We start from the raw sequence: 176,715 nt of genomic DNA, 5'->3' as shown, positions 1-176,715 counted from the left end.
CCACCGGTTCGAGCGAGCGGGCGAAGGGCATCAAGCGCGAGGGTGAAGGCGCGTGGCACGCCCGCAGCCATGGCGGCGCGAAACGGCGCGTTTGCCATGGTCGCTCGGGCCTGATCACAGAAAGCCCCATCGGCGATGCGCCGGTGTTACCCGAACTGATCAAACAGATCCCGGCGCAAGAGCAGATCGGCAGCGTCACCGCCGATGCTACCCCCTTGCCCCGACCAGCACCACCACGGTTCCCAGCACGAATAGCCCTCCGCCCAGCAGGTCCCAGCGGGTGGGGATTTGGCCTTCGGTGAGCCAGAGCCAGCCAAGGCAGGTGAGGACATAGATCCCGCCATAGGCGGCATAGACGCGGCCGGAGTAGTCTACGTCAATGCGGGTCAGGAGCCAGGCGAAGAGTGCCAAGGACAGCATGCCCGGCAGAAGCCACAGGGCAGAGCGGCCCAGCCGCAGCCACGCCCAGAAGGCGAAGCAGCCGGCGATTTCGGCAAGCGCCGCCAGCAGGTAGATGGCGAGCGGCGCGAGCAGGGTCATCTTAGACGTCGAGATTCTCGGTATCGGCGAATTGCGCGTTTTCCTGGATGAACTGGAAGCGAAGCTCGGGCTTCTTGCCCATCAGGCGCTCGACCAGATCGCCGGTCTCGCCGCCTTCGTCCTCGTCGATCGAGACCCGGATCAGCTTGCGCGTCTTGGGGTTCATCGTCGTGTCCTTGAGGTCCTTGGCGTCCATCTCGCCCAGACCCTTGAAGCGCTGCACGTCGATCTTGCCCTTGCCGCCAAGACCTTTGGCGAGCATCGCCTCTTTCTCGGCGTCGTCGGCGACATAGACGCGATGCGCGCCTTGCGTCAGGCGGTAGAGCGGCGGGCAGGCCAGGTAGAGATGCCCCTTGTCGATCAGCGGGCGCATCTGGGTGAAGAAGAAGGTCATCAGGAGCGAGGCGATGTGGGCTCCGTCGACATCGGCATCGGTCATGATGATGACCTTGTCGTAGCGCAGGTCCTCGACGTTGAACTTCGAGCCCATGCTGACGCCGAGCGCCTGGCAGAGGTCGTTGATCTCCTGGTTGGAGCCCAGCTTCGAGCTGGCCGCGCCCAGCACGTTCAGGATCTTGCCGCGCAGGGGCAGCAGGGCCTGGGTCTGGCGCTCGCGCGCCATCTTGGCCGAGCCACCTGCCGAGTCGCCCTCGACGATGAAAAGCTCGGTCCCGTCGCGGTTGGTGGCCGAGCAGTCGACCAGCTTGCCGGGCAGGCGCAGCTTCTTCGTCGCGGTCTTGCGGGCGGTTTCCTTTTCCTGCTTGCGGCGCAGGCGTTCCTCGGCGCGCAGGATCAGGAAATCGAGGATCGCGCCCGCCGATTTCGTATCCGCCGCGAGCCAGTTGTCGAAATGGTCGCGCACCGCGCCTTCGACCAGACGCGTGGCCTCGGTCGTGGCAAGCCGGTCCTTGGTCTGGCCGACAAATTCCGGCTCGCGGATGAAGCAGGACACCAGCGCGCAGCCGCCGGTCAGCAGGTCCTCGCGGGTGATGTTGGCGGCCTTTTTGTTGTTGATCAGCTCGCCATAGCCGCGGATGCCCTTGAGGATCGCGGACCAGAAACCGGCTTCGTGGGTACCGCCCTCGGGGGTGGGGACGGTGTTACAGTAAGACTGGATGAAGCCGTCGCGGGCAGGCGTCCAGTTGATCGCCCAGTCGACCTTTCCGGGGACGTTGAACTTTTCCTTGAAATCCACCGAACCCGCAAAGGGGCGGTCGGCATAGGTCGAGGATTTGCCCAAAGTCTCGGTCAGGTAATCGGCAAGGCCACCGGGGAAGTGGAAGGTCGCCTCGCAGGGGGTCTCGCCGTCGTCGATCTCGGATTTCCAGCGGATCTCGACGCCCGAGAACAGATAGGCCTTGGACTTCACCATCTTCAGAAGCCGCGCGGGCTTGAAGCGGTGATGGCCGAAGATCTGCTCGTCGGCATGGAAGGTCACGGTGGTGCCGCGGCGGTTCGGGGCGGCGCCGACCTTCTCGACCGGGCCCTGCGGGATGCCGCGCGAGAAGCTTTGCTGGAACAGTTCCTTGTTGCGCGCGACCTGCACGACCATGCTGTCGGAAAGCGCGTTCACTACCGACGCGCCGACGCCGTGAAGGCCGCCCGAGGTCTGGTAGGCGTCGCCCGAGAACTTGCCGCCCGCGTGAAGGGTGCAAAGGATCACTTCCAGCGCGGATTTGCCGGGGAATTTCGGATGCGGGTCGATCGGGATGCCGCGGCCATTGTCGCGGACGATGACCGAATAATCGGCGCAAAGTTCGACCTCGATGCGCGAGGCGTGGCCCGCGACGGCCTCGTCCATCGAGTTGTCGAGGATCTCGGCGACAAGGTGGTGAAGCGCGCGCTCATCGGTGCCGCCGATATACATGCCGGGACGCTTGCGGACGGGCTCAAGCCCCTCGAGCACCTCGATGGAGGCGGCCGAATAGCTCTCGGTTGCCTTGTCCGAGACCGGGAAGAGATCGTCTGCCATCGCACCTGCTCGTCTTGTTCTTCTGAGGCGGGTTTATCTCACGCTCGGGGGATCCGGGGCAAGGGGAAGCGTCGCGAGAATCGGAAACCGCTAAGGATGGTAGCCTGCGCGGGGGATTCAACGCGGCGCTTTGACGCGGATCAAGGCGCGGGGCGTGAAGATCGCGCAGCATGGTGACGGTAACGAGTAACTTGTTCACGAGTGGATCGCGGCGGTCGATGCCGCCGCGATTTCGTCACTCGGGCTCGGCCAGACGTTCATTCCACATCTTGCGAAATGCCGGACGAGCCTGGCAATCATTGAGCCAGGCCGTCACGCCGGGGAACTGATCCAAGAGGGCATGATGGCCCTGCGCATAGCGGATCACCTCGGCCATGTTCAGGTCGGCCACGGTAAAGCGGCCGCCGACGAGATAGCCATTGCGCGCAAGATGATCCTCGAGAACCGCCAGAGGGCGGATCAGCCGTTCCGAGGCATTGGCGACGGCGGCCTGATCCGCGCCCGACTGGATCTGACCCTGCTTGTGAAGGAACAGGATGGTCAGCGCGTCCTGCTCGACCGAGGTGGCCGCGTAAAAGCTCCATTGCAGCATCAAGGCGTCCTCGGTCGGGTCGGCCGGGCCATAGGGCTGTCCATGTGTGCGCGCCAGATGCATGGTGCAAGCAAGCGATTCCGACACGACCAGATCGCCGTCGCGCATGACCGGGATCGCCCCGGCGGGAGAGAGCTTCAGGAAGCTTTCCGATCGCGTGTTCTGAGGCGCGTCAGGGGCCTTGGGATCGGCCAGCCGATAGGCCTGGATCACCGGCACTTGCCGGAAGGGCAGGCCCAATTCGTGGCACAGCCATATGATGCGCGAGGCGCGGGAACGGGTTACGCCGTAAATGGTCAGCATGGATCCTCCGGATTTCAACCTAGAGTGGCGCGACTACAGCGTCTCGGCAAGATAGCGCATCATGTTTTCCCCCATGATCTTGGCAATTTGCGTCTCGGAGAGACCGGCATCCATCAGCGCCTGGGTCAGGGCCGAGAGATGCGCCGCATCGAAAGGTACGCCCACCGAGCCGTCCCAGTCCGATCCCAGCGCAACCCGATCTTCGCCGACCAGCGCGACGGCGGCGGCGATGGCCTGTGCGATATCGGCGGGCGTGTCGCCGCAGACCACCTCGGACCAGAAGCCGATCCCGATCAGACCGCCCTTGGCGGCAATGGCGCGGATCAGGTCGTCGGGCAGGTTCCTTGGCGTGTTGCAATGGCTCTGGATGCCGGTATGCGAGATGATCGGATGCGTGCCGGGCATGGCCAGGACATCGCGGACCATTTGCGGGCTGGCATGGGCGAGGTCGATGATCATGCGCCGCTCTTGCGCCTCGCGGACCACCTGGCGTCCGAAATCGCTGAGGCCGGAATCCTGTCCGCCCATGCCATGCAGGCTGCCGCCCAGTTCATTGTCGAAGAAATGGGTAAGACCGACCAGCCGGAAGCCCGCGCTGTAAAGGACCCGCAGATTGTCGGGATTGCCCTCAAGCGGATGCGCGCCCTCCATGCCAAGAAGAGCGCCAAGGGTCTTGGCCCCCTGGCGCCGCGCCTCGATCAGATTTTGCAGGTCGCTTGCCGAGCGGATCAGCGCCACCTCTTCGGGGGCTTGCTCGGCGATCCGGTTCAGCGCGGCAGCCTGCGCCAAGGCGCGTTCCTTGAGGCTGAACCAGCTATGGGTCGGGCGAAGCTGCCCGATGAAGAGGGGCGTGATATTGTCCGGCGCATCCGCGCTGTTCTGGCTGTAGTTCTGACCGCGCGGGCTTTTCGTGACCGTGGTAAAGACCTGCACCGCGACATTGCCCTGCCTGAGGCGCGGAATATCGGTATGGCCGCGTCCCACCGGGTCCAGAAGGTCTCGATCCCAAAGCAAAGCATCCGAATGCAGGTCTCCGATCACCAGCCGGTCATGCAGCGCCAGAGCCTGCGGCGAGACGGGCCAGCCTTGGGCCGGTGCCGTCACCGGGTTCAGACTGCGCTCAACATAGGCCGGGCCCCAGACGGCAACGGCCACCGCCGCGAGAATGATGAGGATGATGAGGAGCGAAAAGATGCGCCTGATCACGGCGTCCTCCGTCGATGGCTGGGCTGGTTTCAGGTAAGGGGCTGTTCGGCGGTCTGGGACAGAAGGTCCAGGCGCAGGATGTGCTGCGGCCCGATCCGGCCTCCGTGAAACAACTGGCCGTCATCGCGAAACCCGCCCGCGATATAGATCGCGCGCGCTGCCATGTTCACGATATTGACCGTCAGGACGCAACGCTCCGCCCCGGGGTAGCGCGCCCGAAGATAGGGGCGAAGCGCGCGCATCGCGGCCTTGCCGGTGCCGCGCCCCTGTTCGCCGCGATCGATCATCATGCCACGCAGCCCGATTTCCTCGGGGCGCGCGAAATCAAAACGGGCGGCATAGGCGCGGTCGATCTTGAAGAAGCCTACCGTCTGGCCGTCGCGGATCACGCCGTGGAAATCGCAATCCGGCTCGTCCATCGCGAAATGGCCGGTGATCGAGCCGCAGAACGGCTCTTGCTCTGGCGTGACCGCGATATGCGCCACCCGGTCGAACTGATGCCGACCGAGCGGCTCGAGCGCGATCATGCCTCCATCGCCTCAAGCTCGTCGATGAAGCCTTCGATCATGGATAGCCCCTTGTCCCAGAAGGCGGGATCCGAGGCGTCAAGGCCGAAGGGCGCAAGCAGGTCCTTGTGATGTTTCGAACCGCCCGCCGACAGCAGGTCGAAATATTTCGACTGGAAGTCCGGCAGACCTTCCTCATAGGCGGCATAGAGTGCATTCACCAGCCCGTCGCCAAAGGCATAGGCATAGACGTAGAAGGGCGAGTGGACGAAATGCGGGACATAGGTCCAGAAGGTCTCGTAGCCCGGCATGAATTCGAAGGCATCGCCCAGCGATTCGGCCTGCACCGACATCCACAGGGCATTGATGTCCTCGGGCGTCAACTCGCCTGCGGCGCGCGCGGCATGCAGTTTGCACTCGAAATCGTAGAAGGCGATCTGGCGGACCACCGTGTTGATCATGTCCTCGACCTTGCCGGCCAGCAGCGCCTTGCGCTCGGCAGGATCGGTCGTTCTGGCGAGAAGCGCGCGGAAGGTCAGCATCTCGCCAAAGACGCTGGCTGTCTCGGCCAGGGTCAGGGGCGTCGAGGCCAGCAATTCGCCCTGATCCGCCGCAAGGCGCTGGTGGACGCCGTGGCCCAGCTCATGTGCGAGCGTCATCACGTCACGGGGCTTGCCCAGGTAGTTCAGTAGCACATAGGGATGCACCGTGGTTACCGTCGGATGCGCGAAAGCGCCGGGAGCCTTGCCCGGTTTCACGCCCGCATCGATCCAGCCGCGGTCAAAGAAGGGCTCCGTCAGTTCCGCAAGCCTGGGCGAGAAGCTGGCATAGGCGTCGAGCACGGTCGCGCGGGCCTCGGTCCAGGGGATCAGGCGCGGCGTCTCGGTCGGGAGCGGCGCGTTCCGGTCCCAGACCTGCAGCTTGTCAAGGCCCAGCCATTTCGCCTTGAGACGGTAGTAGCGGTGCGAGAGGCGCGGATAGGCGGCGGTGACCGCGTTGCGCAGGGCCTCGACCACTTCGGGCTCGACATGGTTCGAGAGATGCCGCGCGGTCTGCGGCGTGGGCATCTTGCGCCATTTGTCCTCGATCGCCTTTTCCTTGGCGAGCGTATTGTGGATGCGCGAGAAGAGCTTGATGTTCTTGCCAAAGACCTCGGCCAGCGCATGAGCGCCCGCCTCGCGCCTTGCGCGGTTATGGTCGGTCAGCAGGTTCAGCGTGGCCTCGATCCCCATTTCCTCACCATCGACCATGAAGGTCAGACCGGCCGTGGTTTCATCGAAAAGACGGTTCCATGCGGCCGCGCCGACGACGGAATTGTCGTGCAGGAACCGCTCAAGCTCGTCCGAAAGCTGATAGGGGCGCATGGCGCGCATCCGGTCGAAGACGGGCTTGTAACGCGCTGGACCGTCTGCGGCGGCAAAGATCTCGGCATAGCGTGCGTCCGAGATGCGGTTGAACTCCAGGCTGAAAAAGACAAGCTTTGTCGTATGCTCGGTGATCTGGTCCTGCAGGTCGCCCATCTGCTTGGCGCGGGCACCGTCCATGGTGTTCTGGTAATATCGCAGCCCCGCATAGGACATGATCCGCCCGGCCAGCAGATCGATCCGCTGATACCGCTCGATGCATTCCAGCATCTGCGGCCCTTCGAGCGAAGCCAGCCGCCCCTCGTAATCGCGCGAGAACTGGCAGCAGGCCAGACGCAGTTCAGCCATGTCGGCGGCAAGCTCGGGTGCATCGGGGGCCGGGTAGAGGTCGGTCAGATCCCAATCCGGCAGCGCGCCCAGATCGGGGGCGGAATTCGCGGCGTGAAGCGCGTTCTGGTCACGCGGCAGCGGGTGTGCAGGCAGGGGCGCAACGGGGCGAATCGGGGCGAGACTGGTCATGGTCATTCCTTTCGGTTGCTGCAAGATTTGACCTTTTCGCGTCGAACCCGCAACCCGTGGATGCGCCCGCCCGGTTTCAGCCCTGCCGCGTGGCGCCAGCGAAATGCGCGATGATGGCCTGAACGAAAGGCGTCCTGATGCGGTCACGTTCCATCAGCGGTTCATGCCGCGCGCCGGGCAGAAGCATCAGCCTTGCCTCGGGCCAGCGCTCGACCCGCTGTCGGATCGCCTCGGCCGAGACGATGCGCTCGTCGCTGCCCAATCCGACCAGCGTCGGAACATCGGGCGCGGGCAATGGCGCCAACCTGCGGCATTCGGCCAGGGCCTCGGCAAGCCAGTGATTGGTGACGCCGCCGATCGCAAGCTCGGGCCAAGCGGCCGCTTCGGCGATCATGCGCCCGAAACGCGTCCCGTCCGAAGTCAGCAAATTTTCGTGAAAGGTCCGCTTCAGGACCAGAGGCTCATAGCCGCCCGAACGCGGTGCTGCCCGCTCGGCATGGCCCAGATGCCGGGCAATGGTCGTTACCACCCGCGCCAGCGCGATCGTGGCGCGCGACAGGCCGAGGCCCCACATCGGCGCCGAAAAGGCCGCACTGCTGACCGGCATCCCGTCCTGCATCGCGGCAAGGCCAATGGCCCCGCCCATGGAATGGGCCAAGAGATGCCAGGGCCGGGGCAGGGACATCTCTCCGGCGGTGACCAGCAGTTCCACGACATCGCGCTGATAGTCCCGGAAGGCATGGACATGGCCCGGCCGGGGATCTGCGATCAGCCGGTCGGAAAGCCCCTGTCCGCGCCAGTCCAGAGTCAGGACATGATACCCGGCGGCATTCAGTTCCAGCGCAAGTTCGTTGTATTTCTCGACATATTCGGTGCGGCCGGGAAAAAGCAGGACGGTTCCCGCCGCCTCGCGGGCAGGCCAGTGGCCCGCCCGGATCCGCAGTCCGTCATCAGCGCGCAGCCAGAAGCAGCGCGCGGAGGATGCCGGATCTCCCGGCAGGCTGTGAAAGGGGGCATCCCCCATTGCGGGATCAGCCAAGCAGGGTCCCGAGCTTCATCGCCATTCCCATCGAGCCATCGACCTTCAGCTTGCCCGACATGAAGGCCATGGTCGGATTGACTTCGCCGTTCAGCAGACCCTCGAAGGTTTCGCGGCTGGCGGTCAGGGTGACATCGGCCTCGTCGTCGGCGGCGCGTGCGCCGTTCTCGTCGATATAGACGCTGCCTTCGCCCTCGATGACGAATTTGGCAGTGCCGTCGAAGCCCTTGGCTTTCGGATCCAGCGCGGCGACAGCCGCTTCGACCACTTTGCTCATGATATTTTCTCCGATGCCCGTATCTGGAAATGAGTGGGTGTGAAAGTTACATAGTGGATATGCGTTGGCTAGAGTCCCATTACCAGATTGCCGTAGCGACAGTGTTAAGCCTGTCGCTGGCCCTGCCACATATGGCGCTGGGGCAGTCAGACGTGCCGCTGCCCGCGCCGGATCTGCCAGCGCCGGAAAGCGGGCCTGCGGCGCCCGAGCCGCCGAGCGCGGCCTTGACGCCCGCCGAGCCCGAGGACCGAACCGCCGAGGCGCGGCTGCGTGAACGCGAGGACCTGGATCTGCTCTTCGCCGAATTGGCCCAGACCGAGGGCGAGACCTGGGCGCGGGCGGAAACGGATATCCTGCGCATCTGGTCGCGCTCGGGTTCTGCGGCAATGGATCTGCTCTACAAGCGCGGAGAAGCCGCTCTGGATGGGGGCGAGCTTGAGGCAGCCATCGGGCATCTGACCGCGCTCACCGATCATGCCCCGGATTTCGCCGCGGGTTGGTATCTGCGCGGGGTGGCGCTTTACCTGAACGGGGATATGGGACCGGCGATCTCGGACATGATTCAGGCGCTGGCGCTCGAGCCGCGCCATTTCCCCGCGCTGACGCAGTTGGGAACCATGTCAGAGGAATTGGGGGATGACGCGAAGGCGCTGAAGGCGTATCGCGCGAGCCTCAAGATCCACCCGCATCAGGAAGATGCGGCCGACGCGGTGCAGCGTCTGGAAAACAAGACGAAGGGCACGGACGCCTGACATGCAGGACAGATCTCGGGTCACGGCCGTTCTCGGCCCGACCAATACTGGCAAGACACATTACGCGATCGAACGGATGCTGGCGCATCGCACGGGGGTCATCGGCCTGCCGCTGCGGCTGCTGGCGCGCGAGGTCTATGACCGCATCGTGAAGGCGCGCGGACCAAGCGTCGTGGCTCTGGTCACCGGAGAGGAACGTATTGTTCCTGAGCGGGTGCAATATTGGGTCGCGACCACCGAGGCCATGCCCGAGGTCGGGGCCGATTTCGTCGCCATCGACGAGATCCAGCTTTGCGCCGATCCCGAGCGGGGGCATGTCTTTACCGACCGGTTGCTGAATATGCGCGGGTTGCATGAGACGCTTTTGCTGGGCAGCGATACCATGCGCCCGGCCATTGCGGCTTTGGTCCCCAATGTGCAGTTCATGCGGCGCGAGCGCTTCTCGACCCTGACTTGGGCGGGCTCGAAGAAGATCAGTCGCATGCCGCCGCGCTCGGCAGTCGTCTGCTTTTCGGTGGATGAGGTCTATGCGACGGCAGAACTGATCCGCAGGCAGAAAGGCGGCTGTGCCGTGGTGATGGGGGCGCTGTCACCCCGGACACGGAATGCTCAGGTCGCGATGTATCAGCAGGGCGATGTCGATTACCTCGTCGCGACCGATGCCATTGGCATGGGGCTGAACCTCGACATCAAGCATGTCGCCTTTTCCGGGACCGAGAAATTCGACGGTCGCCGCTATCGTCCGCTCTTCCCCCATGAGTTGGGACAGATCGCCGGGCGCGCTGGGCGGCATACCGAGCCGGGAACATTCGGGGTGACCGGAGATGCAGGACAACTCGAAGAAGGGCTGATCGAGGCGATCGAGAATCACCGCTTTCAGCCGATCTCGCGGCTGATGTGGCGCAACGCCGCGCTGGAATTCGGCACGATCGAGCGGCTGATCCAGAGCCTCGAGACCTCGCCGCAATCCGAATGGCTGACGCGGGGGCGCGAGGCGGATGACCTGCGCGCCCTCAAGGCGCTGGCATCCATGCCCGAGATCCGCGAGCGGGTAAGCCATCCCAAGGATGTGCGCCTCTTGTGGGATGTCTGCCGGATCCCTGATTTCAGGGGCATTTCTCCTGCGGAACATACGACCCTGCTCGCGCGCATCCTTGGCTTCCTGCAAGAGGGGACGGTCCCCAGCGAGTGGCTCGCCGGGCAGATCAAGCGCATCGACAAGGTGCAAGGGGATATCGACACCCTGTCGAAACGCTTGGCATTCATCCGGACATGGACTTATGTCGCGCAGCGTAGTGGCTGGGTGGCGGACGAAAGTCATTGGCGCGCCGAGACGCGCGCTGTAGAAGACCGCTTGTCAGATGCGCTGCATGCAGCCCTGACTCAAAGATTCGTGGACCGGCGCACTTCAGTTCTCTTGCGCCGGCTCAAGCAGAAGGAGAGCCTTGTGGCCGAGGTGAACGACAAGGGCGAAGTGACGGTTGAAGGCGAATTCGCCGGCCGTCTGGAAGGTTTCCGCTTCCACGCCGATCCCAGCGCAACCGGAGACGAGGCGCGTATGCTGACGCGTGCGTCCTATGAGGCATTGCGCCCCGAATTCCATCTCCGGGCCGACAGGTTCTACAACGCTCCGGATACCGAACTGGACTTTACCGAACAGGGCGGCCTGATGTGGGGCAGCTCGGCAATCGGCAAGCTCGTGAAGGGCTCCGAGGCGCTGAAACCCGGCGTCGAGCCCTTCGTGGACGAGGAAGCCGGTCCCGAGATCATCGAGAAGGTCAAGCGCCGCCTGCAGCATTTCATCGACCGCAAGGTCGCGACGGCTTTCGAGCCGCTGCTCGCGCTGAAGAATGACGAAAGCCTGACCGGCCTCGCGCGCGGTTTCGCCTTCCGTCTCGTCGAGGCGCTGGGCGTGATCCCGCGCGAAGGCGTGGCGAACGAGGTCAAGGAGTTGGACCAGGAATCGCGGGGCCTGCTGCGCAAGCATGGCGTGCGTTTCGGTCAGTTCACCATTTTCCAGCCGGCGCTGCTGAAACCCGCGCCGACGCGTCTGCGTCTGGTGCTGTGGGGGCTGGATCAGGGTCTGGGCGAGTTCCCGGAAAGCCCGCCGCCGGGCCTCGTGACCATCCCGAACCTGCCTTCTGTGCCCAAGGGCTATTACACGCTCTCGGGCTATCACCCGGCGGGCGAGCGCGCGATCCGCATCGACATGCTGGAACGCCTCGCGGACATGCTGCGCAACCATGACAGCCGCGCGGGCTTCGAGGCCACCGCCGATATGCTCTCGATCACCGGCATGACGCTGGAGCAATTCGCCGGGCTGATGGGCGGTCTGGGCTATCGTGCTGAGAAGGCCGAGCGCGCCAAGGCGCGCGCCGAGGCCGCTCCGGTCGCGGAGGCCGTGGCCGTCGAGGCCGATCACGAGCATCCGCTGACCGAAGAGGAAAGCGTCCTCGTCGCCGAGACCCGGGCCAAATGGGAAGCCGAGCAGGCCGCCCGCAAGGCCGCCGAGGCCGAGGCTGGCGATGCGCCCGTCGAAGCCGATGCCGAGGCCGCCGCGCCCGAGATGGAAGTGTATTACACCTTCACCTGGGCACCGCGTCCGCGTGGCAACCGCCGTCCCGAACGCGGTGTCGAGCAGGGTGGCGGTGAACGTCAGGGCAATCGCGGCCCGCGTCGGGACCGTGACGCTGCCGAAGGGCAGGGCGGCAAGCCCCGTTTCGAAGGCAAGCGCCGTGACGACCGTGGCGAGCGTTCGGATCGCGGCCCCAAGGGCGGCAAGCCGCGCTTCGAAGGCAAGGGCAAGCCGCGCCATGACGGGCCGAAAAGCTTCGAGGCCCGCCCGCCGCGCGCCGAGAAAAAGATCGACCCGGATAACCCCTTCGCGATCTTGGCCTCGCTCAAGAACAAGTCGTGAGCCAAACCGATGCTGCAGCCGGCCTTCGCCTTGATCGCTGGCTGCATCACGCCCGTCTGTTCCGGACCCGCACCCTTGCCGCCGATGCGATCGGCCGCGGCGGGATCCGGCTCAACGGCAACCCATGCCTGAAACCTGCGCAGACGGTCCGTCATGGTGATACCGTGACGGTCTCGGCGCATGGCAGGGTCAGGGTTCTGCGCGTCCTCGATCTGGGCGAAAGGCGGGGTTCGGCCAGCGTGGCGACGGCGCTTTACGAAGAGCTGGACGGCTGAAACGGCGGGGGAAGTTTTTCCCCCATTCGCCGCGAAGCACGAAAGCATTTCCTTGCGGTCCTGTCACGGAACGATTGGGGTCTTTTCCCGTCCTGCGGCCTTGCATGATCCGGGCTGCAAGCGTAACTAGCCGGCAAGATACAGGATAGCTTGCCGCCATGACCTACGTCGTCACCGATAACTGCATCATGTGCAAATACACCGACTGCGTGGAGGTGTGCCCCGTGGATTGCTTCTACGAGGGTGAAAACACGCTGGTCATCCATCCCGACGAATGCATCGATTGCGGCGTCTGCGAACCGGAATGCCCGGCTGACGCGATCCGCCCCGATACCGAGCCGGATATGGAGAAATGGGTCGAGTTCAACCGCAAATACTCGGAGCAATGGCCGGTCATCACCCGCAAGAAGGAGCCGATGCCCGGCTATGCCGAGATGGACGGCCAGTCCGGCAAGCTTGAGAAATATTTCTCGGAGGCCCCGGGCGAGGGCGATTGATCGTCACGTCACGAAATCGGATTTCCACGCCGGAATGCCCGTGATTCGGGCGTTCCGGTCTTTGCATGTTCCCGGTATTTTCGCTCATTGTGCTGATTTGTTTGGTAAATTTTCCTCCCGGGCGCTCTCGATGACAATTGCCAGCGCGGCTTTGATTCAGACCGGATTTTGTGATACATTCCTGCAATAAATCGCCGTTCAGGCTGCTCACGCGGTCCGAGGGCGATGCTGCCTTGTCCTGACCTCTGCCCGGTCGGGGATGCATAAAAACATTGGTGGCCCAAAAGGTCGGGTGAGCCCGCCTTGTGGGCTTTTTGCGCCGAAATGTGGCGTCGCTGTGAAGGAAGCTCAATGTCGAAAGCCAAGAAGACCGAATTCCGCCCCGATGATTTCGTGGTGTATCCGACGCATGGCGTGGGACGTATCGTTTCGATCGAAGAGCAGGAAGTTGCCGGACTGCGTCTCGAGATGTTCGTGATCTCGTTCGAGAAAGACAAGATGACCCTGCGCGTGCCCACCGCGCGCGCGTCCGAAATCGGGATGCGTGGGCTCTCGACCCCGGATCTGGTGGAACAGGCGCTGGCAACGCTGAAAGGCAAGGCGCGGGTGAAGCGTGCGATGTGGTCGCGCCGCGCCCAGGAATACGAGCAAAAGATCAATTCGGGCGACCTGATGTCCATTGCCGAAGTCGTGCGCGACCTGCATCGCAGCGACGACCAGCGCGAGCAATCCTATTCCGAGCGTCAGCTTTACGAGGCAGCCCTTGATCGCCTGACCCGCGAAGTCGCCGCCGTCAGCGGCATGGACGAGGCCGGTGCGCAGAAAAAGGTCGATGCCGTCTTGGTGACGCGCGCGGCCTGAGGTCTTTAGACTGCCGCGACAGGGCACCCATTGGGTGCCCTTTTTCATGGCTGCGGCCGCCTCGCCCGAAAAAACCCGCATAAAAAAACCCCGGTCGCTGTGCGGCCGGGGTTTTCAGATCTTTTCCGCAGGTCGCGGCCAGATCAGTCTTCGTCCGAATCCGAGACATCGGCGATGTCGTCCAGCGACACGTCGCCATCATCATCGTCGTCATCCAGCAGATCATCGTCCAGATCGCCGCCATCGGCGTCGTCGTCCAGATCCTCGTCATCGACCAGGTCATTCTGGTCCTCGCCGCGCGAGGCGGTTTTTTCCGAGATCAACGAGCGCGAGCGTCCGTTGGTCAGGGCTTCGAGCGTGATGACATTGCCACAGGCCGGGCAGGTCATCGGGTCATTGTTCAGATCGTAGAAGCGGGTCGCACAGTGGGGGCACAGGCGCTTGGTGCCCCATTCCTCTTTGGGCATGGTCTTCTCTTTCCGCCGCAGTTAGATAAATCCGCTGTCCCCTGCCACAGGAGGCGCAGGCTGTCAAAGCCTTTTCCCTTGCGCGCGGGCATCGGTCAAGGCGCAATAGGTAACGAGGGACGCAAGCAGGTTCAAGGCCATGGGTCAGGGTGACGAACGGATTTTGGTCGGAGGCGATATTTCGGTGCTGCTGCGCCGCTCGTCGCGCGCAAGGCGCATGACGTTGCGGGTCACGCGGGCCGAGGGGCAGGTGGTCCTGACCCTGCCTCTGCGCGCCAGTCTGACCGAGGGCCGCGCCTTCGCGCAATCCCGCGCCGAATGGCTACGCCGGGTCCGCGCCGAGATGACGCCTTTGGCCCTGGTCCAGCCTGACGCGATGCTGCCGGTCGAGGGTGTGCCCTATGCGATCACCCCGGCCGCCACCCGCTCGGTCCGGATCGAGGGCGACCTGCTGCTGGTCCCCAAGGGGCGGCCGGTCGGCACCGTGGTCGCGGCCTTTCTGAAGCATCTGGCCCATTCCCGTCTGGTTCCCGCCTGTGACCGCCACGCGGCAAGGCTGGGGCGGCCGTTCCGTGCTCTGGCCCTGCGGGACACGCGGTCGCGATGGGGCAGTTGCACGCAAGACGGGCGGCTGATGTTCTCGTGGCGGCTTGCCATGGCGCCGCGCGAGGTGCTGGACTATGTCGCGGCGCATGAGGTCGCCCATCTCGCCCATATGGACCACTCGGCCGCCTTCTGGGCCGCGACCGAGCGACTTTATCCCGGCTATCAGATCCAGCGCGGCTGGCTGAAGAAGCATGGACACGAGTTGATGGCCTGGCGTTTCGAAGAATGACGCATTGACCTTGGCGGGGATTGTGATCACAGGTGTGGAATGAATATCTCGGCCCCCAGAACCTCGGAAAGCTCGGCCCATGAGCGGCTGTACCGCAATCTGCGCGGTCGTATCATGCTGGGCTTGCTGCCGCCCGGACAGCCCCTGACCCTGCGCGGACTGGCGGCCGAGCATCGCGTCTCGATGACGCCTGCCCGCGAGGCGGTGCGGCGACTGGTGGCGGAAGGGGCCCTGACGCTGTCCTCCTCGGGGCGGATCACCACGCCGGAACTTTCCGTCGAGCGCATCGAGGAGCTTGCAGCACTTCGCGCCCTGATCGAGCCGGAACTGGCGACCCGCGCGCTGCCCCGCGCGCATCAGGCTCTGATCGACCGGTTGGCGCTGATCAACGCGGCCATTGGCGAGGCCGCCGAGGCGCATGACGCGGTCGGCTACATCCGCACCAATCTGGAATTTCACCGCACGCTCTATCTGCGGGCGCAGGCTCCGGCGATGCTGGCGATCCTCGAAACGGTCTGGCTGCAATTGGGGCCGACGATGCGGGCGCTTTACGGGCGGGTGAAGCGGCAGGAGCCGCCGCGCCATCACCGCATGATCCTCGCCTCGCTCAGGGCCGGGGATGAGCCGGGGCTGCGGCTTGCGGTCCGGGCCGATGTGACCCACGGGCTTCGCCACCTGTCCCAAAACTGAAAACGCCCGCCGATGAGGGCGGGCGCTTCGGGTTCAGACCTCTTCGATCCGCAATTCGACCGGTTCTCCGGCAATGACGCCGGTGCGGGGCAGAGCCTCGATCGCGAGGTCGATGGCCTCGGGCGTGGTCTTGTGGGTGACGATCAGGACGGGCGCAATGCCTTCCAGATCATGCTTGCCATATTGCCGCATGCGGTCGATCGAGATGCCCGCATCCCCCAGAACGGCCGCCACCTTGGCCAGAGCGCCCGGCTTGTCAGCCAGCGCGAGGCGGATGTAATAGGCCGCAGGCACCGCGGTACGCGCCGCGATGGGCTTTGCAAGCTGCGTCGCGGGCTGGGCAAAGGCGGGCATGCGCACGCCGCGCGCGATCTCGACGATGTCTGACATCACCGCGCTGGCGGTCGGGCCTTCGCCCGCGCCGGCACCGCGCAGCACGATCTGGCCGACCGAGTCGCCCTCGATCACCACCATGTTGGTGCCGCCCTGCAATTGGCCGAGCGGGCTGTCGGCAGGCACGAGGCAGGGCGACATGCGCTGTTCCAGCCCGCGACCGGTCATCTGCGCGACGCCCAGCAATTTGATGCGATAGCCCATATCGGCGGCGCGGCGGATATCGTCGATGCTGACGCGCTCGATCCCCTCGATTTCGACCGAGGAAAAGGCCGGGCGGGTGCCGAAGGCGATCGAGGAGAGGATGGCGAGCTTGTGGCTGGCGTCGATCCCGCCCACATCCAGCGTCGGGTCGGCCTCAAGGTAGCCAAGCTGGCGGGCCTCTTCGAAGACGGTCTCATAGGGCAGGCCCGCGTTTTCCATCCGGGTCAGGATGTAGTTGCAGGTGCCGTTCATCACGCCCATGACGCGGCGGATCTCATTCCCGGCGAGCGATTCGGTCATGGTCTTGATGACCGGGATGCCGCCAGCGACGGCGGCCTCGAAGCGCAGCACGCAGCCATTTTCTTCGGCCAGTTCCGCCAGTTCCTGACCATGGATCGCCAGCAGCGCCTTATTGGCGGTGACGACATCCTTGCCGGCCTTGAGCGCTGCGGTCACGGCCTCGCGGGCAATGCCCTCGTCTCCGCCGACCAGTTCGACAAAGACATCGACGTCATCACGCAGGGCGAGCGCACGGGCGTCCTCTTCCCAGCCATAGGCTGAGAGATCGACATCGCGGTTCTTCATTCGGTCGCGGGCGCTGACGGCGGTGATGGTGACGGGCCGGCCTGCGCGCAGGGACAGCAATTCGGCGTGCTTCTGGATGATCTTGACGGTGCCGGTGCCGACCGTCCCCAGACCAGCGATGCCGAGACGAAGCGGAGAGGCATTTTGCCCCGAATTCTGGGCGGACATGGGAAGCTCTTCTCTATGGGTGAGGCGGTGTTAGCGGATGGCGATCAGGGTTGCAACGCGGGGCTCAGCTTTCCTCGTCGCCTGCCCAATATCCCTGCACGCCCGTGGCTTGCATGACATGCAGGACACGGTATGCGGTCTCGACGGTGATCCGGCTGATCTGTTGCACATCCTCGACCGTCAGATCCTGGCGATAGATCCCGCCCTTGGCATCGACAAAGGCGGGATGCCAGCGCGACGGGTCCGGGGTCGGCCGCCATGATGCGTGGCACAGCAGATTGCGATGGCTGCGGATCTCATAGAGGCGGTCGGTGATCAGGTCGCGTTCGCCCAAGCCGGGATGGCGACGCATCGCGCTGTCCATCTGTTCGATCAGCGTGCCGAGCGAGTCATCGGCGATATTGCCCATGCGGGCCATCCAGCCCTGACGCTGTCGCTCGGTCAGGTCTTCGGCCAGCCGCGCCTTGTCGAGGGCAAAGATCGTGCGCTTGATGATCTCTTCAAGCCAGCCGAAATCCGCGACGGCCTGCCCCAGCGCCGCCGCGAAATCGGCGGGCAAGGGGTGCCGTGCCTCGGGTGGGGGGGCTATTCCCGCCACAGCTTCTCGACCCATGTCACCGGGCGCAGGTAATGGCGCAGGTGCTTGCCGAGGCTCTCGCGGCGGCGGCCGTCGAAGGTGGCACGCAGGTGGTCCATCGGTTCGCGATGGGTGTCCTTGTCGTCCCAGCGCCCGGCAATCGCGTCCGGCGGATTGAGGTTGCCCGGAAAGATCACGATGCGGGTGGCGCTGGGAATGCGTGCCTCGCGGAAGTAATTCAGCGGGAAGTTCGGCACGCAATGCATGCGGAAATGCGCGAGCCAGCCCTTGGGCCAGAATTTCACGCCGCCCGGCGCGTTGCGGGTGACAAAACGCTGCTCGTACTTGTATTTATCCGCGGCAGCCTGGGGATCGGCGCGGAAGATATCCTGCAAGGGTTTCAGACTGCCCACCCGCATCCGATAGACCGAGGTCTGGCCGAGTTTCTCGAAAGGCGTGTTGGGGTTCAGCCCCAGCACCGTATCGTCTGGCTCGCCATAGCTGAAGAAATCATCGAGGCTGCCGGTCACGATGACATCGAGGTCGAGGAACAGCACCACCCCCGTCACATCGCCCAGATCGCCCCAGAGCCGCGATTTCGGCCATTTGCCGCGCGTGTTCACCGGGGCCTGATAGTCGAATTCGGGTAGGGGACGCACCGCGATATCGGGATGCAGACCGCTGCCGTCATCGGTGAAGCAGAACAGCCGGAAGGGCGGGGTGATATTGCGCGCAATCATCCCGTGCAGGCGGTTCACATATTCGGGGCCGAATTTCGCGCCCCATTTGATGCAGATGATCTGCTTGACCGTGCCGTTGCGACCGTCGTTCATGAAGCCCTCGTCTTTTCGGCTCGTCTTTTCGCGGGACTCTTTCACAGGGGCCGGATGCTGGCAAGGCGCGGTCAGAGGATCTTCTGCAACAGCACCAGATCCAGCCAGCGCCCGAATTTGCGCCCCGATTGCGGCAGCCGCCCGACCGGCTCATAGCCAAGCGCGAGATGGAAGCCGACGCCCGGCTCGTTTTCGCCCGAAACTCCCGCCACCATCGTATGCCCGCCTGCGGCGCGGGCGTGATCCTCGACCGCCTGCATCAACGCCCGGCCAAGGCCCTTGCCCCGCGCCCCTTCGGCCAGAACGATCGTATGCTCCATGGCATGGACATAGCCGTTGCCGCCCCTGAACTGGTCATAGGTGGCAAGGCCAAGCACCTCGCCATCCGCTTCGGCGACGAAGAACTCGCGCCCCGCCGCCCGGCGCGAGGCGATCATCAATGTCAGCCCGTCGAGGGTCTTTTCCTCGGAGGAAAAGGTGATCGTCGTCTCGCGAATGAGCGGGTTCCAGAAACCGAGGATCGCGGGCAGATCCTCGGGGGTCGCGGGCCGGATCTCGGTCATTTCGTCTGGGCTGCGCGGATCAGGCCAAGGATGTCGCGCGCCGCCGAGGGGATATTGGTCCCCGGCCCGAAGATCGCCTTGACCCCGGCTTTGCTCAGGAAATCGTAATCCTGCTGCGGGATGACGCCGCCGCAGATCACAATGATTTCCTCGGCCCCCTGATCCTTCAGCGCGGCGATCAGCTTCGGCGCAAGGGTCTTATGCCCCGCCGCCTGCGAGGAAATGCCCACGACATGCACGTCATTGTCGATGGCATCTTGGGCGGCTTCCTCCGGGGTCTGGAACAAAGGCCCGACATCGACATCGAAGCCGATATCGGCGAATGCCGTGGCAATGACCTTGGCGCCCCGGTCATGACCGTCCTGACCCATTTTCACCACCAGCATGCGCGGGCGGCGGCCCTCGGCCTCGGCGAAGCTTTCGACGTCGCGCTGGATCTGCGCGAAGTCATCATCGCCCTCATAGGCCGCGCCATAGACACCCGCGAGCGTCTTGATCTCGGCGCGGTGGCGGCCGAATTCCTTTTCCATCGCCATGCTGATCTCTCCCACGGATGCACGGGCGCGCGCGGCCTCGACCGCGGCCTCCAGAAGGTTGCCACCCTCGCGGGCGCGGCGGGCCAGCTCTGCCAGAGCGGCGGTGCAGGCGGCCTCGTCGCGGCTGGCGCGGATGCGGGTCAGGCGCGCGATCTGGGCCTCGCGCACCTTGATGTTGTCGATGTCGAGAATGTCGATCGGGTCTTGCTGGGCAAGGCGGTATTTGTTCACGCCGACAATGACCTCTTCGCCACGGTCGATCATCGCCTGACGGCGGGCGGCGGTTTCCTCGATGCGCAGCTTGGGCATCCCCGAAGCAACCGCCTTGGTCATGCCGCCCATTTCCTCGACTTCCTCGATCAGCGCCCATGCCTTTTCGGCCAATTCGGCGGTCAGGCTTTCGACGTAATAGCTGCCCGCCAAGGGATCGACGACATGGGTAATGCCGGTTTCCTCTTGCAGGATCAGCTGGGTATTGCGGGCGATGCGGGCGCTGAACTCGGTCGGAAGCGCAATCGCTTCGTCCAGCGCATTGGTGTGCAGCGATTGCGTGCCGCCAAGCGCCGCCGCCATCGCCTCGTAAGCCGTGCGGACGACGTTGTTATAGGGGTCCTGTTCCTGCAGGCTGACGCCCGAGGTCTGGCAATGGGTGCGCAGCATCAGGCTGCCCGGCTTCTTCGCGCCGAATTCCGTCATGATGCGGTGCCAGAGCAGGCGGGCGGCGCGCAGCTTCGCCGCCTCCATGAAGAAATTCATCCCGATCGCGAAGAAGAACGAGAGCCGCCCGGCGAACTGGTCCACATCCATCCCGGCCTTGAGCGCGGCGCGGACATATTCGCGCCCGTCGGCCAGGGTATAGGCCAGCTCCTGCACGAGGTTCGCCCCGGCCTCCTGCATGTGATAGCCCGAGATCGAGATCGAGTTGAATTTCGGCATCTCGTTCGAGGTGTATTCGATGATGTCGGCGATGATGCGCATCGAAGGCTCGGGCGGATAGATATAGGTGTTCCGCACCATGAACTCTTTGAGGATGTCGTTCTGGATCGTGCCCGAGAGCACGGCGCGGGAATGGCCTTGTTCTTCGCCGGTGACGATGAAATTCGCGAGGATCGGGATCACCGCGCCGTTCATCGTCATGCTGACGCTGACTTTATCCAGTGGGATGCCATCGAAGAGGATCTTCATATCCTCAACGCTGTCGATGGCGACACCGGCCTTGCCGACATCCCCTTCGACGCGGGGATGGTCGCTGTCATAGCCGCGATGGGTGGCCAGATCGAAAGCGACCGAGACACCCTGCTGCCCCGCCGCCAAGGCCTTGCGATAAAAGGCATTCGATTCCTCGGCGGTGGAAAAGCCCGCATATTGCCGGATCGTCCAAGGCCGTCCCGCATACATCGTGGCGCGTGGGCCGCGCGTATAGGGGGCGATACCCGGCAGGCTGCCCATATGCGGCAGGTCCTTCACATCCTCCTCGGTGTAAAGCGCTTTTACGGCGATTCCCTCCAGCGTGTTCCACGTCAAAGAGGCGGGATCGGCGCCCTTCAACTCCTTGCTCGCGAGATTTTGCCATATTGCGAGGGTCGCTTTGTTGCTTTCGGTCATCTTCGATCCTTTCCCATGGCCCGGCGGCTCTTATATTCAAGGAGAGACGGGGGGGCGATGAAACTCAAACGGTTGATTTTTCTGCTGCTGGTGCCGCTGGTCGCGGCGATGGGCGATCGTCCTGCGGATGAGACGCGCCACCAGCCATATGTTCGGGGCGAGGTTCCCGCCGCACGCGACGGCGAGGCCGGGCGCGACAGGGCCAATGCGCGCGAATTGCGCGTGCTGGACGCGGCCGAGGCCGATCCGGCGGAATTTCTGTGGCAGGCGCGGCCCGTCGTGGTCTTTGCCGATACGGCTGCCGATCCTGCCTTTGTCGAGCAACTTGCCGCGCTCAGGCGTGACCCGGCCGCGCTGACCCGGCGCGACGTGGTCGTCATCACCGATACCGAGCCGCAGGCGGCGAGCATCTGGCGGCGGCAATTGCGCCCCGAAGGTTTCTCGCTGGTGCTTCTGGACAAGGACGGGCAGGTCAAGCAGCGCAAGCCCGTGCCCTGGTCGGTGCGTGAGATCTCGCGCGCGATCGACAAATTCCCGTTGCGCCTGCAAGAGATCGGTCGCGCGGGCCTGCCCTGAGACTTGCCAAAGAGGCGCGGATTTCCCATATTGCAAAGGCAATCGCAGGAGAAATGACATGGACCGCTTGCCATATGCCATTCCTCTCGACCCCGCGTCGGCATCGGAGGACGCGCGCTTCTCGGCGTATCGCGGGATTGAAGCCGCCTATACCGAGAGCAGGGACGATCTGGATTGGAGCCTCGAGATGTCGCATGACCCGATGAAAATTCCGGGCCATTCAGGGCCGCGTCCGACCTACTAAACGCCGCAATCACGTTCTGCGGGGCAAGGCTCATTGCGCGCCTCCGCCCGGCGGGCTCTCTGGCTTCGGAGGGGCGAATTCCCGCAAGGCGATTTGCGCCGATTGCGCGACATATTCCCGGACCGCGTAATAATCGAGATAGGCCAGCCTGCGCCGTGCAATCGGCAAGGCGTTGAACTGGGGGCTGCTCAGCTCTTGCGCAAAGCCGCGCATGTCCTGCAAGCGGGTGTAGAAGACCACCGCGATATTGACCTGATGCGCAGGCAGCCGGTGCAATTCGGTCGAGAGTTTCAAGAAGATGATCGGTTCGCGCTCGACGGTCATGAAGGGGCGGAAGGCCTCGCCCTGCTCCTCGATCTCGCGTTCCAAGCTGTCGCGCAGATCGGCCACCCGATAGGCGTTGAACGTATCTGCATAGGTCTGGATCTCGGCATGCAGCGCGATTTGCAGATCGCGCTGATCCTCGCGCCGCTCGGTGATGCGGCGATCTTCCTGAAAGATGAAGGTCACGAACCAGCCCAGCACCACGACAATGGCCGGGACCATGGTGCGCAGCACCTCGCTGTCCAGCCCTTGCCCCAAGAGCCAGGCGATCAGCAGCCCGCCGATGACGAGCATCGGCAGGGAGATCGCGAAAAGCCGCAGATAGACGCGACTGGCATCATAGAAGCGCGCGACCGGCGGCAGGATCACCACGAGCATCAGGATGGCAAGCCCAAGCGCAATCCCTGCCCAATCGCTGGAGACGAACTGGGCGGGATGCATCCTATTCGAACTCCAGGATCACGTCATCGACCTTGAGGCTTTCGCCAGCAGCCGCATTGACGGATTTCACCACGGCCTTCTTCTCGGCGCGCAGGATGTTCTCCATCTTCATCGCCTCGACCGTGGCCAGAGCCTGCCCCTCCTGAACCTCATCACCCGCTGCGACATTCACCCGCACAACCAGCCCCGGCATCGGGCAGAGCAGGAATTTCGAGGTATCGGGCGGCAGTTTCTCGGGCATGAGGCGGGCAAGCTCGGCGGCGCGGGGGCGGCGGATCTGAGTCTTCAGATCGGCCCCGCGCAGCCGCAGCCGATAGCCCGAGGGGATGCGGTCCACTTTCATCACCAGCGGGCTGCCATCGACCGAGATACGGGCAAGGCTCTGCCCCGGCAGCCAATCGCTTTCGCAGCGCAGCTTGGCCCCCGCGATCTCTACGGTCGAGCCTTGCTTGTCGGCGGTGATGCGGACGGGGATTTCCTGGCCCGCCAGAGTCACCACCCAGTTTTCCCCGACATGGCGTTCGTGATTGTCAAGCCGCCCCGAGATCCGGGTGCGGCGGATCTCGGCCACGCGATGCATGGCGGCGGCGGCGGCGGCGATGCGGGTGATCTCGGCCTCGGGCAGGGTCGCGCCGGTGAAGCCTTCGGGATATTCCTGCGCGATGAAGGCGGTCGAGATGTCGCCCGAGATGAATTTCGGATGGTCCATCACCGCCGACAGGAAGGGCAGGTTATGGCCGATGCCCTCGACCTCGAATTCGTCGAGCGCGAGCCGCATCTGCCCGATGGCCTCGCCGCGCGTCGGCGCCCAAGTGCAGAGCTTGGCGATCATCGGGTCGTAATACATGCTGATCTCGCCGCCCTCGAAAACGCCGGTATCATTGCGGATGACATGGCTCGCCTCGGCCATCTCGGCCGGCGGGCGATAGCGCGTGAGCCGCCCGATCGAGGGCAGGAAATTGCGATAGGGGTCTTCGGCGTAAAGACGGCTCTCGATCGCCCAGCCGTTGATCTTCAGGTCCTCCTGCGCGAAGGGCAGGGGCTCGCCATCGGCCACACGGATCATCTGCTCGACGAGGTCGATCCCGGTGATGAGTTCGGTCACCGGATGCTCGACCTGAAGCCGGGTGTTCATTTCGAGGAAATAGAAGTTCCGCTCGGCATCGACGATGAATTCGACGGTCCCGGCGCTGGTATAGCCGACGGCGCACGCCAAGGCGCAGGCCTGCTCGCCCATGGCCTTGCGGGTCGCTGCGTCGAGGAAGGGCGAGGGGGCCTCTTCGATGACCTTCTGGTTGCGACGCTGGATCGAGCATTCGCGCTCGTGCAGATAGACGCAATTCCCATGCTGGTCGGCGAGAACCTGAATCTCGATATGGCGCGGCTGCGTCACGAATTTCTCGATGAAGATGCGGTCATCGCCAAAGCTGTTCGCCGCCTCGTTCTTCGAGGATTCGAAGCCTTCGCGGGCCTCTTGGTCGTTCCAGGCGATGCGCATGCCCTTGCCGCCGCCGCCGGCGCTCGCCTTGATCATCACCGGATAGCCGATCTGGGTCGAGATCCGCACCGCCTCTTCGGCATCGGCGATCAGGCCCATGTAGCCGGGCACGGTCGAGACCCCGGCCTCCTGCGCGATCTTCTTCGAGGTGATCTTGTCGCCCATGGCCTCGATGGCGGGCGAGGGCGGGCCGATGAAGGCGACGCCCTCGGCCTCCAAGGCTTGGGCGAATTTCATGTTCTCGGAGAGAAAGCCGTAGCCGGGATGGACGGCCTGCGCGCCGGTCTGGCGGATCGCCGCCATGATCTTGTCGATGACGATATAGGACTGGTTGGCGGGGGCGGGGCCGATATGGACCGCCTCATCGGCCATCTTCACGTGCAAGGCGTTGCGGTCGGCGTCGGAATAGACCGCGACGGTCTTGATGCCCATCTTGCGGGCCGTCTTGATGACCCGGCAGGCGATCTCGCCCCGGTTGGCAATCAGGATTTTCTCGAACATGCTTGGCTTCCCCCCGAGGCAGTCGTCAGACGTGAAAAAGCCGCCCCGGATCTGCTCCGGGACGGCTGGGAATGATCGAGGCCGCGCGGCGCGCGCGCAGGCCGATCAGATTATTGGCAGAGCCTGACGTCGTTGCAGAGCGCGCCTGCGGCTGCACCGGCAGCCGCGCCACCGACGACGCTTTCACCTGCGAGGTCGGCGATAACTGCGCCGGCTCCTGCGCCGATAAGGGCGCGGTCGGCATCGGTCGGGTTGATGCCCTGCGTGCAGCCGGCAAGACCCATGAGGCCAAGGCCCAGAACGAGAGCGAGTTTCTTCGACATGTGTTCTTCTCCGTAGATCGGGCCGCGACGGGCTTTACCGCGCCGCGGCAGACCGAAATTTCAGAATTAGTAGCGGCGCTGGCAGACGCCGGCGTCGTCGCAAAGCGCACCGGCGCCCGCGCCGATGAGCGCGCCGGTTCCGACGTCCTCGTCAAGGATCTTGGCGACGGCCGCACCGGCCAGAGCGCCGCCGGCAGCGCGCTGCGCGTCGGGCGACATGGTCGAGCCACCGTAGGGGCTGGGTTCGCATGCGGCAAGACCGGCGACCAGAAGAGCGGCGCCCGAAAGACGGAGGATGACGGAGTTTTGCATAGCTCTTTGCCTGTATAACTGGCCCGATTTTGGACCGTTCGTGAATAAGGTGCAGGCAATATTGCATGCCGCATGACCCGAAGGAACTGACAACGATGTGAAACTGCGGGACTACGCGGCAATCCGCTCATTATGCGTCGTCCTCGTCGTCCCAGTCCTCGTCGTCAAAATCGACATCGTCCCAGTCAAAGGCCGGAGGCTCGGCGGCGAAAAGTGCAGGGAAGCTGGCTTCGGCTTTCTTCATGTCGACGCGCAACATCTGCTCGTAATCGGTAGGGTCCAGTTTCCCGACCGGCACGACCTCACGCCCGATCAGCCAGGAAAGGCGTCCGGCGTCGAGATTGCCGCGCTCAAACGGTTCCTCGCCGAAGAGTTGGATAAGCGCGGCCATGAAGCCTTCATCGGCGCGTTTGTCGGCAACCTTGCGGTCGCGGAAGCGCTCGCGCCTCACGATGGGCGTGGCGCCCTTTTTGTTGGCGCGGCGGATGGTGAATTGGAAATCTGTTCCGGGAAGGCGGCCCGGAAACCCGCGATGCTTCAGCATGACATGCCCCATTGTGGGATCAAGGGATCACGCAGGGTGCAGGGCGGCCGCGAAATGCGCGGGCCGCCGAGCAGCCCGCGCTTGGCAAGGTGCTCAGTTGGCGCCGTATTTGCCCTGATAGACCGGCTCGGTGGTGACCGGAACCGGCGCGATGACTTCGGGCTCTTTCTTGGCGCAGGCCGAGACGGCGAGGCTGGCCAGAACCAGGGCCAGGGCGATTTTTTTCGACATGATGTCTTGCTCCTGTAGTACGGGATCGTTTCGTCCCGACTGCTCGTTAAAGATTCGGCCGCCCCATGCGACCGCGCGGCAACCATATCGGCATGGCGCGCCCCGTCACAGGCGGGCGAAAAGCTGCGTCGCCGCGGTTTCGCCTGCTGTGGCAGTGCTGCATCACGGTCTGCATGCGCCATTACCAAGGCTCCCATTCGCAGGAATCGCGGTCGGGGGGAAGCCGGAATGCTTCAAATAGCTGAAGCACCTCTGGATCGTAGATTCCAAAGGGGATGTCCTTGTCGGCAATGCTGATGACAATCTGCTGGGGCCGCGGCGCGGGGCTTGCGATGCGCGGCAAGACCCAGTTCTCGCAGAGCCAGACGATGTCGTCATGCACCGGGTCCTGAGCCAGGACATCGGGGGCGGCGGGCAAGGCCGGATCCTCGATCATTCCGTCAGCCTCGATCTCTGCGGCATCGAGGTCCTCGGGCGCGCTGCCCGCGTCTTGCGGAACCGGGGATAGCTGCAATTCGTCGATATCGACAAGGCCGTCGTCGATGTAATCGTCGCCCGACGCGTCGCCCCCGGCCTCTGTGTCAATCTCGATGGGCGGCCTTTCGGCCAATTCGGGCTCGGTCGCCGAGCCGCTTGTCGAAGGCACGCGCGCGGCAAGATCGGGCATCAGAAAGCGGAAACGATAGGTCAGGCCGCTGCCCCCGGCACTGTCCTGCAGCGTCTCGAGCCAGCGCAATTCGGCCCCCGAGGGCAGTTCGATGCGCGTCCCCGGCGCATCCGTGGCTGCCGCGGGCGATGCGAGGGCCAGAAACATGGCACTGGCTGCACGAGAGGGGGTCTTCATGTCCTGCCTATCGGGTCAACGGTCGTCAGAGCGGAATATTATCGTGCTTCTTCCACGGATTTGCGAGCTTCTTGCCGCGCAGGCTGGCAAAGGCGCGTGCCACGCGCCGCCTTGTGGAATGGGGCTGGATCACCTCGTCGATGAAGCCCTTCTCGGCGGCGACAAAGGGGTTTGCAAAGCGGGTCTCGTAATCATGGGTCCGCTCGGCGATCTTTTCGGCATCGCCAAGCTCGCTGCGATAGAGGATCTCGACCGCGCCCTTGGCGCCCATCACCGCGATTTCCGCAGTGGGCCAGGCATAGTTGAAATCGCCGCGCAGGTGCTTCGAGGACATCACGTCATAGGCTCCGCCATAGGCCTTGCGGGTGATCACCGTCACCTTGGGCACGGTCGCCTCGCCATAGGCAAAGAGCAGCTTCGCGCCATGCTTGATGACGCCGCCATATTCCTGCCCGGTGCCCGGCAGGAAGCCCGGTACGTCGACGAATGTCAGGATCGGGATCTCGAAGGCGTCGCAGAAGCGCACGAAACGCGCGGCCTTGCGCGAGCTGTCGATATCGAGGCAGCCCGCCAGCACCATCGGCTGGTTCGCGACGACGCCGACGCTCTGGCCCTCGATGCGAATGAAGCCGGTGATGATATTGGCGGCGAAATCCTTCTGGATCTCGTAGAAATCGCCCTCATCCGCGACCTTGAGGATCAGTTCCTTCATGTCATAGGGCTGGTTCGGATTCTCGGGGATCAGCGTGTCCAGGCTGCCCTCGATCCGGTTCGGATCGTCGAAAAAGGGCCGGGTCGGGGCCTTTTCGCGATTGTTCAGCGGCAGGAAATCGACCAGGCGGCGGATCTCGGTCATGGCCTCGACATCATTCTCGAAGGCGCCATCCGCGACCGAGGATTTTTTGGTATGGGTCGAGGCCCCGCCCAATTGCTCGGCCGTGACGACCTCATTCGTCACGGTCTTGACCACGTCCGGGCCGGTCACGAACATGTAGCTCGTATCCTTCACCATGAAGATGAAATCGGTCATCGCCGGGGAATAGACCGCGCCGCCGGCGCATGGCCCCATGATGACCGAGATCTGCGGCACCACGCCCGAGGCCAGCACGTTGCGCTGGAAAACATCGGCATAGCCCGCGAGCGAAGCCACGCCCTCCTGGATGCGCGCGCCGCCGGAATCGTTCAGCCCGATCACTGGCGCGCCGTTGCGCATTGCCATATCCATGATCTTGCAGATCTTCTGGGCATGGGTTTCCGACAGCGAGCCGCCGAATACGGTGAAGTCCTGCGAGAAGACATAGACCATGCGGCCATTGATCGTGCCCCAGCCTGTCACCACCCCGTCGCCATAGGGGCGGTCGTTCTCCATCCCGAAATCGGTTGAGCGGTGGCGCACGAACATGTCGAACTCTTCGAAAGAACCTTCGTCGAGAAGAAGTTCAAGCCTTTCGCGGGCAGTCAGCTTGCCGCGCGCGTGCTGTGCGTCGATCCGACGCTGGCCGCCGCCCAGCCGGGCATCCTCGCGCCGCGATTCGAGTTGGTTCAGGATGTCCTTCATATGCGCCTCCCCGGATTTGGGGCAGATTAGGCATTTCGCTGCATTGCGGAAAGGCGAAATTTGCAAATTTTACAAAGCCCGACCGCCGCAAAAAGTAAAATTGCAAAACCTTCAGGGTGCGATGAATTCGACATCCGGCATCGCGGCAATGCGGGCCACATCCTCGTCATAGAGATCCGAGATGTGATCGACCAGATCCTGGGTCCATCCCGGCAAGGTGATCTCGGTCTCGATCTGGTCCAGCCTTGCATGTTTGGCCAGCGCCGCGGCAAAGATCTCGCGCCGGGTATCAATCGTCAGCCGCTCTTGCTTGGACATTTCCTCGCGGATCATGTCGATCCCCTCGGGATTGAGGATGTCGCCCAGCATTTGCAGGCCAGCCTTGAGCGGCACGTCGCTGGGCATGGTCGCAAGGCGGCGCACCACTTCTGGCCAGATCAGCGAGGTATCCTCGTGGCACCAGAGCACAAGCCGGTGCTCGGGCAGGGCCTGGCGAATGGCGCGGATCGTCGGCTCCCAGCGCAGCGACTCGGGCGCGATGCCGGCCATGACATCGGGATAGGGGCGGGTTCCGTCCTGCGCGAAGATGAAGGAAAGCAGCGTGGCGGGGTTTTTCAGCGCAATGAAGAATTCGATCTCGGCCGAGGGAAAGAGCGTGGCGAGCGTTGCCAGTTTCTCGGGAGCGCTGGCATATAGCCCGTCGGGCGAAACGGCCCGCTCGGCCTTGCCCAGGAATGTCGGCGTGCTGCACAGGATCCGATGCGGGTTGTCGCTGTCGAGCATGGCGTCCAGCATCACGCGTTCCATTTCGGGCGTGGCGGGTGCGCCCTGCAGCGAGTTCAGCGCTTCGGGAAAGACATCGCGATGCTTGTTCGGGGTCAGGGGTTCAATGCCATGGGCGAGCAGCCAGTCGCGGTTTTGCGTCAATGTCTTGACCATGCGGTACAGATCGGTGCCATGGGCTCCGCAGTGAAAGGCGACCTGCATGCGAAAGAGACTCCTGCCTTATGATTTGCCCCGACATTATCGGCCATTTCCGGACAGGGAAACTGCCTCTCTCTTTGCGCGGCGCGGTGGCCCCTCTGCCTGAGGCGGGCGGCAATGAAATTGGCCCGCCAGGCGATTGCCTGGCGGGCCGAAATCTTGTCCTTGGACGTCTGTGCAGCCTTATTCGCGGTTGCCCATGAATTGCAGCAGGAACATGAACAGGTTCAGGAAATCGAGATAGAGCTGCAGCGCGCCCATGATCGCGGATTTGCCCAGAAAATCACGGTCGGAATGCGCCAGTTGCAGATAGGTGTTCTTGATGTTCTGCGTGTCGAAGGCGGTCAGGCCAGCAAAGATCAGCACGCCGATCGCCGAGATGGCGAATTGCATCGCGCCCGATTTCAGGAAGATGTTGACGATCGAGGCCACGATCAGCCCGATCACACCCATCATCAGGAAGGTGCCAAGTCCCGACAGATCACGCTTGGTCGTGTAACCGTAAAGCGACAGGCCCGCGAAGGCGATTGCCGTGACAAGGAAGGTCTGGACGATCGAGAAGGACGTATAAGCCGCAAAGATCCAGCTGATAGAAATACCCATCAGCGCGGCAAAGACGTAGAACATCGTCGTCGCACCCTGGACCGAGAGGCGGTTCAGCGCGGCGCCAAAGGCAAAGACCATGGCCAGGGGCGCGAACATCACCACCCATTTCAGCGGCGACAGGTAAAGCGTCTTGCCGAATTCGGTCAGATAATGCCCATTGCCAAGAGCGTATTGGGTAGGCGTGTCGGACAGCGCAAGCCCCGCGATGCCCCAGGCCGCGCCCGCGGTCACCAGCATGCCCACGGCCATCAGACCGTAAACCTTGTTCATATAGGCGCGAAGGCCTTCATCCACTGCGGCCGAGCGCGTCGCGGTCCCGGCCGTGCGGATCGATTGATAGTCTTGCATGGGAACTCCCCCGGTCGAAAAGCGCGGTGCGGCCTCATCGGCCGACCTTCCAGCGGAATATTGGCAGCCAGAGCGGATTTTTCAATCTTGCGATGATGAAAAGGCAAGGAAAAACGCCGAAAACCTAGATGGTCACGATGATTTTCCCGACCACCTGCCGGCTTCGCATCAATTCATAGGCCTCGTCGAGCCGGGCAAGGGGCAGGGTCGCTCCGATTTGCGGTTTCAGACTGCCTTTCGCGTAAAGCCGCATCAGATCGGACAGATCCTGCTGCATCACTTCGGGCGCGAGCTTGCGATAGCCTCCCCAGTAAAAGCCGTGGATAGCAATATTCTTGACCAGCGCATGGTTCAGCGGCAGGGCGGGCGGCTCTCCTGCGGCGAAACCGATCGAGAGAAAGCGCCCGCCGGGCCGGATCGCGCCAAAGGCGGCTTCGCCGCTTCTGCCCCCCACAGGGTCGTAGACGATATCGACGCCGCCAAGCTCCTTGAGCGCGCGGCGCAGATCGCCGCAGCTCTCGCTGTCGATCACCTCATCGGCGCCCGCGCTACGCAGGGCTGCGGCCTTGTCCGCGCCCCGCGCGACGGCGATGACCCGCGCGCCCAGGGCGGCGCCGATCTCGACCGCGGTCAGGCCGACACCCCCGCCCGCGCCCAGCACCGCGAGGGTTTCGCCCGTCCTCAGGCCGGCGCGGCGGGTCAGTGCCATATGGCTTGTGCCATAGGCGATCAGAAAGCCTGCGGCCTCGGCATCCGTCATGCTGTCCGGGATCGGAATACAATGCGCGGCAGGGACGATATTGGCCTCGGTCATGGTGCCCTGGCTGAAGACCGCGACCCGCGTGCCGACGGCAAGTTCGACGCCGGGGCCGGCCTCGAGGACCTCTCCCGCGCCCTCCAGGCCGGGGATGAAGGGGTATTCGGGCATGTCCTGATAGCGGCCCTGCTGCATCAGCAGATCGGCGAAATTCAGGGCGGCCGCGCGGAACCTGACGAGAACTTGTCCCCTAGCGGGATGGCCGGGAGACCACTCGCCAAATAGGGGAGGACTTGACTTTTCAGACAACCTCGTCACTTTCCAGTATTCAGCCATCGGTTCCCCTGTCATATTTCCCGCAAGGTGTCGGTTTGGACGGATATTTTAGACTGTGCCGCGAACAATTGACGCAGGATTGCCTGTTGGGTCAATCGAGTCGTTTGCCGGTCGAAATGCAGGTCTGGATCATATTGCGCCCGTATAGATTGAGTGAGGTGTTACGATGAAGCATAATGTCGATGTCCATGTCGGGAAACGAATCCGCCATCGTCGCTGGATGATCGGGATGACCCAGCAGCAGCTTGCCGAGAAGGTGGGTATCAAGTTTCAGCAGATCCAGAAATACGAGACCGGCATGAACCGGGTCTCGGCATCGCGCCTTTGGGATATCGCCCAGGCGGTGGATGTTCCGATCAGCTTCTTCTTTGACGGCATAGAGGAAGGGCAGATCCCAACCCCGGTTGAAGGCGATATCCTGGCGGATAAAGAGGCGCTGCAACTCGTTCGCGCCTATTATGCCATGCCCGAGGCACAGCGCCGTCAGATCTTTGAACTGGCGCGGGTTCTTTCCGACGCCGCCTGAAAAATCGGATCGGACGGGTTTCTCTTTGCCCCACTCCCGGCTAAGCCATTCTGCATGGCAGGAAGGCGGGTGCAGAGATGGAAGAAAAGCGCGATCCAGAAAACGGGCGGCTGTCCGTCCCGGCAGAACTTACTGATAGCCTTGTGGCCGTGGCCCATCGTCTTGCCGATGCCGCCCGGCGCGAAACCCTTGCCCTGTTTCGCAGCCCGGATTTGAACCCGGTCAACAAGCTTGCCCAGGGCTTCGATCCGGTGACCGAGGCGGACCGGGCGAGCGAGCGTGCCATGCGCGAGATCCTTGCCCGCGAACGCCCCGAAGACGCGATTCTGGGCGAGGAATATGGCGCCAGCCCGGGCACCTCCGGCTTGACCTGGATCCTCGATCCGATCGACGGGACGCGCGCCTTCATGGCCGGCGCGCCCAGCTGGGGCGTGCTGATCGCCGTGGCGGATGCGCAGGGGCCGATCTATGGGATCGTCGACCAGCCGCATCTTGATGAGCGTTTCGAAGGCGGCTTTGACCGCGCGCTGCTTACGGGTCGGGGCAATACGCAGGCGCTTGCCTCGCGTCGCGGCGTGGCGCTGGCGCAGGCGACGCTGATGACGACCTATCCCGAAGTTGGAGACGCCGATGAGCGCGCTCGCTTCGACCGGGTCGCCTCGCGGGTGCGCCTGACGCGATACGGGCTGGATTGCTACGCCTATGCGCTCTTGGCGGCGGGCCATGTCGATCTGGTGATCGAAGCGGGCCTGCAATCCTATGATGTGGCCGCCCCGATCGCGGTGATCGAGGCGGCAGGCGGAGTCGTGACCGACTGGACCGGCGGGCCGGCCCATCACGGCGGCCGCATCCTTGCCGCGGGCTCGCCGGAATTGCACGCGGCGGCACTGGAACTTCTGGCCGGGCCTTTCGCAGCCGATTGAGGCCCGGTGCCGCTGCCATTAAGGTGCCCCAAAGAGCCGGAAATGCGCCAAGCAGGAGCCAGATATGAGCGACCAACTCGAAAATGCGGCCGAGGGCTCCGACGATGATTTCGAGTTGAGCCAGATCGAGCTTGACGCAATCAATCGGGCCATTGACGCCGATGACGGCCCGGCGCTGGATGCGCTTCTGGGACCCGTCCATGCCGCCGATATTGCCGACCTGATCGAGCAACTGACCCCGCCGCGCCGTCGGATGTTCCTGGCGCTCTATTCCGGCGAGATCGATGGCGAGATCCTGACCGAGATCGACGAGTCGATCCGCGAAGAGGTCATCGAGCATCTGCCGCGCGAAGTTCTCGCCGAGGCCGTCCGCGAGATGGACAGCGACGATGTCGTTGACCTGATCGAGGACATGGAGGCGCCGGAACAGCAGGCGATCCTCGCGGCGCTGGACGAGCCCGACCGTGCCGCGGTCGAGCAATCGCTGGCCTATCCGGAATATTCTGCCGGCCGCCTCATGCAATCCGAGGTCGTGACCGCTCCCGAGCATTGGACGGTGGGCGAGGCGATCGACTTCCTGCGCCAGGAGGACTGGCTGCCCGATCAGTTCTACCATGTGATCCTGGTCGATCCGCGACGCCATCCGGTGGGCTATGTGACGCTCGGCAAATTGCTCGCCTCGCGCCGCCATATCGCGTTGCGCGACATTACCGAGGACAGTTTCCGCACCATCTCGACCCGGCAGGACGAGGGGGACGTCGCCCATGTCTTCAACAAGTATCACCTGATCTCGGCCCCGGTCGTGGACGATGATGATCGTCTGGTGGGCGTCATCACCATCGACGACGCCATGGCGGTTCTGGATGAAGAGCATGAAGAGGACATCCTGCGTCTGGCCGGGGTGGGGGATGACAGCGCGATTTCGGACACCGTGATGGAAACCGCGCGGCAGCGCGTGCCCTGGCTCGCGGCGAATATCTTTACCGCCCTGCTTTCCGCCTCGGTGATCGCGCTTTTCGAGGGCGCGATCGCGAAACTCGTCGCGCTGGCGGTCCTGATGCCCATCGTGGCCTCGATGGGCGGGAATGCGGGCACGCAGACCCTGACCGTGGCCGTGCGCGGGCTTGCGACCAAGAGCCTGACCAGAACGAACCGCATTCATGTCGTTCGGCGGGAAATGACCGTGGGGCTGCTGAACGGCGCGATCTTTGGCGTCGTCATGGGCGGTGTGACCTATCTGTGGTTCCACGATCCCAAGCTCAGCCTCGTGATCGGCATGTCGATGATCGTCAACCTCTTCGTCGCGGCCCTCGGGGGCATTCTCGTGCCCCTGACACTGGAAAAGGCCGGGGCCGATCCGGCGCTGGCTTCGGGAACCTTCGTGACGACGCTGACCGATATCGTGGGCTTCTTCACCTTTCTCGGACTTGCCTCCGTGGTGCTGATGTGAAGGCGGAGTTGCGCAGGATGGCGCTGGAGGCGCGGGCGCAGGGCGGCGATGCCGAGGCCCTGACCCGCAATCTCATCGCCACCCTCGCGCCTTGCCGCGAGAGGGTGCTGGCGGGATATTGGCCGATGCGGGATGAGGCCGATCCGCGCCCCGCCATGCAGCAGCATCGCGGCCCGCTCTGTCTGCCCGTGGTGCCGGGGCCCGCCGTGCCGCTCGTCTTTCGCCGTTTCGACGGCAGGCTGGAAAAGGGCGTTTTCGGCACCAGCCATCCGCCCCTGGATGCCGGAGAGATGACGCCCGAGGTCTTGATCGTGCCGTTGGCGGGCTTCGACCGGACGGGCCATCGTCTGGGCTATGGCGGCGGCTATTACGACCGGACCCTGCATCAACTGCGCCAGGGCGGCCCGGTTCTGGCCATTGGGCTGGCCTTTGCCGTGCAGGAGCTTTCTGCGATTCCCGATGAAACGACGGATGAGCGGCTGGACATGATCGTGACCGATCGCGAGATTCTCGGCTTTCCGGCAGAAAGCCGCTGATCGCCTCATGGTGGCGGAAGCGCCGGGTATATCACCGCTAGGCCGGCTCTCGTGCGGGAATTCGCGGCCTTAGCCGCCTCACCTCGAATCATCCGACCTTCAACCGCGCTTGCGTCGAAACTTTCTGGGCGACGTCCTGAAAAATTACAGTTGCAATATGGAGGTGATCACGCCAACTTGTGGTTGGGGGTGTGAGGCGCACTATATCTGGTAGGTTAGCTCGTCGCTTTATGGTCGATCGGTTGGATCAGGTCGAGCCTTGTCGAGTGCAGCCGCCGAAACTTTGGCGAAGGAATGGAATTGCTCCGCGTGGGGGCGGGAAATCGTCGGGTGGAATATCCGCGCAGCGGCAGGATGCAGGTCATAACCCGCGCAGCCGCAACGAAGGTGATCAGGGGCAGTGATCACTCCGACATCGAGCAGGGACTTGCGTTGATCTGGTCAACGCGCTTGGGGCGGCCTCGCAAAGAGGCCGCCTTTTTCACGGGGCATGTGCGAATCGAGGCCATGCCATGTCCCACGGTCACGATCAGTTCATTCCGCGCGATTGTGGTTCATTTGCAACGCAGGTGAAAATACCCTTGAAAGTGAGCATATTGCCGGGGCGTCCTAGTGCCGCACGGAATCGAAGGAGACCATTCATATGAAGAACTTCTCACCGCGCCATCTCCTGACCGCGTCGGGCCTTGCCCTGGCCGTTGCGCTGACCCCGGCGCTTGCGCAGAAGATGGCCGAGCCGCAGGCTGACGCCGCCCAGGCCGCCGCGAACGAGAACAAGCCCCTGACCGCGCCCGAAACCCCGGCGCGCAAAGAACAGGTCATGCCCGAAAGCTTTGCGGATCTGGTCGATCAGGTTAGCCCGGCCGTGGTCAATATCACGACCAGCGCGACCGTCTCCTCTCCAATGGCGAGAGGGCCGCAACTGCCCGAGGGCAGCCCCTTCAACGACCTCTTCCGCGAATTCGGCTTTCCGGGCTTCCCGCAGGGCCCGGGCGGGCAGCCGATGCAGGAACGTTCGACCGCGTTGGGATCCGGCTTTGTCGTCTCGGCCGATGGGCTTATCGTGACGAACAATCACGTCATCGAGGGGGCCGACGAGATCGAGATCGAGTTCTTCTCGGGCAAGACGCTTCCCGCGAAAGTCGTGGGACGCGATGACAAGACCGATATCGCCGTACTCAAGGTCGAAAGCCCGCAGCCCTTGCCCTTCGTGAAGTTCGGCGACAGCGATCGTGGCCGCGTCGGGGACTGGGTTCTGGCGCTCGGAAACCCGTTGGGGCAGGGCTTTTCGGCCTCGACCGGGATCATCTCGGCGCGTAACCGCGCGCTCTCCGGGACTTATGACGATTTCATCCAGACCGATGCCGCAATTAACCGGGGCAATTCGGGCGGGCCGCTTTTCAACATGGACGGCGAAGTCATCGGCGTGAACACCGCGATCCTCTCGCCCAATGGCGGCTCGATCGGGATCGGCTTCTCGATGGCCTCGAATGTGGTCAGCAAGGTGGTGGAGCAGCTTGAGGAATTCGGCGAGACCCGGCGCGGCTGGCTCGGCGTCAAGATCCAGCCCGTGACCAGCGATATTGCCGAATCGCTGGGGCTTGCCGCCGCGAAAGGGGCGATGGTCACGGATGTCCCGACCGGGCCGGCGCTGGATGCCGGGATGAAGGCCGGCGATGTCATCACCAATTTCGCGGGAAGCGAGATCGAGGATCCCCGTGATCTGGTCCGCCGCGTCGCGGATGCGCCGGTCGGCGAGGCCGTATCGGTGACCGTCCAGCGCGATGGCAAGCCCGTGGATCTGAAAATCACGCTGGGCCGGCGCGAATTGGCCGAGGCGGGCGAGGCCGGGGCCACGGCCAATCCGGCCGGGCAATCGCCTTCGGAACTGATGGGCATGAGCCTTGCCGAGTTGGACGCGCAGACGGCGCAAGAGCTGGGGCTGCCCTCGGATATGCGCGGGTTGATCGTGCGTTCCGTCGATCCGAACGGTGCAGCCGCCGATAAGGGGCTGAGCGCGGGAGACCTCATCACCGAGGCAGGGCAGCGCCCGGTGACTTCGCTCGCGGACCTTCAGGCGCGGGTCTCGGAGGCCAAGGAAGCCGGTCGCAAATCGATTCTTATGATGGTGCGTCGCGGTGGAGAGCCGCGCTTTGTCGCCATGCCGGTATCGTGATCCCGCCCGGCAGCCGGATGATCCGGAAATGAAAAAGGGGCGCCTCGCGGCGCCCCTTGTCATTGGGTCGAGATCCCGGTCAGGGTTTCGGTGCGGGAACCTCTTGCGCGACCGGGGCGGCGAGGCCCTTATTGGCTTCCGCCAGCGCATTCATGCCCGCAGTGAAGCCGGAAAGCGAAAGTTTCAGGCGCACGGCCTGCTCCTTGGGCGCGCCAAAGGGAACAAGGGCCACGGTGGCCTCCTTGCCGCGCTTCATCGGTGCCAGATCCGCCTCGGTCATGCCAACGCGCGAGATGCAGCCCACGGGCGCGCAAAGCATGAAGGGATAGCGGTTCGCCTTGCCCGAATCGACTTGGAAGCCCAGCCCCGCCTGAAGATCGGTTTCGAGCGGCGAGACGAAGGTGATGACGGCGGCCACGTCACCCGTCATCGGCAGGATCGACGTCTCGGCGACCGAGGCGCCGTTCTGGTCCTTGAGCAGCTGGTAAAGCTCGCACGGATCCTTGCCTTCGGCGGTCTTCATGCAGCGCAGCGTCCAGTCGCCATGCGTTTCCTTGGTATAGGGCTGACCTGCCTGAGCCTCGCCGGCAGACGGGGCCGCAGCTTCGCCAGCCGGGGCGGCGGGCGCTTGGGCGGCCGGATTCGCCTCCGCCGGGCTTGCAGCCGGCGCGGCAGGCGCTGCGGCGGCAGGAGCCTCGGCAGCGGGGGCAGGGGTCTCCTGCGCCATGACGCCTGCCGTCGAACCGGCGATGGCAAAGATGGCGGCGATCAGCGCCGAGGACGTCCTGTTGGCCATGGTTCTCTTCCTTTGGTCCAGGTTTTCGGAACCGGTCCTACCATGCGCGGGGTAAGTTGTCAGGGATTGAAAACGCGTCGGGGCCTCAACTTTGTGTTTTTGCAGGCGCAGAATGCGGCTCAAGGCCCGACCTGCAGAACCGCTTTCAACCATATGAAAAAAAAGGGCCCGAGGCGAATGGTTGCCTCGGACCCCCTTGCTTCCCTTCCCTGCCGGACTGGCCGGTCTTCATTGGCCCGAAAGCTAGATGCCCCCGCATGGGTCGTCAACTGTCCTAAAGGTCAGTTTTTGGCATGTCCCTCTTCGCAAGGGGGCAAAAAAAAAGCCGCGCCAGAGTGGCGCGGCAGTCCAACAGGGAGGAAAGCCGGGATAGGGATAAGCTCCCGGCTACCCGGCATAACTACACTGACACAAAATGGTTTCGCTTGTATTCTCCTTTTGTATGGCACAGTGATTTTTTATCAGCCCGAGGGACAGTATGGCCGAGATCCTCGACCTTGACGCCGGAACGATCACAATTGGCGGGGGCGGTGACGAATACCGAGAACCGCAACGAATTCTCTTGAAATATGCAAATCGCCACGGGCTGATCGCCGGAGCGACGGGCACCGGCAAGACCGTCACCCTGCAGACCCTGGCAGAATCCTTTTCCGCCGCCGGGGTGCCGGTCTTCATGGCGGATGTGAAAGGGGATCTTGCCGGGATCGCCCTGGCCGGGGGACGAGACGCGGGTCAGGATGAGGCGTTTCGCAAGCGGGCAGAACAGATCGGAATAGCTCAGGACTATCAGGCCTTTCCGGTCACATTCTGGGATGTCTGGGGCGAACGGGGTCATCCTGTGCGCACGAGCCTTGCCGAAATGGGGCCGTTGCTCCTGTCGCGGCTGATGGGCCTGACAGATGCTCAGGAGGGGGTGCTCAACATCGCCTTTCGCGTTGCTGACGAAGAGGGGCTCGCGCTTCTGGATCTGGGCGATCTGCAATCCATGCTGGTCTGGGTCGGTCAGAATGCCAAGGAGTTGAGCCTGAAATACGGCAATGTCTCGACTGCTTCGGTGGGCGCGATCCAGCGCTCGCTGTTGGTGCTGGAAAATGAGGGCGGCGCGCGTCTTTTCGGCGAGCCGGCGCTGGATCTGGCCGATCTGATGCGGCTCGGCGATTCGGGCAAGGGAATGATCAACATCCTTTCGGCTGAGAAGCTGATGAATGCGCCACGGCTCTACGCGACATTCCTGCTTTGGCTCATGTCCGAATTGTTCGAGCAATTGCCCGAACTGGGCGATCCGGAGAAACCCAGCATCGCCTTTTTCTTCGATGAGGCGCATCTCTTGTTCGATGATGCGCCGCCTGCGCTGGTGGACAAGATCGAACAGGTGGCGCGGCTAATCCGTTCGAAAGGGGTCAGCCTGTGGTTCATCAGCCAGAACCCGGCGGATCTGCCCGAGGCGGTTCTGGGCCAATTGGGCAATCGCATACAGCATGCGCTGCGCGCCTTTACCGCGAAGGATCAGAAGGCGTTGCGCCTCGCGGCCGAGAATTACCGCCCCAACCCCGCTTTCGACACCGCCGAGGCGATCCAGAATGTCGGAACCGGCGAGGCCGTCTCCTCGCTGCTCGAGGCCAAGGGCGTTCCGGGCATGGTGCGGCGCACGTTGATTCGCCCGCCCCAGTCGCAACTTGGCCCGATCACCGAAAGTGAGCGCGGCGAGATCATCGCAGCCTCGCCGATGGGCGCGAAATATGGCGAGAGGCTGGACCGGGAATCCGCGACGGAAATTCTTGCCCGCCGGGCCGAAGCCGCCGCGCAAGAGGTCGTCGAGGCCGAGGCCGAGGCGTCGGATAAGGATCTGTGGCAGATGGACCGCGAGCACAAGCGCGGGCGGCGCTATGATCCCTCCATCCAGATCGAACGCGACGAGAAGCCGGCCAGGCGCAGTTCGAACCGTGACACGATCGCGTCGGCCTTTGGCAAAAGTCTGGCCCGACAGCTTGGCACCCGCACCGGACAAGCGCTGGTCAGGGGCGTGCTCGGATCGCTGTTCCGGGCAAGGTAAGCCCGTCGGAATTCGCCAGGGCGGTTTCGGCAAGAATTGCGATCAGCAACATCACGTGACGATGCAGGTCGTATCCCGGCTCGGCGGCCCGGCGCAATTCGTCCTGACGCGCTTCCAACTGCCTCAGGCGGGGCAGGGTCTCTGCGGGTGCGCATAATTGATCGCCTCCCAGAAGTCGCGGCAACTCCCGCGCCCGATTAAAGGTTCTCATGCCGCTTCGCGCCGTGCGCAGGAGAATGGGGGGGCGACGAAACTCGCCCGCCGAGACCGCTTTTCGGAACGGAACCACATTCGTCAGCATCGTCATTTCGGACCCTCCGGCTGGTGACGGAGAAATCCTTTATCAACCATAGCGTGTGTTGCGCGCCGTTCCGGTCAAGCGCGCGCTGCGGCAAGAATTCTTTAGGGATTGTTAGGAAAATATCAAAACGCCGGGAACGGATACCTCCGGACGGCGACAAGATATACAACCCATAGGCGAGTAATCGCCGGCGCCTCAAGAAGCGAAGGAATGACCATGACCATTCAGACAGCAGATCTGGCCCTGGGAATCGTTTTGGCCGGCCTGCCCGGAGGGAAATCCTCGGAACCGGGCTTGGCCAGGGTCGACGGCTCGCCCGGCGCGGCGCTGTCGGGGCAGGGGTCGGCCGAAACCGAAGACAGCGATCTGCGTCTTTATCTTCGGCATGTCGAGGACGGCGAGTCGATCCGTGCCATTGCGCGCGATCTGGGGTGCCATGCCTCGACGGTGATGCGGCGGATCCGCCGCTTCGAGGCACGCCGTGACGATCCGCTGGTCGATCAGGGCATCGAGCGGGTGGCGCAGGCGGGAAAGGCAACGCCCCCGATTGCCCTGCTCGGTCCCAGCGGCACGACCCAGATCGCGCGGATCCTCAGGCGATTGGCCGAGCCGGGTGCCCAGCTTGTCATCGCCGATGGCATGGAAAAAGGGATTGTCGTTCGTGACGAGATCCGGACCGCGATTCTGGACCGGGCGCTTGCGGAACACATGGCGATGCGGTCATGGCTGCAACTGGTGGGGCAGGGCAAGCTTTGCCGCTATGTGATTTCCGGGCAGGGGCGCGAGGTTTTGCGCAGCCTGATCGCCGCCCGTCGACGGGGCGCGATGCCGCAGGAAAGCGACTTTGTCGATGCCCGCCCGGTTTCCCCATCTCTGATCGGCGAGGCAAGCGACGCAGGCTTTGCCGAGGCAGCGACGGGTTTCGATCATGCCGAGCGGCACCGCCATTGGGGCGATCGCGAGATCACCGATCCCGAAGATGGTCGGCGACGCCGCAGCCGCGTCAATCTTGCCGAAAGTCCGCTGCTGATGCTGGCGCGGCGGCGCGAGGCGAATGGGCATCCTTTTCTTTCACCCGAGCTGGTGGCTGCCGGCGAGCGGTTGCGCGAAGATTTCGAACTGGCCCAGATGGGGCCGCGCATCACCCAAAACTGGGATGGTTTCCTGACGGCGGGAATTGATGCCTCGCGCCACGGGGAGGGTTACGGCGGCGGCTCCGAGACGGCCCGCAACCGGGTGGCCACGGCGCTCCGCGAACTGGGTCCCGGGCTCGGGGACATGTGCCTGCGGGTCTGCTGCTTTCTCGAAGGGATCGAGATGACGGAACGGCGTCTGGGCTGGTCGGCGCGCTCGGGCAAGATCGTCCTGCGCCTTGCCCTGATGCGGCTCGAACGCCATTACCGCGAAAACTATGGCACCGGCGCACCGCTGATCGGCTGACTGTCCCGTTTGCCGCGCCTTGGCCGCAGACGGAAATGTGACGCTAAGATTGCGCGCACGACGCGGGCTGACACGCGATGCGGGGCGCCGGGGTTTCGCATTGCGCGCCGTCATTTGCGGGCTGGCGTTGCCATCGGCCCAGCCAAAGGCTATCTCTGCGCCAATCGTGACCGAAAGGATGCACCGTGCGCGATCTCCGGATGCCCGACCAACGCCACCCTGAAAAGGCCCACCGCCCGGATCAGGACCAGCCAAAGAAACCCTCGTGGATTCGCGTCAAGGCCCCGACCTCGGAAGGATACAAGCAGACGCGCGACATCATGCGCGAAAACCGCCTTTCGACCGTCTGCGAAGAGGCGGGCTGTCCGAATGTCGGCGAATGCTGGAGCCAGGGTCATGCCACCATGATGATCATGGGCGAGATCTGCACTCGGGGCTGCACCTTCTGCAATGTCGCGACCGGCAAGCCGCAGGCGCTGGATGTTTTCGAGCCGGGGCGGGTCGCCCATGCCGTGCAAAAGCTAGGGCTGAAGCATGTCGTCATCACCTCTGTCGATCGCGACGACCTGAGCGATGGCGGTGCGGATCATTTCGCACAGACCATCCGTGCCATCCGACACCGTTCCCCCACCTCCACGATCGAGGTTCTGGTTCCGGATTTTCTGAAATCCGATCCGGGGGCGATGGAAACCGTGGTCGAGGCCCGTCCCGACGTTTTCAACCACAATCTGGAAACCGTTCCGGGCCTTTATCCCGAGGTCCGTCCCGGGGCGCGCTATTTCCACTCGCTGCGCCTGCTGCAAAAGGTGAAGGAGCTCGATCCCTCGATGTTCACCAAATCGGGCATCATGGTGGGTCTGGGCGAGGACCGGCAAGGCGTCTTGCAGGTCATGGACGATATGCGCGCTGCCGATATCGATTTCATCACCATCGGGCAATATCTTCAGCCGACGCCGAAACATCACCGAGTGGACCGCTTCGTCACCCCGGAGGAGTTCGCCTCTTACGAAAAGGCGGCATATGGCAAGGGTTTCCTGATGGTGTCGGCGACCCCGCTGACCCGTTCCTCATATCACGCGGGTGATGATTTCGCGCAACTTCGTGCGGCACGTCTCACAAAGCTTGGTCTGGGCTGAAACGGCCTCTTGCAAAACCCCGTGCAGCCCCTTAGTCGGGGGCTCAGGCCCGAGTGGCGGAATGGTAGACGCAGCGGATTCAAAATCCGCCGTAGAAATACATGTCGGTTCGAGTCCGACCTCGGGTACCACCGCAAAATCCTGAAGCAGCGCCCCGTTCACGGCGGGCTCACATCCGCGTGGGCCATGCAACCGGGCGGCCGCTTTCCCGGTTTTCCTTTCACTACGCTTTGCGACCAGAAGGAAAGGAAGCGCGATGAACTGGGATATTGTTGAAGGCAAGTGGAATCAGGTCAAAGGTTCGATCAAGGAAAAATGGGGCGAACTGACCGATGACGACTTGACCGAAATCGACGGCCGCAAGGACCAGCTTTCTGGCAAGCTTCAGGAAAAATATGGCTGGACCAAGGAAGAGACCGAGCGTCGGCTTGATGATTTCGCTCGCGAACGGGCCTGACGTCGCCCTTCGCCGATTATTAATACACGACTGATAAGGGTAGCCCTCGCAACTTGCGGGGGCTTTTTTCATGATCTTGGGAACTAAACGGGAACGAATGAACCATTGAACCTCGCGCCCGGCCTTCCTATCTTGTCCCAAAGCAGGAGCCATGCGCTGCCGTGTCCGGGGCCATGACTCTTGGCGAGAAAGGAATGATTCCATGAACGAATTCGCAGAAACCACCTATCCTGTCCTGCCCTTGCGCGACATCGTGGTCTTTCCGCACATGATCGTGCCTCTCTTTGTCGGGCGCGAGAAATCGGTACGCGCGCTGGAAGCCGTGATGGAGCAGGATCGCCCCATTCTGCTTGCCGCGCAAAAGGATGCAGCCGTGGACGAGCCCACGGCCGATGGAATTTTCCGCACCGGCGTTCTGGCCAATGTGCTGCAATTGCTCAAATTGCCCGACGGCACGGTGAAGGTCCTCGTCGAGGGCCGTGAGCGCGTGAGGATCGTGGATTTCGTCGCCAATGACAGCCATTTCGAGGCCAGCTGTTCAACTCTCGCCGAAAGCGAAGGCGATGAAGAGACGCGTACCGCCTTGACCCGCGCGGTGGCCGAAGAGTTCGAACGCTACGTCAAGGTGCGCAAGAACATCCCCGAAGAGGTCGTCTCGGCCGTCTCTGAGGCGCGCGAGCCTGCGCGGCTTGCCGATCTGGTCAGCGGTCATCTGGGCATTGCGCTCGACAAGAAACAGGACCTTCTGGAAACCCTCAACACGGCAGAGCGGCTGGAAAAGGTCTATGGCCTGATGCAGGGCGAGATGTCGGTGCTGCAGGTCGAGAAGAAGATCAAGTCCCGCGTCAAGACGCAGATGGAGAAGACCCAGCGCGAATACTATCTGAATGAGCAGATGAAGGCCATTCAGAAAGAGCTGGGAGATAGCGAGGATGGCTCGAACGAGTTGGCCGAACTTGAGGAAAAGATCGCCAGCACCAAGTTCAGCAAGGAAGCCCGTGAAAAGGCCGATGCGGAACTGAAAAAACTCAAGTCCATGTCGCCTATGTCGGCCGAGGCAACCGTCTCGCGGAACTATCTCGACTGGCTGCTGTCTTTGCCCTGGGGCGTCAAGTCGCGGATCCGTAAGGATCTGGGCAAGGCCGAGCAAGTGCTCGATGCCGATCACTATGGCCTCGAAAAGGTCAAGGAACGCATCGTCGAATATCTCGCGGTGCAGAACCGTTCGACCAAGCTGAAAGGCCCGATCCTCTGCCTTGTCGGCCCTCCGGGCGTCGGCAAGACCAGCCTTGGCCGTTCCATCGCGAAATCCACCGGGCGCGAGTTCATCCGGATCAGTCTGGGCGGGGTGCGCGACGAATCCGAAATTCGCGGCCATCGCCGCACCTATATCGGCTCGATGCCGGGCAAGATCATCCAGGCGCTGAAGAAGGCCAAGACCACCAATCCTCTCATCCTGCTCGACGAGATCGACAAGATGGGACAGGATTTCCGTGGCGACCCGGCTTCGGCGATGCTCGAAGTGCTTGATCCGGAACAGAACGCGACCTTCGTGGACCACTATCTCGAGGTGGAATACGATCTCTCCAACGTGATGTTCGTAACCACGGCCAACAGCTACAACATGCCGGGGCCGCTTCTTGACCGGATGGAGATCATTTCTCTTGCCGGATATACCGAGGATGAAAAACGCGAGATCGCGCGCCAGCACTTGCTGCCCAAGCAGATCACCGCGAATGGCCTGCGCAAGGGCGAATTCTCGGTCTCGGATGACGCGCTGACCCATGTGATCCGCTACTACACCCGCGAGGCTGGCGTGCGCTCGCTGGAACGCGAGATCGCCAAGCTCGCGCGCAAGGCGGTGACCGACATCCTCAAGGGCAAGAGCAAATCGGTGTCGATCGACCCCGCCAAGGCCGAGGAGTATCTGGGCGTGCGGCGTCATCGCTACGGTCTGGCTGAAAAGGACGATCAGATCGGCGTGGTGACCGGGCTTGCCTGGACCCAGGTGGGCGGCGACCTGCTGCAGATCGAGGCACTGAAACTGCCGGGCAAGGGTCGGATGAAAACGACCGGGAAACTGGGCGACGTGATGAAGGAATCGATCGATGCGGCATCGTCCTTTGTCCGCTCGATCAGCCCCGCGATCGGGATCAAGCCGCCCAAATTCGAGACGGTGGATATCCATGTCCACGTTCCGGAAGGGGCAACGCCGAAGGATGGTCCGTCGGCCGGGATCGCCATGGTGACCTCGATCGTGTCGGTGCTGACCCAGATTCCCGTGCGCAAGGATGTCGCCATGACCGGCGAGGTGACCTTGCGTGGCAATGTCCTCGCCATCGGCGGGCTCAAGGAAAAGCTGCTCGCCGCGCTGCGCGGGGGCATCAAGACCGTGCTCATCCCCGCGGATAACGAAAAGGATCTCGCCGAGATCCCCGACAATGTGAAGCAGGGGCTCAAGATCATTCCGGTGAGCCATGTCCGCGAGGTCCTGAGCCAGGCCCTGGTCAGCGCGCCCGAACCCGTCGAATGGGATGAAGCGGCCGAAGAGGCCGCGGAAGCCAGCAGACTAGCCGCCGGTCGAGACCAAGGCAGCGGCGGAGCGGCTGTCGCACATTAAGAGAGTTCGACCGCGCGAGGGAAACCTCGCGCGGTTTTTTTGTCAGTGACCTGCCGGTAGCCGAGGGGACATGATGACGGATCGAGGCAGCGACCGCGAAAGCGAGGGAAATGGGGATGCCTCCTTGCAGGAGGGGCCGGGCGCGGCAAAAGTCTTGCAGAAAAGGCAGCTGATTGCCCGGATCGCTCAGCGGACGGGGCAGAAGAACGCCCAGGTCAAGCCGATTGTTGAGGCGACGCTTGCCGAACTGGGCATGGCGATCTCGGCCGGCCATACGCTTGCCCTGCCGCCGCTTGGACGTGCCAGGATAAGTCGGCAAAAGGATGTTTCAGGCTCGGATGTGATCGTACTTCGTCTGCGGCGTCGGCGCGAAAACGATGCTGGAGAGGTCGAGGAAGAATGAATTTCTCCACGGATTTTTCCGTCGCTTTCCGCTTGCAGCCCGATCCAAGTCCCGTTATCTAGCCGGCATCGGGCGATTAGCTCAGCGGTAGAGCGCTTCGTTCACATCGAAGATGTCAGCGGTTCAAATCCGTTATCGCCCACCAGATTTACCCCAGCAACCAAAGGAACGCCTTGTTTTGCTGGGGTTAGTCTGTTCTGCTGTCACACGTTCTGGCACAAATTCAGTGACGGATGGCTGGGGCGCAGGTGCCGACTGCCCGAAGCTCTGCAGCGACAGTAAGTTGAGGCGGTCGAACTGGCCGAATTGCGCCGCGAGCCCCTTCGCCTGAAAGAAGAGGTTGAAGTGACGAACAAGGCCTCGGCTTTTCTCGCACAGTGGGCCACGAAACCTCAAGCGCGACACTTGCCTTCATCGCTGGCCGGGTTGCCGAACACGGTATTCGCCTCATATGCCCCTTCTTGGCCCTGGGTTCCAAGGCCTGACAGACCTGCGCAAAAAAGCGCGCCGGTCAGAGCCTGCCTGCCATAGCGGTATGTCCTGCCGCTGATCTGAAGCCCAAGCGCGACAGGGACCGCACGCCATTTCAGGATTGGACTGATACGGCAGAGGGCCACTGGAACGCCTCAGAACTCCGGCAGGAACTGGTCCCCGACGAAGGTTCCGCGAAACCCTGGCAAGGGCCGCCAGAGTTGTTCGCCCTGCACGAAGCGCGAAGCGCGGCTTTCGCTGGCAAAGAGCGTGCTGCGATGCGCCGACATGCTGCGGCCCAAATCGTCCAGGAAACCCGAGCAGTCCTGAAATTGATGGGCGAAGCGAAGCCAGGACGAATCGTCCGATGCCAGGGTCAGGGTCACGCTGCCACCGCCCCAGTCGACCGTGGCTTCCAGGATGCCGCCCTCGGCCTCGAAGCCGAAATTGGCGCAGGTCGCCGCACCTCCGAAATGCTCATAGAGCCCATGACGTTCAATCAGGGTCTCGCCGGGGCGCAGGACGAAATCGACCCTTACCATGCGACCCTCGCGCGCGACGGAATAGGTGATGTTCCATTCCTTCCCGGCTTCGATCTCGGCTGCTGCCCAGGCGCATGTCTCGCCGATCAGGACCTGCGTCGCGCCATCGGGATGGATGTTGCGATCACTGATCGGAAAGGCGCGCTGCCAAGTCGCCAGGATACCGCCATGTTCGAGCGCGATACGGTACTGGACGCCCGGTGTGTCATAGCGGTCGCCGATGCTGTTCACATCCGCCCCATTCACCACCACGATCAATCGCGGGTCCTGACCAAGGATTTCCCGCACCGAGGCAAGCGTGCCGGTATGGGCTGCCTCGAAGCCGGACCTGTATTCCGAGCCGGGCTTGTCCTTGGCGCTCGTGCCCTGGAACAAGAGGACATGCGGGCAATTCAGCCGAATGCCGAATTCGCTGGCAAGTCTTGCGCTTTCGCGCAGCCAGTGGATCTGGTTGCGACCCAGCGGGCTGCTGGCTTGAACGGACCATTCGCCGATGTCGCGGCCGCCAAAGCCATTGTCCCCGATCAGCACGCCGGATGCGGCATTCTCCTGGTCGCGCCACGCTGCCGCGCGGCAGAACTGGAACGTATAAGCGGGCGACACGCGACCCTGCCGTGCGGCTGACAGGAAGCCGCGGGCAGGATGGGCCGCATCTATCTCGGCCAGGCCAGCCCCTTGCGGTCCGACCGAATTGCCGGACATGTCACGCATCCCGAAGGTGTAATAGGCTTGCTCGGACGTGGCGGCGTCGAGTGCTGCTGCCAGATCGTCCGGAATAGCCCGGTTCTCGCTCTGGCCATAGACGGGCAGGATGTCCAGAGATGTGACGGTTGGCCTGGGGGCCGTCACGCCCCCTGCTGAAAATCCTCGACCACCTCGCGCATGGTCACATTCCAGGGCTGTCCCTCGGGGCGACCAAAGACCGCGAGCCGGTGTATCGTCCCCTTGAGATATCGCCCGACCGACAAGCGCGTCACCGACGGATCCGTCAGTCCGGCATGGGCAACGGAAAGCAGGTTGCCGGTGACGTCATATCCGCTGAGCGTGTCGGTCAGATCGTCGATCTCTGCCGCCAGGATAATGCGGTTGCCGTACTGAGCCGCGCCCAGCCCCAGATTGACAGAGTTGTCGTCAACACCGGTCGATTGCATCGTGCCGGCATTATTGCGCAATTTGACATGGCCGCCGGTGCCGTCGATGATCTGCCCGATATTCGACCCGTAACCCGTCAGTGTGACATCCGCGACGACAAAGAGTCCGTCGGTCGTGGGCTGGTTCGCAAGGATCGGAGATTGCAGATAGCTGCCATCGGCGAAAACCAAGCCCGCCTCGGTCATTTGCACGGCACTTCCGGTCCCGGTCTTGGCGAGGACAAAGCCGCCGCTGCCCGTGGTGTTCAGCGCTGTCACATCCTGGGCCGTTCCCGCAATCGTCGTTCCTGCATCAAAGTAGGCAAGGGCCACATTCGCATAGTCGATGGCAGGAGCCTCGACCGCCGCAACCGTCAGGCTGGCAGTTTCCGCGATGAGCGTTCCTGCCGCATTCGTCCAGGTCACCTGCAAGGCATAGATCCCTGTTTCGACGAGTTCCATCGTCAAGGCCTCGCCATCGAGCCGATCGCGAATGGAAACGCCGTCCAGCGTGAAATCCCATTCCGCCACAGGTTCCGGGCTGCCGCTTGCCTCACCCAGAAAAAGTGAGATGGTCTGACCCGGTACGGCGATAGCGGGCAGAATGCTGGGTGGGGCGAGCACCTCGGGCGGCGTATTCTCGGGCGTTCCGTGCAAAAGATTGCCCAGGCCATCATAAAGCGCGGCTGGCTCGCCCATCACCCAGATTGCGCTGATGCCATCCAGCGTCCTGAGGTCCAGTTTGTCGATCGTTTCCAACGCCATCTCAGACTCCTTTCACCAGCACGACATCCGTATCGCGCCGCTGGCTTTGCGGCAGATCCAGATATTCCTCGTAGCGGCTGCAGATCAGCAGGCGGCTCGACCCGGCCTCCTTGCTGGCCTTGAGATTCTGGGCGCTGGTCCGCTCGAGGTCACCGATGGCGATCGGCAATGCGGTGGCGATGAACAGGGATTTCAGCTCGAATACTTTCGAGACGAACTGGTTATAGCCCTCGACCATCCAACTGCTTGTCCCGTCATGGCCTTCGCCATTCACCACCAGGTCGATCGCCCACTCGCCATCCGCATTGGTGGTGGCTTCGATTTTCTGGGTGACGATGCGGACGCCGCCATCGAACATGTCCGAGCCGTTCAGCGTCGCGATGATTTTTCCGGCGGAGATCGGGTTCAGAGAGGCGTCCATCAGGACGCCGTGGACGGTGGCTTTGCTGGGCATGACGTGCTCCTGGGTGCGATGCAGATTTCGCGCCAGTATCAGGCCGATCCTTTCCTGTTGCCCGAGAGGCGCGTGCAACGCCCGGTAAGAAGCCATCCGATAAAAACAAAACTGCCCGGCAGAAGCCGGGCAGTTTCGTAAACAGGTAACAGCACGATCTTTACAAGATGACAGATAGCAGCGCTGAAAGCGCGATGTAAGCTGGCCTTTTCGTCAGCTATCCGAACGCCTAGCTGCTTGTCATCGCTGCCGTTACTCCCATTCGATCGTGCCCGGCGGCTTCGAGGTGATGTCATAGGTGCAGCGGTTGATGCCCTTGACCTCGTTGATGATCCGCGTCGCCGTCTCGCCCAGGAACTCGTGGCTGAAGGGATAGTAGTCAGCAGTCATCCCGTCGACCGAAGTCACCGCGCGCAGGGCGCAGGCGAAATCATAGGTGCGCCCGTCGCCCATCACGCCTACGGTGCGAACCGGAAGGATCGCCACGAATGCCTGCCAGATATCGTCGTAGAGCCCGTGCTTGCGGATCTGGTCGATAAAGACCGCATCCGCCTTGCGCAGAATTTCCAGCTTTTCGCGGGTGATCTCGCCGGGGCAACGGATCGCAAGACCCGGACCGGGGAAGGGGTGGCGGCCGATGAACTTCGTGGGCAGGCCGAGCTCGCGACCGAGTGCGCGAACCTCATCCTTGAACAGCTCGCGTAACGGCTCGACCAGCTTCAGACCCATCTTTTCGGGCAGACCGCCGACATTGTGGTGCGACTTGATCGTGACCGAGGGGCCGCCGCTGAAGGAAACGCTTTCGATCACGTCGGGGTAAAGCGTGCCTTGGGCGAGGAATTCCGCGCCTTCAATCTGGTGCGCGTATTTCTGGAACACGTCGATGAAGAGCTTGCCGATGGTCTTGCGCTTGACCTCGGGATCCGAGACGCCCTCAAGTTCGCCCAAGAACAGATCGCTCTCATCGGCATGGATCAGCGGGATATTGTAGGTGTCACGGAACATCGTGACGACCTCGTCGGCCTCGTTGAGGCGCAGCAACCCGTGATCGACAAAGACGCAGGTCAACTGGTCGCCGATCGCCTCGTGGATCAGCACCGCCGCGACCGAACTGTCGACGCCGCCCGACAGGCCGCAGATCACCTGCTTGTCGCCGACCTGCTCGCGGATCTTGCGGACCGCTTCTTCGCGATAGCTGGCCATGGTCCAGTCGCCGGTGAAGCCCGCCATGCGGATGAAGTTCTCCAGCATGATGCGGCCGTTCGGGGTGTGATGCACCTCGGGGTGGAACTGCACGGCGAAGAACTTGCGCGCCTCGTCGGCGATCATCGCATAGGGCGCGTTGGGCGAGGTGCCGATGACCTCGAAGCCCGGGGCGAGCTGGGTGACGCGGTCCCCGTGGCTCATCCAGACCTCTTCGCGGCCGGTATCGAACAGGCCCGCGAAGATGCCGTCGCCCTTGTGGCCCTCGGCGGGCGCGATGAAGGCGCGGCCATATTCGGCATGGTGGCCGGATTCGACGCGGCCGCCCAGCTGCTCCATCATGACCTGCTGGCCATAGCAGATGCCGAAGACCGGAACCTGCATGTCGAACAGGCTCTGCGGCGCACGCGGAGACCCCGCCTCGGTCACCGAGGCGGGGCCGCCCGACAGGATCACGGCCTGAGGGGCGAATTCTTTCAGAAAGGCGTCATCCACGGCATTGAACGGGTGGATTTCGCAATAGACGCTCAACTCGCGCAGGCGGCGCGCAATCAGCTGCGTGACCTGGGAGCCGAAGTCGATGATGAGGAGGCGCTGATGCTGTGTCATGGGCAGGCTTTAGGCCGCGTCCATGACATGCGCAAGTGCTTGGCGTGCCGCAGGGCGCGGATGCGCGTCGCTTTCGCCCTGCGGGTGTTCTTCTGGCGTGATCTGCCCGTCAGACGCGTCAGCGCCAGAGCATTCCCAGCGCCTCGGCAGGGTCGCCCTCGGACCAGATCTCGGGGCCAAGCGCGATGAAGTCGCTCAGCGGCGCAAGCTGCGCGATCAGGGCCGGAGTCAGCGCGCCTTCGGCGACGACGGGAACCTCGATCATCTCGGACCACCATTGGAAAAGGTCCAATTCGGCGATCTCGCCATGACCAAGCGCGGTCGAGCGGCAGGGGCCGAAGCTGACGTAATCGGCGCCGGCCTCGGCGGCGTTCAGCCCGTCATGGCGCGACGAGCCGCAGAAGGCGCCGACGATGGCGTCGGGGCCCAGCTCCTTGCGGGCATAGCGCACGCTGCGCGCGCCATCGGTCAGGTGGACGCCGTCCAGACCGTGCCGCAGGGCAAGCTGGATATGGTCGTCGATCACCACGGCGACGTCGCGGGCATGGGCGATCTCGCGTGCAAGATCGGCGATGCGGCCAAGCTCGTCCTCGGAGCCGGTGCCCGGAATGCGCAGGCAGGCGACCGGGAAACGGTCCATGACGTCCGCGATGAGCGGACCCACCGTCGAGGCTGCCGCCCCGACCGGCGTGATGAGATAGAGTTGAGGCGTATTCGGCTGGTCTGTCATGGCGCTGTCATCCTGTGTTCCCCATTCAGATAGCGCAGCGCCGCGCGCCTTGCCAGTAGGTCGCGGCGGCGATATGGCGACGAATATGGAACCAGCGATCATTCTCGTGCGCCCGCAGATGGGCGAAAACATCGGCGCGGCGGCCCGCGCCATGCTGAATTTCGGCCTGACCGACATGCGCCTCGTCGCGCCCCGCGACGGCTGGCCCAATCCCAAGGCGATCGCCATGGCCTCGGGCGCGGCGGGCAAGGTGCTCGACCAGGCGCGGGTCTATCCGACCTTGGCCGAGGCCATGGCCGATATCGACTATGCCTATGCCACCACGGCGCGCGGCCGCGAGCTGACCAAGCCCGTGCTGACGCCCGCCACGGCCATGTCCGACGCGCGCGCGCGCGTAGGGCAGGGCGAGCGCACGGCGATCATCTTCGGCCCCGAGCGCGCCGGTCTGGAAAACGACGACGTCGCCCGCGCCAATGCCATCATCACCGTTCCGGTGAACCCGGATTTCCCCTCGCTGAACCTCGCGCAGGCGGTCCTGCTCAATGGCTATGAATGGTCGCGCGAGAGCCTTCCCGCCCAGCCCGCGCCGCAGGGCCGCCGCCCCGATGGCGAGGTCCCCGCGACCCGGATCGAGATCGAGAAACTCGCCGATCACTGGGAGGAGAAGCTCACGGATTCCGGCTTCTTCTTCCCGCCGGAAAAGGCTCCGGCGATGAAGCTTACGCTGCGGAACTTGTGGTCGCGCCTGCCGCTGACCCGCGCCGACACCCGCATTTTCCACGGCATGCTGCGGCAACTCACCCGCCGCGATTGATTGATTTCCGGGCCGAGGCCGGTCAAGGTTCGGTCAAGCGACAAGGAAGCTGACATGGCAAGACGTCCCGTCTTTCAGGAAGTCACCGAGACGACGCCCCGCGCCACCCCGCCTGCGGGCGGCATGATCGATGCCGGAAATCGAGGTGCGCGCGGCGCGATCAGGCTGTGGCTGCTGGTGATTTTCGTGCTGGTCGTGGCGATGATCGCCCTTGGCGGCGCGACGCGCCTGACGGGTTCGGGCCTCTCGATCACCGAATGGAAGCCGGTGACCGGGGCGATCCCGCCGATGGACCCCGCCGCATGGCAGGCCGAGTTCGACAAGTACAAGCTCATCCCGCAATTCACCGAGGTCAATCCGGACATGGACCTCGGGGGCTTCAAGCAGATCTACTGGTGGGAATGGTCACATCGCCTGCTGGGCCGCCTGATCGGGCTGGTCTGGGCGGTCGGTTTCTTTGGCTTCCTCGTCGCGCGCCAGATTCCTGTCGGCTGGACCCCACGTCTGCTTCTGCTTGGCGCGCTTGGCGGCGCGCAGGGCGCGATCGGCTGGTGGATGGTGCATTCCGGCCTCTCGGGCGATCTGGTCCGCGTGGCCTCCTATCGGCTGGCGATCCATCTCGGCCTCGCCTTCGCGATCCTCGGCCTGATCGTCTGGTATGTGCTTTCGCTCGCGCGCCCCGAGGCGCAGCTGATGCGCGCCCGCCGCGCGGGTGAGGACAAGCTCTTCTCGATGACGACCGGGCTTCTGCATCTGACCTTCCTGCAGATCCTGCTCGGCGCGCTGGTGGCGGGGATTGATGCGGGCCGGACCTATACGGGTTGGCCGACCATGGGAGGCGAGTGGATTCCTGCGGAAATCTGGGACACCACATTGGGTTGGCGCAACTTCTTCGAAAATCCGGCGCTGGTGCAGTTCATCCATCGCATGACCGGCTACCTGCTTACGATCTTCGGCCTCGTTGTCTTCCTGCGTTCGCGCCGCTCGCCCCATCCGGTGACGCGGGGGGCTTACGGCGTGATGCTGGCCGCGCTCGCGGTGCAGATCCTTCTGGGCGTGATGAACGTCCTGCACGCCTCGCCGCTGCCGTTGGCGCTCGCGCATCAGCTTGGCGCGGTCGCGCTCTTCACCATGATCCTGCGGGCGCGCCACCATGCCCGTTACCCTTATGAAACCTCCGTCCGGGGAACTGTCAGATGAGCGCATTCGACGATCTTCTTGCCTTTCAGCGCCAGACCGAAGCGCTGAGTTCCGTGGCCGAGCGCCTCGGCTGGGACCAGGAGACCGTCATGCCGCGCGGCGCGACCGAGCAGCGCGCCGAGGAGATGGCCGCGATGGAGGCCGTCTTGCACGAGCGCCGCAACGATCCGCGGATCGGCGAATGGCTGGATCAGGCCGAGGCGGCAGATGACGAGGACCAGCGCATCCTGGATCTTGTCGCCCGCGACTTTCGCCGTGCGGCGCTGGTGCCGTCCCGTCTTGCCACCGAGATCGCGCGCCAGACCTCGCTGGCGCAAGGCATCTGGGCCGAGGCGCGCGCCAATGACGCGCCCGAGGACTTCCTGCCGGTTCTCAACGACATCCTGATGCTCAAGCGCGAAGAGGCGGCAGCCCTTGCGAATGGCGGAGATCTTTACGACGCGCTGCTCGACGATTACGAGCCGGGCGCGACTCAGGCGGAAATATCGGCGCTTTTCGACGCGATGCGCCCCCGGCTTGTTGCGCTCCGCGAGGATGTGCTGGGATCGGAGCATCAGCCCGCGCCGCTTCAGGGTCATTTCGCACAGGAAACGCAGCTGCGTCTGGCGCGGACCTGTGCCACGGCCTTTGGCTATGACTGGACGCGCGGGCGGATGGATATTGCGGTGCATCCCTTCAGCTCCGGGCGCTGGCAGGACAGCCGGATCACGACCCGCGTTGTCGAGACCGACCCGTTCAACTGCCTCTACTCGACCATCCATGAAGTCGGCCATTCCAGCTACGAGCAGGGTATCGACAGCGATTATGCCTTCACTCCGCTGGGGCGGGGGGTCTCGATGGGGGCGCATGAAAGCCAAAGCCGGATCTACGAAAACCAGATCGGCCGGAGCCGCGCCTTTACCGGCTGGCTTTACCAGCGCATGTCGGACGCATTTGACGGGTTGTCCGTGTCGGATGCCGAGGCCTTCTATGCCACGGTCAACCGCGTGACACCGGGTTATATCCGCACCGAAGCCGACGAGGTGCAATATAACCTGCATATCATGCTGCGCTTCGATCTCGAGCGCGACCTGATCTCGGGGCGGCTCGATACCGGCGATCTGGTCGAGGCCTGGAATGCACGTTTTCTCAAGGATTTCGGCGTGGCGGTGGATCGTCCGGCAAATGGTGTTTTGCAGGACGTGCATTGGGCAGTAGGCCTATTCGGTTATTTCCCGACCTATGCCCTTGGCAATGTCTATGCCGGTTGCCTGAACAGGGCGATGCAGGCCGCCGTTCCGGATCTGGGTCAGGCGCTCTTGCAGGGCGATGCCTCGCCCGCCGTGGAATGGCTGCGCGAGAACATGCAGCGGCACGGCGGCCTATTTGCACCGCGCGATCTGATCGAACAGGCTACGGGCGAGCCGGTGAGCGAAGCGCCTCTGCTGGACTATCTCGAGGCCAAGTTCCAGGACATCTACCGGCTCTGATCCTACAGGCTCATGACCGCCTGCGCAGCCGCAGGCGGATGCCGTCCTTGCCGCGCAGTGTCAGCCGCATGATCGGCTGGGGCGGCGTGGCAGGCGGATCCAGCCGGAAGGCTCCGACAATGGCGGATAAAAGCAGCGGACCCTCGACCATGGCGAAACCCGCGCCGGGGCAGACCCTTTGCCCGGCCGAGAAGGGGATATAGGCGGTTTTTTGGCATTCTTTGCCGTTTTCGCTGTCCCAGCGCGCGGGGTCGAAACCATGCGGATTGTCCCATAGCCGTTCATGGCGATGCAGGTGCCAGGGCGAGATCACCATCTGCGCGCCGCGCGGGACCCTGCGCCCGCGCATGATGCCCTCGTGGCGGGATTCGCGGACGGTCATGGCCACCGGTGGATAAAGCCGCAGCGCTTCGCGGAAGACAGCGCGCGAGGTTTCCAAATGCCTCACGCATGAGAATTCCGGGGCCAGCCGCGCGCGCGCCTCGCGCGCGACCCGGTCCTGCCATTCTGGGGACTCGGACAGGAGATACAGCGCCCAGGCGAGGGCCGAGGCCCCGGTCTCGTGACCGGCCAAGAAAAAGGTCGCGACTTCATCGACCATCTCGCCGCGGGAAAACGGGCAACCGTTTTCCGGGTCCGGCGTGGTCATCAGCTTGGTGGCAAGGTCCGGCGGGGCGACGCCGGCCTCGATCCGCGCGGCGCGTTCATCCACGAGCTGGCGGATCAGGGATCTGATGCGCCGGGCCGAGCGTCTCACACCGGGGCGGTGTACCCTCGCCCAGCGGGGCAGCCCGAGCAGCGCCCCCAGATTGACCATCGGCTGCGCCGCCTGATGCGCGCGGAAGGACTGAAAGACCTGACCGGCGATGCGATCCTCGATCGGGATCGAGAAAAGCGAGCGAAAGATCACATCGGCGGCAAGATGCGCGGTTTCGGGTTCGATGTCGCGCTCGCTCCCGTCCGCCTGCAATTCCAGCCGCGCGATCGCCGCCTGCGCCGCGTCCCACATCGCCGGAAAGGACTGGCGCACGCGCCCGCGTTCAAAGGCCAGGTTGATGATCCGTCGCTGCCGAAGCCAGGTCTCGTCATTCGAGATGAAGCTGGAATTTCCCAGCAAGGGTTCCAGCCCCGCCGCCATGCGCGGCGATTTCGGGAAATTCTGCGGCTGGCCGGTCAGGATCAGTTGGACAAGGTCGGGATGGTTGCAGGTAAAGCTGTGGACCACGCCACCGCGGAACTCTGCCATCCAGGCGCGGTAAAGCCTGTCGGATTGCGCGGTCAGGATGTCATGGCGAAAGTCCCGGACAAAACGCCAGACCGAGCTCTTGCCCTGTCGTCCTGCAGGTCGGGGCGGGATCATGTCGCGGTCCAGCGATTGACCGGGCGGGCGATGCGGCCGGGGGAATGCGCACGTCCGGCAAAGCGTTGCTCCAGCGTGACCGGGCCGGCGGTGATTGCGAAATAGTCGTAATCTCCCGGCCGGTCAAAGGCGCAGAGATACTGGAAATGCAGCCTGAACCAGTGAAAGCGCAAGGCGCGCCGTTTTTCGGGGGAAAGCGTCTGCGAAAAGGCCGCGGACAGGATCAGGGGATGCTTGCGTCCGGCTGGCGCGACGCCTGAAACCGCCACCGGATCGCAGAGCCCGAACGAGCAGGCATCCCCCGGCGCGGTGACATCGATCCAAGTCAACTCGTCCCGATCCGAAAGGTCCCGCAAATCCCTGCGCAGGCGATTGGCGCGGGGCAGGAACGAGGCCATCGGCACGACATGCCCCAAAGACAGGAAGGCCAGCCTTGGCCCATCCTTCGGCACATGGCCCTGCCGGATCAGATCGGCAAGGACCGAGACCCCGAGATAGGCTCCGGAACTATGCCCGACCACGAGCACCTCATCCCAGTCACCTTGCAGCACCTCGGCGATGCGAGTCGCGAATTCGGAAAGACGCGCCTCGAGTGCGGCGGGATAGGCCCCGCCATTCCGCGCCGTGAACGCGTAATCATGCATCAGGTAATAGGCAAAGATCCTGCCGTCGATCCGCTGCCACAGGCGCAGGCCCAGCCAGCACAGGGCCAGCGTGACCGGAAGTGCCAGCCAATGTCCCAGACCCGTCACCCATCCCAGCGCCCATCCCACTGCGCCGCCGACCAGAAGCGCCGCCAGCAATTGCAGGATCAGGATGACCACGGGATAGAGCGCCGCAATCACCGGACCACGGCGCAGTCGCATCAGGCGAAACAGCGCGCCGCTGCCTATATAGGCCCAGGCCGTGCGCCAAAGCTGATCATAGGTGGCCAGGATCGACTGACCCATCGAGCCCTGGACGATATCGGCCCAGACCAGAACCTCGATCTCGGCTTCGCTCGTCTGGTCACCGAACCGGCCCGCGACGCCCCAGCCAAAGCCCTTGCGGTCCCGCCTCGGCCCGAAGTCCAGGTCATAGCCCGAGATGCGGGCCTGCGCGCTGCCCTCGCGCTTGTACAGCTCGCGGTACCGCCGGGGCGGGATCGGGTCGTAGCCGGGAATGTAAAGCACGCGGCGGCGAAAGGGTCGGGTCATTACGGCTCAGAACGCTTTGCAGCCGCAGCATATGGCAATCATTTCGCGGGACAAGCCCGGTCGAGCCCCCAGCGCGCTTCGAGTCTCTCGATGGCGGCGATGCGTGCTTCGGTCTTGGGATGGGACATCAGCCAGGCCGGCTGCCCTTTTGTCCCACCGGTCAGTCCTTCCAGCTTGCGAAACAGGCTTTTCTGAGGCGCGGTGCCCAGCCCCGCCTTGACCATCAGGGCGCTTGCAAAGGCATCGGCTTCGAATTCATCCTCGCGCGATAGCCGCGCGGCCACCGCTGTTGCCACAATGCCCGCGATCCATGCGCCAATGCCGGGCAACAGCCTGCCAAGCAGACCCGCAAGGACCATGCGAATCACGTTCTGACCGGCAAAATCGACCATGCGTTTTCGCGAATGCCCATGCGCGACATGGCCCAGCTCATGCGCAATGACCGAGGCCAGCTCTGGCTCGGTGACCTCGCCGCGATCCAGCCGGTCGATGAATCCGCGGGTCAGAAAGATGCGCCCATCCGGCGCGGCCAGCCCGTTGACCGGGGCGATCTCGTAGATATGAGCCCGGATCGGTGGCAGATCCATCGCCTTGCCCAGCCGGGCCAGCATCGGCTGTAGCCTCGGGTGATCGAGCGGTGTGGATTTTGTCTGCAACTCGGCCTTGAGCCGCCAGAGCGAGAAATACCACATCGCGGCGGTGTAAAGCAGGATGAGAAGGATCGGCGTGAATTTCAGCATGTCACCAATATGGGATCGCCCGGGGCGCTAGCCAAGCAGCCGCATGGCCTCGGTCAGTCCCTCGAGTGTCAGGGGTTTCATCCTTTGCTCGAAGATCGTCTGAACCATCTGGATCGATCTTGTCTGCGGCCAGTCTGCCGGGGCGAGCGGGTTCAGCCAGACATTGTCGGGCCAGGCCTCGCGCAGACGCCGCAGCCAGATCTCGCCGGACTCGGGGTTCCAATGTTCGTTCGCGCCACCGGCGAGAGCAATCTCATAGGGTGACATGGCCGCATCACCGACGAAAATGGCCTTGTAGTCCCGGCCATAGCGATTGATCACCTCGCGGGTCGGCATGGTCTCGGTCCAGCGCCTGCGATTGTCCTTCCAGAGGGATTCGTAGATGCAGTTGTGAAAGTAGAAATGTTCGAGATGCTTGAACTCTGCGCGCGCGGCCGAAAACAATTCGTCCACCTGCCGGGCATGTTCGTCCATCGAGCCGCCGACATCCAGAAACAGCAGCACTTTCACCGCGTTATGACGCTCGGGCCGGGTCCGGACGTCGATATATCCATGCTCGGCGCTGGCGCGGATCGTGCCGGGCAGGTCCAGTTCCTCTGCCGCGCCATGCCGGGCCCATTGCCGCAACCGCTTGAGCGCAACCTTGATATTGCGGGTTCCAAGCGCCACCGAATCGTCAAAATCCCGAAATTCGCGTCGGTCCCAGACCTTGGCCGCGCGACGATGACGGCTTTCGTCTTGCCCGATGCGCACACCCTCGGGATTATAGCCGTAAGCGCCAAAGGGTGAGGTTCCCGCCGTGCCGATCCATTTGCTGCCGCCCTGATGACGGCCCTGCTGCTCGGCCAGTCGCTCGCGCAGGCGTTTCATCAGTTCCTCGAAACTGCCCGGACCCTGAATCGCTGCGCGCTCGTCCGGCGTCAGGAATTTCTCGGCCAGCTTTTCCAGCCATTCGCGCGGGATCGCGGCCTGGCTCACCAGCGCGTCCAGCGGGATTTCGTCAAGCCCCGAGAATGCCTCGGCAAAGGCCCGGTCGAAGCGGTCGATATGCGCCTCGTTCTTGACCAGAACGGCGCGGGCGAGGTGGTAGAACCCCTCGGGCGTCCAATCCGACAATCCGGCCTGAAGCCCGGCAAGCAGATCCAGATATTCCCGCAGGCTGGCCGGAACCCCGTGGCGGCGCAGGCTATCGAGAAAGGGTCGGAACATCAGCCCAGCCGGGCCAGTAGAATTGTGGCGAAGAGGCCCAGCACAGCCAGGCCGATGCCATGAGCGGCGGCGTATTGCAGCCGGTCGGCCCGCGCGCCGCCGAAGCGGGCGGCACGTCTCCAACCGATCGCGGCGCCAAGGATGAGTGCGACGATAACGATCATGTCATGCGGCATAATCCCTTCATCGCCACCTGTCGAGGGGCGCAGGGGGCGCAACCCCTTGAACCGGTGAAAGGTGCAAGCTAACTTGATCTCAACTTGAAATCGGAGGGCGTGGATATGACGCCCAGGCGTCCCGCGGGTGCGGACGCGTTCCCGAGAAATACGGTCGAGCCTTTCGTCACCCGCCCGGCCGAGGACGGGCCGCTTTACGCGGCGCTGGATCTTGGCACCAACAGTTGCCGGATGCTGATTGCCCGACCGTCGGGCAGTCAGTTCCAGGTGATCGACAGTTTCTCGAAGCCGGTCCAACTGGGGCAGGGGCTCGAGGCATCCGGCAGGCTTTCGCGTCCCTCGATGGCGCGAACGGTCCATGCCCTTCAGGTGTGCCGGCGCAAGCTAGAGACGCATAAGGTCACGCGCATGCGGCTTGTCGCGACCGAGGCCTGTCGCCGCGCCCGCAACAGCCGCGATTTCCTGCGCATGATCCGGCGCGAGACAGGTCTGCCGGTCGAGATCATCTGCGCCGAGGAAGAGGCCCGTCTTGCGGTAATCTCCTGCGCGCCTCTTGTCAGCCATCGCACGGATCAACTGCTGGTCGTCGATATCGGCGGTGGTTCGACCGAACTGGTCTGGATCGATCTGGCCGAGGTCGAACCGACGGAACGGCCGCGCGCGATCATGCGGCTGGCGGATGGGTTCCGCAATCCGCAGCCGGGCGGCGCGCGGGTGGTGGACTGGATCAGCGTGCCTCTGGGCGTCGCGACCCTGCGCGACCAGTTCGAGGATGTCGAAGAGGATGAGGGCCGCTTTGCCCTGATGTCCTGGCATTTCGAAGAGATGCTCTCGGATTTCAGCCCCTATTCGCTGAGCCAGAGCTTTGACGAGAATTTTCAGGTCATCGGCACCTCGGGGACAGTGACCACGGTGGCGGCAAGCCATCTGGGCCTGCGCCGCTATGACCGCACCAAGGTCGATGGGCTGACCATGACATCGAGCCAGATCGACCGGGTGATTCGCGACTATCTGGCGCTTGGTCCGGAAGGGCGTCGCGCCGATCCACGCATCGGCCGCGAAAGACATGCGCTGATCATGTCCGGCGCGGCGATCCTGCAGACGCTGATGCGGGTCTGGCCGACGAAAAGACTGTCAGTTGCGGATCGCGGTCTGCGCGAAGGCCTGCTATATGCCCAAATGGTCAAGGACGGGGTGCTGGCCCCCGACGGATTGAACGGGGTAGCATGAGATGAGCGACGACAAGAAACCGGGCGGTGCGAAAAAAACTTCGGGCCGCGGACAGCGTGACCTGCGGGTGCGCGTGAAATCGGCCAAGGGGCGCAAGCTGTCCAGCACGCTCTGGCTGGAACGGCAGTTGAACGATCCCTATGTCGCGCGCGCCAAGAAGGACGGCTATCGCGGCCGCGCCGCCTACAAGATCATGGAACTGGACGACAAGTTCCGCTTTCTCGTGCCCGGGGCGCGAGTCGTCGATCTGGGCTGCGCGCCGGGCGGCTGGTGCCAGGTGGCCGTGCCGCGGGTGAATGCTCTGGGCGAGAAATCCGGCAAGCGCGTCGGACGCGTGCTGGGCGTCGATCTGCAGGAGGTCGAGCCAATCGCCGGTGCAGAAGTGCATCAGTTGGATTTCCTGTCCGACGGGGCCGATGACAAGGTCAAGGAATGGCTGGGCGGGCGTGCCGATGTGGTCATGTCGGACATGGCCGCGGCCTCGTCCGGGCATAAGGGCACGGACCATTTGCGCATCGTGGCGCTGGTCGAGGCGGCGTTGCAGCTTGCCTATGACGTGCTTGAGCCGGGCGGGACGTTTGTCGCCAAAGTCCTCGCCGGCGGCGCCGAGTCCGAGATGCAGGCCCAGTTGAAGCGCAATTTCCGCAAGGTCGCGAATGTGAAGCCGCCGGCAAGCCGCTCGGATTCCTCAGAGAAATTCGTCGTGGCGCAAGGCTTCCGCGGGCGTGGCGACGACGTGGCGGGCGCGCCGGACCAGTCCGAGGAATGATCCGCATTGGCGCAATTCCGCCTGGCGTCTAATCGCCCGCGGCGGGACCGTCCTGCAGCAGGGTCCGGAACGCCTCGGGCGTGCGGCCGGTGGCTGCGGCAAAGCTGCGCATGAAATGGCCCGGCCCGCTATAGCCGAGATCCTCGGCGATCTGGGCCACGTCAAGATCCGTTTCCCGCAGCAGGACTGCGGCATGGTCAAGGCGCAGCGCATATAACAGTTCCAGAGGGCTGCGTCCGCGCGTTTCGTGGCAGGCATGGTCCAATTGGGCGACGGTGCAACCCAGATCGCGCGCCATCTCGGCGATCGTGCGGTTCTGGCCCAGATGGCGGTCCGCGAGGCTCAGGAAACTGTCCGTCAGAATTCGGCCCTCGGTCGAATGCAGATGCTCCGCCTCGACCCCGGCGACATCCTGGCTTGCCCGTGACAGGGCCAGCGAGACGATGCTCAGATGACAGGCGGTCGCCAGGGGCTCGACCGAGCCGCGCAGATGGTCCTGTCCCAGCGCTGCCAGTGCCGGACCGAGCAATGTTTCGTCTGCCGGGCTCGGCAGGCCATATTGAAATCTCGAGGGCAGGGGCACCGGAAGATCCGCCACCAGATCGGGCGGCAGCAAGAGCGCCCAGCCTTCGACCGCCGGGCGGGGATGCAGCGAAAACGCGGTTCCAGCAGGGATATAGGCGATCCGCCCCTCTCCGACGAATTCGCTTTTGCGGGGGAATTCCAAGATCGTCCCACCCTTGGCGACGAACAGGATCACATGATCCCCGCGCAGCCGCGGCATCCGCCGTTCCTGCCCGCCCGGCACCGTGCTCCGCATGGGGCCGCCCCAGGCAAAGCCCGAGAGCGGCATCAGGCGCAGCCCGTCGCTGCGCGGCACGCGCAGAAAGCCCGGCTTGTTGCGTTCCGCCCGCGCCTCGGACGAAAGCGGGGATGTCTGGATTTGCGCCGCCGGTCCGGCAAATCCCCGGATCGGGCGCGGGTCGCGATGCGAAGGTTCAAGGATCACATCCGCGGTGATGGACGCCCCATGCAGGCGGCGATCCTCGGCGCTGGCCGGCGAGGACGGAAGAGGAAGATCACGCGAGCGCAGGTTTCCGGTCATGCGGCGGCTTTCTCGATTCGTGGCTTCAGGCTACCGCGCCTTGGCCCTATCACCGAAAACTTATCGCCCTTCGATTGAGGAAGGGTTAAGCTGTGGTAATCAGGATGCAGTATCCATCTTGACTAACCGCCAGTCCCGCATCCGGTTGCGGAAAAAGATTCTTTGCGATTTGGCATATTGCCGCGTCGCGATCACCGCGCGTTCCACGGCATCGGGCAGGCTGCATTCGCCCCGCAGATGGGCCACCAGTTCCGGCGCGCCGATCGCCCGCGCCCAAAGCGCCTGCGGCTGCCATTGCGGCAGCATGGCGCGCACCTCGTCCAGCGCCCCCTGTTCCATCATCATGCCGAATCTGCGCGAGATGCGCTCGGCCAGCCAATCCCTGTCCGAGACCAGTACAAGCCGCTCGGAGATGTCGGGCCCGATCAGCGCCGGTCCGGTTTCGGCCTGCCATTGCGAGATGCCGCGCCCGGTGGCCCGCAGGACCTCCCATGCGCGCTGCACGCGGGCCGGGTTGCGCAGGTCGATCCGGTCCCGCGTCAGCGGGTCCAGATCCGCGACCATGCGCGAAAGCCCGTCCTCTCTGGCGATGATCGCATCGGCCTCGGCCCGGATTTCCGCGGGGACGGGCGGGATCTCGGCCAGGCCATTGGCCAATGCATGCAGATACATCCCCGTGCCGCCGGCCACGATCAGCCTTTCGCCGCTCTTCACGATGTCTTGTACCTGAGCAAGCCACTGGCCCACGGAAAACGCCTCGCCGGGTCGCATGTGGCCATAGAGCCGATGCGGCGCAAGCGCCTCGTCCGCGGCCGAGGGTCGGGCGGAAATCACTTGCCAGCAGGACCAGACCTGCAAGGCATCGGCATTCACCACGACGCCGCCCTGCTGCATCGCGAGCGCGAGCGCGAGTGCGGATTTTCCGCTTGCGGTCGGCCCGGCGATCAGCACATGTTTCGAGGGAGAGATAGACGAGATGATGGACTGGGGATGCGTCACTTTGCCCGCATGCTCTGGCGGTTGAACATGCGCCCTGTTTGCGACATTTAGCGCGACAATGAAACACCCCCGTGAAAGGTTCTCCCTCGATGTCCGATAAAACCCTGCCCGCCGGTAAGTATTCGCGTGTGCTGCTGAAGATCTCGGGCGAGGCGCTGATGGGGGATCAAGGTTACGGCCTGCATCCGCCGACCGTCGCCCGCATCGCCAAAGAGGTCCGCGCGGTCCATGACATGGGCGTCGAGATCTGCATGGTCATCGGCGGCGGCAATATCTTCCGCGGCCTGCAAGGCAGCGCCCAGGGCATGGAGCGCGCGACCGCCGACTATATGGGCATGCTTGCGACGGTGATGAATGCGCTTGCCATGCAGGCCGCGCTCGAGGCCGAGAACATCCATACCCGCGTGATTTCGGCGATCCGCATGGACGAGGTGGCCGAGCCCTATATCCGCCGCCGTGCCGTCCGCCATCTGGAAAAGAAGCGCGTCTGCATCTTTGCCGCGGGAACCGGCAACCCCTATTTCACGACCGATACCGCCGCCACCCTGCGCGCCAATGAGATGAATTGCGAGGCGATCTTCAAGGGCACCAAGGTCGATGGCGTCTATGACAAGGACCCCAAGAAGCACGCCGATGCCAAACGCTATGACAATGTCACCTATGACGAGGTGCTGCAGAAGCATCTGGGCGTGATGGATGCCTCGGCCATCGCGCTTGCGCGTGACAATGACCTGCCGATCATCGTCTTTTCGCTGGACGAACCGGGTGGTTTCTGCGGGATTCTCGCCGGAGAAGGCACTTATACGCGTGTTCATGGCTAAAATGCCCGCATAGGCTTTGCCTTGCGGGTGCCGCTCGGCTAAAAGCGCTGAAAACCACAGTACAGAAGGCCATGATCGAGCATGTCCGACGAGATTGAGATCGATACCGACGACCTGGAACGCCGCATGAAGGGGGCGATGGACAGCCTGCGCCACGAGTTTGCCTCGTTGCGCACGGGCCGCGCCTCTGCGAGCATGGTCGAACCCATCATGGTGGACGCTTACGGCTCGCCCACCCCGATCAACCAGATCGGCACCGTGAACGTCCCCGAGCCGCGCATGGTCACCATCAACGTCTGGGACAAGGCGCTGGTCGGCAAGGCCGAGAAGGCGATCCGCGATTCGGGTCTGGGGATCAACCCGCAGCTCAATGGCACGATCATCATGCTGCCGATCCCCGAGCTGAACGAAGAGCGCCGCCGCGACCTGACCCGCGTGGCCGCGCAATATGCCGAGCATGCACGCGTCGCGATCCGCAACGTGCGCCGCGACGGCATGGATCAGATCAAGAAGGCGAAATCGTCGGGCATGTCCGAGGATGATCAGAAATTCTGGGAATCTTCGGTGCAGGAACTGACCGACAAGATGATCGCCTCGGTAGATCAGGCGCTCGAATCCAAGCAAGCCGAGATCATGCAGGTCTGACCCTCAATGGCCGATCCCGCAGCCAGACTGCCCGATACGAGCGTCGCCCGGCCCCGTCATGTCGCCATCATCATGGATGGCAATGGCCGCTGGGCCGTCAACAAGGGCTGGCCGCGGCTGGTCGGTCACCGCAAGGGCGCCGAGCGCGTCAAGCAACTGGTCCGGGCCTGCCCGGATCTGGGGGTGAACTGGCTCACGCTCTACGCCTTCTCGACCGAGAACTGGAAGCGCACGACCGAAGAGGTTCTGGGCCTCATGGCCATTTTCGCGCGCTATATCGAACGCGAGGCCGAGGGGCTTTCGGCCGAGGGCGTGCGGATGCGCTTCATCGGCGGGCGCGAGCGGCTGGATGGACGCCTGCAACGCCTCATGGCGGGGATCGAGGCCAAGACGGCCATGAACACCCGCCTGAACCTGACCGTGGCGATCAATTACGGCGGCCGGGACGAGATCGTCCGCGCCTCGCGCAGGCTTGCCGACAAGATCGCACGGGGCGAGGTATTCGAGCCAAACGAAGCGGATTTCGCGGCCTGCCTCGATACGGCGGGCCATCCCGATCCGGACCTCGTGATCCGCAGTTCGGGCGAGACCCGGACCTCGAACTTCCTGCCGTTTCAAGCGGCCTATTCGGAATATGAGTTCACGCCTACGCTCTGGCCGGACTTTACGCCCGATCATCTGGCCGAAATCCTCGACCGTTTCAGTCTGCGCGACCGACGTTTCGGCAGCGCATGACGGGATATTCGAACATTTTCGACCGGTTGCGCGGCAGGCTGAAAGGCGGACAATGGGGGGATCTGCGCCAGCGCTTTGGCTGGGGCGTGCTGCTGCTGATCCTTGGCTTCGCGATGGTGGCGGTCGCGGGCATCTGGCTGCAACTGGGCGTCGCGCTGATCTGCGGGCTGATGATGTGGGAATTGGTGCGCCTGACCAGTTGGCGCCATCCCGAGTTTCATCCCTCGCATCATCCCATCCTGATCGCGATCCTCTCCGGATTGGTCATGTTCACCATGCTCGCCGTGCCGGGCGACTGGCCGATGCTGTTGGTTCTGGTCCCGATCCTGATCGGGCTTGGGGGCACGCATCGTCACCAGCGCATGGCCTATGCAAGCTTCACGGCGGCGATCCTCTGGGCGGGCTACAGCCTTGTCGTCCTGCGCGAGATCCGGGGATTGCCCACGATCCTATGGATCGTTGCCACCGTCGTTCAATCCGACGTGCTGGGCTATTTCGTCGGGCGCAAGATCGGAGGACGCAAGTTCTGGCCCTCGATCAGCCCCAAGAAGACCTGGAGCGGCACGCTCGCAGGCTGGGTCGGCGCGCTGGTTCTGGCCGCGATCCTGATGCTCTCGGGCTGGTCGGGGCCGGGCGTTCTGCTTGTCGGTCCGCTTCTGGCGATCGCCGGACAGTTCGGCGATATTGCTGAAAGCTGGCTCAAGCGGCGGGTCGATGCCAAGGACAGTTCGGAACTGATCCCCGGTCATGGCGGCGTGCTGGACCGGTTCGACGCGATGGCGGGCGCGCTTCTGCTGGCGCTGGTTCTGGCACTGCTTCACCTCCTGCCGCAGATCGGAGACTGACGGATGCGCAGCGTTACTGTGCTGGGAGCCACCGGCTCCATCGGCGAAAGTGCATTTGACCTCTTGATGCGGGCGGGCGGGCCAGAGCGTTTTCGTACCATCGCCCTGACCGGCGCGGCGAATGTCGCACGTCTGGCCGAGATGGCACGGGCGCTGCGCGCCGAGATCGCCGTGACTGCCTTGCCCGAAAAGCTGGATGATCTGCGCGCGGCGCTCGCCGGCAGCGGGATCGAGGCTGCCGCCGGTCCGCAAGCCGTGATCGAGGCCGCCTCGCGGCCTGCGGACTGGACGCTTTCGGCCATCATCGGCGCGGCCGGTCTGCCGCCGGGCATCGCCGCCTTGCGCCGGGGCGGGACTCTGGCCCTCGCGAATAAGGAAAGCCTGGTCACGGCCGGACGGCTCGTCACCGCCGAGGCGGCGCGATCGGGCAGCCGGATCCTGCCCGTGGATTCAGAGCATTCTGCCATTTTTCAGGCGCTTGGTTCGGATAATCTCGAAAATGTCGAAAGCGTGACGATCACAGCCTCGGGCGGTGCGTTCCGGGACTGGCCGATCGAGCGTCTGGCCGGGGCCAGCGTGGCCGAGGCATCCTCTCATCCGAATTGGAACATGGGTCAGCGTATCACCATCGACAGCGCCTCGATGTTCAACAAAGCGCTCGAAGTGATAGAGGCGCATGAGCTTTTCGGCCTCGAGGCCGAGCGCATCCGGGTTCTGGTCCATCCGCAATCAATCATCCATGCCTTCGTGACCCATCGCGACGGCGCGAGCATGGCCCATATGGGACCGCCCGACATGCGCCATGCCATCGGCTATGCGCTGAACTGGCCCGAGCGGGTGGCGCTGCCGGTCCCCACGCTGGATCTGGCCGCGATCGGCAGCCTGACGTTCCGCGAACCTGACGAGAGCCGCTGGCCGGCGCTCCGTCTCGCGCGCGAGGTGATCCTCGCGGGTGGCGCGGCAGGGGCGGTGTTCAACGCCGCCAAGGAACAGGCGCTCGACGATTTCATCGCGGGCCATATTCGCTTCACCGACATGGCGCCGGCAGTCGAACGCGCGCTCGCGCTGTCCTCGCGAGAGGCAGGTTTCGGCGAAACTCCGGACGATCTGGATGAGGTCCTGGGCTGGGACCGGCTGGCGCGTCGCCACGCTGCCTGCGCGGCAGGTGCGGCATGAGCGGGATGATCGCCGAACTGGGCGGGCTTGTCTGGACCGTCGCCGCCTTTATCCTGGCGCTTTCGATCATCGTGACGGTGCATGAATTCGGGCATTACATCATCGGCCGCTGGTCCGGGATCAAGGCTGAGGTGTTCTCTCTGGGCTTTGGTCCGCGGCTGATCTCGCGCCGGGACCGTCACGGCACGCTCTGGCAGGTCGCGGCACTTCCTTTGGGCGGCTATGTCCGCTTCCTGGGGGACAGCAACGCGGCCAGCGCGGGCGCGGGCCAGGAGGTCGATCCGGCCCGGACGCGGCAAAGCCTGCCGGGCGCGCCGCTCTGGGCGCGTTTCGCCACGGTCGCGGCGGGACCGATCTTCAATTTTATCCTCTCGATCCTGGTCTTTGGCGGTGTCGCCATGTGGCAGGGCATGCCGGTCGAGACGCCGCAGGTCGGCGCGCTGCGCTCCGCGCCCGCAGGGATTGCCATGGGCTTGCAGCCCGGCGACCGGATTCTTGCTCTTGATGGGGCCAAGGTCGAAACCTGGGCCGATCTGGGCCGCATCGCCGCTGAGGGGGCGCCGAAACCGGTCCATGACTGGACCGTCTCGCGCGGCGGGACGGAACTGGTCGTGCCTGGCCCGGACCCGGTTCCGCCGCTTCTGACCGGGATCGCGCCGCGCAGCCCGGCCGCGGATGCCGGGTTGAAGGCGGGGGATGTCATTCTGGCCATCGACGGCACTCCGATTGCGCGCTTCGACGATCTGCGCAGCCATGTCGTCGCGGCCGAAGGCAAGCCATTGCTCTTGCGGGTCTGGCGGCCGGGCGAGGGCGAGGCGGATTACACCCTGACCCCGCGCGAGCAGGACCTGCCCACCGCCGAGGGCTACGAGAAGCGCTGGATGATCGGCGTCACGGGAGGCGGCACCTATTTCGATCCCGCGACTCGCGGCATGGGGCTGGTAGAGGCCCTGACCGTCGGAGCCACGCGCACCTGGGACATCATCGCCTCGTCGGTTTCCGGGCTCTGGGCGATGATCTCGGGACAGATCGGAAGCTGCAATCTGGGCGGGGCGATCTCGATCGCGGAAAGCACCGGACAGGCCGCCTCGGCGGGGGGCAGCGATTTCCTGTGGTGGATCGGCGTGCTTTCGGCGGCCATCGGCTTCCTGAACCTGCTGCCGGTCCCGGTTCTTGATGGCGGGCATCTGATGTTTTACGCCTATGAGGCGGTCGCGGGACGCCGTCCCTCGGACCGGGTGCTGGACATTCTTTCGGCTCTGGGCATGGCTGCGGTGCTATCATTGATGATCCTGGGGCTCACCAACGATCTTTTCTGTCCCTGAGAAGGCCTTGCCTTTTGACAGTCCGGGCTGCTTCGCGCTATCCACTTGGGCAATTCTGGCGGGACAAACCCGCTGACAAGCAAGACGCACGAGGGGCAGCAATGACGGACAGGAAATTCGGCAGGGGCGCGCTCGCGCTGATTTCGGCGCTGGCAGTGGCCGGGCCGGCAGCGATGCTGCCCGTTCCCGCCGCTGCCTATGTCTTTAGCAACGTCCGCATCGAGGGCAATCAGCGCATCGAGCCGGCGACGATCATCTCGTATCTGGATATTCCCCGCGGCCAGAATGTCAGCGGCGGAGACCTGAACGCGGCGATGCAGCGGCTGCAGAATTCCGGTCTGTTCGAGACCGTGACCCTGGATCCATCCGGGGGCACGCTTGTCGTGCGCGTCGCGGAATATCCCACGATCAACGCCATCGCCTTCGAGGGCAATAAGCGTCTCAAGGACGAGAACCTTACCGAGATCGTCAAGTCGCAGTCCCGCCGGGTCTTTTCCCCTGCCCAGGCCGAGGCTGACGCGGCAGAGATCAGCAGGGTCTATGCCTCGGAAGGCCGTCTTGCCGCCCGAGTAGATCCCAAGATCATCCGACGCTCGGGCAATCGCGTCGATCTGGTGTTTGAAATCCGCGAAGGCGAGGTGACCGAGATCGAGCGCATCGGTTTCGTCGGCAACCGCGCCTTTTCCGACCAGCGTCTGCGCAACGTGCTGCAGACCAAGCAGGCAGGCTTCCTGCGCACCTTCATCAAGCGCGATACCTTCGCGCCGGATCGTCTGCCCGTCGATGAAAAGCTGCTGACCGATTTCTACCGTTCGCGCGGCTATGCCGATTTCCGCGTGCAGGCGGTCGCCCCCGAAGTCGCGCGTGAACGCGACGCCTTCTACATTACCTACCAGATCCAGGAAGGCCCCCGCTATACATTCGGGAATGTCACCACGATCAGCGAGGTTCCGGGAGTCGATGCGGCGGATTTCAACGCGCAAAACCGCGTCCGGCCCGGTGCCGTCTATAGCCCGACCACGATCGACACCACCATCCGCCGGATGGAGGCAGTTGCGATCCAGAAGGGCCTGAACTTCGTCAATATCGAGCCGCGTATCACCCGCAACCCGCGCAACCAGACGCTGGACCTGACCTTTGCCTTGACCCGCGGCCAGCGCGTCTTTGTCGAGCGCATCGACATCGAGGGCAATACGACCACGCTTGATGAGGTGATCCGCCGCCAGTTCAACACGGTCGAGGGCGATCCCTTCAACCAGCGCGAGATCCGCAACTCGGCCGAGCGTCTGCGGGCCTTGGGCTATTTCGCCGATGTCCAGGCCGAAAGCCGGCCGGGTTCGGGCTCGGATCAGGTCATTGTCGATGTGAACGTCGAAGAGCAGCCGACCGGCAGCCTGAATTTCGGCGTGAGCTACGGCGTCTCGACCGGCGTCGGCTTCAACGCCTCGCTTTCGGAAAGGAATTTCCTGGGCCGCGGGCAGGAGTTGAACCTGTCCTTTGCCGCGGGGGCGGATAACCAGTCCTCGGGCATCACCTTCGTCGAGCCCTATTTCCTGGGCCGCAACCTGAAGGCGCGCGGCCAGATCTGGTACAATACCACCGACCAGTACAATGCCGATTACAACACCCGTTCGGTCGGCTTCCTGACCGGGCTCGAATTCCCCATTTCGCAGAACGGTCGGCTTGAGCTGCGCTATAAGCTCAGCAAGGACACGCTGTTCGACGTGGACCCGATCGCGGTCGATCCCGATACCGGCTACCTCGATGGCTCCTCGCCGATCCTCTATCTCGAACAGGGCGGCTTCTTCCGCTCGTCGCTGGGCTACACCTACAGCTATGACAGCCGCGTTGCCGGGATCGATCCGCTCAACAGCTACCGGTTCAGCCTGACGCAGGATTTCGCGGGGCTGGGCGGGGATGTGAAATCCGTCACGACCGGCTTCTATGGCGGCATCGAAAGCCGGGCCTGGCGCGAAAGCGTGACCTTCCTCGGCGAGGCGGAAATGGGCGCGGTGCATATGCTCGACGACCAGAACAGCCGCTTCCTCGACCGCTATACCGGCAATGGCAAGATCCGCGGCTTCGAGCCGAACGGCATCGGTCCGCGCGACAATGACGCGCCGAACGAAGACGCGCTTGGCGGCAACTATTTCTGGGCGGTTCGGGGCGAGATGCGTTTCCCGGTGGGCCTGCCCGAGGAATATGGCATCGCTGGCGGCCTCTTTGCCGATGCGGGTTCGGTCTGGGGTCTCGACAATACCGCGGGCTATCAGGGCGAGGTCGATGACAGCATGCATGTCCGCGCCGCGGTCGGGGCGTCGATCTTCTGGACCACGCCGGTGGGACCGCTGCGCTTCAACTTCTCGCATGCCGTCGCGAAGGAAGATTACGATCTCGAACAGAATTTCGACCTGACCCTGTCGACGAAATTCTGATGCGCGTCGTTCCGGTCATTCTAAGCCTTGTCCTGTTGCTAGCGACGGTGCAGGGCGGAATGGCCCAGACGAGCGCCCCCGGAACCGATGCGGTGCCGGCCTTGCCCGAAGCGGGCGGGGGCGATCAGCCGCAAGGGATCCTGGTCCAGACCCCGACATCCCCCGGCAATAGCGCGATCCTCACGGTCGAGGCCGAGGCGCTTTTCGCGCGCTCGGCCTGGGGCAAGCGCGTTCAGGCCGAACTGGAGAAACGCAGCGCCGAGGTCGCGTCCGAAAATGACCGGCTCGCCGACCAGTTCGCTACCGAAGAGCAGCAATTGACCGAGCTTCGGGCGACGCTTTCGCCCGAAGAATTCCGCGCTCGCGCCGATGAGTTCGACAAGCGCGTGGTCGAGGTGCGCCGCGCCCGCGAACAGGCCGCGCGCGCGCTTCAGGACGAGATCGAGAGCGAGCGTGCGGCTTTCTTTCGCGCCGCCCTGCCGGTCCTGGGTCAGGTGATGCGCGAGCGGGGCGCAAGTGTGGTCCTGGACCAGCGCGCGATCTTTGTAGCCGCAGAATCAGCCGATGTTACGGATCTGGTGATCGAGCGTCTGGACTCGACCATCGGCGCTGGCCCTGCCGCGTCCCAGAGCGATGGCGGCGGGACGCCCTGATCACCCCGCCCGGTCGAGCCGCGTGATCCGCCGGGTCACCAGTTCGAAAAAACCGTCCCGGTCGATTTCCCGCATGAATTGGGCATTCGCCTTGCGGCCTGACACGCGCCACCAATCCGCCACCGTCATGCCACGGGTGAACTCGCCCGTGGTCTCGATCTCGACATTGATGCTGCGGCCGCGGAAAAGCTCGGGCTTGAGCAGATAGGCGATGGCGCAGGGGTCATGCAGCGGCGCGCCCTCGCTGCCGTACTTCTCACGGTCGAAACGCTCGAAGAAATCCGTCCAGCCGGCGACGGCCTGACCCACTGGGCCGCTGTCGCGCATGGTTTCCACCCATGCCCGGCTGGTCACGGCGCGATGCGTCACGTCGAGCGGCAGAACCGTCAGCGGCGCGCCGCTGGCAAAGACCACCTTCGCCGCCTCGGGATCGACATAGATGTTGAACTCGGCGGCCGGGGTGATGTTGCCGACCTCGAAATAGGCGCCGCCCATCAGGGCAATCTCGGCGATCCGGGGGATGATGTCGGGAGCGCGGTGAAAGGCCGCCGCAATATTGGTGAGCGGGCCGATCGGGACGAGGGTCACCGAGCCCGAGGGTTCGCGACGCAGCGTCTCGATGATGAAATCGACGCCATGGCCGGGCGCGAGCGGGCTGGAGGGTTCAAAAAGATCGATACCGTCGAGGCCGGATTTGCCGTGGACATGCTCTGCCGTGACCAGCGGGCGCAGCATCGGGCGGTCGTATCCCGCATGGACAGCGATATCTCCGCGCCCCGCGATTTCGCAGATGATGCGCGCGTTCTTCTGCGTCAGATCCAGCGGCACATTCCCCGCGACCGCGGTGATCCCCATGACCTCAAGCTCGGGACTGGCCAGCGCGAGCAGGATCGCCACGGCGTCATCCTGCCCCGGATCGCTGTCGATAATGATCTTGCGCGCCATGCTCAGTCCCCTCGCCGGTTTCGTCCCAGAATGGAGATGGCGGGGCCGGATGCAAGCCCGCGCGCCTTATTCCTCGGCGGGTTCGAGCCGGGTGATGCCTGTTGCGGCCGCGCGGGCCAGATCCGGATCTAGCGACATGCTGACATATTCGCCCCGACGCCAAAGCTCGCTCAGATCGTCGTAGTGACGCGACAGCGGATGGCCGGACTGGCCGGTCGAGATGATGAAGACCGAACTGTCAGGATCGGCCAGATCATAGACCCCGCGATAGGCCGGGCCGATGACGTTCAGATCGGGGTTCTGACCATAGCCCAGCGTGCCTGCCTCGGCGATGGTGCTGTCTCCGCCCGAAGTCGGCTGCACGAGGCTTACGATATAGGACAGCCCGCGGATATCGCCCAGAGACGGGTGGACATGGCGGGCGCGGTGCAGGTCGCCCCAGCGCCAGCTGGCTAGATCCGGGCCGAAACGCGCGGTGAGTTCCAGAAGTGCTGCGTCAAGCGCCTGTCGCGCGATCTGGGTGCAGGTCTCGATCGGGCTGGACTGGCGGATATCGCACCAGATCCTTGCGCCATTCACGTCCCGATAGACCCGTTCGATGAAACCGGCCTGAAACTCGATGATCTCATCGGCAAGCGGCCCCAATTCGTCCCGCAGCAAGCGGTCCTGCAGCGCGCGCATCCAGGCCGTATAGATCATCGGCTCTGGCAGGTGCTCGCTCATGGAGCCGTCCCAATTCGCAAGCAATGACAGCGCGTCCTGGCGCTGGCGCTCGGGCGTGCCCTGGGGTGCGGGCTCGCCGGTGAACCAAAGATCCGCGCCGACGATCGGCAGAACGGCCCGTGCGGTCGGGCTCACGATATCCATCTGCGCCGCGATGAAGCTTTCGCGGGAATGCACCTCTCGGCTGTCGAGCAGATGGCGCAGCCGATCCTGACGATAGGGCGACTGCCTGTCATGGCCGAGAACCGTTCCATCGCGGCTGTTGCTGCCGGTTGTCACGACGATGCCCTGGGCGGCGGTGACCTCGCTCATCGCGACGGCGGCAGGTCCGATCCCGAGCCAGCGATTGGCCGGGTTCCAGCCGGGCTGGGGCAGGCGGCCCTGCACGAAATTGCCTTCAGGGCGTTTCGGCAGCGCGCCCGCAAAAACCTGACCGACACCGTTCTTATCGGCAAGGGTCACTTCAAGCGCCGGGGCGACCATGCCGCCGAGCACCTGGGCGGCCTCGTCGCGCGAAGCGGCACGCATCAGGCCCATCAGCGCGCTCATCGATCCGTCCGCGCCCCGCCCCCCCGTCCAGGACAAGGCCGCGACATGGCCTGCGGGCAGGATGCTCGCGATGTCGAACTGGGCGGCGGGCAGGATCGGACCGTTCTCGGTCTCGCGCAGGGTGACCGTCCGCGCGGCCTCGCCGCGCACCCGTATGGTTTCGTTCCGGGTGTCGAATTCGACCCAGCCATTGTCACTGCGATAGCGGCTGGCATCACCGGGCTGGACCTCTTCGATGAAAAGATCCTGATCGTCGATCTGGGCAGGCGTGATGCCCCATGCCAGATTGGGATTGCGTCCCGACAGCACGACGGGAATGCCTGGGATGGTGCCGCCGATCACGCCGCCGCTCGCCAACTCGATCCGCGCCAGATACCACAGGCCGGGAACGGTCAGTGCGAATTGCGGATCATTGGCCAGAAGCGCCCCGCCCGCGGCGGTGTGCTTGGCATCCGCCGCCCAGCCGCTGGCCGATGCCCCGAGCCCGGGCGCGAGATAGCCGACAAGCTGCGCCGTCCAGTCCGGTTCGGCGGTGCGGCGCTCATTTGCGGCGAAGCGCGCGCCGGGGAAAAATTCGACATAATCCGCCAGAGGTGGCTCGCCCGGAGCCGCGACAAGCTCTTGCCCGCGTTCGGGCGCGGCCAGCGAAAGCCGCGCGCGCAAGACCTCGCGGCGCAATTGCCGGGTCGAACTCGCGGCCAAGAGTTTCAGGATGGCCAGCGAATCGGCCGGCTCCCAATAGGCGATTTCATCGGGGTAAAGAAAGAACTCGGGCGCGCCCCGCCCTCTGGCGCCCAGATTGACCTGGCCGATCCAGGCATTGACCCCCTCGGCATAGGCCGCAAGCGCCGCGCGGGTCGTCTCGTCCTGTGCCGCCAGCGAGGCCTGGGCATGCCGCGACAGTCCCAGTCGGCGCACCAGGTCATCGGCGGGCAGGGCGCCCGCGCCATAGATTTCCGCCAGACGCCCCTGTGCCGCGCGTCGCAGCACGGTCATCTGGAACAGGCGGTCCTGGGCATGGGCCAGCCCCAGCGCATAGAAGACGTCATGGTCGCTTTGGCCGAAGATATGCGGGACATCCTCGGTCGAACGGACGATCTCGACCGGGGCATCAATGCCGCTCACCAGATAGGCGGCGTCGTAATCGGGCAGTGAGCGGACGGCGAAATACCATGCAAGGGCGGTCAGGGCGACGCCTGCGAGGATCAGTCCGACCGTCAGGCGCACAAGCCAGCGGAAAAGTGTCACCATGAAATGGGCGATGTCCCGAGCTTGGGCGCAGAGGTGTTGACCCCTGCGGCAGGTGGTGAAATTCATCGGTGAATAGGACAGGGCGCGAGCCGGATCAACGCGCCTTTCGCAAGCAGGGAGAGAAAGTTATGGCGCGTGTCGCGTTTCTGGGACTTGGAGTGATGGGATTTCCCATGGCCGGGCATCTTGCCGCCGCCGGGCATGAGGTGACGGTCTGGAACCGCAGCACGGCCAAGGCCGAGGCCTGGGTGGCGAAACATGGCGGCAAAAGCGCCGCCAGTGCTGCCGAAGCTGCGGCGGGCGCGGAATTCGTCATGGCCTGCGTCGGCAATGACGATGACCTGCGTGCCGTGTGTCTGGACCGCGCGGGCGCTTTCGAGGGCATGGAGAGGGGCGCGGTCTTTGTCGATCACACGACCGTCTCGGCGAAGGTGACGCGCGAACTCTCGGCGCTGGCGGCGGCCGAAGGCTTTGGCTTTGTCGATGCGCCGGTCTCGGGCGGGCAGGCGGGGGCCGAGAACGGCCAGCTTTCGGTCATGTGCGGCGGCGCGGCCGGGGACTTTGACCGTGCCAGCCCGGTGATCGACGCCTATGCCAAGATCTGCAAGCTGATGGGGCCCTCGGGCGCGGGGCAGCTGACCAAGATGTGCAATCAGATCGCCATTGCCGGACTGGTTCAGGGCCTCTCGGAATCGCTTCATTTCGCCGAAAAGGCGGGGCTCAGCATCTCCGAGGTGGTCGAGGTCATCAGCCAGGGTGCGGCAGGCAGCTGGCAGATGCAGAACCGCTACAAGACGATGGAGGAAGATCGCTTCGATTTCGGCTTCGCGGTGGATTGGATGCGCAAGGATCTGGGGATCTGCCTTCAGACCGGCAATGAGAATGGCGCCACTTTGCCGGTTACGGCGCTGGTCGATCAGTTCTACAAGGAGGTCCAGCGGATGGGCGGCGGGCGCTGGGACACGTCCTCGCTGATCGCGCGGCTGCGGCGCTGAGAGGTGGCGTGAACTGGCGCTTGCAAAGCCCCGCCGGTTCACGCTAAGAGCCGCTTGGGCGGGCGGTTAGCTCAGTTGGTAGAGCGCTTCGTTTACACCGAAGATGTCGGGGGTTCGAGTCCCTCACCGCCCACCATGTTTTTCCCAAGCATTGCCGAAGCAACCCTGTTTTCCGGAGACGGGCCGTTTTGCCGTTCCAAGGCGGGTGCGTAATCTGGCCTTCATGCACATGTCGGTGATGCGGATTCACCCCGACCATCCGGGATATCCCCTCTCGCGCATGCCTACGCCGACCTTCACGCGCGATCGCGTGATCCACTTGTCCTCGTGGTGCCACGCGGCAAGGAAGGTCCGCATGATCGCAGATCTCCGAATCGGGGTCGAATTGCCCCTTGCTCTCTTCGGAACAGGGCACGCGCTCGATCTCGGCGGGCCGAAGGCGTCGACGCATCGTCCTGCCCCCGGGGTTGCTCGCTCATATCCTCGTGTGCAGATCGAAGAGGGCCATGCCGCCAGTGGAGCCGCGTAAGTCCCGTGGACGCAGACCATCTGATGCTTTCCTAGCAAAAGATGCTTGGCGCATGCGGGGTGTGCGCCACGGGGACCGGAAATACCCAGACCGCTCGGCTCTGAAGCGAGGCACGCGACGCAGGCCCTTGGGATGGGTCAGAACCCCCGGCCGCGTTCGCCATTGGGCTAGGACCAAAAGCGTCTCAACGGCTCGTTACAGCTTCTCCGGCGATCAATCACGCAGCCTCCATGCACGAAGCCGCCTGCATGACGCATGTCAGGCGCAAACTCGTCGGTCGCGAGCATCGCCCATTGCCGCGGTGGCGATCTTCCGGACCTTCCTGCTTTACAAACACGCAATGCAGGCGCGTGGCTCTCAAAACGGGAGCCACGTCAACTTCCGCCGCCGACAGCCGAGGATCAGCAATTGCGTGCCGGAACCGGAAAGCATCGGTGCGCGCAATGCACTCGTCACCTCGCGAAAATCGTCCCGGTTCGCAAGGGTCAGTCCGATGAGACCCTATGGGATGCGGACAGCGCCGCTGCCGCCGATCGCCGCCCCCGCGACCGCACCGACCGGCCCGGCGACGATCGCCCCTGCCGCCGCGCCGGTGGTCGCTCGGGTCGCGGTGTTCGGCCCGCAGGCCCCGACGGCAAGGGTCAGGGCGCAAATGAGGATGACGGGCGGCTTCGGCATGGATGATCTTTCTTTCCCTGCGGGAATATCTTTGCTCTGGGCATTTCGTCGCTATAGACGTTCACCGCGTCGCAATGGCAATCCCCGGCAAGCCACTCTCCGGCAAATGTGATGCCGCGCCTGACGGGTCATGCGTCCGGGTTACGCTGCATTCTCGACCGCCAGCATCGCCATCTTGAGGATGGCCTCGCGGCTGTCGGCGACGGCGATGAAACGGCCATTATGGCAAAACCTCGCGCCCTTGACCCCAGAGGCAGCCTCGAGGGCCTCATCGGTCAATCCGGCCCAGGCCTCGGGCAAGTCGGCGCGCAAGGCAAAGCCATCCTCATCGCGGCGGATGCCGGTCAGAGTCCAGTCGCTGTCACGCGGATGGATCACGAAAAGAAGATGGTCCGCACCGGCGTCGATGACTGCCGATCGAAAGGGCATGCCCATCGGTAGCTCCAGCACCCGGCTCTCGCCGGCGGCCGAGATCGCCGCCCTGACCATGCTTTCCGCGCGTCGCTTGGCAGCCTTGCGCGCGATCGAGGCCTCGACAAAGGCACGGGCAATGTTCAGCGCGCGGTCGAAGGCCTGATCCTCGGCTTGGGCGGCCCGGTCATCGAAAACCGGCTTGAGGCTTTCAAGCAGCATCGGAAGTGTCAGATCTGCCAGCATCGGCCCTGCCGCAGATGGGCTGAGCGCGCCATTGTCCATCAGGTCGACGGGCAGGACGAAGTCGCGATCGAATGAGGCGTGAATTCCCTCGATATCGGGTTCCGGAACCCCGGTCATCCGCAGGTAGTCGCGCCCGAAATGACGCCAGACAAGCCCGAAGGAACTATAAGGCCGGCCATCCTCGCGCAGCGGCGCGTCTTTCTGATGATGATCAAAGATCATCCGTTCCGCATCATAGTCCCGACCGACGTCATAGATCACGCGGTCCTCGCCGGGCGTGATCCATTCGGGCTCGCGGGTCCGGACCAGGCGCGCCTGGGGCTGAAGCCGTGTCAGGATGACCGAGGAAAGAAGCTCGTCGGCATGAAAGCCGCCCGAATGCGTGACAAGAAATGCGATGGCCATCTGCTGGGTCTCTGCAAAAAGGATAGGACCGCGTTATCCGGCGGCCATGGACTCAAGGGCGGGCATGCACGGCTGCCATGGACAGGCCGGACGATGCCGTTCCGTCCATGATTGCTGCCGTTAGAGGAATATCGAGCAGCTTTCAATGCGACCTGATTTGGTTCGAACTGCCTTCGCCGCCGCTGTTACGGCACATGAAAAGGCCTGCTGCTGAAAATCAGAGCGATCAGCCCGTCAGCGCCTGGCACGGCGATGCAAGACGTCTGCGTTTCTAATGACCCGCCTGTGTTGAAGATGGCCGAGAGACCGAGACGCGCCGCGCCAAGCAGGGTCGCCGCGCAGTGTTGCGGGCCTATGCTCGATCCCGTTCACGCGCGGCTGTGTGACCTTGCTGGATCAGCCGTCCAGAGCCTGATGCTTCAGATAGCCTTCGAGGTCGGCGCGGCCGTCCGGGGGCGGTGCCGGCTCGTCCATGAGTTCGGGCGGCACGGTCCAGCCCGGCTCGATGCCGGTCATGTCGGGAAGCTGGTGAGCGATCCCTTTGTGGCAATCGATACAGGTGCGCTGGCCGGTCAGCATGTATTGACTATGGATATTCGCCGCGCGCGGGGCCTGTTTCGACAGATCCATGGCCACGGCGGTATGGCAGTTCCGGCATTCCAGACTGTCATTCGCCTTGAGCCTGGCCCATTCGTGCTTTGCCAGTTCAAGCCGCTTTTCCAGGAATTTCTGCCGGGTGCTGATCGTGCCGAAGATCTTGCCCCAGACCTCTTTCGAGGCCTGCATCTTGCGGGCGATCTTGTCGGTCCATTCATGCGGCACATGGCAGTCCGGACAGGAGGCGCGCACCCCGGAACGGTTCGAGAAATGCACCGTATGCGACAGTTCTTCGTAAAGGTTGTCGCGCATTTCATGGCAGGAGGTGCAGAAGGCCTCGGTATTCGTGGTCTCAAGCGCGGTGTTGAAGGCGCCCCAGAACAGCACGCCACCGACAAATCCGCCGAGGGTCAGGAAACCCAACCCCAGGGTCGCAGCCGGCGTCCACAACACGCGCCAGAACCATTTGAACGGCGCAAGGATCCATTGCAGCATGTCACTGCTCCCCCGCCGTTTCCGCGCCCATCTCGGCCATGTCGGTGAAGGTATTGGTCACCAGTTGCTCTGTATCGGCCTGAGGAACATGGCATTGGGTGCAGAAATACCGCCGGGGCGAGACATCGGCCAGCATCTGCGCGTCGCGCGTCATGAAATGCGTGATCGAGATCATCGGCGCGCCGGTGCCCAGCGAATTTTCGCGCTTGTGACAGCTGAGGCAGCGGTTGGCATTGACGGAAAGCTGGTAGCCCTCGATCGAATGCGGGATGATCGGAGGCTGCTCGGGATAGGCCCGCATTTGCCGCACGTCATCGGTGACATAGCGTTCCAGCGGTGCGGCGGCGATCGGCTCCATCGGATCCGGGGTCGGACCCGTCAGTTCCGGGGGATCCTGGGCGATGCTCTGCGCCAGCGTCAATGTGCCGGCGCAGCAGGCGGCAAGGATCACGAAGATGCGAAGCGGTTTCATCATACGGCCTCAATCCTGACGGCGCATTTCTTGAAATCGGTCTGTTTCGAGATCGGATCGGTCGCGTCCAGCGTCACCTTGTTGATCAGCTGGCTGGCGTCGAACCAGGGCACGAAGATCACGCCTTTGGGCATCCGGTTGCGGCCGCGGGTTTCCACGCGCGAGCGGATCTCGCCGCGGCGGGAGATGACCCGAACCTCCATCCCCTGGTTCAGCCCGCGTTCCCGCGCATCTGTGGCGTTCATGAACACCTTCGCGCCGGGGAAGGCCTTGTAGAGCTCGGGGACCCGCATGGTCATCGAGCCGGAATGCCAATGTTCCAGCACCCGCCCGGTCACCAGCCAGAAATTATACTCGTCGTCCGGGCTTTCGGCAGGCGGCTCATAGGGCACACCGATGATCACCGCCTTGCCATCGGGGTAACCATAGAACTGCACGCCGCGCCCGGCCTCGACATAGGGATCGTAGCCCTCGCGGAAGCGCCAGAGCGTTTCCTTGCCATCCACGACCGGCCAGCGCAGGCCGCGGATCTCGTCGCTCTGATACATGTCATAGGGCGCAAGGTCATGGCCATGGCCGCGCCCGAAGCTGGCATATTCCTCGAACAGGCCCTTCTGGATGTAGAAGCCGAAATCCTTGGCTTCGGGATTGGCGTAATCTTCGCGGATCTCGTTCAGCGGGAACTTGTCGACCTGACCATTGGCATAGGCCACGTCAAAGATGGTCTTGCCCTTGAATTCGGGGTTGGCGGCCAGCAATTCGGCAGGCCAGACCTCATCGGTGGTGAAGCGCTTGGAGAACTCGACGAGTTGCCAGAGGTCGGATTTCGCCTCGCCGGGTGCGTCGACAAGCTGGTGCCAGGCATGGGTGCGGCGCTCGGCATTGCCATAGACGCCTTCTTTCTCGACCCACATGGCCGCGGGCAGGATGATGTCTGCGGCCATCGCGGTCACGGTCGGGTAGGCATCCGAGACGACGATCAGGTTGTCGGGATTGCGGTAGCCGGGATAGGCCTCGCCCGAACTGTTGGCGCTGGCCTGCAGGTTGTTGTTCACCTGGATCCAGTAGAAGTTCAGCACGCCGTCATGCAGCATCCGGTCCTGCAGCACGGCATGGAAACCGGGCTTGGTGTTCAAGAGCCCATGCGGAACCTTCCACAATTCTTCGGCATGTTTGACATGCTCGGGATTGGTCACGACCATGTCGGCGGGCAGGCGATGGGCGAAGGTGCCGACCTCGCGCGCCGTGCCGCAGGCCGATGGCTGTCCGGTCAGCGAGAAGGGCGAATTGCCGGGCTCCGAGATCTTTCCGGTCAGCAGGTGGATGTTGTAAAGCATCTGGTTCGCCCAGACGCCCCGCACATGCTGGTTGAAGCCCATCGTCCAGAGCGACATGACCTTGCGGTTGGGATCGGCGTAAAGCTCGGCCAGTTCTTTCAGCAGGCCTTGTTCGACGCCGGTCAGCTTGCTGACGGATTCGAGCGTATATTCCGAGACGAGCGCCTTGAACGCCTCGAAATCCGAGGGCTCCATCTTGTCGGCCGTCGCGGCACCCTTTGCCTTGACCTCAAGCGGGTTGTCCGGGCGCAGGCCGTAGCCGATATCCGTCGTGCCCATCATGAACTTGGTGTGTTTCGAGACGAATTCCTCGTTCACCGCGCCGGATTCGATGATGTGGTTCGCGATATAGTTCAGGATCGCGAGATCGGTGCCGGGCGTGAAGACGATCGGAATATCGGCCAGATCCATCGAGCGATGGGTGAAGGTCGAGAGTACCGCGCATTTCACCCCCGGCGTGCCCAGGCGGCGATCCGCCAGACGCGTCCAGAGGATCGGGTGCATCTCGGCCATGTTCGAGCCCCAGAGCACGAAAGCATCGGCATGTTCGAAATCGTCATAGCAGCCCATCGGCTCATCGATGCCGAAGGTGCGCATGAAGGCCACTGCCGCCGAGGCCATGCAGTGCCGCGCATTGGGGTCGAGGTTGTTCGAGCGGAACCCGACCCGCATCAGCTTGGTCGCCGCATAGCCTTCGAGCACGGTCCATTGCCCCGAGCCGAACATGCCGACGCCTTCGGGGCCCTTCTCCTTCAGGACCGCCTTGACCTTGTCGGCCATGACATCGAATGCCTCGTCCCAGGTCACCGGCTCGAACTCGCCGTCCTTGTCAAAGACGCCATTCGTCTTGCGCATCAGGGGCGTTGTCAGGCGGTCCTGGCCATACATGATCTTGGACAGGAAATAGCCCTTGACGCAATTGAGGCCGCGGTTGACCTCGGCCTGCATGTCGCCATGCGTGGCGACGACCTTGCCGTCCTTGACGCCGACCATAACCCCGCAGCCCGTCCCGCAAAAGCGGCATGGTGCCTTGGACCACTTGATCTGCAAGGCCTCGACGCCCCCGGGCACCGGCTGGGCCAGCAAACTCGTGGGCAGGCCCGCCGCCGAGGCGGCGAGCGCCGCAGCATGGGCCTTGAGGAGATTCCGTCTGGTGTGGTCTACAGTCATTGCGTCACTCCACCTTCTCGGCATGCTCGAACACCATATTGGCGCCCAGAACTCCGTCTATCAGATTGATATTGGTCAGTTTCTCGCCCAGTTCGCCGCTGCTCCGCCCTTCGATCGTGACGACGAGCCGCCGATCGTCCCGGGCATGGATCTCGACCCCGTCATGGTCCTCGATCTGGCGGACGATCTCTTCCATCGCGCCCGGCATCGCGGTGATCACGGCCGAAGAGACATGCCATATTTCATCCTTCATCCGGCCGCTCCTTGGCTTGGGCGATGATCGCATCGCTCGGGCAGGTCATGGCGCAGGCGCCGCAGCCCGTGCAGGCATCTGCGGCGAGGCGGGGCAGGAACGGCCCGCCGATCCGCGGCATCATCGAGATCGCATTTTCCGGGCAGGCATCGCGGCAACTCATGCAAGAGATGCCGGCCTGGGCAAGGCAATCGCTCGTGATGGTCAGGACATGGTCCATCACCCTGACCGGCGCAAAGACGGGCTCGGGGCAGATCTCGGCGCATTCGCCGCAAAAGCTGCATTCGCCCCAGCCAATGGCAAGCGCGACGCGGTTGTCGCGCAACATCAGGACATTTTCGGGGCATTTTTCGACGCATAGCCCGCATCCGGTGCAGGCAAGCGCCGAGTCCCGGCTTACTCCAGGCGGTCTTGGCCAAAAGCTGGGGGGGCTGGCACGTCCCCTCAGAAGCTGGCGGCGGGATATGCTGGCACTGGCTGGCATATCAGGTCAGTGGCCTGCCGAGGGTGGCCCGGGCGGTCCCGCGAACATCTGGTAGAACCAGACGAGAAAGCCATAGGCCCCCACGAAGGCCACGGAAAGGATCGGCCAGATGGCAAATGCCAACAGGACAAAGACGAGGATCTCTCGCAGGCGTTGGCCGGGCGCAGTGGGAGGTCTTGTGGTGGGGTCTTGGATGTACGACAAAATCCGCATCCTTTTTGCTACCGGGTGAGCAAGCACACTCAACTTTTGCGAATCTCAGCATACCAGCACAAAACAATACGCGGAACAGATATTCCCATCCGCAGGCGTGGTGCTTTGTCGCGCCGTAGCGCGTTTTCCCGCAGGTTTTTTGTCAGAGAATTTCGGTCCCGGCCAAGGAAAGGCCGATCCGTTCAGACCGCCCGCGCGGGTGCGAGCCGATAGGAAAGCGCTTCGGCAAGATGGGGTCTTCGGATCTCGGGCGAGGCGTCCAGATCGGCGATGCTGCGCGCGGTTCGCAGTACCCTGTGGTAGCCGCGCGGCGTCAGGCCGATGCGCGCGGCGGCCATGGTGAGCAATGCGCGCCCCTCGCTGTCGAGCGGCGCGATTTCCTCGAGAAGCGCGCCATGAGCCTCGGCATTGACCCGGATCGCGGGATGATCGCGAAAGCGCCGCGCCTGAACGGCGCGGGCGGCGGCGACGCGGGCAGCCACCGCGGCCGAATTTTCGCCGGTCGCGGGCAGGCTCATCTCGTCGATGCTGACCTGGGCCAGTTCCAGCCGCAGGTCAAAGCGGTCCATCATCGGTCCCGAGACCCGCGCCATGTAATCGGCCCCGCAGCCCGGAGCGCGCGGGCAGGCGCGTTCGGCATCGGCAAGATAGCCGCAGCGGCAGGGATTGGCGGCGGCCACGAGCAGGAAGCGGGCAGGGTAGCGGATATGGGCATTGGCGCGCGCGACATGGATCTCGCCCGTCTCGATGGGTTCGCGCAAGGCGTCGATCACCCGGCGATCGAATTCCGGCAATTCGTCGAGAAACAGGACGCCGTGATGCGCAAGGCTGATCTGCCCTGGCCCGGCCTGGCGGCCTCCGCCGACGATCGCCGCGCTCGAGGCGGTGTGATGGGGCTGGCAGAACGGCGGCCGGCGCGAGATCCCGCCATTCTTCAGCCCACCGGCGATCGAATGGACGACCGAAATCTCTAGCGCTTCCTCGGCGGAAAGGGGCGGCAGGATGCCCGGAATGCGACGGGCGAGCATGGTCTTGGTCGCGCCGGGCGGGCCGACCATCAGCAGGTGGTGGCGTCCGGCCGCGGCGACTTCGATGGCGCGGCGGGCCCGCTCCTGCCCCTTGACCTCGCGCAGATCCTCGGTGTGCGGCGGGCAGGGCGCCTCGCCCGGAGCGGCGGGGCTGAGGGGGGCACGATCGGTCAGGTGATCGACCGCCTCGCTGAGGCTGCGGGGCGCAAAGACCGCGATGGCCCCGACCCAGGCCGCCTCCGGGCCGCAGGCTTTGGGCACGATCAGCGCGCGATCCTCGGTCGCGGCGGCAAGTGCCGCGGGCAGCGCGCCGGCGACCGGCGACAGCCGCCCATCAAGCGCAAGCTCGCCCAGGCTGACCACGCCTTCGAGCGCCTCTACGGGAACGATGTCAAGCGCGCCCAGAACGGCAAGGGCGATCGGCAGGTCGAAATGCGATCCCTCTTTGGGCAGATCTGCCGGCGACATGTTGATGGTGATGCGCCGGGCCGGCAAGGCGATCGCCAGAGCGGCGAATGCGGCGCGCACCCGCTCGCGGGCCTCGCTGACCGATTTGTCCGGCAGGCCCACGATGGCAAAGCCCCGCAGGCCCGGCGCGAGCGAGCATTGCACCTCGACGAGCCGGGCCTCGACGCCTTCGAATGCAACTGTATAGGCGATTGCCGCCATTCCCGTCCCCGATTTTCCTGCCAGCGCGAGATTTGCCGCGACATGCTTAAAAATAGCTTAACGACTGCTGGAAACCGGGTTCGGGTGCGCCGGTGCCGGGTGGAAATTGCGCGAGGCGTCCTTTGCCGCCCTTGCGGCGCGGCATGACAGATGCCATTTGGGGCGCTTGCATCCGGCGGAACCCACCTCGCCACCATATGTCCGCAATGAAGGACCAGATCGAAACCCGCAACCATGGCAGCAGGCAAATGACGGCTCAGCAAAACTCCAACCCAGGTGATGCCGCAAGACTTTCCGTGGCCCCCATGATGGACTGGACAGACCGGAATTGCCGCATGGTGCATCGGATACTGTCGCGCCGGGCATTGCTTTATACCGAGATGGTGACCGCGCAGGCGGTGATCCATGGCGATCGCGCCAAGCTGCTGGATTATGACGCGGCCGAACACCCCATCGCATTGCAGCTTGGCGGCTCGGATCCGGTGCTTCTGGCCGAGGCAACGCGGATCGCTGCGGATTGGGGCTATGACGAGATCAACCTCAATGTCGGCTGCCCCAGCGACCGCGTGCAGTCGGGCTGTTTCGGCGCCGTGCTGATGACCATGCCGGATCTGGTGGCGGAATGTGTCGGGGCGATGGCGCGGGTCAGTCCGGTTGAGGTCACGGTGAAATGCCGCATCGGCGTCGATGACCAGATCCCCGAGACCGTGCTGCCCGATTTCATCGCCCGCATGCGCGAGGCCGGCATCCGCCGCATCGCCATTCATGCCCGCAAGGCCTGGCTGCAGGGCCTGTCGCCGCGCGAGAACCGCGAGATCCCGCCGCTGGATTATGCGCTGGTGCATCGCATGAAATCCGAATTTCCCGAACTTCATCTCTCGATCAATGGTGGCATCGCCTCGCTCGACGAGGCGCGCGGGCATCTGCAGGTGATGGATGGGGCGATGGTCGGCCGCGCGGCCTATCACCAGCCCTGGGACATCCTGGGCAGCGCCGACCTGCTCTGGGGCGAAGAGCCGACATTCCAGAGCCCGCTCGATGCCGCTCTGGCGATGCGCCCGATGATCGAGGACCATCTGGCGTGGGGGGGCAGGCTGCATCAGTTCGGCCGCCACATGCTGGGCATGTTCCATGGCCGCCCCGGCGCGCGGGGCTGGCGCAGGCTGCTTTCGGAAGGCGCCTCGCGGGCCGGAAACCGGGACGAGGCGCTGGCGATCTACGATGCCGCTCTGGCCGAGGTCACCAGCGGAGCAGAGGCTGCCTAGCGTCCGGCCAATCCATCGGCTGTCGAGCCCGCTTCTTCTCGACGGGTGGTTGAACATCAAGCGACGCGCTGCCCGGCGCTGCTGAGCGCGACCGAATGCGATTTTCATGAGCGTCGGTCACATCAATGCCTCCGCGGCTCAGCGAAGAATCGATGTGTGACCCTGAGAAATTCCGTTCGGTGGCGGCAGGGAACAGAAAAGGCCCTAGGCAAAGTCGCCAGCCGCCGACTTGGACCGAAGGGAGCGCAGATGCGACAGCGTCCCATCGCCATCGAAACGCCCGTTTTGTCATCAATTATGAGGCGAATGTTTACCAGCGCGGACCGCGTTCCCACGCTGCGGCAATCCATCCAGAGCGTCCTATGGCCAATCGCGCCATATCTTTGCGGAGGGTGGCGATGCCGTTCCAAAGTTGAACGCAATATGCCCGGCGCGACCGCAAGACTGCGCGGTCCGCGCGAGACCTGCTGCGCATCGCGAGGTCCCCGAAAAACAAGTGATCTGCGCGCCCGGCCGCAATCTCGCGGCCATATAGACCGCACCAAGATCATGCGTCGCAATTCGAAAAGGCCGGCGGCGCGCCGCTAACCGTGACGGAAGAGCGTTTTTTCCCGCCGCAAACCTCATCTTCAGGACAGGAGTAGTGATCCCTCTTGAGCCTAGGCCCGCTCGGCCGCCTTGGCCCTGTCCCAGAGCGCATCCATCTCGGCCAGGTCGCTATCCTCGGGACGGCGACCCTGCGCGGCGAGTTCCGCCTCGATCGCGCGGAAGCGGCGGGTGAATTTGGCGTTGGCCAGACGCAGCGCCTCTTCGGGGTCGATATTCAGATGGCGGGCCAGATTCGCCATGACGAACATCAGGTCGCCGAATTCCTCGACCTGATGCGCGTGATCGGTGCTGTCGCGCGCTTCGACCAGTTCGGCGGCCTCTTCCTGAATCTTCGCAAGGACATCCTCGGGGCCGGGCCAGTCGAAGCCCACCCGCGCGGCACGATTCTGCAGCTTCACCGCCCGGGTCAGGGCGGGCAGGCCAAGCGCCACGCCGTCGAGGACGCCCTTTTCGGCTTTGGCGGCGCGTTCGCGGGCCTTGATCGCTTCCCAATCCTTGATCTGCTGCTCGGCGGATTTGTCGCGGGATTCGTCGCCAAAGATATGCGGGTGACGATCGACCATCTTTTCGGTGATGCTGCTCACCACGTCGCCAAAGGCGAATTTTCCGGCCTCTTCCGCCATTTGGGCGTGAAAGACCACCTGCAGCAGCAGATCGCCCAATTCGCCAGGAAGCTCGTCCCAGGCCTCGCGCGCGATGGCATCGGCAACCTCATGGGCCTCTTCGATCGTATAGGGCGCGATCGAGGCGAAATCCTGTTCGATATCCCAAGGGCAGCCGGTCTTGGGATCGCGCAGCGCCGCCATGATCGCCAGAAGCTTCGGAATGCCGGTCTCATCGGCCAGGGTGGGGCGTTCGACCAGCGCGGGGTGCAATGCATCATTTGCCATGATCCGGCCTTCCTTGGGTGGTTTTTCCTGACCTGCCACAGCTGTCTTCGCATGTCCACGGCAGGCGTTGGGGCATGTTGGCGCAGATGTCATGCCGCGCTTTCTTGCCATCCCCCCGGCACGCGGCTACGGTGCGCGCCAATTCCGCCGGGGGATCTCCCGGAGAATGACAAAGAAAGGGATCAACCCATGTTCGTGACCCCCGCCTATGCTCAGGCCGCCGCCCCCTCGGGCGCCGCCAGCATTGCATCCTTCCTGCCGCTCATCCTGATCTTCGTGATCATGTATTTCCTGATGATCCGGCCGCAGCAAAAGCGCATGAAGGAACATCGCGCCATGGTCGAGGCGGTCAAGAAGGGCGACGAGGTCATCACCCAGGGCGGGCTGATCGGCAAGGTCACCGCCGTGCGCGACAATGAACTGGAAGTCGAGATCGCGCCTGGCGTCAAGACCCGCGTGGTCCGCGCGACCATCACCGGCGTCGTGAACAAGACCGCTCCGGTCGTTGCGAATAGCTGAGCCGCCTGAGCCGACATGCTTCAGATCCCCGCCTGGAAACGAGTGCTGATCCTGGGGCTGATCGCCCTCGGACTGCTCTTCGCTGCCCCGAACCTGTTCTATAACCGGGTCGAGCAGCATAATGATGCCATCACCAAGATGGAGCGCACGGGTGTCGAGACGCCCGAGGATCTTGCCGCGAAATCGGGCTGGCCGGATTGGCTGCCCTCGGGGCTGGTCAATCTGGGTCTCGACCTGCGCGGAGGTGCGCATCTTCTGGGCGAGGTCCATGTGGCCGATGTCTATAAGGCGCGGATGGACAGCCTGTGGCCGGAACTGCGCGACGCCCTTGTCGCACAGCGCGGGACCATCGGCGCGGTCCGCCGCGTCACCGCGCCCGAGGGCCAGCTGATCGTCGAGATCGCCAATGCCGACCAGATCGCCAAGGCGGTCGAGATCGCGCGCGGCTTGGCGACGCCGGTCGCCTCGATCAGCGGCGCGGGCTCGACGGATCTGGACATCAAGGGCGCGGGCAACCGGCTGACCGTTCAGTTGTCGGATGCGGAGAAAGCCGCGACCGATGACCGCACCGTTCAGCAATCGCTGGAAATCATTCGCCGCCGTATCGACGAGGTCGGCACGCGCGAACCCACGATCATGCGCCAAGGCGCGGATCGCATCCTGATTCAGGTTCCGGGCATCGGCTCGGCCGAGGAACTGAAGAAGCTGATCGGCACGACCGCCAAGCTGACCTTCAACCCAGTCGTGACCCGCGGCACGGATGCCAATGCCCGCGTCTCGGCGGGGCAGGTGGTTCTGCCCTCGATGGATGAGCCGGGCGTCTATTACACGCTCGAAGAATCCCCCGTCGTCACCGGCGAGGATCTGACCGATGCGCGGCCGAGCTTCGACCAGAACGGCCAGCCTTCCGTCGATTTCCGCTTCGGCCCTGCGGGCGCGAAGCGCTTCGGGGCCTATACCTCGTCGAATATCGGCCAGCCCTTCGCCATCGTTCTCGACAATCAGGTGATTTCCGCCCCGGTCATCCGGCAGGCGATCACCACCGGTTCGGGGCAGATCTCGGGCTCGATGGATGTTGAAAGCTCGACCCGGCTTTCGGTCCTGCTGCGCGCAGGTGCGCTTCCCGCCGAGATGACCTTCCTTGAGGAACGCACCATCGGTCCGGAACTTGGGCAGGATTCGATCGAAGCGGGCCGACTTTCGGCGATCATCGCGACCGTCGCGGTCGTGGCCTATATGATCGCGAGCTATGGTCTGTTCGGGGTCTTTGCTGCGGTCGCGGTCATCACCAACGTGATCCTTATCCTGTCGATCATGTCGATGATGGGGGCGACGCTGACGCTGCCGGGCATTGCCGGGATCGTGCTGACCGTCGGCACGGCGGTGGATGCGAACGTCATCATCTATGAGCGTATCCGCGAAGAGTTGCGCCGCGGCAAACGTGTCGCCAAGGCCATCGACGACGGTTTCAACGAAGCCATGTCGGCCATCATTGACGCCAATGTGACGACCTTTATCGCCGCCATGGTCATGTTCTTCCTTGGCTCGGGTCCGGTGAAGGGTTTCGCGGTGACGCTGACCATCGGTCTGGTGACCTCGGTCTTTACGGCGATCTTCCTGACGCGACTGCTGATCGTGCTGTGGCTCGATTTGCGCAAACCCAAAGAACTGGTTCTGTAAGGGGACGGGCATATGGCATTTCGTCTGAAACTGGTCCCCGACGAGACCAAGATCAACTTCTTCAGCCTGCAATGGCTGACCTTCGGGATCTCGGCCGCGGCCATGCTGGGCTCGATCATCGTCATTGCGGTGATGGGGCTGAATTTCGGCATCGACTTCAAGGGCGGCACGACGATCCGCACGGAAAGTGCGACCGCCTTCGAGGTCGGCGATTACCGGCAGGCGCTGGACGGGCTGGATCTGGGCGATGTCTCGATCACCGAGGTCTTCGATCCGACCTTCGGCGAGGACAAGCATGTCGCCATGATCCGCATCGGCACCACGGACGAGACCGGATCGGTCACGCCCGAGGAGTTGAACCGGGTCGAAGCCGCGCTGAAAGAGGTCGATCCGCAGGTCAGCTTTGCCGCCGTGGAATCGGTCGGCCCGAAAGTCTCGGGCGAGCTGATCAAGACCGCCTTCTATGCCGTGGGCGCGGCAACCATCGCGATCATGTTCTACATCTGGCTGCGCTTCGAATGGCAATTCGCCATCGGCGCCGTGGTCTCGATCTTCCATGACGTGCTGCTGACGGTTGGGATCTTCTCGCTGTTCCAGCTGAAATTCGACCTGACCACCATCGCGGCGCTGCTGACGACGCTGGGCTATTCGGTCAACGATACCGTCGTGGTCTTTGACCGGCTGCGCGAGAACCTGATCAAGTTCAAGACCATGCCGCTGGTCGACGTGATGAACCTGACGGTGAACGAGACGCTTTCGCGCACCGTGATGACCGCCGTCACCACCGCGCTGGCGCTGACGGCGATGTATGTCTTTGGCGGCGACGTGATCCGCGGCTTCGTCTTTGCCATGCTTTGGGGCGTGTTCGTGGGCGCTTATTCGACGGTCTATGTCGCGAAGAATATCGTGCTGTGGCTCGGCGTGAAGCGCGACTGGTCGAAGCCCGATCCGAAAGAGGTCAAGGACGAGATCCCCGCCGCCTTCCGGGACGCGCCCTGATGTCGACGATGACCCCCACCGAGTTCTCGGGCGTCGTCCCGATCGACGGCTATGGCCCCGGTTTCTTCCGGGTCGGCGGCAAGGTCTATCGCGGCGCGATCATTGTCACCCCCGAGGGCGTGCAGGAATGGCGCGGGTTTGACGACCGCGCGCCGCTTCTGGCGCTGGCCGGGCAGATCGACGTCCTTTTCTTTGGCATGGGCGCGGATGTCGCCTTCCCGCCCAAGGACCTGACCGCCGCGCTGGAGGCTTCGGGCGTCATGGCCGAGCCGATGAATTCGGCCTCGGCGGCGCGCAGCTACAATGTCACGCTGTCCGAAGGCCGTCGCGTGGCCTGCGCGCTTCTGCCGTTATGAGCCTGATCTCGGTCCGTGATCTGGCCGTCGTCCGCGGTGGCCTGCGCGTGATCGAGGGCTTGGATTTCGACATTCCCGCCGGGCAGGCGCTGGTCCTGCGCGGCCCGAATGGCGCGGGCAAGACGACGCTTCTGCGGACATTGGCAGGGCTTCAGCCCGCCGTCGCGGGCGAGATCATCTGCCCGCCCGAGAGCATCGCTTATGCCGGACATGCCGATGGCCTGAAGCCCGCGCTGACGGTCGCAGAGAACCTGAGCTTCTGGTCGGCGGTCTTTGGCGGTCCCGGGAGCGGCCCGGCTTTGTCTGCGATGAACCTGACCGAACTTGCCGCGCGTCCCGCGCATACGCTTTCCGCCGGGCAGAAACGACGGCTGGGCCTTGCGCGGCTGATGGTGACCGGGCGCGCAGTCTGGTTGCTGGATGAGCCGACCGTGTCGCTTGATACAGCCTCGGTCGCGCTGTTTGCGGATATGCTGCGCGCCCATCTCGCCTCGGGCGGGGCGGCGCTGATCGCGACCCATATCGACCTTGGCCTAGCCGAGATATCGACGCTCGACCTGACGGCCTATCGCGCCCAACCGGGGCGCAAACCCGCGCGTCCCGCTGGCTTCAACGAGGCATTTGCATGAGGGCGCTTCTGTGGCGTGATCTTCGGCTGGCGGTCCGGGCCGGGGGCGGCTTCGGCCTTTCGCTTGCGTTTTTCCTGATCGTCTGCACGCTGGTGCCCTTTGGCGTGGGGGCCGGGGGCGGCCAACTTTCCCGCATCGCGCCGGGCATTCTCTGGGTCGGGGCGCTGCTCGCCTGCCTTCTGTCTCTCGATCGCATCTTCGCGCTCGACCACGAGGATGGCAGTCTCGATCTGCTCGCCACCGCGCCTTTGCCGCTGGAAGGCGTCGTTGCGATCAAGGCCTTGGCGCATTGGCTGGTGACCGGGCTGCCGCTGGTGGTCTTTTCGCCGCTTCTGGGGGTTCTCTTGCATCTGCCCGATGCGGCGCAGATCTGGTTGGTCCTGTCGCTGCTGATCGGCACGCCCGCGCTGTCGATGCTGGGCGCATTCGGCGCGGCGATCACGGTCGGGCTGCGGCGTGGCGGGTTGCTGATGTCGCTTCTGGTCCTGCCTCTTTACGTGCCGACGCTGATTTTCGGGGCCGAGATGGTGCGTCGCGGCGCAATCGGGCTTGATGTCACGACGCCGCTGGTCTTTCTCGCGGGGATCACACTTGCCACGCTGGCGCTGGTGCCCTTTGCTGCGGCTGCCGCCCTGCGGGTCAATCTGAGATAGGAAGCGGCCAGCCCGGTGACCACATTCACCGGACAGGCAAGGGGAGAAATGATGTCAATCTGGGAATATGCCAATCCCGTCAAGTTCTTGCGCACATCCGGCACGGTCCTGCCTTGGATCGTGGCGGGGGCCGCGCTCTGCACCATCGGCGGGCTGGTCTGGGGCTTTCTCACGCCGGATGACTACCGCCAAGGTTCGACCGTCAAGATCGTCTTCCTGCATGTGCCCGCCGCGCTCATGGCGATCAATGCTTGGCTGATGATGCTGGTGGCATCGCTGATCTGGCTGATCCGCCGTCACCATGTCAGCGCGCTTGCCGCCAAGGCAGCCGCCCCGGTCGGCGCGGTGATGACGTTGATCGCGCTGATCACCGGCGCGATCTGGGGCCAGCCGATGTGGGGGACATGGTGGGAATGGGATCCGCGTCTGACCTCTTTCCTCGTGCTGTTCCTGTTCTATCTCGGCTATATGGCGCTCTGGGAGGCGATCGAGGATCCCGACAGCGCCGCCGACCTGACGGGGCTTCTGTGCCTCGTCGGCTCGGTCTTTGCGCTGCTGTCGCGCTATGCGGTGAATTTCTGGAACCAGGGCCTGCATCAGGGCGCATCGCTTTCCGTCGCCCCCGGCGAGCGCATGTCCGCAATCTATCGCTATCCGCTTTACCTCTCGATGCTGGGCTTCTTCCTGCTGTTTCTGGCGCTGGTGCTGATCCGCACCCGCACCGAGATCCGCCGCCGCCGCCTCGCGGCCCTTCTCGCACGGGAGCATCGCGCATGATCGAGCTTGGCAAATATGCGCAAACCGTGCTCTCGGCCTATGGCATCAGCCTGGCGCTGCTGGCGGCGATCATCTGGCAGACCCTGCGCGCCAATGCCCGCGCCCGTCGCGAACTCGAGGAGCATGAATCCCGTGGCTAAGTTTTCCCCGCTGGTCGCCCTGCCGCCGCTGGCCTTTGCCGCTTTGGCGTTGACCTTCTTTTTCGGAATGCAGCGCGAAAATCCCGGCGATCTGCCTTCGGCGCTGATCGGGCGTGACGCGCCTGCGGTCGGGCAGGAGACGCTGCCGGGCAAGACCCAACTGACCGCCGAAATGCTGCGCGAACCGGGGGTGAAGCTGGTGAATTTCTGGGCGAGCTGGTGCCCGCCCTGCCGGGCCGAGCATCCGACCCTGACCGAACTCGCCAAGGAAATCCCGGTCTATGGCATCGATCTCAAGGACCCAGAGGCCAATGCCACCGCCTTCCTGGCCGAGCATGGCGACCCGTTCAAGGCGTTGGCCAGTGATCCGCGCGGCCGCATCGCCATCGACTGGGGCGTGACCGCGCCGCCCGAGACCTTTATCATCGACGGCGAGGGGCGCATCCTTTACCGCCATGTCGGACCCTTGATCCGCGAGGATTACACCAACCGCTTCCTGCCGCAGCTGGAAAAGGCCCGCGCCGCCGAATAGCGCCCGTGTCATCTTTCCAAGCCGGGCGGCGACGGCTAAGACAAGCGGGCTTGCAAGAGGCCAGACATGTCGCAGAACCAAACGACCATCGCTCCGCAACCCGGGATCATGGAGATTTCGCTCTATCAGGGCGGCGCAGCCAAGGTCGCCGGAATTGATAACGCGGTGAAACTGTCATCGAACGAAAACCCCTTCGGCCCTTCGGACAAGGCGCGCGAGGCGGTGATGCGTTCGGCCCATACGCTGCATCGCTATCCCAATACCGACCATGCCGGGCTGCGGGCCACGATCGGTGAGGTGCATGGCCTCGATCCCAACCGCATCATCTGCGGCGTGGGCTCGGATGAAATCATCCATTTCCTGTGTCAGGCCTATGCCGGGCCGGGAACCGAGGTCCTGTTCACCGAGCATGGCTTTCTGATGTATCGCATCTCGGCCCATGCGGCGGGCGCGACGCCGGTCGAGGTCGCCGAGCGCGACCGCGTCACCGATATCGACGCGCTGATTGCAGGCGCGACCGAGCGCACGCGTCTGGTCTTTGTCGCCAATCCGAACAACCCGACCGGCACCATGGTCGGACTGCCGGAACTTGAGCGCCTCGCCCGCGCCGTTCCGCAGGCGATCATCGTCGTCGATGCCGCCTATGCCGAATATGTAGAGGATTACGATGGCGGGGCGGACCTCGCGACGCGCCTGCCCAATGTCTTCATGACCCGCACTTTCTCGAAAATCTACGGATTGGGGGGCCTGCGCATCGGTTGGGGCTATGGCCCGCGCGAGATCATCGACGTGCTGAACCGGATCCGCGGTCCTTTCAACCTGTCCTCGACCGCGCTCGATGCCGCCGAAGCCGCGATGCGCGACCGTGACCATGTCGCGCGCTGCCAGCATGAAAATGCCCGGATGCGGGCATGGCTGGCCGAGGCTCTGGCCGAAAAAGGCGTGCCCTCTGACACGTCATGCGCGAATTTCATCCTCGCGCGCTTCGCCAGCCCCGAGATCGCCAATGCCTGCGACGAGGCGCTGAAGGCCCAGGGCCTGATCGTGCGCCTCGTGGCGGGCTACGGCTTGCCGAATTGCCTGCGCATCACCGTGGGCGACGAGGCCTCATGCCGGCGCGTCGCCCATGTCATCGGCCAGTTCATGGCCGAGCGCGCGGGTAGCGAGGCATGAGCGTGATCTATGACCGTGTCGCGCTGATCGGGCTTGGGTTGATCGCGGGCTCGATGGCTCTGGCCATGCGCGAAGTGGGTCTGGCGCGTGAGATCGTCGGCCATGCCCGCAGCAGCGAGACCCGCGCCACCGCGCTGGAGATCGGATTGGTGGACCGGGTCTGCGAGACCGCCGCTGAGGCGGTTCGGGACGCAGACCTTGTTGTGCTGGCGGTTCCGGTCGGTGCGATGGCCGCCGTCGCGGCCGAGATCGCGCCCCATCTGAAGCCCGGCGCGACGGTCACGGATGTCGGATCGGTCAAGCAGGCGGTGGTCACGGCCGTCGCCCCGCATTTGCCCGAAGGCGTCCATTTCATTCCCGGCCACCCCCTCGCCGGAACCGAACATTCCGGTCCAAGATCCGGTTTTGCCTCGCTTTTCAAGAACCGCTGGTGGCTCTTCACGCCCGAGGAGCACGCCGATTCCGACGCGGTTGCTCGCATCGAAACGCTGGTCCAGGGCTTTGGTGCCAAGACCGAGCGGATGGATGCCGCGCATCATGACCTGGTCCTTGCCGTGACCAGCCATACGCCGCATCTGATCGCCTATACGATGGTGGGCGTGGCCGATCACCTCAAGCGCGTCACCGAAAGCGAAGTGGTGCAATATTCCGCCGCCGGGTTCAGGGACTTCACCCGGATCGCGGCCTCGGACCCGACCATGTGGCGTGATGTGTTCCTGCAGAACAAAGAGGCAGTGCTCGACATTCTCGGCCGCTTCACCGAAGAGCTTTTCGTCTTGCAGCGCGCGATTCGGATGGGCGACGGGGATCACCTCTTTGACTATTTCACCCGGACCAGAGCGATCCGGCGTGGCATTATCGAGGCCGGGCAGGACACTGCCGCCCCAGATTTCGGGCGCAACCAGCGCAGCGCGGAAAAGGCCCGGATCTGAACCGACTCCGAACTGCGCCTTTGCACGGCGTCTGGTCGCCCCGCCGTCAGGGACGCAGCAGCGGGGCCGGGCCGAGCGGTATCGGTCCCAGCGCCGTCTTGCCATCCGCGAAACTCACCGGCAGGCGCAGCTCACCGGGCTGGGCGGCGGGGTAGGGTCCGTCCGGCCCATCCGGAAGCGGCAGTTTCGAGAGCGCGCCGACCATGCCCTGTCCCAGCAGCAGCGCCGCCTTGGGGATCAGACCCGCGTCACTGGCCGAGCGCAGAAGCTCAACGATATCAGCAGTGTAAAGCGCAAGAGCGCCCATGGCGCGACCCGTGGAATCGGCTTCGAGGCGTCCGATCAGATTGGCGCCGATCGGTCCGCTTTGCAGCGTGACACGATCAAGCCGCAGCCCGGTCGGAAAGGGCGTCGGAACCTGCTGCAAGGCGCGCGCGGTCGGCAGCGCATCAAGCCAGACCCGCAGCGCCGCATCCAGCGCCAGCGGCTGCAACCGCGCCATATCCGAGGGCAGCCCTGTCAGTTGCGCCAAAGCGCCCGGCTGGATCTCGGCAAGCTTCAGATCAAGGTCATAGGCCGCCGCACTGGCTCTGGGCGCCGTCGTTTCGGTCGGGGAGACCACGGCGATGAGGGAAAGCGGCCCGGTGAAGTCCTGGTCCTCGAGCCGGAGCGCGCCGGTGGTGACCGCAAGCCTGTCCGGGGCAAAGCCGCGCAGCGGCATCACCGAAAGGCTCGCCTGCGGATCGACCAGCCCGATGCGATGCGGTCCCGCGCCCAGATCGGCGGTCACCGTGTCGCCCAGTCGCAGTCGCGCGGTCATGGGCGACAGGAGCGAGACCGAGATCTCGGCCGCATCCATCGCGATGCTGCCCGAGGGCGTCTCGATCCTTGGCGCGGTCAGCCGCGCACCGAGCCGCAGCGGATTGCCAAGGGGCGCGATCGCCTCGGCGGTGAAGCCGGTTCCGGCCTCGGCCATCTTGCCGAGTTCCCGCAGCAGGATGCGCTCTGCCCCGATGCGAAAGACGATCAGCAGGCCTGCGACAATGGCGATCAGGATGATGAATCTACGCAATCTTTCCTCGGACTTGTCCCGGACGACTTGGTGCGGCCCTCATCCTGTCCTAAGTCTGGTGCGAGAGAAAGCGCGAAAGGATGGCCAGAGCGTGACCGGGCCGCAACATTGGGTCTTTGCCTATGGTTCCCTGATGTGGGACCCGGGCTTTCGCGTCGCGGAATCGCGCGGCGCGAATCTGATGGGGTTTGCGCGCCGATTCTGCCTGCGCTCGATCCGCTATCGCGGAACGGAAGAATCCCCGGGGCTCGTGCTTGGCCTCGACGCGGATGCCGAGGCATCCTGCCATGGCATGGCGCTGCGGGTCGAACCCGAAGATTGGCCCGAGGCGCTCGAGGGGCTACGCCTGCGCGAGCTGACGACGAATGCCTATGAGGAACTGCTTTTGCCGGTGCGTCTGGATGACGGCCGCGAGGTCGAGGCCGTGGCCTATGTCATCCGCCGCGATCACGTCCAATATGCCGGCAGTCTGGAAATCGAGGAACAGGCCCATATCATCGCCCATGCGCATGGTGGCCGGGGGCCCAATGCCGATTACCTCTTCAACACGGTTTCTCACCTTGTGGGCATGGGGGTCACCGACCTCGATCTGGACGCCCTGACCCTGCGCGTGCGCCAGTTGCTGCCAATCCCCGAAGAAGGGCCTGATTCCGCGGATTAAACCTTTTGCGGCAAATGCTTTTCTGCCGCTTGCATCGTCGCGCCCGGCCTCTACACTCAGGTTGAATGCAGGAAAAGGGGGCGGGCTTGTCCCAGGCCGATAGCGATGACATGGGCGGTGCGCTTCCGTCCCGAGAAAATTCTCCGGCGAGCCGAAAGGAACGCGCCGAGCGGCTGACCGCCAATCGCGCCGCGCAGGCCCGTGGACGCCCGGCGGCCGAGCCCCATTTCTCGCAACCGGTCCGTCAGGTCGTCTTGATGCTGATCGTGCTGGGGCTGGTCGGGACCGGGGGCTGGTTCGCCTATGGCCGCATCCTGCCGGTGTTCTATGCCAATCCCTGGCTGAACGGCACGATCCTTGTCGTCTTTGCGCTGGGGGTTCTGACCTGTTTCTGGCAGGTCGCGCAGCTCATCAATTCGGTCAGCTGGATCGAGCGTTTCGCCGCCGGAAAACTGGGTTACGCACAGGCCGACATGGCCCCGGCGAATTCCGCGCCCCGTCTTCTGGCACCCCTTGCGGCCCTGCTTGGCGGCCGTGGCCCGGTCGGCACGACGATCTCGACGGAATCCTCGCGTTCGATCCTCGAATCCGTGGCCACCCGGATCGACGAGGCGCGCGACATCACGCGCTATCTGGCCAACCTGCTGATCTTTCTGGGCCTTCTGGGGACATTCTACGGTCTCGCGACGACCGTTCCCGCTATCGTCGAGACCATCCGCACCCTTGCGCCCGAACAAGGCGATACCGGGGTCGCGGTCTTTGACAAGCTGATGCATGGGCTCGAAACCCAGCTTGGCGGCATGGCGACGGCCTTTTCCAGTTCGCTTCTGGGACTTGCCGGATCGCTCGTGGTGGGGCTGCTCGATCTTTTTGCCAGCCACGGCCAGAACCGCTTTTATCGCGAACTCGAGGAATGGCTGTCCTCGTTCACGCGGATCGGCATGGCGGCGGGCGAATCCGGCCTGAACGAGACCCATCTGGCTGAATTCCTGATGGGTATGGGTGGGCAGCTTGGCGATCTGCAGGATTTCTACCATCGCCGCGACGAGTTGCGCGACCAGGAAGCGTCAGAGGCCGATGCCCGCTCTCTGGCGCTGGCGGGCGGGGTCGAGCGGCTGGTGGGCATGATCGGCTCGGACCGTGACGCGCTTGCCACCGAGCTTGCGGCCGAACGTCAGGCCCAGGCCGAAAGCCATCGTCGGCTCAGCGAAATTCTGGAACGGCTGAGCGATCAGCAGGAACGGCTGGTCGATGCCACGACCTCGGCCACCTCGGAAGGCGCGCGGCTGGAAAGCCTGATCGTCGCGCTGGACCGGGCCTTTGACCGTTTTACCGAAGGTCAGGACCAGCTTGTTTCGCTGGCGAGGACGGTGCCGGAAGTTCGGATGCCGGATGAGTTTTCGCAGGCGCTTGCCCGGATCACCGAGGGGCAGCAGCGTCTCGCGCTGATGGCGCAGCCCGCGTCCGAGCGCGAACAGGACGGCGCGCAGATCGCCGCGATTTCGCGCGCATTGACGCGGCTTGCCGAGGGACAGGAGCGGTTGATCGAACTGTCCGAGGCCAAGACCGTCGCGCATGACGACCCCGAGGCACGGATGCGGCTGCGCTCGATCGATGTGCAACTGGGCCGACTGGTCGAGGAATCCGCGAGCGGGCGCGACGGGCTCATTGCCGAATTGCGCGAGGATATGGCCGCCCTGACCCGCGCCATCCGCGCGCTGGAGGCGGGTCATGGGGCTTAGCCGAAAGGGCAATGAGCGTTTCTCGGCCAATATATGGCCGGGTTTCGTCGATGCCATGTCCACTTTGCTGCTGGTGCTGATCTTTGCCCTGACCATCTTCATGGTGCTGCAATCGGTGCTGCGCCAGCGCATCACGTCGCAGGACAGTGAATTGCAGCAATTGGGCGATCGCGTCGCCTCGCTCAGCAATGCGCTGTCGAGTTCCGAGCAGCAGGCGCAGGTGCTTGATCGTGACCTGGCGGCGGAACGCAGCCGTCTGGCGGCGTCTGAGGCCGCCGTGGCGCAGGCCAGGGGCGAGATCGACGCCCAGACAGAGGCCGCCCGGCTTGCAGCCGCGCGCCGCGAGGCGCTCGAGGCGCTGGTCGCCGACCTGCGGCAAGAGGCGCAGGACAAGACCGGCGAACTGGCCCAGACCCAGCAAAAACTGTCCGAGGCCGAGGCCGCCCGGCTTGTCGACGCCGCCGCTGCGAAGGCGTTGGAAGAGCGGCTGGGCAAATCCGACGCCGCACTGACCGCGACGACCTTGGCCCTGGACGCGGCGCGAAAACAGGCCGAGGAAACGCTGACCCTGCTGGCCGCGGCCGATGCCGCGAAAAAGGAACTGGGCGAGCAACTCGAGGCACAAGGCAGCGAGGCCGATCGTCAGGCGGGATTGCTCGCCTTGGCGCAACAGCAATTGTCGCAGCAAGAGGCGCTTTCGACCGAGGATCAGCGCCGGGTCGCCTTGCTCAACCAGCAGGTCGCACAATTGAACAACCAGCTTGGCAGCCTGCAATCGGTTCTGCAGGTGGCGGGCGAGGACAAGCGCGAGGCCGAGCTACAGGTCGAGGATCTGGGCCGACAGCTCAACGTCGCGTTGATCCGTGCCGCCGAAGAGGAGCGCAAGCGTCGCGGCCTTGAGGAAGAGGCCCGCAGCAAGGCCGAGGCCGAGGCCAAGGATCTGGCGCGCTACCGCTCGGAATTCTTTGGCCGGATCTCGCAGATCCTGGCGGGGCGCGAGGGCGTCAAGGTCGTGGGGGACCGTTTCGTTTTTTCCTCGGAAGTGCTGTTTCCTGCCGGAGAGGCGACACTTTCCCCCGAAGGCGAGGCCCAGATTGCCCGCGTGACCGAACAGCTCACGCAGATTTCTGGTCAAATCCCGCCGGAAATCGACTGGATCATCCGCGTGGATGGCCATACCGACAGCCAGCCTCTGTCGGGGCAGGGGCGCTACCGGGACAATTGGGAATTGAGCCAGGCCCGCGCCTTGTCGGTCGTGCGCCATATGGTGGATGATCTGGGCTTTCCCGCCAGCCGCCTGTTGCCCGCGGGATTCGCGGATACGCGTCCGGTCCTGAGCGGCACGGACCCGGCGGCGCTGGCCGCCAACCGCCGGATCGAATTGAAGCTGACCGAACGCTAGGCCCGCGGATCGACCATCGTATATTGGTCGGGAAAGCGGTTCAGATAGCGCAGCATCGGTCCCGCGGCGCGCCATTGCCGGAACAGCGCCCCGCGCAGCGCCGAGGCATCGGGCCATTGGCGATGGCGCGACTTGCGGACCTGCGGCGCCTCGGGGAAATGGTTGCGCAAGACACGCCCGAAAGCGTCGCGCATCCGCATCGGCACGATTCCCTGCGAGCTTTCGAGCCAGGGTTTGCGCGTGCCGATGAAATGGATCAGGCACGGATCCGCCATGCTGGTCAGATGCGCCGAGGCGCTGGTGAACTGCCAGTTCCAGAGCGGGCTGATCTCGGCCCATTCACCCTTGAGAATGCCGTTCATCAAGGCCTGATCTCGGCCCAGTCCCGCCAGATGCTTCCGGGCGAAATCGGCGGCCCGGGCGGGCAGATCCTGTTCCGCAAAGGCCTCGGTATCGACCATCACCACGCCGGCATTGAAATAGGGATGGGCCGGCTCGCCGAGTTTCTGGAATTCGCGCACCTTGCGATTGGGGCTGCGCCATTGGCGATTGTCGCGCACGGCCGCCACCGCCCGGCCCAGCATATCCGTCGCCATGAGCCGCGCCGGATCGCCGCGCTCATAGAGAATATCGGCATCGATCACCAGAATGCGGCGATAGTGGTGCCGCAGCGCATTGCCAAGGAAGAGTTCGGTATAGGTCGCAAGCGAGCGGCGGGCGTCAAGCGGCAGGGCCTCAAGCAAACCGTCATCGCGCGCAGCCACATGGCCGATCCCGGCCTGGGTCAGGAAATCGGGCAGATCGAGTCGTTCGGGACCGCCGATCAGCACGTCATGCGCGTGCCCCGCCGCAGCCAGGGCCAGCGCAGGAACCGCGGCATAGGGCAGGTAATTCGCATCGCAGGCGACGATGACCGCGAGATCCGATTTCGGACGGAAACCTGGACTGAATACCGGCGTCAGGGCCGGGCTTGCCGATGCGGACATAGAGGGACCATCTTGAGTTCGCTGCACTTTTTCTGTTTCTAGGAGAAGTGCTGCGCCTTGTCCAATCCAAGCTTGCCTAGGTTTCGCTGGGCGCAGGCTCGCGTGGGGGGCGACCGATCACCTCGCGCAGCGCATCCAGTTCGATGAAATTATCCGCCTGACGGCGCAACTCATCGGCAATCATCGGAGGCTGGCTGCGCATGGTGGACACCACCGAAACGCGAACGCCCTGACGTTGCAGGGCTTCGACCAGAGGCTTGAAATCGCCATCCCCCGAGAACAGGACGGCATGATCGAGCCGGGGCGCCAGTTCCATGGCGTTGACGACCAGTTCGACATCCATATTGCCCTTGACCTTGCGACGTCCCACCGCGTCGGTGTATTCCCGCGCCGGTTTCGTCACCATCGAGAAGCCGTTGTAATTCAGCCAGTCCACCAGCGGGCGGATCGGAGAGTAATCCTCGCTTTCCAGAAGCGCGGTATAATAGTAAGCCCGGATCAGCTTGCCACGACGCTCGAACTCTTGGCGCAAGAGTTTGTAGTCTATGTCGAAGCCCAACGATTTAGCAGCAGCGTAAAGATTCGATCCGTCTATAAACAACGCTAGCCGATCGTCCTTGTAAAACACGATTACCTCGACATGAATGAGAACACTTCAATTTCCGAAAAGTCCGCTCTTGTAGCAATCGGGGGGAACCTGCCCAGCATGGCAGGTAACCCCGAAGAAACCCTTCAACTTGCAACGCGGCAAATTGACCTTCGTTCCGGCATGCGCGTTGTTTCTGTCAGTCGATTCTGGCGCAGCCCGGCTTTTCCTCTCGGCAGTGGACCCGATTATGTAAACGCAGCGATCCAGTTGCAAACGGAATTGTCACCCGAGGGCCTACTGGCCGCTCTGCACGAGGTCGAAGCGGCGCTGGGGCGCAGGCGCGAGGGTGGGCGCTGGCAGTCGCGCGGCATCGATCTGGACCTGATCGCCTATGAGGATCTGGTGCGGCCGGATGCTGCAACCCAAGACGAATGGCGCGGGCTTTCCCTTGAACGTCAGGTGGTGGAAGCGCCCGAAACGCTGGTCCTGCCGCATCCGCGGATGCAGGATCGTGGCTTTGTCCTGCTGCCCCTGGCCGAGATTGCCCCAGGCTGGCGCCACCCGAGACTGGGGAAAACGGTGGCCGAGTTGCTTGCCGCCTTGCCTCCTGCCGCGAAGGCGGATATAGCGCCCCTAACTTCTTGACATTCCCGTGGCGAAGCGCGAAACATCCGGCTTCGCCCTGCACCCCGATTCCAAGCCAAAGGTGACCGATGGCCCGCGTGACAGTCGAAGATTGCGTCGACAAGGTTCCGAACCGTTTTGATCTCGTTATGCTCGCCGCGCATCGCGCCCGCGAGATCGCGTCCGGCAGCCAACTGACCATCGACCGCGACAATGACAAGAACCCCGTCGTGGCCTTGCGCGAGATTGCCGACGAGACCCAGCCCGTGGATGAGCTGCGCGAGCGCATGATCGAGGCGACTCAGACCCAGATCGAGGTCGACGAGCCCGAAGAGGACGCGATGGCGCTGCTTCTCGGTGCCGAGATCGACCGTCCCAAGCCGGCCGACGAGGAATCCGAAGAGCGGATGCTGCGCATGATGCTGGAAGCCCAGGGTCGCGGCTGAGGGCAGAGAATCTGAGGTCTTCGGCTGAAAAATGATTGATGTCGAAGACCTCATCGCGCTTGTGCGCAATTACAATCCGAAAACCAATTCGGACCTGATCCGCGACGCCTATGAATATGGCCGCCGGATGCATGAGGGCCAGTTCCGCCATTCCGGCGAGCCCTATTTCACCCATCCCATCGCCGTCGCCGCCATCCTGACCGAGATGCGGCTGGACGACGCGACCATTGTCACCGCACTTCTGCACGACACGATCGAGGACACGCGCTCGACCTGGGCCGAGGTGGCGCAGATGTTCGGGCGCGAGATCGCCGATCTGGTCGATGGCGTGACCAAACTGACCAACCTTCAGCTTTCCGGCGCGCATTCCAAGCAGGCCGAAAATTTCCGCAAGCTTTTCATGGCGATGTCTCGGGATCTTCGGGTCATTCTGGTCAAGCTCGCCGACCGTCTGCACAATATGCGGACGATCAAGTCCATGCGGTCGGAAAAGCAGCAGCAGAAGGCCCGCGAAACGATGGACATCTATGCGCCGCTCGCCGGGCGCATGGGCATGCAATGGATGCGCGAAGAGCTTGAGGATCTGGCCTTCAAGGTCATCAATCCCGAGGCGCGCAATTCCATCATCCGCCGTTTCGTCAGCCTGCAGCGCGATTCCGGCGATGTGATCCCCAAGATCACCGCCGATATCCGCACCGAGCTTGAGCGCGAGGGGATCGAGGCCGATGTCTATGGCCGCGCCAAGCGTCCGTTCAGCATCTGGCGCAAGATGCAGGAAAAGCAGCTTTCCTTCTCGCGCCTTTCCGACATTTACGGCTTTCGCATCATCACCCGGACCGAGCCCGATTGCTACCGGACGCTGGGCGTGATCCATCACCGCTGGCGCGCCGTGCCGGGCCGGTTCAAGGATTATATCAGCCAGCCCAAGGCGAACGGCTACCGCTCAATCCATACCACCGTTTCCGGGCGCGACGGCAAGCGGGTCGAGGTGCAGATCCGTACCCGCCAGATGCACGAGGTCGCCGAGGCCGGGGTGGCCGCGCATTGGGCCTATCGCGACGGCGTGCGCACCGAGAACCCCTTCGCCGTCGATCCGGGCGAATGGATCGCGAGCCTGACCGAGCGTTTCGGCGAAGAGGATCACGACGAATTCCTCGAGCACGTGAAGCTCGAGATGTATTCCGATCAGGTCTTCTGCTTCTCGCCCAAAGGTGACGTGATCCCGCTGCCGAAGGGTGCCACGCCGATCGATTTCGCCTATGCGATCCATACGCGGCTGGGCAATAGCTGCGTCGGTGCCAAGGTGGACGGCATTCGCGTGCCGCTCTGGACCCGGCTCAAGAACGGGCAATCGGTCGAGATCATTGCCGCCGCCGGGCAGCGGCCGCAGCCGACCTGGCTCGATATCGTCGTGACCGGCCGCGCCAAGGCTGCCATCCGCCGCAGCCTGCGGCAAGAGGACCGCTCGCGCTTTATTCGCTTGGGCTCCGAACTGATCCGCGTGGCCTTCGAGCATGTCGGGCGCAAGGTGACGGACAAAGCTCTGCGCACGGCGGCCCGGACGATGGCGCTGCAGGACACCGACGAATTGCTGGCCCGGATCGGCAGCGCCGAGATTTCGGCGCATGAGGTGCTTTCGGTGCTTTATCCCGAACTCGCGGCCAAGCGCAGCGAGATCGATGCCCGCCGTGCCGTCGCCGGGCTCGAGGCGGATCAGGAGTTCACCCGCGCGCCCTGCTGCAATCCGCTGCCCGGCGAACGCATCGTGGGCATCACCTATCGGGGCAAGGGCGTCGTCATTCACGCCATCGACTGCCCGGTTCTGGCCGAATATGAAGACAGCCCCGAGCGCTGGGTGGACCTGCAATGGCGCGAAGGTCAGCATCCGCCGGCCTATTCCACCAATCTGTCGCTGACGATCCGCCATGATGCCGGCGTTCTTGGCCGGATCTGCACCCTGATCGGCAGCCAGGGCGCGAATATTTCGGATCTTGAATTTCTGGACCGCAAGCCGGATTTCTACCGCCTGCGGATCGAGGTCGAGTTGCGCGACAGCGAGCATCTGCATGCCTTGCTGACCGCGCTCGAGGCCGAGCAGGACGTGGCCCAGGTTTCGCGCATTCGCGACCCTTCCGCCAATCTGGACTGAGAACCCCGGGCCGCCGTGTCAGCGGCCCGTGACGCGCCGTGATTGGCGTCAGATCATCGCGGCGGCGATGCGCGCCGCCAGCCGCGCATTGTTCAGAACAAGGGCGATATTCGCTTCGAGCGACCGGCCCTCGGTCAGTTCAAAGATCCGCTGCAACAGGAACGGCGTTACGGATTTCGCGGCAATCCCCTGGGCCTCGGCCTCGGACAGGGCGCGTTCCACGAAAGGGATCATCACTTCGCGGGGGATCTCGGCCTCGGGCGGGATCGGATTGGCGACAAGCTGCCCGCCTGCAAGCCCGAGCGCGGCGCGCAGCCGCGCAGATGCCGCGATCTGGGCCGGATCATCCATGCGCAGCGGCGCGGCAAGGCCCGATTGCCGCGACCAGAAGGCCGGCAACTCATCCTGACCGTAGGCGATCACCGGAACGCCCAGCGTCTCGAGCACTTCAAGCGTCTTGGGCAGGTCGAGGATCGCCTTGGCACCTGCCGCGACCACCGTCACCGGCGTGCGCGCGAGTTCCTGAAGATCCGCCGAAATGTCGAAGCTCTGCTCGGCGCCACGATGAACACCGCCGATCCCGCCCGTCGCAAAGACGCGGATGCCGGCAAGCGCGGCGCAGATCATGGTCGCCGCGACGGTCGTGGCACCAGTTTTTCCCAGCGCCAGACAAACCGCAAGATCGGCGCGCGACAGTTTCATCACCTCTGAGCCGGGCGTCGCCGCAAGGTTCTCTAACGCCGCGTCGTCCAGCCCGACATGGATCCGACCGGCGATGATCGCGATGGTGGCGGGGATGGCGCCTGCCTCGCGGACAGTGGCCTCGACGTTCCGCGCAACTTCTAGGTTTTGCGGATAAGGCATGCCATGCGTGATGATTGTCGATTCCAGCGCCACGACAGGCGCGCCTTGGGCAAGGGCCTGTTCGACTTCGGGGGCGAGGGACAGCAGATCCTTCATGCGAGATCCTTTCCTTGGAGGGGCATGGCCGAGACATGGGCTGCGGCGGCCGCGATGGCACGGGCGAGCGCGTCTTCGCGAGACGCAGCCTGCAATTCGGCCGCAAGATGAGCGGCCAGGAATGCGTCCCCCGCGCCGGTGACATGGCGGGCGATGACGGCGGGCGGGCAAAGGCCGATGGTCGGCGCATCGCGCGCAGCATCCGCTGCGGGGCGCGCGCCATCGGTGACGATGACGCGGGCCGCGCCAAGACGCAGCACCGCCTCGGCGGCGGCATGCGCATCTGGCAGATCATGTCCGGCCAGTGCTTCGGCCTCGGCCAGGTTGATGTGAAAGATGGCGCGGGGGTGATCCAGCAGCGGGACGAGTCGTGCGGCCTTGTCCGGGCTTGCCGGAACCACCCGCAAATCAGCCCGCGCAAGGCTGGGTGCGCGCGCCACGATTTCGAGCGTGTCGATGGTCAGGTTCCCGTCCACGACCAGAATCCCCTGCCAGGGCGCATTGTCGCTGCCGATCCTGCCGTCCTGGAACGGAAAGAGGACCGAGGGGCCTGCCGCTTCCAGCCCATGCGCATCGGCAATGGCCGCGACCAGACCGCGCGGATCCTCGATCGCCATGTAAAGGTCGGTGGGCAGGGGCCCGTCGCGCCACAGCCAGTCTGTGGTGACGCCGAGCCTTTCGGTTTCCTGCACCAGAGCCTCTCCCGGCGCATCGCGTCCGACCGCCGAGATGATGGACGGGGCCAGGCCATGTCTGACCAGCGCCAGGGCGACATTCAGCGCGACACCGCCCGGCCGCTGATGGATGCGTCCGGCGACATCCTCGCCGGGGCGAAGATCGACCGGACTATGGCCGATGACGTCCCAGAGCATCGCGCCCAGACAGATGATCTGTGGCTTGTCCTGTGATGGTGAACCCATGGCGCGGGCAATCCCTTGAAAATTCGTTCGAACGGATGAGGCCGGAACCGGGATCCGCGGAGATGTGCCAATCTCGGCGCGACTATGGTCGATTTGTCAATGCCCGCAACCCATTGCGGGGCAGGGTGAAAGTGAATCCGGAATGAGAGGGGGGGAGGGTGAGAGGCTGGACTACGACCCAAACGGGACTCGTTACGGCTGCTTCCTTCCGGACCTGACCGGGTTGGCGAGGCGCTCGCCCGCGCCAACCTCTCGCCGCCTAGATAGGGGCATCTCTGTCGGGATGCAAGCGGATTAGGCCCATCAAAGCGTCAATCGCAGCTGCAAAAAGCCGTTCTTCTGCAATCCGAGAGTCCGTGCCGGAAAGGGCAGGGCATCGATCTCGGTCACCGCGCGGGGGCTGGTCTGGAACCGCAGGCCCGTCCCGCCGAGCGGCCGGAAGCGCAAGCCCAGATCGGGCAGGGGTGCGACCCCCTCGGGGCTTTCGACATGACGGCGCAAGGCGTCCCGGCTGCGCATGCCGCCGTCGAGAAGCAGCGGGCAATCGGTCGTCACGCTGGCAAAGACCCCATTCGCGGAGAGGCGGTAACTGTTCGTGGCAAGAACGAAAGCATCATCCGGCGCGACCGGCATGCCGCGATAGCGCAGGCCATGGACGCGCCGCGAGCCGGGCGCGATCAGCTTGCCATCGGGTGCGTGGCGGGGCGCGGCGGAAAGGTCGATCTCATAGGTGAGCCCGCTGATCAGGTCGAAATTGTAGCTGGGGAAATCGGGATCCAGCAGGTCCTGATCGTCCCGGCCCGGCGTGATCTGGCGAAACATGCTGGCCGAGATCTCGAGCCAAAGGGAAAGGGCTCGGCCATCGATACGGACCGCGCAGACCCGGTTGGGAAAGACATAGAGATCCGAAAGCCCGCGCAGGCAGAGCGGGCCGGGCGGGATGTCGGTGTAATGCTCTGGCCCGCCCCGCCCCCCCGAGCGGAAGGCCGAGGCGGCCGAGAGGATCGGCATTCCTGCCCAGCGACTCCCGTGCAGCAGGGCGCGGACATGGCGACGCTGCGCCTCGCAGACCAGAGCAAGACCGGCATCATGTCCCAATGCGGTAAAGAAACTGTGCATCCGTGTCGCGGTCAGGCCGATCGGTTGGCGCAGATGGCGCAGGGTTCCGCGATGGGCCGAGACCGCGAGCCGCCGAACCGCGCGGTCCTCGTCATGGCCCGCCGCGGGCTCGAGCGATGCATGAAAGGCGCTGATCTGCCAGCGGTGCAAGGCGGTCTGCGCCGGTTTCAGCTTCAGCCGGAAGACCCCCAGATGCGACCCCCAAAAGCCGGGCATCACGCAGGGCTTTCCGGCGAGCGTGCCGCGCAGTGGATCTATCCCCGGCCCGTCGGGATGCTCGGCCGCGGGAAAGAGGCGATGGGTATGCCCGGCAACGATGAGGTCGATCCCGGGTAGGGCGGCAAGAGCGGTTGCGGCATTCTCCATTCCGGGGACGGGATCCGGCGCGCCGATGCCGCTATGGGCCAGCGCAATGATCAGATCCGCGCCTTCGCGCTTCAATGTGGCAATCCCGCGTTGTGCGCTGCCGAGGATGTCGTCAATCCTGATCCGGCCCTGCAGCTCCGGCTCCCATTCCGTTGTTTGCGGCGGCAGGAAGCCCAGGATGCCGATGCGAATCTCGTGTCGGCATCCCCTGCTGTCCGTTAGGTGTCGTCGCAGCATCAGATGCGGCAGAATCGGCAGATCGCCGCCGACCAGATTGGTGCTGACGACCGGGTGGGCCGCGCCCTCGAGGGCTTTGCGAAGATGCGCGATGCCATGGCTGAAATCGTGATTGCCGATCGTCGCGGCGTCATACCCCGCGTGATTCATCGCCGCGATCAACGGGTGCAGCGCGCCCTCATCCCAGCCTTTCTCGGCGAGATAGTCGCCCAGGGGATTGCCCTGCAACAGGTCGCCATTATCCAGAACGAGGCAGTTGGCGCTTGTCGCGCGTATCGCCGCGATGGCCGAGGCCAGTCTTGCGAAACCGAAGTTTCCGCTCTTGCGATTGCGGAAATAGTCAAATCCCAGGACATGCACATGCAGGTCGCTCGTGGCGATGACGGTCAGCTCGACGGTGGTTTCCTGGCCGGAAGCGTCCGGGACTTGGGGAATGGACATGATGAATGCATGCTGGATTCGCAGGCATAACGCAACTATAGATTGCATTCGCCAATTCTTGGGCCAGATTGACGGCACGCCCTTGCAAAGGCGCGGAGCTTTGGGGTTAAAACGAGACAGATAACCCTTAACTTGGTTTCCGATGAAGTTTTCGACACGTCAGGATGCCGATCTGCCGGCAGAAAGCCTGTTTGCCGCGATCAGCGATTTCGCCATGATGGAACGGATGTTGCTGCGCCGCGGCGTGTCGGTTCGGCGCGATGTTTCGGGCCAGCCGCCGCATCTGGGCAGCAGCTGGGCGCTCGGCTTCGACTGGAGGGGCAAGGCGCGGCAAGTCTCGCTTGAGCTGACAGAGATCATGCCGCCGGAACGAATCGGCTTTGCCGGCAAGTCCGACATGTTCGAGATCGCGCTGTCCCTCTCGGTCGTGGCGCTGACCAAGAGCAAGTCGCGACTGATCTGCGAGATCGACGTCGCGCCCAAGGGAATGAAGGCAAGGTTGCTGCTGCAGACCGCGCGTCTGAGCAAAACGCAGCTCGACCGTCGCTTTGCCCAGCGGATCGGGGATTTCGTCGACCGGCTTTCGGTGGGCCAGCTAAGCTGACCCACCGTAGTCTCAGGCGGACAGCGCCAGTTGCTCGGCGCGCAGGGGATCGGCCGGATAGACGCCGAGGATCTCCATGCTCGAGGTGAAATAACGCAACTCCTCCAGCGCGCGTGCAACCGCCGGGTCCTCGGGATGACCCTCGATATCGGCGTAGAACTGTGTCGCCGTAAAGATCCCGTCCACCATGTAGCTTTCCAGCTTGGTCATGTTCACGCCATTGGTCGCGAATCCGCCCATCGCCTTGTACAGCGCGGCCGGGATGTTGCGCACCCGGAACACAAAGGTCGTCATCATGGTCTGCCCACCCTGCGCATTCGCCCGGCGCGTATAATCCGGCGCGCGCGACATGATCAGGAAGCGCGTCGTGTTGTTCTGGCGGTCCTCGATCCCCGAGGCCAGCACGTTCAGGCCATAGATCTCGCCCGCCAGAGGCGCGGCCAGCGCGCCAAGCCATTTCTCGCCGCGCCGTGCGACTTCCAGCGCCGAGCCCGCAGTATCAGCACCGATCAACGGCTTGATCTCATGCTGGCGCAGGAAGCCGCGGCACTGGCCGAGCAGGACCGGGTGGCTCATCGCCTCGCGAATATCGGCGATCTCGGCTCCCGGCGTGCCGAGCAGCGCGATCCGCACCCGCACGAATCCCTCGTCGACGATATGCAGCCCGCTTTCCGGCAGCAGGTGATGAATATCGGCGACCCGGCCATAGGTCGAATTTTCGACCGGCAGCATGGCCAGTTCGGCGCGGCCCTGATGGACCGCCTCGATCGTGTCCTCAAAGGTCGCGCAGGGCAGGGCCTCCATTTCGGGCCTGTAGAATCGGCAGGCCTGGTGGCTGTAGGCGCCGGGTTCACCCTGGAATGCGATCACGTTCTTGGTCATGTCGAAGCCTCAATTCCGGCCGTGGCGGGCAATGCACACCCTTGGCCCGTTCCATGCCGTGGGACAACTATACCTTGATCGGACAGAACAAAAGCGCCTAGATACCCCTGTTCCACGGACAGACCGAAACAGGATCCGCAGATATGTTCGATACGATGACCGTCACCAAGGCAGCCGGAGCTTTAATCGGCGCGCTTCTGTTCCTTCTGCTGATGAATTGGGCAGCATCGGGCATTTTCCATGTTGGATCTTCGGGGCATCACGGCGAAGGCGAAGAGCATGCGCAGGCCTATACCATCCCGGTCGAATCCGCCGAAGGCGGCGCTGAGGGCGAGGCCGCCGATGAGGGCCCGGATTTTGCCACGGTCCTGGCCTCGGCCGATGCCGCTGCCGGCGAGAAGGTCTTTGGCAAATGCAAGGCCTGCCACAAGCTGGATGGAACGGACGGGACCGGGCCGCATCTGAACGGTGTGGTCGGCCGCGCGGTCGCCGGCGTCGATGGCTTCAACTATTCCGACGGGATGAAGGCCCATGGCGGGGACTGGTCGGCTGAAGCCCTGCAGGAATTCCTGACCAATCCGAAATCCGTCGTGAAAGGCACGAAAATGGCCTTTGCAGGCCTGCCCAAGGTCGAGGATCGCGCCAATCTGATCGCCTATCTTCAGGGCCAGCAGTAAACCGGCCAAGACGGCGGATTGGCGGGGCGCCCATGCGGGCGCCCTTTTCCCATTCAGGAAATTGCGACCGAGATCACGCATTTGCTTGTTGAACGGCCCTGCTGCGCTGCTAGCCTGTCGCAACCCGGTTCGTCCGAGATTGAGCAAGAGGATCCGCTACCCGCAATGACCATGCATATGCTGCGACATGCCCCGATGGCCGCGCTTCTGGTGCTGCTTCCCGCCCTGGCCTCGGCTCAGGAGCAACCCGTACCGGCGGCCACGCAGCCCTCTTTGGCGCGCACCATTGTCGCGCATGGCATCTCGACCTTTGGCGCGCCCGAACTGCCCGCCGATTACAAGCATCTGCGCTATGTGAATCCCGAGGCCCCGAAAGGCGGCGAGATTTCGGAATGGGCGATGGGTGGCTTTGACAGCTACAACCCCTTCACCCATCGTGGGCGGGCAGGCTCGCTTTCCGTCATCATGCTCGAGCGGTTGATGGAGGATGCGCTGGACGAGCGCGGTTCCTCTTATTGCCTCGTTTGCGAGACGATCGAATATCCCGAAAGCCGTGACTGGGTGATCTTCCATCTACGGCCCGAGGCGAAGTTTTCGGATGGCACGCCGCTGACGGCGCATGATGTGCTGTTCTCATTCGAACTTTTGCGCGACAAGGGGCTGTCCTCTTATCGCACCGGCATCGCCAAGATGGTCGCCAAGGCCGAGGTGATCGACGCCCATAAGATCAAGTTCATCTTCCAGCAAGGCTATCCGCGCCGCGACGTGATCCAGCAGGTCGGCAGCCAGATCGTCTTTTCGCGCGAGGATTTCCGCAAGAACAAGCGCGATATCGAACAATCGAGTGACAAGCCCTATTTGGGATCCGGCCCCTATGTCTTTGATTCGGCCGAGATGGGCCGCTCGATGACGGTGAAGCGGAACCCGGATTATTGGGGCAAGGACCTGCCCATCAATGTCGGCCGGCATAATTTCGACAAGATCCGGCTGGAATATTTCGGCGATTACGACAGTGCCTTCGAGGCGTTCAAGGCGGGCGTCTATACGTTCCGCAACGAGGTCTCCTCGATCCATTGGGCGACGCGTTACGATTTCCCGGCGCTCAAAGCCGGGACGGTCAAGCAAGAGGTCCTGCCGCGGGGTGATATCGCGACCGGGCAGGCCTGGGTATTCAACCTGCGCCGTCCGAAGTTTCAGGACATCCGCGTCCGCGAGGCGATCGGGCTGGTCTTCAATTTCGAATGGTCGAACGAGACGCTGTTCTACGGGCTGAACACGCGGGTCAATTCCTTCTGGGACAACAGCGATCTGGCGGCCACGGGCAAGCCCTCCGAGGCGGAACTGGCGCTGCTGCAACCCTTGGCCAAAGACCTGCCGCCGAGCGTCCTGACCGATGATGCCGTGATCCAGCCGGTTGCGGGCAAGACCCAGCTTGACCGGGGCAACCTGCGCAAGGCCTCGAAACTGCTCGATGAGGCGGGCTGGGTCGTCGGCCCGGACGGTTTGCGCCGCAATGGCAAGGGCGAGGTCCTGAAACTCGAAATCCTGAACGATAACCAAAGCTTCGACCGCATCATCAACCCTTACGTCCAGAACCTGCGCGCGCTTGGCATCGATGCGGTCAATGCCCGTGTCGATGATGCCGAGATGACCAACCGCACCCGGAGCCATGATTTCGACATGGTGACCGACAGCCTTGGTCAAAGCTTCTATATCAGTGGCGGGACCGAGCAGGTCTTCGGCTCGGAGAATACCAGCGACGTCTTCAACCCGATGGGCCTGGCCAATCCGGCCATTGACGCGCTGATCAAGAAGGGGATCGAGGCCACGACGCAGGAAGAGATGGACACCACCATCCATGCGCTGGACCGCTCGCTGCGCGCACTGCGCTTCTGGGTTCCGCAATGGTACAAGGCGACCTATACACTGGCCTATTACGATATCTTCGGCCATCCCGAGAACATGCCCGCCTATGCGCTGGGTGAGCTTGATTTCTGGTGGTATGACGCGGATAAGGCTGAAAAGCTGAAACAATCCGGCGCGCTGCGCTGAGCCTGCCAGTCAGGCGAAACAAAGAAGACGGGGCAGGATGGCAGCCTATATTCTGCGGCGGTTGCTGCTGATCATACCGACGCTGATCGGCATCATGCTGGTCAATTTCACCCTCACGCAATTCGTCCCCGGCGGCCCGATCGAGCAGGTCATCGCCCGCGTTCAGGGCGAGGGTGACGCCTTTCGCAATATCGCGGGGGCGGGCGGCGATACGCAGCAGGCGCAGAGCAGCGAATATGCCGGCGCGCGCGGCATTCCGCCCGAACTTCTGGACCAGCTCGAGGTCCAGATGGGCTTTGCCAAGATCACCTGCAAACCCGAATATCAGGGCGAGCCGGATCTGAAATCGCCCGATTGCGCCAAGGAAAAGATCGGCGCGGTTGAGCGCTTCATGGTCATGCTGGGGAATTACCTGCGCTTTGATTTCGGGGTCAGCTTTTTCCGCTCGATCTCGGTCATTGATCTGGTCCTCGAAAAGATGCCGGTCTCGATCACGCTGGGCCTTTGGTCCACGCTGATTGCCTATTGCATCTCGATCCCCTTGGGCATCCGCAAGGCGGTCAGGAACGGCACGCCTTTCGACACTTGGACCTCGGGCGCGATCATTGTCGGCTACGCGATCCCGGCCTTCCTGTTCGCGGTGCTGCTGATGGTGGTCTTTGCCGGCGGCAGCTATTGGCAGATCTTCCCGCTAAGGGGTTTGACCAGCGACAATTTTTCGCAATTGAACTGGTTCGGCAAGGTCAAGGATTACCTCTGGCACATCACCCTGCCGGTGATCGCGACGACGATCTCGAGCTTCGCCACACTGACGCTCTTGACCAAGAACAGCTTCCTTGACGAGATCAACAAGCAATATGTGATGACCGCCCGCGCCAAGGGCCTGACCGAGCGCCGCGTGCTCTACGGCCATGTCTTCCGCAACGCGATGCTGATCGTGATCGCGGGCTTCCCGGCCATGTTCCTTGGCGTCTTCTTCGGCTCGTCGATCCTGATCGAGACGATCTTCTCGCTTGATGGGCTGGGGCGTCTGGGCTTTGAGGCCGCCGTGCAGCGCGACTATCCGGTGATCTTCGGCACGCTCTATGTCTTTGGCCTTCTGGGCCTGCTGGTCGGGATTCTCTCGGACCTGATGTATGTCTTCGTCGATCCGCGCATCGATTTCGAGCGGAGGGCCGGTTGATGGCCATGACCGAACTCAATCGCCGCCGGCTGCGGAACTTCCGCCGCAACAAGCGGGCCTTCTGGTCGTTGGTGATCTTCTCGGTGCTGTTCGTGGCGTCGCTTTTCGCTGAACTGATCGCGAATGACCGGCCCATCGTGGTGAATTACAAAGGCGGTTATTACTTCCCGGTCTATCGTTTCTATCCCGAGACCACCTTTGGCGGCGATTTCGGCACCGAGGCGATCTATACCGATCCGGGCGTGCAATGCCTGATCCGGACCGGTGGGCGCGAGGAATGCTGGGACGACCCCGAGGCCGTCACGAAAGAGGCAGCCGGGACGGGCATGGTCGCGGGCGAACCCGTAGAGAAGGGCTGGATGATCTGGCCGCCGATCCCCTATCACTACCGTACCATCAACAATGTCGGCACTGCCCCCAGCGCGCCGGATAGGGCGCATCTTTTGGGCACCGACGACACGTCGCGCGATGTGCTGGCCCGCGTGATCTATGGCTTCCGCCTGTCGATCATGTTCACGCTGATCGTGACGGTTGTCTCATCGCTGATCGGCATCGCGGCGGGTGCGGTGCAGGGCTATTTCGGTGGCCGCACCGACCTGTTTCTTCAGAGGATGCTTGAGATATGGGGTTCAACCCCTTCTCTTTACGTCATTATCATCCTCTTCGCGATCTTGGGGCGTAGTTTTTGGCTCTTGGTTTTCGTCTCGATCCTGTTCGGCTGGCCTGCTTTGGTCGGAGTGGTCCGGGCCGAGTTCCTGCGGGCCCGGAACTTCGAATATGTCCGCGCCGCCCGCGCGCTTGGGGTCTCGGACCGCAAGATCATGTTCCGCCATATCCTGCCCAATGCCATGGTCGCGACGTTGACCATGCTGCCCTTTGTCGTGACGGGCACCATTTCGTCGCTCGCGGCGCTCGATTATCTTGGCTACGGCTTGCCGACCTCGGCGCCATCGCTGGGCGAGCTTGCGCTGCAGGCCAAGCAAAACCTGCAAGCGCCATGGCTTGGCTTCACGGCCTTCTTCTCCTTCGCCATCATGCTGTCGCTGCTCGTCTTCATCTTCGAAGGCATCCGCGACGCCTTTGACCCCAGAAAGACCTTTCGATGACGCCGGTTCTTGAAGTTTCAGACCTGCGGATCGGTTTCCGACAGGACGGGCAGATCGTGCCCGCCGTGCGCGGCGTCAGCTTCACCGTGGGCAAGGGCGAGACCGTGGCGCTGGTCGGCGAATCCGGCTCGGGAAAATCGGTGACCGCGCTTTCGACCGTGGGGCTTCTGGGCGAGGCGGCGCAGCTCGAAGGGTCGGTCCGCTACGAGGGGCGCGAGCTTGTCGGGGCCTCCGAACCGGAACTGCGCCGCGTCCGTGGCAACGACATCAGCTTCATCTTTCAAGAGCCGATGACCTCGCTGAACCCGCTTCACACGCTGGAGCGGCAATTGGGCGAAAGCCTGATGCTGCACCAGGACCTGCGCGGACCGGCCGTGCGGACGCGGATCGTCGAGCTTCTGACTCGCGTCGGCATCCGCGATCCGGAAACCCGGCTGGGGGATTACCCGCATCAGCTTTCCGGCGGCCAGCGGCAGCGGGTGATGATCGCCATGGCCTTGGCGAACCGCCCGGAACTCTTGATCGCCGATGAGCCGACGACGGCGCTTGACGTCACCATTCAGGCCCAGATCATGGAACTGCTCGCGGAGTTGAAGGCCGCCGAGGGGCTTTCGATGCTGTTCATCAGTCATGACCTTGGCCTCGTGCGGCGCATTGCCGACCGGGTCTGCGTGATGAAGGGGGGCGAGATCGTCGAGCAGGGGCGGGTCGAGCGCATCTTTTCCAATCCCCAGCATGACTATACCCGCATGCTTTTGGCCGCAGAACCGCAGGGTCGTGCGGATCCGATCGCGCCGGATGCCCCCGAGATGGTATCGACCGAGGATCTGCGGATCTGGTTCCCGATCAAGCGCGGGTTCCTGCGCCGCACGGTCGGTCACGTCAAGGCGGTGAACGGCGCGACGCTGTCGGTCAAGGCAGGCGAGACCCTTGGCGTGGTCGGCGAATCCGGCTCGGGCAAGACGACGCTGGCGCTGGCAATCATGCGACTGATCGAAAGCGCGGGGCCGATCCTTTACATGGGCCGCGACATTTCGGACCTTTCGGGACGCGAATTGCGCGGCTTGCGACGGGACATGCAGATCGTGTTTCAGGACCCGTTCGGCAGTCTCTCGCCGCGCATGACGGTCGAGCAGATCATATCGGAGGGGCTTGGCGTTCACGGCGTCGAGCCGGGCCGCGACCGGCGAGAGATGGTGGCGGACATCATGGCCGAAGTCGGGCTGGACCCGGGCACCATGCATCGCTATCCGCATGAGTTCAGCGGCGGCCAGCGCCAGCGCATCGCCATCGCCCGCGCGATGATCCTGAAACCAAAGCTCGTGGTCCTGGACGAGCCGACCAGCGCGCTCGACATGACCGTGCAGGTCCAGATCGTCGAATTGCTGCGCCGGTTGCAGCGCAAGCACGGGTTGGCCTTCCTGTTCATCAGCCACGATCTGCGCGTCGTGCGCGCCATGTCGCATCAGATCATGGTGATGCGGGCGGGCGAGGTCGTCGAGCAGGGCTCTACCGACGAGGTCTTCCGCGCCCCGAAAAGCGCCTATACCCGGAACCTGATCGCAGCGGCCTTTCTGCAGGCAGGCGAATGAAGATCCTGCTGGTCCACCAGAATTTTCCCGGCCAGTTCCTGCATCTGGCACCGGCGCTGGTGGCACGCGGCCATGAGGTTCTTGCGCTGACCGATGAGCGCAACGAACGCGCTTCGCCGGTCCGGGTCGTTCGCTACAAGTCACCGCCGCAGGAAAACCCTGTCCGCGGCCTTGCACGCAGCTATGCCGAACATGCCGAGCGCGGTTGGCTCACGGCGCGGGGCTGCCGCGCACTCAGGGATCGGCATGGTTACACGCCCGATCTGATTCTGGGCCATAGCGGTTGGGGCGAAACCCTGTTTCTGCGCGAGATCTGGCCCGCAGCCAAACTTCTGGTCTATGCCGAGTTGATGTATCGCACGCGTGGGCAAGACGTCGGATTCGACCCCGAAATCTCGCCCGACAGCGACGAAGGGCGGGTCAGCACGCTCGCCCGCTCGGCTCATCTCATCCAGGGGCTGGTCCAGGCCGATGCCGGGATTGCGCCCACACGCTATCAGGCAGACAGCTTTCCGCCGGAATTGCGCCAGAAGCTGACCGTGATCCATGATGGGATCGACACGGCCGTGGTCTGCCCCGATCCGACCGCGCGGCTTGCATTGCCCGATGGACGGGTTCTGACTGCGCAGGACGAAGTGCTGAGCTATGTCTCGCGCTCGCTCGAACCCTATCGCGGTTTTCATCGCTTCATGCGGGCCTTGCCCGAGGTGATGCGCGCCCGGCCCGCGGCGCAGGTGGTCCTGATCGGGGCCGATGGCGTCAGCTACGGTGCGAAGCCTGCGGATGCGGAAAGCTGGAAAGCCAAGATGCTGGCGGAACTGGACGGGCAGCTTGATCTGAGCCGCATCCATTTCCTGGGCCGCGTGCCTTATCCGCAATATCTGTCCGTGTTGCAGATTGCACGGGTTCACTGCTATCTCACCTATCCTTTTGTACTGAGTTGGTCGCTGACCGAGGCCATGTCGGCGGGCTGCTATATCGTGGCCTCGGATACCGAACCGGTCCGGGAACTGATCCGGGACGGTGAGAATGGCCGTCTGGTGCCGTTCTTTGATCAGCCGGCGCTTGAAGCTGCGCTGATCCGGGGCCTTGCCGGGGATCCCGCAGGGGCAACACTCGGGAAAAACGCAAGGCAGACCATTCTCGAAACCTATGATCTCAGGACGAAGAGCCTGCCGCGGCTGATCGATTGGGTCGAAAGCTTCGCGGGTTAAAGCTCTATCTCCGAGCCGGGATCAGTCTCTGGAAGCGTTTTTGGCGGAGCTTCGGCTGGTGGGGCATCGGCTGACGGGGCTGTTTCGGGCTGCGGAAGTGGCTTCAAGAGATCCTGCAGCGTCTCGCCGATTTCTGGTGCGGGCGGGGCATCGGCGCGGCGGCGGATCAGGATATCGCCATTCTCCAGCCGCTCGGGGGTCTGGTAATTCCCGACATCGTCCATCAGGTTGCCGATCTCGTCGAAGACGGGGGTAAAACTGTTCACCGTGTCGTTCAGATCGCGGCCCAATTGGTCGAGATGGGGCTGGACCTCGTTCATCAGCTTTTCCAGAAAACCCTGAATGCCGTTTTCGAGATCCTCTTCAAGGCCGCCCGAGGGGGGATCATCGGCCGATGGCGGCTCGTAGGGGGTCTGCGCCAAGGCGAATCCGGCGACGGTCGCTGAGGCGAGGATGAATGCGACGAGCCTCTGCATCAGTTCACTCCTCGATCGGGTGATCGGGAAACTGCGGCAGCGCGTCCGCGGTTCCCAAAGTCTCAGGCAGTATGCAGGCGATGCATGTTGCGAAATGCCTCCCAGGCTTCGTTCAGGGCACGGGTCCGGGCTTCGGCAAGGCGGATCGCCTCGGGCGGAAGGCCGCGCGCGATCGCCCGGTCCGGATGGGATTCGCGGACCAGATCGCGCCAACGCTTGCGCGCCTCGGGCAGGGGTGTCTCGGGCGGGATGCCCAGCACATCGCAGGGCGGGCAGCCGCGGCTTCGGTCATGCCGGGCGCGGATGGTGGCGAGTTGTGCGGGCGTCAGACCGAAGATGCGCGCGACCTCGTCGATAAAGACGATCTCCGCCTCGTGCAGATCGCCATCGGCGACGGCGATGATGAAAAGCCCCTCGATGACATCGGACAGCACCGGATCGCCTGACGGGAACATCCCGGCGATGCGGCCCGCCCAGGCGTCGAAGCCCGCGACGTCCTGCCGCGCAAGATCAAAGACCCGGGCGGCGTTTTTCTCTTCGGCGCGGGGGATGATGAAGACGCGGCGAAAGGCCGCGACCTCGGAACGGGCGACAGCGCCATCCGCTTTTGCCAGTTTCGCGCCAAGCGCGATCACGGCGATGGTAAAGGCCACGGATTTCTCGGGTGGGGTCGCCGCACGCCGGGCGCCGACGATTGCCGCCAGGCGGTCGGCGATGCGCTGCCAGAAGCTGCGCGGCTTCGGCAGTTCCGGGCAATCCCTGTTCTTGTCCTTGAGAACGCTGTCCATGTCCTTCAGGCTAATGGGGCAAACTGTCCAAGTCCACTGACATTCCCGCAAGTTCCGGCGGGTTACCTGCGGCTTTCCAGCGCGGCCTTGACGATCAGGACGACCAGCGCGATCACCGTCAGGGTCGAGGCGGCGGCAAAGGCTCCGGTGGTATTGAGGTCGTTGAACATCAATTCGATCTGCAAAGGCAGGGTATTCGTCTGCCCCCGGATCGCACCGGAAACGACCGAGACGCCGCCGAATTCGCCCACCGCCCGTGCCGTCGCCAATACCGCGCCGTATAAGAGCGCCCAGCGGATATTAGGCAGCGTAACCCGCGAAAAGACCTGCCAGCCCCTGGCACCGAGGGTCACGGCGGCCTCCTCCTGCTCGGAGCCCTGCGCCTGCATCAACGGCAGGACCTCGCGGGCGACAAAGGGGGCGGTCACAAACATGGTCACAAGGATGATGCCCGGCAGCGCAAACATGATCTTGAGGTCATGCGCGGCAAGCCATGGTCCCAGCAGGCCCTGCCGGCCATAAAGCAGCAGGTAGCAGATCCCCGCGATGATCGGCGAGATCGAAAAGGGGATCTCGATCATCGTCATGAGCAATTTGCGGCCGGGGAAACGGAAACGCGCGATTGCCCATGCCGCCGCGAGGCCGAAAGCCACGTTGAGCGGCACGACGATCACCGCGACCAGGGAGGTCAGGCCGATGGCATGCAGCGTCATCGGGTCAGCGATATTGGCGACATAAGTCCCCCAACCCTCGGCAAAGGCGCGCCAGAAGATGAAGGCCAGGGGCGCGATGACGAAGATCGCGGTCAGCCCGAAGGCGAGCGCGATCAGCAGGCGCGGCACCGCCCGGCTCTGGCCGGGGGCATGGGACAGGGCGGTCACGCTCATGCGCGGGCCTCCAGATGGCGGGCGGCGCGGAACTGCATCCAGTTCGACAGGATCAGCAGCACCAGCGCGAAGCCCAGAAGCACGAGCGCGATGGCGGCCGCGCCCTGATAGTCATATTCCTCGAGCCGGATATAGGCGAGCAGGGCCGCGATCTCGGTCTTGCCGGGCAGGTTCCCGGCGATGAAGACGACCGCGCCGAATTCGCCGAGCGAACGGGCGAAGGCCACGGTCGAGCCCGAGAGCCAAGCGGGCAGGATCGCCGGCAGCACGACGCGGCGGAAGATCTGCCACGGGCTCGCCCCAAGCGTCATCGCGGCCTGTTCCAGCGCCGGGTCGAGGTCCTCGAGCACCGGCTGGATCGCGCGGACCACGAAGGGCGTCGAGGTGAAGGCCATGGCGAGCGTCACGCCGGCGAGCGAATAGACGATCTCGATGCCCGCGCCCGAAAGCGGCGCGCCGAACCAGCCGTTCGCGGAATAGAGCGCGGTCAGCGAGATCCCCGCCACCGCCGTCGGCAGGGCGAAGGGCACGTCCATCAGCGCGTCGAGGATGCGCTTGCCGGGAAATTCGTAGCGGGTCAGCACCCAGGCCATCAGAAGCCCGTAAAAGGCGTTGAAGAGCGTGGCCAAAGCCGCGGCCGAGACCGTCACCCTCAGCGCCGACAGCGTGCGGTTCGAGGTCACGATGGCCCAGAATTGCGCCGGGCCGATCTCGGCCCCTTTCAGGATCAGCGCGATCACCGGGATCAGGATGATCAGCGCGACGTAAAGCAGCGTCGTGCCGAGGCTCAGAGTGAACCCCGGCAGCACGCGTTTCGGCTTGATGGCCGCAGCGCTCATTGGTTGACGAAGACCTTGTCGAGAATGCCGCCCGAGGCGAGATGCTCGGAGTGGATCTTGTCCCAACCGCCGAACACGTCATCCACGGTCAGCAGCTTGACCTCGGGGAAGTCGGCGGCGTGCTTGGCGGTCACGTCGGCATCGGTGGTGCGGTAATTGTGCTGGGCCAGGGTCTCTTGCGCCTCGGGCGAGTAGAGCCATTTCAGATATTCGGTCGAGACCTCGGTCGTGCCGTTGTTTTCGGCATTCTCGACCACCACGGCGACCGGGAAGGCGGCGAAAAGGCTGGTCGAGGGCGTCACGGCCTCGAAGCCCTGATCGGCATATTGCTTGGCGATGCCGCGGGTTTCGGCCTCGAAGGTGATCAGAACATCGCCCATGTTGCGCTCGGCAAAGGTCTGGGTCGCGGCGCGGCCCCCGGTGTCGAAAACCGGGACATTGGCAAAGATCTTGCCGACGAATTCCTGTGCCTTCTCCTGATCGCCGCCATTCTGTTGCAGCGCATAGGCATAGGCGGCGAGATAGGTATAGCGTCCGTTACCGCTGGTCTTGGGGTTCGGGAAGATCGACTTCACGTCGTCGCGGGTTAGGTCCGACCAGTCCTTGATGCCCTTGGGGTTACCCTTGCGGACGAGGAAGGCCGGAAGCGAATAATAGGGCGAGGCGCCGTTCGGCAGGGCCTCGCGCCAGTTTTCGGCGACGAGGCCGTTCTTGGCCAGCACGTCCACGTCGGTTTCCTGGTTGAAGGTCACGACATCGGCCGGCAGGCCTTCGAGAATGGCGCGGGCCTGTTTCGAGGAACCACCATGGCTCTGGTCGATGGTCACGTCCTTGCCGGTCTTGTCCTTCCAATAGGCCTGGAATTCCGGGTTCAGCGCCTCGAAAAGCTCGCGGGCGATGTCATAGCTGACATTCAGGATCTTGTCCTGAGCCATGGCCGGGGTTGCCCCCACGAGCAGCGCAAGCGCCGCGACGCGCAGTTTGGAAATCATCATAGGCTTTTCTCCTTGCGGGGGAATTCGATCGGCTGGGCCTGCATCTGTGCGGCGCGAGGCCCGGGAAATATCGCTGCGGCCTCGGGGCGCAGAAGGACGCGTGTGCCCTGTTCGAGACCCTTGGCCTCGGGCGCGCGGCGGGGAAGGTCCACGGGAATTGTCTGGCTGCCATCGCTGAGTTCCAGCCGCAGGATCGCCCCGTTCGAGGTGCAGCGGCTGACCTCCCAGCGCCCGGAAGGATCGGCGATGGGCGTGATATCGGCAGGCCGCAGGAACAGCGTCGCGGCACCGTCCGGCAGCGCGCGGCGGGGCAGGCGGCTGGCGTCGAGACCGGACGCTTCGGCCCGGCCCGCATGCAGCATCACCGGCAGTTCCACGGTCGCGCCCATGAAACGGGCGACGAAGGGGCTGGCCGGATGGTCATGGATCTGATCGGCATTGCCGATCTGTTCGATCTTGCCTTCGCCCATGACGACGACGCGGTCGGCGAGTTCAAAGGCTTCTTCCTGATCATGGGTCACAAATATCGTGGTCGAGCCGGTCTCTTCATGGACGCGGCGCAGCCAGGCCCGCAGATCGCGGCGCACGGCGGCATCGAGCGCACCGAAAGGCTCATCAAGCAGCAGCACGGTCGGCTCGATCGCGAGCGCCCGGCCAAGCGCCACACGCTGGCGCTGCCCGCCGGAAAGCTGCGCCGGATAACGCTCGCCCAGATGCCCGATCTGCAGGAAATGCAAAAGCTCGTCGACCTTGGCGGCGATCACCGCCTTGCCGGGCCGCTCGGCGCGCGGGCGCACGGTCAGGCCGAAGGCGATATTGTCGCGCACGGTCATATGCGGGAACAGTGCGTAATGCTGGAAAACGAAGCCGATGCGGCGCGCCTGTGCGGCGAGGCCCAGCCAGTCCTGACCATTGACCTGCAAGCCGCCGGAATTTGGCCATTCCAGCCCGGCGATGATCTTCAGCAGCGTCGTCTTGCCTGATCCCGAGGGACCCAGAAGCGCGACCAGTTCGCCGCTTTCGACGGTCAGGTCGATGCCCCGCAGCACGGCGGTGCCGCCAAAGCTTTTGGTCATGTTCTCGATGCTGATCGACATATGCGCGTCTCCCGGTTCAGATGACGAGGTATCGCTGCCGGGCCGAGGCGACAAGTTCGGCGCGCCCCGCGCAACGGCGTTCTACGCGAAGGATTTTCCCGCTTGGCAGCGGCGATGGACCGGCGTTCCTTGGAAGCGGGTGCGGCAGAAAAATTCTTCGGAATCCTGCATGCCAGGGCGGTGAATATCCTTATTTCAGCGGCCTCTCGCGCCGCAATCCCGGACGGGGGTTCAATGACGGGGGTTTAGTCGCCGATCGGCCTCTGATATGGCCTGGGCTGTGAAAACTGGGGGAATGCGATGGTTGTGGCAGAGCACGAGGCAGGGGATCTGGTTCTGGCGCTGGAAAGCCCGATGAGCGAGGATCTGGAACTGCTTTTCCTGCGGCATACGCAGGACATGCATGCCGACACTCCGCCGGAATCGATCCATATGATGCCGCGCGCGGATTTGGACCATCCCGATATCGCCTTTTTCACCCTGCGCGAAGCGGGGCGTGCTTTGGGGATGGGCGCGATCAAGCGCATCGGCCCCGGGCATGGCGAGGTCAAGTCGATGCATGTCCTGAGCGAAACGCGCGGGCGCGGATTGGCCCGGCTGCTGGTCGAGGGGATGATCGGGCATGCCCGCGAGGCAGGCTATGCGCGCCTGAGCCTCGAGACCGGCTCGCAGCCGATGTTTCTTGCCGCGCGCAAGCTTTACGAGCGGGCAGGCTTTCTCGAATGCGCGCCGTTCGGCAGTTACAGGCTTGACCCCAACAGCGTCTATATGACGCTCGACCTGTCGGCCCGCGACTGACGGTCGCAGCCGCTCCATCGTATGGCTTGGAATTGCCAATTCGGCCGGAAAACAGCCCGTTGACATGGTCGGACGAATTGGCCGATACAGCCGTTGAAATGCGGGCCGTTAGCTCAGCTGGATTAGAGCAGGGAACTTCTAATTCTCAGGTCGGGGGTTCGAGTCCTCCACGGCTCGCCATTCGTCATTCTTGCAAAGCCCGGACCGACTGCTTCCTTGCCTGAGGCGATCATTCGCCCTATCTGCTGTCGCAAGAACCGTCGCAAAGGAAGCCACCATGCTGGGCAGCCGCATCTTGCTGATCGTCGGGGGTGGAATTGCCGCCTTCAAAATTCCCGAACTGATCCGCATGTTGCGGCGCGAGGGCGTCGGTGTCACGCCCGTCCTGACCTCTGCCGGGGCAGAGTTCGTCACGCCCCTTACCTTGTCCGCGCTTGCCGAAAGCCCCTGCCATACGGCGCTTTTCGACCTGACCCGCGAATCCGAGATGGGACATATCCAATTGTCGCGCGCCGCCGATCTGGTCGTGGTGGCACCGGCGACCGCGGATCTGATGGCGAAGATGGCGACCGGGCTCGCCAATGATCTGGCCTCGACCCTGCTTCTAGCGACCGACAAGCCCGTGCTGGTCGCGCCCGCGATGAATGTGCGGATGTGGCAGCATCCCGCAACCCGGCGCAATCGCGACGTTCTGGCGGGTGACGGCGTGGCTTTTGTCGGTCCCGAGGAAGGCGACATGGCCTGCGGTGAATATGGCCCGGGCCGCATGGCGGAACCCGACGCGATCCTTGCGGCGATCCGCGCGGCGCTGGGGGACATGTCCCGTGCCCCGGCCGCGCCCGAGGATCATCGGCTGGCGGGGAAACATGTTCTGGTCACCTCGGGGCCGACCCATGAGCCAATCGATCCGGTGCGCTATATCGCGAACCGGTCGAGCGGCGCGCAGGGCACGGCCATCGCGGCGGCCTTGCGCGACATGGGTGCGCGGGTCAGCTTTGTCACCGGACCGGCGGATGTGCCGCCGCCCGCCGGCGTCGAGGTGATCCGCGTCGAGACGGCCCGGCAGATGCGTGACGCGGTCGAAAGCGCTCTGCCCGCCGATGCCGCGGTCATGGCGGCGGCCGTGGCCGATTGGCATGTCTCGAATGCGGGCGAGAGAAAGATCAAGAAGGACGGCTCGGGCCGGATGCCCGTCCTGGAATTCAACGAAAATCCCGATATCCTGGCCTGGCTGTCGCGGCTCGAAAGTGGCCGTCCCAAACTGGTCGTGGGCTTCGCGGCCGAGACCGATGACGTGCTTGCCCATGCCAGCGCGAAACGGCTGCGCAAGGGGGCGGATTGGATCGTCGCCAATGATGTCCGGCCACAGACCGGGATCATGGGTGGCGCAGAAAACGCGGTGACGCTGATCACATCGGATGGTCCCGAGGAATGGCCTCGCATGTTCAAGAGCGATGTCGCGCGCCGGCTCGCCGAACGGATCGCCGATGCCCTTACCGGACCGGTTCTTTTTGGCGCGGAGGTGGATGCATGAGCCCTCGGGTATATCTGGATTGGAACGCGACCGCTCCTCTGCGGCGCGAGGCGCGGCAGGCCATGCTGGAGGCCACCGAGATCACCGGCAACCCGTCCTCGGTTCATGCCGAGGGGCGCGCGGCCAAATCGGCGCTTGAACGGGCGCGCGAAGAGGTCGCCGGCGCCCTGGGTGCCGAGGGCGCGGATGTGATCTTTACCTCGGGGGCAACGGAATCCGCCGCGCTGATCATGCAGGACCGGGCTCTGGCCTGCGCGGCCGTCGAGCATGCCGCGGTTCTGGCCTGGTGCCGCGCCGAGCTGGAGGTCGATCGCGCGGGCAAGGTCGCCGTGCCCGATCCCTCGGCCTCGGCGTTGCAGCTTGCCAATCCCGAGACCGGCGTCATCCAGGACCTGCCGCAGGGGCTGGCGGTCAGCGACCTGACCCAGGCCTTTGGCAAGATCCCCTTCGCCTTCAACTGGCTGGGGATCGAGGCCGGGTTCGTCAGTGCGCATAAGCTGGGCGGGCCGCGTGGCATTGGCGCGCTGATCGTCAAACGCGGCACCGAGGTCGAGGCCCGGTTGAAGGGCGGCGGGCAGGAGCAAGGCCGCCGCGCGGGGACCGAGAATCTGATCGGCATCATGGGATTTGCCGCAGCGGCAAAAGCGGCCCAGAATGATCTGGATCAAGGTATCCCAGAAAAAATCTCGGAGATCCGCGATTCGCTGATGACTGCACTGGAATCCGGCGCAGAAATGGTTACATTCCCGGGGCGCGAATCCCGCCGCTTGCCGAATACGTTGTCTGTCCTGACGCCGGGTTGGCGCGGAGAGACCCAGGTGATGCAGATGGACCTTGCGGGCTTTGCCGTTTCGGCGGGCTCGGCCTGTTCATCCGGCAAGGTGCGGCCCAGCAATGTGCTGACTTCCATGGGGATCGCGACGGAATGGGCGGGCGATGCAATCCGCGTCTCGATCGGACCGACCACGGACCATCGGGACATTATGCGTTTTGCAGATGCCTGGCTGGCGGCATATGGCCGCTGGCGCGAAAGGAATGAATCGCGGGCGACCGCAGGAAGGGTTTGAGATGGCTGAAGAGATCAGCGACGTGATCGAGGTGCGCGAGGGCGTAGACCGCGAGACCGTCGAGACCGTCCAGAACATGGGGTCCTACAAATACGGCTGGGACACCGAGATCGAGATGGAATACGCGCCGAAAGGCGTGAACGAGGACATCGTCCGCCTGATCTCGGCCAAGAACGAAGAACCGGAATGGATGACCGAGTGGCGGCTGCAGGCCTTCCGCCGCTGGCAGACTATGACCGAGCCGAAATGGGCGATGCTGAACTATCCTGAGATCGATTATCAGGACCAGTATTACTACGCCCGCCCGAAAAGCATGGAAGTGAAGCCGAAGTCCTTGGACGAGGTTGATCCCAAGCTGCTGGCGACCTACGAAAAGCTGGGCATTCCGCTGAAAGAGCAAATGCTGCTGGCTGGCGTCGAAGGCGCTGACGACACTCCGGCCGAGGCCCGCAAAGTCGCGGTCGACGCGGTTTTCGACTCGGTTTCCGTCGGCACCACCTTCAAGGATGAGCTGGCGAAAGCCGGGGTCATCTTCTGCTCGATCTCGGAAGCGATCCGCGAGCATCCCGAACTGGTCAAGAAATACCTCGGCTCGGTCGTGCCGCAATCGGACAACTTTTTTGCGACGCTGAACTCGGCGGTCTTCTCGGACGGCTCCTTCGTCTATATCCCGCCGGGCACCCGCTGCCCGATGGAACTCTCGACCTATTTCCGCATCAATGCGGAGAACACCGGCCAGTTCGAGCGCACGCTGATCATCGCCGACAAGGGCTCCTATGTGAGCTACCTCGAGGGCTGCACTGCGCCCAAGCGCGACGTGGCCCAGCTGCATGCCGCTGTCGTGGAAATCGTCATCCTGGAAGATGCAGAGGTCAAATACTCGACCGTCCAGAACTGGTTCCCCGGCGACGAGGAAGGCAAGGGCGGCATCTATAACTTCGTCACCAAGCGCGCGGATTGCCGCGAGGCGCGGGCGAAGGTGATGTGGACGCAGGTCGAAACCGGCTCGGCAATCACTTGGAAATACCCGTCCTGCATCCTGCGCGGCGATGAAGCGCAAGGCGAGTTCTACTCGATCGCCATCGCCAACAACATGCAGCAGGCGGATACCGGCACCAAGATGATCCATCTTGGCAAGAACACCCGCTCGCGCATTGTTTCCAAAGGGATTTCTGCCGGTAAGGCGCAGAACACCTATCGCGGCCTCGTGACCATGCACCCCAAGGCCACGAACAGCCGCAACTACACGCAATGCGACAGCCTGCTGATCGGCGATCAATGCGGCGCCCATACCGTGCCCTATATCGAGGTCAAGAACACCTCGTCCCGCGTCGAGCACGAGGCCACCACCTCGAAGGTCGATGACGACCAGCTCTTCTATTGCCGCGCCCGTGGCATGGACGAGGAAGAGGCTGTGGCTCTGGTCGTGAACGGCTTCTGCCGCGAGGTCCTTCAGGCGCTTCCGATGGAATTCGCCATGGAAGCGCAATCGCTGGTCGCGATCTCGCTGGAAGGGAGCGTCGGCTGATGGCCACCTATGGTCAGGTTATGGACTGGGTTAAAGAAAACAAGGGGATCGCGATCCACCACACTTGTTGGGTGGCGCATTGTAAAGCGATCGCACTTGGGCTTCCCAATCCGGAACTGACCATGGAGGGCACCCCACGAGTCGTGCCTTGCCCTCACGGCCCAGCGAGAAAAGCTATTTTCGAAGCGTTCGCTGAGTTGGGTATTCCCAACGGTCGACGCACCTAGAACGAACTAGATGGTGTCGGCCACCGGCACCGCCACACCATCGACTGAGGTAAGAATAATGCTGAACATCAAGAACCTGCACGTCAAACTTGAGGACGAGGACAAGCAGATCCTCAAAGGCGTCGACCTGACCGTCCCGGCGGGTGAAGTCCATGCGATCATGGGTCCGAATGGCTCGGGCAAATCGACGCTCTCCTATGTTCTTTCGGGCCGCGACGGCTATGAAGTGACCGAGGGTGAAGCCAGCCTCTACGATCACGACCTCTTGGACATGGAGCCGGAAGAGCGCGCCGCGGCGGGCCTGTTCCTTGCCTTCCAATACCCGGTCGAGATCCCCGGCGTCGGCAACCTGACCTTCCTGCGCACCGCCGTGAACGCTCAGCGCAAGGCACGCGGCGAGGACGAACTCTCCTCGGGCGAGTTCCTGAAAGTCGTGCGCGAGAAAGCCAAGACCCTGCAGATCGACGCCGACATGCTGAAGCGTCCGGTCAACGTCGGCTTCTCGGGCGGTGAGAAGAAGCGCAACGAGATCCTGCAAATGGCGATGCTGGAACCGAAGATGTGCATCCTCGACGAGACCGACTCGGGCCTCGACGTCGACGCCATGCGTCTGGTGGCGGAGGGCGTCAACGCGCTGCGTTCGCCCGAGCGCAGCTTCCTTGTCATCACCCACTACCAGCGCCTGCTGGACCACATCAAACCGGATGTCGTCCACATCATGTCCAATGGCCGCATCATCAAGACCGGCGGCCCGGAACTGGCCCTCGAAGTCGAAAAGAACGGCTACGGCGACCTGTTGGCGGAGGTCGGCTAATGGCGGATACGGCTGTTCTTGCCAGCAAGGCGCCGGTGGCCGAGAAGCCTCGGTCCGTGCTGGATGCGCGCCTTGAGGCGCTTGACCTGCCGCGTGGCGGCTTCACCGCTGCGGCCCGCGCGGATGCAGCGGACCGCCTGAACGCGATGGGCCTGCCCGGCAAGCGCGACGAATATTGGCGCTATACCGACCCGGCGGCCTTCAATGCGCCCACGGCAGAGCCGCTGGCCTTCACCAGCCGCGCCTCGACCCTGTTTGACGAGATCGAACAGCTGAAACTGGTCTTCGTCGATGGACGCTTTGACGCGGACGCCTCGGACGCACTGGATGGCGAGGGGCTCGAGATCTCGACCCTGGCCGCCGCCGATGCGGCAGGCGATCACTGGGCCGCCGATCTCTACGGCAAGCTGGAGACCGCGGGTCAGAACCCGGTGAAGCGTCCCTTCGCCGTGCTGAACACGCTGGCCGCCACCGATGGCGTGCTGATCCGCGTCACAGGCAAGGTCTCGCGTCCGGTCCACATCCTTTATCGCCGCGAGGCGCAGGATGCCGATGTCACCATCCACCACGTCATCCGCCTTGAAGAAGGCTCGGAACTGACGCTGCTGGAAACCGGTGGCATTGCCGCGCGCTCGAACGTCGCGATCGAGGTCGAAGTGAATAAGGAAGCCCGCTTCCATCACATCGCCAGCAAGCGCGCGGATGACGCCAAGGTCGGCATCGGCCATGTCTTCGCCCGCGTGGGCGAAGGCGCGCTGTTCAAGTCCTTCACGCTGTCCGTCAATGGCAGCATGATGCGCAATGAAGGCGTGATCGAGATCGTCGGCGACGACGCGGTGGCCCATATTGCCGCCGCCGTATTGGGCGACGGCACCGAAGGCCGCTTCCACCATGACGACACCGTCTTCATCACCCATGCCGCCGAGCGTTGCGAAAGCCGTCAGGTGTTCAAGAAGGTGCTGAAGAACGGCGCGGATGGCATTTTCCAGGGCAAGATTCTGGTGAAGCCCGGCGCGCAGAAAACTGACGGCTACCAGATCAGCCAAGGGCTTCTGCTGGACGAGGGCAGCCAGTTCCTCGCCAAGCCGGAACTCGAAATCTATGCCGACGACGTCAAATGCTCGCATGGATCGACGACCGGTGCGCTGGACGAAACCGCGATGTTCTACCTGCGCTCGCGCGGGGTTCCCAAGGAACAGGCGGTGGTTCTGCTGGTCCTGTCCTTCCTCGCCGATGCGCTGGAAGAGATCGAGGATGACCGTCTGCGCGACGACATCCTGACCCGACTTGACGAGTGGCTGACCAGCCGCGCCTCGGCCTGAGACAGTCGATGACCCGCGAAGGAATCCTGCCGCGGATCATCGAAAGCTGGTGGGCGCCGGGCAGGGTGGTACACGCCTTGCGCGGTTTGCCCGACCGGGCGCTGATCGCGATTCTCATGGCCGCCATGCTGGTCTTCTGGATCGCCCAGGCGCCGCAACACGCGCGCGACGCACAGCTTGACCCCTCGGTGCCTTTGCAGGCGCGGATGGGCGGTGCGCTGCTGGCGGTGATGTTCATGTTGCCGCTGCTGGCTTACGGGCTGGCGGCACTGGTTTCCCTGTTTTCTCGCCTGACCCCGCGTCCGGTCAGCGGTCATGCTTCCCGCGTGGCGCTGTTCTGGGCGCTGCTTGCGGTCTCGCCTGCGATGCTGCTTGCCGGGCTGACGGCGGGGCTTGTCGGTCCGGGGGCCGCTCTTGGCGTGACGCGGGCGGTGGCGGGTCTGGGATTTCTCGTGATATGGGGCGCCGGACTGGGCGCATTGACGAGGACGGAATGAAATTCGCTGATCTTGGTGATCTTGTGGTCCTGACGCTCCGGACCCCGGATCGCGCGGTGCGCCTGCTACGCGGGCTCGATCTGGCGGCAAGCGAGCGCTGGATGCTGGTGATTCTGGCCGCGAGCCTTTCGAGCCTCTTGGCCGGTATCGCGCGCCTGATTTTTCCGGTGCCCGAGGGCGACCCGCTGGCCCGGATCCTGTCGGACCCGATGACGCTCGCCGGATTGCAATTCGGCGCGATGGCCGTCTCGGCCATTGCCGTCACGGTGATCGGCCGCGCCTTTGGCGGCAAGGGCGTGTTCGCGGATGCGCTGGTTCTTGTCGGCTGGGTCGAGTTGATCCTTGTCGGCCTGCAGGCTGTCCAGCTTTTCCTGATGCTGCTTGTTCCGCCCTTGGCCAATCTGATGTCCCTCTTGGCCTTTGGTCTGTCGATCTACCTCACCATATCTTTGACAAAGGCCCTGCACGGCTTCACCAGCACGCCCAAGGTGGCGCTGGGGTTCATCGGCGGCGTCTTTTTGGTGGCGACCGTGCTTTCGGTCATCGCCGCCGCATTTGGAGTTCTTCCGGAGGTCGCTCCATGAGCCTCGATATCGAAAAGATCCGCGCCGATTTCCCGATCCTCGGGCGGCAGGTGAATGGCCGTCCGCTGGTCTATCTGGACAATGGCGCCTCGGCCCAGAAGCCCAAGGTCGTGATCGAGGCCATCACCCGCGCCTATGAGGCGGAATATGCCAACGTCCATCGCGGGCTGCATTTCCTGTCCAATCTCGCCACCGAGAATTATGAGCGCGTGCGCGCGATCATCGCCCGTTTCCTCCATGCCCCGTATGAGGATGAGGTGATCTTCACCTCGGGCGCGACCGAGGGGATCAATCTCGTCTCCTATGGCTGGGCCGCGCCGCGTCTGCAGGCGGGCGACGAAATCGTGGTCTCGGTGCTGGAACATCACGCCAATATCGTGCCATGGCATTTCCTGCGCGAGCGTCAGGGCGTCGTGCTGAAATGGGTCGAGCCCGAGCCCGACGGCTCGCTGCCGCCCGAGAAGGTTCTGGCCGCCGTCGGACCGCGCACGAAGCTGATCGCCGTCACCCACATGTCCAACGTGACGGGCACGGTGGTCGATGTCGCGGCCATCGCGCGCGGCACGGATGTCCCGGTTCTGGCCGATGGCAGTCAGGCCTCGGTCCATATGCCGGTAGATGTGGGCGCGCTTGGCGTCGATTTCTACTGCATCACCGGCCACAAGCTTTACGGCCCGTCGGGTTCCGGCGCGATATGGATCAGGCGCGAGCGTCAGGCCGAGATGCGGCCCTTCATGGGCGGCGGCGACATGATCCGCACGGTCACGCGCGACGGGATCGACTATGCCGACCCGCCCTTGCGCTTCGAGGCCGGCACACCCGGCATCGCCAATCAGATCGGCCTTGGCGCGGCGCTGGAATATCTCATGGGCCTTGGCATGGAGAACATCGCCGCGCATGAGAAATCCCTGCGCGACTATGCCCGCGAGCGGTTGCGCAGCCTGAACTGGCTCAGCATTCAGGGCGACGCGGCTGACAAGGGCGCGATCTTCTCGATGACGATGCAGGGGGCGCATGCCCATGACATCTCGACGATTCTCGACAAGCGCGGCATTGCCGTCCGGGCCGGTTCGCATTGCGCGATGCCGCTGATGGAGTTCTTTGGCGTCAGTGCCACGGCGCGTGCGAGCTTTGCGATGTACAACACCCAGGCCGAGGTCGATGCTCTTGTCGATGGCCTCGGTTTTTGTCGCGAGCTTTTCGCCTAACCCCATTGCATGGCCGCGAATTAGCGGCTATGCAGCCCAAGCATTGCACCCGTAGCTCAGCTGGATAGAGCGCTGCCCTCCGAAGGCAGAGGTCAGAGGTTCGAATCCTCTCGGGTGCGCCAGTTCACTCCGACATTTCTGCCGAATTTGCGCAATGTTTCAGCCGCGCCGACCTTGCCCGTCGCGTGGCGCTACAGCGGTGGCTCTTCGGTTGCGACGGTCATCTCACCGGTGCTGCCGGTGACTTCGGGCGCGCCATGGCGGATGCGATAGCCCTCGGTGCGGCAGACCTGATTTGCCTCGTCATCGCTCAGCGTGGCGGGTCGGCTCAGGGCGCGGTCCCACAGCACCATGTCATGGCGGTAGAGCTGGCAGGTGACAGGCCCGGAGGGGGTCGATACTGAAATCGTCGGCGTTGCGTAATCTGCGGGATCGGACGAGCAGGCAGAGACGGCAAGCAGGCTGGCAGCCAATAATCTGTATGGCATCGCAGTGATTCCCTGTTTGAAAGACACACCTTCAGACAGGGTTTCATTTTGTACAAATTGTTCAAGACAAATCTGCGGTTTGCGTGAAAAGGCCCGAACTGTTCGAGCTTCGCCCCAAAAACCGGATCGTTGCCCCCCGGCGCGCAGCGCCGCCGGGGGCGGGTATTCAGCTCAATGCGGCAAGGATGCGCGCCCAGCTCCGCGCGCCTTGCGCAAAGCTTGCGAGATCGTATTTCTCGTTCGGAGAATGAATACGGTCATCGTCGCGGCCAAAGCCGATCAGCATGGAATCCATGCCGAGGATTTCCTTGAAATCCCCCGCGATCGGGATCGAGCCGCCCGCGCCGATATAGGCGGCTTCGCGGCCCCATTCCTCGGACAGCGCCTCTTTCGCGGCGGCAAAGGCCGGATCGGAAATATCCATGCGGCTTGCCGGGCTGCCGCCATGCTCGTGGAACTCGACCGAGCAATCCTCGGGCAGGGCGGCGCGGATATGGGCGCGGAAGGCGGCGCGGATCTTCTCGGGATCCTGCGTGCCGGTCAGGCGGAAGCTGACCTTGGCGCGCGCCTCGGCGGGAAGGACCGTCTTGAAGCCCTCGCCGGTATAGCCGCCCGAGATGCCGTTGATCTCGAAGGTCGGGCGGTTCCAGACCATTTCCAGCCCGGTGCGGCCCTGCTCTCCGACGGGATGCTTCAGGCCGACGCGCGACAGGAAGTCGCCAGCGTCGAAACCCAGATCCTCCCAATCGGCGCGGAGTTCGTTCGAGAGATCCTCGACCCCGTCATAAAAGCCGGGCAGGGTGACGCTTCCGGTCTCGTCCTTGATCGTCGCGAGGGCATTTACCAGAAGCTGGATCGGATTCGCGGCGAGCCCGCCGAAACTGCCCGAATGCAGATCGCGATCGGCGGCATGGACGATGATCTCTTCGCCGCAGAGGCCGCGAAGCTGCGTGGTGATGGCGGGGCGGCCATCGGAATACATGCCGGTATCGCAGATCATCGCGATGCCCGCCCGCAATTCTTCGGCATTCTCATGCAGGAAGGGGCGCAGGCTCGGCGAGCCGGATTCCTCTTCGCCCTCGAAGAGCAGGATCAGATCGGTGGGCAGGTTGCCATGGACAGCCTTCCAGGCGCGGAAGGCCTCGACAAAGGTCATCAGCTGGCCCTTGTCATCGGCCGCGCCGCGGCCGCGGATGACCTTGCCCGCGGGCGTGTCCTCGATCGCGGGTTCGAAGGGCGGGCGGTCCCAGAGGTTCAGCGGATCGACCGGTTGGACATCGTAGTGTCCGTAAAAGAGCAGCGCGCGGCGCTCGCCCTTGGGCGAATGGGCCACGACCATCGGATGTCCGGGCGTGTCGCGGATCGAGGCCTCGAAGCCAAGGCCTGCAAGCTCGGCGCAAAGCCATTCGGCGGCGCGGCGGACATCGCCCTTATGCGCCGGATCAGTCGAGATCGAGGGGATGCGCAGGAACTCGACCAGCCGGTCCAGCGCCTCGGGCAAGCCCCTGTCGAGCGTTGAAAGTACTTCCTCGATTCTTGCGCTTTCCTGCATGTTCTGCCTTTCCATATTGAAATTCTCGGGGAAATTCCGTGGTCTTCCCGTGGTCCCATTGTCGTAATGCGACATTTTGACCCTATATTTCCCTTAACTTGAGACGTATCAAGTTAACACCCGCGGGATCGGCCCAAGATCCCCCCAGCAAGCGAATTGAAGCAAGGCAAGGGACGAAGATGGATTATTCGGCCGCCCTCGATCAGGCCATCGGGAAGCTGCATGAGGAAGGCCGTTACCGGACCTTCATCGATATCGAGCGGCGAATGGGTGCCTATCCTCACGCGGTCTGGACGCGGCCCGACGGAACCGAGACCGAAATCACCGTCTGGTGCGGCAATGACTATCTGGGCATGGGCCAGCATCCGGCTGTCCTGAGCGCCATGCATGAGGCGCTTGATTCGACCGGCGCGGGATCGGGCGGCACGCGCAACATCTCGGGGACCACTGTTTACCACAAGCGGCTCGAGGCCGAGATCGCCGATCTGCATGGCAAAGAGGCCGCGCTGGTCTTTTCCAGCGCATATATCGCCAATGACGCGACCCTTTCGACTTTGCGCAAGCTTTTCCCCGGCCTGATCATCTATTCCGACGCGCTGAACCATGCGTCCATGATCGAGGGCATCAAGCGTTTCGACGGTGCGAAGCGGATCTTTCGCCACAATGACGTCGCGCATCTGCGCGAATTGCTCGCATCCGATGATCCCGCCGCGCCGAAGCTGATCGCCTTTGAATCGATCTATTCGATGGATGGCGATTTCGGCCCCATCGCCGCGATCTGCGATCTGGCCGAGGAATTCAACGCGCTGACCTATCTCGACGAGGTCCATGCCGTCGGCATGTATGGGCCGCGCGGCGGCGGCGTCGCCCAGCGGGATGGTCTGAGCGACCGGATCGACATCTTCAACGGCACGCTCGGCAAGGCCTTCGGCGTATTTGGCGGCTATATCGCGGCTTCGGCCAAGATGGTCGATGCGATCCGCTCCTATGCGCCGGGCTTCATCTTCACCACCTCGATCCCGCCTGCCGTGGCGGCCGGGGCGGCAGCGTCCATCGCCTTTCTGAAAACCGCCGAGGGCCAGAAGCTGCGCGATGCCCATCAACTGCACGCCCGCATCCTGAAGATGCGACTGCGCGGTCTTGGCATGCCGATCATGGATCACGGCAGCCATATCGTGCCGGTCCATGTCGGCAATCCGGTCCATTGCAAGGCGCTGTCGGACATGCTGCTGGCCGATTTCGGCATCTATGTGCAGCCGATCAACTTCCCGACCGTGCCGCGCGGCACCGAGCGGCTGCGTTTCACGCCGTCTCCGGTCCACCTGCCCAAGGATATCGACGCGCTGGTGCGGGCGATGGACGCGCTTTGGTCACAATGCAAGCTGAGCCGCGCTTCCTCTGTCGCCTGAGGGTTGCGAGGGGATGATAAGATCTCGCGTGCGTGATAACCTTCCATTAAGGAAGCTGTGACAGCCTTCCGATTCGGAAGACTGTGCATAAATAAAAAATGGGGCAGGCGGAATGATCGGGCTGAGGGGGGGCTCCCCAATGCAGCATGATGAACAGGCGGGACATGCGCCCGGCGCAGAGGAAGGCGAGATCCGGCTGGGCGACCTGATGCGGGGCGAACGTGCCACGCTGGGCAAGTCCTTGCTGGACGTGCAGCGCGAGCTGCGGATCCGCGCCTCATATGTCGCCGCAATCGAGAATTGTGATATCTCGGCATTTGACACGCCGAGCTTCATCGCGGGCTATGTGCGATCCTATGCCCGCTATCTGGGCATGGATGCCGATTGGACATTCCGGCGCTTTTGCCATGAATCCGGCTTCAAGCCGACGCATGGCATGGCGGCGGCCGCTTCCGGTCCGAAGCCGCAACGACGACCTTCTGACCCGGCCGAGGCGCTGGCCAATCCGCATCCGATCTTTCTGCCCAAGCCGGAAAGCATGTGGTCCTCGATCGAGCCGCGCGCGATCGGTTCGGTCCTTGTCATGGCCCTGCTGGCCTGTGGACTGGGTTATGGCGGATGGTCGGTCCTGCAAGAGGTCCAGAAGGTCAACCTGACCCCGGGCGAGCAATCCCCCGGCGTGGTCGCGTCGCTCGATCCGGTTCAGGACGCGGCGCAACCCGAGGCGGTCGATTCCGCGCAGCTGAACCTGCCGCGCCCTGAGGGCATCGACCGCACCTATCGCCCTCAGGCGCTCGAGGTTCCGGTGCTCGTCGCGCGGGACGGGCCGATCGCTGCGATCGACCCCGGCCTGAACGCGCCGGCGATGCAGCCCGCCATTCCGGCGCAGAGCGTCGCGGCTTCGGTCGTCGATCCGGCCCGGACGGGATCGGCTGCGGGCAATGTCTTTGGCCCGCAAATGCCCGAGCAACTGGCGGCGGTGCGCACGATTGCGCCCGATGCTGCGGCGGTCGAGATCCTGGCGGCGCGCCCGGCCTGGGTGCGCGTCACCTCGGCCGATGGCACGGTGCTGCTTGAAAAGACGATGGATGCCGGCGAGCGCTTTGCCCTGCCAAAGCTCGAGGCGCCGCCCGTGCTGCGGACCGGCAATTCCGGCGCGGTCTATTTCGCGGTGAACGGACAGGCCTATGGCCCGGCGGCACCCGGCGCCAAGGTGGTCAAGAATGTCGAGCTTTCGCCCGAAGCCCTGACCGCGAAATTCGCCCTTGCCGATCAGACAAAGGACCCCGAACTGGCCTCGATGATCGCGGTCGCCTCGGCGGCACCGGTCGCGCCCGTTCAGGAATAGGCGAGTTTCCCTGCGCCGGCTTGCCCACCGGCGCACATGGGCCTATGTCTGAGGCGAAACCCTCCGGCGCAGCACAAGGCCCATTTCATGTCGCTCAACCCGATCCGACCCTGGCGCAATATCGAGAGGCGAAAGTCCCGTCAGATCATGGTGGGACGGGTCCCCGTCGGGGGCGATGCGCCGATCAGCGTCCAGACGATGACGAATACCGACACGTCGGATGTCAGGGCAACGCTGGATCAGATCATCCGCGCCGCGGATGTCGGCGCGGATATCGTCCGGGTTTCGACCCCGGACGAGGCCTCGACCCGCGCGCTGCGAGAGATTTGTCGTGAAAGCCCGGTTCCGATCGTCGCCGATATCCATTTCCACTACCGCCGCGCCATCGAGGCCGCAGAAGCCGGCGCCGCCTGCCTGCGGATCAATCCGGGCAATATCGGCGATGCGGCGCGCGTGCGTGAGGTCATCAAGGCGGCCAAGGATCACGGCTGCTCGATCCGCATCGGCGTCAATGCCGGCAGCCTTGAAAAACACCTGCTCGAGAAATACGGCGAGCCTTGCCCCGATGCGATGGTCGAATCCGGCCTCGATCACATCCGCATCCTGCAGGACAACGACTTTCACGAGTTCAAGATCAGCGTGAAGGCCTCGGACGTGTTTCTCGCGGCGGCGGCCTATCAGCAACTGGCGGATGCGACGGACGCGCCAATCCATCTTGGCATCACCGAGGCAGGTGGTCTGGTCTCGGGCACCGTAAAATCCGCGATCGGGCTAGGCAACCTGCTCTGGATGGGCATTGGCGACACGATCCGCGTGAGCCTGTCGGCCGATCCGGTCGAAGAGGTCAAGGTCGGTTTCGAGATCCTCAAATCCCTGGGCCTGCGCACTCGGGGCGTGCAGATCATCTCCTGCCCAAGCTGCGCGCGGCAGGGTTTCGACGTCATCAAGACCGTCGAGCTTCTCGAGAAAAGGCTGGAACACATCAAGACCCCGATGAGCCTTTCGATCATCGGCTGCGTGGTGAACGGGCCGGGCGAGGCGCTCATGACCGATATCGGCTTTACCGGGGGCGGGGCCGGAAATGGCATGGTCTATCTGGCCGGAAAGCAGGATCACAAGATGTCGAACGACCAGATGGTCGATCACATCGTCTCGCTGGTCGAAGAGCGGGCGAGTGCGATCCAGGCGGCCGAGGCCGCAGCGGCGGAATAAGAGAGGGCGGTGCCGTCGCACCGCCCGATCCTTCATCCCTTGGCTGCTGCGCGGACCCTGTCGACAAATGGCTTCAGCCCGTCCTGCGGCACACCGCGCAGCATTTCGCCCTCGATGATGAAGGTGGGGGTGCCCATGATCCGCATCTGCTCGGCCAGCTGATGGTTCTTGCGGATGACGGCGGCGACTTCTTCGGTATTCATTCGGTTCAGCACGGCCTTGTCATCTGCCCCGACCTTGACCGCGAGCTTGCCCAGCGTCTCCAGATTGACCGGGCCGCGCGATTCCATCAGCGCGTCATGCACCTGCTTGTAGGCCTCGGCCCCCGCCTCTTGCTGGATCGCGACGGCAAAGCGGGCGGCAAGCTGGCTTTCCTCGGTCAGGATCGGGAATTCCTTGATGATCCAGCGGATATTGCCATCCTCACGGATGAGCTTTTCGACCGCCGGGTTGATCTGCTTGCAGTAGCCGCAGCGGTAGTCGATGAATTCGACCAGCGTGACATCGCCTTGGGGATTGCCGCCGATCCAGCTATGGCCATCCTCAAAGATCGCCTCCTTGTTGTTTTCGACCAGCAGCTTGTCATTCTTGGATTCGTCGGCGACGCGGCGCTGCTCAAGGACATTGATCGACTCGACCAGCACATCGGGATTGGCCATCAGATAGTCGCGCACCGCCGTGCCAAAGGCGGCCTTCTCGTCCTCGCTCATATTGGCGGGGTCGAAGGCCAGGGCGGGCAGGGCGGTCGCGGCAAGCGCGGCCGCGGTCAGAATGGCTTTCATCCGGTGTCCTTTCAATTTGGCGCAAAGCTTGGCCCGCGGCGCGGCGGGTTGCAAGCCGACAAGCCGACCTCCCGGCGCAACTCACGCGGGGTTGAGCGCGAATGCTTGACCGCGCCCGCCCCAGTTGTGATACCCGCGAGAAAGAAACAAGATCTTCGAGGCAGTTATGAGGCAGTCGCACCGGGGTCAGGTGGATCCTTTCATCGTGATGGATGTCATGGAAGCCGCGCGCCGGGCCGAAGCCGCAGGGCGCAGCATCATCCAAATGGAAGTCGGCCAGCCGTCGAGCCCCGCGCCCGCCGTGGCCCGCAAGGCCCTTGCCGCGGCGCTGGACCAACCCTTGGGCTATACGGTGGCACTGGGGCTGCCGGAATTGCGCGAGGGCATCGCCCGGCTCTACCGGCGCTGGTACGGGATCGAGCTTGATCCCGCGCGGGTCATCATTACGCCGGGCTCCAGCGGGGCCTTCATGCTGGCCTTTTCGGCGCTTTTCGATGCGGGCGACCGCGTCGCTCTGGGCGAGCCGGGCTATCCCAGCTATCGCCAGATCCTCCGCGCCATGTCGCTTGAGCCTGTCGGCATCCAGACCCGCCCCGAGGATCGCTACCAGCCGCGGCCCAAGGAACTGCCTGCGGATGTTCAGGGCCTGATCCTGGCCTCGCCCGGAAACCCCTCGGGCACGGTGCTGCGCCGCGACGAGCTTGCCGCTTTGCATGCGAGGGCGCAGGAGCTGGGCGTCGCGCTGATCTCGGACGAGATCTATCACGGGCTGGATTACGGCGCCGGTTTTCATTCGGCGCTGGAGGTGAGCGATGACGTCTATGTCATCAACAGCTTCTCGAAATATTTCAGCATGACCGGCTGGCGGATCGGCTGGATGGTGGTGCCGCAGGACCATGTCCGGACGGTCGAGAGGCTGGCGCAGAACATGTTCATCTGCCCCTCCCATGCGAGCCAGATCGCCGCGCTGGCGGCCCTGGACGGCGTCGAGGAAGCTGATGCAAACCTTAGCGTTTACGCGGAAAATCGCCGCCTGATGTTAGCGACGTTGCCGCAGATAGGCTTTGCGCGCATCGCGCCGCCCGAGGGGGCGTTCTACATCTATGCCGATGTGTCGGACCTTACCGAGGACAGCTTGGCCTTTGCCGCCGAGATCCTCGAAAAGGCCGGTGTCGCGGTGACGCCCGGACTGGATTTCGACCCGCGGCGCGGGGCGCGGACGCTCCGTTTCAGCTATGCCGGCTCGACCGCGCAGATCGCCGAGGGGCTTGCCCGGCTCGCCGCCTTCATGGCGGCAAGATGAGGTGGATCTGGCTCGTCCTCTGCCTTGCTCTTGCCGCGCCTCTGGCGGCGCAAGAGCGTCATGCGGTGGCGCAGCTTGATCCGGCGCGGACCGCCATCGTGGCCGAGGGCAGGGATCGGGGCCATCCACGCCCGCTTCTGCTGACGCTGGGGCTGAGCCGCACGGTGCCCTATCGGGTCTATTTCCTGGACGGCCCGCCGCGTCTGATCCTCGATTTGCACGAGGTCGATTTCGCGCAGACCCGACCCGAGGCGATTGCCGGGCACGCGCTTGTGCCCGATCTCAGATGGGGGCGCTCGCGGCCGGGCTGGTCGCGCCTGATCCTCGAGCTTGCCGGCCCCTACGGGCTGAAAAGCGCGGTGCAGCGCGCAGGGCCGGGCGGGGTGGAACTTCGCGTTGCCCTGATGCCGGTCAAGCCCGCCGAATTCGTGACGCGCGGTCAGGCCGTGCCGGTCCTGCGTGACCTGCCGCAGGCCGTGATCGAGGACCCACCCGTCGCGCCCGCGGAACGCCACCCCCTGCGCATCGCCATCGACCCGGGCCATGGCGGGCATGATCCCGGTGCCGAGGTGGGTGCGATCCGCGAGGCCGCCGTGATGCTGGGCTATGCCCGGGAATTGTCCGATGTGCTGACCGCCGCGGGCTTCGAGGTCATTGAGACCCGGACGGATGACAGCTTCATCGGGCTCGAGCAGCGCATGACCATTGCCCGGACGCAGGGCGCAGATCTCTTTCTCTCGCTTCACGCCGATGCCCTGCCTGCCGGAGAGGCTGCGGGCATGTCGATCTATACCTGGGACCAGAATGCCGATGACCGCGCCGCGCGGCAGCTTGCCTTGCGCCATGACCGCGCCGATCTGGTTGCGGGTCTCGATCTCACGGAGTCGGATGACCAGATCGCCGGGGTGCTGATGGATCTCGCGCGGCAGAAGACTCAGCCGCGTTCCGAATCCTTCGCGAAATTTCTTGTCGCCGAGTTGAACGAGGCGGGGATTGCGCTGCACCGGCGTCCGATCCGGGGCGCGGCCTTCGCGGTGCTCAAATCGCCTGATATCCCTTCGGTACTGATCGAATTGGGTTTTCTGACGGATGCAGTCGATCGCGGCAATCTTTTCAACCCAGAATGGCGCAGCCATTCCGCGCAATCCATTGCCCGGGCCGTTGCAGAATGGGCGCAGGAGGATGCCGCCCGCGCCCGCCTTTCCCGGCGCTGACAGCCATGTGACTTTGACGCGGCCGGTCGCCGAGACTATAGATGCAGGAAATCCCTGAGGCATGGCCCGTTGATCCGCTTCGTTCTCTCGTTCTTCGGTGCGATCTTCGCTTGGATCGTGACCGGCGTCGTGTTCACCGCGCTGACGCTGGGCGCGGTCCTGTGGATGTATTCCCGCGATCTGCCGAGCCATGAGCAATTGGCGCAGTACTCGCCCAAGACGATCAGCCGGGTCTATTCCAGCGAAGGCATGCTGATCGACGAATTCGCGCAGGAACGTCGGATCTTCGTGCCCATCGACGAGATCCCCGATCTGGTTAAAAACGCCTTCATCAGTGCCGAGGACAAGAACTTCTACCACCATCATGGCTTCGATCCGCGGGGGATGATGGGCGCGCTGGTCCAAGCCGTGGCCAGCCGCGGCGAAAGCGTGCGCGGTGCCTCGACCATCACCCAGCAGGTGATGAAGAATTTTCTGTTGTCCTCGGATCGCAGCATTGAGCGCAAGATCAAGGAACTGATCCTTGCGACGCGACTCGAGCAGACGCTGTCCAAGGACCAGATCCTGGAACTTTACCTCAACGAGATCTTTCTCGGGCAGAACAGTTTCGGCGTCGCGGCGGCGGCGCAGACCTATTTCAACAAATCCCTCGCGCATCTTGAGCCGCATGAGGCCGCGATGCTGGCCGCGATGCCGCAGGCCCCCGGCCGCTACCACCCCGTCCGGGCCAAGGAGCGCGTGACCGAGCGGCGGAATTACGTCCTGCGCGAAATGTGGCAGAACGGCTATATCGACGAGGCAGCCTATCGTTCGGAATCGCAGCTTGCGCTGCAATCGGTGCAGAATGGCGATTTTCCTGCCTTTCAGAAGCAATTGCCGCCGCGCAGCTATTTCACCGACGAGATCCGCCGCCAATTGTCGCTGGAATTCGGCGAGGATGAGTTCTTCGGCGGCGGACTGGCCATCCGTGCCACGATCGAGCCCGATCTGCAGAAGCTCGCCGCCCGCGCGCTGCAACGCGCACTTGAGAAGTTCGATCGGGGCCGCGGCATCTGGCGCGGCACGCGCGTCGCCATCCCCGAGGAGAAGCTGGGGACCGAGCGCGACTGGCGCGCCGCTCTGGCCGCCGCCCGCGTTCCGCGCGACATCGAGGGCTGGTATCCCGCCGTGGTTCTGTCGCTGGGCGATCAGGACGCGACGCTCGGCATCGAGGGCGAGGAGGGCACCGCGACGCTTCCCGCCAAGGATGTGCAATGGGCCCGCAAACGCCTGCCCAATGGCCGGCTGGGAAACAAGGCGCGCGTCGCCTCGGATCTCTTGAGCGTCGGAGACGTGGTTCTGGTGCGCCGCATGACCAGCGATGACGATGGCAGCTTCATCCGCTGGACCCTGCGCCAGGTCCCCGAGATCGAAGGCGGCTTCATGGCGATGGACGTGAATAACGGTCGCGTCATGGCGATGCAGGGCGGCTTTTCCTATCAAAGCTCGGTTTTCAACCGTGCGACGCAGGCGCAGCGCCAGCCCGGTTCCAGCTTCAAGCCCTTCGTCTATGCGGCGGCCCTGGATAGCGGCTTCAATCCCGCGACAATCGTGGTCGATGAACCGATCACCGTGAACACGCCCGAGGGGCTCTGGACGCCCAAGAATGCCAGCGGCAAATATTACGGCCCGACGCCGATGCGGACCGGGATCGAGCAGTCCCGAAACCTGATGACGATCCGCATCGCGCAGGATATCGGCATGAGCACGGTCGCGAAATATGCCGAAAGCTTCGGCGTCTATGACCGGCTTTCGCCCTTCCTTGCCAATAGCCTGGGCGCACAGGAGACCACGCTGTTCAAGATGGTCGCGGCCTATGCCATGTTCGCCAATGGCGGCGAGCGGGTCGAGCCGACGCTGGTTGACCGCGTGCAGGACCGCCGTGGCCGCACGATCTATCGCCACGACCAGCGCAAATGCCTGACCTGCGACCGGGCGAACCTGCCCGCCGGGGCCGCCCCCGCGATCGAGACCAATCGCGAACGGGTGATGGATGCAATCACCGCCTATCAGTTGACCTCGATGATGGAGGGCGTGGTCAAGCGCGGCTCCGGTCGCGGCGTCAGCCTGCCTGTGCCGGTCGCAGGCAAGACCGGGACGACCAATGACGCCAAGGATGTCTGGTTCATCGGCTTCACCTCGAACGTGGTCGCGGGATGCTATCTGGGCTATGACCAGCCGCGTTCGATGGGCGAGGGGGCCTTTGGCGGCACGCTCTGCGTGCCGGTCTTCAACGAATTCATGAAGGAAGTCGTCAAGGAGTATGGCGGCACACAGTTCCGCGTTCCGCCGGGCGGGCATTTCGTCAACATCGACCGTTTCACCGGCCAGATCCTTGGCCCCGACGCCAAGGGCAATAACGTGATCGCCGAATATTTCCGTGACGGCCAGGATCTGAGCGTCGGCATCGGGCTGGTCGATGGCGGCTTTGACCGGGCCGATCCCGACACGCTGCCGATGTACAACACCAGCGGCCGCGATACCGGCAAGGCGGTGACGACCTCGACCGGCAAGAAGAAGGTCATTCCCAAGAAAGCCGATTTCGGCACGCTGTCCTCGGGCGGGCTCTACTGACGACAGGTTTTCCGGCCGGGCGCTTGCGGGTGGCCCGTCCTCGCGCTATCTGTCTTGCCCTGATCCGACCACCGTGACGTGAAAGTGAGTGCCCATGCGCGCCGAAACCCAAGCCACCATCGAAGCGATCCGCAAATCGCTGAAACTGCTCGGTCAGCGCTTGGACTGGGACACAGCGCCGCATCGCCTTGAAGAGCTGAACGCGATGATCGAGGACGGCGATATCTGGTCCGACCCGGCCCGCGCGCAGAAGCTGATGCGTGACCGCCAGAAACTTTCCGACGCGGTCGAGACCTATCGCCGCATCGATACCGGCGTGAAGGACAATATCGACCTGATCGAACTGGGCAAAATGGAAGACGATGCCGAGATCGTCGCCGATGCCGAGGGCTCGCTCAAGCAACTGGCCGAACTTGCCGCGCAGAAGGAACTCGAGGCCCTGTTGAATGGCGAGGCCGACGGCAATGACACCTTCCTCGAGATCAACGCGGGTGCGGGTGGCACGGAAAGCGCCGACTGGGCCTCGATGCTGGCGCGCATGTATGTGCGTTGGGCCGAGAAAAAGGGCTATGACGTCGAACTGCTCTCCGAGACCCCCGGCGAAGAGGCCGGTATTCGCTCGGCGGCGTACAAGATCACCGGCCCGAATGCTTATGGCTGGCTGAAATCGGAATCGGGCGTGCATCGTCTGGTCCGCATCTCGCCCTACGATTCGGCGGCGCGCCGCCACACCTCGTTCAGCTCGGTCTGGGTCTATCCGGTCGTTGACGACAATATCGAAATCGTCATCCCGGATAACGAAATCCGCATCGACACCTATCGCTCTTCGGGCGCGGGCGGTCAGCACGTCAACACCACCGACTCGGCGGTGCGGATCACCCACTTGCCGACCAATATCGTGGTGACCTCTTCCGAGAAGTCGCAGCACCAGAACCGTGCCAATGCCATGGCCGCGCTGAAGGCGCGTCTTTACCAGATGGAACTGGACAAGCGGAATGCCGAGATCAACGCCCAGCACGCCGCCAAGGGCGATGCGGGCTGGGGCAACCAGATCCGGTCCTATGTGCTGCATCCCTATCAGATGGTGAAGGATCTGCGCACTTCGCATGAGACCTCGGACACGCAGGGCGTGCTGGATGGCGATCTGGACGCCTTTATGGCGGCGACGCTGGCGCTGGACGTCGCCGGGAAATCGCGCGCCGAGGCCAATGCCGAGGACTGATCCTTTGCGCGCCCGAAACCCGCAACGCCCGTATCGAAGGATGCGGGCGTTTTGCCTTGCGGGATCGAAGGATGCCGGGAACAACTCGCATCCGGATATGATAACACGCCAGTTGTTCAACAGGGCTTGCATTGCGCCGCAAAAACGACTAATTGGCGCGCACTTCACAGGTGGGGTCGGGCCGACGAGGGGAGAAATCCTTCGCAGGTCCACCGGTTGGGACATCCGTCCCTGAATACCCCGCTTAGGCTCAAACCGGAAAGGACCTTGATATGGCGCTTCCTGAATTCTCCATGCGTCAGCTGCTCGAAGCTGGCGTTCACTACGGCCACCAGACCCAGCGCTGGAACCCCCGTATGGCCGAGTTCATCTATGGTGAACGTAACGGCATCCACATTTTCGACCTGACCCAGACCGTCCCGATGCTGGACGCGGCTCTGGTCGCTATCCGTGACACCGTCGCCAAAGGCGGCCGCGTTCTCTTCGTCGGCACCAAGCGTCAGGCTCAGAAAGCCGTTGCCGAAGCCGCCGAGAAATCGGCTCAGTACTACATGAACCACCGCTGGCTGGGTGGCACGCTGACCAACTGGAAAACCGTTTCCCAGTCGATCCAGCGTCTGAAAGCCATCGATGAGACCATGGCTGGCGGCGCAGAAGGCCTGACCAAGAAAGAGCGTCTCCAGATGGAACGCGAGCAGACCAAACTGCAGGCCTCGCTGGGCGGCATCCGCGAAATGGGCGGTCTGCCGGACCTGCTCTTCGTCATCGACGTGAACAAGGAAGACCTGGCCATCGCGGAAGCGAAAAAGCTGGGCATCCCGGTCGTCGCCATCGTCGACACCAACTGCTCGCCCAAAGGCGTTGATTTCGTCATCCCGGGCAACGACGACGCTGCCCGCGCCATCGCTCTGTATTGCGACCTGGCCTCGCGCGCTGCTCTGGACGGCATGACCGCTCAGATGGGCGCTGCCGGTGTCGACCTGGGCGCGCTGGAAGCCAGCCTCGACGAAGAGCTGGAAGGCGAAGCCGAAGCCGCAGCCGAAGCCTGATCGGGCCACGGTCCGGGTTCGCCCGGACCGCTGCCCTTCGGGGCTTCATGGAACATTCATCAGGCGGGGATAAGCCCCGCCTGACGCAATTTCAGAACAAGGAGACATCGGTATGGCTATCACCGCTGCGATGGTGAAAGAGCTGCGCGAGACCACTGGCGCAGGCATGATGGATGCGAAAAAAGCGCTGACCGAAAATGACGGCAACATGGAAGCCGCCATCGACTGGCTGCGCACCAAGGGTCTGGCGAAAGCCGCCAAGAAAGCCGACCGCGTCGCTGCTGAAGGTCTGATCGGCGTTCTGGTCACCACCGGCAAAGGCGTTGCTGTCGAGATCAACTCGGAAACCGACTTCGTTGCCAAAAACGCCGACTTCCAGCAACTGGTCCGCGACATCACCGACGTTGCCCTGTCGACCGCGACCGATGTCGAAGTGCTGAACGCGACCCACCTGAACGGCAAGCCGGTCTCGGAAGTCATGACCGACGCGATCGCTCGTATCGGTGAGAACCTGACGCTGCGCCGCATGCATATTCTGGAAGGCGACACTGTCGTTTCCTATGTGCACAATGCTGCCACGGACGGCATGGGCAAAATCGGCGTTCTGGTTGCCCTGAAAGGCGACGCGGAAAAAGCGCAGGTGATCGGCAAGCAATTCGCCATGCACATCGCTGCGACCAACCCGGTCTCGCTGTCCGAAGCCACCCTCGACCCGGCTCTGCTGGCGCGCGAGCTGGAAGTCCAGACCGCGAAAGCTCTGGAAGAAAACTCCGCTTCGGCCAAACCGAAGCCCGAGGCTGTCATCCAGAACAACATCATCCCGGGCCGCATGAAGAAATTCGTCGCCGAGAACACCCTGCTGGGCCAGGCGTTCGTCATGAACCCCGACCTGACCGTCGAGCAGGCTGCGAAAGAAGCAGGCGTCGAGATCACCGGCTTTGCCCGCGTGATGGTCGGCGAAGGCATCGAGAAAAAAGAAGAGGACTTCGCGGCTGAGGTCGCCAAGACCCTCGGCGGCAACTAAGTTCCCGCTTCCTGACTTCGACGCCGGTCCCTCTGGGGCCGGCGTTTTTCATTGCCGCACCGCTTTTGGCCGGGTCTGGACATCATGGGGGCCGGCATGGCATGGAATCGCCTCACGATGCGCCATGCAGGAAATACCCATGCCCTTTACCATCGCCATCGACGGACCTGCCGCCTCGGGCAAGGGCACCATCGCCCGTGCGCTTGCCGGGCATTTCGGCTTTGCCCATCTGGATACCGGGCTCCTTTACCGCGCGGTCGGCGCGAAGGGCGGCGACCCGATCGCGGCTGCGCGCAACCTTTCCACGACGGATCTGGATCGCCGCGACCTGCGCAGCGCCGAGGCGGGGCAGGCCGCGAGCCGCGTCGCCGCGATTCCGGAGGTGCGCGCCGCTTTGATCGAGTTCCAGCGCCGCTTTGCCGAGGCCGAGCCGGGCGCGGTGCTCGATGGGCGCGATATCGGCACGGTGATCTGCCCCGAAGCCGATCTGAAGCTTTACGTCACGGCCAGCGATGATGTCCGCGCCCGACGCCGCGCGCTTGAGCTTGGCGCGGATGAAGCCAAGATCCTCTTGGAACTGCGCGAGCGAGATGCCCGCGACGCCGCCCGCGATGTCGCGCCGATGCGCCCCGCAGAGGATGCAGTCTTGCTCGACACATCGGCGCTGGCGATTGACGAGGCGGTTCAGATCGCCATCGGTCTGGTGCGCCGGGCAGGCGGCTGAAGCGCTATCTGTCGGCCCGGAAACCCTTGCCAGCCTGTGGATTAATCGCTATATCGCCCCCGTCGGAACAAGAGATACGGCCATAACAGGCCAAATCACTCAGGGGTCGGGCTTTGCCGCGACCCTTTGTGCTTGGAACGATGTCCTACAAAAGACCGGCGGAGCCAACCGCAAGGCCAGAAAACCACGCAAAGGAAACTGTATTTATATGTGCGCTAAAGCGACCATGGAGGAATTCGAGGCCCTCCTTAACGAAAGCCTCGCAATCGACACCCCGGACGAAGGTTCGGTTGTCAAAGGCCGCGTCATTGCCATCGAGGCAGGCCAGGCCATCATCGACGTCGGCTACAAGATGGAAGGCCGCGTTGATCTGAAAGAATTCGCTAACCCCGGCGAAGCTCCCTCGATCGCGGTTGGCGATGAAGTCGAAGTCTATCTCGACCGCGTCGAAAACGCCCGCGGCGAAGCCTCGATCTCGCGCGAGAAAGCTCGCCGCGAAGAGGCCTGGGACCGTCTGGAAAAAGCCTATGCCGCTGAAGAGCGCGTTGAAGGCGCTATCTTCGGTCGCGTCAAAGGCGGTTTCACCGTCGATCTGGGCGGCGCTGTTGCCTTCCTGCCGGGCTCGCAAGTCGACGTCCGTCCGGTCCGCGATGCCGGCCCGCTGATGGGTCTGAAGCAGCCGTTCCAAATCCTGAAAATGGACCGTCGCCGTGGCAACATCGTTGTCTCGCGCCGCGCGATCCTGGAAGAAAGCCGCGCCGAACAGCGCGCCGAAGTCATCGCCAACCTGACCGAAGGTCAGACGGTCGAGGGCGTCGTCAAGAACATCACCGAATACGGTGCGTTCGTTGACCTCGGCGGTGTTGACGGCCTGCTGCACGTCACCGACATGGCCTGGCGCCGCGTCAACCACCCGTCGGAGATCCTGTCGATCGGCGAGACCGTCAAGGTCCAGGTCGTCAAGATCAACAAAGACACCCACCGCATCAGCCTCGGCATGAAACAGCTGCAGGCCGATCCGTGGGATACCGTGGGCAACAAGTTCCCGATCGGCTCGGTTCATGCCGGCCGCGTGACCAACATCACCGATTACGGCGCGTTCGTTGAACTGGAAGCCGGCGTCGAAGGTCTGGTCCACGTTTCGGAAATGTCCTGGACCAAGAAAAACGTCCATCCCGGCAAGATCGTCTCGACCTCGCAAGAAGTCGACGTCATGGTCCTGGAAATCGACGAAGCCAAACGCCGCGTGTCGCTGGGTCTCAAGCAGACCATGCGCAACCCGTGGGAAGTCTTCGCCGAGACCCACCCGGTCGGCACCGTCATCGAAGGCGAAGTCAAGAACATCACCGAATTCGGTCTGTTCGTTGGCCTCGAAGGCGATATCGACGGCATGGTCCATCTGTCGGACATCTCGTGGGAGACCCGTGGCGAAGACGCCATCCAGGACTTCCGCAAGGGCGACGTGGTGAAAGCCGTTGTCCAGGAAGTCGACGTCGAGAAAGAGCGCATCTCGCTCTCGATCAAGGCGCTGGAAAACGAAGCCATGGCTGAAGCCGTCGAAGGCGTGAAGCGTGGTTCGGTCATCACCGTCGCGATCACCGCCATCGAAGAGGGCGGCATCGAGGTCGAATATAACGGCATGAAATCCTTCATCCGCCGTTCGGACCTTGCCCGCGACCGTCAGGACCAGCGCCCCGAGCGCTTCCAGGTTGGCGACAACGTGGACGTCCGCGTCACCAATATCGACACCAAGACCCGTCGTCTGGGCCTGTCGATCAAGGCACGCGAGATCGCCGAAGAGCGTGAAGCCGTCGAGCAGTTCGGCTCGTCCGACTCGGGCGCTTCGCTGGGCGACATCCTCGGCGCCGCGCTGAAGAGCAAGAACTGATCCCCGGATCAGAGTAGATTGCGCCCCCGGCTTCGCGGCTGGGGGCGTTTTTATTTGCGCTACCGGGTCGAAGCGCGTGATCTTTCATAAAAAATCGGCAACCTTTTGCCCCCGGACACGTTCAGGCATTGAAAGACGACGCCACTGATTTAAAGTTAACGCAGCAGGTCGTTGTTGGAACTTGCCAAATTCGGGAACCAAGATGATCCGATCCGAACTGATCCAGAAGATTTCAGAAGAGAATCCCCATCTGTTCCAGCGCGACGTCGAGCGGATCGTGAATACGGTCTTCGAAGAGATCATCGATGCGATGGCGCGGGGCGATCGGGTCGAGTTGCGCGGTTTCGGCGCCTTCTCGGTCAAGCGTCGAGACGCCCGGCAGGGGCGCAATCCACGCACCGGGGAATCCGTCAGCGTCGATGAAAAACACGTGCCCTTCTTCAAGACCGGAAAGCTCTTGCGCGAGCGGTTGAACGGCGAAGACGAATAGGCCATTTTGGCGGCGGATTTTCTGCTGCGAGGTAAGTTATGCGCCTGATCCGGCTTTGTCTTGTTTTTGTTCTGGCTCTGGTTCTGATCCTTGTTGCGGTGGCGAACCGTGCGCCGATCACCGTGAACCTCGTGCCCGAGTCCCTGTCCCGCTTTACCCAGGGTCAATGGTCGATGACCATGCCGGCCTTTCTGGCGCTGTTTCTGGCCATGGTCTTTGGCCTGATCCTTGGGCTGGTCTGGGAATGGCTGCGCGAACATGGACTGCGCGCCGAAGCCAAGGCCCGCGCCCGCGAGCTTGCCCGGCTTGAGCGCGAGATGGGCGATCTTCGCCGCAACCACGCTCAGCCGAAGGACGAAGTTCTGGCCATCCTCGATGAGCCGACCGCGCGCCCGGCGGCGGGCCTGCCGACGGTGCGCTGAAAATATGGCAGTCTCGGTCAAGATCTGCGGGCTCAATGCGCCCGAAGCGGTTGATGCAGCCGTCAAGGCGGGTGCGCGCTATCTGGGCTTTGTGTTCTTTGACAAATCACCACGCCATGTGACGCCGCCCCAGGCCGCCGCGCTGGCTTCCTCGGTGCCGCTGGGGATTGCACGCGTCGGTCTGTTCGTCAATCCCGACGACGCCACGCTTGAGGCGACATTGGCGCAGGTGCCGCTGGATGTCATCCAGTTGCATGGCCGCGAAAGTCCCGCTCGGGTCTCGGAGGTCAAGGCGCTGACCGGACTGCCGGTGATGAAGGCCGTGGGCGTGGCCGAGCCCAAGGATCTCGACGCGCTTTGGGATTACGGTTTGGTCGCCGATATGCTGCTGATCGACGCCAAGGCCCCGAAGGACGCGGCCCTGCCGGGCGGCAATGGGCTTGCCTTTGACTGGCGCTTGCTGGCGGGTCGGCAGATCATCAAGCCCTGGCTTCTGGCCGGAGGACTGACGCCGGAGAACGTCAATGAGGCGATCCGGCTCACCCGCACGCAGGGGGTCGATGTGTCCTCTGGCGTCGAAAGCGCGCCCGGCGTGAAGGACCCAGAAAAGATCCGCAAGTTCATCGCCCGCGCCACGGCCCCGATCCTGTGACGCTGACCTTTCGCCTTGCCGATGCGGGCGATGTGCCGGCAGTCGTCGGCCTGCTTGCCGATGACATGCTGGGTCAAAACCGCGAGCAGGGTGAGCTTGCGGTCTATCTCGCAGCCTTTGCCGCCATGCAGGACGAGGGCGCGAACCACCTGATTATCGGCGAGATGGCGGGCGAGATCGTCGCCTGCTACCAGATCACCTATATTTCGGGCCTCTCGCTATCTGCCGCCCGCCGCGCCCAGATCGAGGGCGTGCGCGTGGCCTCGCATCTTCGCGGACAGGGCGTCGGCGCGGCTTTGATCCATGACGCCGAGGACCGCGCCCGCGCCGCAGGATGCGGCCTTTTGCAATTCACCACCAACAAGGCGCGGGGCCAGGCGCATCGCTTCTATGACCGGCTTGGCTTTACCGCCTCTCATATCGGCTATAAGAAATCCCTCTGACCCACATTCCCGACCGCGCGCGAGGAGAGCTATGGCCGAAGACCTCATCAACAGCTTCATGACCGGACCCGACGAGCAGGGCCGCTTCGGCATCTTCGGCGGGCGTTTCGTCAGCGAGACGCTGATGCCGCTGATCCTTGACCTCGAGGCCGAGTACGAGCGCGCCAAGACCGACCCGGAATTCTGGGCCGAGATGGACGATCTGTGGAAATACTATGTCGGACGCCCGAGCCCGCTCTATTTCGCGCCCCGCCTGACCGAGGAACTGGGCGGCGCAAAGATCTACCTGAAACGCGAAGAGCTGAACCATACCGGCAGCCACAAGATCAACAATGTGCTGGGCCAGATTCTGCTGGCGCGCCGCATGGGCAAGACCCGCATCATCGCCGAGACCGGCGCGGGCCAGCATGGCGTGGCGACCGCCACGGTCTGCGCGCGTTTCGGGCTGAAATGCATCGTCTATATGGGCGCGCATGATGTCGAGCGTCAGGCTCCGAATGTGTTCCGCATGCGCCTGCTGGGGGCCGAGGTCGTGCCGGTCACGTCGGGTCGCGGCACGCTGAAAGACGCGATGAACGACGCGCTGCGCGACTGGGTGACCAATGTGCGCGACACCTTCTACTGCATCGGCACCGTCGCGGGCCCGCATCCCTATCCGGCCATGGTGCGCGATTTCCAATGCATCATCGGCCGCGAAACCCGCGATCAGCTTGCCGAGCAGGAAGGCGAGGGGCGTCTGCCCGATACCGTCGTCGCGGCCATTGGCGGCGGCTCGAATGCGATGGGCCTGTTCCATCCCTTCCTTGACGATCCCTTTGTTCGCATCATCGGCGTCGAGGCTGGCGGCAAGGGAGTGGATGAACGGATGCAGCATTGCGCAAGCCTGACCGGAGGTCGTCCCGGCGTGCTGCATGGCAACCGCACCTATCTGTTGCAGGATGACGAAGGCCAGATCCTCGAAGGGCATTCGATCAGCGCGGGCCTCGACTATCCGGGGATCGGGCCGGAACATGCCTGGCTGAAAGAGCGGGGCCGGGCCGAATATGTCAGCGTGACCGATAGCGAGGCACTCGAGGCCTTCCAGACGCTCTGCCGGCTCGAAGGCATCATCCCCGCGCTGGAACCCAGCCATGCGCTGGCCCATGTCATCAAGATCGCGCCGGACCTGCCCCGCGACCATATCATCGTGATGAATCTTTCAGGCCGGGGCGACAAGGACATCTTTGCCGTCGCCAAGCATCTGGGCGTCGAGATCAGGACCTGATCGACGGGGCAGGGCGTTCCGGCGCCTTGCCCTATTTCGTGCTCTTGCGGGCATCACTGACCAGTTCTGCCAGATCCTCGACCGGCAAGGCCCCGAAGACCGCGCGATCCCCCGCCACGAAGCTGGGGGTTCCGGCCAGACCGATCTGGTCGGCCAAGGTCAGCGAGGCCTCGATCTGCGCGGTGATGGCGGGATCGCGCATGTCACGCTCGAGCCGCTCCACATCAAGGCCGATCTCGCGCGCGACCCGCAGGACCGAACGCTTGTCGGCGCGACCCTTCATGCCCATCAGGGCGCGATGAAAGGCGGTGTATTTGCCTTGGCGGCTCGCCGCCAGCGCCGCCATCGCCGCCTCGCGGGAACCTTCGCCAAAGATCGGGATTTCGTGGACGACCAGCTTGATCTTGGGGTCCGATTGCAAGAGCCGGGCGACATCAGGGGCGGCCTTGCGGCAAAAGCCGCAATTGTAATCCGAGAATTCGACCAGCGTGACGTCGCCTGCGGGATTTCCCATCACCGGCGCGTCGGGGTCGTTGAATACGGCCTGCTTGATCGTGGCGATCTCGGCCTCGGACCAGTCCTGCGCGGCGACCGGCATTGCGGTGAGCAGGAATAATCCGGCGATTGCGGCAAGGCTGCGACGCATGGGAACCTCCTTCGAGACAGGCTATTCTGACAATCCAGCTTGGCGCCATCCGGTCAAGCATTCCGACATGACAATTGCGTGGGAGATATGGAAACTGATCTTTTCGGGAACCGCCGCGACGAGCCTCTGGCCGATGGCGCGATGATCCTGCGCGGCTTCGCCTTGGACCGGGATCTTGTCGGCCTGGTCGCCGCCATTGCGCATGCTGCGCCGTTTCGCCAGATGCTGACGCCGGGCGGCAAAAAGATCGGGGTCGAGATGACCAATTGCGGCCCGCTGGGCTGGATCAGCGACCGGCGGGGCTATCGCTACGAGACGCTCGATCCGTTGACCGGCAAAGCCTGGCCCGCCATGCCGCAGGCATTTCTGGCACTGGCGCGTCAGGCGGCGGGTCATGCCGGTTTTGCCGATTTCACCCCCGATGCCTGCCTGATCAACCGCTATGCGCCGGGGGTGAAAATGGGATTGCATCAGGATCGGGACGAGGCGGGGTTTGACGCACCCATCGTCTCGGTTTCGCTTGGCCTGCCTGCGGTGTTCCAGTTCGGCGGACTGGATCGCAAGGACGCGGTCCGTCGCCATGAATTGCGTCATGGCGACGTCGTGGTCTGGGGAGGGCCCGCGCGGCTCGCCTGGCACGGCATCCTGACCCTGAAGCCCGGCGCGCATCCCGCGACAGGGCAGACCCGGATCAACCTGACATTCCGGCAGGCCGGTCAGAGATAGCGGCCGCCGCGTTGCAGGACCTCGATCTGATAGCCATCGGGGTCCGCGACAAAGAAGAAACGCGCAATGACCTCGCCATCCGGGGCAAACTCGACGATCTTTCGGGGGGAAAGTCCGGCCTGCGTCAGGCGCGCATGTTCAGCCGCCAGATCCGCGACCGAGACCGCAAGATGGCCGTAACCGTCGCCCAGATCATAAGGCTCGGTCCGGTCCTTGTTCACGGTCAATTCCAGCTCGAATTCCGTTTCCGGGTTCGAGAGATAGATCAGGGTGAAACTGGCGAAATCCAGCCGCTCGGCCACCTTCAGGCCGAAGGCGGTTTCGTAGAATGCCAGCGAGCGCGCCTCGTCCAGCACGCGGATCATCGAATGGATTGCCTTGGCCATTTTACCCTCCGGTCAGCCTCGCGGGCAATCTAGCTGGGGACGGAGGAATGAAAAAGGGGCCCGAAGGCCCCGATCTCAGCGCCAGAGCGGCGCGTGACGGTTCACGTCCTTGTAGAGCAGGTAGCGGAAATTGCCCGGCCCGCCCGCGTAGCAGCATTGCGGGCAGAAGGCGCGCAGCCACATGAAATCGCCGGGGCCAACCTCGACCCAGTCGCGGTTCAGGCGATAGACGGCCTTCCCCTCGATCACGAAGAGGCCGTGTTCCATGACATGGGTCTCGGCAAAGGGAATCGAGCCGCCCGGCGTCAGGGTCACGATGGTGATATGCATGTCATGGCGCATATCCGTCGGGTCCATGAAGCGCGTCGTGGCCCAGCTGCCGCCGGTATCGGGCATCGGAATCGGGGCGATGTCGCGTTCATTGGCGATGATGACGTCGGGCTTCTCGACGCCCTCGACGGCCTGCCAGCGTTTGCGCCACCAATGGAAGCGCGAAAGCTGATCGCCGTTCTTCACAGACCAGTCCATGCCTGCGGGGATATAGGCGAAGCCGCCGGGGGTCAGTTCATGGGTTTTGCCGTCGATGGTCAGGGCCACGCTGCCATCGGTGACAAAGATCGCGGCCTGCGCGCCTTCGTCGGTTTCGGGCTGTGCCGATCCGCCGCCGGGCTGCAATTCCACGACATATTGGCTGAAGGTCTCGGCAAAGCCCGACAAGGGCCGCGCGATGACCCACATGCGCATCCCTGTCCAGCCCGGCAGGAAGCTGGTGACGATGTCGCGCATCGTCGAGGCCGGGATCACCGCATAGGATTCGGTAAAGACGGCGGTGTCGGTGGACAGATCGGTCTGCGGCGGCAGGCCCGCAAAGGGGCCAGCATAACGAGGTGCGCTGACTTGGCTCATCTTGTTCATCCTTTCAGGGCGTCCTTCAGGCGCAGCTGGGCGATGCGCATGACCTGACGTTCGGCCGTGTCGCGTTCGGTTTTCGTGTCATTGGCAAGGCGGGTCTGCATCGCCGCCATGATGCCCGCCTTATCGTGGTCGCGGACGGCGATGATGAAGGGGAAGCCGTGCTTGGCGACATATTCGGTGTTCACACGCTGGAACTCGGTGCGTTCCGCGTCGGTCAGGGCGTCCAAGCCCGCCGAGGCCTGTTCCGAGGTGCTTTCTGCCGTCAGCCGCTTGGCCTGCGCCAGTTTCCCGGCCAAATCAGGGTGGGCGATCAGCACGCCAAGGCGTTCCTCGTCGCTGGAGGCGCGGAAGATCTGCGCCATGCGTGCGGCAAGCCCGCCCGGCGTGTCGTGGATAGCACCCATCTCGCCGTCCCAGACGCGCTCGGCGATGAAGGGCGAATGCTCATAGATGCCGCCGAATTTCTGGACGAAAGCATCGCGGTCCAGTTCAGAAGGGCGCAAGCGGGGCTGATAGGGATGCTCTTTGGCCCAGTGGCGCGCAATTTCCAGACGCGAGGCGAACCAGACACCCTCATGCGCACGGCAATGGTCGAGGAATTTCTGGATGGCGATGGCGCGGCCCGGACGGCCAGCCAGACGGCAATGCAGCCCGATGGACATCATCTTTGGCGCGCCCGCCTGACCCTCGGCGTAAAGCACATCGAAGCTGTCGCGCAGGTAGTCGAAGAACTCGACGCCCGTGCCAAAGCCCTGACCGGACGAGAAGCGCATGTCATTGGCGTCCATCGTATAGGGCACCATCAGTTGCGGCTTGCCCGCATGGACGTGCCAATAGGGCAGGTCGTCGGCGATGGTGTCGGCGAGATACTCAAAACCGCCTTCCTCGCAGCCAAGCGCCACCGTGTTCATCGAGGTACGGCCTTGGTAGAAGCCACGCGGACGCTCGCCAGTGACGCGGGTGTGCAACTCGACGGCGCGGGCGATATGCTCGGCCTCGACCTCACGCGGAATGTCGCGGTAGTCGATCCATTTCAACCCGTGGGTCGCGATTTCCCAACCGGCGGCCTGCATCGCGGCGACCTGCTCGGGGGCGCGCTCGAGGGCGGTGGCGACGCCGTAGACGGTGACGGGAATGTCCTTGAGCATGCGGTGCAGCCGCCAGAAGCCCGCCCGCGCGCCATAGTCGTAGATCGATTCCATGTTCCAGTGCCGCTTGCCCGGCCAGGGCTGCGCGCCGATGATCTCGGACAAGAAAGCCTCGGAGGCGGCGTCGCCATGCTCGATGCTGTTCTCGCCGCCTTCCTCGTAATTCACGACGATCTGGACGGCGATCTTTGCGCCTCCGGGCCAGCGCGGGTCCGGGGCGTTTTCGCCATATCCGATCAAATCGCGGCTATATCGCATCGCTTGCTTCCCCTTGCATATCGCTTTACTGCACAGATCACTCCGCAGGCCCCTTGGGCAAGGCGGGAAATCCTATAATCAGAGCCCAGCTTCCATTGAAAATCGCGCTTTCTTCATAAAGCGTTGAAACTCTGTCGCTGGACCCTGCATTGCGTTGACGATGGCAGTTCCTAGTCTGGCCGCCATCGCGGAAAACCCGCGTCTGGGAGGATCAATGCTAGACAGACAGTTCGGCCTTTCGGCCAACGGAACCAGCGTAAGGACCGAAGTGATCGCCGGGATCACGACCTTCCTGACAATGGCCTATATCATTTTCGTGAACCCCGACATCCTGTCAACGACGGGCATGGACCGGAACGCGGTCTTTGTCGCGACCTGCCTTGCGGCAGCGCTGGGATCGGCGATCATGGCGCTTTGGGCCAATTGGCCGATCGGCATGGCACCGGGCATGGGGCTGAACGCCTTTTTCGCCTTTACCGTCGTGGCGGGTCTGGGCTTCACCTGGCAACAGGCGCTGGGGGCGGTGTTCATCTCGGGCCTCGTCTTCCTGTTCCTCTCGGTCACCGGCATCCGCCGCTGGCTGATCGCGGGCATTCCGCATTCGATGCGCAGCGCGATCGCCGCCGGTATCGGCATGTTCCTTGGGCTGATCGCGCTGAAGACCTCGGGCTTCGTCGTCCCGAATGAGGCGACGCTGGTCGCCCTGGGCGACCTGACCCAGATCCCGGTGCTGCTCGCGGCCTTCGGTTTCTTCCTGATCGCGGCGCTGGATGCGCTGAAGGTCAAGGGCTCGATCCTGATCGGCATCCTTGCCGTCACCATCATCTCGATCGCGATTGGCGCGAGCCCCTTCGGCGGCGTGATCTCGATGCCGCCCTCGATCCTGCCGACTTTCCTTCAGCTTGATATTGCGGGGGCGCTGACGGTGGGGATTTTCCATGTCATCCTCGTCATGGTGCTGGTCGAGGTCTTTGACGCCACCGGCACGCTGATCGGCGTTGCCAAGCGCGCGGGTCTTCTGACCGAGGGTCCTGCGCATTCGAACAAGGGCCTTGGCCGCGCGCTGATGGCGGATTCGACCGCGATCTTGGCCGGTTCGCTTCTGGGGACCAGTTCCACCACGGCTTACGTCGAAAGCGCCTCGGGCGTGCAAGCGGGCGGGCGGACGGGCCTGACGGCTCTGGTTGTCGCCCTGCTCTTCCTGCTCGCGATCTTCTTCGCGCCGCTGGCGGGTTCGGTTCCGGCCTATGCGACGGCTCCGGCGCTGCTTTATGTCGCCTGCCTGATGCTGCGCGAATTCGCCGAAATCGAATGGAGCGATGTGACCGAGGCCGCGCCTGCGGTGCTGACGGCGGTGATGATGCCCTTTACCTATTCGATCGCGAACGGCCTTGCCTTCGGCTTCGTGAGCTACGCGCTGATCAAGCTGATGACGGGCCGCGCGCGCGACGTCCATGCGGCCACTTGGGTTGTCGCGGCGCTCTTCGTGATCCGCTTCGCCTTCTTCATGGAATAAGCATTCGGGGGGCGGTTTTGCCCCCCTTTTTCATTACAGGGCGGCGCAAGGCGTCATCGGGTTCCGGATGGCTCGTCCAATTGGCGCAGGGACGAACCGGCTGGCCAGTGCGGGCGGTCGCTCTTCGCTGGGTTTCGGCATGCAGTTTCCTCTTGAACGAGGGTATCGGCACGGAATTCCTGAGGGTGGATGCGAGCGCGCGGGCCAGGTGGGTCTTCTACGTTCTGGGCTGTTTGATGAAGAGGGCGCAAGCGTCGCGAAATCGCCGCGAGATGCGCTAGCGTGAGCGCTTGGACCGCTTGTTTCCGCCGCGCTGACCGGCGCGGCCAGCCGTCGAACGGCCCGAGGATTTCACCGCCTCTTCTGCCGCCTCCTCGATCGCGGATTGTCGCGCCAGAGGATCATCCGCAACGGCGAGTTCGACGGCTTCGAGCCGCTTGACCTCGTCGCGCAGGCGCGCGGCCTCTTCGAATTCGAGATTCTCGGCCGCCTTGCGCATCTGGCTGCGCAGCGCGTCGAGATGTGCCGCGAGGTTCGAGCCGACCAAAGGCTTCTCGATCCTGGCGGTGACGCGGGATTGGTCCGTGTCACCCTGCCAGAGGCCCGCCAGGACATCCTCGACATTCTTGCGCACGGTCTGGGGCGTGATGCCATGGGCCTCGTTATAGGCCATCTGCTTCTGCCGCCGCCGCTCGGTCTCGGCCATGGCGCGTTCCATGCTGCCGGTGATGCGGTCGGCATACATGATGACGCGGCCATCGGCATTGCGCGCCGCGCGCCCGATGGTCTGGATCAGCGAGGTCTCGGAGCGCAGGAAGCCCTCTTTATCGGCATCGAGAATGGCGACAAGGCCGCATTCAGGAATATCAAGGCCTTCGCGCAGCAGGTTGATCCCGACCAGCACGTCGAAGGCGCCAAGCCGCAGGTCACGCAGGATTTCGATCCGCTCGATCGTGTCGATGTCGCTATGCATGTAGCGCACGCGGATGCCCTGCTCGTGCAGGTATTCGGTCAGGTCCTCGGCCATGCGTTTGGTCAGTGTCGTGACCAGCGTGCGGTATCCGGCAAGCGAGACCTTGCGGACCTCGTCCATGACGTCATCGACCTGCGTTTCGACCGGGCGGATCTCGATCACCGGGTCCAGAAGGCCGGTCGGCCGGATGACCTGCTCGGTGAAGACGCCGCCGGTCTGGTCCATCTCCCATTGCGCGGGGGTGGCGCTGACGAAGACCGATTGCGGGCGCATCGCGTCCCATTCCTCGAATTTCAGCGGGCGGTTGTCCATGCAGGAGGGCAGGCGGAAACCATGCTCGGCCAGCGTGAACTTGCGCCGGAAGTCGCCGCGATACATGCCGCCGATCTGCGGCACCGAGACATGCGATTCATCCGCGAAGACGATGGCATTGTCGGGAATGAATTCGAACAACGTCGGCGGCGGCTCGCCCGGCGCGCGGCCGGTCAGGTAGCGGGAATAGTTCTCGATGCCGTTGCAGACGCCGGTGGCCTCCAGCATCTCGAGGTCGAAATTCGTCCGCTGCTCCAGCCGCTGGGCCTCGAGCAGCTTGCCCTCGTCGGTGAGCTGCTTCAGCCGGGCCTGCAACTCGGCCTTGATGCCCTTGGTGGCCTGCTGCATGGTCGGGCGCGGCGTGACGTAATGGCTGTTCGCATAGATGCGGATCTGCTTGAAGCTGTCGGTCTTTGCCCCGGTCAGCGGGTCGAACTCGGTGATCGCCTCGAGCTCGTTGCCGAAGAAGTCGAAACGCCAGGCCCGGTCCTCGAGGTGGGCGGGCCAGACCTCGACGAGATCGCCGCGCACCCGGAAGCCGCCGCGCTGGAAGGCGGCGTCGAGGCGGCGGTATTGCTGCGCGACCAGTTCGGCCAGAAATTCGCGCTGGTCGTAGAGCTGGCCCACGACCATGTCCTGGGTCATCGCCGAATAGGTCTCGACCGAGCCGATGCCGTAAATACACGAGACCGAGGCGACGATGATCACATCGTCGCGTTCCAGAAGCGCCCGCGTTGCCGAGTGGCGCATCCGGTCGATGGCCTCGTTGATCTGCGATTCCTTCTCGATATAGGTATCGCTGCGCGGCACATAGGCTTCGGGCTGGTAATAGTCGTAGTAGCTGACGAAATACTCGACCGCATTCTCGGGGAAGAAGCCCTTGAACTCGCCGTAGAGCTGGGCCGCGAGGGTCTTGTTCGGGGCAAGGATGATCGCCGGACGCTGGGTTTCCTCGATGATCTTGGCCATGGTGAAGGTCTTGCCGGTGCCGGTCGCGCCCAGCAGGACCTGATCGCGCTCGCCCGCATTCACGCCCTGCGTCAATTCGGCGATCGCCGTCGGCTGGTCGCCTGCGGGCGAGAACTCCGACTTCATCACGAAGCGCTTGCCGCCCTCGAGCTTGGGGCGGGTGACCTCCGCAAAGCGCGCGACCGGAGCGTTAGTGTTGTTATGGCCCATCGTTTCACCCTTTGTTCCGGTGCGAATCTGGCATTCTTTGGCCCAGATGCAAGTGTTCTTGGCTTTGCGGGCCTGCAAGGTCCCCGGATCTTGATCCCGGCCGGTTCTTGTTGGATAAGACGCGCAAGCAAGAACTGAGGTTTCCGCCAATGCGCGTCCGCATCTACAAGCCTGCACGAAACGCCATGCAGTCGGGCACGGCCCGCACCAAGAACTGGGTTCTGGATTTCCCGGCCGCCGACGCGCGCGAGATCGATCCCCTGATGGGCTGGACAAGCTCGGACGACACCCAAAGCCAGGTCCGTCTGCGCTTCGAGACGCGGGAGCAGGCCGAGGACTACGCCCGCGAAAAGGGGCTCGATTTCGAGGTGATCGAGCCGCAATCCCGCGCCCATAATGTCCGCCCGCGTGGCTATGGCGAGAATTTCGCCACCGACAGACGGGCCCCTTGGACGCATTGATTTGTCTGTAAATCGGGATCAAGTTGCGGCCAAATAGGTCACAAGATCCGGCCGAGCACTATTTTGAAGAACGTGGATGCACCCGCGTTCTGCCGGCTTCGCGGTTAGTCCCTTCAGCATCTGGTCCAGTGAGACGTTTCGACCGACCATAGGCTCTCGGATGGACTGGCTTGGACGGTGCGCTTGTTGAAGCGAATGAAATAATAGGCCGATCGCTTCGGCGAGGCGTAATCAGAGAGAGCAGATGAATGCGCAAGGGGTGTCGGGCGAAACGTACCGCCTGCTGTCCCTAGGCTGCTTTCTGAAAGACGGTGATAGAGGCGCTGGGGCAGACGCTCCGGCGCCTTTCGCGTATGAGGGGGATGTGCGGTTCGTGGCATGAAGCGGCGGATCCGGCGGAGGGCCCTTGTGCCCTCTCCCGCATGAGCCTGAGCATGGAGCAGTGGGGGCTGGCTTGCGATGGTGAGACCCTGGACAAGAGGTCGCTTGGAAGCGGTGGGAACTCCAATGAAGACCATTAAGCCGACGCAAGCTGTCGCTATGATCCTCAGCCGATATCAGCGTCGGAGAAATTGTCAGGTGCCCGTCACAGCAACAGATGTCTACGCCGACACCGTTGCTCGCGTCTGTGGAGACGACGTTGACCTCGACCTGGTTGAAAGGGGCCTCATCCACCTCAAACGCCAGAAGGTGATTTCCGGCCGAAGACTGGTCGCGCTTCTTGCTCGCCACCAGCGCGAGATCAGGCCTGAGTGACGCCTCCAGAGGGCTTCCTGGGGTACTGGGCTTAACACCAGATACGAATACACGAAGCGTCATCGCTCTTGGGGGCGAATGGTTTGACTCAAGGGCCATAGTCACCGCTCACGCCCGGCGCTGCAAGATGGTCTGCCCTGGCTCAAAGGGCTTATTTCGTTGAAAAACTCGTCCTTGATCGAAGTCCCCTCGGCTGATTCAATTCCCGCAGTGGGTGGGAGGATCGGCGATGATGGGACCGCGGCAGGAGGCGCAACCGGCGCTATTCTACGAGTTCTCGCTTGAGGACCATATGCCCCAGAGCCACCTCCTGCGCTCGATTGACCGGTTCGTGGATCTGTCGGAGATCCGGACTTACCTCGCCGATCTCTACAGCCATACCGGGCGCCCGTCGGTCGACCCTGAACTGCTGATCAGGATGCTTTTGGTCGGGTATTGCTTCGGCATCCGGTCCGAGCGGCGGCTCTGCGAGGAGGTGCATCTGAACCTGGCTTACCGGTGGTTTTGTGGCCTTGATCTGAGTGACCGTGTCCCGGACCATTCCACGTTCTCGAAGAACCGGCACGGGCGCTTCCGCGACAGCGAATTGCTGCGGCATCTGTTCGAAACGACCGTTGCGCGGTGCATCGAGGAAGGCCTCGTCAGCGGCCAGCGCATGGCCATCGACGCCAGTCTGATCGAGGCGGATGCCAACAAGCAGAACTCGACACCGAAGGACGACTGGGACGCCGGGCAGATCGATCCCGCCGACGCGCCCCGGGCCGTTCGTGATTATCTCGACACCCTGGACGAAGCCGCCTTCGGCGCGGCCAGCGAGGTCCAGCCCAAGTTCACGTCGCATTCCGACCCGGCCAGCCAGTGGACCGCGGCCCGCAAAGGTCCGGCATTCTTCAGCTATTCCGACAATTACCTGATCGACACCGACCATGGTGTCATCGTTGACGTGGAGGCGACGCGGTCCATACGGCAGGCCGAGGTCGGTTCGACCAAGACCATGCTGGAGCGCGTGAAGGCCAGGTTTGACCTGCACCCCGAGCGCCTGATCGCAGACACGGCCTACGGCACCGGGCCGATGCTGGGCTGGCTGGTCAAGCGCAAAATCGCCCCACACATTCCGGTCTTTGACAAGTCAGGAAGAAGCGACGGAACCTGGACCCGTGCCGACTTCGAGTGGGATGCGGAGAACGATCAATATATCTGCCCCGAGGGCCAAACTCTGAAGCAGTTCCGCCGGAACTATTCCGACCCAAACCGAGGCCCGACTGGTAAGGGCACAGCCCGCTATGGGGCGCTCAAAGAGGTCTGCCAGGCCTGTCCTTCCAAGGCGAAGTGCTGCCCGAATGCTGATGCCCGCAAGATCACCCGCGAGGAACATGAAGACGCCCGGCAGGTCGCCCGCGATATCGCGAAAACCGACCAATACGTGATCTCGATGAAGCTGAGGAAGAAGGTCGAGATGCTCTTTGCCCACCTCAAACGGATTCTTGGCCTGAACCGGCTCCGATTACGTGGACCCTGCGGTGCGAATGACGAATTTCTCCTCGCCGCCACCGCCCAGAACCTCCGGAAACTGGCAAAGATCCTTCCTGCACCGCAGCAACCGCGAAAAGCCTGACAGGGAAGTCACTCGCGCCCTCTTCAGTGGTCGATGTTCTGCGTCAGCGAACGGCTGTTTTTCCACGGAATCGGGCGGAGAGCAGCCTGATGGCGGTGCGGCGTGGCAGCCGCAGCAACTTGTCGGAGCAGCCGTTCGGACGTGCCGCAGCGAGATCGCAGTCGGATTCGCCGCGAGGGGCGGGGAGCAGTCGTTCGTTGGGGCTGGGCGAATGAACGGTTCGGGTTCGGTTGTTGACCGGCTAATATCTGGTGTCCCACAATATCTAATCAGACAAGGTTTTACGTGCCCCTAACGAAGGATAGGCGCCCCGTGGGACGATTATTTTTGACCAAGGCGAAAAAACTCGCCACGTTTGGCGCGCTCGTCTGCAAGCAGGATCTTGAGGCTGTCGAGCCTGGGGTCAGCGCCCCCCTCCGCCGCGCTCAGCGCTTCGACCGCCTCCAGCAGTACGCTTTCGGTGTCGGCCCGGATCGAGGTCAAAACCACCTCGACCAAGAGGTCTGACAGGTTGCGGGTCCGCAAAATTTCCGGCGGCAGCAACTGAATTAGGCGGCGGGCGTCTGACAAACGCCCGTCGGCAATCGCCAGGCGTGCGCGTAACTCCCAATAGGCGGCAAGATCGGCAGGCTCCAGCTTTGCAACGTCCATGGAATCAAGACGCTGCTCGGCCTTGGCGAGGGCGCCGTCCGGCAGACGGGCCGCCAGAACCGAGTCGTCGCCGAAGCCTGTATCGATGGCCAGGACCAGAGCGGCCTCGGTCATCAGCCCGGCATCCGAAGGAAAGATGGCGTTTAGATCCTGCGCCAGGGCATGGGCGACATGCAGCCCGATCTCGGTGGTAAGATCGGGGCGGCCGAGCCGTGCGATCTCACGGGCATTTCGGCCAGACGAGAACAGCGGCACGTCCAGAGCGCCCTGTGCCCGGTAGCTGGCGGTCCGAACGGCGCAGCCGGCGGCCACAACCCGTTGAAGGAAGGCACGGTAGGTCTCGCCCTTGGTCTCATTGAGCGCGTGGAGAAGGTCGGCGGCCATAGGGGACGACGGCGTGTCCTGATCATGTGCGGCGCAGGCCGGATGCGGCGATTGCGCGACGTCGCCGTCGGCCCAGAGAACCACCTGCAGCGCATCCCCAGACAGATCGCCCAGAAATTCGATGCCGCCCGTCGCTGGAGGCACTTCGACGGCAATACCACGCCCCGCGTCTATATGTTTGTCCAAAAGGGCCTCTCGGCGTTCGGGGTCTGTCGGCACTGTGAACTGCACGTCGAGGATCACCAGCGCATGTACCCGGATCAGGAGGGTGAGGATGTCTTCGACATCGACCAGACCCTCATCGCGCGGGTCGTGCGAATCGTCGACATCGGAATCGTCGGCATCGGAATCGTCGACATCGGGATCGTACGAGGCGGTGGCGATATAGCGGCGGCCGTCGCGCTCGACACCTCGGCCGGTAATGTAGACGACGGCGACATCCTCGCTGTTCCGATGCGCCTCGGCCAGCTGTTTGAGTTCTGCCTCTAACTGTAGGGCGTCGATCATCTCGACCGGCGCCTTGGCCGTGGCCGACAGATCGAGCGGCGCTCCGCCGCCGGTGATCTGGTGTAACCGGTCGACCAGATCCTTGACAGCGGGGCCGATCAGTGCGGCGTCGGCGGCGGTCTTGACCAGATCGGGGAGATAAGGGCTGCGGTACTCCTCGGCATAGAACGGCTGCACAACGATCTGCCTCCCGGCGATTTTAGTGGGCAGATCGTCGAGACGGCGCTCGACCGTCCGGATTAGCCGGTCGCGGATGTCACCGAGGGCTTGGTCCAGACTGGCGCTACGCACCGACGCGACGCCACGCAGTTCGTCGATCGCGTGTCTGTATTGGCGCTGCGCATCCAGCACGTTGAGAGCCTCGTCGGATTCGACGCCCATCGCTAGCGTCTGCAGCGCCGGCGTCGACCGGCAGTTGATGACATCGCCGACAAGGCAATTATCCGAAACCGCGCGCAGCAGACTCTTGTCGGGGGAAGATCCGAGATCATCCAAGGCGGATCGCTCTGCCAACAACTGCACACGCAATCCGGGCCACGGGGTATGCGGGCCGGAGGGCGTGTTCCTCCTCAGTTGGGTCACCTCCCATAAAGCCTTGCTGGCCGAACGCAGCTCACGCTCGAAATCTTCGGCCGTGGGTGCGGTAATCGCTTTGGCGAGAATTTCATTCGCGTCAACGTACGCTAGGTTCTTGCCGGTGGATTGGTGCCAAGTCTCGGCCGAGACAACCATGACCGGAATATCCGCCGCCAACAGCGGCGCCGCATCGCCCCCGACATTCTGCGAATTGAGAATAATGAAGATTTTGCCCGCTGTCCGCGCCCGAAGCTTCACTAGGTCTTTGGCTAGGGCATCCGAAAAAGGGCAAGTCTCGTCGCAGCGTGAAGAGTTGAAAATCGAGATCACTGCATGTTGCTCAGGGGCCAATTCGGTGATCGCGGGTTCCCAAGATGAAAGGTCGGGCCTATTTCCACCAAGACTGGACTGAGCCAGGACATGCACAGGTTGGGTGAGGGGGCTGACCCGATGCATGAAACCCGCCCGCACCCTCTCTGCACTGAATCTGTATGATAAACTCGTGGGCCACGGCTGTGCTTGATAGATGAAATAGGCCGAAGCGGTGCGAACGATACTCAACCGCTCATCCAGGGACATCATGCCGGGTTCGGCCTCGGCCAGTCGGAACACATCCCGTTCGCGGTCACTGAGATGCAACGTGCCGCCCTGCTCCCGAACCGCCAGGTCGTCGAGGATATGGCGGCGTTCCGCCTGATCCAGCCGCGCGGCCAGGCGCAGCGCAGCGCGGTCGTCGATGGCAGGATCGCGGCCGCGCGCGAAGCGGAGGTGCGCGGTGGCCTGCCGGCCGAGAAGGGTAGCGATCTCGTGCGGGATGGCGCCGCCGGCGCCGCGGGCGAGAAAGTCGAGCGCCGTGCCCATTTCAAGCTGCGCGCGGGCGTGAAGTTCGGAGGTGCCGGCGACGGGGATGCTGTCGGCAAAGCCGTCGGGGCGCGGCCGCAGCTTCAGAGGCGTCTTAAGGAAATCGTAGAGCTCGCCCGTAGTGATGGCACTGTCGCGCGAGGTATCGGCCTCGCCCCGGAGCGCGGCCATCAGCCAATAGGCCATCTCGCTGCGGCCCAGCTCGGTCCGCTCGAAGGTGCTGCGGTCGCCGCTGGCGGCGGGGATTACCGCCATGTCCGCCTGGCCTAGACGTAGTTCTTTCGCTAGGTCGCTGACCTGGTCAACCAGCCGTTGGTCGGTCTCGGCGGCCATCGCACCCGCCGCCAGCCCCGAGCCGCAGGCGTTGACGAGAAACACCAACTTCACTCCAGTAAGCCCTGCGCCGAATTCGATCTGGTTGCTCAGAATCTCTTTCAGGTCGTCCCAATACAGGTAGTTGCGCCCGGGCCGGTTGCTGCCGTCGTCGGGCGGGCGGTAATCACTGGGTAGCAGTTGAAGGCGCTTGCGGCCGGTCGTCTCGATCACTTTACCGTGGCCACCGAAATAGACGACGACGCGCTGATTATGGCCTATGTAGTTGCTGAAATCGATCAGCTCATCTTCCAATAGGTCCCGGGTCAGTGGCTTGCCGGCCAAGCCACGCACTAGCCGGCTGCCCTTGGCCAGCTTCGCGACCCGTTCGAACTGAGCGTAAATGTCGGCGGCGTCCTGTGCGGTGTATTGCAGCTTGTTCAGCGACGGTTCGGTATAGTCACCGACCCCGGCGACAAACAGAAGCACTTCGGGTCTGGCGTCCTCGGCCATGGCCGGAAGCCCCAGCCAAGCCGAAAGACAGACGGCCCTAACGCAGGTCCAGACCCAATTCGGCAAATGCCTGCGCGCCAAGTTGGTGTTCCATGTCATCCAATATCGCCTCGATTGGAATGGCCACTTCGTGCTGAAACCAGGTTGGCCCGCCGTACCAGTTGCCACTTTTCCCCGCCACCAGCAGCCCGACGACGCACTGATCCTTGCGATGAGTATAGACGGGACCGCCGGAATTGCCTTGCGAGGTGTCGGCGACGATACCAAGGCTCGGCTGGCCGAAGTTACGCATCGAGTGGTAGTAGAACCGCGCAAAGGTACTTGATCGGTCGACGCCGTTCTCGCCGATGTAGCTGTCCTGCAACTCGACCAGAACACGGTCATATGTGTCTGCGGCCGAGACGAAATCCGATCCAGCGTCCAGTTCCAGCCCCGGAAGATCGAAGCCCCGGATGGCATAGGGGAATTCGACATAGGCCGCCGTATGCACTGAAAGCGCGGCTTGTTCGGGATAGCCGATCACGTAGAGCGGATCGCCGCGGTTCTGCACGGACCTCGACAGACATTGCGGCTCGGGGGTGTCCTTTATGCCCGGCGCCACCTCGACCAGCGGGATGGCCGCGGCATTTCCCGCAGGCTCGATCGACAATACCACGTAATCCAGAAGGTCGGGCCCGAAATCCTTCTGCAACAGCCGCGTCCAATCGGCTGTATCTGCCGGGATCACGGCATTTGCGTTCAGGCGCCGTCGGATCGGCGGATGTGCCCCGCCCCCCGGAAGCTCGACAAAACCGAAGAAGACCTCGAGTTCGCTGAGAGGGCGTGTGATGCAGTGCGAGGCTGTCAGTATCAGGGTCGGCGAGATTAAGACACCGCTACAGTGGGGTTCGGCCTCGCCTACTTCGGCGATGCCGACCACAGAAGTGCTCGACCGGAAGATCTGCCGGATGCGCCAGGCGCGATAGACATCGTCGGTGCCATAGACGCTTTTCAGCCCAATTCCATCGGGGAAGGTCTGAAACAGCTCGATCCTGAGATCGCGCCACAGTGTCGCTAGACGGCGCATCTCGGCGGTATCCCGTGTAGCATGAGCCGCTCCGAACAACCGGATGATTTCATCGACATCTTTCTTCGTAGCGCGCGCGACTGGGTGCGGGTCTTCGATCGTCCGGGGCAGCGGACTCATCGGCAAGCTGACAGGGTCGATGGCCTCGTTGATCCGGTCGACGATACGGGCGGCAGTCACGTAGGCCGCATCACTCGATCCGCTGTACGGATTCGGCAGCGTCAGGCCTTCGACCTGCAGCAGACCGTCGGGGCGCAGCGCGCCAGTCACCGAGATCGTCCGCCGCAGGGCCCCGTCGGGGAAGTCCGTCCCCTCTGGCAAGTACACTAACGGCAACGACGGGTCCAGAGGTCGGAACACGGTGTCACCGGCCACATTGCGCTGCAACTCACCAGAGAGTTCGCCCGCCGCGAGCGCTGCTTCAAGCCCGGACGCAGAGTTCTGCGCCCCCACCGGCCCGCCAACTGTCAGAAACGCCGCCATCATACCTATCGCAGTACGCATGAGCGTATCGCATCGGCCGAGGCACCATCGACAAGTACGTCCAGAATATCGACTTGCTGCTGGTTCAGCGAACCTTGAGTCAGAATTCCGCGCGCGGTCGCGAAAAGGTCGGTTCGCTCATCCTCGGACAGCCGCGTGCGGACATCACCCTCGATCAGGCGCCGCATCGCATCGGGCGCGGAGGTGTTCACCATGACGTTGAGGAAGGCGGCCTGCCCACTGTCCAGCCTTCCGCCAAACTCGATCCGCAGGACGTTGAAAACCTGTGCCAGTTCTTCGGCCGTCAGCGGATGCTGAGCGGCGGGAGCCGCAGGCAGCTCGCACGGCGGCGGTGTCGGGTTGTTAATTGCTGTCATGGCTTCAAATCCGAGCGCCAACTTGTTGACGTCCACATCGCCCGACACGCCAGCAACGGCCCCCTCTTCCGTGAACTGCCAGATTGACCAGTCGAAGTTTCCGGCCATCAGTGGCGGCCCCGGCTGATCCCATTTGCCGTAACGGGACATCCAGATCTGGTGATCAGTCAGTCGCTCGCCTTCTGAACCCAAGCGGGCTTCCCACCAGAATTTGTTGGTGTAGATTATCGGCTTCACACTGAATTCGGCCTCAATCGCATCAAGCCAAGCCTCGGCCTTGTCGACGATCTGCCGCGGCGTGAAATTGGCCCAGCGGTCCACGCCACTGCTGAAATCCCATTCAAGGTCCAGAACCGGCGGCAAATCGCCATCGGCGCGGATCGAGCCGTAATTCTTGACAAAATTATTCACTTGATTGCCTACAACAACTCCAGACGACAGGAAATGATACGCCCCGGTCGGATAGCCGACTGCCCGCGCGCCTTCGATGTTCGCGCGGAAGCGCGGATCGACGAAGTTTTGGCCTTCCGTCGCCTTCGTGTAAACAAACTCAACACCTTGGCCTAAGGTTTTCGACCAGTCGATCGGGCCTTTGTGGTGCGAAACGTCGATGCCATAGATGAAGTCGTCGTCGGCATCGTTAGGGAACTTGAAAAACCGCTTGGCCGCCTTCAACTCGTCGCTTTCAAGCCCTGCGTCGACCACGAATATTTCGTAAAGTTGCGCCCGCGAAAGTCCATGAGGATCTGCTTCCAACGTTTGCGTTAACGCAGCATTTCCATAACAGACAAAGAAAACTGAGACATACGAACACTTCATCTTGATTTTCCTACAAGTTGATCATCCGAATGCGTAGTTGTTTGTTGAGAGGCGGTTTCAAGCTTAGAAACTACCTACCTGCTGGATGCGCCGTGATCGTGACAGATTTTCCCCCTTGATTGTAGACTACAGCGACCGAGCCATCAGGCGACTTCGATTGGTTACCATCTTGGGACGCTACAAGCTCCTTCACTTTCGCACAGTAGTCCTTCGCGATCTTCACACCCTCGCCGATTGTCACCGTCACGGAGCCCGGAGCAAACAGCGAAATCAACTGGTTCCCCGCTTCTGCCGAGATCATATAGGGACACCACTTTGGGACTTGGTAGGCAACGCCCTCGCCATCCAAACCATCCTCTGAAGCTGGAGGAAAGGGTGAAAAACGATTCTCGCAACCCGAGACGACTAGAAGAGCCAATATTAACAGCGTTCTTGTACACATGACTTGCTACCTCGAAAAAAACCTTAGATATTCAACGAAAAGATCACGACTTTCCGGCGGGAACGCCATAGACGGCTTGAAGCCCGCCGATATCGCCCACAGAGAGATTACCGTTATTGTTGTAAGTGGGGTTGCAATAGTTCATCACGGATCGAATATCCCAACGAGTTAGCTCCACATCGCCAGATTGACCCTGCTTATTATTTTGCGAAGCACATTCGCCCGGGGTGTCGTGACGGTTCTGTTCATGAGAAAATCCTAATGCATGACCGAACTCGTGCACCGCGATTGACTTATTGCACGCGCGTCGTTTGGCTTCACTTGATCTACAAACTGGACTCCAGTTCCTGTAACTGAAGTTTAAAACAACGCCGTTCCTCTTCCCGTCGAGATGCCGACCCAGGAAGCGAGCCCGGGGTCCAGAGTCGTCAACCAAAACTCGTATGCCACGAGAATTCCTGCCGCACTTCATGGTCCATTCAAACTTCAAATCGGAATGCACCTGCCACGTTTGAACCACTGCCCTCATCACCGAGTACAAGTCGTCGAATGATGCTGCGTCTGGATTTTCCCAACAGACATCGATGTTCCGAGAGCCCCAAATCCCACTTTTCAAAACGACTAAGCGATCCTTACCCGTTTGCAAGAAAATATCACCAACATTTGACTGCGCAAATGCCACATTCGAAACGCAAAAAAACAATCCGATTGCGGCGATGATCTGCATTTCAATTACCCCTTCTCATTACCTTTTAGATGAATATCACACTCTGAACCGTAGTCGCTATCGCCCAGTTAGTCAGACCTAATTATTCTCCGGAATGCGCTCAGGCAACGTCGCGAACCATGCCTCTAGAGTTCCTTTCCTGACATTTGGATAACCTGGGACAAAAATAGGCTTTGCCTCGACCCCGGTGAAACCCTCAATTGTTTGCGCGACCTGATCAGCGGATACTTTGTCTTCCTCCCAAAAATAGCGCAACTGATTGCTTGTGGGGGATCTATTACCCACAACCTCTATCCCCTTAGCGACCCAAATGTTGCTATACTCCTTCAAAAGCTTCATTCGAACGCTTTCCGACGGCGCAATATCAGTGTTATCTTTGACTTGAATAAAAAGTCTATTTCCGTTGAGCACCTCCGGCGCGGTGACACACATTTGAAGTGCTATATATCCTCTTGGAACGGCGCCACTTTTCACGTTGACTTTACTGAAAGGGAGGTCTTTCGATATTCCTTCGAAGAACGAGGGATCAGATTCAATATCTGCGATTGAGGCTATTATGGTTATGTCCGAGTATACCATACTTTGATCTTCTTCTTCGCCGTCCCAAGGTAATGCGACAATATCTGTTACCCCGACTGCAAGACCGATCCGCCCTGTATTATTCTCCAATCGCTCATTCGCGTCTCTTCGAATAGCCCCGTATAGCGCCCCAGCTGCAGTCCACGCTTCAAACTCTGCAGGCGCTCCGCCCTTCTTGCACCAAAGTATCTCAATGCGCATGGGAGCATAGCCCGACTCTGCAATGACTTTAGCATCGTTTAGCTCGATTCTTCCCGTTCGCTCAGAATAGCTGAGAACGGGCGCGCCCTGGGAGTAACCTGCATTTATCGGAGCGCTCGCGAATGACAGGCAAGCGAAGGCGAACAGTGCGCGCATTTTATCATTACTCCTATCTCAGCACGATCCTATGCATGTGGTGGGCGGCGGGGATGGGTCCAACATCCCGGAAAATTGAGGATCTTGCAGCTTCCCGGTAGCGCCTGTAATTTTCCTCAGCTGCAACGACGCTTCGTAAAGCGCGACGTCTATAGACTTATCCCTGTGCAGTTCCAACTGTTGCGTAAATAAGATATTAAAGAGACTTCCGCTTACTCCCCCGTCCTCCGCTGAATCGCCTTTGCTCGTTGAGAAGACTATCTTTATTCCCGGTGGAATATTTCCGTTGTATTGAGGCTTGCTGTACAACATCTCAACCGGGTTTCCGGTAAAAATCGATTCTTCCAATCTTTGCTTTAGCACCGAATCGAGTGGGTTTGTTCGGCAGGCATCAACAATTATCACGATTGTCCCGTCTCCCGGCGTCGATATTTCGCTTAGAAGTGCAGTTGCCAGGTCCACGCCGTTTCTAAACAGCATCATGTTTTTATCTTTTTGATATCGCGTGAAGGCAGTATCTAGATCGAACGTCTGGTAATCCTCCCCATGGTTAAGGGGCTGCATAAGTAGAATTTTCTCGTAGCGTGAGCTGAGGAGATTCGAATGAGAAAGAGCCGTTTCACGGAACCGCAGATCATGGCTGTGCTTCGTCAGGC

167 protein-coding genes, 5 tRNA genes, 1 other RNA gene and 1 pseudogene are annotated in these 176,715 nt (G+C 63.5%); 97 read left to right on the top strand and 77 right to left on the bottom strand.

The annotated features are described in order from the left end of the window. Nucleotides 1–206, top strand: a pseudogene (locus ESZ60_RS21275) (hypothetical protein); the annotation flags it as partial. Nucleotide 207: 1 nt separating this feature from the next. On the opposite strand, the gene ESZ60_RS08475 reads toward ESZ60_RS21275, so the two are convergent. The 8 genes from ESZ60_RS08475 to ESZ60_RS08440 form a co-directional block, all read right to left on the bottom strand. Beyond that, nucleotides 208–540, bottom strand: coding sequence for a YnfA family protein (locus ESZ60_RS08475; RefSeq protein WP_134680136.1), 333 nt, complete (start codon nt 538–540; stop codon nt 208–210). 1 nt (nt 541) lies between these two features. After that, the gene (gene parE / locus ESZ60_RS08470; RefSeq protein ID WP_134680135.1) at nt 542–2,512 is read right to left on the bottom strand and encodes a DNA topoisomerase IV subunit B; all 1,971 of its coding nucleotides are present in this window, start codon (nt 2,510–2,512) and stop codon (nt 542–544) included. Nucleotides 2,513–2,747: 235 nt separating this feature from the next. Then, the gene (locus ESZ60_RS08465) at nt 2,748–3,407 is read right to left on the bottom strand and encodes a glutathione S-transferase family protein (protein ID WP_134680134.1); all 660 of its coding nucleotides are present in this window, start codon (nt 3,405–3,407) and stop codon (nt 2,748–2,750) included. A gap of 33 nt (nt 3,408–3,440) precedes the next feature. After that, the gene (locus ESZ60_RS08460; protein ID WP_134680133.1) at nt 3,441–4,613 is read right to left on the bottom strand and encodes a dipeptidase; all 1,173 of its coding nucleotides are present in this window, start codon (nt 4,611–4,613) and stop codon (nt 3,441–3,443) included. A 29-nt stretch (nt 4,614–4,642) separates the two neighbouring features. Continuing rightward, entirely contained in the window at nt 4,643–5,140 is a 498-nt protein-coding gene (locus ESZ60_RS08455) for a GNAT family N-acetyltransferase (RefSeq protein WP_134680132.1), read from the bottom strand. Then, on the bottom strand, nt 5,137–7,002 hold the full coding sequence (locus ESZ60_RS08450; protein ID WP_134680131.1) for a M3 family oligoendopeptidase: 1,866 nt from the start codon (nt 7,000–7,002) through the stop codon (nt 5,137–5,139). Before ESZ60_RS08450 ends, ESZ60_RS08455 begins: the two co-directional genes overlap by 4 nt. A gap of 76 nt (nt 7,003–7,078) precedes the next feature. Further along, nucleotides 7,079–8,041: an alpha/beta fold hydrolase gene (locus tag ESZ60_RS08445; RefSeq protein ID WP_245155625.1), complete on the bottom strand. Its 963-nt coding sequence runs from the start codon at nt 8,039–8,041 to the stop codon at nt 7,079–7,081. Further along, nucleotides 8,034–8,318, bottom strand: a complete 285-nt coding sequence (locus ESZ60_RS08440) for an SCP2 sterol-binding domain-containing protein (protein ID WP_134680130.1) — start codon at nt 8,316–8,318, stop codon at nt 8,034–8,036. The genes ESZ60_RS08445 and ESZ60_RS08440 overlap by 8 nt, the downstream gene beginning before the upstream one ends. Nucleotides 8,319–8,377: 59 nt before the next feature. Between ESZ60_RS08440 and ESZ60_RS08435 the strand changes: the two genes are divergently transcribed. From ESZ60_RS08435 to ESZ60_RS08415, 5 genes are all read left to right on the top strand, one after another. Beyond that, the gene (locus tag ESZ60_RS08435; RefSeq protein WP_245155628.1) at nt 8,378–9,070 is read left to right on the top strand and encodes a tetratricopeptide repeat protein; all 693 of its coding nucleotides are present in this window, start codon (nt 8,378–8,380) and stop codon (nt 9,068–9,070) included. Between the two features lies 1 nt (nt 9,071). Next, nucleotides 9,072–11,987, top strand: coding sequence for a helicase-related protein (locus ESZ60_RS08430; RefSeq protein WP_134680129.1), 2,916 nt, complete (start codon nt 9,072–9,074; stop codon nt 11,985–11,987). Then, a complete protein-coding gene (locus tag ESZ60_RS08425) occupies nt 11,984–12,262 on the top strand; it encodes an RNA-binding S4 domain-containing protein (protein WP_134680128.1) in 279 nt (92 codons plus the stop codon). Before ESZ60_RS08430 ends, ESZ60_RS08425 begins: the two co-directional genes overlap by 4 nt. Nucleotides 12,263–12,420: 158 nt before the next feature. Further along, nucleotides 12,421–12,759 (top strand): ferredoxin FdxA, encoded by a 339-nt coding sequence (gene fdxA / locus ESZ60_RS08420; protein ID WP_134680127.1) that lies wholly within the window; start codon nt 12,421–12,423, stop codon nt 12,757–12,759. A gap of 351 nt (nt 12,760–13,110) precedes the next feature. Continuing rightward, entirely contained in the window at nt 13,111–13,620 is a 510-nt protein-coding gene (locus tag ESZ60_RS08415) for a CarD family transcriptional regulator (protein ID WP_134680126.1), read from the top strand. 143 nt (nt 13,621–13,763) lie between these two features. On the opposite strand, the gene ESZ60_RS08410 is transcribed toward ESZ60_RS08415, so the two are convergent. Then, nucleotides 13,764–14,087, bottom strand: coding sequence for an FYDLN acid domain-containing protein (locus tag ESZ60_RS08410; RefSeq protein WP_134680125.1), 324 nt, complete (start codon nt 14,085–14,087; stop codon nt 13,764–13,766). A gap of 139 nt (nt 14,088–14,226) precedes the next feature. Here ESZ60_RS08410 and ESZ60_RS08405 point away from each other — a divergent pair, with 139 nt between their 5' ends. Both ESZ60_RS08405 and ESZ60_RS08400 read left to right on the top strand, forming a co-directional pair. Beyond that, nucleotides 14,227–14,922, top strand: coding sequence for a M48 family metallopeptidase (locus ESZ60_RS08405; RefSeq protein ID WP_134680124.1), 696 nt, complete (start codon nt 14,227–14,229; stop codon nt 14,920–14,922). A 39-nt stretch (nt 14,923–14,961) separates the two neighbouring features. Next, complete coding sequence (locus ESZ60_RS08400; RefSeq protein ID WP_134680123.1) at nt 14,962–15,612, top strand: GntR family transcriptional regulator; 651 nt, start codon at nt 14,962–14,964, stop codon at nt 15,610–15,612. A gap of 33 nt (nt 15,613–15,645) precedes the next feature. Here ESZ60_RS08400 and ESZ60_RS08395 read toward each other — a convergent pair whose 3' ends face one another. The 5 genes from ESZ60_RS08395 to scpA all read right to left on the bottom strand — a co-directional run bounded on the left by ESZ60_RS08395 (nt 15,646) and on the right by scpA (nt 21,076). Beyond that, a complete protein-coding gene (locus ESZ60_RS08395) occupies nt 15,646–16,962 on the bottom strand; it encodes a homoserine dehydrogenase (RefSeq protein ID WP_134680122.1) in 1,317 nt (438 codons plus the stop codon). Nucleotides 16,963–17,026: 64 nt separating this feature from the next. Beyond that, nucleotides 17,027–17,521: a hypothetical protein gene (locus tag ESZ60_RS08390; RefSeq protein WP_245155624.1), complete on the bottom strand. Its 495-nt coding sequence runs from the start codon at nt 17,519–17,521 to the stop codon at nt 17,027–17,029. 26 nt (nt 17,522–17,547) lie between these two features. Then, on the bottom strand, nt 17,548–18,372 hold the full coding sequence (locus ESZ60_RS08385) for a glycosyl transferase (RefSeq protein WP_134680120.1): 825 nt from the start codon (nt 18,370–18,372) through the stop codon (nt 17,548–17,550). A 71-nt stretch (nt 18,373–18,443) separates the two neighbouring features. After that, a complete protein-coding gene (locus tag ESZ60_RS08380; protein WP_134680119.1) occupies nt 18,444–18,935 on the bottom strand; it encodes a GNAT family N-acetyltransferase in 492 nt (163 codons plus the stop codon). Continuing rightward, the gene (gene scpA, locus ESZ60_RS08375) at nt 18,932–21,076 is read right to left on the bottom strand and encodes a methylmalonyl-CoA mutase (protein ID WP_134680118.1); all 2,145 of its coding nucleotides are present in this window, start codon (nt 21,074–21,076) and stop codon (nt 18,932–18,934) included. The genes ESZ60_RS08380 and scpA overlap by 4 nt, the downstream gene beginning before the upstream one ends. Nucleotides 21,077–21,133: 57 nt before the next feature. On the opposite strand from scpA, the gene ESZ60_RS08370 reads away from it, so the two are divergent. Then, nucleotides 21,134–21,652: a DUF4174 domain-containing protein gene (locus ESZ60_RS08370; RefSeq protein ID WP_134680117.1), complete on the top strand. Its 519-nt coding sequence runs from the start codon at nt 21,134–21,136 to the stop codon at nt 21,650–21,652. Between the two features lie 58 nt (nt 21,653–21,710). Beyond that, nucleotides 21,711–21,896 carry a hypothetical protein gene (locus tag ESZ60_RS08365; protein WP_134680116.1) on the top strand — a complete coding sequence of 62 codons (186 nt, stop codon included), beginning with the start codon at nt 21,711–21,713 and terminating at the stop codon, nt 21,894–21,896. Between the two features lie 30 nt (nt 21,897–21,926). On the opposite strand, the gene ESZ60_RS08360 is transcribed toward ESZ60_RS08365, so the two are convergent. Both ESZ60_RS08360 and ESZ60_RS08355 read right to left on the bottom strand, forming a co-directional pair. After that, on the bottom strand, nt 21,927–22,661 hold the full coding sequence (locus ESZ60_RS08360) for a hypothetical protein (protein WP_134680115.1): 735 nt from the start codon (nt 22,659–22,661) through the stop codon (nt 21,927–21,929). A 1-nt stretch (nt 22,662) separates the two neighbouring features. Continuing rightward, the gene (locus ESZ60_RS08355; protein ID WP_134680114.1) at nt 22,663–24,660 is read right to left on the bottom strand and encodes an acetyl-CoA carboxylase biotin carboxylase subunit; all 1,998 of its coding nucleotides are present in this window, start codon (nt 24,658–24,660) and stop codon (nt 22,663–22,665) included. A 71-nt stretch (nt 24,661–24,731) separates the two neighbouring features. Between ESZ60_RS08355 and ESZ60_RS20725 the strand changes: the two genes are divergently transcribed. After that, nucleotides 24,732–25,313, top strand: coding sequence for a hypothetical protein (locus ESZ60_RS20725; RefSeq protein ID WP_167620091.1), 582 nt, complete (start codon nt 24,732–24,734; stop codon nt 25,311–25,313). A gap of 112 nt (nt 25,314–25,425) precedes the next feature. Here ESZ60_RS20725 and ESZ60_RS08340 read toward each other — a convergent pair whose 3' ends face one another. The 7 genes from ESZ60_RS08340 to ESZ60_RS08315 all read right to left on the bottom strand — a co-directional run bounded on the left by ESZ60_RS08340 (nt 25,426) and on the right by ESZ60_RS08315 (nt 31,503). After that, a complete protein-coding gene (locus ESZ60_RS08340; protein WP_134680111.1) occupies nt 25,426–25,839 on the bottom strand; it encodes a hypothetical protein in 414 nt (137 codons plus the stop codon). Nucleotides 25,840–25,932: 93 nt separating this feature from the next. Next, nucleotides 25,933–26,070 (bottom strand): hypothetical protein, encoded by a 138-nt coding sequence (locus tag ESZ60_RS20720; RefSeq protein WP_167620090.1) that lies wholly within the window; start codon nt 26,068–26,070, stop codon nt 25,933–25,935. Nucleotides 26,071–26,251: 181 nt separating this feature from the next. Then, nucleotides 26,252–26,914, bottom strand: coding sequence for a DUF6497 family protein (locus ESZ60_RS08335; protein ID WP_134680110.1), 663 nt, complete (start codon nt 26,912–26,914; stop codon nt 26,252–26,254). Between the two features lie 25 nt (nt 26,915–26,939). Further along, nucleotides 26,940–28,472: an acyl-CoA carboxylase subunit beta gene (locus ESZ60_RS08330; RefSeq protein WP_134680109.1), complete on the bottom strand. Its 1,533-nt coding sequence runs from the start codon at nt 28,470–28,472 to the stop codon at nt 26,940–26,942. A 111-nt stretch (nt 28,473–28,583) separates the two neighbouring features. After that, nucleotides 28,584–29,459: a hypothetical protein gene (locus ESZ60_RS08325; RefSeq protein ID WP_134680108.1), complete on the bottom strand. Its 876-nt coding sequence runs from the start codon at nt 29,457–29,459 to the stop codon at nt 28,584–28,586. Between the two features lie 180 nt (nt 29,460–29,639). Beyond that, entirely contained in the window at nt 29,640–30,410 is a 771-nt protein-coding gene (locus tag ESZ60_RS08320) for a Bax inhibitor-1/YccA family protein (protein ID WP_134680107.1), read from the bottom strand. 124 nt (nt 30,411–30,534) lie between these two features. Further along, nucleotides 30,535–31,503 (bottom strand): NADPH:quinone oxidoreductase family protein, encoded by a 969-nt coding sequence (locus ESZ60_RS08315; RefSeq protein ID WP_134680105.1) that lies wholly within the window; start codon nt 31,501–31,503, stop codon nt 30,535–30,537. 166 nt (nt 31,504–31,669) lie between these two features. Here ESZ60_RS08315 and ESZ60_RS08310 point away from each other — a divergent pair, with 166 nt between their 5' ends. The 5 genes from ESZ60_RS08310 (at nt 31,670) to ESZ60_RS08290 (ending at nt 37,114) form a co-directional block, all read left to right on the top strand. Next, a complete protein-coding gene (locus tag ESZ60_RS08310; RefSeq protein ID WP_134680103.1) occupies nt 31,670–32,029 on the top strand; it encodes a helix-turn-helix domain-containing protein in 360 nt (119 codons plus the stop codon). 77 nt (nt 32,030–32,106) lie between these two features. Continuing rightward, the gene (locus ESZ60_RS08305) at nt 32,107–32,952 is read left to right on the top strand and encodes an inositol monophosphatase family protein (protein WP_134680101.1); all 846 of its coding nucleotides are present in this window, start codon (nt 32,107–32,109) and stop codon (nt 32,950–32,952) included. 64 nt (nt 32,953–33,016) lie between these two features. Next, nucleotides 33,017–34,402 carry a magnesium transporter gene (gene mgtE / locus ESZ60_RS08300; RefSeq protein WP_134680099.1) on the top strand — a complete coding sequence of 462 codons (1,386 nt, stop codon included), beginning with the start codon at nt 33,017–33,019 and terminating at the stop codon, nt 34,400–34,402. 17 nt (nt 34,403–34,419) lie between these two features. Then, nucleotides 34,420–34,938 carry a 5-formyltetrahydrofolate cyclo-ligase gene (locus ESZ60_RS08295; RefSeq protein WP_134680097.1) on the top strand — a complete coding sequence of 173 codons (519 nt, stop codon included), beginning with the start codon at nt 34,420–34,422 and terminating at the stop codon, nt 34,936–34,938. A 643-nt stretch (nt 34,939–35,581) separates the two neighbouring features. Next, nucleotides 35,582–37,114: a DegQ family serine endoprotease gene (locus ESZ60_RS08290; protein ID WP_134680095.1), complete on the top strand. Its 1,533-nt coding sequence runs from the start codon at nt 35,582–35,584 to the stop codon at nt 37,112–37,114. Nucleotides 37,115–37,193: 79 nt separating this feature from the next. On the opposite strand, the gene ESZ60_RS08285 is transcribed toward ESZ60_RS08290, so the two are convergent. Continuing rightward, nucleotides 37,194–37,910, bottom strand: a complete 717-nt coding sequence (locus ESZ60_RS08285; RefSeq protein WP_134680093.1) for an invasion associated locus B family protein — start codon at nt 37,908–37,910, stop codon at nt 37,194–37,196. Between the two features lie 478 nt (nt 37,911–38,388). On the opposite strand from ESZ60_RS08285, the gene ESZ60_RS08280 reads away from it, so the two are divergent. Further along, on the top strand, nt 38,389–39,963 hold the full coding sequence (locus tag ESZ60_RS08280; RefSeq protein ID WP_134680085.1) for a helicase HerA-like domain-containing protein: 1,575 nt from the start codon (nt 38,389–38,391) through the stop codon (nt 39,961–39,963). Here the strand turns inward: ESZ60_RS08280 and ESZ60_RS21270 are convergent. Beyond that, complete coding sequence (locus tag ESZ60_RS21270; protein ID WP_280633998.1) at nt 39,926–40,264, bottom strand: DUF6477 family protein; 339 nt, start codon at nt 40,262–40,264, stop codon at nt 39,926–39,928. The genes ESZ60_RS08280 and ESZ60_RS21270 overlap by 38 nt on opposite strands. A gap of 210 nt (nt 40,265–40,474) precedes the next feature. On the opposite strand from ESZ60_RS21270, the gene ESZ60_RS08270 reads away from it, so the two are divergent. From ESZ60_RS08270 to ESZ60_RS08240, 7 genes are all read left to right on the top strand, one after another. Further along, nucleotides 40,475–41,704 (top strand): DUF6456 domain-containing protein, encoded by a 1,230-nt coding sequence (locus ESZ60_RS08270; protein WP_134680083.1) that lies wholly within the window; start codon nt 40,475–40,477, stop codon nt 41,702–41,704. 200 nt (nt 41,705–41,904) lie between these two features. Beyond that, nucleotides 41,905–42,840 carry a lipoyl synthase gene (gene lipA, locus ESZ60_RS08265; protein ID WP_134680146.1) on the top strand — a complete coding sequence of 312 codons (936 nt, stop codon included), beginning with the start codon at nt 41,905–41,907 and terminating at the stop codon, nt 42,838–42,840. A 47-nt stretch (nt 42,841–42,887) separates the two neighbouring features. Further along, a tRNA-Leu gene (locus tag ESZ60_RS08260) sits at nt 42,888–42,971 on the top strand. A gap of 125 nt (nt 42,972–43,096) precedes the next feature. After that, nucleotides 43,097–43,297, top strand: a complete 201-nt coding sequence (locus ESZ60_RS08255; RefSeq protein ID WP_134680081.1) for a CsbD family protein — start codon at nt 43,097–43,099, stop codon at nt 43,295–43,297. Nucleotides 43,298–43,499: 202 nt separating this feature from the next. Beyond that, complete coding sequence (gene lon, locus ESZ60_RS08250) at nt 43,500–45,917, top strand: endopeptidase La (RefSeq protein ID WP_134680079.1); 2,418 nt, start codon at nt 43,500–43,502, stop codon at nt 45,915–45,917. A 70-nt stretch (nt 45,918–45,987) separates the two neighbouring features. After that, complete coding sequence (locus ESZ60_RS08245) at nt 45,988–46,320, top strand: HU family DNA-binding protein (RefSeq protein WP_245155621.1); 333 nt, start codon at nt 45,988–45,990, stop codon at nt 46,318–46,320. Between the two features lie 70 nt (nt 46,321–46,390). After that, nucleotides 46,391–46,465 (top strand) — tRNA-Val (locus ESZ60_RS08240). 481 nt (nt 46,466–46,946) lie between these two features. Here ESZ60_RS08240 and ESZ60_RS08230 read toward each other — a convergent pair. The 5 genes from ESZ60_RS08230 to ESZ60_RS08210 form a co-directional block, all read right to left on the bottom strand. Further along, nucleotides 46,947–48,182, bottom strand: coding sequence for a hypothetical protein (locus ESZ60_RS08230; protein ID WP_134680077.1), 1,236 nt, complete (start codon nt 48,180–48,182; stop codon nt 46,947–46,949). Next, nucleotides 48,179–49,228: an immunoglobulin domain-containing protein gene (locus ESZ60_RS08225; RefSeq protein ID WP_134680075.1), complete on the bottom strand. Its 1,050-nt coding sequence runs from the start codon at nt 49,226–49,228 to the stop codon at nt 48,179–48,181. The genes ESZ60_RS08230 and ESZ60_RS08225 overlap by 4 nt, the downstream gene beginning before the upstream one ends. A 1-nt stretch (nt 49,229) precedes the next feature. Beyond that, nucleotides 49,230–49,682, bottom strand: a complete 453-nt coding sequence (locus tag ESZ60_RS08220; protein ID WP_134680073.1) for a hypothetical protein — start codon at nt 49,680–49,682, stop codon at nt 49,230–49,232. A gap of 252 nt (nt 49,683–49,934) precedes the next feature. Continuing rightward, a complete protein-coding gene (gene guaA, locus ESZ60_RS08215; protein ID WP_134680071.1) occupies nt 49,935–51,494 on the bottom strand; it encodes a glutamine-hydrolyzing GMP synthase in 1,560 nt (519 codons plus the stop codon). Between the two features lie 118 nt (nt 51,495–51,612). After that, a complete protein-coding gene (locus ESZ60_RS08210; protein ID WP_134680069.1) occupies nt 51,613–52,224 on the bottom strand; it encodes a thiamine phosphate synthase in 612 nt (203 codons plus the stop codon). Nucleotides 52,225–52,297: 73 nt separating this feature from the next. Between ESZ60_RS08210 and ESZ60_RS08205 the strand changes: the two genes are divergently transcribed. From ESZ60_RS08205 to ESZ60_RS08195, 3 genes are read left to right on the top strand one after another with little or no spacing between them, the layout of a single operon-like run. After that, complete coding sequence (locus tag ESZ60_RS08205) at nt 52,298–53,038, top strand: RNA methyltransferase (protein WP_134680067.1); 741 nt, start codon at nt 52,298–52,300, stop codon at nt 53,036–53,038. A 54-nt stretch (nt 53,039–53,092) separates the two neighbouring features. Next, on the top strand, nt 53,093–54,238 hold the full coding sequence (gene ctaA / locus ESZ60_RS08200; protein ID WP_134680065.1) for a heme A synthase: 1,146 nt from the start codon (nt 53,093–53,095) through the stop codon (nt 54,236–54,238). Next, on the top strand, nt 54,235–55,707 hold the full coding sequence (locus ESZ60_RS08195) for a carboxypeptidase M32 (RefSeq protein ID WP_134680063.1): 1,473 nt from the start codon (nt 54,235–54,237) through the stop codon (nt 55,705–55,707). Before ctaA ends, ESZ60_RS08195 begins: the two co-directional genes overlap by 4 nt. Nucleotides 55,708–55,717: 10 nt before the next feature. Here ESZ60_RS08195 and ESZ60_RS08190 read toward each other — a convergent pair whose 3' ends face one another. Genes ESZ60_RS08190 through ESZ60_RS20715 form a run of 5 tightly spaced genes read right to left on the bottom strand, consistent with a single transcriptional unit; the run spans nt 55,718 to nt 60,388 of the window. Further along, complete coding sequence (locus ESZ60_RS08190; RefSeq protein WP_134680061.1) at nt 55,718–57,067, bottom strand: cytochrome P450; 1,350 nt, start codon at nt 57,065–57,067, stop codon at nt 55,718–55,720. Continuing rightward, nucleotides 57,064–58,263 (bottom strand): hypothetical protein, encoded by a 1,200-nt coding sequence (locus tag ESZ60_RS08185; protein ID WP_134680059.1) that lies wholly within the window; start codon nt 58,261–58,263, stop codon nt 57,064–57,066. Before ESZ60_RS08185 ends, ESZ60_RS08190 begins: the two co-directional genes overlap by 4 nt. Before the next feature lie 38 nt (nt 58,264–58,301). After that, on the bottom strand, nt 58,302–59,003 hold the full coding sequence (locus tag ESZ60_RS08180; RefSeq protein WP_134680057.1) for a M48 family metallopeptidase: 702 nt from the start codon (nt 59,001–59,003) through the stop codon (nt 58,302–58,304). Between the two features lie 27 nt (nt 59,004–59,030). After that, nucleotides 59,031–60,212, bottom strand: a complete 1,182-nt coding sequence (locus ESZ60_RS08175; RefSeq protein WP_134680055.1) for a vWA domain-containing protein — start codon at nt 60,210–60,212, stop codon at nt 59,031–59,033. Beyond that, nucleotides 60,212–60,388, bottom strand: a complete 177-nt coding sequence (locus tag ESZ60_RS20715) for a hypothetical protein (RefSeq protein WP_167620087.1) — start codon at nt 60,386–60,388, stop codon at nt 60,212–60,214. The genes ESZ60_RS08175 and ESZ60_RS20715 overlap by 1 nt, the downstream gene beginning before the upstream one ends. A 105-nt stretch (nt 60,389–60,493) precedes the next feature. On the opposite strand from ESZ60_RS20715, the gene ESZ60_RS08170 reads away from it, so the two are divergent. Both ESZ60_RS08170 and ESZ60_RS08165 read left to right on the top strand, forming a co-directional pair. Next, the gene (locus tag ESZ60_RS08170) at nt 60,494–61,618 is read left to right on the top strand and encodes a Ppx/GppA phosphatase family protein (RefSeq protein ID WP_134680053.1); all 1,125 of its coding nucleotides are present in this window, start codon (nt 60,494–60,496) and stop codon (nt 61,616–61,618) included. Nucleotide 61,619: 1 nt separating this feature from the next. Continuing rightward, the gene (locus ESZ60_RS08165) at nt 61,620–62,387 is read left to right on the top strand and encodes an RlmE family RNA methyltransferase (protein WP_134680047.1); all 768 of its coding nucleotides are present in this window, start codon (nt 61,620–61,622) and stop codon (nt 62,385–62,387) included. A 28-nt stretch (nt 62,388–62,415) separates the two neighbouring features. Here ESZ60_RS08165 and ESZ60_RS08160 read toward each other — a convergent pair whose 3' ends face one another. Both ESZ60_RS08160 and miaA read right to left on the bottom strand, forming a co-directional pair. Beyond that, nucleotides 62,416–63,492, bottom strand: a complete 1,077-nt coding sequence (locus tag ESZ60_RS08160) for a helix-turn-helix transcriptional regulator (protein ID WP_134680045.1) — start codon at nt 63,490–63,492, stop codon at nt 62,416–62,418. 99 nt (nt 63,493–63,591) lie between these two features. After that, nucleotides 63,592–64,491 carry a tRNA (adenosine(37)-N6)-dimethylallyltransferase MiaA gene (miaA, locus tag ESZ60_RS08155; RefSeq protein ID WP_134680043.1) on the bottom strand — a complete coding sequence of 300 codons (900 nt, stop codon included), beginning with the start codon at nt 64,489–64,491 and terminating at the stop codon, nt 63,592–63,594. Between the two features lie 89 nt (nt 64,492–64,580). Between miaA and pyrH the strand changes: the two genes are divergently transcribed. The 8 genes from pyrH (at nt 64,581) to ESZ60_RS08115 (ending at nt 73,126) form a co-directional block, all read left to right on the top strand. Beyond that, on the top strand, nt 64,581–65,312 hold the full coding sequence (gene pyrH, locus ESZ60_RS08150) for a UMP kinase (protein WP_134680041.1): 732 nt from the start codon (nt 64,581–64,583) through the stop codon (nt 65,310–65,312). A gap of 81 nt (nt 65,313–65,393) precedes the next feature. Beyond that, nucleotides 65,394–65,957 (top strand): ribosome recycling factor, encoded by a 564-nt coding sequence (gene frr, locus ESZ60_RS08145; protein WP_134680039.1) that lies wholly within the window; start codon nt 65,394–65,396, stop codon nt 65,955–65,957. A 6-nt stretch (nt 65,958–65,963) separates the two neighbouring features. Then, nucleotides 65,964–66,692, top strand: coding sequence for a polyprenyl diphosphate synthase (gene uppS, locus ESZ60_RS08140; protein ID WP_134680038.1), 729 nt, complete (start codon nt 65,964–65,966; stop codon nt 66,690–66,692). Continuing rightward, the gene (locus tag ESZ60_RS08135) at nt 66,689–67,537 is read left to right on the top strand and encodes a phosphatidate cytidylyltransferase (protein WP_134680036.1); all 849 of its coding nucleotides are present in this window, start codon (nt 66,689–66,691) and stop codon (nt 67,535–67,537) included. Before uppS ends, ESZ60_RS08135 begins: the two co-directional genes overlap by 4 nt. Nucleotides 67,538–67,540: 3 nt before the next feature. Then, complete coding sequence (gene dxr / locus ESZ60_RS08130; RefSeq protein WP_134680034.1) at nt 67,541–68,713, top strand: 1-deoxy-D-xylulose-5-phosphate reductoisomerase; 1,173 nt, start codon at nt 67,541–67,543, stop codon at nt 68,711–68,713. Continuing rightward, nucleotides 68,710–70,038 (top strand): RIP metalloprotease RseP, encoded by a 1,329-nt coding sequence (gene rseP / locus ESZ60_RS08125; protein ID WP_134680032.1) that lies wholly within the window; start codon nt 68,710–68,712, stop codon nt 70,036–70,038. Before dxr ends, rseP begins: the two co-directional genes overlap by 4 nt. 101 nt (nt 70,039–70,139) lie before the next feature. Further along, nucleotides 70,140–72,473, top strand: coding sequence for an outer membrane protein assembly factor BamA (gene bamA / locus ESZ60_RS08120; RefSeq protein ID WP_134680030.1), 2,334 nt, complete (start codon nt 70,140–70,142; stop codon nt 72,471–72,473). Next, nucleotides 72,473–73,126 (top strand): OmpH/Skp family outer membrane protein, encoded by a 654-nt coding sequence (locus tag ESZ60_RS08115; protein WP_245155620.1) that lies wholly within the window; start codon nt 72,473–72,475, stop codon nt 73,124–73,126. The genes bamA and ESZ60_RS08115 overlap by 1 nt, the downstream gene beginning before the upstream one ends. Here ESZ60_RS08115 and ESZ60_RS08110 read toward each other — a convergent pair whose 3' ends face one another. Beyond that, nucleotides 73,127–74,071, bottom strand: coding sequence for a nucleoside hydrolase (locus ESZ60_RS08110; RefSeq protein ID WP_134680028.1), 945 nt, complete (start codon nt 74,069–74,071; stop codon nt 73,127–73,129). Nucleotides 74,072–74,137: 66 nt separating this feature from the next. Then, entirely contained in the window at nt 74,138–76,594 is a 2,457-nt protein-coding gene (locus ESZ60_RS08105; RefSeq protein ID WP_134680026.1) for a penicillin acylase family protein, read from the bottom strand. A gap of 128 nt (nt 76,595–76,722) precedes the next feature. Between ESZ60_RS08105 and ESZ60_RS08100 the strand changes: the two genes are divergently transcribed. Beyond that, nucleotides 76,723–77,589, top strand: coding sequence for an NAD(P)-dependent oxidoreductase (locus ESZ60_RS08100; RefSeq protein ID WP_134680024.1), 867 nt, complete (start codon nt 76,723–76,725; stop codon nt 77,587–77,589). A 60-nt stretch (nt 77,590–77,649) separates the two neighbouring features. After that, nucleotides 77,650–77,725: transfer RNA gene (locus ESZ60_RS08095), tRNA-Val, on the top strand. An 894-nt stretch (nt 77,726–78,619) separates the two neighbouring features. On the opposite strand, the gene ESZ60_RS20710 is transcribed toward ESZ60_RS08095, so the two are convergent. The 9 genes from ESZ60_RS20710 to ESZ60_RS08055 all read right to left on the bottom strand — a co-directional run bounded on the left by ESZ60_RS20710 (nt 78,620) and on the right by ESZ60_RS08055 (nt 86,576). Then, a complete protein-coding gene (locus ESZ60_RS20710) occupies nt 78,620–78,796 on the bottom strand; it encodes a hypothetical protein (protein ID WP_167620089.1) in 177 nt (58 codons plus the stop codon). Nucleotides 78,797–78,937: 141 nt separating this feature from the next. Continuing rightward, nucleotides 78,938–79,858 (bottom strand): MYG1 family protein, encoded by a 921-nt coding sequence (locus ESZ60_RS08090; RefSeq protein ID WP_134680022.1) that lies wholly within the window; start codon nt 79,856–79,858, stop codon nt 78,938–78,940. A 396-nt stretch (nt 79,859–80,254) separates the two neighbouring features. Further along, on the bottom strand, nt 80,255–80,950 hold the full coding sequence (locus ESZ60_RS08085) for a NapC/NirT family cytochrome c (RefSeq protein ID WP_134680021.1): 696 nt from the start codon (nt 80,948–80,950) through the stop codon (nt 80,255–80,257). A 1-nt stretch (nt 80,951) separates the two neighbouring features. Continuing rightward, nucleotides 80,952–81,425, bottom strand: coding sequence for a nitrate reductase cytochrome c-type subunit (locus tag ESZ60_RS08080; protein WP_134680019.1), 474 nt, complete (start codon nt 81,423–81,425; stop codon nt 80,952–80,954). Further along, entirely contained in the window at nt 81,422–83,929 is a 2,508-nt protein-coding gene (napA, locus tag ESZ60_RS08075) for a periplasmic nitrate reductase subunit alpha (RefSeq protein ID WP_134680017.1), read from the bottom strand. The genes ESZ60_RS08080 and napA overlap by 4 nt, the downstream gene beginning before the upstream one ends. A 4-nt stretch (nt 83,930–83,933) precedes the next feature. Beyond that, nucleotides 83,934–84,182 (bottom strand): chaperone NapD, encoded by a 249-nt coding sequence (locus ESZ60_RS08070; RefSeq protein WP_134680015.1) that lies wholly within the window; start codon nt 84,180–84,182, stop codon nt 83,934–83,936. Then, nucleotides 84,172–84,666, bottom strand: coding sequence for a ferredoxin-type protein NapF (locus ESZ60_RS08065; RefSeq protein ID WP_134680013.1), 495 nt, complete (start codon nt 84,664–84,666; stop codon nt 84,172–84,174). The genes ESZ60_RS08070 and ESZ60_RS08065 overlap by 11 nt, the downstream gene beginning before the upstream one ends. A 6-nt stretch (nt 84,667–84,672) precedes the next feature. Then, nucleotides 84,673–84,870, bottom strand: coding sequence for a periplasmic nitrate reductase, NapE protein (napE, locus tag ESZ60_RS08060; RefSeq protein ID WP_245155619.1), 198 nt, complete (start codon nt 84,868–84,870; stop codon nt 84,673–84,675). A gap of 191 nt (nt 84,871–85,061) precedes the next feature. Next, nucleotides 85,062–86,576: a YifB family Mg chelatase-like AAA ATPase gene (locus ESZ60_RS08055; RefSeq protein WP_134680009.1), complete on the bottom strand. Its 1,515-nt coding sequence runs from the start codon at nt 86,574–86,576 to the stop codon at nt 85,062–85,064. Between the two features lie 248 nt (nt 86,577–86,824). On the opposite strand from ESZ60_RS08055, the gene dusA reads away from it, so the two are divergent. Next, a complete protein-coding gene (gene dusA, locus ESZ60_RS08050; protein ID WP_134680143.1) occupies nt 86,825–87,841 on the top strand; it encodes a tRNA dihydrouridine(20/20a) synthase DusA in 1,017 nt (338 codons plus the stop codon). A gap of 659 nt (nt 87,842–88,500) precedes the next feature. Here the strand turns inward: dusA and mazG are convergent. Next, nucleotides 88,501–89,340: a nucleoside triphosphate pyrophosphohydrolase gene (gene mazG, locus ESZ60_RS08045; RefSeq protein ID WP_134680007.1), complete on the bottom strand. Its 840-nt coding sequence runs from the start codon at nt 89,338–89,340 to the stop codon at nt 88,501–88,503. Between the two features lie 189 nt (nt 89,341–89,529). Between mazG and yajC the strand changes: the two genes are divergently transcribed. The 11 genes from yajC (at nt 89,530) to ESZ60_RS07990 (ending at nt 97,730) form a co-directional block, all read left to right on the top strand. Beyond that, entirely contained in the window at nt 89,530–89,859 is a 330-nt protein-coding gene (gene yajC / locus ESZ60_RS08040; protein ID WP_134680005.1) for a preprotein translocase subunit YajC, read from the top strand. Between the two features lie 15 nt (nt 89,860–89,874). Beyond that, nucleotides 89,875–91,539, top strand: a complete 1,665-nt coding sequence (gene secD, locus ESZ60_RS08035; RefSeq protein WP_134680004.1) for a protein translocase subunit SecD — start codon at nt 89,875–89,877, stop codon at nt 91,537–91,539. Between the two features lie 12 nt (nt 91,540–91,551). Next, on the top strand, nt 91,552–92,538 hold the full coding sequence (gene secF, locus ESZ60_RS08030) for a protein translocase subunit SecF (protein ID WP_134680002.1): 987 nt from the start codon (nt 91,552–91,554) through the stop codon (nt 92,536–92,538). Continuing rightward, nucleotides 92,538–92,894, top strand: a complete 357-nt coding sequence (locus tag ESZ60_RS08025; RefSeq protein ID WP_134680000.1) for an Mth938-like domain-containing protein — start codon at nt 92,538–92,540, stop codon at nt 92,892–92,894. Before secF ends, ESZ60_RS08025 begins: the two co-directional genes overlap by 1 nt. Further along, nucleotides 92,891–93,523: a heme ABC exporter ATP-binding protein CcmA gene (gene ccmA / locus ESZ60_RS08020; RefSeq protein WP_134679998.1), complete on the top strand. Its 633-nt coding sequence runs from the start codon at nt 92,891–92,893 to the stop codon at nt 93,521–93,523. The genes ESZ60_RS08025 and ccmA overlap by 4 nt, the downstream gene beginning before the upstream one ends. After that, a complete protein-coding gene (gene ccmB / locus ESZ60_RS08015; protein WP_134679996.1) occupies nt 93,520–94,176 on the top strand; it encodes a heme exporter protein CcmB in 657 nt (218 codons plus the stop codon). Before ccmA ends, ccmB begins: the two co-directional genes overlap by 4 nt. A gap of 51 nt (nt 94,177–94,227) precedes the next feature. Continuing rightward, nucleotides 94,228–94,953 (top strand): heme ABC transporter permease, encoded by a 726-nt coding sequence (locus ESZ60_RS08010; protein ID WP_134680142.1) that lies wholly within the window; start codon nt 94,228–94,230, stop codon nt 94,951–94,953. Further along, the gene (gene ccmD, locus ESZ60_RS08005; RefSeq protein WP_134679995.1) at nt 94,950–95,093 is read left to right on the top strand and encodes a heme exporter protein CcmD; all 144 of its coding nucleotides are present in this window, start codon (nt 94,950–94,952) and stop codon (nt 95,091–95,093) included. The genes ESZ60_RS08010 and ccmD overlap by 4 nt, the downstream gene beginning before the upstream one ends. Beyond that, on the top strand, nt 95,086–95,625 hold the full coding sequence (locus tag ESZ60_RS08000; protein WP_245155618.1) for a DsbE family thiol:disulfide interchange protein: 540 nt from the start codon (nt 95,086–95,088) through the stop codon (nt 95,623–95,625). The genes ccmD and ESZ60_RS08000 overlap by 8 nt, the downstream gene beginning before the upstream one ends. Before the next feature lie 66 nt (nt 95,626–95,691). Next, the gene (gene hisC, locus ESZ60_RS07995; protein ID WP_134679991.1) at nt 95,692–96,798 is read left to right on the top strand and encodes a histidinol-phosphate transaminase; all 1,107 of its coding nucleotides are present in this window, start codon (nt 95,692–95,694) and stop codon (nt 96,796–96,798) included. Next, nucleotides 96,795–97,730 (top strand): prephenate/arogenate dehydrogenase family protein, encoded by a 936-nt coding sequence (locus ESZ60_RS07990; protein WP_134679989.1) that lies wholly within the window; start codon nt 96,795–96,797, stop codon nt 97,728–97,730. Before hisC ends, ESZ60_RS07990 begins: the two co-directional genes overlap by 4 nt. Before the next feature lie 46 nt (nt 97,731–97,776). On the opposite strand, the gene ESZ60_RS07985 is transcribed toward ESZ60_RS07990, so the two are convergent. After that, a complete protein-coding gene (locus ESZ60_RS07985; protein WP_134679988.1) occupies nt 97,777–98,802 on the bottom strand; it encodes a DUF2125 domain-containing protein in 1,026 nt (341 codons plus the stop codon). A gap of 91 nt (nt 98,803–98,893) precedes the next feature. On the opposite strand from ESZ60_RS07985, the gene ESZ60_RS07980 reads away from it, so the two are divergent. The 3 genes from ESZ60_RS07980 to ESZ60_RS07970 all read left to right on the top strand — a co-directional run bounded on the left by ESZ60_RS07980 (nt 98,894) and on the right by ESZ60_RS07970 (nt 102,607). Continuing rightward, nucleotides 98,894–99,463: a gamma-glutamylcyclotransferase gene (locus tag ESZ60_RS07980; protein ID WP_280633996.1), complete on the top strand. Its 570-nt coding sequence runs from the start codon at nt 98,894–98,896 to the stop codon at nt 99,461–99,463. An 86-nt stretch (nt 99,464–99,549) separates the two neighbouring features. Then, nucleotides 99,550–101,205, top strand: coding sequence for a hypothetical protein (locus ESZ60_RS21775; protein WP_342365231.1), 1,656 nt, complete (start codon nt 99,550–99,552; stop codon nt 101,203–101,205). Then, complete coding sequence (locus ESZ60_RS07970; protein WP_134679987.1) at nt 101,195–102,607, top strand: peptidoglycan -binding protein; 1,413 nt, start codon at nt 101,195–101,197, stop codon at nt 102,605–102,607. The genes ESZ60_RS21775 and ESZ60_RS07970 overlap by 11 nt, the downstream gene beginning before the upstream one ends. Here ESZ60_RS07970 and ESZ60_RS07965 read toward each other — a convergent pair. Then, nucleotides 102,604–103,593, bottom strand: a complete 990-nt coding sequence (locus tag ESZ60_RS07965) for a glycosyltransferase family 8 protein (RefSeq protein ID WP_134679986.1) — start codon at nt 103,591–103,593, stop codon at nt 102,604–102,606. The genes ESZ60_RS07970 and ESZ60_RS07965 overlap by 4 nt on opposite strands. 76 nt (nt 103,594–103,669) lie before the next feature. Continuing rightward, nucleotides 103,670–104,221: a LabA-like NYN domain-containing protein gene (locus ESZ60_RS07960; RefSeq protein WP_134679984.1), complete on the bottom strand. Its 552-nt coding sequence runs from the start codon at nt 104,219–104,221 to the stop codon at nt 103,670–103,672. 12 nt (nt 104,222–104,233) lie between these two features. Here ESZ60_RS07960 and folK point away from each other — a divergent pair, with 12 nt between their 5' ends. From folK to ESZ60_RS07945, 3 genes are all read left to right on the top strand, one after another. After that, complete coding sequence (gene folK / locus ESZ60_RS07955; protein WP_134679982.1) at nt 104,234–104,827, top strand: 2-amino-4-hydroxy-6-hydroxymethyldihydropteridine diphosphokinase; 594 nt, start codon at nt 104,234–104,236, stop codon at nt 104,825–104,827. A 68-nt stretch (nt 104,828–104,895) separates the two neighbouring features. Beyond that, nucleotides 104,896–105,252 carry a DNA-directed RNA polymerase subunit omega gene (gene rpoZ, locus ESZ60_RS07950; RefSeq protein WP_134679980.1) on the top strand — a complete coding sequence of 119 codons (357 nt, stop codon included), beginning with the start codon at nt 104,896–104,898 and terminating at the stop codon, nt 105,250–105,252. Between the two features lie 31 nt (nt 105,253–105,283). Further along, nucleotides 105,284–107,401 (top strand): RelA/SpoT family protein, encoded by a 2,118-nt coding sequence (locus tag ESZ60_RS07945; RefSeq protein ID WP_134679978.1) that lies wholly within the window; start codon nt 105,284–105,286, stop codon nt 107,399–107,401. 48 nt (nt 107,402–107,449) lie between these two features. Here the strand turns inward: ESZ60_RS07945 and ESZ60_RS07940 are convergent, their stop codons facing one another. The 4 genes from ESZ60_RS07940 to ESZ60_RS07925 all read right to left on the bottom strand — a co-directional run bounded on the left by ESZ60_RS07940 (nt 107,450) and on the right by ESZ60_RS07925 (nt 111,444). Then, nucleotides 107,450–108,361, bottom strand: coding sequence for a pseudouridine-5'-phosphate glycosidase (locus ESZ60_RS07940; protein WP_134679976.1), 912 nt, complete (start codon nt 108,359–108,361; stop codon nt 107,450–107,452). After that, nucleotides 108,358–109,281, bottom strand: a complete 924-nt coding sequence (locus ESZ60_RS07935) for a PfkB family carbohydrate kinase (RefSeq protein WP_134679974.1) — start codon at nt 109,279–109,281, stop codon at nt 108,358–108,360. Before ESZ60_RS07935 ends, ESZ60_RS07940 begins: the two co-directional genes overlap by 4 nt. Before the next feature lie 157 nt (nt 109,282–109,438). Next, nucleotides 109,439–109,535, bottom strand: an RNA gene (ffs, locus tag ESZ60_RS07930) — signal recognition particle sRNA small type. 49 nt (nt 109,536–109,584) lie between these two features. Then, a complete protein-coding gene (locus ESZ60_RS07925; RefSeq protein WP_134679973.1) occupies nt 109,585–111,444 on the bottom strand; it encodes a bifunctional 2',3'-cyclic-nucleotide 2'-phosphodiesterase/3'-nucleotidase in 1,860 nt (619 codons plus the stop codon). A gap of 142 nt (nt 111,445–111,586) precedes the next feature. Here ESZ60_RS07925 and ESZ60_RS07920 point away from each other — a divergent pair, with 142 nt between their 5' ends. Beyond that, complete coding sequence (locus ESZ60_RS07920; protein WP_134679971.1) at nt 111,587–112,048, top strand: SRPBCC family protein; 462 nt, start codon at nt 111,587–111,589, stop codon at nt 112,046–112,048. Between the two features lie 12 nt (nt 112,049–112,060). Here ESZ60_RS07920 and ESZ60_RS07915 read toward each other — a convergent pair whose 3' ends face one another. Beyond that, nucleotides 112,061–112,930 carry a prephenate dehydratase gene (locus tag ESZ60_RS07915; RefSeq protein ID WP_134679969.1) on the bottom strand — a complete coding sequence of 290 codons (870 nt, stop codon included), beginning with the start codon at nt 112,928–112,930 and terminating at the stop codon, nt 112,061–112,063. A 143-nt stretch (nt 112,931–113,073) separates the two neighbouring features. On the opposite strand from ESZ60_RS07915, the gene ESZ60_RS07910 reads away from it, so the two are divergent. From ESZ60_RS07910 to ESZ60_RS07885, 6 genes are all read left to right on the top strand, one after another. Next, the gene (locus ESZ60_RS07910; protein ID WP_134679967.1) at nt 113,074–113,607 is read left to right on the top strand and encodes a c-type cytochrome; all 534 of its coding nucleotides are present in this window, start codon (nt 113,074–113,076) and stop codon (nt 113,605–113,607) included. Between the two features lie 165 nt (nt 113,608–113,772). After that, the gene (locus ESZ60_RS07905) at nt 113,773–115,659 is read left to right on the top strand and encodes an extracellular solute-binding protein (protein ID WP_134679965.1); all 1,887 of its coding nucleotides are present in this window, start codon (nt 113,773–113,775) and stop codon (nt 115,657–115,659) included. A gap of 37 nt (nt 115,660–115,696) precedes the next feature. Next, nucleotides 115,697–116,842, top strand: a complete 1,146-nt coding sequence (locus ESZ60_RS07900; RefSeq protein ID WP_134679963.1) for a microcin C ABC transporter permease YejB — start codon at nt 115,697–115,699, stop codon at nt 116,840–116,842. Beyond that, the gene (locus ESZ60_RS07895) at nt 116,842–117,948 is read left to right on the top strand and encodes an ABC transporter permease (RefSeq protein ID WP_134679961.1); all 1,107 of its coding nucleotides are present in this window, start codon (nt 116,842–116,844) and stop codon (nt 117,946–117,948) included. Before ESZ60_RS07900 ends, ESZ60_RS07895 begins: the two co-directional genes overlap by 1 nt. After that, entirely contained in the window at nt 117,945–119,540 is a 1,596-nt protein-coding gene (locus ESZ60_RS07890; protein ID WP_134679960.1) for an ABC transporter ATP-binding protein, read from the top strand. The genes ESZ60_RS07895 and ESZ60_RS07890 overlap by 4 nt, the downstream gene beginning before the upstream one ends. Further along, a complete protein-coding gene (locus tag ESZ60_RS07885; protein WP_134679958.1) occupies nt 119,537–120,754 on the top strand; it encodes a glycosyltransferase in 1,218 nt (405 codons plus the stop codon). The genes ESZ60_RS07890 and ESZ60_RS07885 overlap by 4 nt, the downstream gene beginning before the upstream one ends. Here ESZ60_RS07885 and ESZ60_RS07880 read toward each other — a convergent pair. The 6 genes from ESZ60_RS07880 to ESZ60_RS07855 all read right to left on the bottom strand — a co-directional run bounded on the left by ESZ60_RS07880 (nt 120,751) and on the right by ESZ60_RS07855 (nt 125,836). After that, nucleotides 120,751–121,230 carry a hypothetical protein gene (locus ESZ60_RS07880; protein WP_134679956.1) on the bottom strand — a complete coding sequence of 160 codons (480 nt, stop codon included), beginning with the start codon at nt 121,228–121,230 and terminating at the stop codon, nt 120,751–120,753. The genes ESZ60_RS07885 and ESZ60_RS07880 overlap by 4 nt on opposite strands. A gap of 62 nt (nt 121,231–121,292) precedes the next feature. Next, on the bottom strand, nt 121,293–122,018 hold the full coding sequence (locus ESZ60_RS07875; protein ID WP_134679954.1) for a molecular chaperone DjiA: 726 nt from the start codon (nt 122,016–122,018) through the stop codon (nt 121,293–121,295). Between the two features lie 62 nt (nt 122,019–122,080). Continuing rightward, nucleotides 122,081–122,905, bottom strand: coding sequence for a sulfate ABC transporter permease subunit CysW (cysW, locus tag ESZ60_RS07870; protein WP_134679952.1), 825 nt, complete (start codon nt 122,903–122,905; stop codon nt 122,081–122,083). Beyond that, nucleotides 122,902–123,744, bottom strand: a complete 843-nt coding sequence (gene cysT, locus ESZ60_RS07865) for a sulfate ABC transporter permease subunit CysT (protein WP_134679950.1) — start codon at nt 123,742–123,744, stop codon at nt 122,902–122,904. The genes cysW and cysT overlap by 4 nt, the downstream gene beginning before the upstream one ends. Then, nucleotides 123,741–124,739, bottom strand: coding sequence for a sulfate ABC transporter substrate-binding protein (locus ESZ60_RS07860; RefSeq protein WP_134679948.1), 999 nt, complete (start codon nt 124,737–124,739; stop codon nt 123,741–123,743). The genes cysT and ESZ60_RS07860 overlap by 4 nt, the downstream gene beginning before the upstream one ends. Next, on the bottom strand, nt 124,736–125,836 hold the full coding sequence (locus ESZ60_RS07855) for a sulfate/molybdate ABC transporter ATP-binding protein (RefSeq protein WP_134679946.1): 1,101 nt from the start codon (nt 125,834–125,836) through the stop codon (nt 124,736–124,738). Before ESZ60_RS07855 ends, ESZ60_RS07860 begins: the two co-directional genes overlap by 4 nt. A 300-nt stretch (nt 125,837–126,136) precedes the next feature. Here ESZ60_RS07855 and ESZ60_RS07850 point away from each other — a divergent pair, with 300 nt between their 5' ends. The 12 genes from ESZ60_RS07850 (at nt 126,137) to ESZ60_RS07795 (ending at nt 135,537) form a co-directional block, all read left to right on the top strand. Continuing rightward, nucleotides 126,137–126,634 carry a GNAT family N-acetyltransferase gene (locus ESZ60_RS07850; protein WP_134679944.1) on the top strand — a complete coding sequence of 166 codons (498 nt, stop codon included), beginning with the start codon at nt 126,137–126,139 and terminating at the stop codon, nt 126,632–126,634. A 102-nt stretch (nt 126,635–126,736) separates the two neighbouring features. Next, nucleotides 126,737–126,814 (top strand) — tRNA-Arg (locus ESZ60_RS07845). A gap of 97 nt (nt 126,815–126,911) precedes the next feature. Continuing rightward, nucleotides 126,912–128,168: a bifunctional phosphopantothenoylcysteine decarboxylase/phosphopantothenate--cysteine ligase CoaBC gene (coaBC, locus tag ESZ60_RS07840; protein WP_134679943.1), complete on the top strand. Its 1,257-nt coding sequence runs from the start codon at nt 126,912–126,914 to the stop codon at nt 128,166–128,168. Further along, nucleotides 128,165–129,235, top strand: coding sequence for a cysteine desulfurase family protein (locus ESZ60_RS07835; protein WP_134679941.1), 1,071 nt, complete (start codon nt 128,165–128,167; stop codon nt 129,233–129,235). Before coaBC ends, ESZ60_RS07835 begins: the two co-directional genes overlap by 4 nt. Nucleotide 129,236: 1 nt before the next feature. Next, the gene (gene sufB / locus ESZ60_RS07830; RefSeq protein ID WP_134679939.1) at nt 129,237–130,763 is read left to right on the top strand and encodes a Fe-S cluster assembly protein SufB; all 1,527 of its coding nucleotides are present in this window, start codon (nt 129,237–129,239) and stop codon (nt 130,761–130,763) included. Further along, entirely contained in the window at nt 130,763–130,990 is a 228-nt protein-coding gene (locus ESZ60_RS07825; protein ID WP_134679937.1) for a hypothetical protein, read from the top strand. Before sufB ends, ESZ60_RS07825 begins: the two co-directional genes overlap by 1 nt. Before the next feature lie 58 nt (nt 130,991–131,048). Next, nucleotides 131,049–131,804 (top strand): Fe-S cluster assembly ATPase SufC, encoded by a 756-nt coding sequence (gene sufC, locus ESZ60_RS07820; protein WP_134679935.1) that lies wholly within the window; start codon nt 131,049–131,051, stop codon nt 131,802–131,804. Then, on the top strand, nt 131,804–133,126 hold the full coding sequence (locus tag ESZ60_RS07815) for a SufB/SufD family protein (RefSeq protein WP_134679934.1): 1,323 nt from the start codon (nt 131,804–131,806) through the stop codon (nt 133,124–133,126). The genes sufC and ESZ60_RS07815 overlap by 1 nt, the downstream gene beginning before the upstream one ends. Before the next feature lie 8 nt (nt 133,127–133,134). Continuing rightward, entirely contained in the window at nt 133,135–133,623 is a 489-nt protein-coding gene (locus ESZ60_RS07810) for a hypothetical protein (protein ID WP_134679932.1), read from the top strand. Continuing rightward, complete coding sequence (locus ESZ60_RS07805; RefSeq protein WP_134679931.1) at nt 133,620–134,207, top strand: YIP1 family protein; 588 nt, start codon at nt 133,620–133,622, stop codon at nt 134,205–134,207. The genes ESZ60_RS07810 and ESZ60_RS07805 overlap by 4 nt, the downstream gene beginning before the upstream one ends. Beyond that, the gene (locus ESZ60_RS07800) at nt 134,204–135,415 is read left to right on the top strand and encodes a cysteine desulfurase (RefSeq protein ID WP_134679929.1); all 1,212 of its coding nucleotides are present in this window, start codon (nt 134,204–134,206) and stop codon (nt 135,413–135,415) included. Before ESZ60_RS07805 ends, ESZ60_RS07800 begins: the two co-directional genes overlap by 4 nt. 45 nt (nt 135,416–135,460) lie before the next feature. Continuing rightward, a tRNA-Arg gene (locus tag ESZ60_RS07795) sits at nt 135,461–135,537 on the top strand. Between the two features lie 69 nt (nt 135,538–135,606). Here ESZ60_RS07795 and ESZ60_RS07790 read toward each other — a convergent pair. Next, a complete protein-coding gene (locus ESZ60_RS07790) occupies nt 135,607–135,903 on the bottom strand; it encodes a hypothetical protein (protein ID WP_209021262.1) in 297 nt (98 codons plus the stop codon). Nucleotides 135,904–136,069: 166 nt separating this feature from the next. Then, nucleotides 136,070–137,455, bottom strand: a complete 1,386-nt coding sequence (locus tag ESZ60_RS07785) for a dipeptidase (RefSeq protein WP_134680139.1) — start codon at nt 137,453–137,455, stop codon at nt 136,070–136,072. Between the two features lie 179 nt (nt 137,456–137,634). Here ESZ60_RS07785 and hemA point away from each other — a divergent pair, with 179 nt between their 5' ends. The 3 genes from hemA to ispG all read left to right on the top strand — a co-directional run bounded on the left by hemA (nt 137,635) and on the right by ispG (nt 141,424). Further along, a complete protein-coding gene (gene hemA, locus ESZ60_RS07780) occupies nt 137,635–138,864 on the top strand; it encodes a 5-aminolevulinate synthase (protein WP_134679927.1) in 1,230 nt (409 codons plus the stop codon). Nucleotides 138,865–138,976: 112 nt separating this feature from the next. Next, nucleotides 138,977–140,212: a helix-turn-helix domain-containing protein gene (locus ESZ60_RS07775; protein ID WP_134679926.1), complete on the top strand. Its 1,236-nt coding sequence runs from the start codon at nt 138,977–138,979 to the stop codon at nt 140,210–140,212. An 87-nt stretch (nt 140,213–140,299) separates the two neighbouring features. Continuing rightward, the gene (gene ispG / locus ESZ60_RS07770; protein WP_134679924.1) at nt 140,300–141,424 is read left to right on the top strand and encodes a flavodoxin-dependent (E)-4-hydroxy-3-methylbut-2-enyl-diphosphate synthase; all 1,125 of its coding nucleotides are present in this window, start codon (nt 140,300–140,302) and stop codon (nt 141,422–141,424) included. A 32-nt stretch (nt 141,425–141,456) separates the two neighbouring features. Here the strand turns inward: ispG and ESZ60_RS07765 are convergent, their stop codons facing one another. Next, nucleotides 141,457–142,206, bottom strand: coding sequence for a DsbA family protein (locus tag ESZ60_RS07765; RefSeq protein WP_134679922.1), 750 nt, complete (start codon nt 142,204–142,206; stop codon nt 141,457–141,459). A gap of 166 nt (nt 142,207–142,372) precedes the next feature. Here ESZ60_RS07765 and ESZ60_RS07760 point away from each other — a divergent pair, with 166 nt between their 5' ends. The 13 genes from ESZ60_RS07760 to trpB all read left to right on the top strand — a co-directional run bounded on the left by ESZ60_RS07760 (nt 142,373) and on the right by trpB (nt 156,514). Continuing rightward, a complete protein-coding gene (locus tag ESZ60_RS07760; protein WP_134679920.1) occupies nt 142,373–143,509 on the top strand; it encodes a pyridoxal phosphate-dependent aminotransferase in 1,137 nt (378 codons plus the stop codon). Next, the gene (locus tag ESZ60_RS07755; RefSeq protein WP_134679918.1) at nt 143,506–144,723 is read left to right on the top strand and encodes an N-acetylmuramoyl-L-alanine amidase; all 1,218 of its coding nucleotides are present in this window, start codon (nt 143,506–143,508) and stop codon (nt 144,721–144,723) included. Before ESZ60_RS07760 ends, ESZ60_RS07755 begins: the two co-directional genes overlap by 4 nt. 69 nt (nt 144,724–144,792) lie before the next feature. Further along, entirely contained in the window at nt 144,793–147,336 is a 2,544-nt protein-coding gene (locus ESZ60_RS07750) for a penicillin-binding protein 1A (RefSeq protein ID WP_134679916.1), read from the top strand. 94 nt (nt 147,337–147,430) lie between these two features. Beyond that, the gene (gene prfB, locus ESZ60_RS07745; RefSeq protein ID WP_134679914.1) at nt 147,431–148,558 is read left to right on the top strand and encodes a peptide chain release factor 2; all 1,128 of its coding nucleotides are present in this window, start codon (nt 147,431–147,433) and stop codon (nt 148,556–148,558) included. Between the two features lie 272 nt (nt 148,559–148,830). After that, nucleotides 148,831–149,607: a 30S ribosomal protein S2 gene (gene rpsB, locus ESZ60_RS07740; protein WP_134679913.1), complete on the top strand. Its 777-nt coding sequence runs from the start codon at nt 148,831–148,833 to the stop codon at nt 149,605–149,607. Between the two features lie 112 nt (nt 149,608–149,719). After that, the gene (gene tsf, locus ESZ60_RS07735; RefSeq protein WP_134679911.1) at nt 149,720–150,631 is read left to right on the top strand and encodes a translation elongation factor Ts; all 912 of its coding nucleotides are present in this window, start codon (nt 149,720–149,722) and stop codon (nt 150,629–150,631) included. A 139-nt stretch (nt 150,632–150,770) separates the two neighbouring features. Next, a complete protein-coding gene (locus ESZ60_RS07730) occupies nt 150,771–151,355 on the top strand; it encodes a (d)CMP kinase (protein ID WP_134679909.1) in 585 nt (194 codons plus the stop codon). Nucleotides 151,356–151,563: 208 nt separating this feature from the next. Continuing rightward, nucleotides 151,564–153,243: a 30S ribosomal protein S1 gene (gene rpsA / locus ESZ60_RS07725; protein ID WP_134680138.1), complete on the top strand. Its 1,680-nt coding sequence runs from the start codon at nt 151,564–151,566 to the stop codon at nt 153,241–153,243. 202 nt (nt 153,244–153,445) lie between these two features. After that, nucleotides 153,446–153,733 (top strand): integration host factor subunit beta, encoded by a 288-nt coding sequence (gene ihfB / locus ESZ60_RS07720; protein WP_134679907.1) that lies wholly within the window; start codon nt 153,446–153,448, stop codon nt 153,731–153,733. Between the two features lie 38 nt (nt 153,734–153,771). Continuing rightward, on the top strand, nt 153,772–154,155 hold the full coding sequence (locus ESZ60_RS07715) for a lipopolysaccharide assembly protein LapA domain-containing protein (protein ID WP_134679905.1): 384 nt from the start codon (nt 153,772–153,774) through the stop codon (nt 154,153–154,155). Between the two features lie 4 nt (nt 154,156–154,159). Beyond that, on the top strand, nt 154,160–154,807 hold the full coding sequence (locus tag ESZ60_RS07710) for a phosphoribosylanthranilate isomerase (RefSeq protein ID WP_134679903.1): 648 nt from the start codon (nt 154,160–154,162) through the stop codon (nt 154,805–154,807). Beyond that, nucleotides 154,804–155,250, top strand: coding sequence for a GNAT family N-acetyltransferase (locus tag ESZ60_RS07705; RefSeq protein WP_245155616.1), 447 nt, complete (start codon nt 154,804–154,806; stop codon nt 155,248–155,250). The genes ESZ60_RS07710 and ESZ60_RS07705 overlap by 4 nt, the downstream gene beginning before the upstream one ends. A gap of 31 nt (nt 155,251–155,281) precedes the next feature. After that, the gene (gene trpB, locus ESZ60_RS07700) at nt 155,282–156,514 is read left to right on the top strand and encodes a tryptophan synthase subunit beta (protein WP_134679902.1); all 1,233 of its coding nucleotides are present in this window, start codon (nt 155,282–155,284) and stop codon (nt 156,512–156,514) included. A gap of 31 nt (nt 156,515–156,545) precedes the next feature. Here trpB and ESZ60_RS07695 read toward each other — a convergent pair whose 3' ends face one another. Then, complete coding sequence (locus ESZ60_RS07695; protein WP_134679900.1) at nt 156,546–157,160, bottom strand: DsbA family protein; 615 nt, start codon at nt 157,158–157,160, stop codon at nt 156,546–156,548. Between the two features lie 87 nt (nt 157,161–157,247). Between ESZ60_RS07695 and alkB the strand changes: the two genes are divergently transcribed. Then, nucleotides 157,248–157,886 (top strand): DNA oxidative demethylase AlkB, encoded by a 639-nt coding sequence (gene alkB, locus ESZ60_RS07690; protein WP_134679898.1) that lies wholly within the window; start codon nt 157,248–157,250, stop codon nt 157,884–157,886. Here alkB and ESZ60_RS07685 read toward each other — a convergent pair. From ESZ60_RS07685 to puuE, 3 genes are all read right to left on the bottom strand, one after another. Then, complete coding sequence (locus ESZ60_RS07685) at nt 157,877–158,272, bottom strand: VOC family protein (RefSeq protein ID WP_134679896.1); 396 nt, start codon at nt 158,270–158,272, stop codon at nt 157,877–157,879. The genes alkB and ESZ60_RS07685 overlap by 10 nt on opposite strands. 75 nt (nt 158,273–158,347) lie before the next feature. Next, nucleotides 158,348–159,178, bottom strand: coding sequence for a bifunctional allantoicase/(S)-ureidoglycine aminohydrolase (locus ESZ60_RS07680; protein WP_134679894.1), 831 nt, complete (start codon nt 159,176–159,178; stop codon nt 158,348–158,350). Between the two features lie 5 nt (nt 159,179–159,183). Beyond that, nucleotides 159,184–160,593 carry an allantoinase PuuE gene (puuE, locus tag ESZ60_RS07675; protein ID WP_134679892.1) on the bottom strand — a complete coding sequence of 470 codons (1,410 nt, stop codon included), beginning with the start codon at nt 160,591–160,593 and terminating at the stop codon, nt 159,184–159,186. Nucleotides 160,594–160,807: 214 nt separating this feature from the next. Between puuE and ESZ60_RS07670 the strand changes: the two genes are divergently transcribed. Beyond that, complete coding sequence (locus ESZ60_RS07670) at nt 160,808–162,109, top strand: NCS2 family permease (RefSeq protein ID WP_134679890.1); 1,302 nt, start codon at nt 160,808–160,810, stop codon at nt 162,107–162,109. 277 nt (nt 162,110–162,386) lie between these two features. On the opposite strand, the gene uvrB is transcribed toward ESZ60_RS07670, so the two are convergent. After that, nucleotides 162,387–164,573: an excinuclease ABC subunit UvrB gene (uvrB, locus tag ESZ60_RS07665; RefSeq protein WP_134679888.1), complete on the bottom strand. Its 2,187-nt coding sequence runs from the start codon at nt 164,571–164,573 to the stop codon at nt 162,387–162,389. Between the two features lie 149 nt (nt 164,574–164,722). On the opposite strand from uvrB, the gene ESZ60_RS07660 reads away from it, so the two are divergent. From ESZ60_RS07660 to ESZ60_RS07650, 3 genes are all read left to right on the top strand, one after another. Next, nucleotides 164,723–165,034, top strand: coding sequence for an ETC complex I subunit (locus ESZ60_RS07660; RefSeq protein ID WP_134679887.1), 312 nt, complete (start codon nt 164,723–164,725; stop codon nt 165,032–165,034). Nucleotides 165,035–165,541: 507 nt separating this feature from the next. After that, entirely contained in the window at nt 165,542–165,790 is a 249-nt protein-coding gene (locus ESZ60_RS07655; protein WP_134679884.1) for a hypothetical protein, read from the top strand. Nucleotides 165,791–166,019: 229 nt separating this feature from the next. Next, nucleotides 166,020–167,405 (top strand): transposase, encoded by a 1,386-nt coding sequence (locus tag ESZ60_RS07650; RefSeq protein ID WP_134679882.1) that lies wholly within the window; start codon nt 166,020–166,022, stop codon nt 167,403–167,405. A 321-nt stretch (nt 167,406–167,726) separates the two neighbouring features. Here ESZ60_RS07650 and ESZ60_RS07645 read toward each other — a convergent pair whose 3' ends face one another. The 6 genes from ESZ60_RS07645 to ESZ60_RS07620 all read right to left on the bottom strand — a co-directional run. Beyond that, the gene (locus ESZ60_RS07645) at nt 167,727–171,209 is read right to left on the bottom strand and encodes a hypothetical protein (protein ID WP_134679880.1); all 3,483 of its coding nucleotides are present in this window, start codon (nt 171,207–171,209) and stop codon (nt 167,727–167,729) included. A 37-nt stretch (nt 171,210–171,246) separates the two neighbouring features. Then, nucleotides 171,247–172,761 (bottom strand): trypsin-like serine peptidase, encoded by a 1,515-nt coding sequence (locus ESZ60_RS07640; RefSeq protein WP_167620088.1) that lies wholly within the window; start codon nt 172,759–172,761, stop codon nt 171,247–171,249. 2 nt (nt 172,762–172,763) lie between these two features. Next, the gene (locus ESZ60_RS07635) at nt 172,764–173,954 is read right to left on the bottom strand and encodes a glycoside hydrolase family 25 protein (RefSeq protein ID WP_134679877.1); all 1,191 of its coding nucleotides are present in this window, start codon (nt 173,952–173,954) and stop codon (nt 172,764–172,766) included. Nucleotides 173,955–174,439: 485 nt separating this feature from the next. Next, the gene (locus tag ESZ60_RS07630; protein WP_134679875.1) at nt 174,440–175,123 is read right to left on the bottom strand and encodes a M12 family metallopeptidase; all 684 of its coding nucleotides are present in this window, start codon (nt 175,121–175,123) and stop codon (nt 174,440–174,442) included. A gap of 78 nt (nt 175,124–175,201) precedes the next feature. After that, entirely contained in the window at nt 175,202–176,059 is an 858-nt protein-coding gene (locus ESZ60_RS07625) for a hypothetical protein (RefSeq protein ID WP_134679873.1), read from the bottom strand. Nucleotides 176,060–176,077: 18 nt separating this feature from the next. Further along, the coding region (locus tag ESZ60_RS07620; RefSeq protein ID WP_209021261.1) for a caspase family protein at nt 176,078–176,715 on the bottom strand (638 nt) is incomplete at its 5' end.

This window comes from Paracoccus ravus, assembly GCF_004522175.1.
Taxonomy (GTDB): domain Bacteria; phylum Pseudomonadota; class Alphaproteobacteria; order Rhodobacterales; family Rhodobacteraceae; genus Paracoccus; species Paracoccus ravus.
Note: the sequence above shows the minus strand (reverse complement) of the source record. Positions and strands in the feature narration are given on the sequence as shown.

Excerpts from the sequence above, each read along its gene's own strand:
- ESZ60_RS08475 (WP_134680136.1), bottom strand. The coding sequence starts at position 540 with ATGACCCTGCTCGCGCCGCTCGCCATCTACCTGCTGGCGGCGCTTGCC.
- parE (WP_134680135.1), bottom strand. The coding sequence starts at position 2,512 with ATGGCAGACGATCTCTTCCCGGTCTCGGACAAGGCAACCGAGAGCTAT.
- ESZ60_RS08465 (WP_134680134.1), bottom strand. The coding sequence starts at position 3,407 with ATGCTGACCATTTACGGCGTAACCCGTTCCCGCGCCTCGCGCATCATA.
- ESZ60_RS08455 (WP_134680132.1), bottom strand. The coding sequence starts at position 5,140 with ATGATCGCGCTCGAGCCGCTCGGTCGGCATCAGTTCGACCGGGTGGCG.
- ESZ60_RS08450 (WP_134680131.1), bottom strand. The coding sequence starts at position 7,002 with ATGACCAGTCTCGCCCCGATTCGCCCCGTTGCGCCCCTGCCTGCACAC.
- ESZ60_RS08440 (WP_134680130.1), bottom strand. The coding sequence starts at position 8,318 with ATGAGCAAAGTGGTCGAAGCGGCTGTCGCCGCGCTGGATCCGAAAGCC.
- ESZ60_RS08435 (WP_245155628.1), top strand. The coding sequence starts at position 8,378 with ATGCGTTGGCTAGAGTCCCATTACCAGATTGCCGTAGCGACAGTGTTA.
- ESZ60_RS08430 (WP_134680129.1), top strand. The coding sequence starts at position 9,072 with ATGCAGGACAGATCTCGGGTCACGGCCGTTCTCGGCCCGACCAATACT.
- fdxA (WP_134680127.1), top strand. The coding sequence starts at position 12,421 with ATGACCTACGTCGTCACCGATAACTGCATCATGTGCAAATACACCGAC.
- ESZ60_RS08415 (WP_134680126.1), top strand. The coding sequence starts at position 13,111 with ATGTCGAAAGCCAAGAAGACCGAATTCCGCCCCGATGATTTCGTGGTG.
- ESZ60_RS08410 (WP_134680125.1), bottom strand. The coding sequence starts at position 14,087 with ATGCCCAAAGAGGAATGGGGCACCAAGCGCCTGTGCCCCCACTGTGCG.
- ESZ60_RS08405 (WP_134680124.1), top strand. The coding sequence starts at position 14,227 with ATGGGTCAGGGTGACGAACGGATTTTGGTCGGAGGCGATATTTCGGTG.
- ESZ60_RS08400 (WP_134680123.1), top strand. The coding sequence starts at position 14,962 with ATGAATATCTCGGCCCCCAGAACCTCGGAAAGCTCGGCCCATGAGCGG.
- ESZ60_RS08395 (WP_134680122.1), bottom strand. The coding sequence starts at position 16,962 with ATGTCCGCCCAGAATTCGGGGCAAAATGCCTCTCCGCTTCGTCTCGGC.
- ESZ60_RS08385 (WP_134680120.1), bottom strand. The coding sequence starts at position 18,372 with ATGAACGACGGTCGCAACGGCACGGTCAAGCAGATCATCTGCATCAAA.
- ESZ60_RS08380 (WP_134680119.1), bottom strand. The coding sequence starts at position 18,935 with ATGACCGAGATCCGGCCCGCGACCCCCGAGGATCTGCCCGCGATCCTC.
- scpA (WP_134680118.1), bottom strand. The coding sequence starts at position 21,076 with ATGACCGAAAGCAACAAAGCGACCCTCGCAATATGGCAAAATCTCGCG.
- ESZ60_RS08370 (WP_134680117.1), top strand. The coding sequence starts at position 21,134 with ATGAAACTCAAACGGTTGATTTTTCTGCTGCTGGTGCCGCTGGTCGCG.
- ESZ60_RS08365 (WP_134680116.1), top strand. The coding sequence starts at position 21,711 with ATGGACCGCTTGCCATATGCCATTCCTCTCGACCCCGCGTCGGCATCG.
- ESZ60_RS08360 (WP_134680115.1), bottom strand. The coding sequence starts at position 22,661 with ATGCATCCCGCCCAGTTCGTCTCCAGCGATTGGGCAGGGATTGCGCTT.
- ESZ60_RS08355 (WP_134680114.1), bottom strand. The coding sequence starts at position 24,660 with ATGTTCGAGAAAATCCTGATTGCCAACCGGGGCGAGATCGCCTGCCGG.
- ESZ60_RS20725 (WP_167620091.1), top strand. The coding sequence starts at position 24,732 with ATGATCGAGGCCGCGCGGCGCGCGCGCAGGCCGATCAGATTATTGGCA.
- ESZ60_RS08340 (WP_134680111.1), bottom strand. The coding sequence starts at position 25,839 with ATGCTGAAGCATCGCGGGTTTCCGGGCCGCCTTCCCGGAACAGATTTC.
- ESZ60_RS20720 (WP_167620090.1), bottom strand. The coding sequence starts at position 26,070 with ATGTCGAAAAAAATCGCCCTGGCCCTGGTTCTGGCCAGCCTCGCCGTC.
- ESZ60_RS08335 (WP_134680110.1), bottom strand. The coding sequence starts at position 26,914 with ATGAAGACCCCCTCTCGTGCAGCCAGTGCCATGTTTCTGGCCCTCGCA.
- ESZ60_RS08330 (WP_134680109.1), bottom strand. The coding sequence starts at position 28,472 with ATGAAGGACATCCTGAACCAACTCGAATCGCGGCGCGAGGATGCCCGG.
- ESZ60_RS08325 (WP_134680108.1), bottom strand. The coding sequence starts at position 29,459 with ATGCAGGTCGCCTTTCACTGCGGAGCCCATGGCACCGATCTGTACCGC.
- ESZ60_RS08320 (WP_134680107.1), bottom strand. The coding sequence starts at position 30,410 with ATGCAAGACTATCAATCGATCCGCACGGCCGGGACCGCGACGCGCTCG.
- ESZ60_RS08315 (WP_134680105.1), bottom strand. The coding sequence starts at position 31,503 with ATGGCTGAATACTGGAAAGTGACGAGGTTGTCTGAAAAGTCAAGTCCT.
- ESZ60_RS08310 (WP_134680103.1), top strand. The coding sequence starts at position 31,670 with ATGAAGCATAATGTCGATGTCCATGTCGGGAAACGAATCCGCCATCGT.
- ESZ60_RS08305 (WP_134680101.1), top strand. The coding sequence starts at position 32,107 with ATGGAAGAAAAGCGCGATCCAGAAAACGGGCGGCTGTCCGTCCCGGCA.
- mgtE (WP_134680099.1), top strand. The coding sequence starts at position 33,017 with ATGAGCGACCAACTCGAAAATGCGGCCGAGGGCTCCGACGATGATTTC.
- ESZ60_RS08295 (WP_134680097.1), top strand. The coding sequence starts at position 34,420 with ATGGCGCTGGAGGCGCGGGCGCAGGGCGGCGATGCCGAGGCCCTGACC.
- ESZ60_RS08290 (WP_134680095.1), top strand. The coding sequence starts at position 35,582 with ATGAAGAACTTCTCACCGCGCCATCTCCTGACCGCGTCGGGCCTTGCC.
- ESZ60_RS08285 (WP_134680093.1), bottom strand. The coding sequence starts at position 37,910 with ATGGCCAACAGGACGTCCTCGGCGCTGATCGCCGCCATCTTTGCCATC.
- ESZ60_RS08280 (WP_134680085.1), top strand. The coding sequence starts at position 38,389 with ATGGCCGAGATCCTCGACCTTGACGCCGGAACGATCACAATTGGCGGG.
- ESZ60_RS21270 (WP_280633998.1), bottom strand. The coding sequence starts at position 40,264 with ATGCTGACGAATGTGGTTCCGTTCCGAAAAGCGGTCTCGGCGGGCGAG.
- ESZ60_RS08270 (WP_134680083.1), top strand. The coding sequence starts at position 40,475 with ATGACCATGACCATTCAGACAGCAGATCTGGCCCTGGGAATCGTTTTG.
- lipA (WP_134680146.1), top strand. The coding sequence starts at position 41,905 with ATGCCCGACCAACGCCACCCTGAAAAGGCCCACCGCCCGGATCAGGAC.
- ESZ60_RS08255 (WP_134680081.1), top strand. The coding sequence starts at position 43,097 with ATGAACTGGGATATTGTTGAAGGCAAGTGGAATCAGGTCAAAGGTTCG.
- lon (WP_134680079.1), top strand. The coding sequence starts at position 43,500 with ATGAACGAATTCGCAGAAACCACCTATCCTGTCCTGCCCTTGCGCGAC.
- ESZ60_RS08245 (WP_245155621.1), top strand. The coding sequence starts at position 45,988 with ATGATGACGGATCGAGGCAGCGACCGCGAAAGCGAGGGAAATGGGGAT.
- ESZ60_RS08225 (WP_134680075.1), bottom strand. The coding sequence starts at position 49,228 with ATGGCGTTGGAAACGATCGACAAACTGGACCTCAGGACGCTGGATGGC.
- ESZ60_RS08220 (WP_134680073.1), bottom strand. The coding sequence starts at position 49,682 with ATGCCCAGCAAAGCCACCGTCCACGGCGTCCTGATGGACGCCTCTCTG.
- guaA (WP_134680071.1), bottom strand. The coding sequence starts at position 51,494 with ATGACACAGCATCAGCGCCTCCTCATCATCGACTTCGGCTCCCAGGTC.
- ESZ60_RS08210 (WP_134680069.1), bottom strand. The coding sequence starts at position 52,224 with ATGACAGACCAGCCGAATACGCCTCAACTCTATCTCATCACGCCGGTC.
- ESZ60_RS08205 (WP_134680067.1), top strand. The coding sequence starts at position 52,298 with ATGGCGACGAATATGGAACCAGCGATCATTCTCGTGCGCCCGCAGATG.
- ctaA (WP_134680065.1), top strand. The coding sequence starts at position 53,093 with ATGGCAAGACGTCCCGTCTTTCAGGAAGTCACCGAGACGACGCCCCGC.
- ESZ60_RS08195 (WP_134680063.1), top strand. The coding sequence starts at position 54,235 with ATGAGCGCATTCGACGATCTTCTTGCCTTTCAGCGCCAGACCGAAGCG.
- ESZ60_RS08190 (WP_134680061.1), bottom strand. The coding sequence starts at position 57,067 with ATGATCCCGCCCCGACCTGCAGGACGACAGGGCAAGAGCTCGGTCTGG.
- ESZ60_RS08185 (WP_134680059.1), bottom strand. The coding sequence starts at position 58,263 with ATGACCCGACCCTTTCGCCGCCGCGTGCTTTACATTCCCGGCTACGAC.
- ESZ60_RS08180 (WP_134680057.1), bottom strand. The coding sequence starts at position 59,003 with ATGCTGAAATTCACGCCGATCCTTCTCATCCTGCTTTACACCGCCGCG.
- ESZ60_RS08175 (WP_134680055.1), bottom strand. The coding sequence starts at position 60,212 with ATGTTCCGACCCTTTCTCGATAGCCTGCGCCGCCACGGGGTTCCGGCC.
- ESZ60_RS20715 (WP_167620087.1), bottom strand. The coding sequence starts at position 60,388 with ATGCCGCATGACATGATCGTTATCGTCGCACTCATCCTTGGCGCCGCG.
- ESZ60_RS08170 (WP_134680053.1), top strand. The coding sequence starts at position 60,494 with ATGACGCCCAGGCGTCCCGCGGGTGCGGACGCGTTCCCGAGAAATACG.
- ESZ60_RS08165 (WP_134680047.1), top strand. The coding sequence starts at position 61,620 with ATGAGCGACGACAAGAAACCGGGCGGTGCGAAAAAAACTTCGGGCCGC.
- ESZ60_RS08160 (WP_134680045.1), bottom strand. The coding sequence starts at position 63,492 with ATGACCGGAAACCTGCGCTCGCGTGATCTTCCTCTTCCGTCCTCGCCG.
- pyrH (WP_134680041.1), top strand. The coding sequence starts at position 64,581 with ATGTCCGATAAAACCCTGCCCGCCGGTAAGTATTCGCGTGTGCTGCTG.
- frr (WP_134680039.1), top strand. The coding sequence starts at position 65,394 with ATGTCCGACGAGATTGAGATCGATACCGACGACCTGGAACGCCGCATG.
- uppS (WP_134680038.1), top strand. The coding sequence starts at position 65,964 with ATGGCCGATCCCGCAGCCAGACTGCCCGATACGAGCGTCGCCCGGCCC.
- ESZ60_RS08135 (WP_134680036.1), top strand. The coding sequence starts at position 66,689 with ATGACGGGATATTCGAACATTTTCGACCGGTTGCGCGGCAGGCTGAAA.
- dxr (WP_134680034.1), top strand. The coding sequence starts at position 67,541 with ATGCGCAGCGTTACTGTGCTGGGAGCCACCGGCTCCATCGGCGAAAGT.
- rseP (WP_134680032.1), top strand. The coding sequence starts at position 68,710 with ATGAGCGGGATGATCGCCGAACTGGGCGGGCTTGTCTGGACCGTCGCC.
- bamA (WP_134680030.1), top strand. The coding sequence starts at position 70,140 with ATGACGGACAGGAAATTCGGCAGGGGCGCGCTCGCGCTGATTTCGGCG.
- ESZ60_RS08115 (WP_245155620.1), top strand. The coding sequence starts at position 72,473 with ATGCGCGTCGTTCCGGTCATTCTAAGCCTTGTCCTGTTGCTAGCGACG.
- ESZ60_RS08110 (WP_134680028.1), bottom strand. The coding sequence starts at position 74,071 with ATGGCGCGCAAGATCATTATCGACAGCGATCCGGGGCAGGATGACGCC.
- ESZ60_RS08105 (WP_134680026.1), bottom strand. The coding sequence starts at position 76,594 with ATGGTGACACTTTTCCGCTGGCTTGTGCGCCTGACGGTCGGACTGATC.
- ESZ60_RS08100 (WP_134680024.1), top strand. The coding sequence starts at position 76,723 with ATGGCGCGTGTCGCGTTTCTGGGACTTGGAGTGATGGGATTTCCCATG.
- ESZ60_RS20710 (WP_167620089.1), bottom strand. The coding sequence starts at position 78,796 with ATGCCGAAGCCGCCCGTCATCCTCATTTGCGCCCTGACCCTTGCCGTC.
- ESZ60_RS08090 (WP_134680022.1), bottom strand. The coding sequence starts at position 79,858 with ATGGCCATCGCATTTCTTGTCACGCATTCGGGCGGCTTTCATGCCGAC.
- ESZ60_RS08085 (WP_134680021.1), bottom strand. The coding sequence starts at position 80,950 with ATGCTGCAATGGATCCTTGCGCCGTTCAAATGGTTCTGGCGCGTGTTG.
- ESZ60_RS08080 (WP_134680019.1), bottom strand. The coding sequence starts at position 81,425 with ATGATGAAACCGCTTCGCATCTTCGTGATCCTTGCCGCCTGCTGCGCC.
- napA (WP_134680017.1), bottom strand. The coding sequence starts at position 83,929 with ATGACTGTAGACCACACCAGACGGAATCTCCTCAAGGCCCATGCTGCG.
- ESZ60_RS08070 (WP_134680015.1), bottom strand. The coding sequence starts at position 84,182 with ATGAAGGATGAAATATGGCATGTCTCTTCGGCCGTGATCACCGCGATG.
- ESZ60_RS08065 (WP_134680013.1), bottom strand. The coding sequence starts at position 84,666 with ATGCCAGCCAGTGCCAGCATATCCCGCCGCCAGCTTCTGAGGGGACGT.
- ESZ60_RS08055 (WP_134680009.1), bottom strand. The coding sequence starts at position 86,576 with ATGGCGGCAATCGCCTATACAGTTGCATTCGAAGGCGTCGAGGCCCGG.
- dusA (WP_134680143.1), top strand. The coding sequence starts at position 86,825 with ATGACGGCTCAGCAAAACTCCAACCCAGGTGATGCCGCAAGACTTTCC.
- mazG (WP_134680007.1), bottom strand. The coding sequence starts at position 89,340 with ATGGCAAATGATGCATTGCACCCCGCGCTGGTCGAACGCCCCACCCTG.
- yajC (WP_134680005.1), top strand. The coding sequence starts at position 89,530 with ATGTTCGTGACCCCCGCCTATGCTCAGGCCGCCGCCCCCTCGGGCGCC.
- secD (WP_134680004.1), top strand. The coding sequence starts at position 89,875 with ATGCTTCAGATCCCCGCCTGGAAACGAGTGCTGATCCTGGGGCTGATC.
- secF (WP_134680002.1), top strand. The coding sequence starts at position 91,552 with ATGGCATTTCGTCTGAAACTGGTCCCCGACGAGACCAAGATCAACTTC.
- ESZ60_RS08025 (WP_134680000.1), top strand. The coding sequence starts at position 92,538 with ATGTCGACGATGACCCCCACCGAGTTCTCGGGCGTCGTCCCGATCGAC.
- ccmA (WP_134679998.1), top strand. The coding sequence starts at position 92,891 with ATGAGCCTGATCTCGGTCCGTGATCTGGCCGTCGTCCGCGGTGGCCTG.
- ccmB (WP_134679996.1), top strand. The coding sequence starts at position 93,520 with ATGAGGGCGCTTCTGTGGCGTGATCTTCGGCTGGCGGTCCGGGCCGGG.
- ESZ60_RS08010 (WP_134680142.1), top strand. The coding sequence starts at position 94,228 with ATGTCAATCTGGGAATATGCCAATCCCGTCAAGTTCTTGCGCACATCC.
- ccmD (WP_134679995.1), top strand. The coding sequence starts at position 94,950 with ATGATCGAGCTTGGCAAATATGCGCAAACCGTGCTCTCGGCCTATGGC.
- hisC (WP_134679991.1), top strand. The coding sequence starts at position 95,692 with ATGTCGCAGAACCAAACGACCATCGCTCCGCAACCCGGGATCATGGAG.
- ESZ60_RS07990 (WP_134679989.1), top strand. The coding sequence starts at position 96,795 with ATGAGCGTGATCTATGACCGTGTCGCGCTGATCGGGCTTGGGTTGATC.
- ESZ60_RS07970 (WP_134679987.1), top strand. The coding sequence starts at position 101,195 with ATGGGGCTTAGCCGAAAGGGCAATGAGCGTTTCTCGGCCAATATATGG.
- ESZ60_RS07965 (WP_134679986.1), bottom strand. The coding sequence starts at position 103,593 with ATGTCCGCATCGGCAAGCCCGGCCCTGACGCCGGTATTCAGTCCAGGT.
- folK (WP_134679982.1), top strand. The coding sequence starts at position 104,234 with ATGAATGAGAACACTTCAATTTCCGAAAAGTCCGCTCTTGTAGCAATC.
- rpoZ (WP_134679980.1), top strand. The coding sequence starts at position 104,896 with ATGGCCCGCGTGACAGTCGAAGATTGCGTCGACAAGGTTCCGAACCGT.
- ESZ60_RS07945 (WP_134679978.1), top strand. The coding sequence starts at position 105,284 with ATGATTGATGTCGAAGACCTCATCGCGCTTGTGCGCAATTACAATCCG.
- ESZ60_RS07940 (WP_134679976.1), bottom strand. The coding sequence starts at position 108,361 with ATGAAGGATCTGCTGTCCCTCGCCCCCGAAGTCGAACAGGCCCTTGCC.
- ESZ60_RS07935 (WP_134679974.1), bottom strand. The coding sequence starts at position 109,281 with ATGGGTTCACCATCACAGGACAAGCCACAGATCATCTGTCTGGGCGCG.
- ESZ60_RS07925 (WP_134679973.1), bottom strand. The coding sequence starts at position 111,444 with ATGTCCATTCCCCAAGTCCCGGACGCTTCCGGCCAGGAAACCACCGTC.
- ESZ60_RS07920 (WP_134679971.1), top strand. The coding sequence starts at position 111,587 with ATGAAGTTTTCGACACGTCAGGATGCCGATCTGCCGGCAGAAAGCCTG.
- ESZ60_RS07915 (WP_134679969.1), bottom strand. The coding sequence starts at position 112,930 with ATGACCAAGAACGTGATCGCATTCCAGGGTGAACCCGGCGCCTACAGC.
- ESZ60_RS07910 (WP_134679967.1), top strand. The coding sequence starts at position 113,074 with ATGTTCGATACGATGACCGTCACCAAGGCAGCCGGAGCTTTAATCGGC.
- ESZ60_RS07905 (WP_134679965.1), top strand. The coding sequence starts at position 113,773 with ATGACCATGCATATGCTGCGACATGCCCCGATGGCCGCGCTTCTGGTG.
- ESZ60_RS07900 (WP_134679963.1), top strand. The coding sequence starts at position 115,697 with ATGGCAGCCTATATTCTGCGGCGGTTGCTGCTGATCATACCGACGCTG.
- ESZ60_RS07895 (WP_134679961.1), top strand. The coding sequence starts at position 116,842 with ATGGCCATGACCGAACTCAATCGCCGCCGGCTGCGGAACTTCCGCCGC.
- ESZ60_RS07890 (WP_134679960.1), top strand. The coding sequence starts at position 117,945 with ATGACGCCGGTTCTTGAAGTTTCAGACCTGCGGATCGGTTTCCGACAG.
- ESZ60_RS07885 (WP_134679958.1), top strand. The coding sequence starts at position 119,537 with ATGAAGATCCTGCTGGTCCACCAGAATTTTCCCGGCCAGTTCCTGCAT.
- ESZ60_RS07880 (WP_134679956.1), bottom strand. The coding sequence starts at position 121,230 with ATGCAGAGGCTCGTCGCATTCATCCTCGCCTCAGCGACCGTCGCCGGA.
- ESZ60_RS07875 (WP_134679954.1), bottom strand. The coding sequence starts at position 122,018 with ATGGACAGCGTTCTCAAGGACAAGAACAGGGATTGCCCGGAACTGCCG.
- cysW (WP_134679952.1), bottom strand. The coding sequence starts at position 122,905 with ATGAGCGTGACCGCCCTGTCCCATGCCCCCGGCCAGAGCCGGGCGGTG.
- cysT (WP_134679950.1), bottom strand. The coding sequence starts at position 123,744 with ATGAGCGCTGCGGCCATCAAGCCGAAACGCGTGCTGCCGGGGTTCACT.
- ESZ60_RS07860 (WP_134679948.1), bottom strand. The coding sequence starts at position 124,739 with ATGATGATTTCCAAACTGCGCGTCGCGGCGCTTGCGCTGCTCGTGGGG.
- ESZ60_RS07855 (WP_134679946.1), bottom strand. The coding sequence starts at position 125,836 with ATGTCGATCAGCATCGAGAACATGACCAAAAGCTTTGGCGGCACCGCC.
- ESZ60_RS07850 (WP_134679944.1), top strand. The coding sequence starts at position 126,137 with ATGGTTGTGGCAGAGCACGAGGCAGGGGATCTGGTTCTGGCGCTGGAA.
- coaBC (WP_134679943.1), top strand. The coding sequence starts at position 126,912 with ATGCTGGGCAGCCGCATCTTGCTGATCGTCGGGGGTGGAATTGCCGCC.
- ESZ60_RS07835 (WP_134679941.1), top strand. The coding sequence starts at position 128,165 with ATGAGCCCTCGGGTATATCTGGATTGGAACGCGACCGCTCCTCTGCGG.
- sufB (WP_134679939.1), top strand. The coding sequence starts at position 129,237 with ATGGCTGAAGAGATCAGCGACGTGATCGAGGTGCGCGAGGGCGTAGAC.
- ESZ60_RS07825 (WP_134679937.1), top strand. The coding sequence starts at position 130,763 with ATGGCCACCTATGGTCAGGTTATGGACTGGGTTAAAGAAAACAAGGGG.
- sufC (WP_134679935.1), top strand. The coding sequence starts at position 131,049 with ATGCTGAACATCAAGAACCTGCACGTCAAACTTGAGGACGAGGACAAG.
- ESZ60_RS07815 (WP_134679934.1), top strand. The coding sequence starts at position 131,804 with ATGGCGGATACGGCTGTTCTTGCCAGCAAGGCGCCGGTGGCCGAGAAG.
- ESZ60_RS07810 (WP_134679932.1), top strand. The coding sequence starts at position 133,135 with ATGACCCGCGAAGGAATCCTGCCGCGGATCATCGAAAGCTGGTGGGCG.
- ESZ60_RS07805 (WP_134679931.1), top strand. The coding sequence starts at position 133,620 with ATGAAATTCGCTGATCTTGGTGATCTTGTGGTCCTGACGCTCCGGACC.
- ESZ60_RS07800 (WP_134679929.1), top strand. The coding sequence starts at position 134,204 with ATGAGCCTCGATATCGAAAAGATCCGCGCCGATTTCCCGATCCTCGGG.
- ESZ60_RS07790 (WP_209021262.1), bottom strand. The coding sequence starts at position 135,903 with ATGCCATACAGATTATTGGCTGCCAGCCTGCTTGCCGTCTCTGCCTGC.
- ESZ60_RS07785 (WP_134680139.1), bottom strand. The coding sequence starts at position 137,455 with ATGCAGGAAAGCGCAAGAATCGAGGAAGTACTTTCAACGCTCGACAGG.
- hemA (WP_134679927.1), top strand. The coding sequence starts at position 137,635 with ATGGATTATTCGGCCGCCCTCGATCAGGCCATCGGGAAGCTGCATGAG.
- ESZ60_RS07775 (WP_134679926.1), top strand. The coding sequence starts at position 138,977 with ATGATCGGGCTGAGGGGGGGCTCCCCAATGCAGCATGATGAACAGGCG.
- ispG (WP_134679924.1), top strand. The coding sequence starts at position 140,300 with ATGTCGCTCAACCCGATCCGACCCTGGCGCAATATCGAGAGGCGAAAG.
- ESZ60_RS07765 (WP_134679922.1), bottom strand. The coding sequence starts at position 142,206 with ATGAAAGCCATTCTGACCGCGGCCGCGCTTGCCGCGACCGCCCTGCCC.
- ESZ60_RS07760 (WP_134679920.1), top strand. The coding sequence starts at position 142,373 with ATGAGGCAGTCGCACCGGGGTCAGGTGGATCCTTTCATCGTGATGGAT.
- ESZ60_RS07755 (WP_134679918.1), top strand. The coding sequence starts at position 143,506 with ATGAGGTGGATCTGGCTCGTCCTCTGCCTTGCTCTTGCCGCGCCTCTG.
- prfB (WP_134679914.1), top strand. The coding sequence starts at position 147,431 with ATGCGCGCCGAAACCCAAGCCACCATCGAAGCGATCCGCAAATCGCTG.
- rpsB (WP_134679913.1), top strand. The coding sequence starts at position 148,831 with ATGGCGCTTCCTGAATTCTCCATGCGTCAGCTGCTCGAAGCTGGCGTT.
- tsf (WP_134679911.1), top strand. The coding sequence starts at position 149,720 with ATGGCTATCACCGCTGCGATGGTGAAAGAGCTGCGCGAGACCACTGGC.
- ESZ60_RS07730 (WP_134679909.1), top strand. The coding sequence starts at position 150,771 with ATGCCCTTTACCATCGCCATCGACGGACCTGCCGCCTCGGGCAAGGGC.
- rpsA (WP_134680138.1), top strand. The coding sequence starts at position 151,564 with ATGTGCGCTAAAGCGACCATGGAGGAATTCGAGGCCCTCCTTAACGAA.
- ihfB (WP_134679907.1), top strand. The coding sequence starts at position 153,446 with ATGATCCGATCCGAACTGATCCAGAAGATTTCAGAAGAGAATCCCCAT.
- ESZ60_RS07715 (WP_134679905.1), top strand. The coding sequence starts at position 153,772 with ATGCGCCTGATCCGGCTTTGTCTTGTTTTTGTTCTGGCTCTGGTTCTG.
- ESZ60_RS07710 (WP_134679903.1), top strand. The coding sequence starts at position 154,160 with ATGGCAGTCTCGGTCAAGATCTGCGGGCTCAATGCGCCCGAAGCGGTT.
- trpB (WP_134679902.1), top strand. The coding sequence starts at position 155,282 with ATGGCCGAAGACCTCATCAACAGCTTCATGACCGGACCCGACGAGCAG.
- ESZ60_RS07695 (WP_134679900.1), bottom strand. The coding sequence starts at position 157,160 with ATGCGTCGCAGCCTTGCCGCAATCGCCGGATTATTCCTGCTCACCGCA.
- alkB (WP_134679898.1), top strand. The coding sequence starts at position 157,248 with ATGGAAACTGATCTTTTCGGGAACCGCCGCGACGAGCCTCTGGCCGAT.
- ESZ60_RS07685 (WP_134679896.1), bottom strand. The coding sequence starts at position 158,272 with ATGGCCAAGGCAATCCATTCGATGATCCGCGTGCTGGACGAGGCGCGC.
- ESZ60_RS07680 (WP_134679894.1), bottom strand. The coding sequence starts at position 159,178 with ATGAGCCAAGTCAGCGCACCTCGTTATGCTGGCCCCTTTGCGGGCCTG.
- puuE (WP_134679892.1), bottom strand. The coding sequence starts at position 160,593 with ATGCGATATAGCCGCGATTTGATCGGATATGGCGAAAACGCCCCGGAC.
- ESZ60_RS07670 (WP_134679890.1), top strand. The coding sequence starts at position 160,808 with ATGCTAGACAGACAGTTCGGCCTTTCGGCCAACGGAACCAGCGTAAGG.
- uvrB (WP_134679888.1), bottom strand. The coding sequence starts at position 164,573 with ATGGGCCATAACAACACTAACGCTCCGGTCGCGCGCTTTGCGGAGGTC.
- ESZ60_RS07660 (WP_134679887.1), top strand. The coding sequence starts at position 164,723 with ATGCGCGTCCGCATCTACAAGCCTGCACGAAACGCCATGCAGTCGGGC.
- ESZ60_RS07655 (WP_134679884.1), top strand. The coding sequence starts at position 165,542 with ATGAAGACCATTAAGCCGACGCAAGCTGTCGCTATGATCCTCAGCCGA.
- ESZ60_RS07650 (WP_134679882.1), top strand. The coding sequence starts at position 166,020 with ATGATGGGACCGCGGCAGGAGGCGCAACCGGCGCTATTCTACGAGTTC.
- ESZ60_RS07645 (WP_134679880.1), bottom strand. The coding sequence starts at position 171,209 with ATGGCCGAGGACGCCAGACCCGAAGTGCTTCTGTTTGTCGCCGGGGTC.
- ESZ60_RS07640 (WP_167620088.1), bottom strand. The coding sequence starts at position 172,761 with ATGATGGCGGCGTTTCTGACAGTTGGCGGGCCGGTGGGGGCGCAGAAC.
- ESZ60_RS07635 (WP_134679877.1), bottom strand. The coding sequence starts at position 173,954 with ATGAAGTGTTCGTATGTCTCAGTTTTCTTTGTCTGTTATGGAAATGCT.
- ESZ60_RS07630 (WP_134679875.1), bottom strand. The coding sequence starts at position 175,123 with ATGCAGATCATCGCCGCAATCGGATTGTTTTTTTGCGTTTCGAATGTG.
- ESZ60_RS07625 (WP_134679873.1), bottom strand. The coding sequence starts at position 176,059 with ATGCGCGCACTGTTCGCCTTCGCTTGCCTGTCATTCGCGAGCGCTCCG.